Here is a 230,686-nt window from a genome sequence, read left to right as displayed (position 1 = left end):
ACAGGCGATGAAGTCGCCGAAGCTGTTGTGCTTGTGCTCCTGCTTGCCGGCGCGGTACCAGGCTTCGCCCAGCTCGCCACCGCCGCGCACGTGGGCAATGGCAAAGGCCACGCCGCGCTCCAGCAGGCTCAGGCGCGCATGCGAGAACCACGGGTCGAGGCTTTCGCCATAGGCGCCGTAGCCGTACAGGTACAGCGGCACGGTCTGGCCCAGGTCCTGACGGCGGCGGACCAGGCTGATCGGCACCTGGGTACCGTCCGCTGCCGTGGCCCACAGGCGCTCGCTGACATAGTCATCGGCGTCGAACGGCCCCAGTACCGGGGTTTGCTTGAGCACCACCTGGGCGCCTGTGGCCAGTTCCAGCTGGCGCACCTGGGCCGGGCGGTTCAGCGCTTCGTAGCGCAGGCGCAGGCGCGGGCTGGCGAACTCCAGGCTGTCCTGCACATACAAGCTGTAGGCCGCGTCGGGCAGCTCGACACGGTAGGCCGGCAGGCCCTGGGGGCGTACCTCGATGATCGGCAGGCCGCCTTCGCGCAGGCTCAGGGTCAGTGCCGTGGCATTCAGGCTGAGGCCTTCGAGCATGATCGCGTCGCGGTGCGGCACCAGCACCTGCCATTGCGCGCGGCTTGGCACCGGTGTGGCCGGCGCGTGGTACAGGGCGAAGTTGATGCCGTCCTGGTTGGTGCGGATGAACCAGCGCCACTGGCCGTCGAGCTGGCCGTGGTCGGGGAAGTACTCGTGGCCCTCGACCCGTGGCGCCAGGCAGGTAAAGGGCGCCAGCGGCGTTTCGGCATCCAGTACCCAGGCTTCGCTGGTGGTCTTGCTGTTGAGCAGCAGCACCAGCTGGCGCTCGGAGCTGGTGCGGTAGCAGTGCAGGAAGAAGCGCCCGTCGGGCTCTTCGAACACGGTCTGCGCGCCAGCGCTGCCCAGGGTGTGGCGGCGCAGGCGCCAGGGCCGGTGGGTGTCGTCCAGTTCGGCGAAGAACAGCGTCTGGCTGTCGTTGGCCCAGGTCAGGCTGCCGTCGCAGTCGTCGAAGGGCAGGGTGGTGACGTTGCCACTGGCCAGGTCCTTGACGTACAGGGTGAAGATTTCGTCGCCGCTGGTGTCGAGGCTGTAGGCCAGCAGGCGATGGTCAGGGCTGACGTTGAACGCGCCCAGCGACAGGAAGCCGCCATTGGCCAGGGCGTTGGGGTCGAGCAGCAATTGCTCCTGGCTTGCATCGACGCTGTTGGAGTCGTCGGCCGGGCGCGGGCAGCGGTAGTGGCGCGGGTACTCGTCGCCGGCGGTGGTGCGGGTGTAGTAGAGGTAGGGGCCCCAGGGCGTCGGCAGCGACAGGTCGGTTTCGAGGATGCGGCCCTTGATCTCTTCGAACAATTGCTCGCGCAGCGCGGCCTGGTCGGCCAGGCAGGCTTCCTGGTAGGCGTTTTCGGCTTGCAGGTAAGCCAGCACCTCGGGGCTGTCGCGCCGTTGCAGCCAGGCATAGGGGTCGGTGGCGTTGTCGGCATGGGCGATGGGTGGCTGAGGCTTGTTCGGCATCGGGGAACTCTTGGCTGGGGACAGGGAGACGCTGTCTGCGCCTGGAAAAGTGTTTATCATAGGCATCTCTTTGCCTGGCTTGCACGATCACCATGACCGAGAACGACTACACCCTGGCCTGGGGCCTATACGCGGTTGCCGCCCTGGGCTGCCTGCTGGTGGGCTTCAAACTCACCGGCTGGATGTGGCGCTGGCTGCGCGAACCGTTGCGGGTGGTGCTGGCGGTGCTGCTGCTGACCCCGACCATCGTCGACCCGGCCAAGGACAGCTTCGCCCCGGCCATCGCCATTACCGCGCTGGACATCGCCTTCAAGGTCGGCAACAACGCCTGGCGCGCGGTGTCGGACTTTGCCATGTACGGCATGTTCGCCTTCAGCCTGTACTTCCTCTTCGTGGCGCTGCGCTGGCCTCTGGAAAAACGCGCCCGCGAGCGCCGCGCCCAGGCCGCGACCGCGGCCCAGCGCCAGGCTGCCGAAGACGACGCGCTCGCGGCCCAGGCGCCGTTGGCCGCCGAGCGCCGGGACCGTTACCTTGACGACCCACGCCCTGCCGCCTTGCGTGGCGGTGGCCGGGTCGAGCCCCGTCTGTAAGCGGAGACACACCGATGTGCGAACTGCTGGGCATGAGTGCCAACGTTCCCACCGATATCGTTTTCAGCTTTACCGGCCTGATGCAGCGCGGTGGCCGCACCGGCCCGCACCGCGACGGCTGGGGCATCGGTTTCTACGAAGGGCGTGGCCTGCGCCTGTTCCAGGACCCGGCCGCCAGCAGCGAGTCGGAAGTGGCCAACCTGGTGCAACGTTACCCGATCAAGAGCGAAGTGGTCATCGGCCACATCCGCCAGGCTAACGTCGGCAAGGTGTGCCTGGCCAACACCCACCCCTTCGTGCGGGAAATGTGGGGCCGCAACTGGTGCTTCGCGCACAATGGCCAGCTGGGCGACTTCAAGGGCCAGGCCAGTTTCTACCGGCCCGTGGGCGACACCGACAGCGAAGCGGCCTTCTGCGACCTGCTCAACCGCATTCGCGGCAGCTTCCCCGAGCCGGTTGCGGTTGAACAGCTGCTGCCGGTGCTGGTCGAAGCTTGTGCCGGCTACCGGGCGCTTGGCGTGTTCAACTGCATGCTCAGCGACGGCGACTGGCTGTTCTGCTTCTGCTCGACCAAGCTGGTGCACATCACGCGGCGTGCACCTTTTGGTGCGGCGCGGTTGAAGGATGTCGACCTGATCGTCGACTTTCACACCGAAACCACCCCCAACGACGTGGTCACGGTCATCGCTACCGAGGCCCTGACCGAGAACGAGACCTGGCAGCGCTACGCGCCGGGACAATGGGCCTTGTGGCGGCACGGCGAATGCGTGGCGCACGGCCAGAGCTAAGGACGCTGCATGTTCAGAAGTTACCTGCGGTTGCTGCTGTTCACCTTCGGCCTGCTGGCCGGCATCCAGGTCCCGGGGCTGGTCAAGGATTACAGCCAGCGGGTCGAGGCGCACCTGTTCGAGTCGCGCGAGGCGCTCGATGGTTTCCGGCAGACGGCCGAGCGCTTCTTCAACGGTGACTTGCAGGCGCTGCTGCGGCACTACCGCAGCAGCGACGACCCGGTATTCCTCAGTGATGCCAACAGCATCGAAAGCCTGATGATCCGCAACGAACTGCTGGAAAACGAATGGCAGGCGTTGCAAGGGTCATGGGCCGAACGTACCTGGCACGTGCTGGTGCAGGCCGACCCGCAACTGCGGGAAGAAACCCTGAACAGCTACAGCTATCAGATACTGCTGGTGCCCGAGGCGGTTGGCTGGGGGCTGGGTGCGGGGTTCGTGCTGGCTTTCGTGGTGGAAAGCCTGCTGTTGGGGATTGGCTGGGTGATCCTGGGTGGGCGGCGCAGGGCGGTGAAAGAGAGCTGGCGCTGATTCACCTGAACTCTTTCGAGGGCTGACACAACCCCTGTAGGAGCGGCCTTGCGTCGCGAAAGGGCCGCAACGCGGCCCCAGGGGCTCAGTAGCGATGCAGCGATTGCCGGGGCTGCTGTGCAGCCCTTTCGCGACACAAGGCCGCTCCTACAGAAATCGTGTCAGCCGGCCGCGAGAAAGCCAAACGCTCAGACCAACACGATCCGCTGCCCGCCCACATCCCGCGCATACCCTTGCAGCACCTGCCGGCACACCCCGACCACTTCATCGACCAACGCCACCCCGGTCTGCCAGGCCACTACCAGCTCAAGGCTTGGCGGCGGTTGCAGCCCTTGCAGCAATACCAGCTCACCACGGCTCAACTCGGCGTCCACCAACGCCGGCGGCAACGCGCCAATGCCAAAGCCGTCGCGCAGCAACCGGGTAATCGCCGCCACCGAATTCACACAGTTCAACCGCGGCGTTTCGGCACCCGCAGCCTGCAACAGGCTCAGCACCTCCTGGTGCGGCCGTGAGTTCTTCGAGAAGGTGATGATGCGCTCACGCCCCAGTTCGGCCAGCGAGGCATAGTCGCGCTGCTGCAGCGAGCCTGCCGCCACGATCCAGCCCATCGGGTAGCGCGCCAGGTCGAGGCTGCGGATCGATTGCTCGCGCACCAGGTCGGTCTGCAGGATCACGTCGAGAAAGCCCTTCTGCAACTGCTCGCGCAGATTCAGAGCGGTATCGGCCACCAGTTCGATCTCCACCTGCGGGTAGCGTTCGCTCAGCTCTGCCACCAGCGCGCTCATCCAGGTATGGATCACCGTGTCCATCACCCCGATGCGGATGCGCCCGACCTTGGCCCGGTCGCTGTCCAGTGACTGCTTCATGGCCTTGGCGGTGTCCAGCATGCGCTCGGCATACTCCAGCACCTTGCTGCCTTCCGGGGTCAGGCTGACCCCGCGCGAGTCGCGCAGCAGCAGCTTCACCCCCAGGTCGGCCTCCAGTGCGGCGATACGGCTGGACACCGAGGCCTGGGTGGTGAACAGCTTTTCCGCGGTCAGGCGGAAGCTCTTGAGCCGGGCAACCCAGACGAAGGTTTCGAGGAAACGAAGGTTCATGATCAGTTTTTCTTGTTCCAGACCGGCGGTTTTTCTCGTTGGACGCAGCTGGCGTGGCCTCTGAACAATGATGCCCAGGCCGCGACCCTGTGTCGCCCGTAAAACAATACCAACAAGCCGAGGCAACCATGAACCCCACCGGCGTGCAGCAGCAGGTCAGTCCCTCTTCATCGACCGGGCCATTCGCCTGGTACCGCGATATCGATTCCCAGCAACGACGCACCTTCTGGAGCTGCAAGATCGGCTATGGCCTGGATGGCATGGACACGCAGATGCTCAGCTTCGTCATCCCCACGCTGATCATGCTGTGGGGCATCAGCACCACCGAGGCCGGGCTGATCCACACCAGTACACTGATCGCCTCGGCCGCCGGCGGCTGGATTGCCGGCATCCTCTCCGACCGCATCGGCCGGGTGCGCACCCTGCAACTGACCGTGTTGTGGTTCGCCTTCTTCACCTTCCTCTGCGGCTTCGCCCAGAACTACCAGCAGCTGCTGATCGCCCGCACCCTGATGGGCTTTGGCTTCGGCGGCGAATGGACCGCCGGCGCGGTGCTGATCGGCGAGGTGATCCGTGCCCAGGACCGTGGCAAGGCGGTGGGCATGGTGCAGTCTGGCTGGGCGCTTGGCTGGGGCCTCACCGCCATTCTCTATGCGCTGCTGTTTTCCTGGCTGCCGGCAGAGCAGGCCTGGCGTGCGCTGTTCCTGTTGGGCCTGGTGCCGGCGATCTTCGTGATCTTCGTCCGCCGCCTGGTCAAGGACCCCGAGGTGTATCGCGAGGCCAAGGCCGTGGAAGACGCCGAGGTGCCTTCGCGCTTCTACGAGATCTTCGCCCCGGGCATGCTCTGGACCACCGTGCGCGCGTCGCTGCTGACCACCGGTGCGCTGGGCGGCTACTACGCCATCACCTCGTGGCTGCCGACGTTCCTCAAGAGCGAACGCGGCCTGAGTGTGCTGGGCACCGGTGGCTACCTGGCCATGGTGATCGTCGGTTCCTACATCGGTTATGTGGTCAGCGCGTACCTGTCCGACCTGCTCGGGCGCAAGAAGAACTTCATCCTGTTCGCGGTGGGCTCGTTCGTCATCGTGCTGCTGTATACGCAGATGCCGGTCAGTGATGGCGTGATGCTGTGGCTGGGGTTGCCACTGGGTTTCTTCGCCTCGGGCATCTTCAGCGGCATGGGCGCGTTTCTCACCGAGCTGTTCCCCACGCGTATCCGCGGTTCGGGGCAGGGCTTCTGCTACAACATCGGCAAGGTCGTGGCGGCGCTGTTCCCGCTGCTGATCGGCGTGCTCGGCCAGAAGGTGCCGCTGGGCCTGGGCATCGGCGTGTTCGCCGCGGTGTCCTACGGCGTGGTGATCCTGGCCGCATTGAGCCTGCCGGAAACCTGCGGCAAACAGCTGCAGGCGCGGTAAGGTAGGCATATGAACAACCACATGGGAGGCCGAGCGGTGAAACGCCTGCTACTCAACTGCGACATGGGCGAGAGTTTCGGCAGCTGGCGCATGGGCCTGGATGCCGAGGTCATGCCGTTTATCGATTGCGCCAACATCGCCTGCGGCTACCACGCCGGCGACCCTGGCACCATGCGCCGCACCGTGGCCCTGGCGCTGGAGCACGGGGTGACCATTGGCGCACACCCGGCCTACCCGGACCTGGTCGGCTTCGGTCGCCGCTCCATGGCCTGCAGCGCGGAGGAAATCCGCGACCTGCTGCACTACCAGATCGGTGCGCTGGACGGTATCTGCAAAGTTCAGGGTGGCCGCGTGGCCTATGTGAAACCCCATGGCGCGTTGTACAACGACATGATGGCCGACCCGCTCAAGCTGCGCAGCGTGCTGGAGGCCGTGGCGGCCTACGGCGACGACCTGCCGCTGATGCTGATGGCCACCGCCGACAATCGTGCGGCCCAGGCGCTGGGCGATGAAATCGGCGTGCCACTATGGTTCGAGGCGTTCGCCGACCGCGCCTATACCGCCAGCGGCCACCTGCTGTCGCGGCGCCTGCCCGGCGCGGTGCACCACGACCCGGCATTGGTAGTGGACCAGGCGCTACGGCTTGCCCGCGGCGAAACGCTGGTGGCCGACGATGGCAGCGCGTTGCAACTTGAGGCCAGCACCCTCTGCGTGCACGGCGACAACGACAGCTCGGTGGCGGCGGTACGGCAGATTCGCCAGGCCCTCGACGCGCTGGAGTCGCCATGAACCCACGGATCGAGGTGGTGGCCGTCGACAGCCTGATGGTGCGCCTGTTCGAACGCATCGACGAGGCCAACATGCCCTGGCTGCTCGCCGCCAGCCAGCGCTTGCGCGCGGCATTCGGCGAGCACCTGCTGGACCTGGTGCCGTCCTATACCACGCTGATGGTGCAGTTCGCCGTGCCACCCACCGAGGCGCGAGCGCTGATCAACCAGGCGCTGGCGGGGCTGCAGCCGGATGCCGGCAGCGCCGGTCGACGGCATGAAATCCCGGTGTGGTACGACGCCAGCGTAGGCCCGGAACTGCCGCTGCTGGCGGCCCGCAGTGGCGTGAGTGAAGCGGAGGTAGTGCGCTTGCACAGCGCGCGCGAGTACCCGGTGTTCGCCCTGGGGTTCGCCCCAGGTTTCGGCTTCATGGGCCTGGTCGACGAACGCCTGGCCAGCCCACGCCTGAGCACCCCGCGCAAGCGTGTGGCGGCCGGCAGTGTCGGCATTGCCGAGCGCCAGACCGCAGCCTATCCGGCGGTGTCGCCGGGTGGCTGGAACCTGATCGGCCGTACCCCGGTGCGCCTGTTCGACCGCGAGCGCGAGGGCTACAGCCTGTTGCAACCCGGCGACCGGGTGCGCTTCGTGCCGGTTTCGCGCAGCGAGTTCCTGGCTCTGGGCGGTGATGTGGAGGCGCAAGGATGAAGCAGTTGCAGATCGAGGCCAGCACGCCGCTGTGCCAGTTGCAGGATGGCGGACGCTTTGGCGTACGCCACCTCGGCGTGACCCAGGGCGGGGCGCTGGACTGGGTGGCGATGCACTGGGCCAACTGGCTGCTGGGCAACCCCGTCGCTGCGCCTGTGGTGGAGGTGCCGCTGGGTGGTTTCTGCGTGGTGGCCGAACAGGATTGCGTGCTGGCGCTGGCCGGTGCCGACCTGGATGCGCGGGTCGATGATCAGCCGCTGGCGCCGTGGCGCAGCTTTGCCTTGGCCAAGGGGCAGCGGTTGACCCTGCAGCAGCCGAAGCAGGGCGTGCGGGCCTACCTGGCGGCACCTGGCGGGTTCCTCGGTGCGGATGTGCTGGGCAGTTGTGCCACGGTGGTGCGCGAAGCACTGGGCGGCATCGATGGCGGCGGGGCTGCGCTTGGCAAGGGCCAGTTGCTGACTTTCGCCGGTAGCGCCACGACGCTGCGCGAGGTGCCGCCAGCGCTGCGGCCGCAATACCTGCAAAAGCCAGTGCTCGACCTGGTGATGGGCGCGCAGATTGGCGAGTTCAGCGGTACCAGCCTGTTCGAGGCGTTCAACCGTGAGTGGACCCTGGACAGCCGCGCCGACCGCATGGGCATCCGCCTGCTGGGGCCGCAGCTGGTCCATCAGGGGGCGCCGATGATTTCCGAGGGCATTCCGCTGGGCGCGGTACAGGTGCCGCCGGACGGGCAGCCGATCGTGTTGCTCAATGACCGGCAGACAATTGGCGGCTATCCGCGGCTGGGGGCGTTGACGCCGCTGGCGCTGGCACAGCTGGCGCAGTGCATGCCGGGGGCGGTGGTGCGCTTCAGGGCGGTGGTGCAGGACGAGGCCTGGCGGGAGCAGCAAGCATACCTGGACCGCTGGCGATAAGGCTGCTGGCCTTTTCGCGGGCATGCCCGCTCCCACAGGTTCGGCGCAGGCCTCGGGCTTGTGCAAATCCCTGTGGGAGCGGGCGCGCCCGCGAAGAGGCCTCTACAGCCAACATCACTTGGACAGGTAACGCATCCCTTCTTCCAACCCCTGCAAGGTCAGCGGATACATCTTGTCCTCGATCAAGTCCCGCACCAGATGGGTCGATGCGGTGTAGTCCCAGGCCTGCCTCGGGTACGGGTTGATCCAGATGATCTTGCGGAATTTCTCCCTGAAGCGCTGCATCCACACGTAGCCGGCTTCTTCGTTCCAGTGCTCGACGCTACCACCTGGCTGGGTGATTTCGTAGGGCGCCATGGCCGCATCGCCGACGAACACCACCTTGTAAAGCCAGTGCTCGACCTGGTGATGGGCGCGCAGATTGGCGAGTTCAGCGGTACCAGCCTGTTCGAGGCGTTCAATCGCGAATGGACCCTGGACAGCCGCGCCGACCGCATGGCATCCGCCTGCTGGGGCCGCAGCTGGTTCATCAGGGGGCGCCGATGATTTCCGAGGGCATTCCGCTGGGCGCGGTACAGGTGCCGCCGGACGGGCAGCCGATCGTGCTGCTCAATGACCGGCAGACGATTGGCGGCTATCCGCGGCTGGGGGCGTTGACGCCGCTGGCGCTGGCACAGCTGGCGCAGTGCATGCCGGGGGCAGTGGTGCGCTTCAGGGCGGCGGTGCAGGACGAGGCCTGGCGGGAGCAGCAAGCATACCTGGACCGTTGGCGATAAGGCTGCTGGCCTTTTCGCGGGCATGCCCGCTCCCACAGGTTCGGCGCAGGCCTCGGGCTTGTGCAAATCCCTGTGGGAGCGGGCGCGCCCGCGAAGAGGCCTCTACAGCCAACATCACTTGGACAGGTAACGCATCCCTTCTTCCAACCCCTGCAAGGTCAGCGGGTACATCTTGTCCTCGATCAAGTCCCGCACCAAATGGGTCGACGCGGTGTAGTCCCAGGCCTGCCTAGGGTACGGGTTGATCCAGATGATCTTGCGGAATTTCTCCCTGAAGCGCTGCATCCACACGTAGCCGGCTTCTTCGTTCCAGTGCTCGACGCTGCCACCTGGCTGGGTGATTTCGTAGGGCGCCATGGCCGCATCGCCGACGAACACCACCTTGTAGTCATCGCCGTACTTGTGCAGCAGGTCGAAGGTGGAATACCGCTCCGAGGTGCGGCGCAGGTTGTTCTTCCACACCGACTCGTACACGAAGTTGTGGAAGTAGTAGTACTCCAGGTGCTTGAACTCGGTCTTGCACGCCGAGAACAGCTCTTCGCAGACCTTGATGTGGGCATCCATCGAACCGCCGATGTCGAACAGCAACAGCAGCTTGACCGTGTTGCGCCGCTCGGGGCGCATCTGGATGTTCAGCAGCCCGGCATCGCGTGCGGTGTGGTCGATGGTGCCGTCGATGTCCAGCTCCTCGGCGGCGCCTTCGCGGGCGAACTTGCGCAGCCGGCGCAACGCCAGCTTGATGTTGCGCGTACCCAGCTCGACCTGGTCGTCAAGGTTCTTGTACTCGCGCTGGTCCCACACCTTCACCGCCTTGCCCTGGCGCTTGCCGGCCTCGCCCACGCGGATGCCCTCGGGGTTGAAACCACCCGAACCGAACGGGCTGGTGCCGCCGGTGCCGATCCACTTGTTGCCGCCAGCATGGCGTTCCTTCTGCTCTTCGAGGCGCTTCTTGAACTCCTCGATCAGCTTGTCCAGACCACCGAGCGACTGGATCTGCGCCCGCTCTTCGTCGCTCAGCGAGCGCTCGAATTCCTTGCGCAGCCAGTCGTCGGGGATCAGCGCCTCGATGTGCCGGTCGAGGTTTTCCAGGCCCTTGAAGTAGGCCGCGAACGCCCGGTCGAACTTGTCGAAATGGCGTTCGTCCTTTACCAGGATGGCGCGGGCGAGGTAGTAGAACGCGTCCATGTCGGCGAACACCACGTGCTGCTGCAGGGCCTGGTGCAGGTCGAGCAGTTCGCGCACCGATACCGGCACCTTGGCCGCGCGCATTTCATTGAACAGGTTGAGCAGCATGGCCCGGCTCCTGTCAGCGGTTGCCGCGCCGGCTCATGAAGGCCAGGCGTTCGAGCAGCTGTACGTCCTGCTCGTTCTTCACCAGGGCCCCGGCCAGCGGCGGGATGGCCTTGGTCGGGTCGCGTTCGCGCAGTACCGCTTCACCGATGTTGTCGGCCATCAGCAGCTTGAGCCAGTCGACCAGCTCGGAGGTGGAGGGCTTTTTCTTCAGGCCTGGCACCTTGCGCACGTCGAAGAACACATCCAGCGCTTCGCTGACCAGCGCCTGGCTGATGTTGGGGTAGTGCACGTCGACGATCTGCTGCAGGGTGGTGCGGTCGGGGAAGGCGATGTAATGGAAGAAGCAGCGGCGCAGGAAGGCGTCCGGCAGTTCCTTCTCGTTGTTCGAGGTGATGATGATGATCGGGCGCTGCTTGGCCTTGATGGTCTCGTCGATTTCGTAGACGTAGAACTCCATCTTGTCGAGTTCCTGCAGCAGGTCGTTGGGGAACTCGATGTCGGCCTTGTCGATTTCATCGATCAGCAGGATCACCCGCTCTTCGGCCTCGAAGGCTTCCCAGAGCTTGCCTTTCTTCAGGTAGTTGCGCACGTCGTGAACCTTGTCCACGCCCAGCTGCGAGTCGCGCAGGCGGCTGACCGCATCGTACTCGTACAGGCCCTGGTGGGCCTTGGTGGTGGACTTGATGTGCCAGGTGATCAGCCGTGCGCCGAACGAGGCGGCCAGCTGCTCGGCGAGCATGGTCTTGCCGGTGCCGGGTTCGCCCTTGACCAGCAAGGGGCGTTCGAGGGTGATGGCCGCGTTTACCGCCAGTTTCAGGTCGTCTGTGGCGACGTAGTCGCGGGTGCCTTCGAACTTCATGGGGTCTGTCCTCTGCCGTATGCCTGTCAGGGCCTCTTCGCGGGCACGCCCGCTCCCACAGGCATTGCACAACCTTGCGGATCTGTGGGGTACCTGTGGGAGCGGGCGTGCCCGCGAAAAGCCCAATACCTGTTTTCGATTTGTCACCGACTATAACGCGGGGTTCGCCGGCTGGAAACGCAGACCGGGTATTCAGTCCCTGAATGCCCCGTCACGCCATCTCAGTCGGAATCCGGCGCGTCACGCTCATAGCGCGCATTGAACGCTTCGATGAACCCGTTGCGCAGGATCTGCAGGAACGCCTCGAAGGCACTGATATTCTGCTTGCGTACGCTGCCATGCAATTCCACCCGGGTGGCGAACTGGTTCTTCGGCTGGTTTTTCAGGACTGTCTCGGTCGCGCCCACCAGCGCTTCCCAGATCGAGCGGAAGAAGCCTTTGTCCTTTTCTTGCACATCCTGCTGCCAGTCGAACACATCCACATCCCGCAACAGCGGCTTGATGTAGCCGGTCAAGCGCCCGTTGGTGGCCTCGGCTTCTATCACCACGTCGCCATGCCCGGCATTGAAGTCGAACTTGCCGTAGGCGCTGGCGAAGTCATTGAGCTTGCGCAGCTCGATACCGGTGGCGCGCAGGCGGAACTCGAAGTCGTCGAAGTTGCTGAACGGGTCGAACGTGGCGCGGCTTTCCACCTTGGCATCGCCCACGATCAGCGCCGTGCCATCGAAGCTGGCGTCGCGTCGGCCTTGTTCGTCGCGAATGTTGGTAAGGTTGCGAATGCTCGCGTTCAACTGGGTGGCCTTGAGGTTGACCGGTGGCTTCGAGTTGAAATTGCGGAAGGTCAGCACGCCATCGTCGATGCGTACCTCGTTGAGGGTGATGGGCAGCAGTTTTTCCAGTTGCTGGCGCCAGTCGGTGCCCTGGCCAGTCTGCGAGTTCTGTTTGTTGCCGCCGTCGACGAAGTTCAGTTCAGGCCGGTCGAACACCACTTCGGCTACCACCGCGCGGTCGTACCACAGGGCATGCCAGCTCACCGACAGGTCGATCAGCGGGGCGTCGAGGAACGGCACCGGCACCTTGCCGGTGGTCTTGACGATCTTCAGCCCGTTGATCTGGTACGCGCCGCGCCACCAGGCCAGGTCGACGTCGGTTATCTGGCCACGGTAATCGCCCATGTCGGCCAGCTTGTCGTTGAGGTAGTCGCGCACCAGGTAGGGCAGGGCCAGGTGCAGCGCCAGCAACAGCACGATCAGGCTGGCCAGGCCGATCAACGGCCAGCGGTAACGGGCTCTCATCAGCGTGTCTCCAAGGCAGCATGTGCGGTTGACCGCAACGCGGCTCGCTGAGTTCGAACGGGCTTTACGGGCTACCGGGGCGGGCTTACCCTTGAGGTCTTTCCCTGCTGTCTTTCATGCCAAGGACCCCTGCCATGAGCCGTATCTTTGCAGACAACGCCCATTCCATCGGCAACACGCCGCTGGTGCAGATCAACCGCATCGCCCCACGCGGCGTGACCATCCTGGCCAAGATCGAAGGGCGCAACCCGGGCTACTCGGTCAAATGCCGCATCGGCGCGAACATGGTCTGGGAAGCCGAGAGCAGCGGCAAGCTCAAGCCGGGCATGACCATTGTCGAGCCCACCTCGGGTAACACCGGCATCGGCCTGGCCTTCGTCGCCGCTGCCCGTGGCTACAAGCTGATGCTGACCATGCCCGCCTCGATGAGCCTGGAACGGCGCAAGGTGCTGAAGGCGCTGGGTGCCGAGCTGGTGCTGACCGACCCGGCCAAGGGCATGAAGGGCGCCATCGAGAAAGCCAACGAAATCGTCGCCTCCGACCCGGCCCAGTACTTCCTGCCCGGCCAGTTCGAAAACCCGGCCAACCCGGCGATCCACGAGAAGACCACCGGCCCGGAAATCTGGAACGATACCGATGGCGCGGTCGACGTGCTGGTGGCAGGCGTGGGCACTGGCGGCACCATCACCGGCGTGTCGCGCTACATCAAGCTGACCCAGGGCAAGGCGATCACCTCGGTGGCCGTGGAACCCCTGGCCTCCCCGCTGATTACCCAGACCCTGGCCGGCGAGGAACTCAAGCCCAGCCCGCACAAGATCCAGGGTATCGGCGCCGGCTTCGTGCCGAAGAACCTCGACCTGTCGATGGTCGACCAGGTGATGACGGTGACCGATGAGGAATCCAAGGCCATGGCTATCCGCCTGATGCAGGAGGAGGGCATCCTTTGCGGTATTTCCTGTGGTGCGGCAATGGCAGCGGCGGTGCGCCTGGCCGAAAAGCCGGAAATGCAGGGCAAGACCATCGTCGTGATTCTGCCGGACTCCGGCGAGCGCTACCTGTCGAGCATGCTGTTCAGTGACATGTTCAGCGAGCAGGAAAACCAGCAGTAGGTTGTGGGGCTGCTTGGCAGCCCAGCGCGCACGAGGCCGCTCCTGCCAGGGAATGCGAGCTGTTGCAGCAGCGTCCTTGTGTCGTCAACGGGGCGCAAGGCACCCCGGTTTTCATGCGCTACTGCTGACTCGCAGCAATGCTTGGCAGCATGGTTTATTGCAAAATCTTCATCATTGAGTTGCCGCCCAGGCTGTTTTTACCCTGGCGGCATCAGTTTATGATGGCAGGATGATTTATCGGAGAGCAGGGCGCGCAGCCCTGTTTCTTCCTCAAGGAGTGAAAGCATGACCGTTTCCTTTGCAGCCAAGGCGGGTGTCCTGCTGGTGTTTTTCGGCAGCGTGCTGTTCGTGCATTTGCGCGGCAAGGCGCGGCTGCCGGTGTTGCGCCAGTTCGTTAATCATTCGGCGCTGTTCGCCCCCTATAACAGCCTGATGTACCTGTTTTCCGGTGTGCCGTCCAAGCCTTACCTGGATCGCCAGCGCTTCCCCGAGCTGGATGTGCTCAAGGACAACTGGCAGGAAATCCGCGAGGAGGCCATGCGCCTGTTCGACGAAGGTTATATCCGCGCCGCCGAAAAGGATAACGACGCCGGTTTCGGTTCATTCTTCAAGAAAGGCTGGAAGCGCTTCTACCTGAAGTGGTACGACAAGCCGCTGCCCTCGGCCGAAGCCCTCTGCCCGCGTACCGTCGAGCTGGTCAGCAGCATCCCCAACGTCAAGGGCGCGATGTTTGCCCTGCTGCCGGGTGGCAGCCACCTGAACCCCCACCGCGACCCGTTCGCCGGCTCCTTGCGCTACCACCTGGGGCTGTCCACGCCCAACTCCGACGCCTGTCGCATCTACGTCGACGGCGAGGAATACGCCTGGCGTGATGGCGAGGATGTGATGTTCGACGAAACCTACGTGCATTGGGTCAAGAACGAGACCGACGTTACCCGGGTGATCCTGTTCTGCGACATCGAACGCCCGCTGAGCAGCCCCTTGATGACCCGCATCAACCGCAAGGTCAGCGCCTTCCTCGGCCGTGCTACCGCACCACAGAACACCGACGACGAGCGCGTAGGCGGGATCAACCAGGCCTATGCCTGGAGCAAGCGCTTCAGCAACCGCATCAGCGCCCAGGTGAAGCAGTTCAAGCGCGCCAACCCCAAGGCCTACCGTGTGTTGCGGCCGGTGCTGGCGGTGCTGGTGGCCTATCTGCTGTATCGCTGGTTGTTCTGATTCTGCCTGTTGGGGCGGGCTTGCAGCCCATCGCGACACAAGGCCGCTCCCACAGGTGATCGAGTAGTCCTGTGGGAGCGGCCTTGTGTCGCGCCGGGGGCGCAAAGCGCCCCCGGCGTCCTCTCAGGAAACCGCTCTGGTTCGGTGTTATAGGGAATTATAGACCGACTATAGAGCGATTATAGATTGTGGTTGATGAGGGGGGGCGCAGCCCCCCCTTTGCCGTATCAAGCCGGCTCCAATGCCTCGACTACCTTCCCCCGGCTAAGGTGCACCACTTTGTCCGCCGTATCGAAATACCGGTCATCATGCGAAATCACGATGATGGTCTTGCCCAAACGCTTCAGGTCCGGCAGAAGCTCGGTGTAGAACACCCGGCGGAAGGTCGGGTCCTGGTCCGCCGCCCATTCGTCGAACACCAGCACCGGCCGCCCGTCCAGCCAGGCGTTGACCAGCGCCAGGCGCTTGCGCTGCCCGGTCGACAGGTCGGTGGTGGTGAAGGCGCCATCGCGTACGCTCACCTTGTGGGCGATTTCCAGGCGTTCCAGGTAGCGCGTGGCATCGCCGGGCAGGCCGTGTTCATGCTCGGGCAGGTCGTCGAACAGGTAGTAGTCGGCGAACACCGTGGTGAACAGTTGGCGATAGTCGTCCAGCCCCTGCGGGCCGACGGCCTGGCCGTTCAGGCGCACTTCGCCGCGCTGCGGGGGATACAGGCCCAGCAGCAGCTTGATCAGCGTGGTCTTGCCGCAGCCATTCTCGCCGACGATGAACAGGATCTCGCCGGGCTCGATGCTCAGGTTCACCGGCCCTACGCGGAACGGTTCGTGGCCGTCCACTGGTGGGTAGGCGTACTCGACGTTGCGCAGTTCCAGGTGCGCGCTGGCCGGGGCGGCGCGCCTGGCCGGTGGTTCCAGCAGCAGGTGTGGCTCGGGCGACGAGAAGCGCTCGGCTAGGTCGGCAATACGGCGGAACGCCACCTGGGCACGGCCGAGGATCGGCAGGTTGCTGATCAAGGTTTCCAGCGGGCCTTTCATGTACAGCAGCACCAGCACGAAGCCGCTCATCACCGCCGGATCGTTGCTTGGCCACAGCGACTGCAACGCCAGGGTCAGGCCGATGACCACGAAGAACAGCATCGAACCCAGGCTCTTGGCCACGACGAAAATGTTGATGGCGCGGATATGCGTGCTGGCGATGAAATCGGCGCTGCCCTGGATGTTGCGGGTCAGCATGGCGTGGCGGCGGCGGCGGTCGATGCGCAGCTCCTTGGCGCCTTCGGCGATGGCCGTGTAATGCTTCTGCAGGTTGTCCTCGGCATCGCGGGCGGCGTTGAAGCCGGCCACGCCTTTTTGCCGGGCGATGTACTGCACGCCGCTACCGATGCCGATCGCCGCCAGGGTAATGAGGAATATCGGCCACGACAGCCACGCCAGGTAGGCCAGGCAGCCGGTCACGGTGGTGAGCGAGATGGCCAGCGGGGCGAAGGCGAAGGCGAAGTCGCTGATGGTGTCGACGTCGCGGGTCAGCACCGGGATCAGGCGGTGGCTGCGGTAACGCTCGATCTGCTCGATGGGCGCCGACAGCACCTTGGCCCCGAGGTCCTTGCGCAGCCGGGCGATGACCTTCTGGCCGACGTAATTGGTGCCGCTGTCAGCGGCCACGCTGCTGACCAGGGCCAGCAGGCACAAGCCGGCGAAGGCCAGCAGCAGGCCTTCGCTCATGCCGCCCGGTGCATGCAGGCCCTGGTTGACGGTGGCCAGCAGGGCGGTCACTGCCAGGCCGCCGAGCATGCCCAGCAACACCGAGGCGAGCACCGCCGTGCGGTAGGGTTGAAGCAGGCCCAGCAGTTCGCGGATGGCCCCGGGAGAAGAGGTTTTCATGAAGCGTGATCTCGCTGGTGGAGTGGGTCAGCTGCCGAAGGTCAGGGTGCCCTTCATCAAGGTGCTGTGGAACGGGAACGAGCAGTAGAAGCTGTAGGCGCTACCGGCTTTCAGCAGCTTGGTATCGAAGGTGACGCTGTCTTGTTCGCCGCCGCCGATCAGGCGGGTGTGGGCGATCACCCGGCTGTCGCCAGGCTTGATGTAGTCCTGCACCTCGCCAGCCTTCTGGCCGTCGTCCAGTACGCCCTGCATGTCGGCCTGGGTGCTCAGCACCCAGTTGTGGCCCATTACCTGCTTCGGCATGGCGCCCGGGTGGGTGAGGGTGACCGTGAACGAAGTGCAGGCCACCGGCACGCTGATGGCGGCCTTGTCGAACGTCATCTGGTCGGTGCCATGGATTTCCACGGCGCATCGTTGCGCCGACCAGGCGGGCGGGGCAGCAGCGAGCAGGGTGAGGAGCAGGAGCTGGCGAGTCATGTACGGTTCCTGGGCGATAAAAGGGTGCACATCGTTCAGACGAACCGGCGCGCCTTGGCTTTACCTGTGGCTGCGGGGCTGGTGAATTTCCCGCAGGGCCGCTCGTTCATCTAGTCAGGCGCTGCCATGGCGCACATCCCGATTTCGCCGCCAATGCGGCCCTGGCTTGAGGTGACCGGACATGAGTGAACTGCTGAGCTTTGCGATCGAACCGCTGGACGCTGCGCGCGGCAACCTGCCGCTGCTGGTACGCGCGCCGGAGCCGGGGATCGACCTGCTGGAAGCGTTTGCCGAGCTGCAGCCGCTGGTGGACCGCCACCTGCTGCAGGCCGGCGGCATCCTGTTCCGCGGCTTCGAGGTGGCGGGGGCCGAAGCCTTCCGCCAGTTCGCCGCGGCGTTTGGCCACCCGCTGCTCAACTACGAGTTCGGCTCCACCCCACGCAGCAACGTGACCCAGGGCGTGTACACCTCCACCGAGTACCCGGCGCACCAGCGCATCCCCCTGCACAACGAGCAGGCCTACACCCGGGAATGGCCGATGAAGATCTGGTTCTACAGCGTGATCCCCGCCGAGACCGGTGGCGAGACACCGATTGCCGACAGCCGCGAGGTGTACCGGCGCATGCCGGCGCGCATTCGTGAGCGGCTGGTGGAGAAAGGGCTGATGTACGTGCGCAACTATGGCAACGGCCTGGACGTGGAATGGTCGCAGGTGTTCAACAGCGAAGACCCGCGCCAGGTCGAGGCCTACTGCCGGGCGCATGCCATCGAGTGCATCTGGAAGGACGACGGTGAATTGCGCACCCGCCAGCGCTGCCAGGTGGTGGCGCGGCATCCGTCGACCGGCGAGGACGTGTGGTTCAACCAGGCGCACCTGTTCCATGTGTCGAACCTGCAGCCAGAGGTGCGCGAGTCATTGATGGACATTGTCGAGGAAGAGGACCTGCCGCGTAACGTGTATTACGCCGACGGCACGGCCATCGAGGATTCGTTGCTCGATGAAGTGCGCGGGGTGCTGGATGACTGCACCATCAGCTTCCCTTGGTTGGAAAACGATGTGCTGATGCTCGACAACATGCTCGCGGCGCATGCGCGGTCGCCGTTTACCGGCAAGCGCAAGGTGGTGGTAGCGATGGCGCAGGGGCATCGTGAGGGGTTGGGCTGACAGCTGCATGGCTGGGGGGCTGTGGCGCCTGGGCGCTCGATCTCCCTGGCGCCACCCCCCTCAAGACGATCACCCGCCGCCCCTAAATCAGCCCCCCATGCCTTCGTCTGACAGTTACCGCTCGACTGCCAGGACACCGCTCGACATGAATGCTGATCAAACCCTCCAGCTCGCCCGCCGCTTCATCGCGCTCGCTCCCGACAAGCGCCGCCTGTTCCTCAAGGCACTGCAGGGCGAGGGCATGGACTTCTCCGTGCTGCCGATCGCACCCGGCGTCGAGGTAGCCGAGCGTGACCAGCTGTCGTACGCCCAGCGGCGCATGTGGTTCCTCTGGCAGCTCGACCCACAGGGCGCGGCCTACAACCTGCCGCTGGCCGTACGCCTGCACGGCCCACTGGAGCTGGCTGCCCTGCAGCAGGCCTTCGATGCCCTGGTGGCCCGCCACGAAACCCTGCGCACCCGCTTCGTCGCCGACGGCGATGACGTACGCCAGCAGGTGGACGCCGTTGCAGCCCCGCTGCAGCTGCGCCAGGATGCCCTGGCCGAGCTGGACGAGGACGCCCGCCAAGCTGCCATCGAGACCATCGCCGAAGCCGAAGCCCTGGCCCCGTTCGACCTGGCCAGCGGCCCGCTGCTGCGCGTGCGCCTGCTGCAGCTGGCGGCTCAGGAACACGTCCTGCTGCTGACCCTGCACCACATCGTCGCCGACGGTTGGTCGATGAATGTGCTGATCGACGAATTCCTGCGCCTGTACGACGCCGCCGTGGCCGGCACCGATGCCGGCCTGCAGCCGCTGCCGATCCAGTACCGCGACTACGCCCTGTGGCAGCGTTGCTGGCTGCAGGCCGGCGAGCAGGAACGCCAGCTGGCCTACTGGCAGGCACACCTGGGCGACGACCATGCGCCGCTGGAGCTGCCACTGGACCGCAGCCGCCAGGGCCGCCCCAGTTATCGCGGTGCGCGCCACGAGTTCGTCATTGCCGCCGATGTCGCCGAGCGCCTGCGCGGCCTGGCACGCAAACACAATGTCACCCTGTTCATGGTCCTGTTGGCCGCCTTCAAGCTGCTGCTGCAGCGCTACAACGGCCAATCGGCGATCCGCGTCGGCGTGCCCATCGCCAACCGCAACCGAGCGGAAAGCCAGGGGCTGATCGGCTGCTTCATCAATACCCAGGTGCTGCACACCGAGATCGACCCATTGCTGGATATCGCCGGCCTGTTGCAGCGCGTGCGCGAAACCGCCGTGGGCGCACAAAGCCACCAGGACTTGCCGTTCGAACAGCTGGTGGAGGCCCTGGACCTGCCGCGCAGCAGCGACAGCCCGCTGTTCCGCGTGCTGTTCAACCACCAGGCGCAGGTCGCTGATGTGCAGGCCATCGAAACCCGCAGTGGCCTGAGCCTGGCGCCGATCACGCTGGCCAGGCACAGCGCCCGCTTCGACCTGGCGCTGGATACCCACGAGCGAGCGGGGCAACTCCACGCTGCATTCACCTATGCCACCGACGTGTTCGATGCGGCCACCATCGCAGCCCTCGGCGAGCAGTGGCTGGCCCTGGTGCAGGCCTTGGCTGACGACGCGGCTGGCGCCGTTGGCGAGCTGCCATTGCCTGGCCTGGCAGCTGCCATTGACGCGCCTGTGCAGGCTGGAGAAACCCTGCTGGTCCACCAGCGCTTTGCCGCCGCCGCCAGCCGTCACCCCGAACGCCAGGCGGTAATGGCCGCGGGCGAGCAGGCCAGCTTCGCCGCACTCGACAGCCGCGCCGAGGCCATCGCCAGCCGGTTGGTCGAAGCCGGGGTCGGGCCGGACACGCTGGTCGGGGTACTGGCCGACCGCAGCGTCGGCATGCTCGCCAGTATCCTCGGTGTGCTCAAGGCCGGTGGCGCCTACCTGCCACTGGAGCCTGGGCAACCTGCCGAGCGACTGGCCTACCTGCTCACCGACAGTGGCACGCAGCTGCTGCTGGCGCCTGGTGGCTGGCAGGCGGAACTTCCCGACGCTGTGCAGCGCCTGGACTGGACGCAATCCGCAAGCGGCAGCGTTACCCGTGTCGCTCCGGCCCCGGGCAACCTCGCCTATGTCATCTACACCTCCGGTACCAGCGGCCAGCCCAAGGGCGTGGCGATCAGCCACGCGGCCCTGGCCAACTATGTCGATGGCATCAGCGCGCGCCTGCCGGTCGAGCGTATCCGCAGCATGGCCCAGGTCTCGACCCCGGCCGCGGACCTTGGCCACACCATGCTGTTCGGCGCCCTGTGCGGCGGCCATACCCTGCATCTGCTGTCTCGTCAGCAGGTGCTGGATGCCGAAGGCTTCGCGGCCTACCTGGTCGAGCACCAGGTGGATGCGCTGAAGATCGTGCCGTCGCATCTGGAGGCGATGCTGGCGGCTGGCCGTTCGGCGTTGCCGGCGCAGTGCCTGGTACTTGGCGGCGAAGCCATCGGCCCGGGCCTGCTGGCCAAGGTCCGTGAGCTGGCGCCGACGCTCAGCGTGTTCAACCACTACGGCCCGACCGAGACCACCGTCGGCGTACTGGTGGCCGAACTGAACGGGCAAGCCAGCCTCGGTCAAGCGCTGGCCAACACCCGTATTGCGCTGCTCGACCCTTGCCTGCAACCGCTGCCGGCCAAGGCCAAGGGCGAGCTGTACATTGGTGGTGCCGGCCTGGCCCGGGGTTACCTGAACCGCCCCGCACTCACCGCCGAACGATTCGTCCCCGACCCGAACGGCAGCCAGGGCCAGCGCCTGTACCGCAGCGGCGATTGGGTGCGCCAAGGCCGCGAGCTGCAATTTGCCGGGCGCATGGACGGCCAGGTGAAAATCCGAGGCTACCGCGTGGAGCTGGGCGAAATCGAAAACCAGCTGCGCGCATTCGACGGCGTTGCCAACGCCCTGGTCCGTGTCCATGGCCAGGCGCCGCAGCTGCAGATGGCGGCCTGGCTGGTGCCCACCCAGCCAGCGACAGACAGCCTGGCCTGGCAGGCGTCGATCCGTGCCGCCCTCACGCGGCTGTTGCCCGAGCACATGGTGCCGAGCCAGCTGATGGTGCTGGAACACCTGCCGGTCACCGCCAATGGCAAGGTCGACGTCAAGGCGCTGCCGGAGCCGGTCGCCAGCCAGAACGCCTATCAGCCACCACAGACCCCGCTGCAGCTGCAGCTGGCGCGGATCTGGGCCGAGGTGCTGCAGGTGCCGCAGGTAGGCCTGAACGACAACTTCTTCGCCCTCGGCGGGCATTCGCTGCTGGCCACCCAAGCCGTGTCGCGGGTACGCCAGCAGCTGGGGCGGGATATTCCGCTGCGCAGCTTGTTCGACACCGTCGACCTGCAGCGCTTCGCCCAGGCAGTGGCCGAGGCTGAACAGGGCGCCGGCCTGGCCATCGAAATCCTCGACCGCCAGCAACCACTGCCGGTGTCGCGGTCGCAGCACCGCCAGTGGCTGTTCTGGAAGCTCAACCCGCACAGCCTGGCCTACAACACGCCGATGGCGGTGCGCATGCAGGGCAACCTCGACCGTGCAGCGCTGCAGGCAGCGCTGGACGCCCTGGTGGCCCGCCACGAATCGCTGCGTACGGTGTTCGTGGAAGCCGAAGGCCTGCCCTGGCAGCACATCCTGCCAGCGGCCCCGGTACTGATCGGTTTCGAAGACCTCGGCGGCCACCACCATGCCGCGCAGATGCGCAAGCTGGAAGACGAGGCCTTCGTGCCGTTCGACCTGGCGAGTGGCCCGCTGCTGCGTGCGCGCCTGTTCAAAGTGCATGAGCAGGAGCACCTGTTGTCGCTGACCCTGCACCATATCGTTTCCGACGGCTGGTCGATGAGCTTGCTGGTGCGCGAGTTCGCCGCCGCCTACAACGCCGCAGCAAGCGGCCAGGTGCACACTCCCGAACCGCTGCCGGTGCAGTACGCCGACTTCGCCGCCTGGCAGCGCAAGTGGTTGGCCGGAGGACAGATGCAGGCCCAGATCGACTACTGGAAGGCGCAGCTGGAAGACGACTTCGAGGTGCTCGAACTGCCGGCCGACCGTGTTCGCCCACAGGCCAAGAGCTACCGTGGCAGCCGCTTCGACGTGCGCTTGCCGCAGGCCCTCAGCGAACGTTTGCGGGCACTGGCGCTGGCCGCCAATGCCACGCTGTTCCACGTGTTCCTGGCGGCCTATGCCATCGTGCTGGCGCGCTACAGCCGCAAGGGCAGGCTCAACATCGGCGTGCCGGTCACCAATCGCAACCGCGTGGAGCTGGAAGGCCTGATCGGCTTCTTCATCAACGTGGTGGTGGCCCGCATCGACGTCGATGGCAGCCTGCCGTTCGCGCAGCTGCTGGCGGCGGTCAGGGAAACCACCTTGCAGGCCCAGGCCAACAAGGACGTGCCCTTCCTCGAGGTGGCCGAGGCGCTGTACCCGGACCGCGAGCAGGGCGTGAACCCGTTCTTCCAGGTGCTCTACAACCACCTGCGCGACCTCGGCGAGCAGGTGGCCAGCGATGCGCTGCAGGGGTTGCAGGTCAAGGAAGTGGACCTGCAGGAGCCGGGCGCGCAATACGATATCTCGCTCAACACCCTGGAGCGATCCGACGGCGTGACGGCATCGTTCAACTACTCGACCGACCTGTTCGACGCACCGCGCATCGAACGCATGGCCGGGCACTGGCTGGCGCTGCTGGAGGCTATCTGCGCCGAGCCACAGCGCTGCATTGGTGAACTGGGCCTGCTCGGCGCTGCCGAGCGCCAGCAACTGATCTACGGCTGGAACCCGCCACACCAGGCCGCCAGCGGCCTGTGCGCGCACCAGCTGCTGCAGCGCCAGGCGCAGGCGCGGCCCGATGCGCCAGCGCTGATCTGCGCCGATCAGCAACTGAGCTACGCCGAACTGGAGCGCAGCAGCAACCAGCTGGCGCACCACCTGCGCACCATGGGTGTGGGGCCGGAGCGCCTGGTGGGCGTGGCCGTCGAGCGTGGCCTGGACATGGCCTTGGCGTTGATCGCCATTCACAAGGCGGGCGGTGCCTACGTGCCGCTGGACCCGGATTACCCGCAAGAACGCCTGGCCTGGATGATCGAAGACAGCGGCATCGGCCTGCTGCTGGCCGATGCGCCCTCGCGTGAGCGCCTGCAAGCAGGCAGGCAGCTGCCCTGCGTGCTGCTGCAGCCCGGTAGCGAGTGGCTGCAGGCCTGGCCTGCCGAGCCGCTGACCAACCTGGCTGCGCCGCACAACCTGGCCTACCTGATCTACACCTCCGGCTCCACCGGCATGCCCAAGGGCGTGGCCATCGACCATCACGCGCTGGCGCTGTTCTGCCAGGTGGCTGCGCAGTATTCGCGCCTGGGCCCGGACGACCGCGTGCTGCAGTTCGCCACCATCAGCTTCGACGGGTTCATCGAACAGTTCTTCCCGCCGTTGGCCCAGGGTGCCTGCGTGGTCCTGCGCGATGCGCGGGCCTGGGGCACAGCCACCTTGCTGGAGCAGATCAACCGCCACGGCGTGACCGTGGCCGACCTGCCGGCCGCCTACTGGCGCCTGCTGGCCCTGGAGCGCCACGGCCCCGAGGCCTATGGCCCACTGAGGCAGATCCATGTCGGCGGCGAGGCGGTGCCGGAAGACGCCTTGCGCGCCTGGTTGGCCGATGGCCCGCCAGCGGTGCGCCTGCTGAACACCTACGGCCCGACCGAAGCCACCGTGGTCGCCAGCACCTACGACTGTTCGCAGATGACTGCGGCGCAGATCGGCCAGGGCGGTGTGCCCATTGGCCGCGCCTTGCCGGGCCGCACCCTGTATGCCTTGGACGAGTGCCTGGCACCGACCCCGACCGGCGTGCCTGGCGAGTTGTTCATTGGCGGCGCCGGCTGCCTGGCGCGTGGCTACCACCAGCAGCCGTCGCTCACCGCCGAGCGCTTCATCCCCGACCCGTTCGACCCGCTCGGCGGTGGCCGCCTGTACCGCACCGGCGACCTTGGTTACTACGACGAGAACGGCCAGCTGGCCTATCGCGGCCGGGTCGATCACCAGGTGAAGGTGCGCGGTTTCCGTATCGAACTGGGCGAGATCGAGCAGTGCCTGCGGGCGCACCCGGGCGTGCGCGAAGCCACCGTGGTGGCCATCGACCTGCCCAGCGGCAAGCAATTGTGCGCCTATGCCGTGCCGGCCGATGGCCACGACGGTGACCTGCGCCTGGCGTTGCAGCAGCACCTCAGGGCCAGCCTGCCGCACTACATGGTCCCGGCCTGCCTGGTGACCCTGGCGGAGATGCCATTGACTCCCAGCGGCAAGCTCGACCGCAAGGCGCTGCCCCTGCCTGACCTGGGCCAGTCGCAACACGCCTACGAGGCGCCGCAGACCGCGCGGCAACAGCAACTGGCGAGCCTCTGGGCGCAATTGCTGAACGTTGACCGGGTTGGCCTGAACGACAACTTCTTCGAACTGGGCGGGCACTCGTTGCTGGCTGCCCAGGTGGTATCGCGGATCAACCTGGAGCTGGGGCTGGACATGCCCCTGCAGCTGATCTTCACCCACCCCGAGTTGCGCGCGTTCGCCCAGGCACTGGACGAGCAGGGCCTGTCGCTGACTGACGACGGCCTGAGCGATATCGAACACATGATGAACGCATTCACCGAGGCCTGACATGGAATTCACTGCAGCACAACGCATCGCCCAACGTTTCGTTGGCCTTTCCGTGGAGCAACGCCAGCAGATCCTGGCGCAGATGCAGGCCAGCGGGCAAAGCTTCCGCCTGCTGCCCATCGTGCCGGCGCGCCAGGGCCTGACGCGCATTCCGCTGTCGTACGCCCAGCAGCGCCTGTTGTTCCTCTGGCAGCTGGAACCCGACAGCCCGGCCTATAACGTGCCGCTGGCGGTCCGCCTGAAAGGCGCGCTGGACCCGGCGCTGCTGCAACAGGCGCTGGATGCGCTGGTGCAACGCCACGAGTCGCTGCGCACGCGCTTCGCCGCACAGGAGGGCGAGTTCTACCAGGATATCCTCGACCACTGCCCGCTGCCGATCGAGTGGGTGGAATTCACCGAGACGCCCAGCGAAGCGTCGCTGAGCGAAGCCGTTGACGCTGCCCTCAAGCAGCCCTTCGACTTGCAGGCCGGCCCGCTGCTGCGGGTGACCGTGCTACGCGTGGAGGCCGAACACCATGTGCTGGCGCTGAGCATGCACCACATCATCGCCGACGGTTGGTCCAGCGATGTGCTGGTGCAGGAGTTCATCCAGCTGTACAGCGCCCTGGCCGAGGGCCGCCAGGCGCAGTTGCCAGACTTGCCGATCCAGTACGCCGACTACGCCATCTGGCAGCGCGCCTGGCTCGAAGCCGGGGAGGCGCAGCGCCAGCTGGCCTACTGGCAGGCGCAACTGGGCGATGAGCAGCCGGTGCTGAGCCTGCCGCTGGACTTCGAGCGCCCGGCCACGCCCAGCCAGCGCGGGGCGGTGCTGCGCGTGGATATCGCAGGCGTGCAGGCCGAAGCCCTGCGCAGCCAGGCACGCAAAGGCGGCTACACCGTGTTCGTGCTGCTGCTGGCGGCCATGGCGGTGGTGCTGTCGCGCTACAGTGGCCAGGCCGACATCCGCATCGGCGCGCCCAACGCCGGGCGCAACCGCAAGGAACTGGAGGGCCTGATCGGCTTCTTCATCAATACCCAGGTGCTGCGCGTGCAAGTGGATGAGCGCGCCACCTTCGCCGCCTTGCTCGAACAGGTCAAGGCGGTGATCGGCGCGGCCCAGTCGCACCAGGAGCTGCCGTTCGAACAGCTGGTCGACGCCTTGCTGCCGGAGCGCAACCTGGCCCACAACCCGCTGTTCCAGTTCAAGATCAACCAGCACGTGGCCGCCCGCGACGCGGGGCGCAAGCGCCTGGGGACGCTGCAGGTGGAAGGCTTCGCGCGGGACGGCGGCGATGCCCGCTTTGACCTGGCATTCGACTTTTCCGACAAGGCCGATGGCATCGAAGGCTACTTCACCTATGCCACCGAGCTGTTCGAACGCGCCACCATCGAACGCATGGCCGGTTCGCTGCGCCGGGTGCTGGATGCGCTGACCGGCGACCTGCAGCAGGCAATTGTCGACTGCCCGGAGCTGCCGGCGCTGACACTGGCGCCCACGCAGGCCTACCCGCACGGCGATGTGCTGGCCCTGTGGCGCCAGGCCATGGCGCGAGGCCAGGCTCATGGTGGTGTGCGCGCCGGTGAACGGTTGATGACCCAGGCTGGGCTGGAGGCGGCGTCCAACCGCCTGGCCGACTACCTGCGCCAGCGCGGTGTCGGTGCTGGCAGCATCGTTGCCTTGTGCCTGCCACGCTCCATCGAGTGGGTCGGTGCCTTGCTGGCGGTGCTCAAGACCGGTGCCGCCTATCTGCCGCTGGACCCCCAGCAACCCCAGGAGCGCTTGCAGCAACTGCTTGCCGACAGTGGCGCTGCCGTGCTGTTGCATGCACCGGGCGACCAGCGCTTCGCCGGCCTGGATGGCGTGCAGGCAGTCACTTGCGACCCTGCCCAATGGGCGGCCTGCAGCGACCGCCCGGTAGAACTGGCCATTGCCGCCGAACAGCCAGCCTACCTGATCTACACCTCGGGCTCGACCGGCCAGCCCAAAGCCGTGGTGGTCAGCCATGGGGCGCTGGCCAGCTACACCCAGGCGCTGCTCGAGCGCCTGCAACTGCCGGCTGAAGCGAGCATGGCGATGGTCTCCACCACCGCCGCCGACCTGGGCCACACCGTACTGTTCGGTGCCCTGGCCTCGGGCCGCCTGCTGCACCTGCTGCCGCAGGAACTGGCGTTCGACCCGGACGGCTTCGCCAGCTACATGGCGCAGCATCAGGTCGGCGTACTGAAACTGGTGCCAAGCCATCTGCAAGGCTTGCTGCAAGCGGACCGCGCTGCCGACGTGCTGCCGGCCGCAGCGTTGATCCTGGGCGGCGAGGCGTGCAGCTGGGGCCTGCTGGAAAAGGTTCGCGCGCTGCGCCCGGGCTGCCGGGTCATCAACCACTACGGCCCGACCGAAACCACCGTCGGCGTGCTCACCTTCGAGCCGGGCCAGCCATTGCCAGGCTGCCGCACGGTGCCGGTCGGGCGCCCGCTGGGCAACGCCGGCGTCCAGCTGCTGGACGGTTACCTCAACCCGCTGGCGGCGCAGGTGATCGGTGAGCTGTACCTGGGCGGGCAGGGCGTCGCCCAGGGCTACCTGGGCCAGCCAGCACTGACTGCCGAGCGCTTCGTGCCGGCCGAGGGTGGTGCCCGTCTGTACCGCTCCGGCGACCGCGCACGGCTTACGGCCGATGGCCTGATCGAGTTCATCGGCCGCGCCGATGACCAGGTGAAGGTCCGCGGTTATCGCGTGGAACCCGGCGAAATCGGCCGCATGCTGGCCGGCTTGCCCGCGGTCAGCGAGGCCGTGGTGCTGGCCTTGCCGCTGGAGGGTGACGCCGAGCGCCTGCAGCTGGTGGCCTACGTGGTCGCCGCAGCGGGGGTGACCGCTGAAGCGTTGCAGGCGCTGCTGCTGGCACGCTTGCCGGACTACATGGTGCCGGCGCAGATGGTATTGCTGGAACGTTTGCCGCTGACCGCCAATGGCAAGCTCGACAAGCGTGCGCTGCCGGTACCCGGTGCAGTCAGCCGTGGCTATGTGGCGCCGCAGGGTGATATCGAGGAAACGCTGGCGGCGGTGTGGGCCGATGTGCTCAAGCTGGAGCGGGTCGGTAGCAGTGACAACTTCTTCGAACTGGGCGGCGATTCGATCCTCAGCCTGCAGATCATCGCCCGGGCCAAGCGTCAGGGCATCCGGATCAGCCCCAGGCAATTGTTCGAACAACAGACCATCGCCCAGCTGGCGCAGGTGGCCAAGCGCAGCGAGGCCAAGCCAGCGCCTGCTGCGGCAGGCGTAGACGCCACCAGCAGCGGCGAGGCCGCGTTGTTGCCAGCGCAGGCGCGGTTCTTCGAAATGCAGATCGCCCAACCGGCGCACTGGAACCAGTCGGTACTGCTCAAACCGACCAGCCCGGTACAGGTGAAGCACCTGGAGGCCGCCCTGCGCGCCGTGGTCGCACAGCACGACGCCCTGCGCCTGCGCTTCACTCGCACCGCCGAGCAATGGCAGGCGCGCTTCCAGCCGCTGGACGATGCACCGCTGGTGCAGCAGCGCAACCTCGATGCCCTGAGTGAACTGGACGCCGCTGGCAACCAGCTGCAAGCCAGCCTGAACCTGGAGCACGGGCCGCTATTGCGTGGCGAACTGTTCGACGTTGCCGATGGCCAGCAGCGTCTGTTGCTGGTGGTGCATCACCTGGTGGTCGACGGCGTGTCATGGCGCGTGCTGCTCGAAGACCTGCAAACCGCCTACCAGCAGCTGCTGGCCGGCCAGGCCGTGAACCTGCCGGCCAAGACCACCTCGGTGCAGGCCTGGGCCGAACGCCTGGCCAGCCATGCCAGCAGCCCTGCGCTGCAGGCACAGCGCGACTACTGGCTGCAGGCCTTGGCCGGCGGCCACGCCGAACTGCCGCGGGACAACCCCCAGGGCAGCCTGGCCAACAGCCATGCCCGCACCGCCACCACCCGGCTGGATGCCGAGTGCACCGCCAGGCTGCTGAGGCAGGCCCCGGCCGCCTACCGCACGCAGGTCAACGACCTGCTGCTGACTGCGCTGGCACGGACCTTGTGCCAGTGGAGTACGCACGCCGAGGTGCTGGTGCAGGTGGAAGGCCACGGCCGCGAAGACCTGTTCGACGACCTCGACCTCAGCCGCACCGTGGGCTGGTTCACCAGCCTGTACCCGGTGCGCCTCACGCCCGGCCACGACCTGGGCCAATCGATCAAGACGATCAAGGAGCAACTGCGCGCGGTGCCGGACAAAGGCCTCGGCCATGGCCTGTTGCGCTACCTCGGCGATGCCGAGGTGCGTGACCAGCTGCGGCGTGCCGCCCAGGCGCGGGTCACCTTCAACTACCTCGGCCAGTTCGATACCAGCTTCGATGCCGAAGCCGGCGCCCTGTTCACCCCAAGTGGGGAAAGCGCAGGCCGCAGCCAGTGTGCCGGTGCAGCGCTGGGCAACTGGCTGAGCATCACCGGCCAGGTATACGGCGGCGAGTTGTTCCTGGAGTGGACCTACAGCGCCGACATGTACCACCCGGCCACCCTCGAAAAGCTGGCCCAGGCCTACCAGCAGGCCCTGCTGGAGCTGGTCGAACACTGTTGCGATGGCCGGCACCAGGGGGTGACCCCAGCGGACTTCCCGTTGGCCGCGCTGACCCAGGCGCAGCTGGACAGCCTGCCGCTGCCGGCGCAGCAGATCGCCGATGTGTACCCGCTGTCACCGATGCAGCAGGGCATGCTGTTCCATACCCTTTACGACGCGCAGGCCGGCAACTACATCAACCAGCTGCGGGTAGATGTGCACGGGCTGGATGTGCAGCGTTTCCGGCAGGCCTGGCAGGCTACCTTGCAGGCGCATGACATCCTGCGCAGCGGTTTCGTCCTGCAGGGCGCGCTGGAGCAGGCCGTGCAGGTGGTATGCAAGACCGTCACGTTGCCGTGCAGCGAGCACGACTGGCGTGGCCAGCCAGCGCTGGAGCAGGCCTTGCAGGCCCTGGCCGAGGCTGAACGCCAGCGCGGTTTCGACCTGGCCAGCGCGCCGCTGCTGCGCCTGGTACTGGTGCGCACCAGCGATAGCAGCCACCACTTGATCTACACCACCCACCACATCCTCATGGACGGCTGGAGCACCTCGCGCCTGCTCGGGGAGGTGCTGCAGCGCTACGCCGGCCAGCTGCCGCAAGCGCAGGCCAGGCATTACCGCGACTATATCGCCTGGCTGCAAGGCCAGGACGCGGCGCTTGCCGAAACCTTCTGGAAGGCGCGCCTGGCGGCGCTGGACGCACCGACCCGCCTGGCCCAGGCCATTGCCGGCAGCAGCGGCGCAAGCGGCTACGGCGAGCACCGCCTGGCTTTCGACCGCGAGCAGACCGCGCGCATCGAGGCTTTTGCCCGGGCCAATCGGGTCACCGTCAACACCCTGGTGCAATCGGCCTGGCTGCTGCTGTTGCAGCGCTGCACCGGCCAGGCCAGCGTGTGCTTCGGCGCCACTGTCGCCGGGCGACCAGCAGACCTGCCAGGGGTAGAGGAGCAGATTGGCCTGTTCATCAACACCTTGCCAGTGGTCGGGGCGCCGCGTGCCGAGCAGCGCGTGGCCGAGTGGATCGGCCAGGTGCAGGCCGACAACCTGGCCTTGCGCGAGTTCGAGCACACGCCGCTGTACGACTTGCAGCGCTGGGCCGGGCAGGGCGGGGACGCCCTGTTCGACAGTATTCTGGTGTTCGAGAACTACCCGGTGGCCGACGCGCTGCAACAGGGGGCGCCCGCTGGCCTGCGTTTCGGTGACGTCGCCGTGCAGGAGCAGACCAACTACCCGCTGACCCTGGTGGTGGAACTGGGCGCGACGCTGTCGATGCACTACAGCCACGACCGTGCGCTGTGGAGCGATGAGCACATTGGCCGCCTGGCGGGTTACTTTGCCACCTTGCTGCAGGCGCTGGTGGAGGATGCGCATGCCGTTATCGGTGAGCTGCCGCTGCTGGACCAGCCGGAGCAGCAACGGATGGTCGAGGGCTGGAACGCCACCCAGGCCGCCTACCCGGACGAGCGCAGCATTCACCAGCTGATCGAGGCCCAGGTGTGCGCCACCCCGGATGCCCCGGCGCTGGTGTTCGGCGAGCAGACCCTGAGCTATGCCGAACTCAACTGCCGTGCCAACCAGCTGGCGCACCGCTTGCGCGAGTTGGGCGTGGGCCCGGACGTGCTGGTCGGCATCGCCATGCAGCGCAGCCTGGAAATGGTCATCGGCCTGCTGGGCATCGTCAAGGCCGGCGGCGCCTACGTGCCGCTGGACCCAGAGTACCCGCAGGAACGCCTGCGCTACATGTTCGACGACAGCGGCATCGCCTTGTTGCTGAGCCAGTCGCACCTGCGCGACACCCTGCCGATCCCGGCCGGCTTGCGCTGCCTGGAGCTGGATAGCGAAGACCTGAGCGGCTACAGCGATGCCAACCCGGACACCGATGTAGCGCCGCTGAACCTCGCCTACGTGATCTACACCTCCGGCTCCACCGGTCGCCCGAAAGGCGCTGGCAACAGCCATCGGGCGCTGGTCAACCGCCTGTGGTGGATGCAGAAGGCCTACGGCCTGGACGCCAGCGACAGCGTGCTGCAGAAAACCCCGTTCAGCTTCGACGTGTCGGTGTGGGAGTTCTTCTGGCCGTTGATGACCGGCGCGCGGCTGGTCATCGCCCAGCCAGGGGCGCACCGTGACCCGCAGTTGCTGGTCGAAGCCATCAGCCACTACGGCATCAGCACGCTGCACTTCGTGCCGTCGATGTTGCAGGCGTTCATGACCCACCAGGCGGTAGAGCGCTGCGTCAGCCTCAGGCGCGTGGTGTGCAGCGGCGAAGCACTGCCGGCCGAACTGGCCCGCCAGGCCCTGCAACGTTTGCCGGCGGCGAGCCTGTACAACCTGTACGGGCCGACCGAAGCGGCCATCGACGTCACCCACTGGACCTGCCAGCCGGACGAAAATATCAGCGTGCCGATCGGCCAGCCGATCAACAACCTCAAGGCCCACATCCTCGATGGCAGCCTGCAACCGGCAGTACGCGGCAGTGCCGGTGAGCTGTACCTCGGTGGCGTGGGCCTGGCCCGTGGCTATCATCAGCGCCCGGCGCTGACCGCCGAACGCTTCGTGCCAGACCCGTTCAGCACCGATGGCGGCCGCCTGTACCGCACCGGCGACCTGGCGCGCTACCGCGCCGACGGGGTGATCGACTACGCCGGGCGTATCGACCACCAGGTGAAGATCCGCGGCCTGCGCATCGAGCTGGGCGAGATCGAAGCACACCTGCTGCAGCTGCCGAGCGTGCAGGAAGCGGTGGTGCTGGCCCAGGACGGGCCGAGCGGCAAGCAACTGGTGGCCTACGTGGTGCCCGCCGACAGCACGCAAGAGCAGGGCGCGTTGCGCGACAGCCTGCGTGCCGCGCTCAAGGCCGGCTTGCCGGACTACATGGTGCCGGCGCACCTGCTGCTGCTCGACCAGCTGCCGCTGACGCCGAATGGCAAGCTCGATCGCAAGGCCCTGCCGCAGGCGGATGCCAGCCAGTTGCAGGGCGAGTACGTCGCCCCGCAGAGCGCGCTGGAGCAGCAGATCGCGGCGATCTGGGCGCAGTTGCTGAAGCTGGAGCAGGTCGGCCTGACCGACAACTTCTTCGAGCTGGGTGGCGACTCGATCATCTCGTTGCAAGTGGTCAGCCGGGCACGCCAGGCAGGCATACACTTCACACCCAAGGAGCTGTTCGAGGCGCAGACGGTGCAGGCACTGGCCCGGCTCGCCAGGCGCGGCGACAGCGTTTCGATCGATCAGGGCCCGGTGACTGGCGTGACACCGCTCACGCCTATCCAGCACTGGTTCTTCGCGCAACCCATTACCGAGCGCCATCACTGGAACCAGTCGGTATTGCTCACGCCAGCTGAAACGCTCGATCCGACTGTGCTCGATGCCGCCTTGCAGGCCTTGTTGGTGCATCACGATGCCCTGCGCTTGCGCATGGTCGCCCATGGGGCGCGCTGGCAGGCCGAGTTTGCCGCTGCGGGTTACACCCCGCTGCTGTGGCATCGCGAGTTCGCCAATGTCGAGCAGCTGGAGCAAGCCGCCAGTGAAGCCCAGCGCAGCCTCGACCTCGCGCACGGACCGTTGATGCGGGCGATGCTCGCTGCCCTGCCTGATGGCAGCCAGCGGCTGTTGTTGATCATCCATCACCTGGCCGTCGACGGTGTGTCGTGGCGGGTGCTGCTGGCAGACCTGCAGCAGGCCTACCAGGCCCTGGCGGCCGGGCAGCAGCTGCAACTTCCGGCCAAGACCACCTCCTGCAAAGCCTGGGCCGAGCGTTTGCAAAGCTATGCCGCGACTGCTGAGCTGCAGCAGGAACTGGGTTATTGGCAGCGGCAGTTGCAAGGAGCGAGCGCTGTATTGCCGTGTGACAATCCGCACGGCAGCCGGCAGATGAAGCATGCGGCGTCGATCAGCACACGCCTGGATGCACAACGCACACGCCGCTTGCTGCAAGGCTGCTCGGCGGCTTATCGCACGCAGATCAACGACCTGTTGCTGACGGCGCTGGCGCAGACCATCAGCCACTGGAGTGGTCTGCCGGAAGTGCTGGTACGCCTGGAAGGCCATGGCCGCGAAGACCTGTTCGCGGATGTCGACCTGAGCCGCACCGTGGGCTGGTTCACCAGCCTGTACCCGGTAAAGCTGAGCCCGCAGGCGGACCTGGCTGGCTCGATCAAGACCATCAAGGAACAGTTGCGCGCCGTGCCAGACAAGGGGCTGGGCTATGGCGTGTTGCGCTACATGGGTGATGCTGCGAGCCGCGAGTGCCTTGCCGCATTGCCGCAGGGCGAGATCGTCTTCAACTACCTGGGGCAGTTCGATGGCAGCTTCGATGGCGAAGCCGGCCTGTTCACGCCTGCCAGGGAGAACGATGGCGCCAGGCAGGATGCCGAAGCAGCGATGGCCAGCCTGCTGACCGTCAGCGGCCAGGTGTATGGCGGCGAGCTACGCCTGGAATGGACCTTCAGCCAGGCCATCCATCATCGAGAAACCATCGAGCGCCTGGCCGATGCCTACCAGCAATCCCTGATTGAAATCATCGAGCATTGTTGTGCCGCGGGGGGCCGTGGCCTGACCCCATCGGACGTCCCGTTGGCCAACCTGACCCAGGCACAGCTCGACCAGTTGCCGGTTGCCGCAGCACAGGTCGCCGATGTCTATCCGCTGTCGCCGATGCAGCAGGGCATGCTGTTCCACAGCCTCTACGAGCAAGCTAGCGGCCATTACATCAACCAGATGCGGGTGGATGTGGATGGCCTGGACGTGCAGGCCTTCCGCCAGGCCTGGAGCGCTGCCCTGCAGGCTCATGACAGCCTGCGCAGCGGTTTTGTCTGGCAGGGCGACGTGGGCCAGGCGGTGCAGGTGGTGCGCAACCAGGTGGAGCTACCGTTCAGCGAACAGGACTGGCGTGGCCAGGATGGCTTGGCGCAGGCACTCGACAACCTGGCTGACAGCGACCGGCGGCGCGGCTTCGACCTGGCCGAGGCGCCACTGCTGCGCCTGCTGCTGGTGCGTACCGGCGAGGCGCGCCATCACCTGATCTTCACCTGTCATCACATCCTCATGGATGGCTGGAGCACCTCGCAGTTGCTGGGCGAGGTGTTGCAGCGCTATGCCGGTCAGCCGGTGGCAGTAGCGCCGGGTAGCTACCGTGACTACATCGCCTGGTTGCAACGCCAGGATGTACATGCCGCAGAGCGCTTCTGGAAAGGCCGGATGGCCGACGTCCAAGGGCCGACGCGCCTGGCTCAGGGCACGCACAGCGGGCCGCGCGAGGGGCAGGGCCAGCGGGTGTATCACCAGGTGCTCGCCGCTGGGCGTAGCGCGCGGGTCGAGGCCTTTGCCCGTGCCCAGCGGGTTACTGTCAACACCCTGGTCCAGGCCACCTGGCTGCTGCTGGTGCAGCGCTATACCGGGCAGGCGTCGGTCTGCATCGGCGCCACGGTCGCTGGCCGACCGGCGGAACTGGCCGGGGTGGAAACGCAGATCGGCTTGTTCATCAACACCCTGCCGGTGGTGGCTGCACCGCGTAGCGAGCAGCGCGTCGCGCAGTGGATCGGGCAGTTGCAGGCTGACAACCTGGCCATGCGTGAGTACGAACATACGCCGCTGTATGACGTGCAGCGCTGGGCTGGCCTGGGCGGTGAAACCTTGTTCGACAGCCTGCTGGTATTCGAAAGCTATCCGGTGGCCGAAGCCCTGCAGCAGGGCGCGCCAGGGGGCCTGCAGTTTGGCACTGTCGCAGTGCATGAGCAGACCAACTACCCGCTGACCGTATTGGTGAGCCTTGGCGACAGCCTGGCGATCCAGTACCGCCACGACTGCGCCTACTGGGATGACGAGGCGATCGAGCAGCTGGCCGCTCACTTCGCTACCTTGCTCGATGCCCTGGTGAGTGATCCGCAGGCTGCGCTCGGTGACTTGCCGCTGCTCGATGCCGCGCAGCAGCAGCGTATCGTGCAGGACTGGAACCGCACGGCGGCCAGTTACCCGGCCGAGCGTTGTATCCACCAGCTGTTCGAGGCCCAGGCCGGCAGCGCAGCCGACGCGGTTGCGCTGATCCATGGTCAACAGACCCTGACCTATGCCGCGCTCAACGCGCGGGCCAACCAGCTGGCGCACAGGCTGCGCGAGGCGGGCGTAGGCCCGGAGGTGCTGGTGGGGGTTGCCATGGCGCGTGGCCTGGACATGGTGGTCGCGCTGATGGCGATCCTCAAGGCGGGTGGTGCCTATGTACCGCTTGACCCGGGCTACCCGCAGGAGCGCCTGGTGTACATGCTGGAAGACAGCCGCTCGGCCTTGTTGCTGTCGCAATCGGCCTTGCTCGAGCGTGTGCCGGCCAGCTACCAGCCCCGGACGCTGCTGATGGACCAACTGCAGCTCGATGCCTACCCGGTGACCGACCCGGTGTGCCTGACCTCGCCGGACAACCTGGCGTACTGCATCTACACCTCGGGCTCGACCGGCCAACCCAAGGGCGTGCAGATTGCCCATCGCAACGCCGTGGCCATGATTGCCTGGGCCCAGTCGGTGTACAGCCAGCAAGACCTGTGCGGGGTTCTGGCGTCCACCTCGATCTGTTTCGACCTGTCGGTGTGGGAGCTGTTCGTCACCCTTGGGTCGGGTGGCTACGCCGTGCTGGCGGCCAATGCCCTGGAGCTGCCGCACCTGCCAGCCCGCGACCAGGTACGCCTGGTCAACACGGTGCCCTCGGCGATCAAGGTGTTGCTGGAGAGCGGCCAATTGCCGGCCAGTGTGCGCATCATCAACCTGGCGGGCGAGGCGCTCAAGCAGGAGCTGGTCGAGGCGCTGTATGCCAGCGGTCATGTGTTCAAGGTCTATGACCTGTATGGGCCCTCGGAGGACACCACCTATTCGACCTTCACCCTGCGCAACCCGGGTGGCCAGGCGAATATCGGCCGACCGCTTGCCAACAGCGCCGTGTACTTGTTGAGCGATGCCGGTACGCCACTGCCGATCGGGGTGGCGGGAGAGTTGCACATGGCCGGTGCGGGCCTTGCGCGCGGTTACCTGGCCCGACCGGGGCTGACCGCCGAGCGCTTCATCCCCGACCCGTTCGGTGGCCAGGGTGGACGCCTGTACCGCACAGGCGACCTGGCGCGTTATGACGCCGACGGGGTGATCGAATATGTCGGGCGTATCGACCATCAGGTGAAAATCCGCGGCTTCCGTATCGAACTCGGTGAGATCGAGGCATGCCTGCAACGACTGGATGCGGTTCGCGAAGCGGTGGTGCTGGCGCTGGATGCTGCGGGCGGCCAGCAACTGGTGGGCTACGTGGTGCCAGCAGAGGCGCTGTCGGGCGATGACCCGGCGGCCCAGACAGCGCTGTGCGAAACCCTGCGCGCCGCGCTCAAGGCCAGCCTGCCGGCGTACATGGTGCCTGCGTACCTGGTGGTGCTCGAAAGCCTGCCGCTGACGCCGAACGGCAAGCTCGACCGCAACGCCCTGCCGCAACCGAACGGCCAGCTGCGCCAGGCCGGCTACCAGGCGCCTGAAACCGAGCTGGAGCGCCGGATCGCGGCAATATGGGTTGAAGTTCTTGGCCTGGAAAACGTCTCTCTTACCGACAACTTCTTCGAGCTGGGGGGCCACTCCTTGCTGGCCACCCAGGCGGTAGCACGACTGCAGATCGAACTGGGTAGCAACCTGCCGCTCGCGTTGTTGTTCCAGACAGAGAACCTGCAGGCCTTTGCACAGGCGGTCGGCAGTCTCGCTACCCGAAACGACGAAGACCTGGATGAGCTCCAGGACTTCATGGCAGAGCTCGAGGCGGTTTGAGATGCATACGGATAACAGAAACGCAGACCTGGTTTATCGCTTCCTCCGTCTGCCCCAGGCGCAGCAGCAGCTGTTTCTCGAAAAGCTGGCGTCCAAGGGCGTCACCCTCGCGCAGCTGCCCATCCCGGTGATCAGGCACGAAGTCGAACGCCCGCTGCTGTCCTATGCCCAGCAACGCCAGTGGTTCCTTTGGCAGCTTGAGCCCGCCGGCTCGGCATACAACATTCCGACTGCACTCAGGTTCAGGGGGCAGCTCGATGTGGCGGCCTTGCAACGCAGCTTCGAGACGCTGATTCAACGTCATGAAGCCTTGCGCACGAGCATTGGCGAGGCGCAGGGCCAGCTGACCCAGGTCATCCACCCGAGCCAGCCGTTCCAGCTGGCCCGCCAGGCCTTGGGGGCAGTGGCAGAGCAGGTGTTGCAGGCGCAGGTTGCGCGGGAGGTTCAGCAGCCGTTCGATCTGGTCCATGGGCCGCTGCTGCGGGTCAAGCTGCTCGACCTGGCGGCGGATGAGCATGTCCTGGTGCTGACGTTGCATCATATCGTCGCCGATGGCTGGTCGATGCCATTGCTCATCGATGAGTTGGTGCGCCTGTATGAGGGCTACAGCCAAGGCCGTGAAGTAGCGCTGGCCGAACTGCCGATCCAGTACGCCGATTATGCGCTGTGGCAGCGGGCCTGGATGGACGCCGGTGAGCGTGAGCGTCAGCTGGCGTACTGGACCGCGCAGCTGGGCGATGAGCACCCGGTACTGGAACTGCCCACCGACAGGCCGCGTCCGGCGTTGCAAAGCTATCGCGGCGAACGAGTCGATGTCGACCTCGGCGAGGCGTTGAGCCTGTCCCTCAGGCAATTGGCACAGCGCCAGGGGGCGACACCCTTCATGCTGCTGCTGGCGAGTTTCCAGGCACTGTTGCACCGCTATTCCGGGCAGGCCGATGTGCGCGTGGGCGTGCCGATTGCCAACCGTAACCGCGTGGAAACCGAGCGGTTGATCGGCTTTTTCGTCAACACCCAGGTGATGCGTGCCGAATTCGACACGCAACTGACCTTTACCGAGCTGCTGGCACAGGTGCGACAGCGCGCGTTGGGCGCGCAGGCGCATCAGGACCTGCCCTTCGAGCAGTTGGTCGATGCCTTGCAGCCGGAGCGCAGCCTGAGCCATAGCCCACTGTTCCAGGTGATGTACAACCACCAGGTCCGCGGCAAGGGTGAGCGCCATCGCTTGCCAGGCCTGGAGGTGGAGGCGCTGCAGTGGAACGTGCAGGCAGCGCAGTTCGACCTGACGCTGGACAGCTTCGAGCATGGGCAGGGCATCAGCGCCACGCTGACCTACGCCACCGACCTGTTCGATGCGTCGACCATCCAGCAGATGGCGCGACACTGGCTGAACCTGCTGCAGGGTATTGTCGCCAACCCTGCGCAGCGGGTGGCCGAACTGCCGTTACTGGATGACGGGGAGCGGCAACAGATCCTGCATGGCTGGAATGCCACCCAGGCCGCCTACCCGAACGAGCGCAGCATCCACCAGCTGATCGAGGCCCAGGTGTGCGCCACCCCGGATGCCCCGGCGCTGGTGTTCGGCGAGCAGACCCTGAGCTATGCCGAACTCAACTGCCGTGCCAACCAGCTGGCGCACCGCTTGCGCGAGTTGGGCGTGGGCCCGGACGTGCTGGTCGGCATCGCCATGCAGCGCAGCCTGGAAATGGTCATCGGCCTGCTGGGCATCGTCAAGGCCGGCGGCGCCTACGTGCCGCTGGACCCAGAGTACCCGCAGGAACGCCTGCGCTACATGTTCGACGACAGCGGCATCGCCTTGTTGCTGAGCCAGTCGCACCTGCGCGACACCCTGCCGATCCCGGCCGGCTTGCGCTGCCTGGAGCTGGATAGCGAAGACCTGAGCGGCTACAGCGATGCCAACCCGGACACCGATGTAGCGCCGCTGAACCTCGCCTACGTGATCTACACCTCCGGCTCCACCGGTCGCCCGAAAGGCGCTGGCAACAGCCATCGGGCGCTGGTCAACCGCCTGTGGTGGATGCAGAAGGCCTACGGCCTGGACGCCAGCGACAGCGTGCTGCAGAAAACCCCGTTCAGCTTCGACGTGTCGGTGTGGGAGTTCTTCTGGCCGTTGATGACCGGCGCGCGGCTGGTCATCGCCCAGCCAGGGGCGCACCGTGACCCGCAGTTGCTGGTCGAAGCCATCAGCCACTACGGCATCAGCACGCTGCACTTCGTGCCGTCGATGTTGCAGGCGTTCATGACCCACCAGGCGGTAGAGCGCTGCGTCAGCCTCAGGCGCGTGGTGTGCAGCGGCGAAGCACTGCCGGCCGAACTGGCCCGCCAGGCCCTGCAACGTTTGCCGGCGGCGAGCCTGTACAACCTGTACGGGCCGACCGAAGCGGCCATCGACGTCACCCACTGGACCTGCCAGCCGGACGAAAATATCAGCGTGCCGATCGGCCAGCCGATCAACAACCTCAAGGCCCACATCCTCGATGGCAGCCTGCAACCGGCAGTACGCGGCAGTGCCGGTGAGCTGTACCTCGGTGGCGTGGGCCTGGCCCGTGGCTATCATCAGCGCCCGGCGCTGACCGCCGAACGCTTCGTGCCAGACCCGTTCAGCACCGATGGCGGCCGCCTGTACCGCACCGGCGACCTGGCGCGCTACCGCGCCGACGGGGTGATCGACTACGCCGGGCGTATCGACCACCAGGTGAAGATCCGCGGCCTGCGCATCGAGCTGGGCGAGATCGAAGCACACCTGCTGCAGCTGCCGAGCGTGCAGGAGGCAGTGGTGCTGGCCCAGGACGGGCCGAGCGGCAAGCAACTGGTGGCCTACGTGGTGCCCGCCGACAGCAGGCAAGAGCAGGGCGCGTTGCGCGACAGCCTGCGTGCTGCGCTCAAGGCTGGCTTGCCGGACTACATGGTGCCGGCGCACCTGCTGCTGCTCGACCAGCTGCCGCTGACGCCGAATGGCAAGCTCGACCGCAAGGCCCTGCCGCAGGCGGATGCCAGCCAGTTGCAGGGCGAGTACGTCGCCCCGCAGAGCGCGCTGGAGCAGCAGATCGCAGCGATCTGGGCGCAGTTGCTGAAGCTGGAGCAGGTCGGCCTGACCGACAACTTCTTCGAGCTGGGTGGCGACTCGATCATCTCGTTGCAAGTGGTCAGCCGGGCACGCCAGGCAGGCATACACTTCACACCCAAGGAGCTGTTGCAACATCAAACGGTGCAAGGGCTGGCGTCGGTGGCTCGGCGCAGCGAAGCAGCCGCGTTGGAGCAAGGTGCGGTGAGCGGGCCTGTACCGCTGATTCCAGTGCAACATTGGTTCTTCGAACAAGCGCTTGCCGTCCCTGATCACTGGAACCAGTCGGTGCTGCTCGAACCCGCTCAGGCACTGGATGCAGGCTTGTTGTGCAAGGCGCTGGGTGACCTTCACAACCACCACGACGTGCTGCGGCTCAATGCCTGGCAGAGCGATGACCACTGGCAGGCCGCGATCGGCGCAGCGGTACCGCCCGAGCTACTATGGGTACGCGAGTGCAATGATGCCGAGGCGCTGGCCCAGTTGGCCGACCAGGCCCAGCGCAGTTTGCAACTGGCCGAGGGGCCGCTGTTGCGTGCCGTACTGGCAACGCTGCCAGATGCCAGCCAGCGGTTGCTGCTGGTCATCCATCACCTGGTCGTGGATGGCGTGTCATGGCGGGTGCTGCTCGAAGACCTGCAGCAGGCCTATCAGGCCCATGCTGCCGGGCAGCCAGTGAAATTGCCGGCCAAGACCAGCGCGTTCAAGGCCTGGGCCGAACAACTGCGAGCCTATGCCAGCCAGCCGGTGCTGCAACATGAACTGCACTACTGGCGTGATCAGCTGCAAGGTGCCAGTGATGCCTTGCCTTGCGACAACCCCCACGGCGAGAACCGGCACAAGCATGCCGCAACGGTGAGCACGCGCCTGGACCCGGCTGCCACGCGCCAGCTGCTGCACCAGGCGCCCGCTGCCTACCGCACGCAAATCAACGACCTGCTGTTGACGGCACTGGCCCGTACAGTCAGCCGTTGGACCGGGCAGTCGCAGGTACTGGTGCGCCTGGAAGGCCACGGCCGCGAGCACCTGTTCGAGGGGATCGACCTGAGCCGCACCGTGGGCTGGTTTACCAGCATGTACCCGGTCAGGTTGACCGTACAACCCGATCTGGCGAGCTCGATCAAGACCATCAAGGAGCAGCTGCGCGCTGTACCCAACAAGGGCCTTGGCTACGGTGTACTGCGTTACCTTGCGGCTGGCGAAGCACAGGCAACCTTGGCGGCGCTGGCCCAGGGCGCGATCATCTTCAACTACCTGGGCCAGTTCGATGGCAGTTTCGACCAGTCGGCCAGCCTGTTCCGGCCGGCCAGGGAAACTGCCGGCCTGAACCAGGGCGAGGACGCACCGTTGAGCGGCCTGCTGGCACTCAATGGCCAGGTGTATGGTGGTGAGCTGACACTGGGCTGGACCTTCAGCCGTGACGTCTTCGATAGCGCGACCATCCAGCACCTGGCCGATGCCTATGGCGAAGAGCTCAAGGCCCTGATCAAGCACTGCTGTGAGGATGACAGCCGGGGCTTTACCCCATCGGACTTTCCGCTGGCCGGGTTGACCCAGGCACAACTGGACCGCCTGCCGCTACCCGCCGCCCAGGTGGCCGACATCTACCCGCTTTCGCCGATGCAGCAGGGCATGCTGTTCCATACCCTGCATGAGCGCGAAGCCGCGCTGTACATCAACCAGACGTGCGTCGATGTGCAGGGCCTGGACAGCGAGCGTTTCGTCGCCGCCTGGAACCAGGTGATCGCCAGCCACGACATCCTGCGTACGCTGTTCCTCACCTCGGCGCAGTGGGCTCAGCCCGTGCAGGTGGTGCAGCGTCAGGCCAGCCTGCCGTTGCGCATCATCGACTGGCGTGGGCGCGAAGTGCCAGGCGAAGCCCTGCAGCGGCTGGCAGACGAGGATGCCGGGGACGGCTTCGACCTGGCCAGCGCGCCGTTGATGCGCTTGACCTTGGTGCAGCTGGATGAGCAACGCCTGCACCTGATCTGGTCGCGCCATCACATCCTCATGGATGGCTGGAGCAATTCCCGGCTGCTGGGGGAAGTGCTGCAGGTGTATCACGGCCGCCCGGTGAGCCACTCAGGGGGGCGCTTTGGCGACTACATCCGCTGGCTCGACGCGCAACCGCGCGAGCAACTGGAGCAGTTCTGGCGTGCCAAGCTGCAGGCACTGGAGGGCCCGACGCTGTTGGCTGACAGTATCGTGCCACAGGCGGACGGCACGCTTGGCGGGCACCATGCGCTATACCTGCGCTGGGATGCCCAGCGCACGCAACGGCTACGCGATCAGGCTCGGCGCCTGCGAGTCACGCCCAACACCTTGGTGCAAGGTGCCTGGCTGTTGCTGCTGCAACGCTACACCGGCCAGGCCAGTGTGTGCTTCGGCGCTACCGTGGCGGGGCGCCCCGCCAACCTGGCGGGAGCGGACGAAATGCTGGGGCTGTTCATCAACACGCTACCGGTAGTACAGGCACCGCAACCCCAGCACCTCGTCAGCGACTGGCTGCACCAGCTGCAGCACTTCAACCTGGAACTGCGCGACCACGAGCACGCCGCGCTGGCCGATGTGCAGCGTTGGGCCGGGCAGCCTGGGCAAGCGTTGTTCGACAGCATCGTGGTATTCGAAAACTACCCGGTCGACGAGCGCCTGCGCGAGGGCGGCGGGGCAACACTGCGCTTTGGCGAAGTACGCAACCGCGACGTCACCAACTATGCCATGGACCTGGCCGTGCACCTGGGCGAAACCTTCTCGGTAGAGTTCCTGTACCTGCGCAACCGCTTTAGCGAAACCGCCGTCGAATGCCTGCGCGGCAGTTTCGAAAGCCTGCTTGGCGCCATGCTCGACAACCCCCAGGCGACATTGGGGAGCCTGGGCATGTTGACGCCGACCCAGGCGCAGCACGCCGCCCTGCGCAACCGCCTTGCGGCACCGGGGTGCGAGCCGCCACTACTCGCCGCGAGCATCGCCGCGCACGCCCGTGAGCGCAGCGACGCCGTGGCGGTGATCTGCGCCGGCGAGCAGCTGACGTATGGGCAACTGGACGCCCGCGCCAACCGCCTGGCTCATTATCTGGTTGCCCAGGGCGTACGTCCGGAAACCAGCGTGGGTATTGCGCTGGAGCGGTCTGTGGCAATGATCGTGGCGTTCTTGGCAGTGATGAAGACCGGCGCAGCCTACGTGCCGCTGGATATCGACTACCCACAGGAGCGTCTGCAGTGGATCGTCGAAGACTCGGCGATGCACCTGCTGCTTACCAGCAGCAGCCTGCGGCAGCGCTTCAGCCACGTGGCGCGCTGCGTCGAACTCGACCAGCAGGCGCTGCAACACCTGCCCGCGACGGCCCCTGCGCAGCGCGCATGCGCGGACAACCTGGCCTACCTGATCTACACCTCGGGTTCGACCGGCAAGCCCAAGGGCGTGGCGGTGAGCCACGGCCAGATCCGCATGCACTGCCAGGCCATCACCGGGCTTTACGAGATGGGCCCGCAAACCCGCGAGCTGTTGTTCATGTCGTTCGCCTTCGACGGTGCGCAGGAACGCTGGCTGTCGACGTTGTCCTCGGGTGGCTGCCTGGTGTTGCGTGACAATCGGCTGTGGAGCGCCGAAGAAACCTGGCAGACCTTGCATGAGCAGCGCATCGATATCGCCTGTTTCCCGCCGGCGTACCTGCAACAGCTGGCCGAATACGGCGAGGGCCAGGCGCAACCTGCGCCTGCGGTGCGGGTGTACTGTTTTGGCGGCGATGCGGTGCCGGCTGCCTTGTTCGAACAGGTCAAGCGTGCGTTGCGCCCGCGCTGGTTGACCAATGGCTATGGCCCGACGGAAACCGTGGTCACCCCGCTGTTGTGGAAAGTGCCGGTGCAGCAGACTTGCGCGGCCGTGTATGCGCCAATCGGTGAGCGCGTGGGCGAGCGCACCCTGCATGTCCTGGACCAGGGCCTCAACCCGCTCCCCGATGGTGTCGCCGGCGAGCTTTACATTGGCGGAGCGGGCCTGGCGCGAGGTTATCACCAGCGCGCGGCGCTAACGGCCGAGCGCTTCGTGGCCGACCCGTTTGCCAGTGGTGGCCGCTTGTATCGCACTGGCGATCGGGTGCGCCGGCGTGCCGATGGGGTCATCGATTTCCTTGGGCGGCTGGACAACCAGCTGAAAATCCGCGGCTTTCGCATCGAACCCGGGGAGATCGAGGCGCGCCTGCGCAACCTGGCGGGTGTTCGCGACGCCGTGGTGGTGGCCCGTGACAGCAACAGCGGCAAACAGCTGATCGGTTATGTGGTGGCGGCCAGCGCCGCTATTCGCGCCGAGCCGTTACGCGATGCCTTGCGTGCCGAGCTGCCGGACTACATGGTGCCGGCACAGCTGGTGCTGCTGCCGGCGCTGCCGCTCACACCCAATGGCAAGATCGATCGCAACGGTTTACCGGCACCGGTGTTCGCCACAGGCAGGGCGAGGGTGGCGCCGCGCAATGCCATCGAGCAAGGGTTGGCGGCAATCTGGCAGGACGTGCTGGAGGTGCAGCAGGTTGGCGTCGATGACAACTTCTTCGAGCTGGGTGGGGACTCGCTGCGGGTGCTCAAGATGCTGTCCAGGGTGCGTGCCTGCGCGGACCTGCCGATCGAGCTGAAATTGCGTGATGTCATCGCCCGGCCGACCATCGCCGAGCTGTCTGGTTATGCGCCGGATGAGGCTGGCCGGGACCCACTGCTGGCGCTCAACGCCCGGATAGATACGAGCCCGCCGTTGTTCTGCCTGCATGCCGGGTTCGGCACGGTGTTCGATTACGATGCGTTGGCGCGCCAGCTGGACGGCCGTTGTACGGTCTATGGCCTGCAATGCCGGATGCTGCTTGATCCTGCCTGGATGGACGACTCGCTCGAGACCATGGCTATCGACTACGCCCAGTACATTCGTCAGAAGCAACCCGAAGGCCCTTATCAGCTGGCCGGCTGGTCGCTTGGCGGCACCCTGGCAGTGCTGGTCGCCAAAGAGCTGGAAAGCCAGGGGCAGCGGGTTGCCTTGCTGGCGTTGGTGGACAGCTTTGTGCCCTTGGCCGTGCATGCCGTGCCGGAAAGCGACTGGAGCGCTGACCTGCGGAGCTTCCTGGCGGTCATTCTCGGGGTGTCGGCGGCTGCGCTGGTGCTGCCGACGGTACCGGCAGGCGCTGGTCAGGAGACCTTGGAGCGGGTGATCGAGACGGTGCGTGAAGCCCAGGCGGCGCAGTCGGGCTATGCGGAACTCGGCAATGCCGATCTGGCCCAGACCTTCGTCGTGGCCATGAAGCTCAAGGAACTCTCGCGTCAGTTGCGTCAGTTGCCGCCTACCGAGGTCGCGGCCAGTTGTTGGTGGGCGGGAGGGGGTGTGCACGCGGGTAGCATTGCGGGTAGCTGCCAGGACCTGGGAGTCGATGCCGGGCACTATGACATCCTTGCGCACGCGGATGTGCTTGAGGGCGTGATGGCCAGGCTGTTGCTGGCAGACACGGTAAACGAGTGAATCCGCGAAGCAGGCGCCGCGGTGGCAGGCACCGGCTGTGCCGGTGATCGCGGCTGAAGCCGCTCCTACAGGTACGGTGCCAACCCGAAGCCGGCGCGGTTCACACCTGTAGGAGCGGATTCATCCGCGAAGCAGGCGACGCGGTGGCAGGCACCGGCTGTGCCGGTGATCGCGGCTGAAGCCGCTCCTACAGGTACGGTGCCAACCCGAAGCCGGCGCGGTTCACACCTGTAGGAGCGGATTCATCCGCGAAGCAGGCGACGCGGTGGCAGGCACCGGCTGTGCCGGTGATCGCGGCTGAAGCCGCGCCTACAGGTTCGGGGCCAACCCGAAGCCGGCGCGGTTCACACCTGTAGGAGCGGATTCATCCGCGAAGCAGGCGACGCGGTGGCAGGCAGCGGCTGTGCCGGTGATCGCGGCTGAAGCCGCTTCTACAGGTACGGGGCCAACCCGAAGCCGGCGCGGTTCACACCTGTAGGAGCGGATTCATCCGCGAAGTAGGCGACGCGGTGGCAGGCACCGGCTGTGCCGGTGATCACGGCTGAAGCCGCGCCTACAGGTACGGGGTAAACCCGAAGCCGGCGCGGTCTACACCTGTAGGAGCGGATTCATCCGCGAAGCAGGCGACGCGGTGGCTGCCACCGGCTGTGCAGGTGCTCCCGGGCATGCCCGCTCCCGCAAAGGTTATGCAAAGTTTGAAGACCGTTGCTCGGCAATGGATCGAACACTGCTTTGAGGACTGTGCAGGCATGAAAAAGGCGACCCTGAGGTCGCCGTTTTCGTTTCTTCGCTCAGAAATCGTAGCGCAGGTTCAACGTCGCGTTTCTCGGCGCGCCATAGTGGCCATAGTTACCGGCCAGGCCTGCGTAGTACTTCTTGTCGAACAGGTTATCCATGTTCAAGGTAGCGGCCAGATGTTCGCTGATCTTGTAGCGGGCCATCAGGCTGGCAACGGCGTAGTCTCCCTGGGTGATGCGCGTGTTGTAGCGGGTGGCCAGGGATTGCTCGGAGTTCCAGTTGACCCCACCACCGATGGTCAGGCGCTCCCACTCGCCGGGCAGGCGATAGGTAGTCCACAGGCGGAATGTATCCAGCGGCAGTTGCGAGGTCATGCGCGTGCCGTTGGCATCCTCCGTGCGTGAATGGCTGTAACCGGTGTGCAATTCCAGCCCGCGAGCCACTTCGCCCGACAGTTCAAGGTCAATGCCTTTGGTTTCGGCGCCGCTGACCGCCCTGTAGGCGGTGGAGTCAGGCACGCCCGGTACGCTGAAACCGGTGTCTTCCTCTGCAAGATTATCGCGCTTGATCAGGTAGACGGCGGCGTTGGCGTTCAGGCGGCCGCCGTAGAACTCTCCTTTCCAGCCCATTTCGTAGTTCTGCCCGATGACAGGATCAAGCACCTTGCCTGTCCGGTCGCGGCTGGTCTGTGGCTTGAAGATATCGGTGTAACTGGCATACACCGACTGCTCATCGGTCAGGTCATAGATCAGGCCAGCATACGGGGTGACTTCGCCACGCTCCTGCAGGTGCGATGGGTTGCCTTTGCCGGTGGTCAGTACCACCTGGTCGGAGTCCGAGCGGTAACTGGTGGTACGGGCACCGAGGATCATGTGCAGGTCGTCGGTGAGGTTGAGTCGGGTGGCAATGAAATAGCCGGTCTGGCGAATGTTCAGGTCATAGTCCAGAAGGGGCGAGTAATTGCCCGGTTGCGGCAGGCGATTGCCCCAGGTGTAGAAGTTGAAGTCGACTGCACCGGCCGTACCGGTGAAATGGTTGTTCTCGTAATCCATGTAGTCGAAGCCGGTTACCAGTTCGTGGGTCTGACCGAACAGCTCGAAAGGCCCCTGCAGCGTGATGTTCATGCCGCGCTGGACCTGATGGGCATCGACTTGCAGCAGGTCGGCCGTGGCATTGCCGGTGGCCGGGTTGAGCGTGGAAACCCCCGCACCGGTGCGGTAGAACGCCGACAGCGAGTCACGATCGACATCCATGTAGTTGCCGGCCATCTTTAGCTGCCAGCCATGGCCCAGTTCCTGGTCCAGGCCGAATGAGTAGTTTCTGGTGGTGTAGTCCTCGTACATCCAGCGCGGGCCGGAGCTGGTCGAGCGGGAGAAGTTGGTGGGCTGGCCATTGTTGAAGAACAGCGGCACGCCCGGCGCACCATTGGCGTTGTAGGTCTGGTAGTCCATGCCGAAGCGCACGGTGGTGGTATCGCTCAGGTCGGCCTCGAGCACGCCGTACACCAGGTCGCGGTCCTGGCTGTACCAGTCCATGTAGCTGTGGTTGCTTTGCTTGGCTGCTACCAGGCGACCGCGCAGCTTGCCGCTTTCGATCAACGGGCCGGACACGTCGGCCTCGGTGCGATAGTAATCCCAGGAGCCTACCCCGGCCTGTACATACGACTGGAACTCACGGGTCGGGCGCTTGCGCACCATGTTGACCACACCGTTGGGCTCGCCGGCACCGGTCATCAGGCCGGTGGCGCCGCGGACGATTTCCACGCGGTCGAACATGGCCATGTCCATGAGGGTGTTGGGCATGTTACGGGTGAGGTAGTCCTGTGTCGTGTTCACGCCGTCGAGCTGGTAGGTGCTGATTTCCGAGCCGCGCGAATAGATGTGAAAGCGCTCGCCACCGTCCTGGGACATGGTAATGCCCGGGTTTTGTTTCAGCACATCGGTGATGGTCGCCAGGTGCTGGTCGTCCATCTGCTGGCGGGTGATGACGCTGATGCTTTGCGGTGTTTCCCGAATCGACAGGTTCATGCGCGTGGCGGTGCTGGTCACCCCGGTGGTGTACGACCCCGTGCCTTCGGTGGTGGCCCCCAGGCCCGTGCTACTGACGTTGGTCGCCGAAAGCTCGACCTGGCCGTCCTTTGCGCTTGAAGCTGCGCTGACGGTCACGGTGTTGCCGTCGATCTGGTAACGCAGCCCGCTGCCACCCAGCAGGATGGCCAGTGACGAAGCGAGGTTGTGCTGGCCCTTGAGGGCGCTGGAGCGCAACCCGCCGATGTCCTCCGGGCTGTACAGCAACTGGGTATCGGTCTGTCTGGCCAGTGCCTGCAATGCCGAGTTCATCGACTGCGCGGGAATGTCCAGGGTCCATTCCTGCGCCTGCACCTGGGCGACCATGGCGGTGCACATTGCCAGGCCCAGGCCGACGCGTGTCAACGCATCCCGGGGGCGAAAGGAGTGACGGATCAGTAACGCTTTGGCCAGTGGGTTGAGCGGGCCGGGCAGGGGCTTGGACATCTATTGCGGTCTCGTTGGCAGAGGGTTTTTATCGGTGTCAGCAATAGGACGCAGCACCTGGTAAAAACCGGAACGATTCTTATTGCCGATTTTTTTGTCAGGCTGCTGCGTCAACCGCGTCACAACTTCACAATTCACGTGCTACGCGGAAACCGAGAAAGTCGCCGCGGGTGGTCTTGAGGCGGTCGTTGCGGTTGGCCGAGCGAGAGAAGATCGGCGGCTCGCCCCAGTCGTTGCCACGCATGTGCGCGCGAATGCACTGGGGGTCCTGGACCCAGGCGCTGCCGTCGCTCGGGGCGCCTTGGTAGCTGTCGTGGTAGCAGTCGGCGACCCATTCGTAGACGTTGCCGTGCATGTCGTACAGGCCGAAGGCATTGGCCGGGTAGCTGCCCACCGGGGCGGTGTAGGTGTAACCGTCCTTGGGGCCATAGGTATTGGCGTGCTTGCTGATCTCGTACTTGCCCGGTTCGTCGAAGGGGAACGGGAACGGGCCGCTGGACCCGGCACGGGCGGCGTATTCACGTTCGGCTTCGCTGACCATGCGGTACGCTTTGCCGGTGGTGTTCGCCAGCCAGCGGGTGTAGGCCTGCACTTCGTCGTAGTCCACGCACACCGCGGGTTGGCGGGGGCCTTGCGGGTAGCTGGGCTTGCTCGCCTGGCACCAGCGGCCGGGGCGATCGTCGCCGCTCTTGATCACGGTGCCGGTGGCCTTGATATAGGCGTCCAGTTCGCCGGCGGTAACTTGGTAGCGGCTCATGGCGAAGGGTTTGGCGAAGGTCACGGTGTGCAGCGGGCCCTCGTCGGGCTGGCGACCGACTTCGTCGTCGGGGGCGCCCATCAGGTAGCTGCCGGCGGGCAGCACGACCATTTCCGGGCAGTCCTTGCAGTCTTTGAACACGTCGCCGGGTTTGGCGGCGTGGGCATGGGCGCTGACCAGCAGCAGGCAGGTGATCTGGGCTGGCCGGCAGAGCCAGGTGGAGACGTTCATCGGCGGTCCTCGGAACAGGTGAATGCGGGCTGCGTTTCGCATTCAGACGAGCCGGGGCGGTGAAAAATTAACCAGTGTTGTAGGAGCGGCCTTGCGTCGCGATGGGGCGCGAAGCGGCCCCGGCAATATCGGCGTGAATGCAAATAAATGGGGCCGCTTCGCAGCCCATCGCGACGCAAGGCCGCTCCTACAACGGGAGCGTGGGCGGCGGGGGTGGTTGCCAGCCAGCAAACCCCGGGCTATAGTCCAGCCCATTGTCCTCTTCCCGAAGACCTGCTCATGCCAGCCAGCCCTTCCACCACTTGCCTTGCCATCGCGCCAGTCGCGGGCATGGTCGTGCGTGGCAGCCAGCAGCCGGTCATGATCAATCACTATCCACCACCACCTGTCAGTGGCGTCGTGGGCGGCGTAGCTCCGCCTCGCTGCGTGGTCGTGCTGGGCTGATCGGCTGCTGGCCGTTGCCCTTCGCACACGCAACCTACTGAACACGGTCGGCGACTTCCCTCGCTGAAGCGCACGTCGTCCGTCTGGCTTATTTGCCTTATATCAGGTGGCAATCCATGTCTGTCTTTAGCAAAACCTCCGTGGCCTCGGCGGCCACTACCAGCCTGTTCGTCCTGCTGTGGAGCAGCGGGGCGATCGTTTCCAAGCTGGGCCTGGCGCAGGCCAGCCCGTTCGCCTTCCTGCTGCTGCGCTCGGCGCTGGCCCTGGCCGGCGTGCTGCTGGTCGGGCCGCTGCTGGGGCTGCGCTGGCCGCGCAGTCGCGCGGCCGTGCTGCGGGCCCTGGGCACCGGCTGCGTGCTGCTCGGCGCCTACCAGATCTTCTACCTGTTGGCGCTCGACACCCAGGTCACCCCGGGCATCATGGCCACGGTGATGGGGGTACAACCGATCCTGACCGTGGTGCTGATGGAGCGCCAACGCTCGTGGAGCCGTCTGTTCGGCCTGGGGTTGGGGCTGGCGGGCTTGGTCATGGTGGTCTACCAGGGCATCAACCTGGGTGGGGTATCGCTGGCCGGGATGCTGTTCGCCCTGCTGGCGCTGGCCTGCATGACCTTCGGCTCGATCCTGCAGAAGCGCATCACCGACAACCCGATGGGCACCCTGCCGCTGCAGTACCTGGCCGGCTTTGCCATGTGCGCATTGTTCGCGCCGCTGCAGCCACTGCATGTGCAGTGGAGCGGCAGCTTCGTCGGCGCGCTGCTGTGGATGGGCCTGGTGGTCTCGCTGCTGGCGACCTTGCTGCTGTACCGGCTGATCGCCAAGGGCAACCTGGTCAATGTCACCAGCCTGTTCTACCTGGTGCCGGCCGTGACTGCGGTGATGGACTTGCTGATCTTCGGTAACCGCCTGGCTCCGCTCGGCCTGCTGGGCATGGGGCTGATCGTGGTGGGCCTGCTGTTCGTGTTTCGCAAGCCCGCCGCGCGCCTGGCCGAGGCCTAGGCCCTGGCGGTCCTAGCGGAATTCTTCGGGGATCGCGTGGCGCAGCACGCCTTCCTCGAAGTCCAGCAGGCCGGCGTCGCGCTGGGTGAGCAGGTAGTAGAGCAGGGTATCGAGCGAACGCTGCGGCGGGACCTCGAGCGCCAGCATCTTCACCGCTTGCTCGGTCTCGCAGTTGCAGCCGAAGTCTTGTAGCGCCGCGCGTACCTGGTCCAGGGTTTCCGGGGGCTTGACGATGACCCGGAACACCGAACTGCCGCCGCTGCGGCGCAGTTCGGCAAACCAGGTTTCGCCGGCTTGTTCACGGGTGGCGATCACGTCGCCCGGGGCAATGCCATAGACATGGAAGGGAATGTTGTCGACGGCATAGCCACCGTCCACGGCCTTGGTCCACAACCCCTCGACCGAGGCCGGTGGATAGCCGTTGGCGTCCTGTTCCAGGCGGAACAAGACCTTCTTGTATGCGCTGTTCACGGTCTGCTCCGCTTCACCTGCGCGCCGGACGCAGTACCAGCCACAACGCCGCGCCAATCAGCAGGCCGCCGTACAGGTGCGCCATCGACAGCGGTTCGTCCAGCAGCCACGCCCCCCACAATACGCCGAACACCGGGATCAGGAAGGTCACGGTGCTGGCCTTGACCGGGCCGATTTCTTCCAGCAGGCGGAAGTACAGGATGTAGGCGAATGCCGTACACAGCAAGCCCAGGCCCAGCAGCGACAGCCACACCTGCCAGCCGCCCCAGCTGGCCGGTGGCTGGCTCAGTGCGCTCCAGGCGAACAGCGGGCTGAGCATCAGGGTAGCGCCGAGCATGCTGCCCAGTGCCGACAGGCGGCTGTCCAGGCCGCTGACCCAGCGGCGGGCGAGGAAACCGGCAAAGCCGTAGCAGGTGGTGGCTGCCAGGCAGGCGAGGGCGCCCTGCAGCAGGGCCAGGTCGAGGGCCACCGGGCCGGCACCGCTGAGGATGCCGACGCCGAACAGGCCGAGGAAGATGCCGCACAGCTTGGCCAGGGTCAGCGGTTCGCGGAAGAACAGCGCGCCGACCAGCACGCCCATCAGCGGCGTGGTGGCGTTGAAGATGGCCGAATAACCGGCCGGTAACACCTGGGCGGCCACGGAATAGAAGGTGGCCGGAATGCCGGAGTTGATCATGCCCAGCACCAGGCAGGCGCCGAGCTTGCCCTGGAAGTCCCAGCGCACCCGGGCGGCGGCAAACAGCGCGACCAGGCCCAGGCAGGCGATGGACACGCGGAAAAACGCGGTCGGTACCGTGCCAAGCGCCGGGGCGATGATGCGCATGAACAGGAAGCTCGCCCCCCAGACGGCGGCAAGGGTCAGCAGGCGGGCTAGGGCGATGGGGCTCACAACGGTCTCCGGCGGCAGGGCAGGGCGCGAGTGTACGCCACGGGGCGGGGGGATTCTTGTGCTTTCTTGCGGTGTAAACCTGTGCTGGCCTCTTCGCGGGCATGCCCGCTCCCACAGGTTCTCTGCAATGCTCGGCCTTGTGGTAAACCTGTGGGAGCGGGCGAGCCCGCGAAGAGGCCGGCACAGGCTCCGCAAAAACCAAGAGGCGACTAAGCTCTGTAACTCAACACCGCACCGAGGTCTTCGCATGCCCCAGCCCTGGCCCGCTGTCGAAATCGCCCGGATGATCCTTGCCGGCTTCGACGACTACCGCGACCACTTCCAGCGCATCACCCTCGGCGCCCGCAAGCGCTTCGAGCAGGCGCGCTGGCAGGAAATCCAGCGTGCCGCTGCTGCGCGCATCAACCTCTACGAGGAAAAGGTCGCCGAGGTCAACGGCTGGCTGCGCCAAGGGTTTGCCGAGGATGTGTTGCTGGACGTGGCGCAATGGCCGCTGGTGAAGGACGCCTACATCCACCTGATCGACCCGCGCCTGGACGACGAGCTGGCCGAGACCTGGTACAACTCGCTGTTCTGCAGCCTGTTCAGCCACGACCTGATCAGCGACGGCTGCATGTTCATCCACACCACCCGGCCCTCGATGCGCGGCCGCGAACGGGCCGCGCAAACCCGCACCTATCGACCTGACGGTGGCCTGAAGGGCTTGCTGCGGGCGGTATTTGCCGATTACCCGTTCGATGTGCCGTATGGCGACCTGGAAGGCGACCTGGCGCGCCTGGAGGAGCAGTTGCGCGACTGCCTGCCGGACTGGGTGTGCAAGGACCCGGCCCTGGCCCTGGAGTTGTTCGTGCCGGTGCTGTACCGCAACAAGGGGGCATACCTGGTCGGCCGGCTATACAACAGCGACGAGCAGTGGCCGCTGGTGATTCCGCTGTTGCACCGCGAAGGGCACGGCATCGAGGCCGATGCGCTGATCACCGACGAGGCCGAGGTATCGATCATCTTTTCCTTCACCCGCTCGTACTTCATGGTCGATGTGCCGGTGCCGGCAGAGTTCGTCAACTTCCTCAAGCGCATTCTGCCGGGCAAGCACATTGCCGAGCTGTACACCTCGATCGGGTTCTACAAGCACGGCAAATCGGAGTTCTACCGGGCGCTGATCAACCATCTGGCCAGCAGCGACGACCGCTTCGTGATGGCGCCCGGGGTCCGGGGCATGGTCATGAGCGTGTTCACCCTGCCGGGCTTCAATACCGTGTTCAAGATCATCAAGGACCGTTTTTCGCCATCGAAGACGGTCGACCGCGCCACGGTGATCGACAAGTACCGGCTGGTGAAGAGTGTCGATCGGGTGGGGCGTATGGCCGATACCCAGGAGTTTGCCGATTTTCGCTTCCCGCGCAGCAAGTTCGAGCCGGAGTGCCTGGCCGAACTGCTGGAGGTGGCGCCCTCGACCGTGGCGCTGGAGGGCGACACGGTGCTGATTCGCCACTGCTGGACCGAGCGGCGCATGACGCCCCTGAACCTGTACCTGGAGCATGCCAGCGAGGCCCAGGTGCTGGAGGCGCTGGAGGATTACGGCTTGGCCATCAAGCAGCTGGCGGCGGCGAATATCTTCCCTGGCGACATGCTGCTGAAGAATTTCGGCGTTACCCGGCATGGCCGGGTGGTGTTCTACGACTATGACGAAATCAGCTTTCTGACCGAGGTGAACTTTCGCCACATTCCACCGCCGCGCTATCCCGAAGACGAGATGTCGGGCGAGCCGTGGTACTCAATCGGGCCGCATGATGTGTTCCCCGAAGAGTTTCCGCCGTTCCTGTTTGCCGATATCGGCCAGCGCCGGTTGTTCAGCCGCTTGCATGGGGAGCTGTACGATGCGGATTACTGGAAGGGGTTGCAGGCGGCGATACGCGACGGCAAGGTGATCGATGTTTTCCCGTATCGGCGCAAGGGGCGGTGACTGTGCTTTAGCAGGCCCGGCCTCTTCGCGGGTAAACCCGCTCCCACAGATACGACACAGTATGCGAAACCAGTGGGGTGCCTGTGGGAGCGGGTTTACCCGCGAAGAGGCCGGGCCTGCTTTTCACCGCCACCCCTTCAAGCACTTCAATTCACTGAAATTCGTGCGCACCTGGCCCAGCCGCTCCTGCAGGAACCGCCGCTGCTGCGGGGTGCTCTGCTGCACCAGGTCGACCAGCAGGCTACGCGCCTGGCGCTCGGTGTTCTGGAATGCCGCGCGATATTCCGGCGTCCACAAGCTCTCCTTGCGCTGCAGCAGGGTCGCCAGGCGCGGCTCGAAGCTGGCGTCGTTACGCTGGTTCATTGCCAGCAGCAGTTGTTGCTGCCAGTGGGCGCGGTTGGCGATCCATGCGCGGTTCTGGTCGCCCAGCGCCTCGGACCAGGCCCGTACCCGCTGCTGCTGCACCGGGGTCAGCTCGCCAAACCAGGGCGTGAGGCGTTTTTCCATGCGTTCGGCGCGGCGGGCAACCTGTTTCGACAGCGGCGTATCGACATACTTTTTCTGCCGTTCGCTGATGTCGTCGCGGAACGCCTCGCGCATCTCCGCCACCTGGGCGTCACTCATGCCGCGTAGCAGTTCAATGGCCGACGGGGTGATCTCCTCCGCCACCCGGCCAATCGCCTCGCGCGCTTCGCGGGTGCGTTGCTGCAGGGCCTGGTCGGTTACCTGGTCGTCGGCCACCATGTCACGTACCCGGTCCAGCCAGTCGAGGTAGCCAGGCAACTGGGTCTGGCAATGCCAGGCCAGGTGCTCGCGCAGGCGGTCGTCGAGCATGGCCTTCTGCTCGCGGTTCATGTCCAGGTAGTCGCCCAGCGACCATGGCACCAGGCGGTCGAGGTTGCGGTAGGCCAGGTCGATGCGGCTGCAGGCGGCCACGGCCAGGGCGAAGCCGATGGCGATGAGCAGGGCTTTGGACAGGCGTAGCGGCATGGGCTGTTCCTTGCTGAGGCTTGCCAGACGGTAGACGCAAGGGGGCGGCTGGCGGTTCCACTGCATCAGCGGTCGGGCGGCGCGCTGGCTTCAGGTGTAGAATAGCCGCCTTGTCTTGAGGATCATCGGAAATGGCTCTGCTTGGGCGTTACAACAGTTTGCAAATCGTGAAACACGTGGACTTCGGCCTGTACCTGGATGGCGGTGCCGACGGCGAGATCCTGCTGCCCGCGCGCTACATCCCGAAAAACGCCGAAACCGAAGTCGATGACTGGCTGAACGTGTTCATCTACCTGGACAGCGAAGACCAGCTGATCGCCACCACCGAAAAGCCCAAGGTGCAGGTCGGCGAATTCGCCAGCCTCAAGGTCAAGGACATCAACGGCGCCGGCATCTTCCTCGACTGGGGCCTGTCCAAGGACCTGCTGATGCCGTACTCGGAAGAGGCGCGGCCGTTGAAGATCGGCGACTACTGCGTGGTGCACGTGTACCTCGACAAGCGCACCCGCCGCATCACCGCCACTTCGCGCCTGGACCGCTACCTGGACCGCACCCCGGCGGACTACCAGGCTGGTCAGCCGGTCGAGCTGCTGGTGGCCGGCGAAACGCCGATGGGCTTCAAGGCCATCATCAACAACCGCCACTGGGGCCTGATCCACAAGAACGAGGTGTTCAAGTTCCTGCGTTCCGGCATGCACGAAAAGGGCTTCATCAAGGAAGTGCGCCACGACGGCAAGATCGCCCTCAGCCTGCAACCGGTGGGCGCGGCCCTGGCCGACAGCCTGCAGGAGCAGATCATGGCCCGCCTGGAGGCCGAAGGCGGGGTGCTGGGGGTGTGCGACAAGAGCGACCCGGCACTGATCAGCAAGCTGTTCAACGTCAGCAAGGGCAACTTCAAGAAGGCCATTGGCAGCCTGTTCAAGCAGGGCCGCATCGTCATCCATGACGATCGGATCGAGAAGGCCTGATCAGGCCTGCACGAAGGTACTGAAGTCCAGCTGCTCGCCACCTGGGCGGGTGTCGCGCAGCAGCGAATCGCGGTCGGCACTGAGCGCCAGGCTGATGGTCGAGCGACGCTTGCCGGGGTTGCGCACTTCCATCTGCTCCTGGTGAGCGCGCAGGAAGTTGGTCGGCACCTTCAGGTGTTGCAGCTCGTCGCTTTCCGGGGTGTGCAGCAGCAGGTTGACCCAGTCGGGCTGGCCCTTGCGCAGCAGCGCCACCGGCACCTCGAACCACCACAGGTTGCGCTTGCGGTCGAGAATGGCGAACAGGGTATTGGCGCTGGTCAGCACCGGCCGGGCCAATGCTTGGTTACGCCGGGCGATGGCGGCGGGTTTGTCGAGTTTCATGCAGGTTCCTGCGGGTTGACGCTACGAAGGCCTGCATTGTGAGGGGTGGCACCGGGCGCGGCAAGGTTTGCCGTCTGCCATGCCTGCAAGGGTGCCGCTTGGCTCATGCGCGGGTGATTCATTGAAACTCCTGGCAAAGGGCCTGGGTCCACCGACTGTCGACACGGTCCACGTGTCTCCAGTTACAGGAGTTTTGCCATGAGCGGTACCAAAGACAAAGCGAAGGGGTTGGCCAACGAAGCGATCGGTAACGTCAAGCAGGGGGTTGGCAAAGCCACCGACAATGACAGGCTGCGCGCCGAGGGCGAGGCGCAGGAGTTGAAAGGTGAAGGGCAACAGATCAAGGGCAATGTGAAGGATGCAGTGAAAAAGCCTTGATGTGATTCGCCAAGCGGCCTCTTCGCGCTGGCCCGCGAAGAGGCTGATACTGCTGTAAGAAAATTCTTGCAGTTTTGCCGGGAGCAGCACAGCGCCGACAGGGTCTATTAGACTTGTCCGTTGAACCGATCAAGCGGCGAAAGGAGACGCTATGATTTTCCCCGACCTGCGCGGCCTGCCCTTGCACCGCGTGCTGGTACGTACGGTCAAGGAATTCCTTGACGACGAGATGTCCACCTACGCCTCGGCATTGGCGTATCAGGCGCTGTTCTCGCTGTTTCCTTTTCTGCTGTTCTTGATAGCGCTGATCGGCTTCCTGCACCTGCCGGACTTCTTCTCCTGGTTGCGCCTGCAGTCGGAACTGGTGCTGCCGCCCCAGGCGCTGGAGCAGGTGAACCCGGTGATCGACCAGTTGCAACAGTCCAAGGGCGGGCTGCTGTCGGTAGGTATCGTGATTGCCCTGTGGACCGCCTCGGCCGGTGTGCGGCTGATGATGAGCGCGATGAACGCCGCCTACGACGTGCCCGAGGGGCGCCCGGCCTGGAAGCGCCTGCCACTGTCGATCATCTACACGGTAGGCTTGGCCGGCATGCTGCTGGTGGCGGCGGCGCTGATGGTGCTGGGCCCGCAGGTAATGGAATGGATCGCCGCGCAGGTTGGCATGCAGGAGTTCATCGTCACCTTGTGGACCGTGCTGCGCTGGCCGGTGATCGTGATTCTGCTGATGGTTGCAGTGGCGGTGATCTACTACGTGATGCCGGATGTGAAACAGGAGTTTCGCTTCATCACCCCGGGCTCGGTGCTGGCGGTGGTGGTGTGGATCGTGGCGTCGCTGGGCTTTGCCTACTACGTGAAGACCTTTGCCGACTACAACGCCATGTACGGCAGTATTGGTGCAATCATCGTGCTGTTGCTGTACTTCTATATTTCCGCTGCGGTGTTGCTGCTGGGCGCGGAAATGAACGCCGTGATCGAGCACATGTCCAGCGAGGGCAAGAACCCGGGCGAGAAGGAAGCTGCCGAGCACACCCCCCACGCCACCATTACCGTGCTCGGCCATGAACACCCGGTACCCAGCGAGCACCAACCTACCGAGCCGAACCCCCGATGATCCGCGACATTCTCAAGATGGGTGACGAACGCCTGCTGCGCATCGCGCCGCCCGTACCCCAGCACATGTTCGGCAGCGCCGAGTTGCAGCAACTGATCGACGACATGTTCGAAACCATGCATCACGTCGGCGGTGTCGGCCTGGCGGCGCCGCAGGTGGGCATCGACCTGCAGCTGGTGATCTTTGGCTTCGAGCGCAGCGAGCGTTACCCGGATGCCGAGCCGGTGCCGCAGACCATCCTGCTCAACCCGGTGATCACGCCAACCTCCAGCGAACTGGAGGATGGTTGGGAAGGCTGCTTGTCGGTACCTGGCCTGCGCGGCGTGGTGCCGCGATTCAAGCATATCTGCTATACCGGCCTCGACCCCCAGGGCAAGCCGATCGAGCGCTTTGCCGAAGGCTTCCATGCCCGGGTGGTGCAGCACGAATGCGACCACCTGATCGGCCGCCTGTACCCGTCACGCATCCAGGACTTCTCCCGGTTCGGCTACACCGAAGTGCTGTTTCCCGGGCTTGACCCCAGCGACGACTGACCCCGCTGCAGGGCCACCAGGCGTTTGCTGCGCTGGTAGCGCTGCAGGCGGCCAGCCAGGGCTTGCGGCAAGTGCCCGGCAGTGGCGAAGCCCAGGCGCTGGTAGAAGGCTGCAAGGTCCGGATGGCAGAACAGCCAGGTCGGGCCGCCTGCCTGCGCCAGCGCCGCCTCGATCAAACGCCCGGCTACCCCTTGGCCGCGGTGCTGCGGGGCGACCAGCAGTCCGGTCAGCCAGAAGCCGTTGTCTACCGGGCTCAGGCTCAACCCGGCGATGATCCCCGGCGCCCTAGCCACCCATAGTTGCCCGTCGCCCGCAGCACGCATGCGCGTGCCATGCTGGCGGTAAAAATGGTCCAGTAGCCGGCGTTCGCTGGCCGACAGTGGCGAACACTGCAGATTGAGAGAAATGGTGGGGCCTGCCCTGAAAAGTGACCAAACGCTCTGGCCTGACTATTTGCGGCCACGTTGTCGCAGATTGTTGCAAATACTGCAAGGCTGAATATCCGACCGTGGGGTTCAAGTATTCAGGGCCGGGAGTAGACTTTCACTCATCCCCCCTGGCAGTACGAAGCGGGATCGGTACTTCGTGCCATCTCCAACGTAGATGGCAACTTCTCCGCGCCGTTACGGCAATAGAAGTCAATCGATCAGCTTGAACGCTTGAAAGGCAGACTCACATGAAACCATTACTGATTCTTGCACTGGTCGGTATGTCCTCGTTCGCCTTCGCCGATGAGGCCAAACCCGTCAACAGCGAGCCCGTGGCCCAACAGTACGACTACTCCATGAACCTGGATATCAAGCGGGTGATCAATCTGTCGACCATCCCCAACGTGTGCGAAGTGGTCCCGGCGACCATGACCTACGAGGACCACCACGGGCAGGTGCATACCATCCAGTACCGCGCCATGGGTGAAGGTTGCCAGCAGGGTTGATCAGGCATTGACGGATGTCGGTGGCCCCTGCGGCGGTCTGCCCCGGGGCCAGCCGCGCATGTTTTTCGAGCAATAGAAAAATCCTGAATGAATATCGAGGAAAAAGTGCTATCTTATTTTGATAGCATTTTTCGATGAACACTCGATACCGCAAGATCCTCGATGCAATTTTCCGCACGCCGACTACGGCGTCGTTGGCTTTTTCCGAAATCGAGGCATTGACGCTCCACTTGGGTGGCCAGGTACTGGAGCGGCAAGGATCCAGGGTCAGGCTTGTGCTGGGTGGCCAATGATGGCGATGCCACCGGCCTCATCCTGGTAAGGAAGCCAAGCGGTATCAAATTGAAGAGGCTCGCGAATTCCTCTTGCGGGCAGGAGTCAGGATATGAGTTGCATGCGCTATAAAGGCTACGCTGCCCGCATCGAGTATGACGAGCGTGACGACATCTTCGTCGGCCGAGTGCTTGGTATGCGTGACATCATCAGTTTTCACGCGAGGTCGGTGCCGGAGCTGCATGAGGCTTTCCGCGATGCGTTGGAGGATTACCTGGCCGATTGCGCAGAGCAGGGCATAACGCCAGAAAAACCTGCCTCTGGCAAAATCATGCTGCGCATCCGCCCCGAAGTCCATGCCGCGGCGAGTATCGCCGCACGCGCCGCCGGCAAGAGCTTGAACCAATGGGCGGACGAAGTCTTCGAGCAAGCCGCCATGGCCTGAGCCCACGCACTTCCCATCCGCTGCGCAGTCATGGCACGCTCTAGGCCGCTTTCTTGAGCCGCAGCCGAGCCTTGCATGCCTTTCTCCAATGGTTTTCTCCTCAGTCTTTCCCTGTGCCTGGATATCGGCATTGCCAATATCGCCATGATTACCCTGGCCATGCAGCGTGGTTTCCTCCAGGGCTTCTGGCTGGGCCTCGGCACCTGCGTCGGCGACCTGCTGTATGCCATTGCCGCATTGGCCGGAATGACCGTGCTGCTGCAGTTCGAAAGCGTGCGCTGGGCGCTGTGGCTGGGTGGCTCGGTGTTGCTGGTGTGGTTCGCGCTGAAAATGCTCCTGGCCGCGTGGCGCGGCGGGCACATGGAGGCGCGGGGCGAGGTGGTGGTGGAGTCGGGGTGGCGCGAATTCCTGCGCGGTATCTTTCTGGCCATGTCGTCGCCCAGCGCCATCTTGTGGTTTGCCGCGGTGGGTGGCGTGCTGATTTCCCGTTCCGGCGGCGGCAGCCTGGTGGAGGCCGGGTTGTTCCTCGGTGGCTTCTTCGCGGCCGGGCTGGTTTGGTGCGTTGGCCTGTGTGGCATTGCCAGCCATGGCGGGCGCTTGCTGGGTGACCGGCTGCTGACCTGGTCATATCTGCTGTCGGCGGCCATCTTCTGTTATTTCGCGGTGTATGTGATCGTGTCGGGGTATCGGGAATTCGTTTGAGCAGGTCGGCGCGTTGCCGGCTTCGCTGGCAGAAATATTTCCAGGCCTTGTCGATTCCCCCGCGCTCGGTTCGACCATAGGTGAAGGCACGCTACCGGCGTTGCCACCACCCATGACCTGTCGGAGCAACCCCCGATGAGCACTACAGCCGAAACCGAGATCCGCCAACTGATCGCGCGCTGGATGCAGGCCGTGCGCGACCGCGACATCGCCAACATCATCGCCCCTTATGCCGACGACATCGTCGCCTTCGATGCCATCCAGGCCCTGCAATTCAAAGGCAAGGCCAATTACCAGGCGCACTGGGAAATGTGCATGGGCCTGTGTACCGGCCCGATGGTCTTCGAACTCGCCGAACTCACCGTGCATGCCGCTGGCGACCTGGCCCTGGCCCATTGGCTGAACCGCTGTGGCCCGGCCGACAACGAAAGCCAGTGCGGCTTCATGCGTGCCACCGTAGGCTATCGTCGTCAGGGCGGCCAGTGGCAGGTCATCCATGAACACTGGTCGGCGCCATTCGACATGCAGACCCAGAAAGCGCTGTTCGATCTCAAACCCTGAGCGGTTATCGCCAAACATACGTTGCCAATGCCTGGAGGCGACCATGAAATACCTGTGCCTGGTCTATTGTGACGAGGGGCTGCTGCACAGCCTGCCCGACAGCCCGGAAGACGCCGAATGCATGGCGTACGCCGAATCCATCCAGGGCTCCGGGCGAATGCTGGCGGCCGAAGCGCTGAAGTCGGTGCAGACCGCCACCACGGTACGCATGCGCAACGGCCAGATGAGCCTGACCGATGGCCCGTTCGCCGAGACCAAGGAGCAACTGGCCGGCTTCTACCTGGTGGAAGCCCGCGACCTGAACGAGGCGCTGAACATCGCCAAGGGCATCCCCGCTGCGCGGGTTGGCAGTGTCGAGGTGCGGCCAGTGCGTGAACTGCAACCCTGACAGCGACGGAGAGCCTGAGCATGACCCTTGCACTGCCTGCGCAAGCGCAACACGAATTGTCCATCAGCCGCCTGATCGACGCGCCACCGGCCAAGGTGTTTCGCGCCTGGACCGAACCTGAGTGGTTGATGCAGTGGTGGGGCCCGCACGGCATGACGACCCCGGAGTGCGAGATGCAGTTGTGGCCCGGGGGCCTGTTCCGCACCCTGATGCGGGCACCGGACGGCAGCGAGTACCCGAACCAGGGCGTGTTCCTGGAAATTGCCGCGCCGCGCCGGCTGGTATTCACCGATGCCTTCGGCCCGGGCTGGGTGCCTTCGGACAAGGCCTTCATGACCGCCGTGATCAGTTTCGACGAGGAGCAGGGCAAGACCCGCTACACCGCCCGTGCCTGGCACTGGAGCGCCACCGACTGCCGTGCCCATGAGGAGATGGGCTTCCACCAGGGGTGGGGAGAAAGCCTGGAGCGGCTGGTGGAGGTGGTGACCCAGCGGATGCCTGACTGATGCTGGCCATGGCCCAGGTGCGCGCCGAGGTCGAGGCGGTCTACCGGCAGGAGTCGCGCCGCATCCTGGCGACGCTGATCCGCCTGCTGGGCGACTTCGACCTGGCCGAGGAGGCCATGCACGATGCCTTCTTCATCGCGGTGGAGCGCTGGCAGCGCGACGGCATACCCGCCAACCCACGGGCGTGGCTGGTCTCCACCGGGCGCTTCAAGGCCATCGATGCGCTGCGCCGGCGGGCCCGTTTCGACCGCTCCCAGGCAGACCTGAGCATGCTCCTCGACGGCCAGGCGCAGGACCCCAGCGAAGAAGAACTGCTGGCGGACGACCGCCTGCGGCTGATCTTTACCTGTTGCCACCCGGCGTTGTCTGCCGATGCCCAGGTACCGCTGACCCTGCGCGAAGTCTGCGACCTGACCACCGAACAGATCGCCCGTGCCTTCCTGCAAAGCCCGGCCACCATCGCCCAGCGCATCGTGCGTGCCAAGGCCAAGATCCGCGATGCCGGCATCCCCTACCAGGTACCGGAGCTGAGCGAGTTGCCTGAGCGCCTGGAAAGCGTGCTACGGGTGATCTACCTGGTGTTCAACGAAGGCTATTCGGCGTCGTCGGGCGAAGCGCTGTTGCAGCAGGCGCTGAGTGACGAGGCCATTCGCCTGGCGCGGCTGCTGGTGCAGTTGCTGCCTGACCCGGAGGCGGTCGGCCTGTTGGCCTTGATGCTGCTGCAGGCGTCCCGCCAGCGCGCGCGTACCGATGGCCAAGGCAACCTGGTGGTGCTGGAGCAGCAGGACCGCAGCCTGTGGGATCGGCAGCGCATTGCCGAAGGCTGCCAACTGGTGCGCCAGGCCCTGCAAAGCCGGGCATTCGGTGCCTATACCGTGCAGGCGGCGATTGCCGCGGTGCATGCCGAAGCGGCCACGGCCGAGGACACCGACTGGGCCGAGATTGTCGGGCTGTATGATGTCTTGCAGCGGCACTGGCCGTCAGCCGTGGTGGCGCTGAACCGCGCGGTGGCGCTGGCGAAGCGGGATGGGCCGGCGGTTGGCCTGCGGGAAATAGAACGGATTCTGGCGCGGGGAGAACTGCAGGATTACCACCTGGCGCATGCGGCGCGGGCCGAGCTGCATTTTCAGCTGGGGCAGGTGGAGCAAGCGCGTGCGGCCTGGCGGCAGGCGTTGGCGCTGACCCGGCAGGAGCCGGAGCGCAGGCATATCGAGCGGCGCCTGCAGGCGATCGAATGATTTTGCTACACCGGCCCTGTCGTCGGCCAGCCAGCTCTAACAGAATCACCACAATGCCCAAGCCTGTGGCGGTGCTGTGGGTGCTGGCTGGCCGGCGACAGGGCCGTACTGGCTACATCCGACTTCAGCTAGCCACGAAGTTCGGCGGCGATACCAGCTCGACGGTCTGCTGCTTGCGCGGTGCCAGGATCTCGGCTTCACCTTCGACCACCAGCTCATCGTTCTGGTTGTACACATTGGTGGCGATGCGCACCTTGAACTTGGGCAGCTTCTCGAGGATTTCCAGGCGTACGGTCAGGGTGTCGCCAATCTTCACCGGCTTCTGGAAGCTCATTTGCTGGCCGAGGTAGATGGTGCCCGGGCCGGGCAGGGTGCAGGCCACTGCAGCGCTGATCAGCGCGCCGCTGAACATGCCATGGGCAATGCGCTCGCGGAACATGCTCTTGGCGGCGAACTCGGGATCCAGGTGCACCGGGTTGTGGTCGCCGGACATCGCGGCGAACAGCTGGATATCACGTTCTTCAACGGACTTCTGGTATTCGGCCTTCTGGCCGACTTCGAGGGCTTCGTAGGGCGTGTTGCTGACCTGGGTCATCGGGGCTTCCTTAAGGGGCGGGCGAGGGCGCCTTTCATTCGCTGCGGGCAGGCCGGCCAAGGGCCAGCGCCTGTTCGAGCCAGGCGAGAATATCGCCAGTGACCTCGTCTCGATTGAGTTCGTTGAGCACTTCATGCCGCGCCTCGGGGTAGACGCGCAGCTGTACATGTCGATTGCCGGTCGCGCGCAAGGCGTCGGCCAGGTGGGTGAGACGCTTGCCGGCACTGACCGGATCACATTCACCACCAATTACCAGCAGCGGCAGGTTTGGATCGATCTGCGCGAGGTTACCCGGCTGGCTGATCTGCGCCAAGCCTTGCAGCAGGTCGAGCCACAACTGGTTGCTGCAGCGAAAGCCGCATAACGGGTCCTTGAGGTACAGGTCGACCTGCGCCGGGTCGCGGCTGAGCCAGTCGAATGCCGTGCGGTTGGGCTTGAAGGCCTTGTTGAACGAGCCGAACGACAACCATTCGAGCAGCGCGCTCTTGCCCAGCGGTCCCTGGCGCCAGGCTTCCAGCCGGGCAATCAGCCGCGCCACGCGGTAGAGCATCACCGGCTGGTAGTTGGAGCCACTGAGGATCGCCCCATGCAGGCTGCCGCTGTGGTGCAGCAGGTAGGCCTGGGCGATGTAGCTGCCCATGCTGTGGCCGAACAGGAATAAAGGCGTGCATGGGTACTGCTGGCCGATGTGCTGGGCCAGCAGCCCGAGATCATTGACCACGGCATCCCAGCCATGATGACGGGCGAACAGGCCGAGGCTGCCCAGTTCGGCGGTGCGCCCGTGGCCGCGCTGGTCGGCGGCGATCAGGGCAAAGCCCGCCGCGCTGAGGGCCTCGCCCAGCGGCTGGTAGCGCCCGGCGTGCTCGGCCATGCCGTGGGCCAGCAGCACCACGGCCTTGACCGGCGTGGCCGGCAGCCATTGGTGCACGTACAGGCTGCAGTGCTCGCTGGCAGGCAGCCAGAAGGCGTCGTGAGGCATGGCGGGTCCTTGTGCGCACGGGTACCCGAACAGTGTATGCACAACCGGCCGGATTGCAGGAAGGGCACAAATAAGATTCACAATGTTAATGGCGGCACTTGGCGTATATGCCACCTCGGGCTTACCTGTTAACGTCGAGCCAACGCCTTTTCGCTCTTGGGCGGGCAGGTAAAAGGACAGGACACTCAGCGGGTCCAGGCAGAGGAACAATAATAAATGCAAGCCGATTTCTGGAACGACAAGCGCCCAGCGGGCGTGCCATCCACCCTCGACATCAACGCCTACACCTCGGTTGTCGAGGTGTTCGAGCGCTCCTGCAAGCGCTTTGCCGATCGCCCGGCCTTCAGCAACCTGGGCGTGACCTTGACCTACGCGGCCCTGGAGCGCCATTCGGCGGCCTTCGCCGCCTGGCTGCAGCAGCACACCGACCTCAAGCCGGGTGACCGCATCGCGGTACAGATGCCCAACGTGCTGCAGTACCCCATCGCCGTGTTCGGCGCCCTGCGGGCGGGCCTGATCGTGGTCAACACCAATCCGCTGTACACCGCGCGCGAGATGCGCCACCAGTTCACCGACAGCGGCGCGCGCGCACTGGTATACCTGAACATGTTCGGCAAGCACGTCCAGGAGGTACTGGCGGATACCGGCATCGACTACCTGATCGAGGCCAAGATGGGCGACATGCTGCCCGCCGCCAAGGGCTGGCTGGTCAACACCGTGGTCGACAAGCTGAAGAAAATGGTACCGGCCTACCGGCTGCCGCAGGCGGTACCGTTCAAGCAGGTGTTGCGCCAGGGCCGCGAGCTGTCTGCCAAGCCGGTGCCGCTGAGCCTGGACGACATCGCCGTGTTGCAATACACCGGCGGTACCACTGGCCTGGCCAAGGGGGCCATGCTCACCCACGGCAACCTGGTGGCCAACATGCTGCAGGTACTGGCCTGCCTCTCGCAGCACGGGCCGGATGGGCAGAAGCTGATCAAGGAAGGCCAGGAGGTGATGATCGCGCCACTGCCGCTGTACCACATCTACGCCTTCACCGCGAACTGCATGTGCATGATGGTCACCGGCAACCACAACGTGCTGATCACCAACCCGCGGGATATCCCCGGCTTCATCAAGGAGCTGGGCAAATGGCGGTTCACTGGGCTGCTGGGCCTGAATACCCTGTTTGTTGCGCTGATGAACCACCCAAGCTTCAGCCAGCTGGATTTCTCGGCGCTGAAAGTCACCAACTCGGGCGGCACTGCGTTGGTCAAGGCCACTGCCGAGCGCTGGGAGAGCCTGACCGGCTGCCGCATCGTCGAAGGCTACGGCCTGACCGAAACCTCGCCGGTGGCCAGCACCAACCCCTATGGCCAACTGGCGCGCCTGGGCACGGTGGGCATCCCGGTGGTGGGCACCGCCTTCAAGGTGATCGACGATGACGGCAACGAGCTGCCGCTGGGCGAGCGTGGCGAGTTGTGCATCAAGGGGCCCCAGGTGATGAAGGGCTACTGGCAGCAGCCCGAGGCCACCGCCCAGGCCCTGGATGCGGAGGGCTGGTTCAAGACCGGCGATATTGCGGTGATCGACCCGGACGGCTTCACCCGCATCGTCGACCGCAAGAAGGACATGATCATCGTCTCCGGTTTCAACGTGTACCCCAACGAGATCGAGGACGTGGTCATGGGCCACCCCAAGGTGGCCAACTGCGCAGCCATCGGCGTGCCGGACGAGCGTTCCGGCGAGGCGGTGAAGCTGTTCGTGGTGCCGCGCGAGGGCGGGGTGAGCGTGGAAGAACTCATGGCCTTCTGCAAGGCCAACTTCACCGGCTACAAGGTGCCCAAGCACATCGTGTTGCGTGACGCCTTGCCAATGACGCCGGTGGGCAAGATCCTGCGGCGGGAGCTGCGTGATATAGCTTGATAGCGGGTTGGCTTGTTCGCCGGCTTGCCCGCTCCCACAGGTACTGCACAGCATTCGAGAACTGTGAGGCCCCTGTGGGAGCGGGCACGCCCGCGAATGCCGTGAAACCGCTCTAACAGGCTGCTTACAGCCCGATCTGCGACATTTTGGCTAAATACTCTAAAAATGACTTGTATTGTTCATTGAGTCATTTTTGTGACTGCAAGGCCTGTTTTGGCCCCTAGGCGACCCCAGGTAAAGCTGATACTCTCGGCCCGCTTTCAGATGATCCGGTTTGCAACGAGCCGTCATCTCATATCAATAATAAGCGCATCGACGCGTGAATCGAACTTCGCTGTTGCTGAAGGAGTGGGCTTCCATGATCGAACATTTTTGGAAGGATAAGTACCCAGCCGGGATTACGGCGGAAATCAATCCTGACGAATTCCCCAATATCCAGGCGGTACTCAAGCAATCCTGCCAACGCTTTGCCGATAAACCGGCCTTTAGCAACCTGGGCAAGACTATCACTTATGGCGAGCTGTATGCGCTGTCGGGGGCGTTTGCCGCCTGGCTGCAACAGCATACCGACCTCAAGCCGGGTGACCGCATTGCCGTGCAGCTGCCCAACGTCCTGCAATACCCGGTGGCGGTGTTCGGTGCCATACGTGCCGGGCTGATCGTGGTCAACACCAACCCGCTGTACACCGCGCGCGAGATGGAACACCAGTTCAACGACTCCGGTGCCAAGGCCCTGGTGTGCCTGGCCAACATGGCCCACCTGGCCGAGAAGGTGGTGCCCAAGACCCAGGTCCGGCATGTCATCGTCACCGAAGTGGCCGACCTGCTGCCGCCACTCAAGCGCCTGCTGATCAACAGCGTGATCAAGTACGTGAAGAAGATGGTACCGGCCTACCACCTGCCGCGTGCCGTACGCTTCAACGACGCGCTGGCGCTGGGCAAAGGGCAGCCGGTGACCGAGGCCAACCCGCAGGCCAACGACGTGGCGGTGCTGCAGTACACCGGCGGCACCACCGGCGTGGCCAAGGGCGCGATGCTCACCCACCGCAACCTGGTGGCCAACATGCTGCAGTGCCGGGCACTGATGGGCGCTAACCTGCACGAAGGTTGCGAAATCCTCATCACCCCGTTGCCGCTGTACCACATCTACGCCTTTACCTTCCATTGCATGGCAATGATGCTGATCGGCAACCACAACGTGCTGATCAGCAACCCGCGTGACCTGCCGGCGATGGTCAAGGAGCTGGGCAAGTGGAAGTTCAGTGGCTTCGTCGGCCTCAACACCCTGTTCGTTGCCCTGTGTAACAACGAGGCCTTCCGCGCCCTGGATTTCTCCGCGCTGAAAATTACCCTGTCCGGCGGCATGGCCCTGCAACTGAGCGTGGCCGAGCGCTGGAAGGCCGTCACCGGTTGCGCCATCTGCGAAGGCTACGGCATGACCGAGACCAGCCCGGTGGCCGCGGTGAACCCGTCGGAGGCCAACCAGGTCGGCACCATCGGTATCCCGGTACCCTCGACCCTGTGCAAGGTGATCGATGACGCGGGCAACGAACTGCCGTTGGGCGAGGTGGGCGAGCTGTGCATCAAGGGCCCGCAGGTGATGAAGGGCTACTGGCAGCGCGAGGACGCCACGGCCGAGATCCTCGACAGCGAGGGCTGGCTGAAGACCGGCGATATCGCCGTGATCCAGCCGGACGGCTACATGCGCATCGTCGACCGCAAGAAGGACATGATCCTGGTCTCGGGCTTCAACGTGTACCCCAACGAACTGGAAGACGTGCTGGCGGCCCTGCCGGGCGTATTGCAGTGTGCGGCCATCGGGGTGCCGGACGAGAAGTCGGGCGAGGTGATCAAGGTGTTCATCGTGGTCAAGCCGGGCATGACCGTGACCAAGGAGCAGGTGATGGAGCACATGCGCGCCAACGTTACCGGCTACAAGGTGCCACGCCAGATCGAGTTCCGCGACGCGCTGCCGACCACCAACGTGGGCAAGATCCTGCGCCGTGAGCTGCGTGATGAAGAGCTGAAGAAGCAGGGCCTGAAGAAGATCGCCTGATCGATCTTGCTGAGCTCTTCGCGGGCACGCCCGCTCCCACAGGTATTGCGCCGAGTCAGAGGGCTGCGTGGTACCTGTGGGAGCGGGCGTGCCCGCGAGTGCTTCAGCGCAGCTTTTCCAGCATCTGGTAGTACCACATCCCCGCCGCCAACAACGGGTTCCCCAGCAAGTCGCCCATTGGCACCCGCACATGCCGGCACTGGGCAAAGGTGTCGAACTTCTCCAGCGTCCCGGTCAACGCCTCGGCCATGATCTCGCCCATGATGTGGCTGGTGGCAATGCCGTGCCCCGAATAGCCCTGGCAATACCACACGTTGTCCGACAGCTTGCCCAGCTGCGGGATGCGGTTGACCACGATGCCCATCGCGCAGCTCCACTGGAACTCGATCGGCACGCCCTTCAATGCCGGGAAGGTGCGTTCGATGCATGGGCGCAGTTCGCCTGCGATATCGCGTGAGTCACGGCCGGAATAGTTGGCACCGCCGCCGAACAGCAGGCGCTTGTCGGCGGTCAGGCGGTAGTAGTCGAGGACGAAGCGGCAGTCGTAGACCGCCAGGTCCTGCGGGTTGATCTGCTCGGCCAGCTGCCCCAGCGGTGCGGTGGTGACGATGCCGCCCATGGCCGGGAATATCTTGCCCTTGAGCTGGCGTTGCTCCAGCTTGTGATACACATCGCCGGCCAGCATCACCTGGCGCGCCTCGACCCGACCGTGGGCAGTGACCACCGCCGGGCGCGGGCCGTGGACGATGTCCAGCACCTCGGAGTTCTCGAAGATCAGCGCCCCCAGGCCATGGGCGGCGCGGGCTTCGCCCAGGCACAGGTTGAGCGGGTGCAGGTGCAGGTTGCGCAGGTTCTTCAGTGCACCCAGGTACAGCGGGCTTTGCAGGTGCTCGGCCACGCCGTTGCGGTCCAGCAACTGCACCTGCTCGCCCATGCCGCGGCGCCGGGCCTCGGCCTCGAATGCGCGCAGCTCGTCCATGTGCGAAGGTTTCATCGCTGCATGCAGATGGCCGCGCTTGAGGTCGCAGTCGATGCCGTAGCGCGCCACGCGTTGTTCGATCAATTGGTGCCCGCGCCAGCGCAGGTGCCAGATGAAATCGTCGACTTCGGCCCCCAGGCGGTTGCGCATCTGCGTGCGCATGGCTTCGTCGCCCGACAGGCTGCCGGTGACCTGGCCGCCATTGCGGCCGCTGGCGCCCCAGCCAATGCGGTTGGTTTCGACGATGGCCACCTTCAGGCCGCGCTCGGCCAGTTCCACTGCCGTGGCCACGCCGGTGAAGCCGCCGCCGATGATCGCCACGTCCACCTGCACGGTACCTTTTAGCTGTGGGTACGCGGTGTGGTCGTTGAGGGTGGCGCTGTAGTAGGACGGCGCGCGCTGCGCCGGGCCTTGGTTCAATGCTGCATTCATGGGTGTTCCTTGTTATTCGGGGGCTCAGGCCTGGTGCAGGTACCAGCGCCAGTCCTGTTCGCTGACTTCGGCCATGAACTGGCGGTACTCGGCGCGCTTGACCTTCAGGTACACGCCGAGGAACGGCTCGCCAAAGGCTTCACGGGCCCAATTGGAGTGCTGCAGGGCGTCGAGCGCGGTCAGCCAGTCGGTGGGCAGGTGTTCGCTGGCCTGGGCATAGCCGTTGCCTTCCACCGGCGCACCAGGGTCAAGCTGTTCGCGGATACCGCGGTGGCTGGCGGCGAGAATCGCCGCCGCCGCCAGGTACGGGTTGGCGTCGGCGCCACAGATGCGGTGCTCCACATGCCGGCTGTTGGCCGGGCCGCCCGGTACGCGCAGGCTCACGGTGCGGTTGTCCACCCCCCAGGTGGGCGCCAGCGGCGCGTAGCTGTTGGCCTGGAAGCGGCGGAACGAGTTGGCATTGGGGCAGAACAGCAGCAGCGAGTCGTGCAGGTGGCGCAACATGCCGGCCACGGCCTGGCGCAGCAGCGGGGTGCCGGCCTTGTCGTCGCTGGCGAACAGGTTGTTGCCGGCGTCGTCGGCCAGGCTCAGGTGCATGTGCATGCCGGTGCCGGCCAGGTGGGCGAATGGCTTGGCCATGAAGCAGGCCTGCATGCCGTGGGCATGGGCCACACCTTTTACCAGGCGTTTGTAGCGCACGGCCTGGTCCATCGCCTGCAGCGCGTCGCCGTGCTCGAGGGTGATTTCCACCTGGCCGGGGGCATATTCCGAAATCGCCGTGCGGGCTGGTATGCCCTGGGCCTTGCAGGCGGCGTAGAGGTCGGCGAGGAACGGCTCGATCTGCTCCAGTTCGCGCAGGCCATAGACCTGGGTGCTGCGTGGGCGGCCGCCATCGTTGTCCAGCGCCGGTTGCGGGCGGCCCAAAGCGTCACGCTGCTGGTCGAGCAGGTAGAACTCCAGTTCGCAGGCCATCACCGGGTGGTAGCCGTCGGCCTTCAGCGCATCGATGGTGCGCAGCAGCACGTGGCGTGGGTCGGCGATACTGGCCGGCAGGCCTTCGCTCGGGTGCATGCTCACCTGTACCGCGGCAGTCGGCACCCGCCGCCAGGGCAGGCGTACCAGGCTGCCTTCCAATGGGTAGGCGCGGCAGTCGATATCGCCCACGTCCCACACCAGCCCGGAGTTTTCCACATCGTCGCCGTTGAGGGTCAGGCCAAGGATGGTGCTGGGCAGCGGCCGGCCGCTCTGGTACACGGCCAGCAGTTCGTCGCGGTGCAGCAGCTTGCCGCGCGGTACGCCGTTGGCGTCGAGGATGAACAGTTCGAACAGCTCGATATCGGGGTTGTCGGCCAGGAAACGCCTGGCTTGCTCTACAGGTGCAAAGTGCATGATGGATTCGCTCATGGGCGCACGGGGCCACCGCACAGGCAGGCGGCCCAGTCGAGTCAAACGGCCGGACCAAGTCCGGGTTCGGTCATGAAGGCGTGCGCGAGCAATCCGGTGGGCGGGCGTGACGGCAGTGCCACAGGGCCCAGAAGGCGAGGATGATGTGGACCAGCGGATTTTCGCCGGCACGGCGCCGGGCCTTCGGGAGCGAAGGGCGGGGCGAGGGTGGGGCGATGGGCTGGACGGGAGTCATGCCTCGGATACTCACATGCAGGCTAAGGTTGATTAAAGCAGTGAATGGCAACCTTTACGTCGCGGTTGGCTAAACATATGTGCTGTTGCAACTGGCCTCTTCGCGGGTGAACCCGCTCCCACAGGATCGCATCAAGGCTGAGGCCTGTGGGGTACCTGTGGGAGCGGGTTTACCCGCGAAGAGGCCGGCACAGGCAGCAGAAAACCAGCAAATCTGCGACAATCGCGCATCCTTCGAATGCCGATCATGAAAAAGCAGGCTCACCTGCATCACTAAAAAGCCCCATGACTGACCACGCCATCGACAAACTGCTGCAAAACCTCGACCACGCCATGATCGCCGACCGCCATCGCCTGCGCCGGCAATTGCACGACCTGCGCAAGCGCCCCGATGAGGCGAAGCTGGCGCAGTGGGTGGACAAGGTCCAGGCCTCCTGCGCCCAGGTCACCGCGCGCCAGCAGAGCGTGCCCACCGTGCGCTACGACGACAACCTGCCGATCGCCGCCAAGCGTGACGAAATCAAGAGGGCCCTGGCCGAACACCAGGTGCTGGTGATCGCCGGCGAAACCGGTTCGGGCAAGACCACCCAGTTGCCGAAGATCTGCCTGGAACTCGGCCGAGGCAGCCATGGCATGATCGCCCACACCCAGCCACGCCGCATCGCCGCGCGCAGTGTGGCGGCGCGGGTCGCCGAAGAGCTGGGCACGCCGCTGGGCGGGCTGGTCGGCTACCAGGTGCGCTTCGAGGACCAGAGCGACGCCAACACCCTGGTCAAGCTGATGACCGACGGTATCCTGCTGGCCGAAACCCAGCACGACCGCTTTCTCGAACGCTACGACACGATCATCGTCGACGAAGCCCACGAACGCAGCCTGAACATCGATTTCCTGCTCGGCTACCTGAAGACCCTGCTGCACCGCCGCCCCGACCTGAAGCTGATCATCACCTCGGCGACCATCGACCTGGAGCGTTTCTCCCAACACTTCGACGGTGCGCCGATCATCGAAGTATCCGGGCGCACCTTCCCGGTGGAAACCTGGTACCGCCCGCTGACCAGCGAGCAGGACGAAGAAGGCAACCAGATCGAGGACGACCTCACCGTCGACCAGGCCATCCTCGCCACCCTGGACGAGCTGGCGCAGCACGAGCGCAGCGTCGGCAAGGGGCCGGGCGATGTGCTGATCTTCCTGCCGGGCGAGCGGGAAATTCGCGATGCCGCCGAGATCCTGCGCAAGGCGCAACTGCGCCACACCGAGATCCTGCCGCTGTACGCGCGGCTGTCGCCGGCCGAACAGCAGCGCATCTTCCAGCCGCACAGCGGGCGCCGCGTGGTGTTGGCCACCAACGTCGCGGAAACCTCGCTGACCGTGCCGGGCATCCGTTACGTGATCGACACCGGCACTGCCCGCATCAGCCGCTACAGCTACCGCGCCAAGGTCCAGCGCCTGCCCATCGAGGCCGTGTCGCAGGCCAGTGCCAACCAGCGTAAAGGCCGCTGCGGGCGGGTCGAGCCGGGCATCTGCGTGCGCCTGTACAGCGAAGAGGATTTCAACAGCCGGCCGGCGTTCACCGACCCGGAGATCCTGCGCACCAACCTGGCGGCGGTGATCCTGCAGATGCTCCACCTGCGCCTCGGAGCGATCGATGCCTTCCCGTTCATCGAGCCGCCGGATGGCAAGGCCATCAGCGATGGTTTCAACCTGCTGCAGGAGTTGTCGGCGGTCAATCGCGAAAACCAGCTGACCCCGATCGGCCGCCAGTTGGCGCGCCTGCCGATCGACCCGCGGCTGGGCCGCATGCTGCTCGAAGGCGCGCGCCTGGGCAGCCTGCAGGAAGTGCTGATCGTCACCAGTGCGCTGTCGGTGCAGGACCCGCGCGAACGCCCGCCGGAGCGCCAGCAGGCCGCCGACCAGGCGCACGCGCAATGGAAGGACGTCGACTCCGATTTCGCGGCGCTGGTCAACCTCTGGCGCGGTTTCGAAGAGCAGCGCCAGGCACTGACCGCCAACCCGCTGCGCAACTGGTGCCGCAAGAACTTCCTCAATTACCTGCGCCTGCGCGAGTGGCGCGATGCCCATCGCCAGCTGGCGCTGATCTGCCGCGACCTGCAGTTGACGGTGAACAAGGAGCCGTCCGACTACCAAAAGATGCACAAGGCCATTCTCAGCGGGCTGCTCAGCCAGATCGGCCAGAAGACCGAAGAGGGCGACTACCAGGGGGCCCGTCAGCGGCGCTTCTGGGTGCACCCGTCCTCGGGCCTGGGGCGCAAGCGCCCGCAGTGGGTGATGGCTGCCGAACTGGTCGAGACCACCAAGCTGTACGCGCGCATGGTGGCCAAGATCGAACCGGACTGGATCGAGCCGCTGGCCGGCCACCTGGTCAAGAAGAACCACTTCGAACCGCACTGGGAGAAGAAGCGCGGGCAGGTGGTGGCCTACGAGCAGATCACCCTGTACGGCCTGATCCTGGTCGGCCGCCGGCCGGTGCATTTCGGCCCGATCGACCCGGTCACCTCGCGCGAGCTGTTCATCCGCGAAGGCCTGGTCGGCGGCGAAATCCAGTCGCGGGCCAAGTGCCTGGCGGCCAACAAGCGCCTGCTCGAACAGCTCGACGAACTGGAGGCCAAGGCGCGCCGCCGCGACATCCTCGCCGACGAAGAAACCCTGTACGCCTTCTACGAAGCGCGCCTGCCAGCGGAAATCCACCAGACCGCGACCTTCGACAGCTGGTACCGCATGGGCAGCCAGAAGGACGCCAACCTGCTGATCATGCGCGAGGAAGACGTGCTGGCCCGCGAGGCCAGTGAAGTGACCGCCGCGCAATATCCCGACAGCCTGCAGCTGGGTGACCTGCGCCTGCCGCTGAGCTACCACTTCGAGCCCGGCCATCCCCGCGATGGCGTTACCGTGCGGGTGCCGGCACCGCTGCTGCCGAGCCTGCCGGGCGAGCGCCTGGAGTGGCTGGTGCTGGGCCTGCTGGAAGCCAAGTGCGTGGCGCTGGTGCGCAACCTGCCCAAGGCCCTGCGCAAGAACTTCGTGCCGGTGCCGGATTTCGTCAAGGCCTCGCTGGCGCGCATGGCCTTCGGCCACGGGGCGCTGCCGCAGGCCCTGGGCCAGGAGCTGCTGCGCATGACCGGTGCGCGGGTGCCCGACGAGGCCTGGGACGAGTCGGTCAACCTGGTCGAAGGCCATTTGCGCATGAACATCGAGGTGGTCGATGGGCAGGGCAAGTTCCTTGGCGAAGGCCGCGACCTGGCCGAGCTGACCGCACGCTTTGCCGCCGCCAGCCAGGCTGCGCTGGCCGTGCCGCGCGACGCCAGCAGCGAACAGCCGGTGCAGGCCAAGGCCTTCAGCGAAGTGAAGCAGACCGCCCAGCAGAACATCGCTGGCCTGTCGATGACCGTATACCCGGCGTTGGTGGAAGATAACGGCAGCGTGCGCGAAGGGCGTTTCTCGACCCAGGCCGAAGCCGAGTTCCAGCACCGCCGCGCCTTGCAACGCCTGTTGCTGCAGCAGTTGGCCGAGCCGGCCAAGTATTTGCGTGGCAAGCTGCCGGGGCTGACCGAACTGGGCTTGCTGTACCGCGATATGGGCCGCGTCGAGGCATTGGTCGAGGATATTCTGCTGGCCAGCCTGGACAGCTGCATCCTCGACGGCGAACAAGCGCTGCCGCGCGACGGTGCCGCATTGGCCGGGCTGGCGGAGCGCAAGCGCGGCAGCTGGGCCGAGCATGCCGAGCGCCTGGCCCGGCAAACCCTGGAAGTGCTGAAGCTGTGGCACGGCTTGCAGAAGCGTTTCAAGGGCAAGATCGACCTGAGCCAGGCGGTGGCGCTGAACGACATCAAGCAGCAGCTGGGCAACCTGGTGTACCCGGGCTTCGTGCGCGAAACCCCCGGTGCCTGGTTCAAGGAACTGCCACGCTACCTCAAGGCGGTGGAGCTGCGCCTGGAGAAGCTCGGCGCGCAGGTACAGAAGGACCGGGTGTGGAGCGCCGAGCTGGGCAACCTGTGGGCGCAGTACAAGGCGCGTGCCGACAAGCATGCCCAGGAAGGCAAGCGCGATGAGCAACTGACCCTCTACCGCTGGTGGCTGGAAGAATATCGGGTATCGCTGTTTGCCCAGCAGTTGGGGACCAAGGTGCCGATTTCTGACAAACGTTTGAGCAAACAGTGGAGCCAGGTGGAGGGCTAAACTTCCCTGTTTGTGGCACTATTAGGGCAATTTGGGGTCGCGTTGCGACCCTTCGCGGGCGAGCCCGCTCCCACAGGCGCAGCGCACGAGGGAGCAGCCTTGCCTTTGAGTTGGCACTAAAGTGCCATTAACTTGCCATATTCCAGCCAGCGCCCCGTGGCGATGGCCTTTGACCAGAGGAACGACCGTGCATAACGTCGTGATCAGCGGCACCGGCCTGTACACCCCGGCCCAGAGCATTTCCAACGAAGAACTGGTAGCCTCCTTCAACACCTGGGCGCAGCAGTTCAACCAGGACAACGCCGCGGCCATCGAGCGCGGCGAGATCGAAGCCGCGCCATTGTCCGACGCCGCCTTCATCGAAAAGGCTTCCGGCATCAAGAGCCGCTTCGTCATGGACAAGGCCGGCATCCTCGACCCGCAGCGCATGAAGCCACGCCTGCCAGAGCGCTCCAACGACGAGCCGTCGGTGCTCTGTGAAATGGCCGTGGCCGCTGCCCGCCAGGCGCTGGAGCGCGCCGGCCGCAGCGCGGCCGACGTCGACGGAGTGATCGTCGCCTGCTCCAACCTGCAGCGGCCATACCCGGCGATCGCCATCGAAGTGCAACAGGCACTGGGCATCCAGGGTTTTGCCTTCGACATGAACGTGGCCTGCTCATCGGCCACCTTCGGCATCCAGACCGCTGCCAACAGCGTGGCCCTGGGCCAGGCCCGTGCGGTGCTGATGGTCAACCCGGAGGTGTGCACCGGGCACCTGAACTTCCGTGACCGCGACAGCCACTTCATTTTTGGCGATGCCGCCACCGCGGTACTGCTCGAGCGTGCCGACAAGGCGACCTCGGCGCACCAGTTCGAGATTGTCAGCAGCAAGCTGTGGACCGAGTTCTCCAACAACATCCGCAACAACTTCGGCTTCCTCAACCGCGCGGCGGAAGAAGGCGAAGGTGCAGCGGACAAACTGTTCATCCAGGAAGGTCGCAAGGTGTTCCGCGAAGTGTGCCCCAAGGTGGCCGAGCTGATCGGTGAGCACCTGCAGGAAAACGGGCTGCAGCCGAGCGATGTGAAGCGTTTCTGGCTGCACCAGGCCAACCTCAGCATGAACCAGCTGATCGTCAAGAAGCTGCTGGGGCGTGAAGTGGCCGAGGAAGATGCACCGGTGATTCTCGACCGTTATGCCAACACCAGCTCGGCGGGCTCGGTGATTGCCTTCCACCTGTACCAGGATGACCTGGCCAAGGGTTCGCTTGGCGTGTTGAGCTCGTTTGGTGCGGGATATTCAATTGGCAGCGTGATCCTGCGCAAGCGCTGATTCATCGGGCGCCCGTTCCGGCCTCTTCGCGGGTAAACCCGCTCCCACAGGTTCGGCACAGCTTTTGAGCACTGCACGGTACCTGTGGGAGCGGGTTTACCCGCGAAGAGGCCGGCGCATTTCTGCCAGGCAAAAAAACGGGAAACGCCGGATGGGGTCGGCATTTCCCGCTTCAGGTGAAGCGCAAGTGGTGGTGCTTAGAACTTGGCTTCCAGGTCGACCTGCAGGGTATCGACATCGGCATCGCTGTTGGGCAACTGCGACAGGTCGGTCTTGGCCATCAGGTAGGCAGCGCCCAGCGAGAAGTTCTTGTCGATTTCATAGCCGACCTTGAACTTGTGCCCGCGCGAACCGGTAAAGCCGTTGCCAAAGTCCGAGTCGGTGAACAGGCTGACCACGGCGTTACGCTGCACGTCGCGGTAGTTGTAGTCCAGGCTCCAGGCGCCAACCTTGGTTTTCAGGCCTGCCAGCCAGGCCTGGTCTTCGCCATCGGTGCTTTCGGTGTTCTTCACATACTGGCCGTAAGCCGACAGCGGGATGGCAAAGCCGGTGAAGTCCAGCTGGCCAAAGCCTTCCACCAGGTTGAACTCGTTGGTGGTGTTGCCGAACGACTGCAGGATGGTGGCTTCCTTGTCGTTGTCGTAGCCATAGATACTGGCACCTACGGTCAGCTTGAGCGCGTCTGCCGGGGCGAACTTGGCGCCCAGCTGGCCGTGATAGACCTGTGCGTCATGCTTGTACTGCACACCGTCGCCATCGACGTTGTCCTTGAGCGTGTACTGGCCGGCGCTGGCGAACACTTCGGCGCCGCCCAGGTCGGTCTTGTAGGTAGCGGCCACGCCTTCCGGGTTGATGTCGCTATCCCAGATGATGTCGCCCATGCTCACCCACGGCTGGGCCATCTTGCCGCCAATCAGGTGCAGGTTGGGGACGGCGGTCGGGTGCCAGTCGAGGTAGGCCTGGTCGACCCACAGCGACTTCTTGTCGAAGTAGTTGTCGAAGCTCTGGTTGGTCGAGCGGCGGTCGGCGCTGCTGCCGGTGGCGATACGGATGCCCGCGTCCACCTGCGGGTTGATTTCACTGTAGAAGCCGACACGCGCACGCACGCGCTGGCGGTCCTGGTTGCCGCTGCTGCTGTTCGGGTCGTCGACGTTGACGTCTTCGTAACGCAGGCGCAAGTCACCCTTGACCTGGGTCTTGGCGGCCCATGCCACTTTCTGTTCAAAGGAGCTCATCCGGTCGGACTGAGCTTTCTGAGCGGCCTTTTCCTTGGTTTCCTGAGCCAGGTCTGCCTGCAGTTCGTTGTACTGCGCCTGGTTGATCGAGCCATTGGCGCGGAGCATTTCGAGCAGCTTGGCGTCGACAGCTGCACTGGCCGGAGTACTCAGAGCCAGCATCATGCCGGTGAGGCTCACTCCGGTAAGTGTAGAAACAAGACGCATAAGGTTCTCCCTGTTGAATAAGATGGGGGAGGCTCAGGCGCCCACCCCTGTATTGGCATGTCTTCGGAAAGGGCCTGAATAGACAGGTTCTGGGGTTCCGGAAAACAGGCGCAAGTATTGCGGGGGCGAATGACAGATTAATGTCGAATTAGTGGCACTGCGGTTAAGTAATTGAGAATAAAAGGATCGCCACGGCCTTGGTGAATTGAGTGGCGGGCCTTCCTTGGGGATACTGGGTACCTTGAAACAGCGAGTCGAAACCGTGACCAGCTTGTACAGCCTTGCTCATCTGCGTGACCTGCCGGCGGCTACCTGGGATGCCTTGGTGCCGCCCGGCCAACCGTTCCTGCGCCATGCGTTTCTCAGTGCCATGGAGGACAGCGGCAGCGTCGCGCGCAACACCGGCTGGGCCGCCGAGCACCTGGTGCTGGAGCGTGACGGGCAGGTGCGGGCGCTGCTGCCGGCGTACCGCAAGTGGCATTCGTTTGGCGAGTATGTGTTCGACCATGGTTGGGCCGATGCCTGTGAGCGGGCCGGCATCGCCTACTACCCCAAGTTGCTCGGTGCCGTGCCGTTCAGCCCGGTCAGCGGCCCGCGCCTGCTGGCCGCCGACCCTGCCGACGCCTTGCTGGTGCTGCAGGCGTTGCCGGAGTACCTGGGCAAGGGCGGGTTGTCCGGGGCACACATCAACTTCACCGACCCGCAGCTGGATGCGCAGGTGGCCGGGGTGCCGGGCTGGATGGAGCGGCTGGGTTGCCAGTTCCACTGGCGCAATCATGGCTACCGTGACTTCCAGGACTTCCTCGACAGCCTCAGCTCACGCAAGCGCAAGCAGATGCGCAAGGAGCGTGAGCAGGTAGCCGGGCAGGGCATCGATTTTCGCTGGTACCACGGCGCGGAGCTGGACCAGGCGCAGTGGGACTTCGTCTACCGCTGCTACGCCAACACCTACGCGGTGCGCCGGCGTGCGCCTTACCTGACGCGCGAGTTCTTCAGCTTGCTGGCCGAGCGCATGCCCGAGGCACTGCGCGTGGTGATGGCGCGGCAAGCCGGGCGGGACGTGGCGATGGCCTTGAGCCTGGTGGGCGGCGACAGCCTGTTCGGGCGTTACTGGGGCTGCCTGGACGAGTTCGACCGGCTGCATTTCGAGACCTGTTTCTACCAGGGCATGGACTTTGCCATTGCCGAGGGCCTGCAGCGCTTCGATGCCGGGGCACAGGGCGAGCACAAGCTGATACGCGGGTTCGAGCCGGTGCTGACGCGGTCGTGGCATTACCTGCTGCACCCGGGCCTGCGCCGGGCGGTGGGGGATTTCCTGGCGCAGGAGCGGGAAGGGGTGCGGGCCTATGCCGAGGAGGCCCGGGGGATGCTGCCCTATCGCCGGGACTGATCCATTCATATTGCCTGTGCCGGCCATTTCGCGGGTGAACCCGCTCCCACAGGTACTGCACAGACCGTGAAATTTGTGCGGTCCCTGTGGGAGCGGGTTTACCCGCGAAGAGGCCGGTGCAGGAGTCAGTCGACCCCGACAAAGCCCCCGGTCTGGTGATGCCACAAGCGGGCATACAGCCCTTGCTGCTCGAGCAGTTCACTGTGGCTGCCACTCTCGACAATCCGCCCCTTGTCCAGCACCACCAGCCGGTCCATCCGCGCGATGGTCGACAGCCGGTGGGCAATGGCGATCACCGTCTTGCCCTGCATCAGCGTCTCCAGGCTTTCCTGGATGGCGGCCTCGACTTCCGAGTCCAGCGCCGAGGTCGCTTCGTCCATGATCAGGATCGGTGCATTCTTCAACAGCACCCGGGCAATGGCGATGCGCTGGCGCTGCCCGCCCGACAGCTTGACCCCGCGCTCGCCCACGTGGGCATCGAAGCCGGTGCGGCCCAGTGCATCCGACAGCTGCGGGATGAACTCGTCAGCCCGCGCCCGGCGCACTGCTTCGAGCAGCTCGGCCTCGCTGGCACCCGGGTGGCCGTACAGCAGGTTGTCGCGAATCGAGCGGTGCAGCAGCGAGGTGTCCTGGGTGATCATGCCAATCTGCGCGCGCAGGCTGGCCTGGCTGACCTGGGCGATGTCCTGGCCGTCGATGAGGATGCGCCCGCCCTGCACGTCGTACAGCCGCAGCAGCAGGTTGACCAGGGTCGACTTGCCGGCCCCGGACGGGCCGATCAGGCCGATCTTCTCGCCCGGGCGAATGTCCAGGTTCAGCCCTTCGATCACGTTGGCCGCCTGGCCATAGTGGAAATCCACGTCATCGAAGCGTACCGCGCCGCGGCTGACCTTCAGCGCCGGTGCGTTGGGCGGGTCGGTGACGGTGACCGGCTGGGCGATGGTCTGCAGGCCGTCCTGGACCATGCCGATGTTCTCGAAGATGCCGTTGACCACCCACATGATCCAGCCCGACATGTTGACGATGCGGATCACCAGGCCGGTGGCCAGGGCGATGGCGCCGACCGTGATCAGCGACTGGCTCCACAACCACAGGGCCAGGCCTGTGGTGGTGACCACCAGCAGGCCGTTGAGGGTGGTGATGACCACGTCCATGCTGGTGACCACGCGCGCCGCCAGCTGGGTTTTCTCGGTCTGTTCGCTGATCGCTTCACGGGCGTATTGCTGTTCGTAGTCGGTGTGGGCGAACAGCTTGAGGGTGGCGATGTTGGTGTAGCCATCGACGATACGGCCCATCAGCTTGGAGCGCGCGTCGGAGGAAATCACCGAGCGTTCCTTCACCCTGGGCACGAAGTAGAACAGCGCGGCGATATAGCCGACGATCCATAGCAGCAGGGGCAGCATCAGGCGCCAGTCGGCCTCGGCGAACAGCACCAGCGAGGTGATGGCGTAGATCAGCACATGCCACAGCGCATCCACCGCCTGCACGGCGGAGTCACGCAGCGAGTTGCCGGTCTGCATGATGCGCTGGGCGATACGCCCGGCGAAGTCGCTCTGGAAGAAGTTCAGGCTCTGCTTGAGCACGTAGGTGTGGTTCTGCCAGCGGATCAGGCTGGTCATGCCGGGGGTGATGGTCTGGTGCACCAGCAGGTCGTGCAGGCCGAAGAACAACGGCCGCAGCAGCAGGATGACCACCAGCATCCAGATCAGCTCGCCACTGTGCTCACTGAAGAAGTTGGCGTTGGGCGTGCCCTGGGCCAGGTCGATGATGCGGCTGAGGTAGCTGAACATCGCCACCTCGATCAGCGAGGCGAACAGGCCGACCACCAGCAGGGCCAGGAAGCTCGGCCAGACCTGGCGCAGGTAATACAGGTAGAACGGCCATACCCGGCTGGGGGGCGCGTCGCTCGGCGCGTCGCGAAAAATGTCGATCAGTTGCTCGAAACGGCGGTACAGCATGGGTGACGACACTCCTGTTCCATCCGACCCCAGGCGGTTTCACGTCCCTGTGAAGCCTGTGGTCAGTCGATGCGTTTGGCCGACTTGATGTACACCGGGTCGGCCGGTACATCGCGCATGCCTTTCTTGATGGTGGTTGGCGAGTTGACGATCTGGTCGACCACTTCCATGCCCTTGGTCACCTTGCCGAACACGGCATAACCGGCGTCACGGCCCGGGTTGAGGAAGTCGTTGTCGGCGACGTTGATGAAGAACTGGCTGGTGGCCGAATTCGGGTCCGAGGTGCGCGCCATCGACAAGGTGCCGCGGGTGTTCTGCAGGCCGTTGCTGGCTTCGTTCCTGATCGGGTCCTTGGTGGGTTTCTGCACCATCTGCTCGGTGAACCCGCCGCCCTGGACCATGAAGCCCGGGATCACGCGGTGGAAGATGGTGTTGTTGTAGAAGCCGCTGTCGACATAGCTGAGGAAGTTCTTGGTACTGATCGGCGCCTTCTCGGCATTCAGCTCGATTTCCACCTGGCCGAAGCTGGTGTCCAGCACTACGTGCGGGGTCTTGTCGGAGGCCATGACGCTGGTGGCAAAGGCGACCGAGCAGGCGGTGAGCAGAAGTTTTTTCAGCATGGGCTCAAAGATCCTTGAGAGGTGGAAGCGGCTGCAAGGAATTGCAGCAGGGTCTGGTTGAAGACCTCGGGTTGGTCGAGGGGCGTAGCGTGCCGGGAATCGTCGATGACCACCAGCCTGGCGTGGGGCATCAGGGCGACATAGCGTTGTTTCAGTTGTATCGGCGTGTAATCGTGGTCGGCGGCGATTACCAGGGTAGGACAGTGAATCTGCCCGACGCGTTCCTGCACGCCCCAGTCGACGATGGCGTCGAAGCTCTTGAGGTAGGCGCGTTTGTCGTTGCGTGCCCAGCGCTGGGCCATTTCCTGGCGCAGGCCGGCCTGCTCGGGCTTGGGGAACAGCCGTTCGGCCAGGCCCTTGCCGACGGTTTCGACACTGAGCAGGCGCGCCAGGCCCCAGCGCTTCAACCACCAGGCCCAGTCACTGCGGGTGCGGCGCTTGACCTCGGGGGCGCTGTTGACGATGCACAGGCTGCGCAGCCATTGCGGATGGTCCACGGCGAACTGGAAGCCGACCATGCCGCCCATGGACAGGCCGACGAAGTGCACCGGGCCGGTATCCAGGTGTTCGAGCAGGGCCAGCAGGTCGGCACTGAAGGTGGCGATCTGGTAACCGTCGCGGGGCTTGTCGGAGCGGCCATGGCCGCGAATGTCCATCAGAATGACCTGGTAGTGGCGGCTGAGCGCCGGCACCTGCATCTCCCAGTCCTGGCAGCTGGAGCCCAGGCCATGCAACAGCACCAGCGGTTGGCCTTGGCCATAGACTTCGTAATGCAGTGCGCATCCTTCGTGTTCGAAATAGGCCATGGGCGCGGTCCTCTCAGGCTTGTGCGGGGGCTGCGAAGGGCACGTCCAGTGGCGCGGTGTCGAAATTGCGCAGCAGGTCGATGAGAATCTGCGTCGCCGGGCCCAGGGTCTTCTCTTTGCTGGAATAAAGGTAGAACAGTGGGTGGCGGCTGCCACCCTGGTCCAGTGGCAACGGCTTGAGCACGCCTTCGCGCAGCTCGCGCTCGATCATGTGCCGGGGCAGCCAGGCAAAGCCCAGGCCGCTGCTGACGAAGGTGGCGGCGGTGCCCAGGCTGCCGACCGTCCAGCGCTGCTCGGCACCGAGCCAGCCGACGTCGCGCGGCTGGGCGCGGCCGGAGTCGCGGATCACCACCTGCAACTGGCTTTCCAGGTCCTGGAAGGTGAGTTCGCGGCCCAGGCGGTGCAGGCTGTGTTCCGGGTGGGCGACGGCGACGAACTCTACTGCGCTCAGTTCGGCACCCAGGTAGCCGCCGATGCTGTAGCTGCTGATGGCCAGGTCGGCGATGCCTTCGTGCATCACTTCCTCCACCCCAGACAGTACTTCTTCACGCAGGCGCACCCGGCAGCCACGGCTCTGCGGCATGAACGCGGCCAGGGCGCGCACCAAGCGGGCGCTGGGGTAGGCGGCATCGACCACCAGGCGCACCTCGGCCTCCCAGCCCTGTTCCATGTGGTGGGCGAGGTCTTCGAGCTGGCTGGCCTGCTTGACCAGGTGGCGCGAGCGGCGCAGCAGCACATTGCCGGCCTCGGTGAGCACGGCCTTGCGGCCATCGATACGCAGCAGCGGCACGCCCAGTTGCTCCTGCATGCGCGCCACGGTGTAGCTGACCGACGACTGTGAGCGGTGCAGTGCCTCGGCGGCCTGGGCAAACCCGCCGTGATCGACCACTGCCTGCAGGGTTCGCCACTGGTCAAGGGTTACGCGCGGCGCTTTCATGTTTCGCTCCTGTTGTCCTAAGCTGCGCTCTTTCAAGGAGAGCGGCCCATGAAGAAATGTTGTGCGGCAATACTGATGTGCCTGCCCCTCGGGGCCATGGCTTATCCCATCGATGTGGAGAAGGAACTGACCGGGGTCAAGCTCGACTACACCGCCTACGACACGGCTTACGACATTGGCGCCATCACCCTGAACAACTATGGGCAGGTGCCGGCTGCATGCAAGGTCACCTTTCGCAACGGCCCCGAGGCACCGCGGGTACGGCGGGTGAATGTACCGGCCGGTAAAAGTGTCGATGTCACTGCGAAGTTCAACCGGCAGATCATCAAACTGCGGATCGCCCTGAGCTGTAGCGCGGAATAAACTGATAAATCGATTGATTGCACCCACTTTTTACGCTTTTTTATCGATAGGTCAAGCCTTAATCTCACCTCCATCGAATCGCAACCCTTTTTGCCGATGGAGGCACCCCATGTCCCGCGTACTGATCATCGAAAGCAGCGCCCGCCAGCAGGATTCCGTTTCCCGCCAGCTGACCCGTGATTTCATCCAGCAGTGGCAGGCCGCCCACCCGGCCGACCAGATCAGCGTGCGTGACCTGGCGGTGAACCCGGTGCCGCACCTGGACGCCAACCTGCTGGGTGGCTGGATGAAGCCCGAAGAGCAGCGCAGCGCCGCCGAGCTGGAGGCCCTGGCCCGCTCCAACGAGCTGACCGATGAACTGCTCGCTGCCGACGTGCTGGTGATGGCTGCGCCGATGTACAACTTCACCATTCCCAGCACGCTCAAGGCCTGGCTGGACCACGTGCTGCGTGCCGGCATCACCTTCAAGTACACCCCCACCGGCCCACAGGGCTTGCTGACTGGCAAGCGTGCCATTGTCCTGACGGCCCGTGGCGGTATCCACGCCGGCGCCAGCAGCGACCACCAGGAACCGTACCTGCGCCAGGTCATGGCCTTCATCGGCATTCACGATGTCGACTTCATCCACGCAGAAGGCCTGAACATGAGCGGCGAGTTCCACGAGAAAGGCGTGAACCAGGCCAAGGCCAGGCTGGCAGCAGTGGCCTGAGGCGCAACGAATTCCCAACCCTGACACCTGGTTTTGCTCCTTTGGGTGTACCTGCCCGGCCATTGGCCGGGCTTTTTTATGTCTGTGTACATGCGCTCTGCTGTGGTTCTGTGTAGGAGCGGCCTTGCGTCGCGAAAGGGCTGCGAAGCAGCCCCGGCGATTTGTGCTGCTGTGCTGAGATCCTGGGGCTGCTTCGCACCCCTTTCGCGACACAAGGCCGCTCCTACAAAGGCCGCGTGCGCTGCCGTCCTTACATTCCTCATGGTTGAACTCATCCCCCGCAACCCGCTAAGGTCGCGCCCTTGATCCCCGAGAGGCACCCATGGGCTACCTGATTATCGTCGCGCTGATCCAGGCGTTTTCCTTCAGCCTGATCGGCGAGTACCTGGCCGGGCACGTCGACAGCTACTTCGCCGTGCTCGCGCGCGTGGTGCTGGCTGGCCTGGTGTTTCTGCCACTGACCCGCTGGCGCCAGGTCGAACCGCGCTTCATGCGCTCGATGCTGCTGATCGGCGCGCTGCAGTACGGCATTACCTACGTCTGCCTGTACCTCAGCTTCCGCGTTCTCAGCGTGCCGGAGGTGCTGCTGTTCACCATCCTCACGCCATTGCACGTGACCCTGATCGAAGATGCCATGAACCGCCGCTTCAACCCGTGGGCCCTGGTGGCTGCGCTGGTGGCGGTGGCCGGTGCTGCGGTGATCCGTTTCGACACCATCAGCGGCGAGTTCTTCATCGGCTTCCTGCTGCTGCAACTGGCCAACTTCACCTACGCCGCCGGCCAGGTGCTGTATCGCCACCTGGTCGCACGCCACCCCAGCGACCTGCCGCACTACAAGCGCTTTGGCTACTTCTACCTGGGCGCGCTGATGGTGGTGTTGCCAGCCTTCCTGCTGTTCGGCAACGCCCAGCACCTGCCGAGCACCAACGTGCAATGGCTGGTGTTGCTGTTCCTCGGCCTGTGCCCGACAGCGCTGGGGCTGTACTGGTGGAACAAGGGCGCCTGCCTGGTTTCCGGCGCGACGCTGGCGGTGATGAACAACCTGCATGTGCCGGTAGGCTTGCTGCTGAACCTGCTGATCTGGAACCAGCACGAGCCATTGGGCCGGCTGTTGCTCGGCGGGGCGGTGATCTTGGCGTCGGTGTGGATGAGCCGCCTGGGTAGCCTGCCGTTATCGGGCAAGGCATGGCGCAGCTAGCTATGACGCGTTCGTTACTGAACGCGAAAGCCGTCGGTGGCTACCCGATAATCAAAAAAATAAAAGCGGGAGACCGGCGTGAAGTTAGAAACGCGAAGTATCGAATTTGTCCCACACGCTGAGCGTTATGGTACGCCTAAACGATTGTTCACCATCTGGTTCAGCTCCAACTTCCAGATAACCGCCCTGATGGTCGGCACCTTGGGCGTCGCCTCGGGGCTGAGCCTGGGCTGGACCTTGCTCGGCCTGTTGGTCGGCAACCTGATCGGCACCGTGTTCATGGCCGCGCACTCCGCCCAGGGCCCGCACCTGGGCGTGCCACAGATGATCCAGAGCCGGGCCCAGTTCGGCGTCCATGGTGCGGCGCTTCCGCTGTTGGTGATGGTCACCGCCGCAGTCCTGTTCCTCGCCGCAAGCGGCGTGCTGATGCGCAATGCCCTGCAGGCCCTGGTGCCGATGAGCGATGACCAGGCCATCGTGGTGGTCGGGGTACTGACCTTTGTCATCGGCTTTGTCGGCTACGAACTCATCCACCGCCTGGGGGCGTGGATGAGCCTGTTGTCCACGCTGGTGTTTGCCGGCGCCCTGGTGCTGATCCTGCTGCACCCTGGCGACATGGCAACCACGACGGCGGTGAGTACCGGCTTTTCGTTCACCGCGTTCAACCTGATCGTGGCCCAGTCGGCCTCGTGGACGCTGGGCTATGGCCCCTATGTGGCCGACTACTCGCGCTACCTCCCGGCCAACGTCAACCCACGCGCCACGTTCTGGGCCACCTACTGCGGTTGTGCGCTGGGCTCCTTCGCCATGATGGCACTGGGCGCGCTGGTGGCCGTGGAACTGCCCTCGGCCCTGGGCCATGACCCGGCCACAGCCATCGCCGCCTTGTTTGGCCCGTGGGCGCCGTTGGCGCTGGCAGTGATTGCGCTGGGGGTGATCCAGTACAACGTCCTGTGCCTGTACAGCGCCTACATGTCGTCGGTCACGATCTTTGGCGCGTTCAAGACCATCCGCCGCGTGACTGCGACGGCCAAGGCCTTGGTAATGGCTGGCCTGACCGCAGCGGCAACGGTGATCGCCATCGCCACCCAGTACAATTTCGATACGTTCTTTGCCGACATCCTGATCGGTCAGCTGTACCTGCTGATCCCATGGAGCGCGATCAACCTGGTGGATTACTACTGGGTGTGCCGTGGCCACTATGATGTGGGGGCGCTGTATGACGCCAAGGGACGTTACGGCTGCTTCAATCGTCGGAGCCTGGCGGTGTATGCGGTGTCGATCATCGGTACCATCCCGTTCATGAAGCTGTCGTTCTATACGGGCTTTGTGGCTGAGTGGCTGGGGGCGGACATTAGCTGGGCGATGGGCTTGATCCTGGCTGGGGCGTTGTATTGCATGGTCCATGGTCGTGAGAACAAGCCATTGTTGGCAACAAGGAATGCGCTTCCCTGATGCGGCCTTGAAAAGGGCAGGGGCTGCAAAGCAGCCCCGGCACTCTCAAACCTCGTTCATTTCTTCAAGGCGGCGCGGCATTGGCTCTGGCGTCGCACGCCCCGCCAGCCCCACCCGCATATCATTGCCACTCGGCTGCTGATACAAGCTCAGCCCGAACTCCGGCAACACCGCCAGCAGGTAATCGAAGATATCCCCCTGGATCCGCTCGTAATCCGCCCACACCGTGGTCGTGGTAAAGCAGTAAATTTCCAGCGGCACGCCCTCGGCGGTGGTCTGCATCTGCCGCACCATGCAGGTCATGTTCGGGTGCACGTTGGGGTGGTTCTTCAGGTAGGCCAGGGCAAAGGCGCGGAAGGTACCGATATTGGTGAGCTTGCGGCGGTTGGCCGACAGCTCGGCCACCGGCCCCATGGCCTCGTTCCAGCGCTGCAGCTCCTGGCGCTTGCCGGCCAGGTAGTCGGCCAGCAGGTGCACCTGGCTCAGGCGCTGTTCTTCTTCGCGGGTGAGGAAGCGCACCCCGGCGGCATCGATGAACAGGCTGCGCTTGATGCGCCGGCCACCGGACTGCTGCATGCCGCGGTAGTTACGGAACGACTCGCTCATCAGGCGCCAGGTGGGGATGGAGACGATGGTCTTGTCGAAGTTCTGCACCTTCACCGTGTGCAGGGTGATGTCGACCACGTCGCCATCGGCACCGACCTGCGGCATTTCGATCCAGTCACCCACGTGCAGCATGTCGTTGCTGGTCAGCTGCACGCTGGCGACGAACGACAGCAGGGTGTCCTTGTACACCAACAGCAGCACCGCCGACATCGCACCCAGGCCCGACAGCAGCAACAGCGGCGAGCGGTCGATCAGGGTGGCGACGATGACGATGGCGGCGAAGATCCACAGCATCATCTTGGCCAGTTGCACGTAGCCCTTGATCGAGCGGGTGCGGGCGTGTTCGGTGCGGGCGTAGATGTCGAGCAGGGCATCCAGCAGGCACGACAGCGCCAGGGTCATGAACAGCAGGGTGAAGGCCAGGGCGACATTGCCGAGGAAGTGCTGGGCGGTATCGGACAGCTCCGGCACCAGTTTCAGGCCGAACTGCAGCACCAGCGACGGTGTGGTCTGGGCCAGGCGGTGGAAAACCTTGTTGTTGCGCAAGTCGTCCAGCCACCTCAGCGCCGGCTGGCGGGCCAGCAGGCGGGCGCCATGCAGCACCAAAAAGCGCGCCAGGCGGCCGATGACCAGGGAGATCAGCAGCAGCACCGCCAGGCCAATGGCCGCGTGCAGCATCGGATGGCGGTCGAGGGTGCCCCACAGGTCGAGGGAGTCACGCCAGATTCGTTGGATATCCATGGGCTTGCGTACAGTCTTGTTGCCAAACGAAGCGCCATTAGAGCGCGGATGGCAATAAAGTTGCCAAAAGAAATTCGGCTAAGGCGGCAGAAAACGTTACCCTATGCAACTGAATTTCCCGCACTTGCCTGAGGTTACCTCCGTGTTCTCCCAATTCGCCCTGCACGAACGCCTGCTTAAAGCCGTGGCCGAGCTTAACTTTGTCGAGCCAACCCCGGTGCAGGCCGCGGCCATCCCCCTGGCCCTGCAAGGGCGTGACCTGCGCGTGACCGCACAGACCGGCAGCGGAAAGACCGCAGCCTTCGTGCTGCCACTGCTCAACCGCCTGGTCGACCTGCGCGAGCGCCGTGTGGAGATCCGCGCGCTGATCCTGCTGCCGACCCGTGAACTGGCCCAGCAAACCCTCAAGCAGGTGCAGCTGTTCGCGCAGTTCACCTACATCAAGGCCGGCCTGGTCACCGGTGGCGAGGACTTCAAGGAACAAGCCGCCATGCTGCGCAAGGTGCCGGACGTGCTGATCGGTACCCCCGGCCGCCTGCTGGAGCAGCTGAATGCCGGCAACCTCGACCTGTCCCATGTGCAGGTGCTGATCCTCGACGAAGCCGACCGCATGCTCGACATGGGCTTCGCCGAAGACATGGAGCGCCTGTGCAAGGAGTGCGAGAACCGCCAGCAAACTCTGCTGTTCTCGGCCACCACCGGCGGCGCGGCGCTGCGCGACATCATCGGCAAGGTGCTGAAAGACCCGGAGCACCTGATGCTCAACAGCGTCTCGCAGCTGGCCGAAGGCACCCGCCAGCAGATCATCACCGCCGACCACGACCAGCACAAAGAGCAGATCGTGCAGTGGCTGCTGGCCAACGAGACGTTCGACAAGGCGATCATCTTCACCAACACCCGCGCCCTGGCCGACCGCATCTACGGCCACCTGGTGGCCAAGGACGTGAAGGCCTTCGTGCTGCACGGCGAAAAAGACCAGAAGGACCGCAAGCTGGCCCTGGACCGCTTCAAGCAGGGCAGTTCCAAGGTGCTGGTGGCCACCGACGTGGCTGCCCGTGGCCTGGACATCGACGGCCTGGACCTGGTGATCAACTTCGACATGCCGCGCAGCGGTGACGAGTATGTGCACCGCGTGGGCCGTACTGGCCGTGCCGGTGGCGAAGGCCTGGCGATCTCGCTGATCACCCACAACGACTGGAACCTGATGTCGAGCATCGAACGCTACCTCAAGCAGCAGTTCGAGCGCCGGGTGATCAAGGAAGTGAAGGGTACCTACAACGGGCCGAAGAAGGTCAAGGCCTCAGGCAAGGCGGCCGGTAGCAAGAAGAAAAAGGTCGAGAAGAAGTCGGGTGACAAGAAAGCCGCGGCCAAGCGCAAGCCAAGCGCCAAGCCGAAGGCCAATGCGCCGCTGGCCAGTTCCGATGGCCTGGCGCCGTTGAAGAAGCGCAAGGCGGCGGCGGAGTAATCGGCGCCCCTCACAGGCTGATGCGTTCTCTTTGTAGGAGCGGCCTTGCGTCGCGAAAGGGCTGCGCAGCAGCCCCAAGATTCCCGCACTGACGCATCCATCCGGGGGCCGCTTTGCGGCCCTTTCGCGACGCAAGGCCGCTCCTACAGGGCGCACGCCGGCGGCAAGCGGTCAGTCAGCCTTGTTCTCTGCCGCTTTCAGCTCCTTGATCCGCTTGTCGATCAGCTGACACTTGTCGGGCAAGTCCTTGCTCGCCGTTCCCAGCTCCATTCCTTGCAGCTCGTCATTGATCTCCTTGGCCTTCTGCGGGTTCTGCTCGGTCAGCTGGGTAACCAGCCCGGCCAGTTCTTCACGCTTCTGCGTCGCTTCCTCCGGTGCGCAGGCCCAGACGGGCAGGGCGCAGAACAGGGCCGTGGCGCAGGCAATGGGCAGCAGCGGTTTCATCCTTTATACCTCAGGCGTTGGTGATGCCCAGTGGAGGTGTGTGCCTGGCCATTGGTTCAGCGGCTTCGACCGATGGCTATACCCAGCGCTAACCGAGGCTTGCTCGCTGGTTGGTTAGGTTGCTTCCGCTTCAAGCAGTAGTCCTTTTCCCAAAGCGATCTGCGGCCAGTGAATAATTGTCGATTGCTAGTCTCAGCCTCTGCACGCAAAGCCACCAGATGTCCAAACACTATGACCAAAGCATCGAAAACTGATTGGAGTCGCCTGGCCGGCCAGGACGACCGAGCTATTGATACCTCGGATATTCCCGAACTGGATGAAAATTTCTTCCGCGAGGCTGAATTGCGAGTGCCAGCCAAGCAGGCAGTGACCATTCGCCTGGATTCCGATGTCCTCGCCTGGTTCAAGGGGCAGGGTAGCGGCTACCAGACCCGGATCAATCAGTTGTTGCGCCAGTACATGCAGGCGCAGCAACGTCAACGCTGAGATCTTTCGGAACGCTCGGCAGTCACGACGGGTCCCACCCTGTGTACCCCTTCCGTCCACAGCAGGAGCCCATAGCCATGAGCATCGCCTACGACTGGGACCTGATCGAACGCTTGCTGCACGAGGTGCAGAACGGCGCCGGTCACAGCTTCACGCCACGCCCTTATGCCGAGCAGCACGCTGCGGCACTGGCCGCCAAGGGAGAGCCGGTGGGCGACCTGGACCACCTTAAAACCCGTGCCTGCGAATACGAAAAGCTGCTGTTCGAACGTGGCTACATCGAAAGCCGCCCCGAAGAGGATGGCGGCAACGGTGAGAATTTCGTGCTGACCGAGCGCGGTTCGCGGCTGATGAGCCTGATCGACAGCAGCATCCCCGGCTTCGAGCACCCGCGTCAGGTGCTCGACGAGCAGGAGGATGCGCTGGACGAAACCATCTTCGAACAGGTGTCGGCGAAGGCGCAGATTGCCTGAGGTCGTTTTGAGGCTGGCAAGGGCAGCCCTGGAAACCCGATAATCGGTAGCTTCCGAACACTGCCGAGCCCTTGCCCTTGCCCATGCCCATGATTACTCCGAAGGCCCGCCGATGAGCGCGGTCCGCAAGAACCCCGACGCCTTTGCCTTGCAGGTGATGCTGGGGCTGTGCCTGATCTGGGGCTGCCAGCAGGTGCTGATCAAGACCGCCGCTGTCGATATCGCGCCGGTGATGCAGGCGGCGCTGCGCAACGGTATTGCCGCCGTGCTGGTAGGGCTGATGCTGTGCTGGCGCGGCGGTTGGGGCCAACTCGGCGGTACCTGGCGTGCCGGGGTGTTGGCAGGTGGCTTGTTCGGCCTCGAGTTTCTGTTCATTGCCGAGGGGCTGAAGCTGACCTCGGCGGCGCACATGTCGGTGTTTCTCTATACCGCGCCGGTGTTCACCGCCTTGGGCCTGCACTTCCGCCTGCCCAGCGAACGCCTGCGGTTGCTGCAATGGCTGGGCATTCTGCTGGCCTTCGGCGGCATCGCCACGGCATTCGCCGGTGGCATGTCGTTCGAGCAGATGGATGGCCGTACCCTGCTGGGGGATGCCTTTGGCGTGATTGCCGGCCTGGCCTGGGGGGCGACCACCGTGGTGGTGCGCTGCTCGCGGCTGTCGGAAGCGCCCGCCACCCTGACCCTGTTCTACCAACTGGCGGTGGGCTTTGCCGGGCTGCTGCTGATTGCCTTGCTCAGCGGGCAGATCGGTGCGGTGGTATTGACCCCGCTGGCAATCGGCAGCGTGCTGTTCCAGGGCATCGTGGTGTCGTTCATCAGTTACCTGACATGGTTCTGGTTGCTGCGCAAATACCTGGCGTCGAACCTGGCGGTATTTTCGTTCATTACCCCGCTGTTCGGGGTCACCTTTGGCGTGCTGCTGCTGGATGAGCCGTTGAGCATGAACTTCGTGATCGGCGCGTTGATGGTGCTGCTGGGAGTGGTCCTGGTGAGTGCCGAGCCGTGGGTGAAACAGCAACTGCGGCGGCTTGTCGGTTGATTTGCCGCCGTTGCCGGCCTGTTCGCGGATGAAACGAACAGGCCAGTACGGTAACAGCTATCAGGATGTGATCCTGGCCTGGCATGCATTGTCCTGCTGTGCATTACCCGCCAGTTGCACCAGCCCACCGGCCACCACCAGCCCAGCCGCCGCCAGCATCAGCGCGGGTTGCAGCCCGCCACTGTAATGGCTGCTCAGCGCCGCCAGCAGCGGCCCGCTCAACTGCCCCAGGGCAAAGCACGCCGTCAGCAACCCGGCATTGCGCTGTGTCGCGTGCGGCGCCAGCTCTCGCGAACGTTGCATCACCAGTTGCATGCAAGCCAGGAATGGCGCGCCACACAGCACCACGCCCAAGGCCAGCCCGACACCCCCGCCAATCAGGCAGGCCAGCACACCCAACCCTTGCAACCACAGGGTGACGGTCAGCCAGGTCGAAGTACGCCCGCCGCGGCGCAGGCTCACCAGCAGCACACCCAGCGCCGCCGCCAGGCCGAACGCCGGCCAGAACAGGTCGGCCAGCCACTGCCCGTGAAACTGCTGGCTGGCCATTTGCGACAGGAAGGTGGCCGGCAGGATGTAACCCACGCCATACAGGGCATACACCAGCCCCAGGCGGCCGATACCGACACGCCGTTGCCGGCCCTGCTGCACAGGCGGTGCGGGCGCTGCCTGCAGTGCCTGGGGTAGCCAGGGCCTGATCGCCAGCAGCATCAGCAGTGCCGCCACGGCATAGATCAGCCACAGCGCTGCCGACCCCAGCCCCAGCCGATGTGCGAGCAGTGCCAGCAAGCCGGTCAGCGCGATGCCCAGGCCGGGCCCGGCGAATACCAGCGCACCCAGGCTCTGGCGGTTATGGGCATTGGCCAGTTGCTGGCTGAGGCTGGTGATCATCACCAGCACCCAGGCGCTGGCCACGCCCGTACCGAAGCGCAGCAGCAGGTGGCCCCAGAAACCGTCGGCAGCCGACGAGGCCAGTGTCAGTACCACGCACAGCCACAGCCCACCCTGCAGGCGCAGGCGCACCTGGATAGGCGAGCGGGCGAACATCGCATCGAGCGCGCCGAGGAAGTAGCCCAGATAGTTGGCCGCGGCCGCCAGCCCGGCTGCCGTCAGGTCGAACTGACCCTCGGCGATCAGCTGCGGCAGCTGCGGGGTCAGGGCGAAACGGCCAATGCCCATGGCCATCATCAGCGCCACGGCGCTGGCCAGCAGTTGAATGAGTGGCGACATCACAGGTCTCCTGCACGGTGGAAGCGATGACCGGCAGGTTAGGGCGGTTTCATTTTCAATAAAATTGAATAATGATGATCAAGTTGTTCTGTTTTGGAGAATGCCGTGGAATTCAGCCAGCTGCGTATCTTCCAGGCGGTGGCCGAGGAGGGCTCGCTCACCCGCGCCGCAGAGCGCCTGCACCGCGTGCCGTCGAACCTGTCGACGCGCTTACGCCAGCTTGAAGAACACCTGGGCGTCGAGCTGTTCCTGCGTGAACGCCAGCGCCTGCAGCTGTCGCCAGCGGGCAAGGTGCTGCTGGACTACGCCCAGCGTCTGGCCGCCTTGCGCGACGAGGCCCAGGCTGCCGTGCGCGGCGGCCAGCCAGCCGGGGATTTTGTGCTGGGGACCATGTACAGCACGGCGGCGACGCATCTGCCGGGGCTCTTGGCGCGTTATCACCAGGCCTATCCAGCGGTAAACCTGCAGGTGCGTGCGGCGCCCAGTGGCGAGCTGCTGGAGGGCCTGCTCAACCACAGCCTGGACGCCGCGTTGGTGGATGGCCCGCCAAGCCTGGCCGGGCTGGATGGCGTGCCGCTGTGCGACGAGCAACTGGTGCTGATCACCAGCCCCGAGCACCCACCGGTGCACACGGCCCGGGACGTGGCGGGCAAGGCGGTGTTCACCTTCCGCCAGGGCTGTTCGTACCGCATGCGCCTGGAGGCCTGGTATGCCCATGCCCATACGCCGATGGGCCGGGTGATGGAGATCGAGTCGTACCAAAGCATGCTGGCCTGCGTGATCGCCGGTGCGGGGGTGGCGCTGATGGCCCAGTCGATGCTTGATAGCCTGCCCGGGCGTGACCGGGTGCGAGTGCACCGCTTGCAGGCGCCGTTCGATCAGGCGGTCACCTGGTTGATGTGGCGCCAGGGCATGCGCGGGGCGAATTTGCAGGCGTGGATCGACCTGCAACAAAGCGAAACGATTAACCAGTCGTCGGAATGCCCCGTTACGGCTTGATCCGTATCAAAATGGCCCGTATCTGTAGGCACAGAGGCATGCGTTATACAGAACATGGGGCTATGATCTGTATGAAACATCGCAGGATTGAATTGCCGTGAGGCTGACCCGTCAAGGGGGCATTATGAATAAACCACTGTCCAACTGGCTCCACGACCTGGCTGTCGCCTTGGGGCTGATCCCGCCACCCCTGCAGCCGGTACCGATCCCGACTGATGAAGAGCAGCGCAAGCGCCAACCGCGTCGTCGCTGATACAGACAAAGGCCGCTGCACCTGTGCGGGTGCAGCGGCCTTCTTGTATCTGGTCCATGGATAACGCCTGTACCGACGCCAGGGCCGGTACAGGCGGTCGATCAGGCCAGCTTCACCGCCGTCACCGCTTTGCGCGACAGCAGGCTCACCAGCACGAAGCTCACCAGGCCAACCACCAGGCTGTAGTAGATCGGGGTGTTGGCCTCCAGGCCGTCCAGGAACATGAACAGCAACGCGGTGGCAAAGCCCAGCGACATGCTGGCGATGGCCCCGGCGGTGGTCGCGCGCTTCCAGAAGATCGCCCCGATCAGCGGGATCAGCATGCCGCCGACCAGCAGGTTGTAGGCCAGGGTCAGGGCGCTGATCACGTCGTTCACCACCAGCGCGATGCCCAGCACCACCAGGCCGGTGAGCAGGGTGAACAGGCGGCTGACGGCCAGGCTCGATTGTTTGCCGCCACGCAGCTTGGGCAGCAGGTCTTCGGTCAGGGTGGTCGACGCGGCCAGCAGGCCGGCACTCGCGGTGGACATCATCGCCGCCAGCGCCGCTGCCATCAGCAAGCCACGGATGCCATCGGGCAGGGTGGTCTTGATCATTTCGGCAAAGGCGTTGTTCGGGTTGGCCAGGTCGGGCATCAGCACATGCGCGGCCATGCCGATGGTGGCGCAGGCCAGGCCGTACAGCACGCAGTACACACCTGCGGTGGTACCGGCACGCTGGCAGACCTTCTCGTCACGGGCAGTGAATACCCGCTGCCAGATGTCCTGGCCGATGAGGATGCCGAAGAAGTAGATCAGGAAGTAGGTGATGATGGTGTCCCAGCCAATGGTGGTCAGCTGGAAGCTGGCCGCCGGCAGCTTGGCCACCAGGGTATCCCAGCCACCGGCCTTGTACAGGCACACCGGCAGCAGGATGAACATCAGGCCGACGGTCTTGATCACGAACTGCACGATGTCGGTGAGGGTCAGCGACCACATGCCGCCGATGGTCGAGTACAGCACCACCACGCCACCGCCGAGCAGCAGCGAGGCCCAGAACGGCAGGTCCAGCAGCACCTGCAGTACCGTGGCCATGGCCAAGGTCGAGGTCACCCCGATCATCAGTGCATAGGCCAGCATGATCACCGCGCTGGCCTGGCGTGCGGTGGGGTTGTAGCGCTGTTCCAGCACCTGGGTCACGGTGAAGATGCGCAGGCGCAGCAGGGGTTTGGCCAGGAACAGGTTCAGCGCGATGATACCCAGGCCCAGGGCGGCACACAGCCAGAAGCCGGAAATGCCGTGCACATAGCCCAGGCGTACGGTGCCAACGGTGGAGGCGCCACCGAGCACGGTGGTGGCCATGGTACCCATGTACAGCACCGGGCCGAGGTTGCGCCCGGCAACCAGGTAGTCTTCGTGGGTTTTCGCGCGGCGCATGCCATACCAGCCAAGCCCGAGCATGCCGGCGGTGTAGATCATTACAACAATGATGTCCAAGGCCATTGGGGGTCTCCCGATTATCTTTATTATGGCGAGATCGACCACCCGGGCGGGTTCACGGCGCCCGGCGGTCCTGTCGTGTGTTGGCGGGCCTCAGTGGCCCTCCCTCATGGCTCCTGCCGGGGGTGTAGCAACTACTGCGGGCGCTTTTGGTAGGTGCGACACAAGGCCGCTCCTACCAAGGGCCGTCGTTTACCGGCGGACAACGCCCGGTAGCACGCAGAGCATCTCGAACAGCAGGTTGGCACCGAGCAATGAGGTGTTGCCGGTGGTGTCGTAAGGCGGGGAGACTTCGACCAGGTCACAGCCGATCAGGTCCAGGCCGTGGCAGCCGCGAATGATCTCCATCGCCTGGATGGTGGTCAAGCCGCCGATTTCCGGGGTGCCGGTGCCCGGCGCCCAGGCCGGGTCGATGCCATCGATGTCGAACGACAGGTACACCGGGCCGCCGCCGACCTTTTCCCGCACTTCGGCCATCAGCGGTACCAGCGACTGGTGCCAGCACTCTTCGGCCTGGACCACGCGGAAGCCCTGGCGGCGGCTCCAGTTGAAGTCATCGGCGGTGTAGCCCTGGGCGCGCAGGCCGATCTGCACCACGCGCTCGCAATCGAGCAGGCCTTCTTCCACGGCGCGGCGGAAGGTGGTGCCGTGGGCGATCTTTTCGCCGAACATGTGGTCGTTGACGTCGGCGTGGGCATCGATGTGCACCAGGCCGATCTTGCCGTGCTTCTTGTGCAGCGCGCGCAGGATCGGCAGGGTGATGGTGTGGTCGCCGCCCAGGGTCAGCGGGATGATATTGTGCTCGAGGATCTCGTCATACGCTTCTTCGATGATGCGCACGGCGTCCAGCAGGTTGAAGGTGTTGATCGCCACGTCACCGATGTCGGCCACCGACAGCGAGTCGAACGGGGCGGCCCCGGTGGCCATGTTGTACGGGCGGATCATCACCGATTCGGCGCGGATCTGCCGTGGCCCGAAGCGGGTGCCGGAGCGCAGCGAGGTGCCGATGTCCAAGGGTACGCCGATGAACGCGGCGTCCAGGCCTTGGGCAGTTTGCAGGTGGGGAAGGCGAAGCATGGTGGCGATGCCGCCGAAACGCGGCATTTCGTTGCCGCCCAGTGGTTGGTGGAGAATCTTGTCCACGGTGGGCCTCATCAGTCGGTCGATTGTTCTGTTTGTTCGAACCTGTGCCGCCGCACGCCTGTTGGTTGACGGCGGGCAGGGCTATTTCGGCCAAGTCTGCTGAAGGCGCTGCCGGGGAAAAATCGCTGCCGGCAAATACTTAGTTCAGGAATTTCTGAACTGAACGCGTGCACAGCGGTTAGACTGCGCGCAAATACCGTTGTGGAACCGTTGCACCATGGCCTCGACCTTGCCCGACCTGAAACTGCTGCGCATCTTCGTCAGCGTGGTACGCCACCAGGGTTTCGCCAACGCCCAGCGCGAGCTGAACCTGTCGACTTCAGCCATCAGTACCTACATGAGCCAGCTCGAAGGTGCCCTGGGCATCGTGCTGTGCCACCGTGGCCGTGGCGGCTTCAGCCTCACCAGCAAGGGCGAGCTGTTCCACCAGGAAACCCTGCGCCTGTTGGCCGAGCTGGACGGTTTCGAACAGTACGCCGCTGCGCTCAAGGGCGAGTTGCGCGGCACGCTCAACCTTGGCGTGATCGACTCCACGGTCGGTGACCGGGCCTTGCCGCTGGCCGAAGCCATCGGCGCTTATAGCCAGGAACACCCGGCGGTGCACCTGCACCTGTCGGTGTCCAGCCCTTACGAACTGCAACTGGGCGTGCAGGACAACCGCCTGGACCTGGCCATCGGGGCGTTTTCCTCGCGCATGAGCGGGCTGCTGTATCAGCCGCTGTACCGCGAACAGCACTGGTTGTACTGCAGCAGCCGCCACCCGCTGTATGGCGAGCGGCGGATCCCCGAGCAAGTGGTGACCCAGCAACGCATGGTCGGGCGCGGCTACTGGAGCCAGGCCGAGCTGGCCCGGCATGGCTTCAAGCACAGTGCGGCGACGGTGGAAAGCATGGAAGCGCAGCTGATCCTGATTCTGTCCGGCGCCTACATCGGCTACCTGCCCGAACACTATGCCCAGGCCTGGGTCGACAAGGGCGACCTGCGCGTGCTGTCGCCTTCCACCTTCGGTTACCAGGCGCCGTTTTCGTTGATCATCCGCCGTGGGCGCAGCCGTGAACCGCTGATCCAGACCTTCCGCGACCTGTTGAAAAGCCAGCTCAACGTCGGCTGATAGACACGGCGTTGATAACATTCCGTCGGGACGCCTTAAAATTCCTGCAAATGCGGGCCGCTAAACTGATAGCGCTCTGCTACATATCAACTTGCGCTGATGATTTTTCCCTTAAATTATCCTGCAAGGATCGCCCAAGATGCGCATGAATTTGCCCGTCACTGAGCACGAAAGAACCTTCTCCAGCGATCAACGCCTGATATCCACCACCGACCTCAACAGCCGCATCACCTACTGTAACGACGCCTTCGTGGCGATCAGCGGTTTCACCTATGACGAGCTGGTCGGCCAACCGCATAACCTGGTGCGTCACCCGGACATGCCGCCAGCCGTGTTCGGCCATATGTGGGACACCATCAAGCAGGGCAAACCGTGGATGGGCGTGGTCAAGAACCGGGCGAAGAACGGCGATTTCTACTGGGTCAGCGCTTATGTCACGGCGATCTACGAGCAGGGCCGCATCAGTGGCTACGAGTCGGTGCGCTCGGTGCCCACGCGCGAGCAGATCCGCCGCGCCGAAGCGTTGTATGCACGCTTGCGGGCCGGCCGTGCGCCGGTGCCGTGGGCGGCGCGCCTGGGGCATGGGCTGGGCCACGGCTGGCCGTTGATCGGTGCTGGCCTGCTGTCGGCGGCAGGCTACCTGTGGCTGCCGCCTTATGCCGCGCTGGGCGTGCTGATGGCCAGCCTGCTGCTGGCCTGGTACCTGGTGGAGCTGCGCCAGAACCAGGCCATTCGCCGTACCTTGGCCGAACACCCCAAGGCCTTCACCAGCCCGCTGGTGGCGCTGACCTACAGCGACAACCCAGGCCTGCAAGGCCAGCTTGACCTGGCCATCATCAGTGAAGAGGCCCGCCTGCAAACAGCTCTGACCCGCCTGGTCGATGCCGGCGTCGGGGTGAAGTCGCGGGCCGCGCAGTCGGCTGGCCTGTCCGATGCCCAGGCGCAGATGCTCGACCGCCAGCGCAACGAGACCGACCAGTCCGCCACCGCCATCGCGCAGATGGCGGCGACCATCCAGCAGGTCACCCACAACGTGCAGAGCACGGCACACGCCGCCGGCGATGCCGACCAGCTGGCGCAGCAGGGCAGCGAGCTGGCGCTGCAGAGCCTGAAGGCCATGGGCAGCATGAGCGATGCGGTGAATGACATCGGCCAGGCGGTCAATGCCCTGGCCGAACAGACCCAGTCGATTGGCAGCGTGGTCGATGTGATTACCTCGATCGCCGAGCAGACCAACCTGCTGGCGCTCAACGCGGCCATCGAGGCGGCCCGCGCCGGTGAGCAGGGGCGCGGCTTTGCCGTGGTGGCGGACGAAGTGCGCTCACTGGCCCAGCGTACCCGCGCGTCGACCGAGGAGATCCACCAGATCATCGCCTCGTTGCGTGCCGGGGCCGAGCGGGCGGTGAGCACTGCCAGCCGTGGCGAACAGATTTCACGCGACAGCGTGCACAGTGTCGAGGCGGTACAGGCAGCGTTGAGCGGTATTGCCCAGGCGGTCAGCCGGATCACTGGCATGAGCCAGCAGATGGCGACTGCGTCGGAGCAACAGAGCCATGTCGCCGAGGATATCAACCAGCAGATCGTGCGGATTGCCCACCTGTGCGACGAGAGCGCCGGGCAGGCCAGGCAAGGCGCGGAAATCAGCCAGGACCTGGAGCGCATGGCCGAGTACCTGCACAGCCTGGCCGAGCGTTTCAACCGCTGAGCTGGCCGGGGGCCGCTTTGCCGGCCCCGGGTTTGTGGCAAACTGCTCCGGCCAAGGAGAACCCCATGCCCAGACCCCGCTGCGAGCGCTGCCAGCGCCCGCTCGACCATTGCCTCTGCCCACTGATTCCGGCACTCGACAGCCGCACCCGCGTCATCCTGCTGCAGCACCGCAGTGAAACCAACCATGCGCTCAACACCGCCCGCCTGGCTGCCCTGGGCCTGACCAATGCCGAACTGCGGGTCGGCGAAGTGTTCGACGACCTGCCCGCCTTGCTGGCGACGCCCGGCTATCGGCCGGCCCTGTTGTTCCCTGGCGATCAGGCCCGGGTGCTGGCGCCTTACCACCAGGCGCACGACGAACCCTTGCTGTTGATCGTGCCTGACGGCACCTGGCGCAAGGCGCGCAAGCTGTTGTACCTGAACCCGCTGCTGGAGGCGTTGCCGAGGGTGACGCTAGGGGCTGTTGCGCCGTCGCGCTATCGGTTGCGCAAGGCGCCGGAGGCGGGGGCGTTGTCGACCATCGAGGCGGTGGTGGCGGCATTGAATGCACTGGAACAGCCGGCCAGCTTCGATGCGCTGCTGGCGCCGTTCGAGGCATTGATCGAGGGGCAGATCAAGGCCATGGGTGTCGAGACATACCAGCGTAACCACGGCACCGAGTGACGGCCGGGGGCCGCCAAGCGGCCCCGGCAATCGCAAACCGATCAACGCATCTCGGGCAAACGCGCCTCGGTGGTCACTTCAGTAGAAGCCAGCGCCTCCGGTGGCAGCGAAATGCGTTGCTTGCTCAACAACTCGCCCATGGTCGCCAGCACGCGGTAACGCGAGAATTCCTCGGTATAACGTACTTCGGTGTAGCGGCGGTCGGCGTTGTACAGCTCGTTTTCACTGTCCAGTACGTCCAGCAGGGTACGCTGGCCCAGGCCGAACTGGTCCTGGTAGGCGGCACGCACGCGCTTGGTCGTTTCGGCGTATTCACGTGCGGTCGGCAGCTGCTTGCTGGCGTTGTTCATGGCGTTCCACGCCAGGCTCAGGTTCTCGGTCAGCTCACGCAGGGCGTTGTTGCGGATGTCCAGGGCCTGGTTGATCTTGTGCGCGTCGGACTGCAGGCGAGCCTTGTCGCTGCCGCCGCGGAACAGGTTGTAGTTCATCTCCACGCCGGCCTGCCAATCGTTGTTGTTGTGGCCTTTCTCGCCGCCGGTGTTGTTGTTGGCACCGGTGGCCAGGATGGCGTCGAAGCGTGGGTAGAAGGTCGACTTGGCCACTTCGTACTGCTTCTCGGCAGCGTTGACATCAGCCTGGGCCGACTTGATGTACGGGTTGTTCTGGCGCATGCCCTCGCGAGCTTCCTCGAGGTTGGCGGGCATTGCCACCTTGATCGACGGCGGGGCTTCCAGCTCGTCCGGCATGCGCCCGACCACGCTGAAGAAGTTGGCCTCGGCGTCGGCCAGGTCGACTTCCGCGGTGTCCAGGTTGTTTTCCGCCAGGGCGCGACGTGCGCGGGACTGGTCGAGGTCGGCGGTGCTGCCGACACCGCGCTCGTTGCGCAGGCCGATCTGGTCGTTGACCCGCAGGTGGGCTTGCAGGTTGTTCTTGGCCAGGGTGACCAGCTCACGGCGCTTGAGCACTTCCAGGTACACCTCGACTGCACGCAGGGCAACATCCTGCGCTACGGCCTGGGTGTAGTAGGCGCGAGAGGTCGAGACCGCTTCGGTGCGGCCGACTTCATTGGAGGTGTTGAAGCCGTCGAAGATCATCTGCCGCAGGCGCAGCTCGGACTGGGTGTAGTTGAGGGTTTCCTTGTTGTGGTTGCCCTGGGCACGGGTGCTGGTGTTGTCCGAACGCTGGCGGCCATAGCCAGCGACCAGGTCCACGGAAGGGTAGTAGCCACCACGCGCAAATTTCACATCTTCATCGGCCGACAGCTTGCTGTTGCGGTTGGAGCTGATTTGCGGATGGTAGTCCACGGCGTTTTGGACAGCCTCGGTGATCGACATCGCCTGTACGTTGGCACTCGCCAGGGCCAACAGTAACGCACTGGTGATGGGGTTCAAAACGCGCATGGTACATCTCCCTGATCCTGGAATTGATCCTGCTGCTCGCCAAAAAAATGACGATAAAGTTATCGCACATAGTGTTGCAGGTTTTTAACGACACAGCTAAGTACATTCATCATGATAAATAAGAAGATTTATTCATATCAAAAAGCCATATAAGGTCTGTTCAATCTAAAAAACAGGTGTACGTGCCCGTTTCAAAGCGCCGAGGCAAGCCGTTAAAGCCAGTAAATACGGGGCTTTGCGCGGGTTCCAGAATGATTTCGGATAAATAGGACAGCCGCTAGGCGAAATTGATATTTGGCGACAAAATATTGTCACTTCGGCCGGCGGAGGGTCTTCTGGCTGAGGATGTACAGGCTGACCAATACGGCGCTCGCCAGCATGAAGCTGCGAGCCCAGAACAGGGGGACCAGGTAGCATGACAGGCCGATACTGGCCCACATCAGGCCGATGGCGTAGAGCTTGCCCTTGAGGGGAATGCCTTCACCACTGAGGTAGTCGCGAATCCACGGCCCGAGCTTGGGGTGGTGGACCAGCCAGTGGTGAAAGCGCGGCGAGCTGCGGGCAAAGCAGGCCGCCGCCAGAAGCAGGAATGGGGTGGTCGGCAATACCGGCAGGAAGATCCCCAACACCCCCAGCGCAACGCTGAGCCAGCCGGTGGCCAGCAGCACGTAGCGCACAGGCGACTCAGTGGTGGCGAGGCTTGAGCAGCGCCGGCTTTTCGTCAGGTGCGTGCAGCAGCAGGAACAGCGCCGTCAGCGCTTCAGGGATCTGTACGATCATGTCGTCCTGCAGGTTGGGGTTGCTGGCGATGTCGGCGAACTCTGGCTGCTCGTCGAACAGGCCCGAACCGACCATGATCGGCAGCAGCATCTCGCTGACTTCTTCTTCGGCGTTCTCGAACCAGGCCTCTTCACGCAGGAACACGCCTTCCATGAAGCCGATGCACCAGCCGCGCAGGTCGGAATCGTCCGGCTCGTCGGTCAGGTCGAGTTCGCACGGCAGCTCGAACTCGTCGTCACTGGCCAGCTGGCGGGCGATGTGCGCCTTGAGCGCCACCAGGGTGGCTTCGATTTCGGTGCGCTGGGCCTCGCTGGCGTAATGCGGTTCTTCGGCGAACAGGGCGTCGATCCACTCGCGCTCCGGCACCTCCTCAGCGTTGATCGACAAGGCGGTGAGGTAGCCGTGGGCGGCGACGTAGTCCAGCGCTTCTTCGTGCAGATCGTCGGCGTCGAGGAAGGTTTGCAGGCGGGTCAGTTGCTCGGCGAAGGACATTACGGGGCTACCTTGGGAATAAACGATAACGAATTCTAGCACCTTGCGGCGGCGGCGGGGGAAAGGGAACCTCTATCACCGTGTGCCCTGCGCGGTGCGGTGCTGCGGTATACTCCGCGATTTTTCATCCAGGGGCAGGTTTTGCCGGCTGCCTGGCAAAAACCGCTTACGCATTTGGCGTGTGCGGGGCGGGTTTTTCGTCCAGCCTGTGTCCAGGATGGTACGGCGATTTGTGGAGTTGCACATGCTCGAACAGGCTCAGCGCGTTCTCAAGGACGTCTTCGGCTACGACAGTTTCCGCGGGCGCCAGGCAGCGATCATCGACTGCGTGGCCAATGGCGGCGATGCCCTGGTGCTGATGCCCACCGGTGGCGGCAAGTCGTTGTGTTTCCAGGTACCGGGTTTGCTGCGTCCGGGCCTGACGGTGGTGGTCTCGCCGCTGATCGCGCTGATGGACGACCAGGTTGCCACGCTCGATGAACTGGGGGTGCCGGCCGCCGCTCTGAACTCCACGCTGACCCCGGAGCAGCAGCGTGAACTGGCCGGGCGCCTGCGCCGCGGCGAAGTAAAAATGCTGTACCTGGCGCCGGAGCGCCTGGTGCAACCACGCATGCTCGACTTCCTGCGCGACCTGGACATCGCCTTGTTCGCCATCGACGAAGCCCACTGCGTGTCGCAATGGGGGCACGACTTCCGCCCCGAGTACCTGCAACTTGGCCAGCTGGCCGAGCTGTTCCCGCATGTGCCGCGCATCGCCCTCACCGCCACGGCCGACATGCGTACCCGCGAAGAGATCGTGCAGCGCCTGCACCTGCAAGGTGCCGAGCGCTTCCTGTCGAGCTTCGACCGGCCCAACATCTTCTACCGCATCGTGCCCAAGGAGGCGCCACGCAAGCAGCTGATGGCCTTCCTCGGCGAACGCCGTGGCAACGCTGGCATCGTCTATTGCCTGTCGCGCAAGAAGGTCGACGAAACCGCCGCCTTCCTCTGCGACCAGGGCTTCCCGGCGCTGCCTTATCACGCTGGCCTGCCTGCCGAGACGCGCGCGGCCAACCAGCACCGGTTCCTCAACGAGGAGGGGCTGATCATGGTCGCCACCATTGCCTTCGGCATGGGCATCGACAAGCCCAACGTGCGCTTCGTCGCCCACCTCGACCTGCCCAAGTCGCTGGAGGCGTACTACCAGGAGACCGGCCGCGCCGGCCGTGACGGCCTGCCGTCCGATGCCTGGATGGCCTACGGCCTGCAGGACATGGTGATGCTCAAGCAGATGCTGCAGAACTCCGAAGGCGACGAGCGCCACAAGCGCATCGAGCAGCACAAGCTCGACGCCATGCTGGCGCTGTGCGAAGAAACCCGCTGCCGGCGCCAGGCGCTGCTGGCCTATTTCGATGAAACCCTCGAACAGCCGTGCGGGCACTGCGACAACTGTGTCGACCAGGTGCAGACCTGGGACGCCACCGAGCCGGCTCGCCAGGCGCTGTCGGCAGTGTTCCGCACCGGGCAGCGCTACGGTGTCGGCCACCTGGTCGACGTGCTGCTGGGCAAGGACACCGAGAAGGTACGCAATTTCGGCCATGAGAAGCTCTCGGTGTTTGGCGTCGGCAAGGGCCTGGCCGAGGTCGAATGGCGTTCGCTGTTCCGCCAGTTGGTGGCGCGTGGCTTGGTCGATATCGACCTGGAAGGCTATGGCGGCCTGCGCCTGTCCGACAGCTGCCGGCCGCTGCTGCGTGGCGAAGTGACCTTGCAGCTGCGCCGCGACCTCAAGCCGCAGACCAGCGCCAGGCCTTCGTCGTCCGGCGGTGGCAGCCCGGCCAGCCAACTGGTGCGTGCCGAGGAGCGCGAACTGTGGGAGGCGCTGCGCACCTTGCGGCGCAAGCTGGCCGAGGAACACAGCGTGCCGCCCTACGTCATCTTCCCCGATTCGACGCTGCTGGAGATGTTGCGCAGCCAGCCGGTCAGCCTCAGCGACATGGCCCAGGTCAGCGGCGTGGGGGCGCGCAAGCTGGAGCGTTATGGCCAGGCCTTCCTCGAAGTGCTGAACAACAGCGGCGGCACCGACGAGGCGCCGAAAGTGGTGCTCGACCTGCGCCACGAACTGGTCAGCCTGGCCCGCGCCGGCATGACCCCGGCGCAGATCGCCGGGCAGCTCGATTGCAGCGAAAAGAACGTCTACAGCCTGCTGGCCGAGGCACTTGGCCGCCAGGAGCTGAGCCTGGAACAGGCCCTGGACCTGCCGGAAGACCTGATGATGGAGGTGCAGGATGCCTTCCTCGACGGCGAGGGCGAGCTGCCACCGGTGTCGGCCGTTGCGCCGTTGTTCGGTGGCCGCGTGCCGGAAGGCGTGCTGTATTGCGTACGGGCGGCACTGGCGGCGGAGTTCGAGCTGTGACCGACGCCAGGCTCGACGGCAGTGCCCTCTACTGACCTTTGTCATGTTTTTGCACGATAATCGGCCAGTCACCAGGGCCCGAGCCTTGCCTCGTGGAGCGGGCCATGGTTAGCTGCCTAATAATTAGATCTGTTCAATGAGTTGCTTATGCCCTTGACCGACAATCAACACCGCTTCGGCATGCAGCTGGCCCAGATGTCCCGGGGTTGGCGTGCCGAGCTGGACCGCCGCCTGGCCGGGCTCAACCTGTCCCAGGCGCGTTGGCTGGTGTTGCTGCACCTGGCCCGTTTCGAAGAGGCCCCGACCCAGCGCGAGCTGGCCCAGAGCGTGGGTGTCGAAGGCCCGACCCTGGCGCGCCTGCTCGACAGCCTGGAGGCGCAGGGGCTGGTGCGCCGGCAGGCGGTGCTGGAGGACCGGCGAGCGAAGAAGATCGTGCTGTGCCCGCCGGCCAAGCCGCTGATCGACCAGATCGAGACCATTGCCAACCAGCTGCGGGTGGAGTTGTTCACCGGGGTGGATGAGGCCGACCTGCAGGTGTGCATGCGGGTGCATGCCAGGATCCTGGCCAACCTGGAGAAATCCTGAGTGGCCCTGGGGCCGCTTTGCGGCCCATCGCGACACCAGGCCGCTCCTACAGGGTGAGGTGCGCCTGTAGGAGCGGCCTGGTGTCGCGATGGGCTGCAAGGCAGCCCCGACGGTTCAGAAGGTATGCCCCAGGTTCAGGTACACCGCCTGCTCATGCGCGCTGTTGGCGCCATAGGTGAAATTCAACGGCCCCAACGGCGTCTCCAGCCCCAGGAAGATGCTTGCCGCGTTGATGTAGCCGCTGTCGAACGCGTTGTCGTTGTTCCACGCCCGCCCACGTTCCAGTGACCCGCCGAGGTACAACGGGAAGTCCAGCGGCAGGTAGGCCCGTGGCGTCAGGCGGCGATAATAGACCATGCGCAGCAGGCTCATGTTCTGCCCGGACACCGAGTCCTGGCGGAAGCCGGACAGCTCTCTCGCCCCACCCAGCACGAAGCTCGACGTGACCACTTCGGTAGCGTCCAGCGTGCGCCCGTAGCGCCCACCCAGCACGAAGGTGTTCGGCCCGCTGCTGATGGCCTTGTCCAGGTTGATCAGCCACTGCCGGTAATCCTGGTCGGAATCCAGCGACTTGTCGTACTTACGCAAGGTCAGGCCGATATCCTCGCCGCGATGCGGGAAGTACACGTTGTCGAGGGTGTCGAACGAGTACTTCAGCTCGTAGAAGCCTTCGTTGAAACTGACCTTGGGCAAGTCCTGGTCGCCAATGCGCACCTCCGCTTCGCCCCAGGCCTTGCCCACGCCCAGGCGCACCTCGCCGTTGGTGCCGATCTGCCGGCCCACGTTGAGGCCAAAGCCGTAACGCTCCAGGCGGTACTCGGCGACGGGGTCGTTGTCCAGGGTCGCTTCGATGTTCTGCGAATTGAAGTCCAGGTACGGCGCGATGAAATAGCGCGAGCCCACATCCAGCGGCTGGTAGAACTCACTATAGAGTTCCTGCTGGTCGCCGATCTGGCCACGCGTCAGCCATTCGGCACCGAGGCTGTTGATGCCGTTGACCCGGTAGCTGGCGCCGAGGTTGAAGGCGCTGTCGCCGCGCAGGTCGTCCGACAGGTTGAGGCCCAGGCGCAGGTAGTCGGTGCCACCGCGTCGGCCCCGGGCGTTGATCACCAGGGTGTTGTCGTCGCCCTTGTGGACCACGCGATACTGCACCCGGTCGAAGTAGTCCAGGCCATACAGCGTGCCCATGTCGGTCTGCAGACGGTCCAGTTCCAGCGGCGCATCGATTGGCTGGCGGATGTACGAACGGATGACCTCGTCGCTGACCTTGGAGTCGTTCTCGATCCTGATCGCGCTGATGATTGGTGTGCGCTGGCGCGGCGAGCGGGCCACCGCCAGGCTGCTGTCGCCCTCGGGCTGGCGCAGGGCGGCCAGGCGAGGGGCGAGCAGGCGGGTAGCGCGGTAGCCGGCGTCGATCATCTCCCGGGCGCGACCGAAATCGGTGACCCCGAAGGCGCTCAGCGGTGGCTGGACGAGGATGTCGTCGCGGTGCAGGCTGGCCAGCTGTTCGTCCGAGTTGCGTCGGGTCATCAGGGTGATCGACTGGTTGAGCACGTCGACTACCGTGGCCAGTTGCTTGCGGTCACGCAGCGGGGTGCCGATGTCGACCACGATGGCCAGGTCCACGCCCATTTCGCGGGCCACGTCCACGGGGATGTTGTCGACCATGCCGCCGTCCACCAGCAGCCGGCCGTCCAGTTCGACCGGGGCGAACACCGCCGGGATCGACATGCTGGCGCGGATCACCTGGGGCAGGTGGCCACGGCTGAACACCACTTTTTCGCCACTGGCAATGTCGGTGGCCACTGCTCGGAAAGGAATCGGCAGCTTGTCGAAGTCGCGGGTGTCGGCGGTGTGTGCCAGCTTGCTTTCCAGCAGCAAGGACAGGTTCTGGCCCTGGATCACGCCCAATGGCAGGCCCAGGCTGCCATCGTCGCGAAAGCTGAGTTTCTGCTTCACCAGGAAGTCGCGGTCATCCTGCTTGCGCCGGAACGGCACGTCCTTGCGCGGCGGGGCATCGGACAGCGCCTGTTGCCAGTCGAGGGTGGTGGCGAGCTTTTCCAGCTCTTCGACACTGTAGCCCGAGGCGTACAGGCCGCCGATCACCGCGCCCATGCTGGTGCCGGCGATGGCGTCGATGCGCACGCCCTGTTCCTCCAGGGCCTTGAGCACACCGATGTGGGCCAGGCCGCGGGCTGCGCCACCGGACAGCACCAGGCCGACCTTGGGCCTGGCCGGTTCGGCAGCGCCAACCGTGAAGGCGGTGAGGGCGAGCAGCAAACAGAACAGCAAACGGCGCATCGTGAGTCTCAAACCGTGGGCTAAAGACCGCTAGTATAAGCGGCCACTCACCTGGAGACGTTGCACCATGGCCGACAGCAAACCCGAAATCGTGATCACCTATTGCACCCAGTGCCAGTGGCTGCTGCGTGCGGCCTGGCTGGCCCAGGAACTGCTCAGCACCTTCGCCGATGACCTCGGGCGGGTGGCGCTGGAGCCGGGCACCGGGGGGATCTTCCGCATCACCTGCAACGGCGTGCAGATCTGGGAGCGCAAGGCGGACGGTGGCTTCCCGGAGGCCAAGGTACTTAAGCAGCGGGTGCGTGACCAGATCGACCCGCAGCGTGACCTGGGGCACAACGATCGATGATCAGTTGCCCTCGGCCGCAGGCCGTTGCCGGGGTGCCTGCTCGGCGGCCAGGCGGCTGGACAGCACGATGGCGAAGATGATCAGCGCGCCGCCCAGCAGCATGCGCAGGGTCGGGGTTTCGGCGAACACCACCCAGGCCACCGCAATGCCATAGACCGGCTCCATGCCGAACACCACGGCGGCAGTGCGCGCCTTGATCACCGCCAGGCTGGCGACGAACAGGCTGTGGGCGACAGCGGTGCAGAAGATGCCGAGCAGGGCGATCCACAGCCAGTCCTGGCTGGCTACGTCGGCCAACTGCGGGCCCGCGAATGGCAGCAGGCACAGGCCCACCACCAGGTTCTGCCACAGCGCCGCCTGCACCGCCGGCAGGCGGCCGGAGCCGGCGCGGTTGGTGAGCGACAGCAAGGCGAACAGCAGCCCCGACAGCAGTGCCCAGAGCAGGCCGCCGGTGGCCTGGCTGGCCAGGTCGAACGCTGGGGTGACCAACACCAGCCCGATGCTCACCAGCAGCACCAGCATGGCTTCGTTGCGGCGGATACGCTCGCGGAACAGCAGGCCCTCGAGGATCACGGTAAAGGCCGGGAAGCTGGCAAAGCCGAGGGTGGCAATGGCCACGCCAGCGACTTTCACGGCGACGAAAAAACTGACCCAGTGGCCAGCCAGCAGTACGCCGCCAAGCAGCAGGCGGCGGCCATCCTGGCCGCTCAGGCGTTGCCAGCCCGGGCCGCTCAGGCTGGCGAACAGGGCCAGGGCGAGCACGGCGAAGGCAGCGCGGCCGAACACGATGATCGCCGGGCTGGCGCTGGCGGCCAGCTTGCCGAAGACGCCGGTGAGGCCGAAGAACAGCGCGCCAATGTGCAGGGCGCCGAGGGCGGTGCGGTGGTTCATGGAGGGTCCTTGCTCAAGATTTCTGCTGACAGTGCCGGTGCCACGCAGTGGCCGGCACAGGCTCAGTGTAAAGGCTCCGGCCAGCACGTTCTGTCGCCAGGCTAGTGCGCGTTGTCGCCAGGCTCTCGCCGCAATGCCAGTGGTGTGCAACCAAACGCCCGCAACATCGCCGCTGAAAACGCACTCTGCGAGCTGTACCCCACCTGCACCGCAATCTCCCCCATCGGCAGCGAGGTCTGCAGCACCAGCCGCCGCGCCTTGAGCAAGCGCCGCTGGCGCACGTACTCCATCGGCGTCATGCCGCATTCGGCAATAAAGCGTGCATGCAGGCGGGTGCAGGACAACCCGGCGATGCGTGCCAGGTCGGCGACCTGCAGCGGGTAGGCGGCATGCTGCTCGATATGCGCATCGAACGCCGCATACGGCAGCCGCTGGCAGGCGCTACTGCTGGCAGCTGCCGTGGAGGTGAGGCTGGCCAGCAGCAGCGCCGCGCCTTGCCGGGCAATCAGCGGGTCGTGCACCGGGCTGGCCGCCAGCCAGTCCACCAGCTGTTGCTGGCGCTCATTCAGGCCCAGGGCGGCGGGGCGGTCCAGCAACCGGCGGCTGGCATCGGCATGCTCGCCCAGTTGTTCGCACAACCAGTGCTCCCCGGGCACATCCAGCACCAGGCAGTCGCTGCCGCCGGTGCTGGCGCAGGTGTGATGAGCACCCGCCGGTACCACCACCAGCCCCTGCCGATCGATCCCGGCGCCACGCCCCTGGACTTCGAACTCCAGGCGGCCGCGCAGGCCGAACACCAGTTGCGGGTGTGCGTGGCTGTGGGCGATCAGGCTGTGGCGGTAATGGCGCAGCGAGAGGATCGGGCCGCTCATGGGAGTGTCCTGGCAGGGCAGACACGCATTGTGCCTGAATCCCGGCAGCCCATCACTCGTCACGGTATTGCCACGGCACTGTCATCCGCGCCTGCCAGTCTCCAGCAAACTGCGCCGGAGCCTGCCCATGACCCATGCCGAACTGTCCCGTCCCTCGCGCAAGCAGCGGGTGCGAACCTTGTGGATCTCCGATGTACACCTGGGGACGCGTGATTGCCAGGCCGAACACCTGGCGCAATTCCTCAAGGGCTACCAGGCCGACCGCATCTACCTGGTGGGCGATATCATCGATGGCTGGAAGCTGCGCGGCGGGATCTACTGGCCGCAGGCCCACACCAACGTGCTGCGCCGCCTGCTGACCATGAGCAAGCGCGGTACCGAGGTGGTCTACGTCACCGGCAACCATGACGAATTCCTGCGCCGTTATTCCAGGCTGATCCTCGGCAATATCCAGCTGGTGGACGAGGCCGAGCACCTGACCGCCGATGGCCGCCGGCTGCTGGTGATCCATGGCGACCAGTTCGATGTGATTACCCGTTACCACCGCTGGCTGGCGTTTCTCGGCGACCGTGCCTATGAATTCACCCTGGTGCTCAACCGCTGGCTCAACCATTGGCGGGCCCGTTACGGTTATGGTTACTGGTCGCTGTCGGCCTACCTGAAGCACAAGGTCAAGGGGGCGGTGAACTTCATCAGCGACTTCGAGGATGCCATTGCCCACGAGTGCACCCGTCGCGGTTTTCATGGGGTGGTGTGTGGGCATATCCACCATGCCGAAATTCGCCGGGTAGGAGCGGTGGAGTACCTCAATTGCGGCGATTGGGTGGAGTCGTGCACAGCGCTGATCGAGCATTGGGATGGCACCATCGAGCTGTACCGGTTGGCCGAGGCGCAGGCCCGGGAGGCCCGGGCGGCTGAGGCGTTACGGGAGCCGACGTAAGGCCTGGGGGCCCTGGGCCGCAACGCGGCCCCAGCAAACCTACAGGCTGATCTTGCCCAGCAGGATATCCCTGAACATCACGAAATCCCCGATCAGGCTGTACAGCGGATGGGTAAAGGTCGCAGGCCGGTTCTTTTCGAAAAAGAAATGCCCGACCCAGGCAAAGCCGTAGCCACACACGGGCACGGCCAGCAGCAACGCCCATTTGCCACTGCCGATGGTATAGGCCAGCAGGGCGATCACCAGGCTGGTACCGACGAAGTGCAGGCGGCGGCAGGTCGGGTTACTGTGCTCCCCCAGGTAGTACGGATAGAACTCGGCAAAACTGCGAAACTGCGCTGTGCGGTTCATGGCACTGCTCCGGCAGATACTTTTGGACAGGATGCACGGCGTGGAGCCTGATTCGAGTCTAGAGTGACTGGCGGTGCCTTCCAGTGACAATAGGCGCCAATTGAATATCCTTGGGGTTCACCGCAGGAGCGGTCTGCATAAGAAGCCTGTCATGAGCGAAAGAACCACGTCAGCCTGCTGGGCAACTGGCATCGTGAAGGCACTCGAGCTGGAAGGGCTGGACTGCCGGGCGATGTTCAAGCAACTGGGGCTGGACTTCGCCGCCCTCGATGACCCCGATGCGCGCTTCCCGCAGGACGCCATGACCCGCCTGTGGCAACTGGCGGTGGAACTGTCGGGCAACGAGGCCATCGGCCTGAACATGGCGCGGGTGGTGCGCCCGGCGTCGTTCCATGTGGCAGGTTATGCGTTGATGTCCAGCCGCACCCTGGCCGAGGGTTTCGAACGCCTGGTGCGTTACCAGCGCATCATTGCCGAAAGCTGCGACCTGAGCTTCGTCGCCGAGCCCGAAGGCTATTCGCTGATCCTCACCGTGCACGGCGACCATCTGCCACCCACCCGGCACAGTGCCGAAGCGTCGCTGGCCTGCGGCCTGGCTTTGTGCTCATGGCTCAGTGGCCGACCGGTGCAGCCGCGTCGGGTGCTGCTGCAGGGGCCGCAACCCAAGCATGTCGAGCCTTACAAGCTGGCGTTCCATGCCCCGCTGGTGTTCGGCGCGGCGCACGATGCGCTGCTGTTCGAGCGGGCCGACATGGAGGCACCGCTGCCCACCGCCAACGAAGCCATGGCGGTGCTGCACGACCGTTTTGCCGGGGAATACCTGGCGCGTTTTTCCGAAACCCGGGTCACCCACCGCGTGCGCCAGGTACTGTGCCGCATTCTGCCCCAGGGCGAGCCCAAGCGCGAAACCCTGGCCCAGGCGCTGCATCTGTCGCAGCGCACCTTGCAGCGGCGCCTGCAGGAAGAGGGCACCAGCTTCCAGGCATTGCTTGACGAAACCCGGCGCGAACTGGCCGAACAGTACCTGGCCCAGCCGGGCATGACCTTGCTGGAAACCGCCTACCTGCTGGGCTTTGCCGACCCCAGCAACTTCTACCGGGCGTTCCGCCGCTGGTTTGGCGCCACGCCCAGCGAGTACCGTGCCCGCCGGGGCGCGCCGGCCGAAACGCTCAGTGACGCCAGAACGCTGGCATACACAGCACTAGCACGGTGATGATCTCCAGGCGGCCGAGCAGCATGCCGCTGGCGAGAATCCACTTGGCAGCGTCCGGCAGGCTGGCGTAGTTGCCTGACGGGCCGATCACTTCACCCAGGCCTGGACCGACCCCCGAGACCGTACCGGCAGCGCCGGTCAGGGCGGTCATCCAGTCCACCCCCAGCAGCGACAGCAGCAGCGCCATCACGCAGATGGTAATGGCGAAGAAGAACGAGAAGGTCAGGATCGAGCGTACGATTTCTTCGTCGAGGCGGTGGCCGTTGTACTTCTGCTTGATGACGGCGCGCGGGTGGATCAGCTGGTTGAGGCTGGCCTTGAGCAGGATGTAGGCGACCTGGAAGCGGAAGATCTTGATGCCACCGGCAGTCGAGCCGGAGCAGCCACCGACGAAGCCCAGGTAGAAGAACAGCATCAACGAGAAGTTGCCCCACAGGCTGTAGTCACCCAGGGCGAAGCCGGTAGTGGTGACCACCGAAGTGACATTCAGGGCCACGTGGCGCAGGGCGTCGAGCCAGTGCAGCTGGGTGGTGGCCCAGTACCAGGTGCCGAGCACCAGCCAGGTGGTCACCAGCATGCCGAGCAGGCCTTGTACCTGCTGGTCGCGAAGCAGCGCCTTGCGGTTGCCGCGCAGGGTCGCCACGTACAGCGTGAACGGCAGGCTGCCCATGATCATCACCACCACCGCGACCCAGTGCACGGCGGGGATGTCCCATTTCGCCAGCGACTGGTCGGAGGTGGAAAACCCGCCGGTGGAGATCGCCGACATGGCGTGGTTGATCGCATCGAACGGGCTCATGCCGGCCCACCAGAAGGCCAGCGCGGCGAGGATCGAGAAGCCGACGTAGACCCCGACGATGGACTTGGCAACCATGTGCGAGCGGGGCATGACCTTTTCCGAGCGGTCGGACGATTCGGTCTGGAACAGGCGCATGCCACCGATGCGCAGCAGCGGCAGGATCGCCACCGCCATGGCGATGAAGCCGATGCCGCCGAGCCAGTGCAGCATCGAGCGCCACATCAGGATCCCCGGTGACATGCTGTCGAGCCCGCTGAGCACGGTGGCGCCGGTGGCGGTGATGCCCGACATGCTTTCGAAGAAGGCGTCGGTGTAGCTGATGTGCTGGGTCAGCAGGAAGGGCAGGGCGGCGAACACGCACACCACCAGCCAGCTGCTGACGGTCAGCAGGTACATGTCGCGCGGGCGCAGGTGGACGTGTTCGGGGCGGCCCTGGACCACCAGGGCCAGGCCGGCGATGAAGGTGATCAGGCTGGACCAGAGGAACGACGGCATGTCAGCGGTGCGTTCGAAGATCACCAGGGTCGTCATTGGCACGGCCATGCTGACAGCGAGGGTTATCAGGAAGATGCCGATGATGAAACCAATGATCCTTAAGGTCGGCAACGCCATGTGATCTGCTCTGACTCGAAACGGAAGGGCGCCATTCTACCTATGGGCCTGGTGATGTAAACGCTAGAATGGCGCCACATTCACCTGCCAGGAGGGTAGCCGATGGAGGCTCTCGACGCATTGCTCAACCGTGTTTCCGTGCCACGCCTGACCGACCCGGCGCCCAATGCCGCCCAGCGCGAGGCGCTGTTCCAGGCCGCCCTGCGTGCCCCGGATCACGGCCAGCTGCGGCCTTGGCGGTTCCTGACCATCGAAGGCCAGGGCCGCGAGAAACTGGGCGAGCTGTTCGCCGAAGCGCTGCTGAGCAAGGGGGACGCCAGCCAGGCTGCACTGGACAAGGCGCGTGCCATGCCGTTGCGGGCGCCGTTGCTGATCGTGGTGATTGCCCGCGTGCAGGATCACTTCAAGGTGCCTGGTTCCGAGCAGCGCCTGGCGGCGGGCTGTGCGGCGCATGGCATCCTGATTGCGGCGCATGCGCAAGGGATCGGTGCGGTATGGCGGACCGGTGACATGGCCTACGATGCCCATGTGCACCAGGGCCTGGGGCTGGCCGCGAACGAGGAGCTGATTGGCTACCTGTATGTCGGTACGCCGCTGACCGAGCCGCGTACGGCGCCCATTCTGGACACCGCTGATTTCGTCAGTGCCTGGGGCGAGTAACGCAGCCTTGGGCTGATTGCAGTATCAAGGCAACTGGCCCTTTCGCGGGCTCGCCCGCTCCCACAGGTACAACACTGCCTTCAAGGCCTGTGTAGTACCTGTGGGAGCGGGCGAGCCCGCGAAGAGGCCTGCAGCATTTACATCAATCAACTACCCGTCACTTCAGCTACAGGCAACTCCAGCCTGGCCACAAAGCCTCCCTGTGGATGATTGTCGAGCACCAGGCTACCGCCATGACGCTCCGCCGCCTTGCGTGCAATCGCCAACCCCAGCCCATGCCCCGGCGCTTCCTGCCCCGGTGCGCGGAAGAACGGCTCGCCCAACTGTTGCAGATGCTCGGCCGCCGCCCCGGGCCCATGGTCGCGCACGCTCACCAGGATACGGTCCTGCTCGCGCACGGCACTGAGCTCGATCGGCTGGCCCACCGGGTTGAAGCGCAGGGCGTTGCGCAGCAGGTTGTCCACCGCGCGTTCGATCAGGGTTGGCCAGCCCTGCAGGGTCAACCCCGGCTGCGCCTCCAGGCGCACGTCCTGCTCCGGGGCGCTGAGCAGGGCGTCCTTGCGCACGCTGCCGAGCAGGGCATTGAGGTCGACCGGCTCGGCATGCGCCTGTTCGGCATCGACGCGCGCCAGGGCGAGGATTTCGCTGATCAGGTCCTCCAGCCGGTCGCATTCGCGGGTCAGCCGTGGCCACAGTGCCTGCCGCTGCGCAGGCTCGGCGCGCTCGGCCAGGGCCAGGGCGATGCGCAGCCTGGCCAGCGGTGAGCGCAATTCATGGGACACGTCGCGCAGCAACTGGCGTTGGCTGCCGATGGTGCTTTGCAGGCGCGCGCCCATCTTGTTGAAATCCTTGGCCAGCACGCCGAATTCGTCGCGTCGCGCTGCCAGCTGCGCCAGGCTGTTCTGCTGGTAGCTGGTCTGGCCGAGGTCGTGCACGGCACTGCGCAAGCGGCTGAGCGGGCGGGTGATGGACAGGGTCACCAGCAGGCTGAACAGGGTCAGCACCACCAGCGCAATGCCCAGCGCACTGAGCGGCCACAACAGGCTCTCGCGGTGCCAGGCATCCAGCGCCGGGTGCGGGATACGGTAGATCAGCAGGTAGGTCTGGCCGCTATCGGGGCTGGTGTATTCCTCGGTCAGCCGTCGCCACGGCAGGCGCCGCTGGTCATTGTGCTGGCGCGCCTCCAATGCTGCCGCTCGGCGCGGGAAGGTACCGGGCACCACGGCTTCGCCACTCTCGTCGAGCACTTGCACGTCGATCTTGAAGCGCTCTTTGCGCCGTTCCAGAAAGTGTTGCGCCGAGGCCAGGCCTTCCTGCTCGTAGTGCCTGGCCCACTTGCTGGCCAGGGTATTCAGGCCGGGGTGGCGGCTGAGTATCCAGGCGTCCTGGTTGAGCATGTGGCCCAGCAGGATCGACAGGCCCGCGACCAGGGCGATGGCCAGCCAGAAACTGGCCAGGATGCGCCAGAACAGTGAACGCAAGTGCACCTCCTAAACGGGAAAAGCCCGGCCCGCGCTAGGGCGGGCCGGGCATCGGCTGGACAGCTTACTGGGCCTTGTTGCCTTTTTCAGCTTTCCAGGCCTGGAACTCCTGCCACTCGGCTTGCTGTGTGGCGCGTTCCTTCTGCAGCTCGTCGAATTTCTTCTGCTGCTCCGGCTTGAGCAGGGCGCGGACCGCGCTGTCGGTCTTGTCGCGGTTGGCCTGCAGCTCATCGTGCATGGCCTTTTGCTCGGCGCTTGGCAGCTTGGACAGATAGCGCTCGGTGATGTCGTGGCGCTGCTTCATCTGTTCGCGCATCAGCTTGCCGACCTGCTGGCGCTGGTCGCGGCTCAGGTCCAGCTGGTGGAACGGCGCATCACCGCGATGATGCGGGCCGTCGTGGCGCGGGCCGTCTTCAGGCATGGCCATGGCCACGGTCGGCAGGGCAGCGGCGAACATCAGGGCGATAAGGGTCTTGCGCATGGTGTCTCTCCTTTCATAGGCCGGTGGTTACCGGATGAGCACAGTCTAGGGAGATCACCGTCAAGCGCCGTCAGCGCAGGGTAAAGGCTCGGTAAAGATGCTCAGAGGCAGTAGTAGTAGCCGCGACTGCGCAGGGCAACGATGCGTGGCCGGCCATCGGCGTGCGGGCCGATCTTCTTGCGCAGGTTGCTGACGTGCATGTCCAGGCTGCGGTCATACAGGGTCAGCTTGCGGCCCAGGCCGATCTGCGCCAGTTCCTGCTTGTCCAGCGGCTCGCCGGGTTGGCGCAGCAGGGCTTCGAGAATGCGGCTCTCGGACAGGGTCAGGGTCATTTCGCGGCCATCGATGCTGGCCACGCCACGGGCAGGGCTGTACACCAGGTCGCCCAGTTCCACCTGGCTGCTGGTGGCCGCGGGATGGCTGCGGCGCAGCACGGCACGCAGGCGGGCGGTGAGTTCACGTGGGTCACAGGGCTTGGCCAGGTAGTCGTCGGCGCCCAGTTCCAGGCCAAGGATACGGTCCAGCGGCTCGCCACGGGCCGAGAGCATCAACACCGGCAGTTCGGCATGCTCGCTGCGCAACTGCTTGAGCAGTTCCAGGCCACTGCCGTCGGGCAGCATCACATCCAGCACCACGGCCGCCGGGGCATGCGTGGCCAAGGCCTGGCGGGCGCTCTTGCCATCGTGGCAGGCGCGCACGGTAAACCCTTCCTGGGTTAGCCAGCTGCCGAGCAGCTCGCACAGCTCCTGGTCATCATCAATCAGTAACAGCTCGCTCATGACTCACTCAATTCAACCATTGACGGCGGCTAAATCGGCCCGCCAGTGGCAAAGATACCGCAGACTGATGGCAATCGTATAACTGCCAGTACCGCGTCGGCTTCTTCGCGGGCTTGCCCGCTCCCACAGGGACACCACAGTTCCTGTGGGAGCGGGCAAGCCCGCGAAGAAGCCGACGCGGTCTCAGCTCAGGGCAGTACTTGCTTGAACGGCTTGACCACGACCTTGTCGTACACGCCGGCCGCAATGTACGGATCGGCATCGGCCCAGCGCTGTGCCGCAGCCAGCGATTCGAACTCGGCAACGATCAGGCTGCCGCTGAAGCCTGCTGCACCCGGGTCGTTGCTGTCGATGGCCGGATGCGGGCCGGCCAGCACCACGCGGCCAGCGTCCTTCAGTTGCTGCAGGCGTTCGATGTGTGCCGGGCGTGCGGCCAGGCGCTTTTCCAGGGAGTTTGCGACGTCGCTGGCGATGATGGCGTAGAGCATGTCAATCCTTGGGTTTGGAGGTAGAAGGGTCGTCGTGCAGGTGGCGCGACAGGTACACGCCCTGCGCCACCAGGAATAGCACGGTCATGCCCAGGCTGCCGAACACCTTGAAGTCGACCCAGAAGTCCTGGAAGGTGAAGGCGACGAACAGGTTGGCCGCGCCGCAGAACAGGAAGAAACCGATCCAGGCCAGGTTCAGGCGGGTCCAGATGGTGTCGGGCAGGCTCAGGGCATGGCCCATGATGCGCTTGATCAGCACCCGGTCACCGATGAAGTGGCTACCGGCGAAGCCCAGGGCGAACAGCCAGTTGACCACCGGGGCTTTCCATTTGAGGAAGGTTTCGCTGTGGAAGGTCAGGGTCAGGCCGCCGAACACCAGGCACGCCACCAAGGTCAGCCACTGGCCCTTCTCCAGCTTGCGCTGGCGCAGGAACAGGGCGCCATAGACCACCAGCGAGCTGATGATGAGCATGGCCGTGGCGCTGTAGATTCCGCCGAATTCGAAGCTGTGGCCGGCGACTTCCAGGGGGCGCGGGTCGAGTTTGTAGACGATGAAGAACAGCAACAGCGGAATGAAATCGATGAATTGTTTCACAATGGCAGCCAGAATCGGGATGTGACGGCATAATAACAAACATCGATTCCAGCGAAAGCGCTCCTCCATGAATGTTGATCTGCACTGTCACAGCACGGCCTCCGACGGCGCCCTGTCGCCCTCGGCACTGGTCGCCCGGGCCCATGAGCACGGGGTGCGAACGCTGGCCCTGACCGACCATGACACCCTCGAAGGCCTGCCCGAAGCGCGCCAGGCCTGCCACGACAAGGGCATGCACTGGGTCAGCGGGGTGGAGCTGTCGTGCACCTGGGGCGGCGCAACCATCCATGTGCTCGGTTACGATTTCCCGCTCGACGCGCCGCCCTTGCTGGCGGCCATCGAAGCGTTGCACCGGGGCCGCTGGCTGCGCGCGGAAGAAATCGACAAACGGCTGGCGGCCAAGGGCATGCCCGGTGCCCTCGACGGCGCCCGTGCCGTGCAGCACGAACTGGGCGACAGCGGCAACGCCCCGGCGCGGCCACATTTTGCCGAATACCTGGTGCGTGCCGGGCACGTCAAGGACCGTGGCGAGGCGTTTCGCAAGTGGCTGGGCGCCGGCAAGCTGGGCGATGTCAAACAGCACTGGCCGAGCCTCGATGAAACCGTCGCCACCCTGCGCCAGTCCAACGCTTGGGTGAGCCTGGCGCACCCCATGCACTACGAACTGACCCGCAGCAAGCGCAGAAGGCTGATTGCCGACTATATTCAGGCAGGCGGGCAGGCAATCGAAGTGGTCAACGGGATGATGCCGGCCGAGCAGGTGGGCACCCTGTCCATCCTCACCCGTGAGTTCGGCCTGCTGGCAAGCGCTGGCAGTGACTTCCACGGCCCCGGCACCTGGGGCGAGATCGGTGCCTACCGGCCTTTGCCCGAGGACCTGCCACCTTTGTGGCGCCGATTCAGCCATGAACAGCCTTTGGCGGTATGAACAGGACGACTACGTGAGCCAATTTTTCCAGATTCATCCGGAGAATCCGCAGCCGCGGCTGATCCGCCAGGCGGTGGAAATCATCCGCAAGGGCGGCGTGGTGGTGTATCCGACCGACTCGGCCTACGCCCTGGGTTGCCAGATTGGCGACAAGGCGGCGATCGAGCGGGTGCGGCGCCTGCGCGGCCTGGACAAGACCCACAATTTCACCCTGATGTGCTGTGACATGTCGCAGCTGGGGCTGTATGCCAAGGTCGACACCGGCACCTTCCGCCTGCTCAAGGCGCATGTGCCGGGGCCTTACACCTTCATCCTCAATGGCACCCGCGAAGTGCCGCGCCTGCTGCTGCACGAAAAGCGTCGCACCATCGGCCTGCGCGTGCCTGACCATGCCATCACCCTGGCCTTGCTCGCCGAGCTGGGCGAGCCGCTGATGAGCGTGAGCCTGATCTTGCCCGGGGATGACGAGCCGATGACCGACCCCTACGAGATCCGCGAGCGCCTGGAGCATCATGTCGACCTGGTGATCGACGGTGGTTTCGGCGACCTCAAGGCCTCGACCATCATCGACCTGTCCGGCGACGAGCCGGAGCTGATCCGTGAAGGCTGCGGCGACCCCACGCCGTTCCTGGTCAACGCGTGAGCCAGGTAGAAACACCCGAGGCACTGTCCGAGCAGGCCGAGGCGCCGCGCCAGCTGCAGCTGGCGCTGGTCTATGGCGAAGCCCTGACCGAACTGCCGCTGGACCTGTACATCCCGCCGGACGCGCTGGAGGTCATCCTCGAAGCCTTCGAAGGCCCGCTGGACCTGCTGCTGTACCTGATCCGCAAGCAGAACATCGACATCCTCGACATCCCGGTGGCGGAAATCACCCGCCAGTACATGGGCTATGTCGAACTGATGAAGAGCGTGCGCCTGGAACTGGCTGCCGAATACCTGGTGATGGCGGCCATGCTCGCCGAGATCAAGTCGCGCATGCTGCTGCCACGTTCAGCCGATGTCGAGGAAGAGGAAGGCGACCCGCGCGCCGAACTGATCCGCCGCCTGCAGGAGTACGAGCGTTTCAAGGCGGCCGCCGAAGGCATCGACGCAATGCCCCGGGTTGGCCGCGAGGTCGTGGTACCACGCCTGGAGGCGCCGCAGGCCAAGGTGCGCAAGCTGTTGCCCCAGGTCAGCCTGGAAGAGCTGCTGGTATCCATGGCCGAGGTGATGCGCCGCAACGACCTGTTCGAAAGCCACCAGATCACCCGCGAGACCCTGTCCACCCGCGAGCGCATGAGCCAGGTGCTGGAGCGCCTGAAAGGCGGCGGCTTCGTGCCGTTCGTCGAGCTGTTTGCCGCCGAGGAGGGCAAGCTGGGCGTGGTGGTGACCTTCATGGCAATCCTTGAGCTGGTCAAGGAATCGCTGATCGAACTGGTGCAGAATGAACCCTTCGCCGCCATCCACGTGCGGCTTCGCCCGGCGCTTGTAGAAGAACCTGATGAACCTGAATGAACCCCGTGACCTGGCGTCGCTGATCGAGGCCTTCCTGCTGGCTTCGGGCAAGCCGCAATCGCTGGAGCGCCTGTACGAGCTGTTCGAAGAGGCCGAGCGGCCGGAACCCAAGGTCTTCAAGCAGGCCCTGGAACTGCTGGGCAGGTCGTGCGCTGGCCGTGCCTTCGAGCTCAAGGAAGTGGCCAGCGGCTACCGCCTGCAGATTCGCGAAGACTTTGCCCCCTGGGTCGGGCGCCTGTGGGAAGAGCGCCCGCAGCGCTATTCGCGCGCGCTGCTGGAGACCTTGGCCTTGATCGCCTACCGCCAGCCGATCACCCGTGGCGAGATCGAGGATGTGCGTGGCGTGGCGGTGAACAGCAACATCATCAAGACCCTCATGGAGCGCGAGTGGGTGCGCGTGGTCGGTTACCGCGAGGTGCCCGGGCGGCCGGCGATGTTCGCCACCACCAAGGGCTTTCTCGACCATTTCAACCTGAAGAGCCTGGACGAGCTGCCGGCCTTGGCCGAGCTGCGGGAAATGCAGCCCGAGCCGCTGCTCGACGCGGATGACGCACCGGTGCCGGCGCACCTGCAGGCGCTGGCCGATGCCAGCCTTGGCGAGGAGGAAGCGGTTGCCGAACCGAAGGAGGAGACCAGCTTCCGTAGCCTGCTGGTGGAGCTGGATGCCATGGAAGAGGGGCTGAAGACCGATTTTGATGATTTGCGCGAGGAAGAGGCTGGGGCCTCGGTGGAAGACGAGGGCAAGTCACTGCCCTGATTTCTTTGTTGCCTGTACCGGCCCTTTCGCGGCGGTTCGGCGCCCCGACTCGCCCGCTCCCACAGGTACTGCGCAGCCCTCAGGAGCTGTGATATCCCGTGTGGGAGCGGGCATGCCCGCGAAAGGGCCGGTACAGGCAACGCCTCACCATTAGGCAGAAACCCCTGGCAAAGCCGACAAAACCCTCTACCCTCCAGTGCGTTCCGCCGCCGAACCGCGTATGATGCGCGGCCTTTTGGCGCGTTCGTTGCCAAAAAACCTGTTTTCATTCCTACACCGGGAGGTGCCCAGATGAGTGAGCAAGACCTGCAAGATAGCCAACCCACCCCTCCGTCCGGCGAAAAGCTGCAGAAAGTGCTGGCGCGTATCGGCGTTGGCTCGCGGCGTGACGTCGAGGCCTGGATCAGCCAGGGCCGTATCAAGGTCAATGGCGTCGAGGCCACCCTTGGCCAGCGCGTCGACCTGCACGATGCCATCGCCGTGGATGGCAAGCTGATCAAGCGCGAAGAGGCCGCCGAGGCCACCCGCCGGGTGATCATGTACAACAAGCCCGATGGCGAGATCTGCACCCGTGACGACCCGGAAGGCCGCCCGACCGTATTCGATCGCCTGCCACGGCCGAAAGAAGGCCGCTGGATCAACATCGGCCGCCTCGACATCAACACCACCGGGCTGCTGCTGTTCACCACCGATGGTGAGCTGGCCAACCGCCTGATGCACCCATCCTACGAGATGGACCGTGAGTACGCGGTACGTGTGCGCGGCGAAGTCGATGACGAGATGATCGAGCGCCTGAAGGCTGGCGTGATGCTGGAAGACGGCCCGGCCAAGTTCACCGACATCCAGAAGGCGCCGGGTGGCGAAGGCTTCAACCACTGGTACCACTGCGTGGTGATGGAAGGCCGTAACCGCGAGGTGCGTCGCTTGTGGGAGTCCCAGGGCATGGTGGTCAGCCGCCTGAAGCGCGTGCGTTTCGGCCCGGTGTTCCTCAATTCCGACCTGCCGATGGGCCGTTGGCGTGAAATGACCCAGGGTGAAATCGACATCCTCGCCGCTGAAGTGGGCCTGCAGCCGGTAGCGCTGCCGGCCATGAAGCTCAAGGCCAAGGACAAGCTGGAGCGCCTGCAGCGCAAGTCGACGCGCCCGTTGGGCCGTGGCGAGCGCGTGCGCAGCCTGCGCCCGGCCCACGAAGGCGGCGCTGGCGAAGAACGCCCGGCGCGCCAGCCGCGTGAAGAAGCGCCGCGCAAGAGCAGCCGCGGCAGCACCGTTGCCGAGCGCCCGAGCGAGATGCGCAAGCGTCCGGGCAAGCCTGACGCTGACAAGCCGGCAGGCCGTGGTCGTGGCAAGCCGCGTGGCTGATCGAGCTTTGCGGTGACGAGAACCAGCCTTCGGGCTGGTTTTTTTATGCCTGTGGGATTTAGGCCTGCTGCGCAGCCCATCGCTACACAAGGCCGCTGCTGATGCCCTATCGACGCGGTCCCGGTAGGAGCGGCCTTGCGTCGCGATGGGCCGCAAAGCGGCCCCAAGACATTGAACAAAAAGAATTTTTCGGACGACTGGCAAGTTCTCGAACCGCCTTGTAAAAAAATCTATACAGATACCGCCGAATTCAGCCCTGATTTCAGATTTTCCACGGCCCTGTAAACATTGCTTGCCGTCGCCACTGTGCCCAAGCCTGCCCCCAGGCTCCGACCACCCTTGCCCAAACCCCCGCCCCCACGGTGTTATAGCCGCCATTGCCGTGTGCAAAAGCCTGTCCACAGAGCCAGGCTGACAAAACAACAAATGGAGGCGCCATGTACGCCGATCACTCCGCCTTTGAAGGCCTACACCACAGGATCGCTGCGTTTTTTCCCAAGGAAACGATGCAGTGCGTTGACGCCTGCGCGTTTGCAGGGGTATACAGTGCGCCGCGTTTTACCTGTGACTCCTTTGCGTACCGCGCACTCCTGATCACCCCTGGTTGACCCGCCCCGGCGGCTGCAGCGTTCAGGAAACCCAAGGTAACCACCTTGCCCATTCCGCTGCGCCACGAGCGCGGTGGGTCCGATTCCGTCACAGATAAAAACAATGCAGGTGACTTCGTTCATGAGTGGACAAAACATGCATTCAGGCGAGCTCAAGCGGGGCCTGAAGAACCGCCACATCCAGCTGATTGCCCTGGGTGGCGCGATCGGTACCGGGCTGTTCCTCGGCTCGGCGGGGGTGATGAAATCCGCCGGCCCGTCGATGATCCTGGGCTACGCCATCTGCGGCTTCATCGCCTTCATGATCATGCGCCAGCTCGGTGAGATGATCGTCGAAGAACCGGTGGCCGGCTCGTTCAGCCATTTCGCCCATACCTACTGGGGCGGTTTCGCCGGCTTCCTGTCGGGCTGGAACTGCTGGGTGCTGTACATCCTGGTGGGCATGTCGGAGCTGTCGGCAGTCGGCAAGTATGTCCACTACTGGTGGCCGGAGATCCCGACCTGGGTCACGGCGGCGGCGTTCTTCGTGCTGATCAACGCCATCAACCTGATGAACGTGAAGTTCTTCGGTGAAGCGGAATTCTGGTTCGCCATCATCAAGGTGGTGGCCATCGTCAGCATGATCGGCCTGGGTGCCTACCTGCTGACCAGTGGTAGCGGCGGCCCCGAGGCGACCGTGGCCAACCTGTGGTCGCATGGTGGCTTCTTCCCGAACGGTGTCAGCGGGCTGGTAATGGCCCTGGCGTTCATCATGTTCTCCTTCGGTGGCCTGGAAATGCTCGGCTTTACCGCTGCCGAGGCCGACAAGCCGAAGACCGTGATCCCCAAGGCGATCAACCAGGTCATCTACCGCATCCTGATCTTCTATGTGGGCGCCCTGGTGGTCCTGCTGTCGCTGACCCCGTGGGACAACCTGGTGGCCAGCATCGCTGCCTCGGGTGGCAGCTATGGCAGCAGCCCGTTCGTCCAGGTGTTCTCGCTGCTGGGCAGTGACGTGGCAGCGCACCTGTTGAACTTCGTGGTCCTGACTGCGGCATTGTCGGTGTACAACAGTGGCACCTACTGCAACGCCCGCATGCTGCTGGGCATGGCCGAACAGGGCGACGCCCCGGCATCGCTGGCCAAGGTCGACAAGCGTGGCGTACCTGTGCGTTCGATCCTGGCATCGGCCGTGGTGACCTTCGTTGCCGTGCTGCTCAACTACCTGATGCCGCAGAATGCCCTGGAGCTGCTGATGTCGCTGGTGGTGGCCACCCTGGTGATCAACTGGGCGATGATCAGCTACTCGCACCTGAAGTTCCGCCAGCACCTCGACCGCACCGGCCAGCAGCCGCTGTTCAAGGCCTTGTGGTACCCCTATGGCAACTACCTGTGCCTGGCGTTCGTGGTGCTGATCCTGGGCATCATGCTGATGATCCCGGAGATCCGCGTGTCGGTGTATGCGATCCCGATCTGGCTGTTTGCGATGTTCGTGATCTACATGGTCAAGCCGCGTCGCAGGATGAATACCGCTGTAGCGGCTACCGGCATGGCCAAGTAAGACGCCATGCAGTAACCGGAAGCCCGAAGTCAGGTACCTGGCTTCGGGTTTTTTCTTGCCTGTCGCCGGCAAGCCAGCAGCAGAGGTCAGATCTGTTCGAGCAACCAGCTTCTGAATGCCCGCAACGATGGCAACGCTTCGTTCCTCGGCGGGTAGATCAGGTAATAACTGCGCTGGCTGGCAAACGCCTCGCCGGGGCTGTACAGCTCGCCCTTGGCCAGTTCTTCTTCCACCAGGATGCGCGGCACCAGGCCGATGCCGATACCGGCCCGTACCGCCTGGATCAGGTGCGAGGTCAGCTCGAAGCTCGGCCCCAGGCGCATCGCCCGGTGCGCCAGGCCATGGTGCGAGAACCACTCGCCCCAGGCATGCGGGTTGTTGGCCACGTTCAGCAGCACCTCTTCACTGATCCGGGCCGGGCTCCAGCCCTGGCCATCCGCGCCAGCTTCCGGCGGCAGGATCACCACCAGCTGCTCGGCATGCAGGCGATGGCAGACCAACCCCGGCAGGTCGTGGCTGGCCACGCCGATGGCGGCGTCGATCTCGCTGGTATCGAAATTGATGGCTTCGATGCGCGAATGAATGTGCACCAGCATGCCCGGATGGGCGCTGTAGAACGCGTGCAGCCGAGGCAGCAGCCACTTCGAGCCGAAGGTGGGCAGGGTGGCCAGGCGCAAGGTGCCGACCCCCGACTGGTAGGCCAATGCCTGCAGGGTGGCACTGCGGATGCGCCCCAAGGCTTCGCTGAGTTCGCGCTGGTACAGGCGCCCGACGTCGGTCAATTGCACCTGGCGCCCCTCGCGGCGGAACAGGGTCAGCCCCAGCTGCTGTTCCAGTGCCTGTACCTGGCGGCTGACTGCGCTCTGGGTCAGCGACAGCTCAGCGGCGGCGCGGGTATAGCTTTCATGCCGGGCGGCAGCCTCGAAAGCCAGCAGCAGCGACATCGACGGGGTGAGGTGGCGGTAATTCATTCATGGAAGTCATCAATAGCGGCAGGATTATCCGTTTGCCCCTGAAGCGAAACTACAGGAACATTGGCCTATACGTCATCCCTGCATGCCTTCACTCATGCCGGAACGACAGGAATCCCGTGAATTTGCCCATATCAAGAGGCCGTCCTTCGATGATCGCCCAGCTGTCGACCGTCGCCCCGAGCGCCAACTACCCCGAATTCCTCGAAGCCCTGCGCAACAGCGGCTTCCGCGGCCAGATCAGTGCCGACTACGCTACCCGCACGGTGCTGGCCACCGACAACTCGATCTACCAGCGCTTGCCGCAGGCAGCGGTGTTCCCGCTGGACGCCGACGACGTGGTGCGAATCGCCTCGCTGATGGGCGAGCCGCGCTTCCGCCAGGTCAAGCTGACCCCGCGTGGCGGCGGTACCGGTACCAACGGCCAGTCGCTGACCGACGGTATCGTGGTCGACCTGTCACGGCACATGAACAAGATCCTCGAAATCAACGTCGAGGAGCGCTGGGTACGGGTGCAGGCCGGTACGGTCAAGGACCAGCTCAACGCCGCGCTCAAGCCGTACGGCCTGTTCTTCGCCCCCGAGCTGTCCACCTCCAACCGCGCCACCGTTGGCGGCATGATCAATACCGATGCCAGCGGCCAGGGCAGCTGCACCTATGGCAAGACCCGTGACCACGTCCTGGAGCTGCACAGCGTGCTGCTCGGCGGCGAGCGCCTGCACAGCCTGCCGATCGACGATGCCGCACTGCAGCAGGCCTGTGCCGCACCCGGCCGGGCCGGCGAGGTGTACCGCATGGCACGGGAGATCCAGGAAACCCAGGCAGACCTGATCGCAACCACGTTCCCCAAGCTCAACCGCTGCCTGACCGGCTACGACCTGGCGCACCTGCGCGACGAACAGGGCCGTTTCAACCTCAACAGCGTGCTGTGCGGCGCCGAGGGTTCGTTGGGCTATGTGGTTGAAGCCAAGCTCAATGTGCTGCCGATCCCCAAGTACGCCGTGCTGGTCAATGTGCGCTACAGCAGCTTCATGGATGCCCTGCGCGATGCCAATGCGCTGATGGCGCACAAGCCGCTGTCGATCGAGACCGTCGACTCCAAGGTGCTGATGCTGGCGATGAAGGACATCGTCTGGCATAGCGTCGCCGAATACTTCCCGGCCGACCCCGAGCGCCCGACCCTGGGTATCAACCTGGTGGAGTTCTGCGGCGACGAGCCGGCCGAGGTCAACGCCAGGGTGCAGGCGTTCATCCAGCATCTGCAGAGCGACACCAGTGTCGAGCGCCTGGGCCATACCCTGGCCGAGGGCGCCGAGGCGGTGACCCGGGTCTATACCATGCGTAAACGTTCGGTGGGCCTGCTGGGCAACGTCGAGGGCGAAGTGCGCCCGCAGCCGTTCGTCGAGGACACCGCAGTACCGCCGGAGCAACTGGCCGACTACATCGCCGAGTTCCGCGCGCTGCTCGATGGCTACGGCCTGGCCTATGGCATGTTCGGCCACGTCGACGCCGGTGTGCTGCACGTGCGCCCGGCGCTGGACATGAAGGACCCGGCCCAGGCCGCGCTGGTCAAGCCGATCTCCGATGCCGTGGCGGCGCTGACCAGGCGCTACGGCGGCCTGCTGTGGGGCGAGCACGGCAAGGGCCTGCGTTCGGAGTACGTGCCCGAGTACTTCGGTGAGCTGTACCCGGCGCTGCAACGCCTGAAAGGCGCCTTCGACCCGCACAACCAGCTCAACCCCGGCAAGATCTGCACCCCGCCGGACAGCGCCGAGGGCCTGACCAGGGTCGATGGCGTGACCCTGCGCGGCGATCTCGACCGCACCATCGACGAGCGCGTGTGGCAGGACTTCGGCAGCGCCGTGCACTGCAACGGCAACGGCGCCTGCTACAACTATGACCCCAACGACGCCATGTGCCCGTCGTGGAAGGCCACCCGCGAGCGCCAGCATTCACCCAAGGGCCGCGCCTCGCTGATGCGTGAGTGGCTGCGCCTGCAGGGCGAGGCGAACATCGACGTGCTGGCTGCGGCGCGCAATCGAGTGTCCTGGCTCAAGGGCCTGCCGGCACGCCTGCGCAACAACCGCGCACGCAGCCAGGGGCAGGCAGATTTCTCCCATGAGGTGTACGACGCCATGGCCGGCTGCCTGGCGTGCAAGTCGTGCGCCGGGCAGTGCCCGATCAAGGTCAACGTGCCGGACTTCCGCTCGCGCTTCCTCGAGCTGTACCACGGCCGCTACCAGCGCCCGCTGCGTGACTACCTGATCGGCTCGCTGGAGTTCACCATCCCGTACCTGGCCCACGCGCCAGGGCTGTACAACGCGGTGATGGGCTCGAAGTGGGTGAGCCGGCTGCTGGCCGACAAGGTGGGCATGGTCGACAGCCCGTTGCTCAGCCGCTTCAACTTCCAGGCTACCCTGGCCCGCTGCCGTGTCGGCGTGGCCAGTGTGCCAGCCCTGCGTGAACTGACCCCAGCCCAGCGTGAACGCAGCATCGTGCTGGTGCAGGACGCCTTCACCCGCTACTTCGAAACGCCACTGCTGTCGGCCTTCATCGACCTGGCGCACCGCCTGGGCCACCGGGTGTTCCTGGCGCCGTACAGCGCCAACGGCAAGCCGCTGCATGTGCAGGGTTTCCTCGGTGCGTTCGCCAAGGCGGCGATCCGCAATGCCACCCAGCTCAAGGCCCTGGCTGACTGCGGCGTGCCGCTGGTGGGCCTGGACCCGGCGATGACCCTGGTGTACCGCCAGGAGTACCAGAAAGTCCCGGGCCTGGACGGCTGCCCGAAGGTGTTGTTGCCGCAGGAGTGGCTGATGGACGTGTTGCCGGAGCAGGCCGCGAGCGCGTCGGGCAGTTTCCGCCTGATGGCGCACTGCACCGAGAAGACCAACGTGCCGGCCAGCACCCGCCAGTGGGAGCAGGTGTTCGCCCGCCTGGGGCTGAAGCTGGTGACCGAGGCCACTGGCTGCTGCGGGATGTCCGGTACCTATGGGCACGAGGCGCGTAACCAGGAAACCTCGCGGACCATCTTCGAGCAGAGCTGGGCGACCAAGCTGGACAAGGAAGGCGAGCCGCTGGCGACGGGGTATTCCTGCCGTAGCCAGGTCAAGCGCATGACCGAGCGGCAGATGCGCCACCCGCTGGAAGTGGTGTTGCAGTACGTCCAGCGCTAGGTTTCCGGGCCTCGGGGGCTGCTTTGCAGCCCATCGCGACATCAGGCCGCTCCTACAGCAAGCGTGAGCTGCGCCTCAGTTCAAGCGCGCGGTACCTGTAGGAGCGGCCTGGTGTCGCGAAAGGGGTGCAAAGCACCCCCTGTTGTTAGAAACCCCGCTGACGCCGCACCTGCCTGTACAGATACAGGCTCAACAGCAACCCGCAAGCCGCCGCTGCCGCTGCAAACAGAAACATCGAAGCAAAGCCGAACCCCGCCGCGACCGCGCCCACCAGTGGCCCGGTCACCCCCAGCGACAAGTCGATGAACAGCGAATAGGCCCCGACCGCAGCCCCGCGGTTGGCCGCTGTCACCTGGTTCACTGCCTCTACCCCCAGCGCCGGGAACACCAGCGAGAAGCCGAACCCGCTCAGTGCGGCGCCTGCCAGCGCCAGTTCGGCACTCGGCGCCAGCCACAGCATCAGCAGCCCGAGCGTTTCCACCGACAGGCAGGCAATCGCCACGCGGAACCCGCCAATCCGGTTGATCAGGTTGCCGAACAGCAGCCGTGCGCTGATGAAGCTGGCGCCGAACAGGCTCAGGGTCAGCGCGGCATTGGCCCAGCCGCGGCTGGCGTAGTACAGGGTGATGAAGGTGGCGATGGTGCCGAAGCCGATCGAGCCCAGGGCCAGCCCCGAACCGTGTGGGAACACCTTGCCCAGCACCCGCAGGAACGGCAGGCGCACGCCGCTGACGATCGGCGCCGCCTGCCGGGGCCAGGCCAGCAGCAGGCCGAGCGCGCACAGCAGGATGATGCTCGCACCCATGCTCCACAGCCCCAGGCCTTTGACCATCAGCACGCCCAGCGGGGCGCCGATGGCCAGCGCGCCGTAGCTGGCGATGCCGTTCCAGGAGATGACCTTGGCGGTGTGTTCGGCACCGACCCGGCCGATCCCCCAGCCGATCGACCCCGAACCCACCAGGCTTTCGGCGCTGCCCAGCACCAGGCGGCCGGCCAGCAGGCTGGCCAGGCTCAGCCAGGGCAGGTGGGTGAGGAAGGCACAGGCCAGCATGAACACCCCGCTGAGGCCGCACCCGGCCAGGCCATACAGGACTGCTTTCTTGCTGCCATGGTTGTCGATGATGCGGCTGGCCGTGGGGCGGCTGAGCAGGGTGGCCAGGTATTGCACGCTGATCACCAGGCCGGCGACCACGGCGCCGAAGCCCAGGTCGTTGTGCACATAGCCGGGCAATACGGCCAGGGGGATGCCGATATTCAGGTAGCCGATGAAGGTGAAGAGGACGATGGAGACGACTTGCAGGGTGACCGCAAGGGGGCGCGGTGAGTCGGGCATGGGGGCCTACGTGGGTTCTGGACGGTGTGAAAACGTGATGACGGGGGTAGCCCGCAGGTCAGCCGTTTTCACACAGTCGGGGATGCGCGGTTAGTCCTGGTCAGCGCTGGATTGATCGTCACCATCCTGCTCGACGGCAGCTGCCGGTTCGGCATGAACGGTTACGGTTGGCTCTTCTGGGTTCAGGCTTGGGAAGGGAAGATTCGGGATTTCATGCATCTCGTCGTTCCTCGCAAGTGTGAGTGAAAAGTCTGCGCCAGGCGCGTTTGAAGCTTCGCAAAGCTGGGGCAGGATACACAAGTCTGGATGACAGTTTGGTTTTTTTGCCGGTCGCTGGTCGGTTTTGCGGGCGAACAGCGGATATTTTCCCTGCAAAAACTGGGGCGCGAAGCGGCCCCAATTCCCAAGCGGTTACTTGCGGCCTTCAGCCGTCTCCGCCACCTTGTCAGTGCGCGCGCACATGATGAAGTCGTTGCGGTGCAGGCCCTTGATCGAGTGGCTCCACCAGGTCACGGTGACCTTGCCCCACTCGGTCAGCAGGCCCGGGTGGTGGCCTTCGGCTTCGGCGATTTCGCCCACGGCATTGGTGAACGCCAGGGCGTGCTTGAAGTTCTTGAACAGGAAGACGCGCTCCAGTTCCATGTGGCCATCGCGTACTTCGATGTTCCAGTCCGGGATCTCGCGAATCAGCTCGGCCAGCTCCTCGTCAGTGACTTTCGGGGCGTCGGCGCGGCAGGCTTCGCAATGGGCTTGGTTCAAGGCATTCATGTGGTGTTTTCCGGTTCGAGTTGTTATCGGCAAGGTCGCTCAGGCGGCGACCTTGGGTGGAAACTTCGGTGCGTGCAGGCCCAACTGCATGGCTTGATGAACCATGCCCATGATGTCTTCGTGGGCCAGGTCGAACAGGCACTTCATGTTCGGCAGCACGAAATACAGCGGCTGCAGGATGTCGATGCGGTACGGGGTGCGCATGGCTTCGATCGGGTCGAAGGCCTGGTGCTCCGGCTCGGCAGACAGACTGTAGACGGTTTCTTTCGGCGACGAGAGGATGCCGCCGCCATAGATCTTGCGGCCTTGGGCAGTTTCGATGAGGCCGAACTCGATGGTCATCCAGTACAGGCGCGCCAGGTACACGCGCTGCTCCTTGGTCGCGGCCAGGCCGAGCTTGCCGTAGGTATGGGTGAATTCGGCGAACCAGGGGTTGGTCAGCAGCGGGCAGTGGCCGAAGATCTCGTGGAAGATGTCGGGCTCTTGCAGGTAGTCCAGCTCTTCCGGGGTGCGGATGAACGTGGCGACCGGGAAGCGCTTGCTGGCGAGCAGCTCGAAGAAGGTCTGGAAGGGGATCAGTGCCGGCACCCGGGCAACCTGCCAACCGGTGGTGGCGCCCAGCACCTTGTTGATCTCGCCCAGTTGCGGAATCCGGTCATGCGGCAGCTTGAGCTGGTCGATGCCGTCCAGGTATTCCTGGCAGGCGCGGCCTTCGATCACTTTCAGCTGGCGGGTGATCAGGGTGTTCCATACCGCATGCTCTTGCTGCGGGTAGTCGATAAAACCGTGCGCATCGGGCTCGCGTGCCACGTATTGCGTCTGTTTCATGTGGCTCTCCTGGTGAGGGCTTTTCTTGTTATGTGCAGGACATGCCTAAGGAATATCCCTTCGCCGGCTGCTTTGCACGGGGGTAGGAGATAGGCGGGATGGGCTTCTTGCGGCGTTTTCGTAACGAATATTTTACAAAACCCAGCAGGTGTCGGAAAATCCGGGGCATCTGGCTGATGCCTAGGCGGTTTTTGTCAGCTTATCTTTACGACTTTTCTGCGCTGCGGTGAAAAACCTCGGCGCTTCGAGAGCCCTCATGCGTATCAAAGTGCATTGCCAGAACCGTATTGGCATCCTGCGCGACATCCTCAACCTGCTGGTGGAGTACGGCATCAACGTGCTGCGCGGCGAGGTGGGCGGTGACCATGGCAACGCCATCTACCTGCATTGCCCCAACCTGATCAATTTGCAGTTCCAGGCGCTGCGGCCCAAGTTCGAGGCCATCGCCGGGGTGTTCGGCGTCAAGCGCGTGGGGTTGATGCCCAGCGAACGTCGCCACATGGAGCTGAACGCGCTGCTGGGCGCGTTGGACTTCCCGGTGCTGTCGATCGACATGGGCGGCAGCATCGTCGCCGCCAACCGCGCGGCAGCCCAGTTGCTGGGTGTGCGGGTGGACGAGGTGCCGGGCATGCCGCTGGCGCGCTATGTCGAAGACTTCGACCTGCCGGAGCTGGTGCGCGCCAACAAGTCGCGCATCAACGGCCTGCGTATCAAGGTCAAGGGCGATGTGTTCCTGGCCGATATCGCGCCGCTGCAGTCCGAGCACGACGACAGCGAGGCGTTGGCCGGTGCAGTGCTGACCCTGCACCGCGCCGACCGCATCGGCGAGCGTATCTACAATGTGCGCAAGCAGGAGCTGCGCGGTTTCGACAGCATCTTCCAGAGTTCGCGGGTCATGGCTGCCGTGGTCCGCGAGGCGCGGCGCATGGCACCACTGGATGCGCCCTTGCTGATCGAGGGTGAGACAGGCACCGGCAAGGAGTTGCTGGCGCGTGCCTGCCACCTGGCCAGCCCGCGCGGGCAGTCGCCGCTGATGGCGCTGAACTGCGCCGGCTTGCCCGAGTCGATGGCCGAGACCGAGCTGTTCGGTTACGGCCCCGGGGCCTTCGAAGGTGCGCGGGCCGAGGGTAAGCTGGGGCTGCTGGAGCTGACCGCCGGTGGCACGCTGTTCCTTGATGGGGTAGGGGAGATGAGCCCGCGCCTGCAGGTGAAGTTGCTGCGCTTTCTGCAGGACGGCTGCTTCCGCCGCGTAGGCAGCGATGAAGAGGTGTACCTGGACGTGCGGGTGATCTGCGCGACCCAGGTGGATTTGTCCGAATTGTGCGCGCGTGGCGAGTTCCGCCAGGACCTGTACCACCGGCTCAATGTGTTGTCGCTGCACATTCCGCCGTTGCGCGAATGCATGGACGGCCTGGAAGGGCTGGTGCAGCACTTTCTCGACCAGGCCAGCCGGCAGATCGGTTGCGCCATGCCGCGCCTGGCGCCGGCGGCGATGGACAAACTTGCCCAGTACCATTGGCCGGGCAATGTAAGGCAACTGGAAAACGTATTGTTCCAGGCGGTTTCGTTATGCGATGGCGGCGTGGTCAAGAGCGAACATATTCGCTTGCCGGATTATGGCGCGCGGCAACCGTTGGGTGAGTTTTCGCTGGACGGGGATCTTTCGCAGATTGTCGGGCGCTTTGAGAAGGCGGTGCTGGAAAGTTTGATGGGGGAATTCCCGAGTAGTCGGGCTTTAGGTAAAAGACTGGGTGTTTCGCATACGACCATTGCCAACAAGTTGAGGGATTACTCGCTTGGCAAGTCTGCAGATTAATCAGGCTTTATAAAAGGCGGGACTGCTGCGCAGTCCTTTCGCGACACAAGGCCGCTCCTACAAGGACTGCGCAGGCTTCAAACATTGCGCAGTCCTTGTAGGAGCGGCCTTGTGTCGCGAATGGGGCCCGCAGGGCCCCAATTCACAAGGTATCAGCCGTTCGAGCAGCCGTTCCCCATCACGCGGTATTCGAGAATGTGCTTCTGGCCCTTGGAGTCTTCATAGGTCATGCGGGCTGGCACCACTTCGCATACATTGGGCACTTCGCTCATGGAAATGACGCGGGCAATGTCCAGGTGCTGCGCGTAGTTGTACTGTTCAACCGGAATCTGCTCGGCATCTTTGCCTTCGCCGGCCATCGCCGCGCCGCAAAGACTGCCAAGTACCAATACCAGTAAAGCTTTCATTTTCTATTTACCTGTCTAAGGTCGTGAGGGGGCGCGCGGCGCTTTTGGCGCCGCGAGTATTGCTGGTTCAACTATCGGGATAAGACGGGGATTAACGCTTGCCTTCGTGGGGGCTGTTACCAGTTGTTAATCGCCTTGCCGTTGCTGGCGAGATGAATTTTAGGGTTGTCGCCAAGGCTGAAACAGTGGGGCTTTTGATAAAGTGTTTTGGCAGAATCTGTAACAATCGTCTGGGCAACGCGCCAATTGTCGCTTCGTCGCGGCTGTAAAGCGCATGCTAGAGCGTCCGTGCTGTACGGGCGTACCAAATTACTACCAACGTCGAATGGCTTTTGTCGCTCTGGTACAGTTACAAACGGTCCCATACAAAAACAACTATTACACCGAGGTAACACAGATGAGTGCGGCTCCACTGTATCCCGTTCGTCCCGAGGTTGCGGCCACCACGCTGACCGACGAGGCCACCTACAAGGCCATGTACCAGCAGTCGGTGATCAACCCGGACGGCTTCTGGCGCGAGCAGGCCCAGCGTATCGACTGGATCAAGCCGTTCACCAAGGTCAAGCAGACCTCCTTCGACGACCATCATGTCGATATCAAATGGTTCGCCGACGGCACTCTGAACGTTTCCTCCAACTGCCTGGATCGCCACCTCGAGGAGCGCGGCGACCAGCTGGCCATCATCTGGGAGGGCGACGATCCTTCCGAGCACCGCAACATCACCTACCGCGAACTGCACGAGCAGGTCTGCAAGTTTGCCAACGCCCTGCGTGGCCAGGATGTGCACCGCGGTGACGTGGTCACCATCTATATGCCGATGATTCCCGAGGCCGTGGTCGCCATGCTGGCCTGTGCCCGTATCGGTGCGATCCACTCGGTGGTGTTCGGTGGCTTCTCCCCCGAAGCGCTGGCCGGGAGGATCATCGACTGCAAGTCCAAGGTGGTCATCACCGCCGACGAAGGCGTGCGCGGCGGCCGCCGTACCCCGCTCAAGGCCAACGTCGACCTGGCACTGACCAACCCGGAAACCAACAGCGTGCAGAAGATCATCGTGTGCAAGCGCACCGGTGGCGAGATTGCCTGGCACCAGCACCGCGACATCTGGTACGAAGACCTGATGAAAGTGGCTTCCAGCCACTGCGCACCGAAGGAGATGGGCGCCGAGGAAGCGCTGTTCATCCTTTACACCTCTGGCTCCACCGGCAAGCCGAAGGGCGTGCTGCACACCACCGGCGGTTACCTGGTATACGCCGCGCTGACCCATGAGCGCGTGTTCGACTACCGCCCGGGCGAGGTGTACTGGTGCACCGCCGACGTCGGCTGGGTCACCGGCCACAGCTACATCGTCTACGGCCCGCTGGCCAACGGCGCCACCACGCTGCTGTTCGAAGGCGTGCCGAACTACCCGGACATCACCCGCGTGTCGAAGATCATCGACAAGCACAAGGTCAACATCCTCTACACCGCGCCAACTGCCATCCGCGCAATGATGGCCGAAGGCGAGGCCGCGGTGGCCGGGGCCGACGGCTCCAGCCTGCGTCTGCTGGGCTCGGTGGGCGAGCCGATCAACCCCGAAGCCTGGAACTGGTACTACAAGGCCGTGGGCAAGGAACGTTGCCCGATCGTCGATACCTGGTGGCAGACCGAAACCGGCGGCATCCTGATCAGCCCGCTGCCAGGTGCCACTGGCCTCAAGCCGGGTTCGGCCACCCGTCCGTTCTTCGGCGTGGTGCCGGCCCTGGTGGACAACCTGGGCAACCTGATCGAAGGTGCCGCCGAAGGTAACCTGGTGATCCTCGATTCCTGGCCGGGGCAATCGCGTTCGCTGTATGGCGACCACGACCGGTTCGTCGACACCTATTTCAAGACCTTCCGTGGCATGTACTTCACCGGCGACGGCGCGCGCCGCGATGAAGATGGCTACTACTGGATCACCGGTCGCGTGGATGACGTGCTCAACGTGTCCGGTCACCGCATGGGCACTGCCGAGATCGAAAGCGCCATGGTGGCGCATTCGAAAGTGGCCGAGGCGGCGGTGGTGGGCGTGCCGCATGACATCAAGGGGCAGGGCATCTATGTATATGTCACCCTCAATGCCGGCATCGAGCCCAGCGAGCAGTTGCGCCTGGAGCTGAAGAACTGGGTGCGCAAGGAAATCGGCCCGATCGCCTCGCCGGATGTGATCCAGTGGGCGCCGGGGCTGCCGAAGACCCGTTCGGGCAAGATCATGCGCCGCATCCTGCGCAAGATTGCCACGGGCGAATACGGCGCGCTGGGTGACATCTCGACCCTGGCCGACCCGGGGGTGGTGCAGCACCTGATCGATACCCACAAGGCGATGAGCCTGGCTTCGGCATAACAGTCGCGCCGCGTACTGTGGGAGCGGGCGCGCCCGCGAACACCGGCGCAGCCGGTGCTATCCACCGCGCCGCCTGCTTCGCGGGCACGCCCGCTCCCACATGCAGGGGCGTGTACCGCCAACAAGAACCCCGCCCGGGCAACCGGCGGGGTTTTTGCTTTACTGTTACCCGACATTCATCGGTAACTGTTCTGTCACCGATGGCGCACGGCATCGGGGCGCCAGGAAACAATTCCGCTTCGTTTCGGTGCATTTCGCCGGCATTTTTCCCCGCGCAACACGCTACACTTGCCGTACTACAAGGCTTTGCCAATAATAGGCCCGGGAATTGCTAGGTCTATAGGTTCTATTTCTTGCGCCTTTGCATATTTTGCACTGGCTGTCAACATCGCCCGCAGCGGTTTCAGGCGCTTCTGTAAGTAGTTGTCGCTTTGAAGAAATATCGACTACCGGGCTGTCGCTAGAATGCCACTCACACGCTCGTGGTCTGCGACCTTGGTCGATACCCTGCGCGGCTCGCGTTGTACCCATTCGCATATCGGGCAGCCGTTACCTGCCTTGTATTGCCCCGTACCGATGGAGTTACCTGATGAAGAAGCTCGCACTGCTTGGCGCCCTGGCGCTGTCCGTGTTTTCCCTGGTATCGCAGGCCGATGAAAAACCGTTGAAAATCGGTATCGAGGCCGCCTACCCACCCTTTGCCTTCAAGCAACCTGATGGCAGCATCGCCGGTTTCGACTACGACATCGGCAACGCGCTGTGCGAAGAGATGAAAGCCAAGTGCACCTGGGTCGAGCAGGAATTCGACGGCCTGATCCCGGCGCTGAAGGTGCGCAAGATCGACGCCATCCTGTCGTCCATGTCGATCACCGAAGACCGCAAGAAATCGGTCGACTTCACCAAGCGCTACTACCTGACCCCGGCGCGCCTGGTCATGAAGGAAGGCACCACCGTCAGCGACAGCCTGGATGAACTCAAGGGCAAGAAGATCGGCGTGCAGCGCGGTTCGATCCACGACCGCTTCGCCAAGGAAGTGCTGGCCCCCAAGGGTGCCACCGTGGTTCCTTACGGTACCCAGAACGAAATCTACCTGGACGTGGCGGCTGGCCGCCTGGACGGTACCGTGGCTGACGCCACCCTGCTGGAGGACGGTTTCCTGAAGACCGACGCTGGCAAGGGCTTCGCCTTCGTCGGCCCGTCGTTCACCGACGTGAAGTATTTCGGTGACGGCGTCGGCATCGCCGTACGCAAGGGTGACAAGGCCAACGCCGATCGCATCAACGCGGCCATCGACGCCATCCGCGCCAATGGCAAGTACAAAGAAATCGAGAAGAAGTACTTCAACTTCGATATCTACGGTCCAGACTCGAACTAAGACGTCGGGTTTCACCTGTGCAATGGTGCAAACAGCAGAAACTCTGAGGTTTGCACCATTTTTCATTCTCTAGGTCGAGGACCTCATCATGTTGAAAGGCTACGGGGCAGTCATCCTCGACGGGGCGTGGCTGACGCTGCAGCTCGCCCTGTCGTCGATGGCCCTGGCCATCGTGCTCGGCCTGATCGGTGTGGCGCTGCGCTTGTCGCCGGTGCGCTGGCTGGCCTGGCTGGGCGATCTGTATTCCACGGTGATCCGTGGCATTCCGGACCTGGTCCTGATCCTGCTGATCTTCTACGGCGGGCAGGACATCATCAACCGGGTGGCGCCGCTGTTGGGCTATGAAGACTACATCGACCTGAATCCGCTGATCGCGGGTATCGGTACCCTGGGCTTCATCTTTGGCGCGTACCTGTCGGAAACCTTCCGTGGCGCGTTCCTGGGCATTCCCAAGGGGCAGGCCGAAGCGGGCGTGGCCTATGGCATGAGCAATCGCCAGGTGTTCTTCCGCATCCAGGTGCCACAGATGATTCGCCTGGCTATTCCAGGTTTCACCAACAACTGGCTGGTGCTGACCAAGGCTACCGCGCTGATCTCGGTGGTCGGCTTGCAGGACATGATGTTCAAGGCCAAGCAGGCGGCCGATGCCACCCGCGAGCCTTTCACCTTCTTCCTCGCGGTGGCGGCCCTGTACCTGGTGCTGACCAGTGTCTCGCTGCTGGCCCTGAAGTATCTCGAGCGCCGCTATTCGGTGGGCGTCAAGGTGGCTGAACTATGATCTTCGACTACAACGTCGTCTGGGAGGCGTTGCCGATGTACTTCGGCGGCCTGCTGACCACGCTCAAGCTGCTGGCCATTTCGCTGTTCTTCGGCCTGCTGGCGGCCATTCCGCTGGGCCTGATGCGGGTGTCCAAGCAGCCGGCAGTCAACCTGGTGGCCTGGCTCTACACCTATGTGATCCGCGGCACGCCGATGCTGGTGCAGCTGTTCCTGATCTACTACGGCCTGGCGCAGTTCGAGGCGGTGCGCGAAAGCGTCCTGTGGCCGCTGTTGTCCAGCGCCACCTTCTGTGCCTGCCTGGCGTTCGGCATCAACACCAGCGCCTACACTGCCGAGATCATCGCCGGCAGCCTCAAGGCCACGCCGCATGGCGAGATCGAGGCGGCCAAGGCCGTGGGCATGTCGCGCATGAAGATGTACCGGCGCATCCTGCTGCCGTCGGCCCTGCGCCGGGCGCTGCCGCAGTACAGCAACGAAGTGATCATGATGCTGCAGACCACCAGCCTGGCGTCGATCGTCACCCTGATCGACATCACCGGTGCTGCGCGCACGGTCAATGCCCAGTACTACCTGCCTTTCGAGGCCTATATCACGGCGGGCGTGTTCTACCTGTGCCTGACCTTCATCCTGGTGCGCCTGTTCAAGATGGCCGAACGCCGCTGGCTCGGCTACCTGGCGCCGCGCAAGCACTGACCGCTTTGTGAGAATCGACAGCATGTACAAACTCGAAGTCCAAGACCTGCACAAGCGCTACGGCAGCCATGAAGTGCTCAAGGGCGTGTCCCTGTCGGCCAAGGCAGGCGATGTCATCAGCATCATCGGCTCCAGCGGTTCGGGCAAGTCGACCTTCCTGCGCTGCATCAACCTGCTGGAGCAGCCGCACGCGGGCAAGATCCTGCTCAACAATGAAGAACTCAAGCTGGTGCCGGGCAAGGACGGTGCGCTCAAGGCCGCCGACCCGCGTCAGTTGCAGCGCATGCGCTCGCGCCTGTCGATGGTGTTCCAGCATTTCAACCTGTGGTCGCACATGACCGCGCTGGAGAACATCATCGAAGCGCCGGTGCACGTGCTCGGGGTGAGCCGCAAGGAAGCCCTGGAAAAGGCCGAGCACTACCTGGCCAAGGTCGGTGTGGCGCACCGCAAGGACGCCTTCCCCGGGCACATGTCCGGCGGCGAGCAGCAGCGGGTGGCCATTGCCCGGGCGCTGGCGATGGAGCCGGAAGTGATGCTGTTCGATGAGCCGACTTCGGCGCTGGACCCGGAGCTGGTGGGCGATGTGCTCAAGGTCATGCAGGCCCTGGCCCAGGAAGGCCGGACCATGGTCGTGGTAACCCACGAAATGGGCTTTGCCCGCGAGGTGTCCAACCAGCTGGTGTTCCTGCACAAGGGCCTGGTGGAAGAAACCGGCTGCCCTCGCCAGGTTCTGGCCAACCCGCAGTCGGAGCGTCTCAAGCAGTTCCTCTCCGGCAGCCTGAAGTAAAAACTGCCTATTTGCACCATAATAGGGCATGCTGCGCCGCAAGCGCAGCCTGACCCGGCGCACAGACTCGAACGACCTCAGGTTTCGGACCGCACCCTATGACCACCCAGCGAATCGGTTTTCTCATCTGGCCCAATACCAGGCCCTTGACCCTGGCGCTGGCCGAGGAAGTGTTGCAGGTGGCGCAGCGGGTGCACCCGGAGGTGGTCTACGAGCTGCTGTTCCTGCAGGCGGAGCCGGCGCAGGAGGGCAGTTGGCGCCTGCCGGGCGAGCCGTGGAATGGCCGTCTTGACGGTTGCCAGAAGCTGTTCCTGCTGGCTGACGAGCCGCCGGCGGCGGTGGCGGGGCCCCTGGTGGCGGCGCTCAAGCAACTGGCGCGCAGCGGCTGCATGATCGGCGGTCTGTCGGCCGGGGTCTATCCTCTGGCGATGCTGGGCCTGCTCGATGGCTACCGGGCGGCGGTGCATTGGCGCTGGCAGGATGATTTTGCCGAGCGTTTTCCCAAGGTCATCGCCACCAGCCATCTGTTCGACTGGGATCGCGATCGCCTGACAGCCTGTGGGGGCATGGCGGTGACCGACCTGCTGCTGGCGGTGCTGGCACGTGATCACGGTGCGGAGTTGGCCGGGGCGGTGTCGGAGGAGCTGGTGGTCGAGCGTATCCGCGAGGGGGGTGAACGCCAGCGCATTCCATTGCAGAACCGCCTGGGCTCCAGCCACCCCAAGCTGACCCAGGCGGTGCTGCTGATGGAAGCCAATATCGAAGAGCCGCTGACCACCGACGAGATTGCCCAGCATGTGTGCGTGTCGCGCCGGCAGCTGGAGCGCATCTTCAAGCAGTACCTCAATCGCGTGCCGAGCCAGTATTACCTGGAGCTGCGGCTGAACAAGGCGCGGCAGATGCTGATGCAGACGAGCAAGTCGATCATCCAGATCGGCCTGTCCTGCGGTTTTTCTTCCGGGCCGCATTTTTCCAGTGCGTATCGCAATTTCTTTGGGGCAACGCCACGCGAAGACCGTAACCAGCGGCGCAACAGCAGCCCGTTCGAGTTGAGTTCGGCGCCGGCTGAGAAGGGCTGAGGTTTCGGTGGGGGCGGGGTGCATGCCTTGGGGATGATGGTGGGGCGGAAATCGAGCGCCGCCCGCGCGGCGCATCGCGGATGAATCCGCTCCCACATTTGTTGCAACGTGCCGAACCTGTTACGCCATGGTCGCCTGCCTTGGCGCATGTCTTGAGCCTTGCAAACCGGCTGGCAACCATGGCCTGACAGGCATGGCCACGTTGCAACAAATGTAGGAGCGGATTCATCCGCGATGCGCCGCGCGGGCGGCGCTCGATTTCCGCCACGGCACAACCACAACGCCTTGCGCCCGCTGCCGCCCCGAATTGCCCGTGAACACCCGTTCACCCAGCCCCCTCTCTCCCGTACACTGCGCGATTGCGACAGTGTTTGTCGCATTGCCGAAAGCCTTGTGCAAACAGGGTTTTGCGCTGTAACAAGTTGTCGCTTGGCCGCAAGGACAGGCGCGGATCAGTCCTTACAATCCCCCCATCGCTCGCCACTTCCAGGCCAGCGTTCCTCATCAGGAGACTCAGATGTCCGTTGAGCAAGCCCCGGTGCAACGTGCCGATTTCGACCAGGTCATGGTCCCCAACTATTCCCCGGCGGCCTTCATTCCTGTGCGAGGCGAGGGTTCCCGTGTCTGGGACCAGTCGGGTCGCGAGCTGATCGACTTTGCCGGTGGCATCGCGGTCAACGCCCTGGGCCACTGCCACCCGGCACTGGTCAAGGCCCTGACCGAGCAGGCCAACACCCTCTGGCACGTATCCAACGTATTCACCAACGAGCCGGCCCTGCGCCTGGCCCACAAGCTGGTGGATGCCACCTTTGCCGACCGGGCGTTCTTCTGCAACTCCGGCGCCGAGGCCAACGAGGCCGCCTTCAAGCTGGCCCGGCGCGTTGCCCATGACCGCTTCGGTCCGGAAAAGCACGAAATCATTGCCACCGTGAACAGCTTCCACGGCCGTACCCTGTTTACCGTCAGCGTCGGTGGCCAGCCGAAGTATTCCGACGGCTTCGGCCCGAAGATCACCGGTATCAGCCATGTGCCCTACAACGACCTGGAAGCGCTGAAGGCACAGATTTCCGACAAGACCTGCGCCGTGGTGATCGAGCCGATCCAGGGCGAGAGTGGCGTAGTGCCGGCCGACAAGGCCTACCTGGAAGGCGCGCGCAAACTGTGTGACGAGCACAATGCCCTGCTGATCTTCGACGAAGTGCAGACTGGCGTGGGCCGTACCGGTTCGCTGTATGCCTACCAGCACTACGGTGTGACCCCGGATATCCTGACCAGCGCCAAGAGCCTGGGCGGCGGCTTCCCGATCGGCGCCATGCTGACCACCACCGAGCTGGCCAAGCACCTGGCCGTCGGCACCCACGGCACCACCTATGGCGGCAACCCGCTGGGCTGCGCCGTCGCCTGCGCAGTGCTGGACGTGGTCAACACCCCGGAAACCCTGGCTGGCATCAAGGCCAAGCACGAGCGTTTCAAGGTGCGCCTGGAGCAGATTGGCCAGAAGTACCAGTTGTTCACCCAGGTGCGTGGCGTTGGCCTGCTGCTGGGCTGCGTGCTCGCTGACGCCTGGAAAGGCAAGGCCAAGGACGTGCTCAACGCTGCCGAGAAAGAAGGCTTGATGGTGCTGCAGGCCGGCCCGGATGTGGTCCGCTTTGCCCCAAGCCTGGTGGTTGAAGACGCCGATATCGATGAAGGCCTGGATCGCTTCGAGCGCGCCGTGGCCACCCTGACCCAGGCCTGAACGGCCTGAGGTCCCTTCGCCGGCTCCCGCGCTGCGTGCGGGCCGGCGATACCCGATTCCCGTGCAGGTGCCGGTGCACCTGCCGTTTTTTCGTGCCGCCGTGAGCGGCCCGTATTCCAAAGGAGTGACACCATGCTGGTGATGCGCCCCGCGCAAATGGCTGATCTGAACGAAGTGCAGCGCATGGCTGCAGACAGCCCCATTGGTGTCACCTCGCTGCCGGACGACGCTGCTCGCCTGGGCGACAAGATCGCCGCTTCCGAGACTTCCTTCGCCGCCGAGGTCAGCTTCAACGGCGAGGAAAGCTACTTCTTCGTCCTTGAAGACAGCGAAACCGGCAAGCTGGCAGGCTGCTCGGCGATCGTCGCTTCGGCCGGCTACTCCGAGCCGTTCTACAGCTTTCGTAACGAAACCTTCGTGCACGCCTCGCGCGAGCTGAAGATCCACAACAAGATCCACGTGCTGTCGCTGTGCCACGACCTGACCGGCAACAGCCTGCTGACCAGCTTCTATGTACTGCCGGAGCTGGTGAACAGTGGTTGGGCCGAGCTCAATTCGCGTGGTCGCCTGTTGTTCATGGCTTCGCACCCGGAGCGTTTCGCCGATTCGGTGGTGACCGAGATCGTCGGCTACAGCGACGAGCAGGGTGAATCACCGTTCTGGGATGCCATCGGCCGCAACTTCTTCGACCTCAACTACGCCGACGCCGAGCGCCTGTGCGGCCTGAAGAGCCGTACCTTCCTCGCCGAGCTGATGCCGCATTACCCGATCTACGTGCCGCTGCTGCCTGACCTGGCGCAGGAGGCGATGGGCCAGGTGCATCCACGGGCGCAGATCACCTTCGACATTCTCATGCGCGAAGGCTTCGAAACCGAGCACTACATCGACATCTTCGATGGTGGCCCGACCCTGCATGCGCGTACGTCGGGCATCCGTTCGATCGCCCACAGCCGTGTGGTGCCGGTGAAGCTCGAGGACGCCCCGATCAAGGGCGGGCGCCCGTACCTGGTGTGCAACGGCCTGCTGCAGGACTACCGCGCAGTGCTGCTGGACCTGGACTGGGTACCCGGCAAGCCGGTCAGCCTGAGCCTGGCGGCCGCCGATGCGCTGGGGGTGGGCGAGGGCGCCAGCGTGCGCCTGGTCGCGGTCTGAGGCCTGGCAACAGACGTTTGCGGATTGATGCGTTAGCAGAGTTTCGCGCCGGCCGCCGCCGTCGCACAAGGAGATAGCATGATCGTTCGTCCTGTACGCAGCAGCGATTTGCCTGCGTTGATCGAATTGGCACGCAGCACCGGGACCACCGGGCTGACCACGCTGCCGGCCAACGAAGAGCGCCTGGGGCATCGCGTTGGCTGGGCGGAAAAAAGCTTCCGTGGCGAAGCCGAGCGCGCCGACACCGACTACCTGTTCGTGCTGGAAAACGACGAAGGCCTGGTGGTGGGCATCAGTGCCATTGCCGGTGCCGTCGGCCTGCGCGAACCCTGGTACAACTACCGGGTCGGGCTGACCGTCAGCGCCTCGCAGGAGCTGAAGATCTACCGCGAAATCCCCACCCTGTTCCTGGCCAACGACCTGACCGGCAACTCCGAGCTGTGCTCGCTGTTCCTGCGCAGCGACTACCGCTCGGGCCTCAATGGCCGCCTGCTGTCGCGGGCGCGCATGCTGTTCATGGCCGAGTTTCCCGAGCTGTTCGGCAAGAAGATCATCGCCGAAATGCGCGGCATGTCCGATGAGCAGGGGCGTTCACCGTTCTGGGAAAGCCTGGGCCGGCACTTCTTCAAGATGGAGTTCAGCCAGGCCGACTACCTCACCGGCGTGGGCAACAAGTCGTTCATCGCCGAGCTGATGCCCAAGTTCCCGCTGTACACCTGCTTCCTGTCCGAGGCGGCCCGCAACGTGATCGGCCGCGTGCACAAGGACACCGAGCCGGCGCTGGCCATGCTCAAGCAGGAAGGTTTCAACTACCAGGGCTACGTCGACATTTTCGACGCTGGCCCTGCCATCGAGTGCGACACCGACAAGATCCGCGCCGTGCGTGAAAGCCAGACCCTGGTGCTGGCCGTGGGCACGCCGGGCGATGACGCCACGCCTTACATCATTCACAACCGCAAGCGCGACGACTGCCGCATCACGGCTGCACCTGCGCGGTTGGCCGCCGGTACCCTGGTGGTCGACCCCCTGACGGCCAAGCGCCTGCGCATGGGTGCTGGCGACAATGTGCGCGCGGTGCCGCTGTCGGCAAGCCGGGAGGCCAAATAAATGACCACGCATTACATCGCCGGCAACTGGCAGGCCGGCCAGGGTGAAACCCTGCAGTCGCTCAACCCGGTAACGCAGTCCGTCGTCTGGCAAGGCCAGGGCGCTGACGCCAGCCAGGTAGACGCCGCCGTGCAGGCCGCCCGTCAAGCATTCCCGGCCTGGGCGCAACTGAGCCTGGACGCGCGTATCGAGGTGCTGGAAAAGTTTGCCGAGCAGCTCAGGACGCATGCCGAAGCGCTGGCCCAGTGCATCGGCGAGGAAACCGGCAAGCCGCTGTGGGAGTCGGCCACCGAAGTCACCAGCATGATCAACAAGGTGGCGATCTCGGTGCAAAGCTACCGCGAGCGCACCGGCGAGAAGAGCGGCCCGCTGGCCGATGCCACGGCAGTGCTGCGGCACAAGCCCCACGGTGTGGTGGCGGTGTTCGGCCCGTACAACTTCCCTGGCCATCTGCCCAATGGCCATATCGTGCCAGCCCTGCTGGCGGGTAACTGCGTGGTGTTCAAGCCCAGCGAGCTGACCCCCAAGGTCGCCGAGCTGACCGTCAACTGCTGGATTGCCGCCGGCCTGCCGGCGGGTGTGCTGAACCTGGTGCAGGGCGCGCGTGAAACCGGCGTGGCGCTGGCCGCCAACCCGGGTATCGACGGCCTGTTCTTCACTGGCTCCAGCCGTACTGGCAACCTGCTACACCAGCAGTTCGCCGGCCGCCCGGACAAGATCCTGGCGTTGGAGATGGGCGGCAACAACCCGCTGCTGGTGGACCAGGTCAAGGACCTCGACGCTGCGGTATACACCATCATCCAGTCGGCGTTCATTTCCGCTGGCCAGCGCTGCACCTGCGCCCGTCGCCTGCTGGTACCACAAGGCAGCTGGGGCGATGCGCTGATCGCGCGCCTGGTCGAGGTGTGCAAGACCATCACGGTGGGGGCGTTCGACCAACAGCCGGCGCCGTTCATGGGTTCGGTGATTTCGCTGCAGGCGGCGCGCGCGCTGCTGGCGGCCCAGGCCGAGCTGGTTGCCAAGGGCGCCGTGAAGCTGCTGGAAATGACCCAGCCGCAGGCCGATGCCGCGCTGCTGACCCCGGGCATCCTCGATGTCAGTGCCGTCAGCGAGCGGCCGGACGAAGAATTCTTCGGCCCGCTGCTGCAGGTGATTCGCTACGCCGACTTCGATGCCGCCATCGAAGAGGCCAACAACACCCAGTACGGCCTGGCTGCCGGTTTGCTGTCCGACTCCCGTGCCCGCTACCAGTATTTCTGGCTGCGCAGCCGCGCTGGCATCGTCAACTGGAACAAACAGCTGACCGGCGCCGCCAGCAGCGCGCCGTTCGGTGGTGTCGGCGCCAGTGGCAACCACCGCGCCAGCGCCTACTACGCCGCTGACTACTGCGCTTACCCCGTGGCCTCGCTGGAGACCGCCAGCCTTGCCTTGCCGGCGACCCTCACGCCGGGCGTCACCCTATAACAACAGGTCTCGGAGCCTAGCCGATGAAATCCTATGAAGTGAATTTTGATGGCCTGGTGGGGCCTACCCACAATTACGGCGGCCTGTCCTACGGTAACGTGGCTTCGCAGAGCAACAGCCAGCAGGGGTCCAACCCGCGCGAAGCCGCGCGCCAGGGCCTGGCGAAGATGAAAGCGCTGGCCGACATGGGCTTCAAGCAGGGCGTACTGGCGCCGCAGGAGCGCCCGGATGTGGCGGCGCTGCGCCGCCTGGGCTTCAGCGGCAGCGATGCCGAAGTGATCCAGCGCGCTGCCAGGGAAGCCATGCCATTGCTGGTGGCCAGCTGCTCGGCCTCGAGCATGTGGGTGGCCAACGCCGCCACCGTCAGCCCTAGTGCCGACACGGCCGATGGCCGCGTGCACTTCACCGCTGCCAACCTCAACTGCAAGTACCACCGCAGCATCGAGCACCCGACCACCAGCCGCGTGCTCGGGGCCATGTTCAGCGATGAGCGGCATTTTGCCCACCATGCGGCGCTGCCAGCCGTGGCCCAGTTCGGTGACGAGGGCGCGGCCAACCACACGCGCTTCTGCCGTAGCTACGGCGAGGCTGGCGTGGAGTTCTTCGTCTATGGCCGCAGTGCGTTCGACAGCCGCTACCCGGCGCCGCAGAAATACCCGGCCCGGCAAACCCTGGAAGCCTCGCAGGCGGTGGCCAGGCTGCATGGCCTGAGCGACGATGGGGTGGTCTACGCTCAACAGAACCCGGCCGTGATCGACCAGGGCGTGTTCCACAACGATGTGATCTCGGTAGGCAACGGCGAAGTGCTGTTCTACCACGAGGATGCTTTCCTCCAGACCGACACGGTACTTGGCCAGCTGCGAGCTAAACTGGCCAGCAAGGGTGGCAACTTCCAGGCCATCTGCGTGCCACGCGCAGCAGTGACGGTGGAGGACGCGGTGCGTTCCTACCTGTTCAACAGCCAGCTGCTCAGCCGTGAGGACGGTTCCATGCTGCTGGTGGTGCCGGAAGAGTGCCGCAACAATGAGCGGGTCTGGGCCTACCTGGGCCAGCTGACCAGCCAGGGCGGCCCGGTGAAGGAGGTCAAGGTGTTCGACCTCAAGCAGAGCATGCAGAACGGCGGTGGCCCGGCTTGCCTGCGTTTGCGCGTGGCGTTGAAGGAAACGGAACTGGCAGCGGTCAACCAAGGCGTTATCATGACCGCCCCGCTGTACGACACCCTGGTGCAGTGGGTCGACAAGCACTACCGCGACCGCCTTGGCGAAGCGGACCTGGCCGACCCGCAGCTGTTGCTGGAATGCCGTACGGCGCTGGATGAGTTGACCCAGATCCTGAAGTTGGGCTCGGTGTATCCGTTCCAACGCCAACCTTGAAGAGAGACTTTGCAATGACCGACGCCCTGCGCCTGATCCTCGAAGATGAAGACGGCACCCAGCTGGAGACTTCCTGCACCCGCTTTGCCGTGGTCTGGCAAGGCAAGGAAGTGTGGATTCAGCAGGATGGCCGTGGCCAGCTGTTGATCGGCGTGGATGTCGAGGAAGACGACACCGAGTATGCCAACCTGTTGCTGCGGCCGATGGCCACCAACCTGGTCAGCCTGCAACTGGAAATGGAGCCGGCGGAGCTTGGCGAAGACGACGATCACGTCCATGGCCCCGACTGCGGCCACCACCACTAAGGAAGTCCCTATGCTCGCCCTTGGCAAATTGCTTGAGCTGACCCTCACCGATCACGAACCGGCCGAGAAGACCCAAGTGACTCCCAAGGGCGTGCGTTTGCGCTGGCTAGGCGAGGGCGCGCTGGAAGTGCGCCCGGCCGAAAGCGACGATTGCGGGCTGGACTTGCTGTTGTCCGCCGGTATCCACGGCAACGAAACGGCGCCGATCGAGTTGCTCGAGCGCCTGCTGCACGGCGTGGCCAACGGCAAGATCATTCCCCGGGCGCGGGTGCTGTTCCTGTTCGGCAACCCTGCGGCGATCCGCAAGGGTGAGCGCTTCATCGAGCAGGACATCAACCGCCTGTTCAACGGCCGCCACGAGCTGTCCAGTGGCTTCGAGGCCTTGCGTGCCGCGGAACTGGAACAGTTCGCCCGGGTGTTTTTCAGCAAGCCGGGGCGCAGCCGCCTGCATTACGACCTGCATACGGCCATTCGCGGCTCGAAGATCGAGCAGTTCGCCTTGTATCCCTACAAGGAGGGGCGCAAGCATTCCCGCCGCGAGCTGGCACGCCTGGCGGCAGCCGGCATGCAGGCGGTGCTGCTGCAGAGCAAGTCGTCCATCACCTTCAGTGCCTTTACCTATGAGCAACTGGAAGCCGAAGCCTTTACCCTGGAATTGGGCAAGGCCCGCCCGTTCGGCCAGAACGAGCTGGTCAACCTCGACAGGCTGGAACAGCGCCTGATCCAGATCATCGAGCACACCGAGCCGGAAGGCGAAGGTTCGCTGGATGGCTTGCAGCTGTTCAGTGTTTCCCGCGAGATCATCAAGCACAGCGACAGTTTCCACCTGCACCTGCCGGCGGACATCGAGAACTTCTCCGAGCTGAGCAAGGGTTACCTGCTGGCCGAGGACCTGGCGGAGACGCGCTGGGTGGTCGAGGAGGAAGGGGCGCGTATCATCTTCCCCAACCCCAAGGTCAGGAACGGCTTGCGCGCCGGTATCCTGATCGTGCCCGATTCAGGGCAGCGCCTCGGCTAGCGCTAATAGACAACGGTTTGGTGTAGGAGCGGCCTTGCGTCGCGATGGGGCGCGCAGCGGCCCCGGCAATTTCAGCCTGGCCGCCCATGTTGCTGGGGGCGCTGCGCGCCCCATCGCGACGCAAGGCCGCTCCTACACAGGCCTTTGCCCGGAATGGCAGCCCATGAAACTCTTTTAATTCACCGCCTGTTCCATTTTCCCTCCCCCTGAGCGGTAATTGGCTTGCCAGTGGCGAAAGGCAGGCTTTAGCATCCGGCCATGTCGTTTTCGTTTGCATAGCCCGAAAAACCGTCCAAACGATGGTTTCTATCGTATAAACACACTGCATCGAGACCGCAGGACCGATATAATGCGGCCCTTTGCCGTCGTTTCGTCGACGCGTTTGCCCAACAGGGCTGCCGTTTCCGTGGAAGAACCTATGAAAAGCGCAGAAATCCGTGAAGCCTTCCTTCGCTTCTTCGAAGAGCAGGGACATACCCGAGTCGCCTCCAGTTCGCTGATCCCGAACAACGACCCGACCTTGCTGTTCACCAATGCCGGCATGAACCAGTTCAAGGACTGCTTCCTCGGTGCGGAGAAGCGTGCCTACACCCGTGCTGTCAGCAGCCAGAAGTGCGTGCGCGCCGGCGGCAAGCACAACGACCTGGAAAACGTCGGTTACACCGCGCGCCACCATACCTTCTTCGAGATGCTGGGCAACTTCAGCTTCGGCGACTATTTCAAGCGCGACGCCATCACCTTCGCGTGGACCTTCCTGACTTCGGAAAAGTGGCTGAACCTGCCCAAGGAAAAGCTCTGGGTCACCGTCTACGCCACTGACGACGAAGCCTACGACATCTGGACCAAGGAAGTCGGCGTGCCTGCCGAGCGCATGGTGCGCATCGGCGACAACAAGGGCGCCCCGTACGCTTCCGACAACTTCTGGACCATGGGCGACACCGGCCCGTGTGGCCCGTGCACCGAGATCTTCTACGACCACGGCCCGGACATCTGGGGCGGCCCACCCGGCTCGCCGGAAGAAGACGGCGACCGCTACATCGAGATCTGGAACAACGTCTTCATGCAGTTCAACCGCACCGCCGATGGCGTGCTGCACCCGCTGCCAGCGCCGTCGGTGGATACCGGCATGGGCCTGGAGCGTGTCAGCGCCGTGCTGCAGCACGTGCATTCGAACTACGAGATCGACCTGTTCCAGAACCTGCTGGCCGCCGCGGCCAAGGCCATCGGCTGCAGCAATGACGGCCAGGCTTCACTGAAAGTGGTGGCCGACCATATCCGTTCGTGCGGCTTCCTGATCGCCGACGGCGTGCTGCCGTCCAACGAAGGCCGTGGCTACGTGCTGCGCCGCATCATTCGCCGCGCCTGCCGCCACGGCAACAAGCTGGGTGCCAAGGGCAGCTTCTTCTACCAGATCGTGGCCGCGCTGGTCGCCGAAATGGGCGCAGCCTTCCCGGAACTGAACAGCCAGCAGGCGCACATCGAGCGCGTGCTCAAGGCCGAAGAAGAGCAGTTCGCCAAGACCCTGGAGCAGGGCCTGCGTATCCTCGAGCAGGACCTGGCGCAGTTGAAGGGCGACGTGGTACCGGGCGACGTGGTGTTCAAGCTGTACGACACCTATGGCTTCCCGATGGACCTGACTGCCGACATCGCCCGCGAGCGCGAGCTGACCATCGACGAAGCCGGCTTCGAGCGCGAGATGGACGCCCAGCGTGAGCGTGCCCGCTCGGCCAGTGCCTTCGGCATGGACTACAACAGCCTGGTCAAGGTCGACAGCGCCACCGAGTTCCTCGGCTACGACGCTACCGAAGGCCAGGGCAAGGTCATCGCCCTGTACAAGGACGGCCAGGCCGTCGACCAGCTGGGTGAAGGCGAGCAGGGCGTGGTCGTGCTCGACCGCACGCCGTTCTACGCCGAGTCCGGCGGCCAGGTGGGCGACACCGGCTACCTGCAGGCCGGTGCTGCACGTTTCGACGTGCGCGACACCACCAAGACTGGCGGCGCCTTCCTGCACCACGGCGTGGTCGCCAGCGGTGCGCTGCTGATCGGTTCGTCGGTCGAGGCCAAGGTCGATGCCGAGGTGCAGCACGCCACCTCGCTGAACCACTCGGCCACCCACCTGCTGCACGAGGCGCTGCGCCAGGTGCTGGGCGAGCACGTGCAGCAGAAGGGCTCGCTGGTCGACAGCCAGCGCCTGCGTTTCGACTTCAGCCACTTCGAGGCGGTGAAACCGGAGCAGATCAAGGCCCTGGAAGACATCGTCAACCGCGAAGTGCGCAAGAACACTGCGGTGGAAACCGAGCTGACCGACATCGAGACCGCCAAGGCCAAGGGCGCCATGGCGCTGTTCGGTGAGAAGTACGGCGACACCGTGCGTGTGCTGAGCATGGGCGGCGATTTCTCGGTGGAACTGTGCGGCGGTATCCACGCCAAGCGCACCGGTGACATCAGCCTGTTCAAGATCATCAGCGAAGGCGGCGTAGCTTCTGGCGTGCGCCGTATCGAAGCGGTAACCGGCGCAGCGGCGCTGGCCTACCTGAACGCTGCCGAAGAGCAGGTCAAGGAAGCCGCGCAACTGGTCAAAGGCAACCGTGACAACCTGATCGACAAGCTGTCGGCTGTGCTCGAGCGCAACCGCCAGCTGGAGAAGCAGCTGGAACAGCTGCAGGCCAAGGCCGCCAGCGCCGCCGGGGATGATCTCTCCAACGCGGCCGTTGAGGTCAAGGGCGCCAAGGTGCTCGCCGCCCGCCTGGACGGGCAGGACGGCAAGGCCTTGCTGGCGCTGGTCGATCAACTGAAGAACAAGCTCGGCCACGCAGTGATCCTGCTGGGCAGCGAGCATGAGGGCAAGGTCGTGCTGGTGGCCGGTGTGACCAAGGACCTCTCCAGCCAACTCAAGGCTGGCGATCTGATGAAACAAGCCGCTGCGGCGGTGGGTGGCAAGGGCGGTGGCCGTCCGGACATGGCCCAGGGTGGTGGCGTCGACGTCGCTGCACTGGACCAGGCCTTGGCGCTGGCCGTGCCATTCGCAGAGCAGGGACTTTGAGATGGGGCGGCCAGTGGTCTAGTCGCTGGCCGACCCATGTTGGATTGTTTTTTGGGGCCCTGAATGGGCTGAGGCACCATTGAAATGGCGTTGATCGTACAGAAATTTGGCGGCACCTCTGTCGGTTCCATCGAGCGGATCGAGCAGGTAGCCGATAAGGTCAAGAAACACCGTGAGGCGGGCGACGACCTGGTGGTTGTGTTGTCGGCCATGAGCGGTGAAACCAATCGCCTGATCGACCTGGCCAAGCAGATCAGCGATCAGCCGGTTCCACGCGAGCTGGACGTGATCGTGTCGACCGGTGAGCAGGTCACCATTGCCCTGCTGGCCATGGCCCTGATCAAGCGTGGTGTGCCAGCGGTGTCCTACACCGGCAACCAGGTGCGCATCCTCACCGACAGCGCGCACAACAAGGCGCGCATCCTGCAGATCGACGACCAGAAGATCCGTGCCGACCTCAAGCAAGGCCGCGTGGTCGTGGTAGCGGGTTTCCAGGGCGTCGACGAGCACGGCAACATCACCACCCTGGGCCGTGGCGGCTCCGACACCACCGGCGTGGCCCTGGCGGCGGCGCTGAAGGCCGACGAGTGCCAGATCTACACCGACGTCGACGGCGTCTACACCACCGACCCGCGCGTCGTGCCACAGGCCCGCCGCCTGGAGAAGATCACCTTCGAAGAGATGCTGGAAATGGCCAGCCTCGGTTCCAAGGTGCTGCAGATCCGTTCGGTGGAGTTCGCCGGCAAGTACAACGTTCCGCTGCGCGTGCTGCACAGCTTCAAGGAGGGTCCGGGTACCCTCATTACCATTGATGAAGAGGAATCCATGGAACAGCCGATCATTTCCGGTATCGCCTTCAACCGTGATGAAGCCAAGCTGACCATTCGCGGCGTGCCGGACACTCCGGGCGTGGCCTTCAAGATCCTCGGCCCGATCAGCGCCTCGAACATCGAGGTCGACATGATCGTGCAGAACGTTGCCCACGATAACACCACCGACTTCACCTTCACCGTACACCGCAACGAGTACGAGAAGGCGCAGAGCGTGCTGGAAAACACCGCGCGTGAAATCGGTGCCCGTGAAGTGATCGGCGACACCAAGATCGCCAAGGTGTCGATCGTTGGCGTCGGCATGCGTTCGCACGCCGGTGTTGCCAGCCGCATGTTCGAAGCCCTGGCCAAGGAGGGCATCAACATCCAAATGATCTCCACTTCCGAGATCAAGGTTTCGGTGGTGATCGAAGAGAAGTACCTGGAGCTGGCCGTGCGCGCGCTGCACACCGCGTTCGAACTCGACGCTCCGGCACGACAGAGCGAGTAAATCGCTGCCTGGAAGGGCGCGGCTTGCCGCGCCCTTCGCGTTTCTGCTTGCCACGCAGGCCCTGTCCAAGCCTGCGTGGCGGGCAACCAAGGCCCGAGTCGTCGTCCACGGCCAGGCCGCGACACCCAAGACTGTTATCCCTGTATGTTTCGCGTAAGGAGAAAGCTATGTTGATTCTGACTCGTCGGTGCGCCGAGAGCCTGATCATTGGAGACGGCGAGATCACCGTGACGGTGCTCGGCGTCAAAGGCAACCAAGTGCGTATCGGCGTCAGCGCCCCGAAAGAAGTGGCCGTTCACCGCGAGGAAATCTACCTGCGGATCAAGAAGGAGAAGGACGAGGAGCCAAGCCTTTAATTTTTTTGAAGTTTTTTTCAAAAAAAGGGTTGCAAACGAGGAAGGCTGTGTTTAATATTCGCCTCGTGTTGCGGTGAGGTGGCCGAGTGGCCGAAGGCGCTCCCCTGCTAAGGGAGTATACCTCATAAGGGTATCGGGGGTTCGAATCCCCCCTTCACCGCCATTATTCGCTTAGGGCGCTGCAAACGGTAAGAACGCTAAGTAGTTGATTTTAAACGAAAAAGTTCTTGCAAAAATGTTTCAGCGACCTATAATGCGCGGCAAGACACGGACTCATAGCTCAGCTGGATAGAGTACTCGGCTACGAACCGAGCGGTCGGAGGTTCGAATCCTCCTGAGTCCGCCACTTTTGAAGTGGCTTTGATTGCAAGGCTGCTTCAAATCACCAGTGGTAACCTGGTCTAAAAATACCAACCACGGACTCATAGCTCAGCTGGATAGAGTACTCGGCTACGAACCGAGCGGTCGGAGGTTCGAATCCTCCTGAGTCCGCCACTTTTGAAGTGGCTCTGCTTGCAAAGCAACTTCAACCACCAGTGGTAACCTGGTCTAAAAATACCACCACGGACTCATAGCTCAGCTGGATAGAGTACTCGGCTACGAACCGAGCGGTCGGAGGTTCGAATCCTCCTGAGTCCGCCACACCCCATCAAGAAGCCCGCTCAATTGAGCGGGCTTTTTGTTTTCTTCACCAATGAATTGTTGGTGATGTCGATCTAAGCTCTCCTGTAGATGTGGCGTTTGGCTTTGCGGCCGGGTAGGGCCGGAGATCAACCCCGCCAGGCATACACATCCAGGCACAACAAATGTGCTTTAACCGCCAGACCCACCGTCGCACTGATAGCTTCGAGCGTTGTCCCAGCTTTATCACGCAAACGATTGTTCTGGCCAAAATTTTCAGCGATCTGACAGCTTTAGCAGTGTATGATTGCGCCCGTCAGCCCCGCCGGGGCTTGTGGAAAACCACCATGGACTTACCCAGTAGTTACTCGCTAACAAGATTCGTACAGAAAGATCTGACCGATTGATTCTCCCGGCGTGCTCCGCTGCTGGGAGTGGAGTTCGCCTATGACTGAAGTAGAAGTAAAAAAAGCGCAGGAAAGCCTGCAGGACCGCCTGGCCCAGGTGGTCGAACTGCTGCAACGCCAGCGCGTGGTCGAAGACCTGACGCACCGTCAGGAAGGTGCCCACCACGACCTGGTGGAAAACCTCGTTCACCGTCAGAACCTTGTCGAGCTGCAGCGCAAGCTCGATGACCTGCACCCCGCCGACATCGCCTACATCCTCGAAGCCTTGCCCCTGGAAGACCGCCTGACGGTCTGGCAGCTGGTGCGCTCGGATCGCGATGGCGACATCCTCCTGGAAGTTTCCGACGCCGTGCGGCAATCACTGATCGCCGACATGGACGATCACGAGCTGCTCGCCGCCGCCAAGGAAATGGACGCCGACGAGCTGGCCGACCTGGCGCCAGAGCTGCCGCGTGACGTTATCCACGAGTTGATGGAAACCCTCGATGCCCAGCAGCGCGAGCGCGTGCGTTCGGCATTGAGCTACGACGAGGAGCAGGTCGGTGCGTTGATGGACTTCGAGATGGTCACCATCCGCGAAGACGTCAGCCTGGAAGTGGTGTTGCGCTACCTGCGCCGGCTGAAAGAGTTGCCGAACCACACCGACAAGCTGTTCGTGGTCGACTATGACGGCATCCTCAAGGGCGTGTTGCCGATCAAGCGCCTGCTGGTCAACGACCCGGAGAAGAAGGTGGCGGAGGTCATGGCGACCGACCCGGTGTCCTTCCACCCCGAGGAAGATGCCTACGATGCGGCACAAGCCTTCGAGCGTTATGACCTGGTGTCTGCGCCGGTAGTGGACAAGAACGAGCGCCTGATCGGCCGTCTGACCATTGACGAAATGGTCGACCTGATTCGTGAAGAAAGCGAAAGCGAAGTGCTGAACATGGCCGGTCTGCGCGAGGAGGAGGACATCTTCGCCTCGGTCTGGCGTTCGCTGCGCAACCGTTGGGCCTGGCTGGCGATCAACCTGATTACCGCCTTTGTCGCTTCGCGGGTGATCGGCCTGTTCGAAGGGTCGATCGAGAAACTGGTGGCGCTGGCCGCCCTGATGCCGATCGTGGCGGGTATCGGTGGCAACTCCGGCAACCAGACCATCACCATGATCGTGCGCGCCATGGCGCTGGACCAGGTGTCGCCCGGCAACACCAGCCGCCTGATGCGCAAGGAGCTGGCGGTATCGCTGCTCAACGGCCTGATCTGGGGTGGGGTGATCGGGGTGGTGGCGTTCTGGCTGTATGGTAGCTGGTCGCTGGGCCTGGTGATGACCGCGGCAATGACCTTGAATCTGTTGCTGGCGGCCTTGATGGGGGTGTTGATTCCGATGACCTTGACGCGCCTGGGCCGCGACCCGGCAATGGGCTCCAGTGTGATGATCACTGCGGTTACCGACAGTGGTGGCTTCTTTATCTTCCTCGGCCTGGCCACGCTGTTCCTGCTGTAACCCGCTCTTTGCGGCCTACGCGATCCCTGTAGGAGCGGCCTTGTGTCGCGATGGGCCGCAAAGCGGCCCCAGGACTTCAGCGGCACTGCATGGATTTTTGGGGCCGCTTTGCGGCCCATCGCGACACAAGGCCGCTCCTACGAAGACCGCATCTCTTGCAGGATCATGCGCCCACAAAAAAGCCAGCTTACGCTGGCTTTTTTCATGTTCGCCGAGCGCCTCAGGAGGCGTCGGCGGCCATTTCCACATCGTGAGCGATGAGGGCGACCAGCGCATTCTGCTGGCGGTGGGACAGCTGGCGGAAGCGTTGCAGCAGCTCGCGCTCATGCAGGGACAGTTCTGGGCTGTCCATGCGCATGCTCAACTCGTCACCCAGCGCACCTTCCTGGATAAGGCTCTGTTCCAGGCGTGCGATGATCTCGGAGTTCATGCTGCGGTGATGGTTGCGCGCTACCTCGGCAATGCGCTCACGCATCCCGTCTGGCAGGCGGACGACGAACTTGTCAGCGGTGCGGCTCGAATAAATAGCCTGTTTCATTGGGCGCATATAAATTGACCGGATTTTGGTTCAGGGGAAGCGGTTCTCAAATTGGCCGCACGGGGTGGAAGTACGACCGTGGCGACGACAAAATGTTCAACCGCCAGTGAAAAATGGATGCTCATCTTGCCTCATGGTCGCCGTTTCCTTGGCGTCAATTCTGTGACAAATACTGATCTGGATAAAGGCTTTATGCCAGTACCAATTATCAGAAATGAGCACTGGTTTGAAAAGTTTTACATGCACAGGCTATTCGAACTGTCAGTCTTTTGCCGTCAAAAACTGGTAAAACGCAGCAAAAGCCGGAGAAAAGCCCTAGAATGCGCCGGTTTCCTTTCATAGAGCATAGTGGCTATGCAACATGACGCAAGCGACCGCCGATCAGGGACCGGCCGGCTGATATACCTGATAGGACCGTCGGGTTCCGGGAAAGATTCCCTGATCGACGCTTCACGTGAGCGACTGGCTGCTGCCGGGGTGGAAGTCGCCCGCCGGGTCATTACCCGTTCGGCCGAAGCCAAGGGCGAAGCTGCCCACGGGGTCACGGCCGAGCAGTTCGAGGCGTTGCGTGCGCAGGGCGGGTTTGCCATGCACTGGCGAGCCAATGGCCTGGATTACGGCATACCTCGGCAGGTGGACGACTGGCTGGCCCAGGGCAGGGCGGTGCTGGTGAACGGTTCGCGCGCGTATCTGGCCGAGGCACGCCAGCGCTATCCGGGCCTTCTGGCGGTGCTGGTTCAGGTCCGGCCCGAGGTGCTGCGCCAGCGCTTGCTGGCTCGCGGCCGGGAAAGCGCTGAGGAAATCGAGCAGCGCCTGGCTCGAAATGCCCGCTTGCAGGCGGTGACCGATCCATCGCTGCACGTGCTGGATAACTCCATCGCCCTGGCGTCAACGGTAGAAGCGTTGTTCGCGCTGTTGCGTGATGAAGGTGTGCTGCCGCAGGTGTAGCATGGGCAGAAAAGGATTACGCGAAAAAGCCTGCTTGAGGCATGACAAACGCCAGCATGCTGGTTAACATGCTGGCCGTCCCGCTGTGCAGCGCTCGCTGCCGGTGCCAGCGTCTCAGTAGCTCAATTGGATAGAGCATCCCCCTCCTAAGGGGAAGGTTGCAGGTTCAATTCCTGCCTGGGACGCCATTTCTCCTTCCCCTCTGAAGCTGTATTGCGGCGTTGGCTATCGGCTTGCGTCATGGCAGCCATGTCAGTCGTCAACTCGATAAAAAATCCAACCTGAGTGCTATTCCGATGGCAGCACGCAGGGCCTATGCTGCTCGTCACAGAAATGACCTTGCCGCTTGCGGCAATTACCACGTGGTCGGCAGCCCCTTGGTCGGAGCGCAGTTGCTGGGCATCAGGGAGAGCTTCGATGAGTCAGCAAACCGGGCCGGTACCTGCCGGCTTCAGTGAGCAACAGTTGCACACCTTGTTCGATCTGGTCAGCGACGGTATCTGGGACTGGGATGCCAACACCGGCTACGTCTATCGCAACCCGGGCTGGTACGCCATGCTCGGCTACCCCAGCCATTCCCTGTCCAATTCGGTACTCACCTGGGAAAGCGTGATTCACCCGGAGGATTATCCACGGGTAATGGCGCATTTCGAGGCGTACATCAACCAGCGCAACGAGCGTTACCTGGTTGAGTACCGCTGCCGCTGCCACGATGGCAGCTACCTGTGGATCGAGGACAGCGGCTACATCATTGCCCGTAACGAAGACGGCTCGGTGGCGCGCATGCTCGGCGCCCACCGCAATATCGATGCCGGCAAGCGCCTGGTGGCGCAGCTGGAGCAAAGGAACCTGTCGCTGGAAAGCCAGGTGGCCGAGCGTACCCGCGAACTGTCCTGGGTGAACCAGCAGTTGCAGCGCCAACTGGAGGAGAACCGCGAGCTGGCAGAGCGCGATGCGTTGACCCGCGTTGCCAACCGCTACCGGCTGGAGAAGACCCTGCGACTGGAATGCGAGCGGGCGCAGCGCTTTCGCCAGCCATTGGCCCTGATAGCCATGGACCTGGACGATTTCAAGCCAATCAATGACCGCTACGGTCATGCCCAGGGTGATGCCGCGCTGGTGCGGGTGGCCGACAGCCTGCGCAGTTGCCTGCGTGAGCGCGACCTGCTGGCACGCTGGGGTGGCGACGAGTTCGTCATCGTGCTGCCACAGACTGCATTGGCGCAGGGCCTGGAGCTGGCCGCACGGTTACGCCATGTGGTGGCCCAGGTGGAGCCGGTGGGCGATTGCCGGCTGACCATCAGCTATGGTGTGGTGCAGTGGCAGCTGGGAGAAGATCAGCATGCCCTGCTGGCGCGTGCCGACCAGGCGCTGTACCGGGCCAAGGATGCCGGCAAGGATGCCATAGCCGAGTAACCGGTTCTGGCACGAAAAAAGACCCGCGGCGCCTCGGGGCGCAGCGGGCCAAGTCGGCCTCGGCCGCTTCAGTGTCAGATGTGCAGGGCGTGGCCCAGGGCGCGCAATGCCGCTTCCTGTACCGCTTCCCCCAGCGTCGGGTGGGCATGGATGGTACCGGCCACATCCTCCAGGCAGGCGCCCATCTCCAGCGACTGGGCAAACGCCGTCGACAGCTCGGATACCGCCACGCCAACAGCCTGCCAACCGAGGATCAGGTGGTTGTCACGGCGCGCTACCACACGCACGAAACCGCTCTTCGATTCCAGGCTCATGGCCCGGCCGTTGGCGGCGAACGGGAACTGCGCGACGATGCAGTCCAGCCCTTGCTGGCTGGCCTGTTCGGGGGTCTTGCCGACCACCACCACCTCCGGGTCGGTGAAGCACACCGCGGCAATCGCGCTGGGCTCGAAGCGGCGGGCCTTGCCGGCGATGATCTCGGCGACCATCTCGCCCTGGGCCATGGCCCGGTGCGCCAGCATCGGTTCGCCCGCCACGTCGCCGATGGCCCAGACATTGCGCATGCTGGTCTGGCAGCGCTCGTCGATGGCGATCGCCGCGCCGTTCATCTTCAGGTCCAGGCATTCCAGGTTGAAGCCTTGCGTGCGCGGTCGGCGGCCGACGGCCACCAGCACCTGGTCGGCTTCCAGGCGCAGTTGCCCGCCCTGGCCATCCCGGGCCAGCAGGCAGCCGCCCTCGTAGCCTTCGACGCTATGGCCCAGGTGCAGGGCCACGCCCAGCTTCTTCAGCGACTCGGCAACCGGCGCGGTCAGCTCGCTGTCGTAGGTCGGCAGGATGCGCTCGCGCGCTTCCACCACGCTGACCCGTACGCCCAGCTTGCGGTAGGCAATGCCCAGTTCCAGGCCGATATAGCCGCCGCCTACCACCACCAGGTGCTGCGGCAGGGCTTTCGGCGCCAGGGCTTCGGTCGAGGAAATGATCGGCCCGCCCAGCGGCAGCATCGGCAGTTCGACACTGCTGGAGCCAGTGGCCAGCAACAGGTGCTCGCACTGGATACGCTGGCCATCGACTTCCACCTGCTTGCCGTCGAGGACCTTCGCCCAGCCATGGATCACCTTGACCCCGTGCTTCTTCAGCAGGGCGGCGACACCGGTGGTCAGGCGGTCGACGATGCCGTCCTTCCAGGCCACGCTCTGGCCAATGTCCAGGCGCGGCGAGGCGACGCTGATACCGAGCTCCGACGGGCCGGCAAAGCGCGAGGTCTGGTGGAACTGTTCGGCCACATGGATCAACGCCTTGGAAGGAATGCAGCCGATGTTCAGGCAGGTACCGCCCAGCGCCTGGCCTTCCACCAGCACGGTGGGGATGCCCAGTTGTCCGGCGCGGATGGCAGCCACGTAGCCGCCAGGGCCGCCGCCGATGATCAACAGGGTAGTCTGGATAGTCTGTTGCATGCTCACTCCACGAACAGGCAGGCGGGTTGTTCGAGCAGGCCACGCACGGCCTGGATGAACAGTGCGGCGTCCATGCCATCGACCACCCGGTGGTCGAACGAGCTGGACAGGTTCATCATCTTGCGCACGACGATCTGGCCGTCGATCACCACCGGCCGCTCGACCATGCGGTTGACGCCGACGATCGCCACTTCCGGGGTGTTGACCACGGGCGTGCTGACGATACCGCCGAGGGCGCCCAGGCTGGTCAGGGTGATGGTCGAGCCCGACAGTTCCTCGCGGCTGGCCTTGTTGTTGCGCGCAGCGTTGGCCAGGCGCGAAATCTCGCTGGCATTGGCCCACAGGCTGCCCGCTTCGGCATGGCGCAGCACCGGTACCATCAGGCCGTTGTCACCCTGGGTGGCAATGCCCACATGCACTGCGCCATGGCGGGTGATGACCTGGGCTTCGTCGTCATAGGTAGCGTTGATCTGCGGGAAGTCACGCAACGCCACGACCAGCGCACGGACCAGGAACGGCAGCAGGGTCAGTTTGCCGCGGCTGTCGCCATGCTTGCTGTTGAGTTGCTGGCGCAGGGCTTCCAGGGCGGTGACGTCGATTTCTTCCACGTAGCTGAAGTGCGCGACGCGGCGCTTGGCGTCCTGCATGCGCTGGGCGATCTTGCGGCGCAGGCCGATCACCGGTACCTGCTCGCTGTCGGTGCGCTTGGCATAGCCATTCGGCGCTTGCCCGGCAGCACTCTGCGGCTTGCTCATGAAGGCGTCGAGGTCTTCGTGCAGGATGCGCCCGGCCGGGCCGCTGCCATGCACGTAACGCAGCTCGATACCGGCATCCAGGGCGCGCTTGCGCACTGCCGGCGAAGCCAGCGGCTTGTCGCCTGGCTGGCGCGGCACGATCGGCGCGGCCTCGTGCTGGGCAGGCGCCTGGTAGGCGGCCGGTGCTGCTGGCTGCTGCGCTTGCGGTTTGCTGCTCACTGGCGCGGCGGGTGCCTCGAGCGGTTTCGCCTGCGGTACATCCACATGGTTGCCGCTACCTTCCACCTCGATGCGAATCAGCTCGCTGCCGACCGCCATCACTTCGCCCGGCTGGCCGCCCAGGGCCAGCACCTTGCCGCTGACCGGCGAGGGGATTTCCACCGTGGCCTTGTCGGTCATGACGTCGGCCACCACCTGGTCCTCGGCGATCATGTCACCGACCTTCACGAACCATTCCACCAACTCGACCTGCGCGATGCCTTCGCCAATGTCCGGCATCTTGATGACGTGCGTGCCCATTCAGACCTCCATGACCTTTTTCAATGCCGCACCTACCCGCGATGGCCCTGGGAAGTAAGCCCATTCCTGCGCGTGAGGGTAGGGGGTGTCCCAGCCGGTGACGCGCTCGATCGGCGCCTCCAGGTGGTGGAAGCAGTGTTCCTGCACCAGCGACACCAGTTCGGCACCGAAGCCGCAGGTGCGGGTAGCCTCGTGCACCACCACGCAGCGGCCGGTCTTCTTCACCGACTCGACGATGGTGTCCAGGTCCAGCGGCCACAGGCTGCGCAGGTCGATCACCTCGGCATCGACGCCGGTTTCTTCGGCGGCCACCTGGGCCACGTACACCGTGGTGCCATAGGTCAGCACAGTCACGTCGTTGCCGGGGCGGGTAATGGCCGCCTTGTCCAGCGGCACGCTGTAGTAACCATCGGGCACGGCGCTTTGCGGGTGTTTCGACCAGGGGGTGACAGGGCGGTCGTGGTGGCCGTCGAACGGGCCGTTGTACAGGCGCTTGGGCTCGAGGAAGATCACCGGGTCGTCGCACTCGATCGAGGCGATCAGCAGGCCTTTGGCGTCATAGGGGTTGGAAGGCATCACGGTGCGCAGGCCGCACACCTGGGTGAACATCGCTTCAGGGCTCTGGCTGTGGGTCTGGCCGCCATAGATGCCGCCACCGCAGGGCATGCGCAGGGTCAGCGGGGCGATGAACTCGCCGGCCGAACGGTAACGCAGGCGCGCCATTTCCGAGACGATCTGGTCGGAGGCCGGGTAGAAATAGTCGGCGAACTGGATTTCCACCACCGGGCGCAGGCCGTAGGCACCCATGCCCACGGCGGTGCCGACGATACCGCTTTCGGAGATCGGCGCGTCGAACACGCGGGATTTGCCGTACTTGTTCTGCAGGCCTTCGGTGCAGCGGAATACCCCGCCGAAATAACCGACGTCCTGGCCGTAGATCACCACATTGTCGTCGCGCTCGAGCATGACATCCATGGCCGAGCGCAGGGCCTGGATCATGGTCATGGTAGTGGTGGCCATGGCGGTTTCCGGTTTGATGCTGTTGTTGTGGTCGTTCATCTCAAACCCCCAGTTCCTGGCGTTGCCGGCGCAGGTGGTCGGGCATTTCCTTGTACACGTCCTCGAACATCGAGGCGGCACTCGGGATATGGCCGTTGGCCAGGGTGCCGTACTGCTCGGCTTCTTTCTGCGCGGCGATGACTGCGGCTTCGAGTTCGGCAGTGGTGGCCTGGTGTTCTTCCTCGGACCAGTGGCCGATCTTGATCAGGTGCTGCTTCAGGCGAGCGATCGGGTCACCCAGCGGGAAGTGGCTCCAGTCGTCGGCAGGGCGGTACTTGGACGGGTCGTCCGAGGTCGAGTGCGGGCCGGCACGGTAGGTGACCCACTCGATCAGGCTCGGGCCCAGGCCACGGCGGGCGCGCTCGGCGGCCCAGCGCGAGGCGGCGTACACGGCGACGAAGTCGTTGCCGTCAACCCGCAGCGAGGCGATACCGCAACCCACGCCACGGCCGGCGAAGGTGGTCGACTCGCCACCGGCAATGGCCTGGAAGGTGGAAATCGCCCACTGGTTGTTGACCACGTTGAGGATCACCGGGGCGCGGTACACGTGGGCGAAGGTGAGGGCGGTGTGGAAGTCCGATTCGGCGGTGGCACCGTCGCCGATCCATGCCGAGGCGATCTTGGTGTCACCCTTGATGGCCGAGGCCATGGCCCAGCCGACCGCCTGCACGAACTGGGTCGCCAGGTTGCCGCTGATGGTGAAGAAGCCGGCATCGCGCACCGAGTACATGATCGGCAGCTGGCGGCCCTTGAGCGGGTCGCGTTCGTTGGACAGCAGCTGGCAGATCATGTCGACCAGCGATACGTCGCGGGCCATCAGGATGCTTTGCTGGCGGTAGGTCGGGAAGCACATGTCGCTGCGGTTCAGCGCCAGGGCCTGGGCGCTGCCGATGGCTTCTTCACCCAGGCTCTGCATATAGAAGGACATTTTCTTCTGGCGCTGGGCAACCACCATGCGGCTGTCGAAGATCCGCGTCTTGAGCATGGCGCGCATGCCCTGGCGAAGGACTTGCGGGTCGATGTCTTCAGCCCACGGGCCTTGCGCGTTGCCTTGCTCATCGAGCACGCGGATCAGGCTGTAGGAAAGATCGGCGGTGTCGGCAGCGTCGACATCGACAGGCGGTTTACGGACTTGGCCTGCATCATTCAGGCGCAGGTAGGAAAAATCGGTCTGGCAGCCTGGCCGGCCGGTAGGCTCGGGCACATGCAAACGCAGGGGGGCGTACTCGTTCATGCTTTTTACGCTCGCTCGGGTATTTGTTTTTGTGAGCTCTGAAGCGGCCGCCGCTGAGTACCGGCTTGTGACTGGTAAGTCAGCGTCCCCTACATCTTAGTGGGCCAGCAGGAGAATTTTTCTCTCAAGTTGATTGCCTTTGCCGAGCGGGGCAGATAAACATTCCGCATAAACACAAAAAACCGGTGATTTTGTCTCATGCGCAAACTGGATCGTACCGATATCGGCATTCTCAACAGCCTGCAGGAAAACGCCCGCATCACCAACGCCGAACTGGCGCGCTCGGTGAACCTGTCGCCGACGCCCTGTTTCAACCGGGTGCGGGCCATGGAAGAACTGGGGGTGATACGCCAGCAGGTGACCTTGCTGTCGCCCGAGGTGCTGGGGCTGGACGTCAACGTGTTCATCCATGTGAGCCTGGAAAAGCAGGTAGAGCAGGCGCTGCACCGCTTCGAGGAAGAAATTGCCGAACGGCCCGAGGTGATGGAGTGCTACCTGATGACCGGCGACCCCGATTACCTGCTGCGGGTGCTGTTGCCGAGCATCCAGGCGCTGGAGCGGTTTCTCGATTACCTGACGCGATTGCCGGGGGTGGCCAACATCCGGTCGAGTTTTGCCCTCAAGCAGGTACGCTACAAGACCGCCTTGCCGCTGCCGGCCAATGGCATGACCTTGCGCGAATAGAAGCCTCCTGAACCGGCCTCTTCGCGGGCACGCACCGCACCGACCCTGAGGGCAGTGTTATCCCTGTGGGAGCGGGCGTGCCCGCGAAGAGGGGCGCGCGGTGTTGAAGGCCAGGTGCTTGATATTTTAAACACCCGCAGCCTATGTTGTTGTCAGCCTAAAACAACAAGGACAAGCGTCATGAACACCGGGCACCTGCAGGGCATCGATGAAATCGAATGCGTTACCCCCGACCTCAACGGCGTCCCGCGCGGCAAGGTGATGACCGCCGAAGGCTTCCTCGAGGGCCGCCGCCTGCAGATGGCCCGGGGGGTGCTGCTGCAATGCATCATGGGTGGCTACCCGCCGGCGAAGTTCTATGGCAGCGACGACGGCGACCTGGCGCTGGTGCCCGACCCTGGCCAGGTCCACCGCCTGCCGTGGAGCAACGATGGCCGTGCTCTGGCAATCTGCGACGCCAACGAACTGGACGGTCGGCCTTCGCCATTGTCCACCCGCGGCCAGCTCAAGGCAGTGCTCGCCCGCTACGCAGCGCTGGGCCTGGCACCCGTAGTGGCGACCGAGCTCGAATTCTTCGTCTTCGCGCCCAACCCCGATCCGCAGCAACCGTTCCAGCCACCGGTCGGCAGCGATGGCCGCCGCGAACTCGGCCATTCGGCATTCAGTGTCAGTTCCAACAATGGCCTGCGGCCGTTCTTCAACGAGGTGTACCAGTGCATGGCCGCGCTGGGGCTGCCGCGCGACACCTTCATGCACGAAATGGGCGTCAGCCAGTTCGAGATCAACCTGCTGCACGGCGACCCGCTGCTGCTGGCCGACCAGACCTTTCTGTTCAAGCACCTGCTCAAGGAAGTGGCGCTCAAGCATGGCCTGGCCGTGGTGTGCATGGCCAAGCCGCTGGCGCGTACGCCGGGCAGTTCCATGCACATTCACCAGAGCCTGGTGGAAGTGGCCAGCGGGCGTAACGTGTTCAGCGACGAGCAGGGCCAGCCCAGCGCAACCTTCTACCACTTCATCGGCGGCCAGCAGGCGTGCCTGGCCGACTTCACTGCGCTGTTCGCACCCAACGTCAATTCCTACCAGCGCCTGTGCCACCCCTATGCCTCACCGAACAATGCCTGCTGGTCCGAAGACAACCGCGCCGCAGGCCTGCGCATCCCGGCCAGTGCGCCGCTGGCGCGGCGGGTGGAAAACCGCCTGCCCGGCGCCGACGCCAACCCGTACCTGGCCATTGCCGCCAGCCTGGCCGCCGGGCTGCACGGCATCCAGCAGTGCCTGCAGCCGTCGCCGGCGATCCAGGGCGAGTTCGCCGTGCCGGAGCACCTGGCCCTGCCGTGCACCTTGCATGCCGCGCTGCAACGGCTCAAGCGCAGCGCGTTGGCACGGGAACTGTTCGGCAGCGAGTTCATCGAAGGCTACATTGCCAGCAAGACCCTCGAGCTGACCGATTTCCTCGATGAGATCACGCCCTGGGAGCGCCGAGTGCTGGCGGCACAGGCCTGATCGCGACACAACCGACACTGGACACGCCCCGTAGCGGCAAAATCGCTATCGGGGCCTGCGCCAGGCAGTTTTTGCCCTTATGCTTCTTGCACCCAATCGTCACCTGACCAGGGAGCTTTACGGTACGTATGCGAAATATATGGAAGCCGTTTCAGTCGTTGTATTTCGCCGCGCTGATGATGTTGATCGGCTCGGGCCTGCTCAGTACCTACCTGGCCCTGCGCCTGGCGGCTGACCACGTCGACAGCCTGTGGGTAGGTGCGTTGATGGCGGCCAACTACTTTGGCCTGGCGGTCGGCGGCAAGGTCGGCCACCGCCTGATTGGCCGGGTCGGGCACATCCGTGCCTATGCCACCTGCGCCGGTATCGTCGGCGCGGCAGTGCTCGGCCACGGCCTGACCAATTGGTTGCCGGCCTGGGTCGGGCTGCGGATGATCGTTGGCCTGGGGATGATGTGCCAGTACATGGTCATCGAAAGCTGGCTCAACGAGCAGGCCGATGTGAAGCATCGCGGCGCAGTGTTCAGCGGCTACATGATCGCCTCTTACCTGGGCCTGGTGCTCGGCCAGCTGATCCTGGTGGTGCACCCGCAGCTGGGCCCCGAACTGCTGATGCTGGTGGCCATGTGCTTTGCCCTGTGCCTGGTACCGGTGGCGATGACCCGGCGGATCCACCCGGCGCCCTTGCGCCCGGCGCCGATGGAGCCAAAGTTCTTCCTCAAGCGGGTGCCGCAGTCGCTCAGCACGGTGCTGGGCTCGGGCCTGATCGTCGGCTCGTTCTATGGCCTGGCGCCGTTGTATGCCTCCAGCCAGGGGCTGAGCACCGAGCAGATCGGTCTGTTCATGGGTAGCTGCATTTTCGCCGGCCTGCTGGTGCAGTGGCCGCTGGGCTGGTTGTCCGACCGCTACGACCGGGCGGTGCTGATCCGTAGCGTGGCGGTGGGCCTGGCGCTGGCTTCGGCACCGCTGGCGGTACTGCCCAGCGTGCCGCTGGAATTGCTGTTTGGCGTGGGCTTCCTGATCTCGTTGCTGCAGTTCTGCCTGTACCCGCTGGCGGTGGCGTTTTCCAACGACCATGTGGAGAGCGAGCGGCGGGTGTCGTTGACCGCGATGCTGCTGGTGACCTATGGCGTGGGGGCGTGCATCGGGCCGCTGGCGGCGGGGGTGCTGATGAAGCTGCTGGGGGCGCAGATGCTGTATGCCTTCTTCGTGTTCTTCGCGCTGGTGCTGGTATGGCGCATCCGGCCGAAAGCGGTCACCGGGTTGCACCAGGTACAGGATGCGCCGTTGGGCCACGTGGCGATGCCGGCGGCCGGTTCGCCGTTGTCGGCGGCACTCGACCCACGGGTGGATGAGCAGACCGTGCAGGACGTGATGCAGGCACCGGTGGCCGCGGAGGACACCGAGGCGGAAGAGAAGGGGACCGGGCAACCGGCGGCTGGGCCGCAAGAGGTCAGCAAGTCGGTGTAAGCCTGTGCCGGCCTCTTCGCGGGCATGCCCGCTCCCACAAGGACCGCATCAAGCCTGAGGGCTGCGCCGTCCCGGTGGGAGCGGGCGTGCCCGCGAAGAGGCCGGCACTGTAAGTACACAAATGAAAACGCCACCTCGAAAGGTGGCGTTGTTGTCTTGCAGCCGACGATCAATAGTCGTCCTTGTCGAACCGCCGCGCCTCGCGTTGCAACTGGTACACGAAGCTCTCGATCTTGCGCTGGGCCTGCCCGCTGAGGTTATGGAAGCGTATGCCGGCGAACGTGGTATTGATCCGCTCTTCATAATGCAGGTGGCGCAGTTCGACCATGGTATCCACCAGGCCCAGCGGGTTGCCCGCCTTGAAACGCTCGTACACCTGGCCCAGTTGCAGGCGCTCCTCGACATTGCCGTCGAAGCGCAGCTTGCAGCCGGTGGCAGAGATATCCAGCAGCTTGCCGCGCAGCGCGCCATTGCCCTTGAGGTGGGTACCATCGAGGATGATGTCGACCAACTGCGACAGCTTCAGCGCGGCGCGGAATGCGTTGCGGCGCTGGTGGTAGGTCATTTCCAGGGGCATGGCGCCGCGGTAGCAGCGGTGGCCATCGACTTCGCTGATCCGCAGGCCGTGGGTGCACTCCCAGGCAATGCGCACGCCATCGTGAAAACCTTCGACGCGGAAGTGTTCGCCGTTCTCGATGTACTTCTCGCCGTCGCGGGGAATCATCTCGTCCAGCGCCAGGGTGTTGCTGTCACGGTCCACGTGCACCACATAGCTCTGGAAACGCTGGCTACGGTCGTGGAAGGTGATGATCAGGGGGTCATGGCTTTCCTGCAACTGCCGCAAGTTGGCCGCAATCTCCAAAGGGGTGTTCAGCACCTTTGGCGGCTGCGGGGCATCGGATTCATTGAACACGGCTTTATCGTTCTCCAGGCAAAAGCGACACACGCAATTAACGGCATTTTGCCAGTATGTTCCGTGCCTTGATAGAAAAAATCAAACCTGGCTGAGCGCCCGTGGCTTGACCAGCGGCGATGTGCTGCCGCGGCTGTCGTAGAGCGACGGAGAGTCGCCGCCCATGAGGATGCGGATCTGGTTGTTGGTGGCGTTCTGCTGCACCTGGATGATCCGCCCATTGGTCTCGTTGAGCTGCTGGCAGGCTTGCATCAACTGGCTGATCACGTCGAGCTGCTGCAGCAGCAGTTCACCGTTCGCTGATTGCGCGGCCACCGCTTCCACGCCGGCGCGGTTGGCGCTCAGGCCCAGGCTGGTGAGCAGGTTGTTGCGCCGCGTGCCTTGCTGCTCCAGCAGCACGATCAAAGACTGCTTGCGGGCGAGGATGGTCTCCAGCAACGCCATGTCGCGCCCATGCAGTGCCACGGCCTCCTTCTGCAAGAGGTCGAGCAGTTCCTGCATCGGGGCGATGTCATCTTCGATCAGTTGCAGCAAGGTGGTGTCGTGCATGGCTAACTCTTGGCTTTTCTAGCGTCCGTGAAGTCAGCGCGCCGAACGGTCAGCGCTGGGCTTCGAAATCGAGCAGTTTACTGGCGACCCGGCCGGCATCGACCTGGTAGCTGCCGTCGGCGATCGCCTGTTTCAACTGGGCCACACGGGCACTGTTGACCACCGGCTCGTCGCGCAGCTTGTCGCTGATCTTCTGCAACTGCTGTGCCTCCTGGCTGAGGTGTACCGCTTCTCCGCTGGCGCTGGTGGTGGCTTCCTGGCTGGCTGCCGCTTTGTCGGCGCTGCCGGATGCGCTGGTGCCGCGCACGCCGCCCGTGACGGACGGAGAATTATTTACACGACTGAAGTCGATGACCATGATCAGAAACCCCTGGGTATTTGGACGCTTGCCTTGTTTTCGGCCAACCCGAAAGAAACTTTAGGCACAAATGCGTAGCCGCCTGTCGGCAAGCTTGCGAACCCGTTTTCTGACACAGTTTAGGAGCAGCGGTTCCTCACCGCCAGCGCAATGTCGGCTGGCTACATACTGACCTCGACCTGGCCTGGGCCGGTGACCCTGGCCTTGACTACCCGTTTGGAATTGAGGTTGCGCACCCGGATCTGTTCGCTCAGGCCGCCCTTGCTCAGCGCTTCGCCGGGCATGCGTACGCTCAGGCTGCCGCTGCGCGCGATGATCACCACGTGGTCGCCCTTGCGCACCACCTCGGCCTGTTCCAGGTGCTGTGGGGTGAGCACCTGGTCGATCACCGTTGGGCGCAGCATCTTCATGCCGACCGCCTGGTCCAGTTCGGTCAGGAAGCCTTGCCCCAGCGTGCCGACATCGCGTTCGCGCAGGGCCACGTCGCCTTCGCCTACCACGTTGTCGCGCTTGAGCGGGCGGGTCATCACCACCACCTCGCGGAACAGCCGCACGGTGGCCGGTACGAACACGGTCCACGGCGCGGCGCCGTCGCAACGCACTTTTACCGTTACCCGGCCCAGCGGTTGCGCCGGGCTTTCCAGCGAGGCGTCCAGCTGCTGGCTGCACAGCGGCATGCGCAGGCGCGGGTCCAGCGGGTTGACCTGGATTTCGTAGCGGCCGGCAGTCTGGGTGGTGGCCAGGTAATCTTCGACGCTGAATTCAAGAAACCCTTGGGTGACACCGATAAGCTGTTCAGGCAAGGTAAACGCGTCCGCCAGCGTGCGAACGCCGGGCACCAGCAGGCAGAGCATGGCCAGCGAGCCAGTCAGCAGGCGCGTCAATCGTCGGGAAAATGTCGTTTTCGTGTACATGACGCTCAAAAAAGCAAAGCCCGTGCCGACTCGCTATCTGAGTGGCAACAAAAGGCTTAAATGTAGAGGAGTCTGGCATGGCAGGTGTTATGGATTCGGTCAACCAGCGCACCCAGCTGGTAGGGCAGAACCGCCTGGAACTGCTGCTGTTCCGCCTCAATGGCGAGCAGCTTTATGGAATCAACGTGTTCAAGGTCAGGGAAGTGCTGCAATGCCCGGCGCTGACCCTGCTGCCCAAGGCGCACCCGGTGGTGCGCGGCGTTGCCAACATTCGCGGGGCGACCATCCCGATCCTCGACCTGTCGATGGCCACCGGGCTGCGGCCGCTGCAGGAAGACACGCGCAACAGCTTCGTGATCATTACCGAGTACAACACCAAGACCCAGGGGTTCCTGGTGCACTCGGTGGAACGCATCGTCAACATGAACTGGGAAGAAATCCATCCGCCACCCAAGGGCACCGGCCGCGATCACTACCTGACCGCTGTCACCCGGGTGGACAACCGCATGGTCGAGATCATCGACGTGGAGAAGGTGCTGGCCGAAGTGGCACCGTCGTCCGAATCGGTGTCGGCCGGGGTGGTCGACGCCGAGGTGCAGGACAAGGCCGTGCTGTTGCGGGTACTCACCGTCGACGATTCATCGGTGGCGCGCAAGCAGGTCAGCCGTTGCCTGCAGACCGTGGGGGTCGAGGTGGTGGCGCTCAATGACGGTCGCCAGGCCTTGAACTATCTGCGTCAGCTGGTGGACGAAGGCAAGAAGCCGGAAGAAGAGTTCCTGATGATGATCTCGGACATTGAAATGCCGGAAATGGACGGCTACACGCTGACCGCAGAGATTCGCAGCGATCCGCGCATGCAAAAATTGCATATCTGCCTGCATACTTCGCTTTCCGGGGTGTTCAACCAGGCAATGGTCAAGAAGGTCGGGGCCGATGACTTCCTGGCCAAGTTCAAGCCGGACGACCTGGCCCAGCGGGTGGTCGACCGGATCAAGGCAGCGCATTGAAAGCGCCGGGAGCAACCTCCCGGCACCAGTGATTGAAAAGAGGCGGCAGAAGTGTCTACGGGTAATTTGGATTTCGAACAGTTCCGGGTCTTCCTGGAGAAAGCCTGTGGCATCCTGCTGGGGGAGAATAAGCAGTACCTGGTTTCCAGCCGTCTCAACAAGCTGATGGAACAACAGGGCATCAAGAGCCTGGGCGAGCTGGTACAGCGCATCCAGGCCCAGCCGCGAGGTGGCTTGCGCGAGCAGGTGGTCGATGCCATGACCACCAACGAGACCCTGTGGTTTCGCGATACCTACCCGTTCGAAGTGCTGAAGAACAAGGTGATTCCGGAGTTCATCCGCAACAACCCTGGGCAGCGCCTGCGCATGTGGTCGGCGGCCTGTTCGTCGGGGCAGGAGCCGTATTCCATCTCGATGGCCATCGACGAGTTCGAGCGTGGCAACCTTGGCCAGTTGAAGATGGGCGCGCAGATCGTCGCCACCGACCTGTCCGGCAGCATGCTGACCAACTGCAAGACCGGCGAGTACGACAGCCTGGCGATTGCCCGCGGCCTGTCCCAGGAGCGCCTGCAGCGCTACTTCGACCCCAAGGGGCCGGGGCGCTGGGCGGTCAAGCCGGCAATTCGCAGCCGTGTCGAGTTCCGCTCGTTCAACCTGCTCGACAGCTATGCCAGCCTGGGCAAGTTCGACGTGGTGTTCTGCCGCAACGTGCTGATCTACTTCTCGGCGCAGGTCAAGAAGGACATCCTGCTGCGCATTCACAGTACCCTGAAGCCGGGTGGCTACCTGTTCCTCGGTGCCTCCGAGGCGCTGAACGGGCTGCCGGACCATTACCAGATGGTCCAATGTAGCCCAGGGATCATCTACCAGGCCAAGTAAGCACAAAGGCCGGCAACCAAAGTTGCCGGCCTTTTTGTTTGTCGTGTCGGCGTTTTGCGGGCATGCCCGCGAACAGGCCGAAGCAGGAAAAGCTGACGTCAATTTTTTGTTTTGCCGCTTTTGCCACCCGGCAATTGCCGCTTTCGCCGCATCAGGCGGAAGGTCTTTGCCGCTTTTCTGGCATCACCCTGACAGCACTGTGCCCGACAAGCCCGTAATTCCTGGGTTTGCCTGGGTTGGCACAGGCCTTGCTATACCTTGGCCAACGATATTCCGGTCAACCTTCGAAGGTTTCCCCGACATGAGCATCAGTTTCGACAAGGCGCTTGGCATCCACGAAAAGGCCCTGGGCTTCCGCGCTCAGCGCGCCGAGGTGCTGGCCAACAACATTGCCAACGCCGACACGCCCAACTACAAGGCGCGTGACATGGACTTCGCCTCGGTGCTCGCTGCCGAAAGCGACAAGCAGCAGAGCGGCCGTTTCAGCCTCGAGCGCACCAACAGCCGCCACATCGAGGCCGACGGCCTGGCGATGGCCGACGATACCCTGAAGTACCGCACGCCGCTGCAGCCTTCGATCGACCAGAACACCGTGGACGCGCAGATCGAGCAGTCGAACTACACCGAAAACGCAGTCGGCTTCCAGGCCAGCTTCACCTTGCTCAACAGTAAATTCAAAGGGCTGGTTTCGGCCCTGCGGGGAGAATGACCATGTCCCTTTCCAGTGTCTTCAACATTGCCGGTAGCGGCATGAGCGCGCAGAACACGCGCCTGAACACCGTTGCCTCGAACATCGCCAACGCCGAGACCGTGTCCTCGAGCATCGACCAGACCTACCGCGCCCGCCACCCGGTGTTCGCCACGACCTTCCAGGATGCGCAGGCCGGCAGCAGCCAGTCGCTGTTCGAGGACCAGGGCGAAGCCGGGCAGGGCGTGCAGGTAAAAGGCATCGTCGAGGACCAGAGCAACCTGGAGGCCCGCTACGAGCCGAACCACCCGGCGGCGAACAAGGACGGCTATGTCTACTACCCGAACGTCAACGTGGTCGAGGAAATGGCTGACATGATTTCCGCCAGCCGTGCGTTCCAGACCAATGCCGAGCTGATGAACACGGCCAAGAGCATGATGCAGAAAGTCCTGACCCTGGGTCAGTGATAAGGAAACCAGACCATGGCAATCGATACTACCGGCGTGAATCTCAACGAAGTGCTTGCGGCGTCGGGTGTGGGTACCAACACCAAGAAGACCGTGGATACCGCATCCAAGACCGGCACCGACTCGCTCGGCAAGGATGCCTTCCTGCAGTTGCTGGTAACCCAGATGCAGCACCAGAACCCGCTGGACCCGCAGGACAACGGTGAATTCGTTGCCCAGTTGGCGCAGTTCAGCAGCCTCGAAGGCATCACCTCGCTGAACGAATCGGTCAGTGCCATTACCAGTGCCATGGCCTCGTCCCAGGCGCTGCAGGCGTCGTCGCTGGTCGGTCGCTCGGTGGTGGTGCAGAACGACAAGGCTATCGTCGACACCAGCGAAAGCTTCAATGCGCAGTTCGTGGTGCCGCAAGCCATCGGCGAAGCGAAGATCACCATCAAGGACAAGGACGGCAATACCGTCAAGACCATCGAGCTGGGCGAGCAGAAAGCCGGTTACGCCGATTTCATCTGGGACGGTACCAATAATAGCGGCGAGAAGGTCGACCCGGGTACCTACACCTTCACCGCCAGCACCACGGTGGATGGCAAGGCGGTGCAGATGAACACGCTGTTGCCTGCCAAGGTGACCAGCGTCAGCTTCAGCTCCGGCGGTGAAATGGTGTTGAACCTCGCTGGCGTTGGCAAAGTATCCCTCTCCGACGTGCAAACCATCGGTATCTAAGGCCCATTAGTGCGGCAAAAGGAGCGAATTCATGTCTTTCAATATCGGCCTTAGCGGTCTGTACGCAGCAAACAAGCAACTGGATGTCACCGGCAACAACATCGCCAACGTCAACACCACCGGCTTCAAGTCGTCGCGTGCCGAGTTCGCCGATGTCTACGCCGGCGCCAACCGCCTCGGCGTGGGCAAGAACCAGGTGGGTAACGGCGTGCGTCTGGCGGCCGTGTCCCAGCAGTTCACCCAGGGTGACGTCAACAACACCGGCAACGTGCTGGACATGGGCATCCAGGGCCAGGGCTTCTTCGTGCTGTCCGACAACGGCTCGCGCGTCTACACCCGTGCCGGTGCGTTCCAGGCCAGCAAGGACAACTTCGTGGTGACCTCGGATGGCCTGCGCCTGCAGGGGTATGCCGCAGACTCGAATGGCAAGATCCAGAAGGGCGTGCTGAGCGACCTGCAGATCGATACCTCGGCGCTGCAGCCAAAGGCCACGTCGCTGATCGACCAGGGCATCAACCTGAACTCTTCGGCCGCCGATATCCCCCTGGAAGTCGACGATGGTACTGGCGCGATGGTGCCGAACCTGCCGTTCGACCCGGCTGACCAGAAGACCTACACCAAGTCCTTCCCGACCAAGGTGTACGACAGCCAGGGCAACGAGCACACCATGGAGCAGTTCTACCGCAAGACCGGCACCAATGAGTGGACCATGTACACCCTGGTGGATGGGCGCAACCCGTTCGACCCATCCTCCACCACGCCGCTGACCGGCACCATCAGCTTCAACAGCGATGGCTCGGTCAAGAGCATGACGGCCGACAACACCGGCCACCCGGCGGGCTCGTCGTTCACCGTGACCAACAACACCTTCACCATGACCGGTTGGGTACCTGCGGTGGAAGACTCGGCGGGTAACTGGATCGCCAACGGCGCCGCAGGCAATGCCGATGGCATGCGCCTGTCGATGAACAGCACCACCTCCTACAACACCGAGACCGCGCGCATGTCGCAGTCCCAGGATGGTTATGCCACCGGTATCCTGTCGAGCCTGAGCATCGACTCCACCGGCGTGCTGTTCGCCAGCTTCAGCAACCAGCAGTCCCGCGCCATCGGCCAGGTTGCGCTGGCCAGCTTCGCCAACGAGCAGGGCCTGCAGCAGATCGGTGGTACCCGCTGGACCGAGACCTACACGTCCGGCATTCCGGGTATCGATGCGCCGAAGACCGGTACCCTGGGCAGCGTCGAGTCCAACTCGCTGGAAGCTTCCAACGTCAACCTGACCCAGGAGCTGGTCGAGTTGATCAAGGCGCAGAGCAATTACCAGGCGAACGCCAAGACCATCTCCACCGAAAGCACCATCATGCAGACCATCATCCAGATGACCTGATGGTCGCTGGCTGAGCGTGTGCGGGCGAACCCCTTTGTCATGAAGGGGTTCGTCGTTTTTGCAGGGGGCTCCATGAACAAACTGCTTGTCGCGCTGATTGCTGCAGCGTGCCTGTACCAGGCCCAGGCTGGCACCGCGCCGTGGTGGCGCTGGGAAAGCCAGGTGGATGGGCGCCTGGTGTGCTCGCAGTGGCCGCCGGGGGAGGGCTGGAAGAAGTTTGCCGGGCCCTTCACCAATGGCGCCTGCCGCGAGCCTTGACCTGGCCGACGTGTTCGCCGGTTTGCCTGCGAAGACGTTGCTGCAGGCTTGCCGCAATCGGCAACCCGGCGCCGGATAACCGGCGTCCGCGCTTCGGCAAAACCCCGCAAAAGCCCGTAATCACGGGCTTTTTGCTGATTTCGAAAAGTTGGTTCGGAACTTGCTTTAGAGCCTGCACAGCAGCGGCGAGCGGCAAACGATCGCCAGTGCAGCGGAGGATGACTGTGGACAAGATGCTTTACGTGGCCATGACCGGCGCCAGCCAGAACGCGCTGGCGCAGAAGGCCCACGCCAACAACCTGGCGAACATTTCCACCAATGGTTTCCAGCGTGACCTGGAGCAGGCGCGCTCGATGCCGGTGTTCGGCGACAGCTTTCCGGCGCGTGCCTTTGCCATGACCGAACGCCCGGCCACCGACTTCAGCGAAGGGCCGATGGTTGAAACCGGGCGCGACCTGGACGTGACGGTGACCGGCAAGGGCTTCATTGCCGTGCAGGCACCCGACGGCAGCGAAGCCTATGTGCGTACCGGCAGCCTGAACATCGACGCGCTTGGCGTGCTGCGTGCCGGCAACGGCATGCCGGTGATCGGTAACGGTGGCCCTATTGCCATCCCGCCAGAGCAGAAGGTTGAAGTCGGCGCCGACGGCACCATCAGCATCCGCTCCATGGGTGAAGACCCACGGGTGATGGCCGAGGTCGACCGTATCAAGCTGGTCAACCCGGACAGCAAAGGCCTGACCAAGGGCCTGGACGGGCTGATCCACACCAAGGACGGCCAGCCAGCCGCCGCCGACGTCAATGTGCGGGTGGTGTCGGGCTTCCTGGAGGGCAGCAACGTCAACGCCGTGGAGGAAATGACCTCGGTGCTGGCGCTGTCCCGTCAATTCGAACTGCACGTCAAGATGATGAACGCGGCCAAGGAAGGCGACGAAGCCATGGCGCGTGTTTTGCAAATCGGCTAATCACTTTTGAACGGGTGCCGTAAAACAGGCGCACGAGGAGAACTTACATGCTTCCGGCTCTTTGGGTCGCTAAAACCGGCCTATCCGCCCAGGACACCAACCTGACGGTCATCTCCAACAACCTGGCCAACGTCTCGACCACCGGCTTCAAGCGTGATCGCGCCGAGTTCCAGGACTTGCTGTACCAGATCAAGCGCCAGCCAGGTGCGCAGTCCACCCAGGACAGCGAACTGCCATCCGGCCTGCAGGTCGGTACCGGTGTGCGCATCGTCGGCACGCAGAAGAACTTCCAGACCGGCAGCCTGCAGACCACGGAAAACCCGCTGGACATGGCGGTCAACGGCCGTGGCTTCTTCCAGGTGCTGCAGCCGGATGGCACGGTTTCGTATACCCGTGACGGTACCTTCCACCTGAACTCCGATGGCCAGATCGTCACCGCCCAGGGTTTTGCCCTGGAACCGGCGATCGTGGTGCCGAATGACGCCCAGACCTTCACCGTCGGCCAGGACGGCACCGTGTCGATCACTACCGCCGGCAACCCGGCAGCGCAGGTGATCGGCAACATCCAGACCGCCGACTTCATCAACCCGGCCGGCCTGCAGGCAATTGGCGACAACCTGTTCCTGGAAACCGCCGCCAGTGGTGCGCCGCAAGTCGGCACCCCGGGCCTGAACGGCTTTGGTACCACGCTGCAGCAGACCCTGGAGAACTCCAACGTCAGCACCGTGGAAGAACTGGTGAACATGATCACCACCCAGCGTGCCTACGAGATGAACTCCAAGGTCATCTCCACCGCTGACCAGATGCTGTCGTTCGTAACCCAGCAGCTCTAAGCCCTAGTGCAGGTTCTACTCCCGTTACACCGTGAGGTAAGTGTCATGAAGCGTTTGTTGTCTGTGTTCGCCCTGGGGGGGGCGGTCGTGCTGGCAGGTTGCGTCGCGCCGACGCCCAAGCCGAACGACCCGTATTACGCGCCGGTCCTGCCGCGCACCCCGCTGCCGGCTGCAGCCAACAACGGTTCGATCTACCAGGCCGGTTTCGAGCAGAGCCTGTACACCGACCGCAAGGCGTTCCGCGTGGGTGACATCATCACCATCACCCTCAACGAACGCACTTCGGCGAGCAAGAACGCCGGCTCGCAGATCCAGAAGAACAGCAAGGCCGACATCGGCCTGACCTCGCTGTTTGGCGCCAACCCGAACACCAACAACCCGTTCGGCGGCGGCGACCTGTCGCTGGAGGCGGGTTACAGCGGCGATCGCACCACCAAGGGTGACAGCAAGGCCACCCAGGGCAACACCCTGACCGGCTCGATCACCGTCACCGTGGCCGAGGTGCTGCCCAACGGCATCATCGCCGTGCGCGGCGAAAAGTGGATGACCCTCAATACCGGTGAAGAGCTGGTGCGTATCGCCGGCCTGATCCGTGCCGATGACATCGCCACCGACAACACCGTGCCGTCCACCCGGGTGGCCGATGCGCGCATCACCTATTCGGGCACCGGTTCGTTCGCCGATGCCAGCCAGCCCGGTTGGTTGGACCGCTTCTTCATCAGTCCGCTTTGGCCCTTCTGAGTACGGATGAACATGTTCTACGTAAGGCAGCTGATTGCCGCGACCCTGCTCCTGTCCTGCGCGTTCGGTGCCCAAGCCGAGCGCCTGAAGGACATCGCCAGCATTTCTGGCGTGCGTTCCAACCAGTTGATCGGCTATGGCCTGGTGGTGGGGCTCAACGGCACGGGTGACCAGACCACCCAGACGCCGTTCACCCTGCAGACCTTCAACAACATGCTCTCGCAGTTCGGCATCAAGGTACCGGCCGGCTCCGGCAACGTGCAGTTGAAGAACGTCGCGGCGGTGTCGGTGCATGCCGACCTGCCGGCCTTCGCCAAGCCGGGCCAGGTGGTGGACATTACCGTGTCCTCCATCGGTAACTCCAAGAGCCTGCGCGGCGGCAGCCTGCTGATGACGCCGCTGAAGGGTATCGACGGTAACGTCTATGCCATCGCCCAGGGCAACCTGGTGGTCGGCGGCTTCGATGCCGAGGGCCGGGATGGTTCGAAGATCACCGTCAACGTTCCGTCGGCTGGTCGCATCCCGGGTGGCGCTAGCGTCGAACGGGCGGTGCCGAGCGGCTTCAACCAGGGCAACAGCCTGACCCTGAACCTCAACCGCCCCGACTTCACCACGGCCAAGCGCATTGTCGACAAGGTCAACGAGCTGCTCGGCCCTGGCGTGGCCCAGGCCGTGGACGGCGGTTCGGTGCGGGTCACCGCGCCGATGGACCCGAGCCAGCGCGTCGACTACCTGTCGATCCTGGAAAACCTCGAGATCGACCCGGGCCAGGCCGTGGCCAAGGTGATCATCAACTCGCGTACCGGCACCATCGTCATCGGCCAGAACGTCAAGGTGTCGCCGGCGGCGGTGACCCACGGCAGCCTGACCGTGACCATCACCGAAGACCCGATCGTCAGCCAGCCGGGGCCGTTCTCCAATGGCCAGACCGCGGTGGTGCCGCGCTCGCGGGTGAACGCCGAGCAGGAAGCCAAGCCGATGTTCAAGTTCGGCCCGGGCACCACGCTGGATGAAATCGTCCGCGCGGTAAACCAGGTAGGTGCAGCGCCCAGCGACCTGATGGCGATCCTCGAAGCCCTGAAACAGGCCGGCGCCTTGCAGGCCGACCTGATCGTGATCTGAGGACGCTGCCGATGAACAGCAAAAGCCTGGTTTCCGGTAGCGCCGACAGCGGTGCCTACACCGACCTCAACCGCCTGAGCTCGCTCAAGCACGGCGACCGCGACAGCGACGCCAACGTGCGCAAGGTGGCGCAGGAGTTCGAATCGCTGTTCATCAGCGAAATGCTCAAGGCCTCGCGCAAGGCCAGCGACGTGCTGGCCGACGACAACCCGATGAACACCGAGACGGTGAAGCAGTACCGTGACATGTACGACCAGCAGCTGGCCGTGAGCATGTCCCGCGAAGGCGGGGGGATCGGCCTGCAGGACGTGCTGGTGCGCCAGCTGTCGAAGAACAAGGGCGCGCCGGCCAACACCAGCCCGTTCCCGCGCATCGAGGGCAACGCCCCGACGCTGTGGGGCAACAAGGTCGCCGAGCCTGTGCATGTCGCCCAGGCGAATGCCGGCCGCAACGATGTGGCCGCGCTCAATTCGCGGCGCCTGGCGCTGCCGAGCAGGGTCACCGATCGCCTGCTGGCCGGCATCGTGCCGTCGGCCGCCACCACCAACAACGCTGCCGTGCCGGCTCGCGACGGCCAGCAGGTGGCCAAGACCTTTGCCGTGCCGGACAACGGCCTGCGCATCCTCGGGCGCGCTGTGGCCCAGCCACCGCTGGCACCGAAAAAGGCCTTCGCCGACAGCGACGAATTCGTTGCCACCATGCTGCCGATGGCCGAACAGGCGGCCAAGCGCATCGGCATCGACCCGCGCTACCTGGTGGCGCAGGCGGCGCTGGAAACCGGCTGGGGCAAGTCGGTCATGCGCAACAGCGATGGCAGCAGCAGCCACAACCTGTTCGGCATCAAGGCCAGCGGCAACTGGCAGGGCGATTCGGCGCGGGCGATCACCAGCGAGTTCCGCGATGGCCAGTTCGTCAAGGAAACGGCAGCGTTCCGTTCCTACGACTCGTACCAGGACAGCTTCCACGACCTGGTCAGCTTGTTACAGAACAATTCGCGCTATCAAGATGCGGTGAAGGCCGCCGATAAACCAGAACAGTTCGTGCAAGAGTTGCAAAAGGCCGGGTACGCCACCGACCCGAATTACGCCAGCAAGATCTCGCAGATCGCAAGACAGATGAAGTCGTACGAGCACTACGCGATGCTCGGTACCGCAACAAAACTTTAAGGGCATGGAACCATGGCGAGTCTGATCAACATTGGTATGTCGGGGCTTGGCGCCGCGCAATCGGGGATGTACACCCTCGGTAACAACATTGCCAACGCCGATGTCGAAAGCTACTCACGCCAGCAGAATGTGCAGAAGACCAAGGGTGGCCAGCAGGTCGGCCAGGTGTTCATCGGCACCGGCACCACGCTGGCCGATGTCCGCCGGGTGTATAACGCATTTCTGGAAAACCAGCTGCGCAGCACCACGTCGTTGAGCAGCGATGCCGCCTCGTACCTGAACCAGATCACTCCGCTGGATACCGCCCTGTCCAGCAGCGATACCGGCATCACCGCCGCGCTGCAGAGCTTTTTCAGTACGCTGCAGGATGCCGCGGCCAAACCGACCGAGGACGCCTCGCGGCAACTGCTGCTGACCAGCGCGCAGTCCCTGAGCAAGCGTTTCAACACGCTGTCGGCGCAGCTCAACCAGCAGAACAGCAACATCAACTCCAACATGGCGGCGATCGCCGATCAGGTGAACAACCTGACCAAGACCATCGCTGACCTCAACGACCAGATTTCTCGCGTCACCTCGATCTCCGGCCAGCCCAACGACCTGCTCGACCAGCGCGATGGCGCCGTGCGTGAGCTGAACAAGTTGGTCGGCACCGATGTGGTGGAGCGTGATGGCAACTACGACGTCTACCTGAAAAACGGCCAGGCCCTGGTACTGGGCAAGACCACCCAGACCTTGGGCGTGGAGCCGAGCGCGACCGACCCGACCCGCATGAGCCTGATCCTCAACCGCGGCTCGACCAAGATGGACATCACCAGCACCACCAGCGGGGGCGAGCTGGGTGGCCTGATCCGCTACCGCAAGGAAACCCTCGATCCGGCGCTCAACGAGCTGGGCCGCGTGGCCCTGGTGGTGGCGGACGCGATCAACAGCCAACTGGCGCAGGGTATCGACAAGAACGGTAACTTCGGCGCCACCCTGTTCGGCGACATCAACAGCGCCGCGGCGGTCAGCCAGCGCAGTATTGCCAAGTCCGGCAACAGCGCCGGCTCCGGCAACCTCGACGTGACCATCAAGGACACCGGCAAGCTGACCACCAGCGATTACCAGGTGACCTTCACCAGCGCCACTGGCTACAGCGTGCGCAAGTTGCCTGAAGGCACCGACATGGGCAGCTTCGACCTCGGTGACACGCCGCCGCCGGTGATCGACGGCTTCACCCTGTCGCTCAACGGTGGTGGCCTGAGTGCCGGCGACAGCTTCAAGATCACCCCGACCCGCAACGCTGCGGCCGGCATCGAAACCGTGCTCACCGACCCCAAGCGCCTGGCACTCGCTGCACCGCTGACCGCCACCAGTGGCGCGGGGAACAAAGGCACCGGGGTGATCACCCAGCCGACGCTGACCTCGGAAATGGACATCTATGACGCCACCCAGCGCTCGCAGCTGCAGACCGGGCTGAAGTATTCCACCCCGGTCAAGCTGGTGTTCGGTGACGACAGCACGTCGCCCCAGGCCTATACCCTGTACGATGCCAAGGGCAACAGCATCGGCAGCGGTACGATCATCCCCGGCCAGGAAAACAAGCTGCAATTGTCGGTGCCGATGGTCGATGGCAGCGGCAACCCGCTGGGTAGCGACTTCACCTTCGAGATGAGCGTTTCGGGCGCCCCGAAGAACGGCGACAGCTATACCGTGGCGCTGACCGGCGCCGGCTCCGCAGACAACCGCAACGCCCAATCGGTGATCGACCTGCAGACCAAGCCCACGGTCGAGGTGGGGACCAACGGCAAGGGCATCAGCTTCACCGACGCCTATGCCAAGCTGGTTTCCAACGTTGGCGGCAAGGCTGGCCAGGCACAGATGGACAGCGATGCCACCTCGGCCCTGCATACCTCTGCACTGGACAGCCGCAACGGCCTGTCGGGGGTGTCGGTCGACGAAGAGACCGGCAACCTGATCAAGTTCCAGCAGTACTACACCGCGTCGTCGCAGATCATCAAGGCGGCCCAGGAAACCTTCGCCACCCTGATCAACAGTCTTTAAGGAGCCGTAGATCGTGAGCGTACGCATCTCCACTTCGCAGTTCTACAACACCAACCAGGCCAACTACCAGCGCAACTTCGCCAACTCGGTGAAGACCCAGCAGGAAGCCACCGATGGCATTCGCGTGCGCTCGGCCAAGGACGACCCGGTTGGCGCCGCCCGCCTGCTGCAGCTCGAGCAGCAGCAGAACATGCTCGAACAGTACGGCGACAACATCGTCAATGTGCGCAATGCCCTGGGTACTGCCGAAAGCACCCTGAAGTCCATCGGCACCATCCTGCAGCGGGTCAACGAACTGGCGGTGAGCTCCGGCAACGCCGGCTTCACCGACGACGACCGCAAGGCCAATGCCGCCGAACTGGACTCGCTGGAGCAGCAGCTGTTCACCCTGATGAACAGCAAGGACGAGAACGGCAAGTACATCTTCTCCGGTTCCAAGGGCGACACCCAGCCGTACGTGCGCAATGCCGATGGCACCTACTCCTACCAGGGCGACCAGTCGCAGCTGAAGTTGCAGGTCGGCGACATGCTCAGCCTGGCGGCCAACGAAACCGGCTACGATGCCTTCGAGCAGGCGCTGAACACCAGCCGCAGCGAAACCCGGCTGACGGCACCGGCCACCGATGATGGCCGGGTCAGCCTGTCCAACGGCCAGGTTTCCGGCAGCGCCACCTACAACGACCGCTTCCGCAGCGGCGAGCCGTACAGCATCGAGTTCGTCAGCAGCACCCAGTTCAAGATCACCGATGCCAACGGCAACGACGTCACCCTCGAAGCCACCCAGGGCGGCAAGTTCGACCCGAACGGCGACAACACCGAAATCAGCTTCCGTGGCGTCGACCTGCGCCTGGACATCAGCTTCAAGGCCGGTGACCAAGCCGACCCGGATGCAGCCATTGCCGGCCACACCTTCAGCCTGACCTCCAAGGCCGACCAGATCGGCAGCAGCCGCAGCCCGGGTAATGCTTCGTCGGTGCAGATCACCGGTAGCTCGGTGGTCGACCAGGCGGCGTACAAGGCTGCCTTCCCCGAAGGCGCGGTGCTCAAGTTCACCAGCGCCACCGACTTCGAGCTGTACACTGCGCCGGTCAGCGACGGCAGCCGGCCGATCTCCACGGGCACCCTGAGCGGTACCAGCGCCACGGTACTCGGTGTGCAGTTCGACCTGTCCGGGGCGCCAAGTGCCGGTGATTCGTTTGCCGTCAAGGTCGACACCCACCAGACCCAGAATGTACTCGATACCATCAGCCAGCTGCGCGCTGCGCTGAGCACCCCGATCGACGGTGACCCGGCGGCGGCGCAGACGTTCAAGGCTGCGCTGGACTCGGCCATCGGCAACATCGGCAGCGCCACCAACCAGGTCACTTCGTCGATCGCCTCGATCGGTGGCCGTGGTCAGGCGCTGGACGTGCAGGCCGAGACCAACTCGGCGCTGGGCGCGGAGAACACCAAGACCCAGAGCTCGATCCGCGAAAGCGATCCGGCCGAAGTGATGATCCGCCTGACCATGCAGACCAACATGCTGCAGGCCTCGTTGCAGGCATATGCCAAGGTCGCCGGTCTGTCGCTGGTCAACTACATCTGATAGCGCTGCATGCGTAGCCAATCGTGCGCCGCCACCGTCAGGTGCGGCGCACTTTTTTTTGCAAGGTCGCCAACGTGAACGAAAAGCCTCTCGTCAGTATCGTCATCCCTGCCTACAGCCCACGGTTCTTTGCCATGGCCTTGCACAGCGCCCTCGGCCAGACCTATGAAGCCCTGGAGGTGCTGGTCTGCGATGACAGCGAAGGCGAGGAAATCGAAGCCATCGTCAACGCTGTCGAGGGCGACTTGCGCGCTTGCGTGCGCTACGTGCGCAACAGCCGGCGCCTGGGCTTTGTCGCCAACCTGGTGCAGGCGGTGGGCTTGGCCCGGGGTGCGCTGGTCAAGGTGCTGTGCGACGACGACCGGCTGTTCCCGCAGTGCGTGACGCACCAGGCCAAGGCGTTGCTGGAGCACGACGAAGTCGGCCTGGTGTTGTCGCAGCGGGTGCTTTGTGACGAGAACAATTTCATCCTGCCGATGCGCATCGCCAATGCGCGCTTCGCCAATGTCGACAGCCTGTTCAAGGGCGAAGACATGCTGGCCATGCTCGATGGGCGGCCCGTGAACTTCCTCGGCAATTTCTCCGCGGCGCTGATGCGTCGCGAGCAGGCACTGGAGTGGTTGCAGGCGCTCACCAGCGATGGCCTGAGCTTCGTCGCGCTGCTGGACCTGGCGTTGTTCGCCTGCCTGATGCGGCGCGGCAACCTGGTCATGCTCAGCGAGCCGGGCCTGATCGAACGGCTGCACCCGCAGCGCCTGAGCAAGCAGGAGGCGCTGGTCCAGGCCGCACCGCAGGAGTGGCGCTGGATGATGCAGATGCTCGCCGCGCGCAGTGGCGAAGCGGCGCCCGCCAGTGGCTGGGTGCGCTACGTGCCATTGACCGAGGCACAGTTGCAGCCACGGCAGTGGCAGGAGCTGTGCGTGGCCCGCATCATCAGCAACTGGCAGACCCGCCTGGGTGGCCGGGTGGGCAGCGAATGCGAAAGCTATGCCGAGCTTTACCAGCAGTGGTTGGCGGCGCGCCGCTTCAGCGACGTGCAGCGCGGCCTGCTGCCCCAGGCCATAGCGGCCTGGCCGCGCCAGCCGCGCATCGTCCCGGTGGTGCTGGATACCCAAGGTGACGCCCAGGCCCTGGGGCGTACCCTCGACAGCCTGGCCGGGCAGTTGTACCCGGTGCATGCCTGCGTGGTGTTGGCCGATGCCGAACCCGCCAGCCCGATCCCGCTGGTGCACCAGGCGCTGCAGAGCGACTGGCCCGAGCAGTTGAACCAGTTGCTGGCCTCGTTGCACGACGCCGACTGGATCTACCTGCTGCGTGCCGGTGACCGGCTCGCCGAGTCGGCCATTCTGCTGCTGGCCGAACGTGCCGCGGTGTTCCCCAACCTGGCCTGCGCCTACAGCGATGAAGGGGCCTGGCTCGATGACCAGCCGGGCGAACCGGTGTTCAAGCCGGACTTCAACCTCGATCTGTTGCGCAGCTACCCCTACGTCGGCCGCACCCTGGCCTTCGCCCGCGAGGCGATTCTCGACCTTGGCGGTTTCGATGCCGGCTTTGCCGAGCTGGCCCCGCATGACCTGCTCTGGCGCCTGGTCGAGAGCCGAGGCCTGCAGGTGGTCGAGCACATTGCCGAAATCCAGGTGCAGTCGGAGTTCAGCTTCGCCAACTGGCTGTCGCTGCCGGAAGTGATCGCCCAGAGCGAACCGGTGCTGGCTGCGCATCTGCAGCGGCTGGGCGTGGCGCATCGGATCCGGCATGACGACCTGTCGTTGCTCAATCGGGTCGACTACCTGCATGCCGACACCCCGCAGGTATCGATCCTGGTTGCTGTCGGTGATGACCTGGCGGGCCTGCAGGCCTGTGTCGAAGGGCTGATCGAGCGCACCGCCTATGGCCGCTACGAGGTCTTGCTGGTGGCTGGGCCGAGCGTGGCGGCCGACGTCGATGGCTGGCTGCAGGCGATGAGCGAGCTCGGTGCAGGCATGCTGCGCGTGGTCCGGGCGCTCGGCGGTTCGCGCAGCCAGTTGCTCGATGCTGCGGCGGCCCAGGCCTGCGGTGACTACCTGTTGTTGCTCGATGCCAGCGTGCAGGTGTTCGACGGCCAGTGGCTGGCGGAAATGCTCCAGCATGCCCAGCGCCCGGAAGTGGCGGTGGTCGGCGCCAAGCTGGTCGATGCCCAGGGCCGGGTGGTCGAGGCGGGCCGGGTGCTGGGGGTTGCCAGCGTGGCCGGTCCGGCGTTCGCCGGGGAAGATGCGCAGTCGCGTGGTTACCTGCAACGCTTGCAGGTGGTACAGGACTGGAGCGCTGTCGGCGGCGATTGCCTGATGGTGCGCAAGGCAGTGTTCGCCGAGCTGGGAGGGCTGGGTGCGCAACCGCTGAGCCAGGGCATGGCCGAGCTCGACCTGTGCCTGCGTGCGGGGGCACGTGGTTATCTGGTGGTCGGCACGCCCTATGCCGTGCTGCTCAAGCGCGAAGCGACGACCAGCAGCGATGGGCTTGGTCAGGACGCGTTGCTGGAACAGCAGCAGGTGTTCTGCGAGCGTTGGCTGAGCAAGGTCGTCCGCGACCCGGCCTATAACCCCAACCTGGGGCTGGCCAACGGTGACTTCAGCCTCGAGCCGAGCCTGCGTGGCAGCTGGAGCCCGCTGTGTGCCCGGGCCTTGCCGTCGGTGCTGGGGTTGCCGATCAACGACAGTGCGGTGGGCCATTACCGGGTCGAACAGCCGTTCAAGCAGTTGGAAGCCGCCGGGCGCGTGGTCGGGCGCGTGGTCTACGAGTCGCCGACCGTGGTCCAGCTGGCGCGCATGGACCCGGACGTGATCATCCTGCAGTTGCGCCATAACGATGACTCGGTGCGCGACATCGAACGCATCGCCCGCTTCTCCAACGCCCGGCGCATCTTCGAGATCGACGACTACGTGCTCAGCGCGCCGAAGAAGAACACCCATGCGCGCAACAAGCCAGCCGACATCGAGCAGCACCTGCGCCGTGGCATCAGCCTGTGCGACCGGGTGGTGGTGACCACCCAGGCGTTGGCCAATGCGCTGGCAGACATGCATGACGATATCCGCGTGGTGCCGAACATGCTGGCACCGCACCTGTGGACCAACCTCCCGGCCAGCCGCCGTGGCACTTCGAGCAAGCCGCGGGTGGGTTGGGGCGGCGGTACCAGCCACAGTGGCGACCTGGAGATCATCGCCGAGGTGGTGCGCGAACTGGCCAACGAGGTCGAGTGGGTGTTCTTCGGCATGTGCCCCGAGGCGCTCAAGCCCTACATCCACGAGTACCACCCGGGCGTGCCGCTGGCGCGCTACCCGGCCAAGCTGGCGAGCCTGAACCTCGACCTGGCCCTGGCGCCGCTGGAATTCCACATCTTCAACGACTGCAAGAGCAACTTGCGGCTGCTGGAGTACGGCGCCTGCGGTTACCCGACCATCTGCACCGACACCGAGGCCTACCGCGGCTACTTGCCGTGCACGCGGGTGTACAGCAACAGCACCGAGGAATGGCTGCAGGCGATCCGCTCGCACCTGGCCGACCCGGCGGCCAGTTACCGCATGGGCGACGAGTTGCGCGAGGCGGTGATGCGCGACTTCGTGCTGCGTGACGACAACCTGCGCCACTGGGAGTGGGGCTGGCTGGCCGACTGAGTTTCACCTGATAGCAACTGGGGCTGCACAGCGGCCCCCGCTTTTTTGCAGATTGGCGCATTTCCTGCAGTACCCCATCGATATCGCCATAAATCCTTCGCCCTGGCGTTGCAAGGGGCGCGAAGTACAAGAGGAAATCGATGAAGGCAGTCATTCTGGCGGGTGGTCTCGGCACGCGTATCAGCGAAGAGTCGCACCTCAAGCCCAAACCGATGATCGAGATCGGTGGCAAGCCAATTCTTTGGCACATCATGAAGCAGTATTCGGCGCACGGTATCCACGACTTCGTGATTTGCCTGGGCTACAAGGGCTACGCGATCAAGGACTTCTTCGCCAACTACTTCCTGCACACTTCCGACGTCACCTTCGACATGCGCGCCAACCGCATGGACGTGCATCAGAACTACAGCGAGCCATGGCGCGTGACCCTGGTAGACACCGGTGAAGAAACCATGACCGGTGGCCGGCTGCGCCGCGCCGCACGTTACCTGGAAGGCGAGAAGGCGTTCTGCTTCACCTACGGTGATGGCGTGTCCGACATCGACATCGGCGCGCTGGTCGATTTCCACCATGGCCACGGCAAGTTCGCCACGGTCACGGCGGTGCAGCCACCTGGCCGCTACGGTGCCCTGCAGCGCGATGGCGACCAGGTGCTGGGCTTTACCGAGAAACCGCGCGGTGATGGCGGCTGGATCAATGGTGGCTTCTTCGTGCTGTCGCCCGAGGTGCTGCCCTACATCGACGGCGATGCCACCTCGTGGGAAGCCGAGCCGCTGTCGCGCCTGGCCCATGAGGGGCAATTGCATGCCTTCGCCCATGAGGGTTTCTGGCACCCGATGGACACCCTGCGGGACAAGAACCACCTGGAACAGTTGTGGAACAGCGGGGAGGCGCCATGGAAGCAATGGGACTGAGCCCTGCGTTCTGGGCTGGCAAGCGCGTTCTGCTCACCGGCCACACCGGTTTCAAGGGCAGCTGGCTGGCACTCTGGCTGCACAGCCTGGGCGCCCGGGTCACCGGCTTTGCCCTCGACCCTGCGACCGAGCCGAGCCTGTTCGAGCTGGCACGGGTCGGCGAGGGCATCGATGACCGCCGTGGCGATATCCGCGACCTTGGCGTGCTGCTGGAACTGGTCGCCGAAGTGCAGCCGGAGATCGTCCTGCACCTGGCGGCGCAACCGCTGGTGCGCGAAAGCTACCGCGATCCGCTGGGCACCTATTCGACCAATGTCATGGGTACCCTCAACCTGCTCGAAGCCGTGCGCCAGACCGGTGGCGTGCGCGCCTGCGTGGTGGTCACCACCGACAAGGTGTACGCCAACCAGGAATGGCCCTGGCCCTATCGCGAGAACGAAGCGCTGGGCGGGCACGACCCCTACAGCAGCAGCAAGGCCTGCTGCGAGATCCTCGCGCAGTCCTATGCCGCATCGTTCTTCCCGGCCGAGCGCCATGCCGAACATGGCCTGAGCCTTGCCACCGCACGGGCCGGCAACGTGCTGGGCGGCGGCGACTTCTCGCCCGAGCGGCTGATTCCCGACGTGCTCAAGGCGTGGACCGCCGGTGAGCCGGTGACCCTGCGCTTCCCCGCGGCTGTGCGCCCCTGGCAGCACGTGCTGGAGCCGCTGGCTGGCTACCTGCAGCTGGCAGCGAGCCTTTATCAGCAGGGCCAGCGCTTTGCCGGCGCGTGGAACTTCGGCCCCGGTGACGATGACATGTGCAGCGTCGGCGAGGTGGTGCAGTTGCTGGCCGACCGCTGGCCGCAGGCGCCCGGCGTCAGCTTCGAGCAGAGCGACATGCACGAAGCCGGTTTGCTGCGCCTGGACAGCTCGCGTGCCCGCCAGCTGCTGGCCTGGCGCCCGCGCTGGGCACTCGAGGAATGCCTCGAGCGCACCCTGGGCTGGCACCTTGCCTGGCACAAGGGCATGGACATGCGTGCGGTGAGCCTGACCCAGCTGAGCCTGTACCAGGAGTCGTTGTGAGCCAGTACCGCCTGCACCCCTTGCCGTTGCCGGGCCTGGCGCGCATCGAACATCGCCGTGTCGAAGACGCCCGTGGCGCCTTCTCGCGGTTGTACTGCGAAGACAGCCTGGAGCGCTTCGGCGCGCCGTTCCACATCCGCCAGATCAACCGCTCGCTGACCCGCCAGCGCGGCAGCGTGCGCGGCCTGCATTACCAGGCCGGGCCGCAACCGGAGAGCAAGTACATCACCTGCCTGCAGGGCGCGGTATGGGATGTGGTGGTCGATCTGCGTGCCGGCTCGCCGACCTTCCTGCACTGGCATGCCGAACACCTCGAGGCCGGCCAGGGCAGCAGCCTGCTGGTGCCGGCTGGCTGCGCCCACGGCTTCCAGGCCCTGAGCGACGACGCCGAGCTGCTGTACCTGCACAGCGCCGACTACGCCCCGGAGCATGAAGGCGGGCTGTCGGTGCTCGACCCGCGCCTGGCCATTGCCTGGCCGCTGCCCGTGATCAACCTCTCGGCCCGGGATGAGCAGCACCCCTGGCTGGACGACCGCTTTACCGGAGTGACCGTATGAATTGCCGTGGTTGTGGCAGTGCCCTGCACCTGCCGTTGATCGATCTGGGTACCTCGCCGCCCTCCAATGCCTACCTGCGCCCCGAGCAGCTGGCCGAGGCGGAGCAGTGGGTGCCGTTGAAAGTGGCGGTATGCGAGCAATGCTGGCTGGTGCAGACCGAGGACTACACCCGCGCCGAGCAGCTGTTCGACGCCGACTATGCCTACTTCAGCTCCTATTCCAGCTCCTGGCTGGCCCATGCCGAAGCCTATGTGGCGAGCATGACCGAGCGCTTCGGGCTGAATGCCGACAGCCGCGTGGTGGAAATTGCCGCCAACGATGGCTACCTGCTGCAGTACGTGGCCCGGCGCGGCATTCCTTGCCTGGGCGTCGAGCCGACCCGCAGCACCGCCGAGGCGGCGCGGGCCAAGGGCCTGGAAATCCGCGAAGTGTTCTTTGGCCGCACCGTGGCCGCGCAACTGCTGGTCGAGGGCTGGGGCGCCGACCTGATGGCAGCCAACAACGTGCTTGCCCATGTGCCGGACATCAATGACTTCCTCGGCGGCTTCGCCAGCTTGCTCAAGCCGAACGGCGTGGCCACCTTCGAATTCCCGCACCTGCTGTCGCTGATCGCCCAGCACCAGTTCGACACGCTGTACCACGAGCACTATTCCTACCTGTCGCTGACCGCGGTGCAGATCCTCTGCCAGCGCAACGGCCTGGAATTGTTCGACGTGCAGGAGCTGTCGACCCATGGTGGCTCGCTGCGGGTGTTCGTGCAGCGAGCCGATGGCCAGCGCCGCGCCGTGGAACCGACTGTCGCCAGCCTGCTGGCGCTGGAGGAGGAGGTGGGCGTGCGTAGCCCCGGCTTCTACGCCACCCTGGCGCCGGCCGCCGAGCGCATCAAGCTGCAACTGCTGCGCTTCCTGCTGGATGCCAAGGCCGCCGGCAAGCGGGTGGTCGGCTACGGCGCCGCCGCCAAGGGCAATACCTTGCTCAACTATACCGGGGTCAAGGCCGATCTGCTGGCCTGGGTGGCCGACGCCAACCCGCACAAGCAGGGCAAGTTCCTGCCCGGTAGCCGCATCCCGGTAGTGGCACCCGAACGCCTTGCCGAAGAGCAGCCGGACTACGTGCTGGTGCTGCCGTGGAACCTGCTGCGCGAAGTCAGCGAACAGCAGGCCGGCATCCGTGAGTGGGGCGGCCGCTTCGTCATCGCCGTGCCCGAGTTGACCGTGCTATGAGCGCGCTGCATGTGCTGGTGACCGGGGCCACCGGTTTCGTTGGCCGCCATCTGGTGGCGCAGCTGCTGGCCCGCGGTTGTCGGGTACGCGCCCTGGCGCGTGACCTGGAGCGGGCGCGCCGCATGCCGTGGTTCGACCAGGTGCAGTTCGTCGCCGCTGACCTGCAGCTGGCGGATGCTGGGCAGGTCGCCAGCTGGGTCGACGGTATCGATGCCCTGGCCCACCTGGCCTGGCCGGGGCTGCCGAATTACCAGGCGCTGTTCCATCTGGAGCAGAACCTGATGGCCGACTATCGCTTCGTCAAGCACGCGGTCGAGGCGGGCGTGGCGCAGGTGCTGGTCACCGGCACCTGCTTCGAATACGGCATGCAGAGCGGCCCGCTGGACGAACACTGCCCGGCGCGCCCGGCCAACCCCTATGGCCTGGCCAAGCACAGCTTGCATCAGTTCCTCCAGGCGTTGCAGATGCACCGGCCGTTCAGCTTGCAATGGGCGCGCTTGTTCTACCTGCATGGTGAAGGCCAGAACCCCAATAGCCTGCTGGCTGCACTCGACCGCGCCATCGACAGCAAGGCGGCGGTGTTCGACATGTCCGCCGGCGAGCAACTGCGCGACTTCCAGCCGGTCACCGAGGCAGCACGGCAATTGGCTGGCCTGTTGCACTGCAGGGGGTTCTCCGGCGTGGTCAACTGCGCCAGCGGCCGGCCGGTAGCGGTGCGCAGCCTGGTCGAACAGCGCCTGCGCGAGCGCGGCGCCGAGCTGCTGCTGAACCTGGGCCATTACCCCTATCCGAGCCACGAACCCATGGCGTTCTGGGCCGTGACCGACCGACTCGAGCAGCTGCTGGCTGCCGAAGGAGCGCCTCATGGCCTATGAGTTGTACCGCGCAGCCGGCCTGCCCGTGCTGCAGAACCGCACCTTCGCCGATGCCGCCAGCGCACGCGCGTCGGCCAGCGGCGACATGTGCCTGGTCCAGGATGAGCGCACCGGCCTGGTCTACAACCAGGCCTTCGACGCGTCCTTGCTGAGCTACGACAGCGACTACCAGAACGAGCAGGCGCTGTCGCCGGCGTTCCAGCGTCACCTGGATGACGTCGAACGGCTGATCACCCGCTACTTTGCCGGCCAGCGCCTGATCGAGGTGGGCTGCGGCAAGGGCTACTTCCTCGAGTTGCTGCGCCAGCGCGGGCATCGGGTGACCGGCATCGACCCGGCCTACGAAGGCGACAACCCGGAGGTGATCAAGGCGCCGTTCACCCGTGCGCTGGGGCTGTCGGCCGACGCCGTGGTGCTGCGTCATGTACTGGAGCATATCGCCGACCCGCTGGCGTTTCTCGAGGCCATCGCCGATGCCAACCAGGGTGGCCTGATCTACATCGAAGTGCCATGCCTGGACTGGATCCTCGACCACCGCGCGTGGTTCGACCTGTTCTACGAGCACGTCAACTACTTCCGCCTGGATGACCTGCGCCGGTGTTTCGGCACGGTGCTGGATGCCGGCCACCTGTTCAACGGCCAGTACCTGTACATCGTCGCCGACCTGGCCAGCCTGCGGGTGCCAGCCTTCGATGGCCAGCGCCTGCAGTTGCCGGCGGGCTTCAGCGCCAGCCTCGAACGCGGCCAGGCGTTGCTGCGCGAGCAGGCCGGGCGCGGTGCGGCGATCTGGGGGGCGTCGTCCAAGGGCGTGATCTATTCGCTGTACCTGCAGCGTGCCGGGGTGCAGGTCGACCACGTGATCGACATCAACCCGGCCAAGCAGGGCCGCCACCTGCCGCTCAGTGGCTTGCGCGTGTCGTCGCCGCAGGAAGCGCTGGCGAGCCTGCCGGACGGTGCGCAGATCTTCGTGATGAATTCCAACTACCTGGACGAGATCCGCCGCGACACCGGCAACCGTTTCGTCTACCACGCGGTCGATGATGCCGCGTTCCAATGACCTTTGCAGAGACCGCTTCCATGACTGACAACAACAACGTCCACCAGGCCTTCATCGCCGAGTGCAACGAGCAGATCGCCGCCCAGGGCCAGGACCAGAAGCTCCAGGGCCTGGCACGGGACCTGTTCAACGAATCGGCCAAGCACAAGTACAGCTACCATTTCTCGTGGATGGGCCGGCCGATCATCCAGCTGCCCCAGGACATGATTGCCATGCAGGAACTGGTGTGGCGCATCCAGCCAGACCTGATCATCGAGTGCGGCATCGCCCATGGCGGTTCGATCATCTACTACGCTTCGCTGCTGCAACTGCTGGGCCATGGCGAGGTGCTGGGCATCGACGTCGACATCCGCCCGCACAACCGCAAGGCCATCGAAGAACACCCGATGGCGCACCGCATCACCATGTTCGAAGGTTCGAGCATCGCCCCGGAGATGGTTGCCAAGGTGCGCCAGCTGGCCGAAGGCAAGAAGGTCATCGTGGTGCTCGATTCCAACCACACCCACGACCACGTGCTCGAAGAGCTGCGCGCCTATGCGCCGCTGGTGTCGGTGGACAGCTACTGCGTGGTGATGGACACCGTGGTCGAGGACATGCCGGCCGACTTCTTCCCGGACCGCCCATGGGGCCATGGCGACAACCCAAAGACCGCCGTGTGGCAGTACCTGAAAGAAAACAGCGACTTCGCCATCGACCGCCAGGTGCAGGACAAGCTGCTGCTTACCGTGGCGCCGGACGGCTACCTGCGCCGCGTGCGTTGATTGTTACCCCAGGTCACCAGCAGGAAGGTCTTCATGCAGCTTCAGGATACCCCGCTCATCGACCGCTCGCTGCGCGAGCGTTTCACCGTGGTGTTGATCACCCATAACCGCCCGGCGTTCCTGCGTCGGGCCTTGCACTATTATCGCGACTTCCCGGCGAGCATCCTGGTGCTGGACTCCTCCGGCCAGGCCGACGCCACCCTGCAGGCGGACTACCCGCAGGTGGACTACCGCCACCTGCCGCAGTACACCTACAAAGGGCTGCAGGACAAGCTCGCCTATGGCGTGAACGAAGTGCGCACGCCGTTCATGACCTTTGCCGCAGACGACGACTTCCTGCTGTTCGATGGCATGGCCCAGTCGGTGCAGTTCCTTGAGCAACACCCGGACTACGGCGTGTGCCATGGCTACGGCATGATGTACGTGGGGCATGGCACCGAGGTGCACTTCTACCGGCGTGACAAGCGCGTGCAGGAAGACTACTGCAGCGACGACCCGGCGCAGCGCCTGGTCGAGTTCATGGGCCAGTTCCTGCCGCCGTTCTACGCGGTCACCCGTACCGACCTGCTGCAGCAGTGGTATGCGCTGCTGCCGGCGAACACCAGCTTCGAATGGCAGGAAATCGGCCATACCTTCTACCTGCTGGCCAACGCCAAGGCGCGTATCCTGCCGATTCCGTACGCGGTGCGGGAAGCCAACCTGGGGGGGTCGGACCACAACACCAACGTGCTCACCGTGCTGGCCAACCGTGACGAGCGCAGCCGCCAGGAACGCGAGCAGTTCGCCGCGTTTCTCGCCTCGATCCCGACCGCGCTCAGCGGCCTCGGTGCCGAACGGGTGCAACAGGTAGCGCTGGAAGGCTTCCAGGCCATGGCCGAGGGCTTGCTCAGCGGTCGCGCCCTGCATGGCTGCATGATCATCACCTCGCGCTGGAACGTGCCGAGCCCCGAGCCATTGCGCATCTTCGGCAAACAGCAGTTCGTCGAGATGCCGTTCTACAACCAGCCGATGTTCGATCTGCTGGCTCAGCTGGAATTCCTCATCCATGCCATGCCTTGCGGGCGCATCCAGCTGCGTGAGCTCGAAGCGATATTGGTGCGTCAGCAGGCGCTGATGCAGGTCAATGCCAATGACAACGAGCGCACCGCCCGCGCACGCCTGTGGCAGGCACTGGCCCTGAGCCCGTTCAACCGGGTGGTGGTGGAGCGCCTGCTGGCCTCGCTGGAGGCAGCTGGGGATGAAGCCGAGGCCGCACCGCTACGGCCCTGGCTGGCCCGGCTCGCGGCATTGCCGAGCTATGACAGCCAGGCGCTGCTCGCATCGCTGCCCTCCGGGCAGTTGCTGGACTGGCTCGAAGCGCGTACGCCGGACGCCGAGCAGGCCAGCCTGGCCCGGCAGCGCCTGGCGGCAGCAGACGGTGGCCCGAGCTTTGGTATCGTGCTGCTCGACCTGGATGCGCAGATGGACCAGCTGCAGGCCACCTTCGACAGCCTGATGGCTGGCCCGTGCCGCCGGTTCAAGGTGGTGGTACTGACCAGCGGCGACTTGCCGATGGTGACCAATGCCGGGCAGACCGTGCACTTCGTCAAGGTCGACAGCAACGACCACGTACGCCAGATCAACCAGGCGGTCGCCCAGCTGGATACCGACTGGGTGGTGCTGGCTGAAGCCGGCGATCGTTTCACCGCCAGCGGCTTGCTGCGGGCCAGCCTTGAACTGCTGGGTGCCGAAGGCATTCGCGCGGTGGCCATGGATGAAATCCAGGTGCAGGCGGACGGCCGTCTGCGTGAAGTACTGCGGCCTGGCACCAGTCTCGACCTGCTGCAGAGCGTGCCCGGGGTGATGGCGCGTCACTGGTTGCTGCGCCGTGACTTGCTGCTGGCGGCAGGTGGCTTCGACAGCCAGTACCCGCTGGCGCTGGAGTTCGACCTGTTGCTGCGCATGATCGGCGAGCAAGGCCTGGCCGGCCTGGCGCACCTTGCCGAGCCGCTGTTGATCTGCAACGCTCCCGCGCTCGACAGCCAGGACCAGGAGCGGGCGGTGCTGACCCGCCGTCTGGCTCAGCGTGGCTATGCGGCCACGGTGGGTTCGGTACACCCGGGCACTCACCAGATCGACTATCGGCATGCCGAGCGCCCGGCGGTATCGATCCTGCTGCACTGCCAGGACAATGCTGAAGCCTTGCAGAGGTGCCTGGTCAGCGTGCTGCAACGCACGCGTTACCAGAACCACGAGATCGTCATCGCCGACAACGCCAGCCAGTCGCCGCAGCTGCGCGAATGGCTGGCCAGCCTGGCGGCTGCCGGCAGCCGGGTACGGGTTATCCGCAGCGAGCAGGCCATGGCGCCGGTCGCCATGCTCAACCTGGCCAGCCGTGAGGCGCAGGGCGACTACCTGGTGATGCTCGACAGTGACGCCGAAGTGCTCAATGCCAACTGGCTGGAAGGCCTGCTCAACCAGGCCCAGCGCCCCGAGGTCGGGGTGGTTGGCGGCAAGCTGCTGGGCAGCGACGGCAAGGTGGTCGAGGCCGGGCTGGTGCTGGCGGGCGAGGCGGGCATCCGCCCGGCGTTCCAGGGCCTGGCCAAGGATGCACCGGGCTACCTGCAGCGCTTGCAGGTGGAGCACAACGTCTCGGCGGTGTCGGGTTGCCTGATGGTGCGGGCCGAAGTGCTGCGGGCGTTGGGCGGGCTGGATGAACAGGCGGCGAGCATTCGCGCCGCCCAGGTGGCAGCCTGCCTGAGCGTGTCCGAGGCCGGGCTGTTGGTGGTGTGGACGCCCCAGGCGCAGGTGGTGCGCCATGGCCAGGTGGATGCACTGCCGTGTGCCCCGCAGGCGCAGGACCCGTTCTACAACGCCGGGCACAGCCGCGGCGCGGCGCTGTTCACCCTGGACCCGCACAGCCGGGTCGAGTGGCAGGCGCTGATCGCTTGATCGCCGGGCTGCCTGGCAGCCCCCGCTCCCGCCCGGGATCGCGCAGTGTCTGATTGCGCGATCGAATCCGTGGGAGCGGGCTCACCCGCACCGGGCCGCCAGGCGGCCCGACTTGCCCGCTTTGTCGATTCGACAAAAAGAGCGTGACTTAAGAGTCAGAACGCGCATCTTCACTGTATATTGTCGAAACCGGGAACCGCCGCGTCGCCCCCGGACAAGCCGTCAGGGATCGGGAGCCACCCGTATCGCCTGGCGTTTTGCCGTTTGGCCCTGGCGGGTATTTCGCTGTTACTGAATTGGGAAGCCATATGATTGGCATTAAAAGCATCGCCAGTTACGTGCCCACTGAAGGCGTGGACAACTACGCGCAGGGCGCGAAATTCGGCAAGGACCAGGATTTCATCTTCGGCAAGATCGGTTCGACCTTCTTGCCGCGCAAGGAAGCTGCCCAGGAAACCTCCGACCTTTGCGTCGAGGCCGCGAAGAACCTGTTCGCTGCCAATCCATCGCTTGACCCGGCAGCCATCGATGCGGTGATCGTGGTCACCCAGAACGGTGATGCCGAAGGCCTGCCGCACACTGCGGCGATCGTCCAGCACAAGCTTGGCCTGTCGACTGCGGTGGCTGCCTTCGACATCTCGCTGGGCTGCTCCGGCTATGTCTATGGCCTGTATGCGATGAAAGGCTTCATGGAAGCCGCCGGGCTGAAAAATGGCCTGCTGATCACCGCCGATCCCTATTCGAAGATCGTCGACCCCGAAGACCGCAACACCACCATGCTGTTCGGCGATGCCGCCACCGCTACCTGGATGGGCGAGGGCGCTGCCTGGCAGCTGGGCAAGTCGCTGTTCGGCAGTGACGGCGCCGGGGCCGAGCACCTGCGCACCACCGATGGCAAGTTCTTCATGAACGGCCGCCAGGTCTACAACTTCGCCCTGGTGAAAGTGCCGGCGCATTTGCAGCAACTGCTGGAAGCCAGTGCCCTGCAGCCTGGCGACATCGACTTGTACTGCCTGCACCAGGGCAGCGCGGCGATCGTCGATGCGGTCTCGGCGCGCTTCGTCGAGGGCGAGCACAAGCAGAAATTCGTCAAGGACATGGTCGAGACCGGCAATACCGTGTCGTCGAGCATTCCGCTGCTGCTCGAGAAGCACGTACTCGGCTCCCAGCACAAGCGGGTGGCCTTGAGTGGTTTCGGTGTGGGCCTGTCCTGGGGCTCGGCGATCATCGAACGACGTGACTGAGCGCACAGCGCTGATCTAGACGCCGCCGCCTTCAGGCGGCGTTTTTTTTCCTCCGTGGCTGCCTTTTGGCGCCTGTAATCTGGCGTCAACTCCTTGATTTCATTGGGGTGGCAGGTTGCCAGTAAATTTTTTCTAAAAACCGCTAAAGAAACCCGCCCTGACGAAGATAACTATTACGAAGGTTCTCTGTGCCACACCCGGCGATTTGCCAAGGCCGGAAGCCGTAGTACCCAATCCAACGAGGAATTCGTCATGGCTTTGACCGTTAACACCAACACCACCTCTCTGGGCGTTCAGAAAAACCTGAACCGTGCTTCCGATGCACTGAGCACCTCGATGACCCGTCTGTCCTCCGGCCTGAAAATCAACAGCGCCAAAGACGACGCCGCCGGCCTGCAGATCGCTACCCGCATGACCTCGCAGATCCGTGGTCAGACCATGGCGATCAAAAACGCCAACGACGGTATCTCCATCGCCCAGACCGCTGAAGGCGCGATGCAAGAGCAGACCAACATCCTGCAGCGTATGCGTGAACTGGCAGTCCAGTCGCGAAACGACTCGAACAGCACCAAGGACCGTGAAGCTCTGAACAAAGAGTTCGCACAAATGTCCGACGAGCTGAGCCGTATCGCCAAGTCGACCCAGCTGAACGGCAAGAACCTGCTGGACGGTACCGCTGGCGTCCTGACCTTCCAGGTCGGTTCCAACTCCGGTGCCAACAACCAGATCAGCATCAGCCTGGACAGCGGTTTCGACGCCCAGACCCTGAGCGTTGACTCGGCTTCCATCGCCATCACCGGTTCGACCAGCGCCGAAGCCGAAGCCAGCATGAACGCTGCTCTGGACGCCATCGACGCCGCTCTGCAAACCATCAACACCACCCGTGCTGACCTGGGTGCTTCGCAGAACCGTCTGACCAGCACTGTCAACAACCTGCAGAACATCAACGAAAACGCCGAAGCCGCTCGTGGCCGTGTACAGGACACCGACTTCGCTGCTGAAACTGCCCAGCTGACCAAGCAGCAGACCCTGCAGCAAGCTTCCACTTCGGTTCTGGCCCAGGCCAACCAGCTGCCGTCCGCCGTACTGAAGCTGCTTCAGTAATCGCTGATGGTGACCGGCGGGGGAGTGCGCATTCAGGCGCTTCCCCCGCTTTTTCATTGCGAGGTGGCAAAACATGGACATGAGCGTCAAGCTTAACCTGTCCTACCCGACCGCTCGTCCGGCCGACCCGGCCGTCGACAAGCCGGTCACCCGCTCGGCCGAAGCGCCGCGTGGCAACAGCGATACGCTGGAACCCAAGGCAGTCACCGCTGCGGAAAGTGCACATGATGCCGAAAAGGTGAAGCAGGCCGTTTCGGAAATCGAGAAGTTTCTCAGTTCGACCCGTCGTAACCTGGAATTCTCCACGGACGAAGAATCCGGCAAGATCGTGGTCAAGGTCATCGCCAGCGAGACTGGAGAGCTGATTCGCCAGCTGCCCTCGGAAGAGGCATTGCGGATTGCTCACAGCCTGAGCGATGTAAACAGTCTTTTGTTCGACGCCAAGGCCTGATTGGCGACGAATGCTTCAGGGGCGTTCCATGTCGGCCTTCGCAGGAGCGGAGCTGACGATTGCAGAGAGGGATAACGGTCATGGCGAGTAGCATTGTCTCCAGTATCGGTCTGGGTACCGGGCTGAACATCACCGAAATGGTCCAGGCGCTGGTAAGTGCCGACACTGCGGCGAAAAAGGCGCAGATCACCCGGCAGACCAGCAACAACGCCGCAATGATTTCTGGTGTGGGCTCGCTGCGCAGTGCCCTGACGGCGTTCCAGGACGCCATGAAGAAGCTCAACGATCCGAACGCGCCATCGTTCAACGCCTACTCGGCGAAGTCGGCCAACGAGGCGGTGATCAAGGTCACCTCCAGCAACAAGGCGGTGGCCGGTAGCTACTCCATCGTGGTAGACAAGATGGCCACCAGCTCCAAGGTCGCCAGCCAGCAATTCGCCGGCGGTTCGACCTCGGCCATCACTGCTGGCCAGCTGACCGTGAGCCAGGGTGGCAACAACTGGAACATCGACATCGCCAGTGGCGCCACCCTGGAAAGCGTGCGCGACCAGATCAACAAGGAACTCAACGTCCAAGGCGTCTCGGCCAACATCGTCAATGCCGAGGGTGGCGCGCGGCTGGTGCTCACCTCCACCACCACCGGGACGGGCTCGGACATTTCGCTCAGCGGTATTCCCGAACTGCAGATCGATGGCACCGTCAAGATGTCCGGCACGGGTGCCGGCTACATCACCGATCCGGCTCATGATGCCGAGCTGACCATTGACGGCCTGAAGGTCACCAGTGCGAAGAACACCATCGACAGCGCCATCAGCGGCATGACGCTGGAGTTGACCGGCGTGTCCGCTGCTGGCACCAGCACCAGCATCACGGTGGCGGCTGACAATGAGGGGCTGCAGAAGTCCGTCCAGTCGTTCGTCGATGCCTACAACACCCTGCAAAAGGCAATCACCTCGCTGACCTCCACCTCGCGAGATGCCGACGACAACCTGGTGCTGGGGCCACTGACCAACGACCCGACCACCCGTTCGCTGGTCAACGATATCCGCAAGGTGCTTTCCGAAGTGGGCGCAGGCAGCCAGCTGACCACCCTGAGCCAGCTGGGCATCAACACCACCAAGGACGGCACCCTGGAGTTCAACTCCACCAAGTTCAACGCGGCCATGAACGACAAGAAGTTGGGTGCGGAGGTGCAGGAGCTGTTCACCGGTACCAATGGCATCTTCGAGCGCATGAACAAGGCCATTGACCCCTACAACTCCACCGATGGCAGCCTGGCCACGCGCAAGGCCAGCCTGGACAAGGTAGCCAAGAACCTGGCCGATCAGCAGCTGGCGCTGGAGCGTCGCACCGAGTCGCTGACCGAGTCGCTGACCAAGAAGTTCGTCGCGATGGATACCGCGGTGGCCAAGCTCAATGCCCAGGCCAACCAGATCAAGTCGGTGTTCGATGCGCTCAACGCGCAGGCCAAGAACTCCTGATCGCAACGGTAGTGCGGTAACGTAAAAAGCCCGACGGCCTCAGCAGGCGTGTCGGGCTTTTCCATTGTGCGCCTAAAGTTTTTTGACGGCCCGGCGATACACAGGTACAAGCAACCTTTTTTGCAGCAACGAGGTAGATCCATGAACCCGATGTTGGCCCTTCGGCAGTACCAGAAAGTCAATGGTGTGGCGCAAACGTCCGAAGCCAGCCCGCACCGTCTGGTGCAGATGCTCATGCAGGGCGGCCTGGACCGCATGGCGCAGGCCAAGGGGGCGATTGCACGCAATGACGTCGCGCAACGGGGTATCCTCATCGGCAAGGCCATCGACATCATCGGCGGGCTGCGCGAAGGCCTGGACCTGGAAAACCACGCCGACAGCCTGGCCGACCTGGACAGCTTGTATACCTACATGAGTCGTCGCTTGATCGAGGCCAACGCCAAGGGTGACCCCGCTATCATCGATGAAGTGGCACGCCTGCTGATCACTGTGAAGGAAGGTTGGGACGCAATCGGCGATCAGTCGGCGGCTTCCTGACAAAGGAGTGACATGAGCGAAGTAATCGCCCGAATCGAGCAAACCCGGGAGCTGCTGCTGGCGGCGCTGGCCAACCGTGACTGGGAAGCGGTGGGAGAGTTGGACCTGGAGTGCCGCTTGCGTATCAGCGACATGCTGACCGAGGCAAAGGGCAACGAGGCCGATGTCAGTGCCAGCCTTGAGCAATTGTTGAGCGTTTATCGCCAATTAATTGAAGTTGCAAGTGGCGAACGTCAATCCCTGGTCGAAGAAATGACGAAAATCCGTCAGGCGAAAAATGCCGCGAAGGTATACCATCTGTTCTCGTGACCACAGATGTTGCCAAAAGCCATGCGCCATTAATTTGACTGGCTGGTGTTTTTTGACTTTACTAGTGGCTGTTTTCGAATTTCAGACGTCCGAACACTGACCATTCAGTCGGAATGATGTCGAACACGCCCCTGCTGGGCGCCGATATGACTAGGGAAGTTGCTATTGCATGTGGCGTGAAACCAAGATTCTGCTGATCGATGACGACAGCGCCCGCCGCCGCGATCTCGCGGTGGTGCTTAACTTCCTGGGCGAAGAAAACCTCGCTTGCTCCAGCCAGGACTGGCAGCAAGTGGTCGAGCCCTTGTCTTCGAGTCGTGAAGTGCTGTGCGTGCTCATCGGTGCTGTGAATGCTCCGGGCAATCTCCTTGGGCTCGTTAAGACAGTGGCAGGGTGGGATGAGTTCCTTCCGGTTCTGCTTTTAGGTGAAATTTCTTCTGTGGAGTTTCCGGAAGACCTCCGCCGCCGAATCCTTTCCAACCTGGAAATGCCGCCAAGCTACAGCCAGCTGCTGGATTCGCTGCACCGTGCCCAGGTCTATCGCGAGATGTACGACCAGGCGCGCGAGCGTGGCCGCCAGCGCGAACCCAACCTGTTCCGCAGCCTGGTAGGCACCAGCCGGGCCATCCAGCACGTACGGCAAATGATGCAGCAAGTGGCCGATACCGATGCCAGCGTGCTGATCCTCGGCGAGTCCGGCACCGGCAAGGAAGTGGTGGCACGCAACCTCCACTACCACTCCAAGCGCCGTGAAGCGCCGTTCGTGCCGGTCAATTGCGGGGCGATCCCGGCCGAGCTGCTGGAAAGCGAACTGTTCGGCCACGAGAAGGGCGCCTTCACCGGCGCCATCACCAGCCGTGCCGGGCGTTTCGAGTTGGCCAACGGCGGTACCCTGTTCCTCGACGAAATCGGCGACATGCCGTTGCCGATGCAGGTCAAGCTGTTGCGCGTGCTGCAGGAGCGCACCTTCGAACGGGTGGGTAGCAACAAGACCCAGAGCATCGATGTGCGCATCATCGCCGCGACCCACAAGAACCTCGAGACGATGATCGAGGACGGCACGTTCCGTGAAGACCTGTACTATCGCCTGAACGTGTTCCCGATCGAGATGGCACCACTGCGCGAGCGGGTGGAAGACATCCCGCTGCTGATGAACGAGCTGATTTCGCGCATGGAGCACGAGAAGCGCGGCTCCATCCGCTTCAACTCCGCCGCGATCATGTCGCTGTGCCGGCATGGCTGGCCGGGCAACGTGCGTGAACTGGCCAACCTGGTCGAGCGCATGGCGATCATGCATCCATATGGAGTGATCGGCGTATCCGAGCTGCCGAAGAAATTCCGCTACGTCGATGACGAAGACGAGCAGATGGTCGACAGCCTGCGCAGCGACCTTGAAGAACGCGTGGCCATTAACGGCCATACGCCGAACTTCAGCAACCACGCGATGCTGCCGCCCGAGGGCCTGGACCTCAAGGACTACCTCGGTAGCCTGGAGCAGGGCCTGATCCAGCAGGCACTGGACGATGCCAACGGTATCGTCGCCCGAGCGGCGGAGCGGTTGCGCATCCGCCGTACCACCCTGGTCGAGAAGATGCGCAAGTACGGCATGAGCCGCCAGGGGGGCGAGGAGCAGGCCGAGGATTGATGGCTGGGGCGGGTGTTCGTCCTGGTCTTTCCGGTGCCTGTTGGATCGAGCGCCGCCCGCGCGGCGCTCGATTTCCGCCCCACCACAATACCCACGCCCTGCACTAAACCCCCATCTCCGGCACGGCTATTGCTACACCGCTGGCAACATACCGTTTTTATGACGGTCAGCCACGCGAGAGAGCACGATGCCCCAGGCCGCCCACGTATCCCGAGCCCCCTTTGCGCAGGGGCAATCCCTGGTCGAGCAGGACAGCCGCCAGGGCGTCGAACAAGCCTTTGCCCTGTTCAATCAGGTGTCCAGCCAGCTGAGCCAGTCCTACAGCCTGCTCGAAGCGCGGGTCAGCGAACTCAAGGGTGAGCTGGCGGTCGTCAGTGCCCAGCGCATTGCCGAGCTGAGCGAAAAGGAGCGCCTGGCCAACCGCCTGCAGAACCTGCTCGACCTGCTGCCAGGCGGGGTGATCGTGATCGATGGCCAGGGCCTGGTGCGTGAAGCCAACCCGGCCGCCTGTGAACTGCTCGGTGAGCCGCTGATCGGCCAGCTGTGGCGCCAGGTGATCGCCCGCAGCTTTGCCCCGCGCAAGGACGACGGCCACGAAGTCTCGCTGCGCGATGGCCGCCGCCTGTCGATTGCCACCCGCTCGCTGGATGCCGAACCCGGTCAGCTGGTGCTGCTCAACGACCTGACTGAAACCCGTCGCCTGCAAGACCAGCTGGCCCGCCATGAGCGCCTGTCGTCGCTCGGGCGCATGGTCGCCTCGCTGGCTCACCAGATCCGCACGCCGCTGTCGGCGGCGATGCTCTACGCCAGCCACCTGGCCGACCCCGAACAAGACCTGAGCGCGGAAACCCGCCAGCGTTTTGCCGGCACCCTGAAAGAACGCCTGCATGAACTGGAGCACCAGGTACGCGACATGCTGGTGTTTGCCCGTGGCGAATTGCCGCTGGGTGAGCGGATAACGCCGAAGGCATTGTTCCAGGCGCTGCAGCAGGCAGCCCAGGTGCATGTACAGGGGCACGCCGTGCGTTGGCAATGCGACAGCCACCTGGGCGAGTTGCTGTGCAACCGCGATACCTTGGTCGGTGCCTTGCTCAACCTGATCGAGAATGCCTTGCAGGCCAGTGACGGCCCGGCGCGGCTGAAGGTGCACCTGTTCCGCCGCCAGCGCACCCTGCACCTGTGCGTGAGCGACGCCGGCAGTGGCATCGACGCAGACTTGCTCGGGCGCCTGGGCGAGCCGTTTCTGACCACCCGGGCCACTGGCACCGGCCTGGGCCTGGCCGTGGTCAAGGCCGTGGTGCGTGCGCACCAGGGCGCCCTCAGCCTGCGTTCGAAAGTTGGCCGTGGTACCTGCGTGCGCGTAGAGCTGCCGTTGATCGACGGGCAGTTGGCGGAGGGCGCATGACGGTGATCAAGGTGCTGCTGGTGGAAGACGACCGGGTCTTGCGCCAGGCGTTGGGCGATACCCTGACCATCGGCGGCTTCGCCTACCAGGCGGTGGGCAGTGCCGAAGAAGCGCTGGAGGCGGTGCAGGTCGAGGCCTTCAGCCTGGTGGTCAGCGATGTAAACATGCCTGGCATGGACGGGCACCAGCTGCTGACCGAACTGCGCCGCCAGCAGCCGCAACTGCCGGTATTGTTGATGACCGCGCACGCTGCCGTGGAGCGTGCCGTCGAGGCCATGCGCCAGGGCGCTGTCGATTATCTGGTCAAGCCATTCGAGCCCAAGGCCCTGCTCAGCCTGGTCGAGCGCCATGCTGCCGGGCGACTGGGGGCGGCCGACGAAGAGGGCCCGGTAGCTTGCGAGCCGGCCAGCCGGCAGTTGCTGGAGCTGGCCGCGCGCGTGGCACGCAGCGACTCGACCGTATTGATTTCGGGTGAGTCCGGCACCGGCAAGGAAGTGCTGGCCCGCTACATTCACCAGCAATCGCCACGGGCTGCGCAACCATTCGTGGCGATCAACTGCGCGGCCATTCCCGACAACATGCTCGAGGCTACCTTGTTCGGCCACGAGAAGGGCGCCTTCACCGGCGCCATCGCCGCCCAGGCCGGCAAGTTCGAGCAGGCCGAAGGCGGCACCTTGCTGCTCGACGAAATTTCGGAAATGCCACTGGCCCTGCAGGCCAAGCTGCTGCGGGTGCTGCAGGAGCGTGAAGTCGAGCGGGTAGGCGGGCGCAAGCCGATCAGCCTGGACATCCGCGTGCTGGCGACCACCAACCGCGACCTGGCCGGCGAAGTGGCGGCAGGGCGCTTCCGCGAAGACCTGTTCTACCGCCTGTCGGTGTTCCCCCTGGCCTGGCGCCCGCTGCGCGAACGCCCGGGCGACATCCTGCAGTTGGCCGAGCGGCTGCTGGCCCGCCACGTGGCGAAGATGAAGCACGCCCCGGTGCGCCTGTCGCCAGCGGCCCGTGCATGCCTGCAGGCATATGCCTGGCCGGGCAACGTGCGTGAACTGGACAACGCCTTGCAGCGGGCGCTGATCCTGCAGCAGGGTGGCGTGATCGAGGCGGCGGATTTTTGTCTGGCGGGCGCCATTCCATTGTCGGCCGGCAGCGAGGCGCCGCCCGAGGCGACGGCCGAAGCCGGCGGCTTGGGTGATGACATGCGTCGCCACGAGTACCAGATGATCATCGACACCTTGCGCGCCGAGCGTGGCCGGCGCAAAGAAGCGGCTGAGCGCCTGGGGATAAGCCCCCGCACCTTGCGCTACAAGCTGGCGCAAATGCGTGACGCCGGGTTTGACGTCGAGGCCAGCCTGTTCGGCTGAAGACCAGCAGCGCCGCTTCGTGCCCCATCACCGGCAAGCCGGCTCCCACAAGTACAGCGCAGCCCTGAAGCCGTGAGCGGTCGCTGCGGGCGCTGGCTTGCCTGGTCGTCAGGAAAAAGCCATCGGCACAGACGCTGAACTGGCTGACATTCCAAGGCTGGCACCTTTGTTGCTTTACGTAGGCTATCCGCCGCATCCCGTCAAAAAAATGCGGCCGCAGGAGAGAGAAGGGTCATGAGCCAAGGTGTTGAATTCAATCGTCTGATGTTGGACATGCGGGCCATGCAGGCCGATGCCATGTCGCTGCCCAAGGTGGCTGCCGCCCCTGAGCTGGCGCCGGGGCAGAGTACCTTTGCCGACATGCTCGGCCAGGCCATCGGCAAGGTGCATGAGACGCAGCAGGCTTCGACCCAGCTGGCCAACGCCTTCGAGATCGGCAAGAGCGGCGTCGACCTGACTGACGTCATGATCGCTTCGCAAAAGGCCAGTGTATCGATGCAGGCCCTGACCCAGGTACGCAACAAGCTGGTCCAGGCGTACCAGGACATCATGCAGATGCCGGTTTGAGGACGGACATAATCCATGGCTGAAGCAGTCGTCGACAACGCCCCCGTGAAAAGCGGCCCGCCCGCGGCCAAGCCGCCGCTGTTCGGCATGGCGTTTCTGGAAAACATCGCGCAGATGCCCATGCTGCGTCAGGTCGGCCTGCTGGTCGGCCTGGCTGCCAGCGTGGCGATCGGCTTTGCCGTGGTGCTGTGGTCGCAGCAACCGGATTACCGCCCGCTGTATGGCAGCCTGGCGGGCATGGACACCAAGCAGGTCATGGATACCCTGGCCGCTGCCGACATCCCCTACAACGTCGAGCCCAATTCCGGCGCTCTGCTGGTCAAGGCCGACGACCTCTCCCGTGCGCGCCTGAAACTGGCTGCCGCCGGCGTGGCGCCGAGCGATGGCAATGTCGGCTTCGAGCTGCTCGACAAGGAGCAGGGCCTGGGCACCAGCCAGTTCATGGAAGCCACCCGTTATCGCCGTAGCCTGGAAGGCGAACTGGCGCGTACCGTGTCCAGCCTGAACAACGTCAAGGCTGCGCGCGTGCACCTGGCCATCCCGAAAAGCTCGGTATTCGTGCGTGACGAACGCAAGCCCAGCGCCTCGGTACTGGTCGAGCTGTACCCAGGCCGTGCCCTGGAAGCCGGGCAGGTGATGGCCATCGTCAACCTGGTCGCGACCAGCGTGCCGGAACTGGACAAGTCCCAGGTCACCGTGGTCGACCAGAAGGGCAACCTGCTGTCCGAGCAGATCCAGGACACCGCGCTGACCCAGGCCGGCAAGCAGTTCGACTACAGCCGCCGGGTGGAAAACATGCTTACCCAGCGCGTGCACAACATCCTGCAGCCGGTGCTGGGCAACGACCGCTACAAGGCCGAAGTGTCTGCCGACCTCGACTTCAGTGCGGTCGAGTCCACCTCCGAGCAGTTCAACCCCGACCAGCCGGCGCTGCGCAGCGAGCAGTCGGTCGACGAACAACGTGCCAGCAGCCAGGGCCCGCAGGGCGTGCCCGGCGCACTGAGCAACCAGCCGCCAGGCCCGGCCTCGGCGCCGCAGACCACCGGTGGCAGCGCCGCGCCGGCGGCGGCCATCCAGCCCGGCCAGCCGCTGGTGGACGCCAACGGCCAGCAGATCATGGACCCGGCCACCGGCCAGCCGATGCTGGCACCGTATCCGTCGGACAAGCGTCAGCAGAGCACCAAGAACTTCGAGCTGGACCGTTCCATCAGCCACACCCGCCAGCAGCAGGGGCGCATGACCCGTCTGTCGGTAGCGGTGGTGGTGGATGACCAGGTCAAGGTCGACCCGGCCACTGGCGACACCAGCCGTACGCCGTGGGGCGCCGAGGACCTGGCGCGGTTTACCCGCCTGGTGCAGGATGCGGTCGGTTTCGATGCCAGCCGTGGCGACAGCGTGACGGTGATCAACGTGCCGTTCGCCGCCGACCGTGGCGAGGAAATCAGCGACATCGCCTTCTATCAGCAACCGTGGTTCTGGGACATCGTCAAGCAGGTGCTGGGCGTGGTGTTCATCCTGGTGCTGGTGTTCGGTGTACTGCGGCCGGTGCTGAACAACATCACCGGGGGCGGCAAGCAGGCTGCCCAGGATAGCGACATGGAGCTGGGCGGCATGGTGGGGTTGGATGGCGAACTGGCCAACGACCGCGTCACTCTGGGTGGCCCGACAAGCATTCTGCTGCCTAGCCCGACCGAGGGCTACGAGGCGCAGCTCAACGCAATCAAAGGCCTGGTGGCCGAAGACCCGGGCCGTGTGGCCCAGGTCGTGAAAGAGTGGATCAACGCCGATGAGTGATAACCGAGCCGTTACCGCCAAGCTGAGCCGCGTCGACAAAGCGGCGATCCTCCTGCTCTCGCTGGGCGAGACCGATGCGGCCCAGGTGCTGCGCCACATGGGGCCCAAGGAAGTGCAGCGGGTCGGTGTGGCCATGGCGCAGATGGGCAATGTGCACCGTGACCAGGTCGAGCAGGTGATGAGCGAGTTCGTCGAGATCGTCGGCGACCAGACCAGCCTGGGTGTCGGTTCCGACGCCTACATCCGCAAGATGCTCAACCAGGCCCTGGGCGAAGACAAGGCCAACGGCCTGGTCGATCGCATCCTGCTCGGTGGCAACACCAGCGGCCTGGACAGCCTCAAGTGGATGGAGCCGCGTGCCGTGGCCGACGTGATCCGCTACGAGCACCCGCAGATCCAGGCCATCGTGGTTGCCTACCTCGACCCCGACCAGGCAGGTGAAGTGCTGAGCAACTTCGACCACAAGGTGCGCCTGGACATCGTCCTGCGCGTGTCGTCGCTCAATACCGTGCAACCGGCGGCGCTGAAGGAGCTGAACCAGATCCTCGAGAAGCAGTTCTCGGGCAACTCCAATGCGGCGCGCACCACCCTGGGCGGTATCAAGCGTGCTGCCGACATCATGAACTTCCTCGACAGCTCGGTCGAAGGTGCACTGATGGACGCGATCCGCGAGATCGACAGCGACCTGTCGGAGCAGATCGAGGACCTGATGTTCGTCTTCAACAACCTGGCCGACGTCGACGACCGCGGCATCCAGGCGCTGCTGCGCGAAGTATCGTCCGACGTGCTGGTGGTGTCGCTCAAGGGCGCCGACGAGCGGGTCAAGGACAAGATTTTCAAGAACATGTCCAAACGTGCCTCCGAGCTGCTGCGTGACGACCTGGAGGCCAAGGGGCCGGTGCGGGTCAGCGACGTGGAAACGGCGCAGAAGGAAATCCTCACCATCGCCCGCCGCATGGCCGAAGCCGGCGAGATCGTGCTCGGTGGCAAGGGCGCCGAGGAAATGATCTAAGGTATTCGCGATCTGAGACCGACGCCGCTCCTTGTGGGAGCGGGTTTACCCGCGAAGGCGTCAGACCTGGCGATAGAGGTTGTCGCTGCCGACGCTTTCGCGGGTAAACCCGCTCCCACAGGGACCGTGTCGGCTGAACACGGTTTGAGAACATGACAGCATGCCCACCAAAGAACATCACCCCAGCGACCTGATCCGCGCCCGCGACCTCGAGGGCGTGGACGTGTGGGCGCTGCCCAGCTTCGACCCGCAACCGGAGCCCGAGCCCGAACCGGAGCCGGAACCCGAGGTCATCGAGGACGAAGTCGAGGAAGTGCCGCTGGAAGAAGTCCAGCCGTTGACCCTGGAAGAACTCGAGGCCATCCGCCAGGAGGCCTACAACGAGGGCTTCGCCACCGGCGAGCGCGAGGGCTTCCACAGCACCCAGCTGAAGGTTCGCCAGGAAGCCGAAGAGGCCCTGAAAGCCAAGCTGGAAAGCCTCGATCGGTTGATGGCCAACCTGATGGAGCCTATCGCCGAACAGGATACGCAGATCGAAAAGTCGGTGGTCCACCTGGTGGCGCACATGGCCCGCCAGGTGATCGGTCGCGAGCTGCGCGGCGACTCCAGTCACATCACCCAGGTGCTGCGCGAGGCGCTCAAGCTGCTGCCGATGGGCGCCGACAACATCCGTATTCACCTCAATCCGCAGGACTTCGAGTTGGTCAAGGCGCTGCGCGAACGCCATGAGGAAACCTGGCGGCTGCTCGAAGACAGCGCACTGCTCCCGGGCGGCTGTCGCATCGAGACCGCTCACAGCCGCATCGACGCCAGCATGGAAACCCGCATCGAAAAGGCCGTGGCGCAACTGTTCGACCGCTTGCATGACCATTCCCTGCATCCGGCGGCGGCGGATATCGCCGTCGACCTGGCCAGCTCCGATGAAGCTTGAGCGCACCAGCTTCGGCAAGCGCCTGGGCGGTTATGCCGAAGCCATCGAGCTGCCAGCCCAGCCCGTGGTCGAAGGCCGCCTGCTGCGCATGGTCGGCCTCACGCTGGAAGCCGAAGGCCTGCGCGCAGCGGTTGGCACCCGCTGCCTGGTGATCAACGACGACAGCTACCACCCGGTGCAGGTCGAGGCCGAAGTCATGGGCTTTGCCGGGCCCAAGGTGTTCCTCATGCCGGTTGGCAGCATCGTCGGCATCGCCCCGGGCGCCCGGGTGGTGCCGCTGGGCGACAGCGGTCGCCTGCCGATGGGCATGAGCATGCTCGGCCGGGTGCTCGATGGCGCCGGCCGCCCGCTGGATGGCAAGGGCGGGATGAAGGCCGAGGACTGGGTGCCGATGGACGGGCCGGTGATCAACCCGCTCAACCGCGACCCCATCAGCAAGCCGCTTGATGTAGGTATTCGCAGTATCAACGGGCTGCTGACGGTTGGCCGTGGCCAGCGTCTGGGTCTGTTCGCCGGTACCGGCGTGGGTAAATCGGTGCTGCTGGGCATGATGACCCGCTTCACCGAAGCCGAGATCATCGTGGTCGGCCTGATCGGCGAGCGTGGCCGCGAGGTGAAGGAATTCATCGAGCATATCCTCGGTGAAGAAGGCCTCAAGCGTTCGGTGGTGGTGGCTTCGCCCGCCGACGATGCGCCATTGATGCGCCTGCGCGCCGCGATGTACTGCACGCGCATTGCCGAGTACTTCCGCGACAAGGGCAAGAACGTGCTGTTGCTGATGGACTCGCTGACCCGTTTCGCCCAGGCCCAGCGGGAAATCGCCCTGGCCATTGGCGAGCCGCCGGCCACCCGGGGTTACCCGCCGTCGGTGTTCGCCAAGCTGCCCAAGCTGGTGGAACGCGCGGGCAACGGCGAGCCGGGCGGTGGCTCGATCACCGCGTTCTACACCGTGCTGTCCGAAGGCGACGACCAGCAGGACCCGATTGCCGACTCGGCGCGCGGCGTGCTCGATGGCCACTTCGTGCTGTCGCGGCGGCTGGCCGAGGAAGGCCATTACCCGGCGATCGACATCGAAGCCTCGATCAGCCGGGTCATGCCCCAGGTGGTCGATGCCGACCATCTGCGCCAGGCGCAGAAGCTCAAGCAGTTGTGGTCGCGCCTCTCGCAGAGCCGCGACCTGATCAGCGTAGGTGCCTACGTCGCTGGTGGCGACCCGGAAACCGACCTGGCCATCGCCCTGCAATCGCAGATGGTGGAATTCCTGCGTCAGGGCCTGCAGGAGAACGTGAGCATGGCGCAAAGCCGCGAACAGTTGGGGGCGATCTTCACGCCCCCGGCGGGCTGATAGGCCATGGCGCAGCCCGGACGCGCCGCGCGCCTGGCGCCGGTGGTGGCCATGGCCGAGGAGGCCGAGCGCAAGGCGGCCCAGCGCCTTGGGCATTTCCAGCAGCTGGTGGCGACCGCCCAGGCCAAGCTGGCCGAGCTCGAACGGTTCCGTGAGGATTACCAGCTGCAGTGGATCAACCGTGGCGGGCAGGGGGTCAATGGCAACTGGCTGGTCAACTACCAGCGTTTCCTCGGCCAGCTGGAAACGGCCATGACCCAGCAGCGGCAGAGCCTGGCCTGGCACCAGAACAACCTCAACAACGCCCGTGGTACCTGGCAGCAGGCCTATGCCCGGGTGGAGGGCTTGCGCAAGCTGGTGCAGCGTTACCAGGAAGAAGCCCGGCGCGCGGAAGACAAGCGCGAACAGCGCCTGCTCGACGAACTGTCCCAGCGCCTGCCACGGCAGCACCCGCATTGACGATCCGCTGGCAGCGGGTTTACCCGCGAAGCGGCCGGCACAGGCAGCCAGTATCCGCAAGCCGCATCGCTTGCAGCCCCCGCGGTTGCCTGCTAAACCTTTAAGGAGCTGTATCCGCCATCATCGAAGGAATCGCTAGCATGGCAGTCGAGACTGATTTTTCGCAGGACGGGAAAAAGCTGACGATCAAGATCAAGGGTCGCTTCGATTTCGGCAAGCACCAGGAATTTCGTGACGCCTACGAACGTCAGCCCAACTGGCCCGATTCGGTGGTCATCGATCTCAAGGAAACCACCTACCTCGACAGTTCCGCGCTCGGCATGCTGCTGTTGCTGCGTGACCATGTCGGTGGTGACGATCCGGACATACGTGTGGTGAATGCCAGCTCCGATGTTCGCAAGATCCTCGCCATCTCCAATTTTGAAAAACTCTTCGATATCAGTTGAGCGCCGACATGCCGGCCGAACAGGCGTTGACCGTGCTGGTCGCCGAGGACGGGGCCGCCGACCGCCTGCTGCTGGCGCAGATCGTCCGTCGTCAGGGTCATCAGGTATTCACTGCGGAAAACGGTGAACAGGCGGTTGCGCTGTTCATCGAGCAGCGCCCGCAGCTGGTGCTGCTGGATGCGCTGATGCCGGTGATGGATGGTTTCGAGGCGGCGCGGCAGATCAAGGCCCTGGCCGGCGAAGCGCTGGTGCCGATCATTTTCCTGACTTCGCTGAACGAAGAAGAGGGCCTGGTACGCTGCCTGGAGGCCGGTGGCGATGACTTCATGGCCAAACCCTACAGTGCCGTGATACTCGGCGCCAAGATCCGCGCCATGGACCGCTTGCGCCGGTTGCAGGCCACCGTGCTGGAGCAGCGCGACGAGATTGCCGGGCATCACCACCATCTGCTCAACGAGCAGCGGGTAGCCAAGGCGGTATTCGACAAGGTGGCCCACTCCGGCTGCCTGGCCGCGCCCAACATCCGCTACTTGCAGTCGCCCTATGCGCTGTTCAATGGCGACCTGATGCTGGCCGCTTTCACGCCGTCCGGTGACATGCGCGTGCTGCTCGGTGATTTCACCGGGCATGGCCTGCCGGCGGCGGTAGGTGCCATGCCGCTGGCCGAAGTGTTCTATGGCATGACCGCCAAGGGCTATGGCATCGCGCAAATCCTGCGCGAGATGAACGCCAAGCTCAAGCGCATCCTGCCGGTGGACATGTTCTGTTGTGCGCTGCTGCTCGACCTCAACATGCAGCGCGGTTCGGTGGAAGTGTGGAACGGCGGCATGCCCGATGGCTATCGCCTGTCGGTGCAGGGGCAGGTGCTGTCGGCGTTGCGTTCGCGACACCTGCCGCTGGGTATTCTGCCCGCCGAGCGTTTCGACGATACCACCGAGGTGCTGCCGCTGGCGCCGGGCGAGCGCGTGCTGCTGCTGTCGGACGGCGTGATCGATACCGCCGACGACCAGGAGCGCCTGTTCGGCGTGCAGCGCCTGCACCAGGTGCTGGCCGACAACCGTGACCCGGCGCGCCTGTTCGACGAAGTGATGCAGGCCCTGGAACGCTTTGGCGGATGCCCGCGCGATGACATCAGCCTGTGCGACATTCGCATGTTCAGCGCCGAGGAACGGGTACCGGCGCCGACCCTCTACTCTGACAGCGGCCGCTCCAGCCCGCTGGACTGGTCGTTGCAGTTCGAGGTGCGCGGCGAGAGCCTCAAGCGCTTCGACCCGGTGCCCTATCTGGTGCAGTTATTGCAGGAAATCCATGGCCTGCGGGCGCGCACCGGCAACCTGCACAGCGTGCTCAGCGAGCTGTATTCCAACGCCCTGGAGCACGGCGTGCTGGGCCTGGACTCGCGGCTCAAGCGCGATGTCCAGGGTTTTGCCGCCTACTACGAGGAACGCGCGCGGCGCCTGATGCAACTGACCGACGGCTACGTGCGTATCCAGTTCAGGGTTGAACCGCTTGGCGACGGCGGGCGTCTGATGATCGAGGTTCGCGACAGCGGTGCCGGGTTCGATGTGCAGCGGACGCTGGCGCAGCCTGCGCTGGAGCGGCGCCTGAGTGGGCGTGGGCTGAACCTGGTCCAGCGGCTGGCCAGCAGTGCGCGCTGGAGCGAAGGCGGGCGGTGCGCGCAGGTGGAGTTCGTCTGGTGAGCCATGGGCTGGCTCGGGCATAATCTGGCTTGATCAAGGGAGTGAACAAGTGACTGACATGCATATTGACCAAAAGGTACTCAGCGACCTGCGTGAAGTCATGGAGGATGGCTATCTGCAACTGGTGCAGACCTTCCTCGACGATTCCGAGCGGCGCCTGAGCCAGTTGCACGCGGCCAGAAGTGCCGAGGAACTCAGTACGGTCGCGCACAGCTTCAAGGGCAGCAGCAGCAACATGGGCGCCGTTGCCTTGGCCGGCCTGTGCCAGCAGCTGGAGGAGCGCGCGCGGCGGCCCCCGCTGTATGGCATTGAAGACCTGATTTCCCGTATCGATCGGGAGTTCCTTGAGGTGCAGCATTTCTACCGGGGCGAGCAGCAACGTATTTTGACCGGTTGACAGGGCAACTTGGCGCGAGTCTTGCTTTGCTCTGCCTGGATGTCTTTTTTGTTCCTGGCGCGGAGACCGCTCGATGCCTGTCGCACCCAACCCATTGTTGCAAGCCAACGCCATTGCCAACACCTCGCGTTCGCCCGCCGCACAGGCCGACAAAGCGCTGCAGGCACCGGCGGACAAGGGCGCCGGCTTTGGTCAGGTAATGGCCAGGCAGGGCCGGGACAAGGCTGCCGGGCAGGATGACAAGGTCGCCCAGGCCAAGCCCAAGGACAAAGCCGAAGCGGCACCAGGCGGCAAGGCCGAGCCCGCCGACACGCCCGCTGTTGCCGATGACGGCAAACCCTTGCCAGCCGACGGCCAGGCCCCGCTGCAGGCCGACACCGACATGCGCGATGCCAGCCTGGTGGCCGGCCAGGTCACCGACGCCCAGCCCGGCGCGCAACTGATCCAGGCCCAGGCCGAGACCGTGGCACCGGTGCTGCAGGCCGCCACGGCGCAGCCCACGGTCGCGGCGCCTGCAGCGCCGGCCGCCGAGGAAACCTTCGACCCCGACGCCGACCCGCTGGCCAACCTGCCCACCTTGCGCCTGGCCCTGGAACACAGTGCCCAGGCCAAAGGGACAACCTCGGTCCATGCCCAGGACCCGGCCTCGGCCCAAGCTGACGATGCGCCTGTGGCCGTCAATACCTTGGCGAACCTGGTGCAGGATGCCGTGGGCGATTCGGCGGGCGCGGCTGATGCCGGCGAGCCTGGTGACAAGGCCTTCGGTGCCTTGCTCGAAGATGGCTTGAAGGACACCAAGAGCGCCAGCAGCGATACCCGCGTGGATGATTTCGCCAACCGCCTGGCCAACCTGACCCAGGCCGCCACGGCCAAGACCGCCAACGCCGTGCCAGCCAATGCCAGCCCGTTGCACCAGCCGCTGCCAATGAACCAGAACGCCTGGGCCGAGGGCCTGGTCAACCGGGTCATGTACCTGTCCAGCCAGAACCTCAAGTCGGCGGACATCCAGTTGGAGCCGGCAGAGCTTGGTCGGTTGGACATTCGCGTCAATGTTGCGACGGACCAGTCGACCCAGATCACCTTCATCAGTGGCCACGCCGGCGTGCGTGACGCCCTCGACAGCCAGGTGCATCGCCTGCGCGAACTGTTCACCCAGCAAGGCCTGGCCCAGCCGGATGTCAACGTGGCCGACCAGTCGCGTGGGCAGCAACAGCAGCAACAGCAGGCGCAGGCCCAGGGCAGCCAGTTGTCCGGGGTGGCGGCGCGGCAGGCAGAGCAGGGCGGTACCGAGAGCGCCGACAGCAGCCGGCCGGTGGAGCAGCAACTGGTTATCGGTGACAGTGCGGTCGATTACTACGCCTGATGTCGGGGTGTATGCCTTGGGTTTTGCGGCGCTTTTGAGGGCCAGCGCCGCCCGCGCGGCGCATCGCGGATAAATCCGCTCCTACATTGGTTGCAGCGTGGCCATGCCTGTGAGGCCATGGTTGTCAGCCGGCTGGCAAGGCTCAAGTCAAGCGCCAAGGCTGGCAACCATGGCGTCACAGGTTCGGCACGTTGCAACAAATGTGGGAGCGGATTTATCCGCGATGCGCCGCGCGGGCGGCGCTCGATTTCGCAGGCGCAAGATCCCTCAATGCCAAATCTGGCATAACACTTGCTCAAGCCAAGCCATCCTCCCTTGAACCCCCGATGGACGACGGATTATTGGCATGGCGAAAAGCGAAGCAGTCAAAGACCCCGCCACTAAAGGCAAACTCAAGCTGATCCTGCTGGCGGTCGTCGGCCTGTTGCTGGCGATCGGCCTTTCGGTGGGCGCTACCTGGTTCATCATGCACAAGAGCGAGCCTGCCCCGGCCGCCGAGGCAATCGCCGGTAACGTCAAGCCTGCGGCGATCTACGAGCCGCTGGCCCCGGCCTTCGTGGTCAACTTCAACCAGAACGGTCGCCAGCGCTACATGCAGGTGAGCATTACCATGCAGGCGCGCAACCAGGCCGACCTGGATGCCCTCAAGGTGCACATGCCGGTGATCCGCAACAACCTGGTGATGATGTTCTCCGGGCAGGGCTTCGATACCTTGGCCGGCAGCCCGGTCGGGCAGGAGATGCTGCGCCAGAAGGCCACCGCAGTGGTTCAGGAAGTGGCGCAGAAGGAAGTCGGCAAGCCGGTCGTCGACCAGCTGCTGTTCACCAATTTCGTATTGCAGTAGGAGTCCGCAATGGCCGTACAGGACCTGCTGTCCCAGGATGAAATCGATGCCTTGTTGCATGGCGTCGACGACGGGCTGGTGCAGACCGAGAGTGCCACCGAGCCTGGCAGCATCAAAAGCTACGACCTGACCAGCCAGGACCGTATCGTGCGGGGTCGCATGCCGACCCTGGAAATGATCAACGAGCGCTTTGCCCGTTACACCCGGATCAGCATGTTCAACCTGCTGCGCCGCTCCGCCGACGTGGCGGTGGGTGGCGTGCAGGTGATGAAGTTCGGCGAGTACGTGCATTCGCTGTACGTGCCGACCAGCCTCAACCTGGTCAAGATCAAGCCGCTGCGCGGCACCGCGCTGTTCATCCTCGATGCCAAGCTGGTGTTCAAGCTGGTCGACAACTTCTTTGGCGGCGACGGCCGTCACGCCAAGATCGAAGGCCGCGAGTTCACCCCCACCGAGCTGCGCGTGGTGCGCATGGTGCTGGACCAGTGTTTCGTCGACTTGCGGGAAGCCTGGCAGGCGATCATGCCGGTCACCTTCGAGTACATGAACTCGGAGGTCAACCCGGCCATGGCCAACATTGTCGGCCCCAGCGAGGCGGTGGTGGTATCGACCTTCCACATCGAACTGGACGGCGGTGGCGGCGACCTGCACGTGACCATGCCGTACTCGATGATCGAGCCGGTGCGGGAAATGCTCGATGCCGGCTTCCAGTCCGACCTGGACGACCAGGACGAGCGCTGGGTCAAGGCCCTGCGCGAGGACGTGCTGGACGTTGCCGTGCCGGTGAGCGCCACGGTTGCCCGGCGCCAGCTGAAGCTGCGCGACATCCTGCACATGCAGCCTGGCGACGTGATTCCGGTGGAGCTGCCTGAACACCTGGTGTTGCGCGCCAACGGCGTGCCTTCGTTCAAGGCGCGCCTGGGTTCGCACAAGGGCAACCTGGCGCTGCAGATCATCGACCCGATCGAACGCCGCTGATGGCGCGCCGGTCGCTCATAACGTATTGAATGCCTGTCGAGGAAATCATGGCTAACGAAAACGAGATCACCTCCCCAGAGGACCAGGCGCTGGCCGATGAATGGGCTGCAGCGCTGGAAGAAACCGGTGCAGCTGGCCAGGCCGACATCGATGCGCTGCTGGGTGGCGACACCGCCAGCAGCGTCGGCGGCCCGGGGCGCTTGCCGATGGAAGAGTTCGCCAGCTCGCCGAAGCCGAGCGAGAACGTCAGCCTCGAAGGCCCGAACCTGGACGTGATCCTGGATATTCCGGTGAACATTTCCATGGAAGTGGGCAGCACCGAGATCAACATCCGCAACCTGCTGCAGCTCAACCAGGGTTCGGTCATCGAGCTGGACCGCCTGGCCGGTGAGCCGCTCGATGTGCTGGTCAACGGCACGCTGATCGCCCATGGCGAAGTGGTGGTGGTCAACGAGAAGTTCGGCATCCGCCTGACCGACGTGATCAGCCCCAGCGAACGTATCAAGAAGCTGCGCTGAGTGAAGGGCACGATGCGCGCCTGCCTGGCGTTCGCCGCGCTGCTTGCCAGCCAGGCCTGCCTGGCCGCGGCCACCCCGACGGCAACCCCTGCGGCTGCCCCTGGCAGCCTCGGCGGGCAGCTGGCGCAGATGGTTTTCGGCCTGCTGCTGGTGGTCGGCCTGATTTTCTTCCTGGCCTGGCTGCTGCGGCGCATGCAAGGGGCTGCGGTGAAGGGCGGGCAGGTGATCGAGATTGTCGGCAGCCGGGCCATCGGCCCGCGTGATCGCCTGTTGCTGGTGCAGGTGGGCAAGGCGCAGATCCTGATCGGCCATACCCCTGGCAGCATCGAGGCGTTGCATGTGCTGGCCGAACCCGTGGAAGTACCGGAAAGCGCCCGCCAGGCGACGCCGGAGTTCGCCCAGCGGCTGATGGAGCTGATGGGCAAGGACCCTAAGGACAAGAAGTGATGAGCGGCGCGCTGCGTTTGTTGTTGATACTGGCGCTGCTGCTGGCTGCGCCACTGGCCCTGGCCGCCGACCCGCTGTCGATCCCGGCCATCACCCTGTCCAATACCGCGGACGGGCAGCAGGAATATTCGGTCAGCCTGCAGATCCTGCTGATCATGACGGCGCTCAGCTTCATCCCGGCGTTCGTCATCCTGATGACCAGCTTCACCCGCATCATCATCGTGTTCTCGATCCTGCGCCAGGCCCTGGGCCTGCAGCAGACGCCATCGAACCAGCTGCTCACCGGCATGGCGCTGTTCCTCACCATGTTCATCATGGCGCCGGTGTTCGACCGGGTGAACCAGGATGCGCTGCAGCCGTACCTGAAGGAGCAGATGACCGCCCAGCAGGCCATCGACAAGGCCCAGGGGCCGCTCAAGGACTTCATGCTGGCGCAAACCCGGCAAAGCGACCTCGACCTGTTCATGCGCCTGTCCAAGCGCACCGACATCGCCGGCCCGGACCAGGTCCCGCTGACGATCCTGGTGCCGGCGTTCGTCACCTCCGAGCTGAAGACCGCGTTCCAGATCGGTTTCATGATCTTCATCCCGTTCCTGATCATCGACATGGTGGTGGCCAGTGTGCTGATGGCCATGGGCATGATGATGCTGTCGCCGCTGATCATTTCGTTGCCGTTCAAGATCATGCTGTTCGTGCTGGTGGATGGCTGGGCGCTGATCATGGGCACCCTGGCCAGCAGTTTCGGCGGCGTCTGACGCCGTCAAGGAGAGCCGCCGATGACCCCTGAAGTCGCTGTCGACCTGTTCCGCGATGCCTTGTGGCTGACCACCTTGATGGTGGCCGTGCTGGTGGTGCCGAGCCTGCTGGTGGGCCTGGTGGTGGCCATGTTCCAGGCTGCCACGCAAATCAACGAACAGACCTTGAGCTTTCTGCCACGCCTGCTGGTGATGCTGGTCACGCTGATCGTTGCCGGGCCTTGGCTGGTACAGAAGTTCATGGAATACATCACCGCGCTGTACACCAATATCCCGCAGCTGATCGGTTGACCTGGCAATGCTCGAGCTGACCGACACGCAGATCGGCACCTGGGTCGCTACCTTCATCCTGCCGTTGTTCAGGGTGACGGCGGTGCTGATGACCATGCCGATTTTCGGTACCCGCATGCTCCCGGCGCGGGTGCGCCTGTACGTGGCGTTGGCGATTACCGTGGTGATCGTGCCGGCGCTGCCGCCGCTGCCCGAGTTCGACCCGCTGAGCCTGCGCGGCCTGCTGCTGTGCGCCGAGCAGATCATCGTCGGCGCGTTGTTCGGCCTGGCCCTGCAACTGCTGTTTCAGGCGTTCGTGGTTGCCGGGCAGATCGTCGCGGTGCAGATGGGCATGGCGTTCGCCTCGATGGTCGACCCGGGCAACGGCGTCAACGTCACCGTGGTCAGCCAGTTCATGACCATGCTGGTGAGCATCCTGTTCCTGTTGATGAACGGCCACCTGGTGGTGTTCGAGGTGCTGACGGAAAGTTTCACCACCTTGCCGGTGGGCAATGCGCTGGTGGTCAACCATTTCTGGGAACTTGCCGGGCGCCTGGGGTGGGTATTCGCTGCCGGGCTGCTGCTGATCCTGCCGGTGATTGCTGCGTTGCTGGTGGTCAACATCGCCTTCGGCGTGATGACCCGTGCCGCGCCGCAGCTGAACATCTTCTCCATCGGCTTCCCGCTGACCCTGGTCCTGGGCATGTTCATCTTCTGGGTCGGCCTGGCCGATATATTGTCCCACTACCAGGCATTGGCCAGCGAAGCGCTGCAATGGCTGCGTGAACTGGCGAGGGCGCGCTGAGCATGGCAGAAAGCGAGAGCGGCCAGGACAAGACCGAAGAGCCCACCGACAAGCGCAAGCGCGATGCTCGCGAGAAAGGCGAGATCGCGCGTTCCAAGGAACTGAACACGGTGGCGGTGACCCTCGCCGGTGCCGGTGGCCTGCTGGCGTTTGGTGGCTACCTGGCCGAGACGCTGCTGGCGATGATGCGCATGAACTTCAGCCTGACCCGCGACATCATTGTCGACGAGCGGGCCATGGGGGCTTTCCTGCTGGCCTCGGGCAAGATGGCGATATGGGCGGTGCAGCCGGTCATGATCCTGCTGTTCGTGGTTTCCTTCGTGGCCCCGATTGCCCTCAGTGGGTTCTTGTTCTCGGGCAGCCTGCTGCAGCCCAAGTTCAGCCGCATGAACCCGCTGTCGGGGATCAAGCGCATGTTCTCCATGCATGCCCTGACCGAGCTGCTCAAGGCGCTGGCCAAGTTCTTCGTGATTCTGGTGGTAGCGGTGGTGGTATTGGCCAATGACCGCCAGGCCCTGCTGTCGATTGCCAACGAGCCGCTGGAGCAGGCGATCATCCATAGCCTGCAGGTGGTGGGTTGGAGTGCGTTGTGGATGTCGGCCGGGTTGCTGTTGATCGCCGCGGCGGACGTGCCGTTCCAGCTTTGGCAGACGCACAAGAAGCTGAAGATGACCAAGCAGGAAATCAAGGACGAGTACAAGGACAGCGAGGGCAAGCCCGAGGTCAAGCAGCGTATTCGCCAGCTGCAGCGCGAAGTGTCGCAGCGGCGGATGATGGCGGCGGTGCCGCAGGCCGACGTGATCATCACCAACCCCACGCACTATGCGGTGGCCTTGCAGTATGACCCGGAGAAGGGTGGCGCGGCGCCCTTGTTGCTGGCCAAGGGGACCGATTTCATTGCCTTGAAGATTCGCGAGATTGGCGCGGAGCACAAGATCCAGATTCTTGAGTCGCCGGCGTTGGCGCGGGCGATTTATTACTCCACCGAGCTGGAGCAGGAAATTCCTGCCGGCTTGTACCTGGCGGTGGCGCAGGTGCTGGCCTATGTGTTCCAGATCCGCCAGTACCGCGCTGGCAAGGGCAAGCGGCCGGAGCCTCTGAAGGACGACCTGCCGATTCCGCCGGACCTGCGGCGTGACAGCTGACAGGTGCCCGCCTTTAAGCATTTGGCGCCTGTGAGATCGAGCGCCGCCCGCGCGGCGCATCGCGGATGAAATCCGCTCCTACATTTGTTGCAACGTGCCGAACCTGTTACGCCATGGCCGCCTGCCTTGGTGCCGGTCTTGAGCCTTGCAAACCCGCTGACAACCATGGCCTCACAGGCATGGTCACGTTGCAACAAATGTAGGAGCGGATTTCATCCGCGATGCGCCGCGCGGGCGGCGCTCGCTCCCACAGGCACTAAATCTCTGAAGCCCGACAAAGTTGGAAAGCTTCTTGCAAAGCCACGCCCAGGCGCCCCCGGGGCGTCAAAGTTTTGCATCAAGAGGACTCGTGGTGGATCGCACTCAGTTAATCAGCAACGCCCGTCACAACCTGGCCGGGCTCGGCCGGGGCAACCTGGGCGTGCCGCTGTTGCTGCTGGTGATGTTGGCAATGATGATGTTGCCGATACCACCGTTCCTGCTCGACGTGTTCTTCACCTTCAACATCGCCCTGTCGATCGTGGTGCTGCTGGTCTGCGTGTACGCCCTGCGCCCGCTCGACTTCGCCGCGTTCCCCACCATCCTGCTGGTGGCCACGCTGTTGCGCCTGGCCCTGAACGTGGCCTCCACCCGCGTGGTGATGCTGCATGGCCAGGAGGGCCACGGCGCTGCCGGCAAGGTGATCCAGGCCTTCGGCGAGGTGGTGATCGGCGGTAACTATGTGGTCGGTGCCGTGGTGTTCGCCATCCTCATGATCATCAACTTCGTGGTGGTGACCAAGGGCGCCGGGCGGATCTCGGAAGTGAGCGCGCGGTTTACCCTGGATGCCATGCCCGGCAAGCAGATGGCCATCGATGCCGACCTCAACGCCGGCCTGATCGACCAGGCCCAGGCCAAGCACCGCCGTGCCGAGGTGGCCCAGGAGGCCGAGTTCTACGGTTCGATGGACGGTGCCAGCAAGTTCGTCCGCGGTGACGCCATCGCCGGCCTGCTGATCCTGTTCATCAACCTGATCGGTGGCATGCTCATCGGTATGCTGCAGCACGGCATGAGCTTCGGCGATGCCGGCAAGGTATACGCCTTGCTGACCATCGGTGACGGTTTGGTGGCGCAGCTGCCGTCCCTGCTGCTGTCCACCGCCGCCGCCATCATGGTCACCCGCGCCTCGGGCTCCGAGGACATGGGCAAGCTGATCAACCGGCAGATGTTCGATTCGCCCAAGGCCCTGGCGGTGTCCGGGGCGCTGATGATCGTCATGGGCCTGGTGCCAGGCATGCCGCATATTGCCTTCCTCAGCCTCGGCCTGCTGGCCGGCGGTGGCGCCTACCTGGTGTGGAAGAAGCAGCAGAAGGCCAAGCTCGAGGCGCAGAGGGAAGCACAGCGCCAGCAGGACCTGCTGCCTTCGCCGCAGCGTGCGCAGGAAACCAAGGAGCTGGGCTGGGATGACGTAACACCGATCGACATGATTGGCCTGGAGGTCGGCTACCGGCTGATTCCGCTGGTCGACCGCAACCAGGGTGGCCAGTTGCTGGCGCGGATCAAGGGCGTGCGCAAGAAGCTCTCGCAAGACCTCGGCTTCCTCATGCCCACCGTGCACATCCGTGACAACCTCGACCTGCAGCCCAGCGCCTATCGCCTGACCCTGATGGGGGTGATCCTGGCCGAGGCAGAGATCTACCCGGACCGTGAGCTGGCCATCAACCCTGGCCAGGTGTTCGGTACCCTCAACGGCATCGCCGCGCGGGACCCGGCGTTTGGCCTGGAAGCGGTGTGGATCGACGTCGGCCAGCGCGCCCAGGCGCAGTCGCTGGGCTATACCGTGGTCGATGCCAGTACCGTGGTGGCCACCCACCTCAACCAGATTCTGCAGAAGCACTGTCACGAGCTGATCGGCCACGAAGAAGTCCAGCAATTGCTCCAGGTGCTGGCCAAGGCATCGCCTAAACTTGCCGAGGAGCTGGTGCCAGGTGTCATTTCCTTGTCGGGCCTGCTCAAGGTGCTGCAAGCGCTGTTGTCGGAGCAGGTGCCGGTGCGCGATATTCGCAGCATTGCCGAGGCGATCGCCAACAACGCCAGCAAGAGTCAAGATACCGCCGCGCTGGTGGCGGCGGTGCGCGTCGGATTGTGTCGCGCCATCGTGCAAAGCATTGTCGGCGTTGAGTCCGAGCTGCCAGTGATTACTCTGGAGCCAAGGTTGGAACAGATTTTGCTCAATAGTCTGCAAAGGGCCGGGCAAGGTCAGGAAGACGGTGTTCTTCTGGAGCCGAGCATGGCCGAGAAGCTGCAGCGTTCGCTGATCGAAGCGGCCCAGCGCCAGGAGATGCAGGGCCAGCCGGCCATCCTCCTGGTCGCCGGCCCGATCCGCGCCATGCTGTCGCGTTTCGGTCGCCTGGCTGTACCGAATTTGCATGTTCTGGCGTATCAGGAAATACCGGACAACAAGCAAGTCACCATCGTTGCCACCGTGGGCCCTAACGGCTGAGGTAGTGGATAATGCAAGTTAAGCGATTTTTCGCCGCCGATATGCGTCAGGCCATGAAGCTGGTCCGTGATGAGCTGGGCGCTGATGCCGCCATCATCGGCAACCGCCGCATCGCCGGAGGTGTCGAACTGACGGCTGCGCTGGACTACAAGCTGTCCGCCCTGGCCCCGCGTGTGCCCAATGCCGAGCTGGAAGAAGAGCTGCGCAAGACCCATACGCGCATCGCCACTGCCCGTGCCGAGCTGGATCCCCGCCCGGACAGCAGCGACAACAACCGCCAATTGTTCGCCGGGCAGTCGCTGACCGCCGCCGAGCCGTTGATCGAACCGCACGTCGACGCCCCCGCGCCTGCCGCTGCAGCCCCGGCTGCGGCACCGGTCGATGCGCGCCTGGTCGATGCCATGCGCTCCGAGCTGTCTGGCCTGCGCGAGCTGCTGGAAGTGCAGCTCGGCTCGTTGGCCTGGAACCAGCTGCAGGGCAGCAAGCCGCAGCAGGCCACGCTCTGGCGCCGCCTGCAGCGTATCGGCCTGTCTGGGCCGATCGCCCGTGAGCTGCTCGACCTGACCGCCGACATCGAGGAACCACGTCAAGCCTGGCGCATGCTGCTGGCGCACCTGGCGCGGATGATCGACATCCCCGAGATCGAGCCGATCGAAGAGGGCGGGGTGATCGCCATGGTCGGCCCTGCCGGCATGGGCAAGACCACCACCTTGGCCAAGCTGGCCGCGCGTTACGTACTCAAGTACGGCGCCCACAACCTGGCGCTGGTGAGCATGGACAGCTTCCGCATCGGCGCCCAGGAGCAGCTCAAGACCCTGGGCCGCATCCTCAACGTACCGGTGACCTACGTCGACCCTGGCCAGTCACTGGCTGCGGCGCTGGAGCCACTGCTGCGCAAGCGCGTGGTGCTGATCGATACCGCTGGCCTGCAGGCCAGCGACCCGGCCCTGCGCATGCAACTGGAAACCCTGGCCGGGCGCGGCATTGCCGCGAAGAACTACCTGGTCCTGGCCACCACCAGCCAGAAGCAGGTGCTGACCGCCGCCTACCACAGCTACAAGCGCTGCGGTCTGGCCGGCTGCATCCTGACCAAACTCGATGAAACGGCAAGCCTTGGTGATGTCCTGAGCCTTGCCATCAGTCATGAACTGCCAGTGGCCTACCTGACCGATGGGCCGCGCATTCCTGACGACCTGCACCTGCCGCGAGGGCACCAGTTGGTGTCGCGTGCGGTCAATGTGCAGCAGCAGGACGAGCCCAGCGAAGAGGCCATGGCTGACATGTTCGCTGATCTCTATCACAACCCACGGCGAGCGGGTTGATGATGAAGCGTGTGCAAGGTAGCTATGCCAAGGGGTACGCAGAATTGCCCCACGTGTGGCCTGAGTCCCAGCGAGACAAGGTAAATAACAGACATGGGTAGCATGCATCCCGTACAGGTGATCGCCGTGACCGGTGGCAAAGGTGGCGTCGGCAAGACTAACGTTTCAGTGAACTTGTCTCTGGCGCTGGCCGAGCTTGGCCGCAGGGTCATGCTGCTCGACGCCGACCTGGGCCTGGCCAACGTCGACGTGTTGCTTGGCCTGACGCCCAAGCGCACCCTGGCCGATGTCATCGAGGGGCGCTGCGAGCTGCG

The 230,686-nt window shown here is 64.4% G+C and carries 189 protein-coding genes, 5 tRNA genes and 2 pseudogenes (2 of these 196 only partly in view); 139 read left to right on the top strand and 57 right to left on the bottom strand.

The window, feature by feature from the left end; genetic code table 11:
* On the bottom strand, nt 1-1,536 hold the 5' portion of the coding sequence (locus HG549_RS18990) for a S9 family peptidase (RefSeq protein ID WP_170031423.1). The gene continues 507 nt to the left of window position 1, outside the view; 1,536 of the gene's 2,043 nt are visible here — the first part of the coding sequence; the start codon lies at nt 1,534-1,536; its stop codon lies off the left edge, out of view.
* 92 nt (nt 1,537-1,628) lie between these two features.
* Here HG549_RS18990 and HG549_RS18985 point away from each other — a divergent pair, with 92 nt between their 5' ends.
* Genes HG549_RS18985 through HG549_RS18975 form a run of 3 tightly spaced genes read left to right on the top strand, consistent with a single transcriptional unit; the run spans nt 1,629 to nt 3,445 of the window.
* Complete coding sequence (locus HG549_RS18985) at nt 1,629-2,126, top strand: MFS transporter (RefSeq protein WP_170031421.1); 498 nt, start codon at nt 1,629-1,631, stop codon at nt 2,124-2,126.
* A gap of 14 nt (nt 2,127-2,140) precedes the next feature.
* Nucleotides 2,141-2,914 (top strand): class II glutamine amidotransferase, encoded by a 774-nt coding sequence (locus HG549_RS18980; RefSeq protein WP_170031419.1) that lies wholly within the window; start codon nt 2,141-2,143, stop codon nt 2,912-2,914.
* A 9-nt stretch (nt 2,915-2,923) separates the two neighbouring features.
* Nucleotides 2,924-3,445, top strand: coding sequence for a DUF2937 family protein (locus tag HG549_RS18975; RefSeq protein WP_170031417.1), 522 nt, complete (start codon nt 2,924-2,926; stop codon nt 3,443-3,445).
* Between the two features lie 188 nt (nt 3,446-3,633).
* Here the strand turns inward: HG549_RS18975 and HG549_RS18970 are convergent, their stop codons facing one another.
* On the bottom strand, nt 3,634-4,545 hold the full coding sequence (locus tag HG549_RS18970; RefSeq protein ID WP_170031415.1) for a LysR family transcriptional regulator: 912 nt from the start codon (nt 4,543-4,545) through the stop codon (nt 3,634-3,636).
* A gap of 128 nt (nt 4,546-4,673) precedes the next feature.
* Here HG549_RS18970 and HG549_RS18965 point away from each other — a divergent pair, with 128 nt between their 5' ends.
* The 4 genes from HG549_RS18965 to HG549_RS18950 are packed head-to-tail and all read left to right on the top strand — an operon-like array spanning nt 4,674 to nt 8,346.
* Complete coding sequence (locus HG549_RS18965; protein WP_170031413.1) at nt 4,674-5,960, top strand: MFS transporter; 1,287 nt, start codon at nt 4,674-4,676, stop codon at nt 5,958-5,960.
* A gap of 9 nt (nt 5,961-5,969) precedes the next feature.
* Nucleotides 5,970-6,749 carry a 5-oxoprolinase subunit PxpA gene (locus tag HG549_RS18960; protein ID WP_170031411.1) on the top strand — a complete coding sequence of 260 codons (780 nt, stop codon included), beginning with the start codon at nt 5,970-5,972 and terminating at the stop codon, nt 6,747-6,749.
* Nucleotides 6,746-7,432, top strand: coding sequence for a 5-oxoprolinase subunit PxpB (gene pxpB / locus HG549_RS18955; RefSeq protein WP_170031409.1), 687 nt, complete (start codon nt 6,746-6,748; stop codon nt 7,430-7,432). Before HG549_RS18960 ends, pxpB begins: the two co-directional genes overlap by 4 nt.
* Nucleotides 7,429-8,346: a biotin-dependent carboxyltransferase family protein gene (locus tag HG549_RS18950; RefSeq protein ID WP_170031406.1), complete on the top strand. Its 918-nt coding sequence runs from the start codon at nt 7,429-7,431 to the stop codon at nt 8,344-8,346. The genes pxpB and HG549_RS18950 overlap by 4 nt, the downstream gene beginning before the upstream one ends.
* A gap of 114 nt (nt 8,347-8,460) precedes the next feature.
* Here the strand turns inward: HG549_RS18950 and HG549_RS18945 are convergent.
* Nucleotides 8,461-8,733: pseudogene (locus tag HG549_RS18945) on the bottom strand (hypothetical protein); the annotation flags it as partial.
* Here HG549_RS18945 and HG549_RS18940 point away from each other — a divergent pair.
* Nucleotides 8,734-9,122: pseudogene (locus HG549_RS18940) on the top strand (allophanate hydrolase); the annotation flags it as partial.
* 114 nt (nt 9,123-9,236) lie between these two features.
* Here the strand turns inward: HG549_RS18940 and HG549_RS18935 are convergent.
* From HG549_RS18935 to HG549_RS18925, 3 genes are all read right to left on the bottom strand, one after another.
* Entirely contained in the window at nt 9,237-10,415 is a 1,179-nt protein-coding gene (locus HG549_RS18935; protein ID WP_170031403.1) for a VWA domain-containing protein, read from the bottom strand.
* A gap of 13 nt (nt 10,416-10,428) precedes the next feature.
* Nucleotides 10,429-11,274: a MoxR family ATPase gene (locus HG549_RS18930; RefSeq protein ID WP_170031400.1), complete on the bottom strand. Its 846-nt coding sequence runs from the start codon at nt 11,272-11,274 to the stop codon at nt 10,429-10,431.
* 221 nt (nt 11,275-11,495) lie between these two features.
* On the bottom strand, nt 11,496-12,569 hold the full coding sequence (locus tag HG549_RS18925) for a DUF748 domain-containing protein (protein WP_170031397.1): 1,074 nt from the start codon (nt 12,567-12,569) through the stop codon (nt 11,496-11,498).
* A gap of 134 nt (nt 12,570-12,703) precedes the next feature.
* Between HG549_RS18925 and cysK the strand changes: the two genes are divergently transcribed.
* Together cysK and HG549_RS18915 are read left to right on the top strand one after the other, a co-directional pair.
* Nucleotides 12,704-13,678, top strand: coding sequence for a cysteine synthase A (cysK, locus tag HG549_RS18920; RefSeq protein WP_170031394.1), 975 nt, complete (start codon nt 12,704-12,706; stop codon nt 13,676-13,678).
* A 285-nt stretch (nt 13,679-13,963) separates the two neighbouring features.
* Nucleotides 13,964-14,899 (top strand): aspartyl/asparaginyl beta-hydroxylase domain-containing protein, encoded by a 936-nt coding sequence (locus HG549_RS18915; protein WP_170031392.1) that lies wholly within the window; start codon nt 13,964-13,966, stop codon nt 14,897-14,899.
* Nucleotides 14,900-15,126: 227 nt separating this feature from the next.
* Here HG549_RS18915 and HG549_RS18910 read toward each other — a convergent pair whose 3' ends face one another.
* On the bottom strand, nt 15,127-16,779 hold the full coding sequence (locus HG549_RS18910) for a cyclic peptide export ABC transporter (RefSeq protein WP_170031390.1): 1,653 nt from the start codon (nt 16,777-16,779) through the stop codon (nt 15,127-15,129).
* Nucleotides 16,780-16,806: 27 nt separating this feature from the next.
* Nucleotides 16,807-17,256, bottom strand: a complete 450-nt coding sequence (gene azu / locus HG549_RS18905) for an azurin (RefSeq protein WP_170031388.1) — start codon at nt 17,254-17,256, stop codon at nt 16,807-16,809.
* A 181-nt stretch (nt 17,257-17,437) separates the two neighbouring features.
* Between azu and HG549_RS18900 the strand changes: the two genes are divergently transcribed.
* From HG549_RS18900 to HG549_RS18885, 4 genes are all read left to right on the top strand, one after another.
* Nucleotides 17,438-18,421: a TauD/TfdA family dioxygenase gene (locus tag HG549_RS18900; protein WP_170031386.1), complete on the top strand. Its 984-nt coding sequence runs from the start codon at nt 17,438-17,440 to the stop codon at nt 18,419-18,421.
* A gap of 145 nt (nt 18,422-18,566) precedes the next feature.
* Nucleotides 18,567-25,034 (top strand): non-ribosomal peptide synthetase, encoded by a 6,468-nt coding sequence (locus HG549_RS18895; RefSeq protein ID WP_170031384.1) that lies wholly within the window; start codon nt 18,567-18,569, stop codon nt 25,032-25,034.
* A 1-nt stretch (nt 25,035) separates the two neighbouring features.
* Nucleotides 25,036-37,356 carry a non-ribosomal peptide synthetase gene (locus HG549_RS18890; RefSeq protein ID WP_170031382.1) on the top strand — a complete coding sequence of 4,107 codons (12,321 nt, stop codon included), beginning with the start codon at nt 25,036-25,038 and terminating at the stop codon, nt 37,354-37,356.
* Nucleotides 37,357-37,384: 28 nt separating this feature from the next.
* A complete protein-coding gene (locus HG549_RS18885) occupies nt 37,385-45,937 on the top strand; it encodes an amino acid adenylation domain-containing protein (protein WP_372241582.1) in 8,553 nt (2,850 codons plus the stop codon).
* Nucleotides 45,938-46,728: 791 nt separating this feature from the next.
* Here HG549_RS18885 and HG549_RS18880 read toward each other — a convergent pair.
* Nucleotides 46,729-49,188, bottom strand: coding sequence for a TonB-dependent siderophore receptor (locus tag HG549_RS18880; protein ID WP_170031378.1), 2,460 nt, complete (start codon nt 49,186-49,188; stop codon nt 46,729-46,731).
* A 127-nt stretch (nt 49,189-49,315) separates the two neighbouring features.
* A complete protein-coding gene (locus HG549_RS18875) occupies nt 49,316-50,176 on the bottom strand; it encodes a formylglycine-generating enzyme family protein (protein WP_170031376.1) in 861 nt (286 codons plus the stop codon).
* A 560-nt stretch (nt 50,177-50,736) separates the two neighbouring features.
* Here HG549_RS18875 and HG549_RS18870 point away from each other — a divergent pair.
* Nucleotides 50,737-51,618, top strand: coding sequence for a DMT family transporter (locus HG549_RS18870; protein ID WP_170031374.1), 882 nt, complete (start codon nt 50,737-50,739; stop codon nt 51,616-51,618).
* Between the two features lie 12 nt (nt 51,619-51,630).
* Here the strand turns inward: HG549_RS18870 and HG549_RS18865 are convergent, their stop codons facing one another.
* Nucleotides 51,631-52,089, bottom strand: coding sequence for a DUF4265 domain-containing protein (locus tag HG549_RS18865; protein ID WP_170031372.1), 459 nt, complete (start codon nt 52,087-52,089; stop codon nt 51,631-51,633).
* A gap of 13 nt (nt 52,090-52,102) precedes the next feature.
* Nucleotides 52,103-52,978 (bottom strand): DMT family transporter, encoded by an 876-nt coding sequence (locus HG549_RS18860; protein ID WP_170031370.1) that lies wholly within the window; start codon nt 52,976-52,978, stop codon nt 52,103-52,105.
* A gap of 247 nt (nt 52,979-53,225) precedes the next feature.
* Here HG549_RS18860 and aceK point away from each other — a divergent pair, with 247 nt between their 5' ends.
* Nucleotides 53,226-54,941, top strand: a complete 1,716-nt coding sequence (gene aceK, locus HG549_RS18855) for a bifunctional isocitrate dehydrogenase kinase/phosphatase (protein WP_170031368.1) — start codon at nt 53,226-53,228, stop codon at nt 54,939-54,941.
* Between the two features lie 123 nt (nt 54,942-55,064).
* Here the strand turns inward: aceK and HG549_RS18850 are convergent, their stop codons facing one another.
* Nucleotides 55,065-55,931: a DUF6279 family lipoprotein gene (locus tag HG549_RS18850; protein WP_170031366.1), complete on the bottom strand. Its 867-nt coding sequence runs from the start codon at nt 55,929-55,931 to the stop codon at nt 55,065-55,067.
* A 131-nt stretch (nt 55,932-56,062) separates the two neighbouring features.
* On the opposite strand from HG549_RS18850, the gene HG549_RS18845 reads away from it, so the two are divergent.
* On the top strand, nt 56,063-56,899 hold the full coding sequence (locus HG549_RS18845; protein ID WP_170031365.1) for a S1 RNA-binding domain-containing protein: 837 nt from the start codon (nt 56,063-56,065) through the stop codon (nt 56,897-56,899).
* Here HG549_RS18845 and HG549_RS18840 read toward each other — a convergent pair whose 3' ends face one another.
* Nucleotides 56,900-57,280, bottom strand: coding sequence for a hypothetical protein (locus tag HG549_RS18840; protein ID WP_170031363.1), 381 nt, complete (start codon nt 57,278-57,280; stop codon nt 56,900-56,902). It lies immediately after the preceding gene.
* Between the two features lie 198 nt (nt 57,281-57,478).
* Between HG549_RS18840 and HG549_RS18835 the strand changes: the two genes are divergently transcribed.
* From HG549_RS18835 to def, 3 genes are all read left to right on the top strand, one after another.
* Nucleotides 57,479-57,658 (top strand): CsbD family protein, encoded by a 180-nt coding sequence (locus HG549_RS18835; RefSeq protein WP_114168292.1) that lies wholly within the window; start codon nt 57,479-57,481, stop codon nt 57,656-57,658.
* Nucleotides 57,659-57,809: 151 nt separating this feature from the next.
* A complete protein-coding gene (locus HG549_RS18830; RefSeq protein WP_170031361.1) occupies nt 57,810-58,769 on the top strand; it encodes a YihY/virulence factor BrkB family protein in 960 nt (319 codons plus the stop codon).
* The gene (gene def, locus HG549_RS18825; protein ID WP_170031359.1) at nt 58,766-59,302 is read left to right on the top strand and encodes a peptide deformylase; all 537 of its coding nucleotides are present in this window, start codon (nt 58,766-58,768) and stop codon (nt 59,300-59,302) included. The genes HG549_RS18830 and def overlap by 4 nt, the downstream gene beginning before the upstream one ends.
* On the opposite strand, the gene HG549_RS18820 is transcribed toward def, so the two are convergent.
* A complete protein-coding gene (locus HG549_RS18820) occupies nt 59,257-59,625 on the bottom strand; it encodes a GNAT family N-acetyltransferase (protein WP_170031357.1) in 369 nt (122 codons plus the stop codon). The genes def and HG549_RS18820 overlap by 46 nt on opposite strands.
* Nucleotides 59,626-59,978: 353 nt before the next feature.
* Between HG549_RS18820 and HG549_RS18815 the strand changes: the two genes are divergently transcribed.
* From HG549_RS18815 to HG549_RS18785, 7 genes are all read left to right on the top strand, one after another.
* Nucleotides 59,979-60,236 (top strand): DUF2790 domain-containing protein, encoded by a 258-nt coding sequence (locus tag HG549_RS18815; protein WP_170031355.1) that lies wholly within the window; start codon nt 59,979-59,981, stop codon nt 60,234-60,236.
* A gap of 385 nt (nt 60,237-60,621) precedes the next feature.
* Nucleotides 60,622-60,954 carry a type II toxin-antitoxin system HicB family antitoxin gene (locus HG549_RS18810; RefSeq protein WP_170031353.1) on the top strand — a complete coding sequence of 111 codons (333 nt, stop codon included), beginning with the start codon at nt 60,622-60,624 and terminating at the stop codon, nt 60,952-60,954.
* Between the two features lie 75 nt (nt 60,955-61,029).
* A complete protein-coding gene (locus HG549_RS18805; RefSeq protein ID WP_170031351.1) occupies nt 61,030-61,656 on the top strand; it encodes a LysE family translocator in 627 nt (208 codons plus the stop codon).
* A gap of 135 nt (nt 61,657-61,791) precedes the next feature.
* On the top strand, nt 61,792-62,217 hold the full coding sequence (locus tag HG549_RS18800; RefSeq protein ID WP_170031349.1) for a nuclear transport factor 2 family protein: 426 nt from the start codon (nt 61,792-61,794) through the stop codon (nt 62,215-62,217).
* A 43-nt stretch (nt 62,218-62,260) separates the two neighbouring features.
* Nucleotides 62,261-62,605, top strand: a complete 345-nt coding sequence (locus HG549_RS18795; protein ID WP_170031347.1) for a YciI family protein — start codon at nt 62,261-62,263, stop codon at nt 62,603-62,605.
* Between the two features lie 20 nt (nt 62,606-62,625).
* Nucleotides 62,626-63,111: an SRPBCC family protein gene (locus HG549_RS18790; protein WP_170031345.1), complete on the top strand. Its 486-nt coding sequence runs from the start codon at nt 62,626-62,628 to the stop codon at nt 63,109-63,111.
* The gene (locus tag HG549_RS18785; protein ID WP_170031343.1) at nt 63,111-64,349 is read left to right on the top strand and encodes an RNA polymerase sigma factor; all 1,239 of its coding nucleotides are present in this window, start codon (nt 63,111-63,113) and stop codon (nt 64,347-64,349) included. The genes HG549_RS18790 and HG549_RS18785 overlap by 1 nt, the downstream gene beginning before the upstream one ends.
* A gap of 124 nt (nt 64,350-64,473) precedes the next feature.
* Here HG549_RS18785 and HG549_RS18780 read toward each other — a convergent pair whose 3' ends face one another.
* Both HG549_RS18780 and HG549_RS18775 read right to left on the bottom strand, forming a co-directional pair.
* The gene (locus HG549_RS18780) at nt 64,474-64,944 is read right to left on the bottom strand and encodes a MaoC family dehydratase (RefSeq protein ID WP_170031341.1); all 471 of its coding nucleotides are present in this window, start codon (nt 64,942-64,944) and stop codon (nt 64,474-64,476) included.
* Between the two features lie 34 nt (nt 64,945-64,978).
* The gene (locus tag HG549_RS18775; protein ID WP_170031339.1) at nt 64,979-65,923 is read right to left on the bottom strand and encodes an alpha/beta hydrolase; all 945 of its coding nucleotides are present in this window, start codon (nt 65,921-65,923) and stop codon (nt 64,979-64,981) included.
* Nucleotides 65,924-66,139: 216 nt separating this feature from the next.
* On the opposite strand from HG549_RS18775, the gene fadD2 reads away from it, so the two are divergent.
* Nucleotides 66,140-67,828, top strand: coding sequence for a long-chain-fatty-acid--CoA ligase FadD2 (gene fadD2 / locus HG549_RS18770; protein WP_170031337.1), 1,689 nt, complete (start codon nt 66,140-66,142; stop codon nt 67,826-67,828).
* 358 nt (nt 67,829-68,186) lie between these two features.
* Nucleotides 68,187-69,884, top strand: coding sequence for a long-chain-fatty-acid--CoA ligase FadD1 (gene fadD1, locus HG549_RS18765; RefSeq protein ID WP_170031335.1), 1,698 nt, complete (start codon nt 68,187-68,189; stop codon nt 69,882-69,884).
* A 103-nt stretch (nt 69,885-69,987) separates the two neighbouring features.
* Here the strand turns inward: fadD1 and HG549_RS18760 are convergent, their stop codons facing one another.
* Nucleotides 69,988-71,295, bottom strand: a complete 1,308-nt coding sequence (locus HG549_RS18760; RefSeq protein ID WP_170031333.1) for an FAD-binding oxidoreductase — start codon at nt 71,293-71,295, stop codon at nt 69,988-69,990.
* Between the two features lie 24 nt (nt 71,296-71,319).
* Nucleotides 71,320-72,684: a glutamine synthetase family protein gene (locus HG549_RS18755; RefSeq protein ID WP_170034251.1), complete on the bottom strand. Its 1,365-nt coding sequence runs from the start codon at nt 72,682-72,684 to the stop codon at nt 71,320-71,322.
* A 534-nt stretch (nt 72,685-73,218) separates the two neighbouring features.
* Here HG549_RS18755 and hrpA point away from each other — a divergent pair.
* Nucleotides 73,219-77,124 carry an ATP-dependent RNA helicase HrpA gene (gene hrpA / locus HG549_RS18750; protein ID WP_170031331.1) on the top strand — a complete coding sequence of 1,302 codons (3,906 nt, stop codon included), beginning with the start codon at nt 73,219-73,221 and terminating at the stop codon, nt 77,122-77,124.
* A 187-nt stretch (nt 77,125-77,311) separates the two neighbouring features.
* Complete coding sequence (locus HG549_RS18745; protein WP_170031329.1) at nt 77,312-78,433, top strand: beta-ketoacyl-ACP synthase III; 1,122 nt, start codon at nt 77,312-77,314, stop codon at nt 78,431-78,433.
* Nucleotides 78,434-78,630: 197 nt separating this feature from the next.
* On the opposite strand, the gene HG549_RS18740 is transcribed toward HG549_RS18745, so the two are convergent.
* Nucleotides 78,631-79,875 (bottom strand): putative porin, encoded by a 1,245-nt coding sequence (locus HG549_RS18740; protein WP_170031327.1) that lies wholly within the window; start codon nt 79,873-79,875, stop codon nt 78,631-78,633.
* Between the two features lie 262 nt (nt 79,876-80,137).
* Here HG549_RS18740 and HG549_RS18735 point away from each other — a divergent pair, with 262 nt between their 5' ends.
* Entirely contained in the window at nt 80,138-81,265 is a 1,128-nt protein-coding gene (locus HG549_RS18735) for a GNAT family N-acetyltransferase (protein ID WP_170034249.1), read from the top strand.
* Nucleotides 81,266-81,390: 125 nt separating this feature from the next.
* Here HG549_RS18735 and HG549_RS18730 read toward each other — a convergent pair whose 3' ends face one another.
* The 4 genes from HG549_RS18730 to HG549_RS18715 all read right to left on the bottom strand — a co-directional run bounded on the left by HG549_RS18730 (nt 81,391) and on the right by HG549_RS18715 (nt 85,586).
* The gene (locus tag HG549_RS18730) at nt 81,391-83,223 is read right to left on the bottom strand and encodes an ABC transporter ATP-binding protein (protein WP_170031325.1); all 1,833 of its coding nucleotides are present in this window, start codon (nt 83,221-83,223) and stop codon (nt 81,391-81,393) included.
* A 62-nt stretch (nt 83,224-83,285) separates the two neighbouring features.
* Nucleotides 83,286-83,843 (bottom strand): peptidylprolyl isomerase, encoded by a 558-nt coding sequence (locus HG549_RS18725; RefSeq protein WP_170031323.1) that lies wholly within the window; start codon nt 83,841-83,843, stop codon nt 83,286-83,288.
* The gene (locus HG549_RS18720; protein WP_170031321.1) at nt 83,837-84,649 is read right to left on the bottom strand and encodes an alpha/beta fold hydrolase; all 813 of its coding nucleotides are present in this window, start codon (nt 84,647-84,649) and stop codon (nt 83,837-83,839) included. The genes HG549_RS18725 and HG549_RS18720 overlap by 7 nt, the downstream gene beginning before the upstream one ends.
* 13 nt (nt 84,650-84,662) lie before the next feature.
* Nucleotides 84,663-85,586, bottom strand: a complete 924-nt coding sequence (locus HG549_RS18715) for a LysR family transcriptional regulator (RefSeq protein ID WP_170031319.1) — start codon at nt 85,584-85,586, stop codon at nt 84,663-84,665.
* A gap of 48 nt (nt 85,587-85,634) precedes the next feature.
* On the opposite strand from HG549_RS18715, the gene HG549_RS18710 reads away from it, so the two are divergent.
* From HG549_RS18710 to HG549_RS18695, 4 genes are all read left to right on the top strand, one after another.
* Nucleotides 85,635-85,949, top strand: coding sequence for a hypothetical protein (locus tag HG549_RS18710; protein WP_025753884.1), 315 nt, complete (start codon nt 85,635-85,637; stop codon nt 85,947-85,949).
* Nucleotides 85,950-86,058: 109 nt separating this feature from the next.
* Nucleotides 86,059-86,658 carry an FMN-dependent NADH-azoreductase gene (locus HG549_RS18705; protein ID WP_170031317.1) on the top strand — a complete coding sequence of 200 codons (600 nt, stop codon included), beginning with the start codon at nt 86,059-86,061 and terminating at the stop codon, nt 86,656-86,658.
* 322 nt (nt 86,659-86,980) lie between these two features.
* Nucleotides 86,981-87,856 carry a carboxylate/amino acid/amine transporter gene (locus HG549_RS18700; protein WP_170031315.1) on the top strand — a complete coding sequence of 292 codons (876 nt, stop codon included), beginning with the start codon at nt 86,981-86,983 and terminating at the stop codon, nt 87,854-87,856.
* Nucleotides 87,857-87,934: 78 nt separating this feature from the next.
* Nucleotides 87,935-89,311: a cytosine permease gene (locus HG549_RS18695; RefSeq protein ID WP_170031313.1), complete on the top strand. Its 1,377-nt coding sequence runs from the start codon at nt 87,935-87,937 to the stop codon at nt 89,309-89,311.
* A gap of 45 nt (nt 89,312-89,356) precedes the next feature.
* On the opposite strand, the gene HG549_RS18690 is transcribed toward HG549_RS18695, so the two are convergent.
* Complete coding sequence (locus tag HG549_RS18690; RefSeq protein WP_170031311.1) at nt 89,357-90,658, bottom strand: mechanosensitive ion channel family protein; 1,302 nt, start codon at nt 90,656-90,658, stop codon at nt 89,357-89,359.
* A gap of 103 nt (nt 90,659-90,761) precedes the next feature.
* Here HG549_RS18690 and HG549_RS18685 point away from each other — a divergent pair, with 103 nt between their 5' ends.
* On the top strand, nt 90,762-92,123 hold the full coding sequence (locus tag HG549_RS18685) for a DEAD/DEAH box helicase (protein WP_170031309.1): 1,362 nt from the start codon (nt 90,762-90,764) through the stop codon (nt 92,121-92,123).
* Between the two features lie 171 nt (nt 92,124-92,294).
* Here HG549_RS18685 and HG549_RS18680 read toward each other — a convergent pair whose 3' ends face one another.
* Complete coding sequence (locus tag HG549_RS18680; protein ID WP_170031307.1) at nt 92,295-92,567, bottom strand: hypothetical protein; 273 nt, start codon at nt 92,565-92,567, stop codon at nt 92,295-92,297.
* A 231-nt stretch (nt 92,568-92,798) separates the two neighbouring features.
* On the opposite strand from HG549_RS18680, the gene HG549_RS18675 reads away from it, so the two are divergent.
* The 3 genes from HG549_RS18675 (at nt 92,799) to HG549_RS18665 (ending at nt 94,565) form a co-directional block, all read left to right on the top strand.
* Entirely contained in the window at nt 92,799-93,053 is a 255-nt protein-coding gene (locus HG549_RS18675; RefSeq protein WP_170031305.1) for a BrnA antitoxin family protein, read from the top strand.
* Nucleotides 93,054-93,130: 77 nt separating this feature from the next.
* Complete coding sequence (locus HG549_RS18670) at nt 93,131-93,526, top strand: transcriptional regulator (RefSeq protein WP_170031303.1); 396 nt, start codon at nt 93,131-93,133, stop codon at nt 93,524-93,526.
* Between the two features lie 112 nt (nt 93,527-93,638).
* Nucleotides 93,639-94,565 (top strand): DMT family transporter, encoded by a 927-nt coding sequence (locus HG549_RS18665; protein ID WP_170031301.1) that lies wholly within the window; start codon nt 93,639-93,641, stop codon nt 94,563-94,565.
* 60 nt (nt 94,566-94,625) lie between these two features.
* On the opposite strand, the gene HG549_RS18660 is transcribed toward HG549_RS18665, so the two are convergent.
* Nucleotides 94,626-95,795 (bottom strand): MFS transporter, encoded by a 1,170-nt coding sequence (locus HG549_RS18660; RefSeq protein WP_170031299.1) that lies wholly within the window; start codon nt 95,793-95,795, stop codon nt 94,626-94,628.
* A 105-nt stretch (nt 95,796-95,900) separates the two neighbouring features.
* On the opposite strand from HG549_RS18660, the gene HG549_RS18655 reads away from it, so the two are divergent.
* Both HG549_RS18655 and HG549_RS26075 read left to right on the top strand, forming a co-directional pair.
* The gene (locus tag HG549_RS18655; RefSeq protein ID WP_170031297.1) at nt 95,901-96,794 is read left to right on the top strand and encodes a LysR family transcriptional regulator; all 894 of its coding nucleotides are present in this window, start codon (nt 95,901-95,903) and stop codon (nt 96,792-96,794) included.
* A 124-nt stretch (nt 96,795-96,918) separates the two neighbouring features.
* Complete coding sequence (locus tag HG549_RS26075) at nt 96,919-97,047, top strand: PA1414 family protein (RefSeq protein ID WP_009683677.1); 129 nt, start codon at nt 96,919-96,921, stop codon at nt 97,045-97,047.
* A 101-nt stretch (nt 97,048-97,148) separates the two neighbouring features.
* Here the strand turns inward: HG549_RS26075 and HG549_RS18650 are convergent, their stop codons facing one another.
* Together HG549_RS18650 and speB are read right to left on the bottom strand one after the other, a co-directional pair.
* On the bottom strand, nt 97,149-98,528 hold the full coding sequence (locus tag HG549_RS18650; RefSeq protein ID WP_170031295.1) for a sodium:solute symporter: 1,380 nt from the start codon (nt 98,526-98,528) through the stop codon (nt 97,149-97,151).
* A 189-nt stretch (nt 98,529-98,717) separates the two neighbouring features.
* Entirely contained in the window at nt 98,718-99,668 is a 951-nt protein-coding gene (speB, locus tag HG549_RS18645) for an agmatinase (protein ID WP_170031293.1), read from the bottom strand.
* A 217-nt stretch (nt 99,669-99,885) separates the two neighbouring features.
* Between speB and HG549_RS18640 the strand changes: the two genes are divergently transcribed.
* The 3 genes from HG549_RS18640 (at nt 99,886) to HG549_RS18630 (ending at nt 103,149) form a co-directional block, all read left to right on the top strand.
* Nucleotides 99,886-100,779, top strand: coding sequence for a LysR family transcriptional regulator (locus HG549_RS18640; RefSeq protein WP_051099419.1), 894 nt, complete (start codon nt 99,886-99,888; stop codon nt 100,777-100,779).
* A gap of 139 nt (nt 100,780-100,918) precedes the next feature.
* Nucleotides 100,919-102,484 carry a PAS domain-containing methyl-accepting chemotaxis protein gene (locus tag HG549_RS18635; protein WP_170031291.1) on the top strand — a complete coding sequence of 522 codons (1,566 nt, stop codon included), beginning with the start codon at nt 100,919-100,921 and terminating at the stop codon, nt 102,482-102,484.
* Nucleotides 102,485-102,549: 65 nt separating this feature from the next.
* Nucleotides 102,550-103,149, top strand: coding sequence for a tRNA-uridine aminocarboxypropyltransferase (locus tag HG549_RS18630; protein ID WP_170031289.1), 600 nt, complete (start codon nt 102,550-102,552; stop codon nt 103,147-103,149).
* A 41-nt stretch (nt 103,150-103,190) separates the two neighbouring features.
* On the opposite strand, the gene HG549_RS18625 is transcribed toward HG549_RS18630, so the two are convergent.
* From HG549_RS18625 to HG549_RS18615, 3 genes are all read right to left on the bottom strand, one after another.
* A complete protein-coding gene (locus tag HG549_RS18625) occupies nt 103,191-104,549 on the bottom strand; it encodes a TolC family outer membrane protein (protein ID WP_170031287.1) in 1,359 nt (452 codons plus the stop codon).
* A 311-nt stretch (nt 104,550-104,860) separates the two neighbouring features.
* The gene (locus HG549_RS18620) at nt 104,861-105,226 is read right to left on the bottom strand and encodes a YbaN family protein (protein WP_170031285.1); all 366 of its coding nucleotides are present in this window, start codon (nt 105,224-105,226) and stop codon (nt 104,861-104,863) included.
* Nucleotides 105,227-105,233: 7 nt separating this feature from the next.
* Nucleotides 105,234-105,821, bottom strand: coding sequence for a YecA family protein (locus tag HG549_RS18615; protein ID WP_170031283.1), 588 nt, complete (start codon nt 105,819-105,821; stop codon nt 105,234-105,236).
* Nucleotides 105,822-106,065: 244 nt separating this feature from the next.
* Here HG549_RS18615 and recQ point away from each other — a divergent pair, with 244 nt between their 5' ends.
* Together recQ and HG549_RS18605 are read left to right on the top strand one after the other, a co-directional pair.
* Nucleotides 106,066-108,213, top strand: a complete 2,148-nt coding sequence (recQ, locus tag HG549_RS18610) for a DNA helicase RecQ (protein ID WP_170031281.1) — start codon at nt 106,066-106,068, stop codon at nt 108,211-108,213.
* Between the two features lie 147 nt (nt 108,214-108,360).
* Nucleotides 108,361-108,798: a MarR family transcriptional regulator gene (locus HG549_RS18605; protein ID WP_170031279.1), complete on the top strand. Its 438-nt coding sequence runs from the start codon at nt 108,361-108,363 to the stop codon at nt 108,796-108,798.
* Nucleotides 108,799-108,912: 114 nt separating this feature from the next.
* Here the strand turns inward: HG549_RS18605 and HG549_RS18600 are convergent, their stop codons facing one another.
* Nucleotides 108,913-111,099, bottom strand: coding sequence for a patatin-like phospholipase family protein (locus tag HG549_RS18600; RefSeq protein WP_170031277.1), 2,187 nt, complete (start codon nt 111,097-111,099; stop codon nt 108,913-108,915).
* Between the two features lie 67 nt (nt 111,100-111,166).
* Here HG549_RS18600 and HG549_RS18595 point away from each other — a divergent pair, with 67 nt between their 5' ends.
* The gene (locus HG549_RS18595; protein ID WP_003259082.1) at nt 111,167-111,448 is read left to right on the top strand and encodes a SelT/SelW/SelH family protein; all 282 of its coding nucleotides are present in this window, start codon (nt 111,167-111,169) and stop codon (nt 111,446-111,448) included.
* Here HG549_RS18595 and HG549_RS18590 read toward each other — a convergent pair whose 3' ends face one another.
* Together HG549_RS18590 and HG549_RS18585 are read right to left on the bottom strand one after the other, a co-directional pair.
* Nucleotides 111,449-112,339: a DMT family transporter gene (locus HG549_RS18590; RefSeq protein ID WP_170031275.1), complete on the bottom strand. Its 891-nt coding sequence runs from the start codon at nt 112,337-112,339 to the stop codon at nt 111,449-111,451.
* A 101-nt stretch (nt 112,340-112,440) separates the two neighbouring features.
* Nucleotides 112,441-113,211: an AraC family transcriptional regulator gene (locus HG549_RS18585; RefSeq protein ID WP_170031273.1), complete on the bottom strand. Its 771-nt coding sequence runs from the start codon at nt 113,209-113,211 to the stop codon at nt 112,441-112,443.
* 127 nt (nt 113,212-113,338) lie between these two features.
* Here HG549_RS18585 and HG549_RS18580 point away from each other — a divergent pair, with 127 nt between their 5' ends.
* Nucleotides 113,339-114,151 (top strand): UDP-2,3-diacylglucosamine diphosphatase, encoded by an 813-nt coding sequence (locus HG549_RS18580; protein WP_170031271.1) that lies wholly within the window; start codon nt 113,339-113,341, stop codon nt 114,149-114,151.
* A gap of 39 nt (nt 114,152-114,190) precedes the next feature.
* Here HG549_RS18580 and HG549_RS18575 read toward each other — a convergent pair whose 3' ends face one another.
* Nucleotides 114,191-114,502 (bottom strand): DUF962 domain-containing protein, encoded by a 312-nt coding sequence (locus tag HG549_RS18575; RefSeq protein ID WP_170031269.1) that lies wholly within the window; start codon nt 114,500-114,502, stop codon nt 114,191-114,193.
* A 151-nt stretch (nt 114,503-114,653) separates the two neighbouring features.
* On the opposite strand from HG549_RS18575, the gene HG549_RS18570 reads away from it, so the two are divergent.
* Nucleotides 114,654-115,715: an AraC family transcriptional regulator gene (locus tag HG549_RS18570; protein WP_170031268.1), complete on the top strand. Its 1,062-nt coding sequence runs from the start codon at nt 114,654-114,656 to the stop codon at nt 115,713-115,715.
* Here the strand turns inward: HG549_RS18570 and HG549_RS18565 are convergent.
* Nucleotides 115,672-117,126, bottom strand: a complete 1,455-nt coding sequence (locus HG549_RS18565; RefSeq protein ID WP_170031266.1) for a TrkH family potassium uptake protein — start codon at nt 117,124-117,126, stop codon at nt 115,672-115,674. The genes HG549_RS18570 and HG549_RS18565 overlap by 44 nt on opposite strands.
* Nucleotides 117,127-117,228: 102 nt before the next feature.
* Here HG549_RS18565 and HG549_RS18560 point away from each other — a divergent pair, with 102 nt between their 5' ends.
* Nucleotides 117,229-117,786: a nitroreductase family protein gene (locus tag HG549_RS18560; protein ID WP_170031264.1), complete on the top strand. Its 558-nt coding sequence runs from the start codon at nt 117,229-117,231 to the stop codon at nt 117,784-117,786.
* A gap of 146 nt (nt 117,787-117,932) precedes the next feature.
* Here HG549_RS18560 and HG549_RS18555 read toward each other — a convergent pair whose 3' ends face one another.
* The 5 genes from HG549_RS18555 to HG549_RS18535 form a co-directional block, all read right to left on the bottom strand.
* Nucleotides 117,933-119,273, bottom strand: coding sequence for a HAMP domain-containing sensor histidine kinase (locus HG549_RS18555; protein ID WP_170031262.1), 1,341 nt, complete (start codon nt 119,271-119,273; stop codon nt 117,933-117,935).
* Nucleotides 119,274-119,331: 58 nt separating this feature from the next.
* The gene (locus tag HG549_RS18550) at nt 119,332-119,748 is read right to left on the bottom strand and encodes a Spy/CpxP family protein refolding chaperone (protein ID WP_170031260.1); all 417 of its coding nucleotides are present in this window, start codon (nt 119,746-119,748) and stop codon (nt 119,332-119,334) included.
* Between the two features lie 101 nt (nt 119,749-119,849).
* A complete protein-coding gene (locus HG549_RS18545; protein ID WP_170031258.1) occupies nt 119,850-120,527 on the bottom strand; it encodes a response regulator transcription factor in 678 nt (225 codons plus the stop codon).
* Nucleotides 120,528-120,715: 188 nt separating this feature from the next.
* A complete protein-coding gene (locus HG549_RS18540; RefSeq protein ID WP_170031256.1) occupies nt 120,716-121,015 on the bottom strand; it encodes a YciI family protein in 300 nt (99 codons plus the stop codon).
* Between the two features lies 1 nt (nt 121,016).
* Nucleotides 121,017-121,610 (bottom strand): septation protein A, encoded by a 594-nt coding sequence (locus HG549_RS18535; protein WP_186688585.1) that lies wholly within the window; start codon nt 121,608-121,610, stop codon nt 121,017-121,019.
* 67 nt (nt 121,611-121,677) lie between these two features.
* Here HG549_RS18535 and HG549_RS18530 point away from each other — a divergent pair, with 67 nt between their 5' ends.
* The 6 genes from HG549_RS18530 to HG549_RS18505 all read left to right on the top strand — a co-directional run bounded on the left by HG549_RS18530 (nt 121,678) and on the right by HG549_RS18505 (nt 128,296).
* Nucleotides 121,678-122,538 carry a PHP domain-containing protein gene (locus tag HG549_RS18530; protein WP_170031252.1) on the top strand — a complete coding sequence of 287 codons (861 nt, stop codon included), beginning with the start codon at nt 121,678-121,680 and terminating at the stop codon, nt 122,536-122,538.
* Between the two features lie 13 nt (nt 122,539-122,551).
* A complete protein-coding gene (locus tag HG549_RS18525) occupies nt 122,552-123,181 on the top strand; it encodes an L-threonylcarbamoyladenylate synthase (RefSeq protein WP_200627528.1) in 630 nt (209 codons plus the stop codon).
* Between the two features lie 125 nt (nt 123,182-123,306).
* Entirely contained in the window at nt 123,307-124,032 is a 726-nt protein-coding gene (locus tag HG549_RS18520) for a ScpA family protein (protein ID WP_170034247.1), read from the top strand.
* Nucleotides 124,019-124,789: an SMC-Scp complex subunit ScpB gene (scpB, locus tag HG549_RS18515; RefSeq protein WP_170031248.1), complete on the top strand. Its 771-nt coding sequence runs from the start codon at nt 124,019-124,021 to the stop codon at nt 124,787-124,789. The genes HG549_RS18520 and scpB overlap by 14 nt, the downstream gene beginning before the upstream one ends.
* A 291-nt stretch (nt 124,790-125,080) precedes the next feature.
* Nucleotides 125,081-126,148 carry a 23S rRNA pseudouridine(2605) synthase RluB gene (gene rluB / locus HG549_RS18510; protein ID WP_170031246.1) on the top strand — a complete coding sequence of 356 codons (1,068 nt, stop codon included), beginning with the start codon at nt 125,081-125,083 and terminating at the stop codon, nt 126,146-126,148.
* 729 nt (nt 126,149-126,877) lie between these two features.
* Nucleotides 126,878-128,296, top strand: a complete 1,419-nt coding sequence (locus HG549_RS18505) for an amino acid permease (RefSeq protein ID WP_170031244.1) — start codon at nt 126,878-126,880, stop codon at nt 128,294-128,296.
* A gap of 86 nt (nt 128,297-128,382) precedes the next feature.
* On the opposite strand, the gene HG549_RS18500 is transcribed toward HG549_RS18505, so the two are convergent.
* Nucleotides 128,383-129,267, bottom strand: coding sequence for a LysR substrate-binding domain-containing protein (locus tag HG549_RS18500; RefSeq protein WP_170031242.1), 885 nt, complete (start codon nt 129,265-129,267; stop codon nt 128,383-128,385).
* 152 nt (nt 129,268-129,419) lie between these two features.
* On the opposite strand from HG549_RS18500, the gene HG549_RS18495 reads away from it, so the two are divergent.
* Nucleotides 129,420-132,440, top strand: coding sequence for an FAD-binding and (Fe-S)-binding domain-containing protein (locus HG549_RS18495; protein WP_170031240.1), 3,021 nt, complete (start codon nt 129,420-129,422; stop codon nt 132,438-132,440).
* Between the two features lie 145 nt (nt 132,441-132,585).
* On the opposite strand, the gene HG549_RS18490 is transcribed toward HG549_RS18495, so the two are convergent.
* From HG549_RS18490 to phhA, 4 genes are all read right to left on the bottom strand, one after another.
* Nucleotides 132,586-133,773: an MFS transporter gene (locus HG549_RS18490; RefSeq protein ID WP_170031238.1), complete on the bottom strand. Its 1,188-nt coding sequence runs from the start codon at nt 133,771-133,773 to the stop codon at nt 132,586-132,588.
* Nucleotides 133,774-133,863: 90 nt separating this feature from the next.
* Entirely contained in the window at nt 133,864-133,992 is a 129-nt protein-coding gene (locus tag HG549_RS26070) for a hypothetical protein (protein ID WP_256098753.1), read from the bottom strand.
* A 192-nt stretch (nt 133,993-134,184) separates the two neighbouring features.
* Nucleotides 134,185-134,541 (bottom strand): 4a-hydroxytetrahydrobiopterin dehydratase, encoded by a 357-nt coding sequence (locus tag HG549_RS18485; protein ID WP_003254532.1) that lies wholly within the window; start codon nt 134,539-134,541, stop codon nt 134,185-134,187.
* A gap of 39 nt (nt 134,542-134,580) precedes the next feature.
* Nucleotides 134,581-135,369 carry a phenylalanine 4-monooxygenase gene (gene phhA, locus HG549_RS18480; RefSeq protein WP_170031236.1) on the bottom strand — a complete coding sequence of 263 codons (789 nt, stop codon included), beginning with the start codon at nt 135,367-135,369 and terminating at the stop codon, nt 134,581-134,583.
* A 256-nt stretch (nt 135,370-135,625) separates the two neighbouring features.
* On the opposite strand from phhA, the gene HG549_RS18475 reads away from it, so the two are divergent.
* Entirely contained in the window at nt 135,626-137,185 is a 1,560-nt protein-coding gene (locus tag HG549_RS18475; RefSeq protein ID WP_170031234.1) for a sigma-54-dependent transcriptional regulator, read from the top strand.
* Nucleotides 137,186-137,337: 152 nt separating this feature from the next.
* Here the strand turns inward: HG549_RS18475 and HG549_RS18470 are convergent, their stop codons facing one another.
* Nucleotides 137,338-137,592 (bottom strand): DUF2790 domain-containing protein, encoded by a 255-nt coding sequence (locus HG549_RS18470; RefSeq protein WP_170031232.1) that lies wholly within the window; start codon nt 137,590-137,592, stop codon nt 137,338-137,340.
* 397 nt (nt 137,593-137,989) lie between these two features.
* On the opposite strand from HG549_RS18470, the gene acs reads away from it, so the two are divergent.
* The 21 genes from acs (at nt 137,990) to mgtE (ending at nt 160,052) form a co-directional block, all read left to right on the top strand.
* On the top strand, nt 137,990-139,951 hold the full coding sequence (gene acs, locus HG549_RS18465) for an acetate--CoA ligase (RefSeq protein ID WP_170031230.1): 1,962 nt from the start codon (nt 137,990-137,992) through the stop codon (nt 139,949-139,951).
* Nucleotides 139,952-140,540: 589 nt separating this feature from the next.
* A complete protein-coding gene (locus HG549_RS18460; RefSeq protein ID WP_170031228.1) occupies nt 140,541-141,326 on the top strand; it encodes an ABC transporter substrate-binding protein in 786 nt (261 codons plus the stop codon).
* Nucleotides 141,327-141,414: 88 nt separating this feature from the next.
* The gene (locus tag HG549_RS18455; protein WP_012273568.1) at nt 141,415-142,104 is read left to right on the top strand and encodes an ABC transporter permease; all 690 of its coding nucleotides are present in this window, start codon (nt 141,415-141,417) and stop codon (nt 142,102-142,104) included.
* Nucleotides 142,101-142,799, top strand: a complete 699-nt coding sequence (locus tag HG549_RS18450) for an ABC transporter permease (RefSeq protein ID WP_170031226.1) — start codon at nt 142,101-142,103, stop codon at nt 142,797-142,799. The genes HG549_RS18455 and HG549_RS18450 overlap by 4 nt, the downstream gene beginning before the upstream one ends.
* 22 nt (nt 142,800-142,821) lie before the next feature.
* Nucleotides 142,822-143,586 (top strand): ABC transporter ATP-binding protein, encoded by a 765-nt coding sequence (locus HG549_RS18445; protein ID WP_170031224.1) that lies wholly within the window; start codon nt 142,822-142,824, stop codon nt 143,584-143,586.
* Between the two features lie 98 nt (nt 143,587-143,684).
* The gene (gene argR / locus HG549_RS18440) at nt 143,685-144,665 is read left to right on the top strand and encodes a transcriptional regulator ArgR (RefSeq protein WP_170031222.1); all 981 of its coding nucleotides are present in this window, start codon (nt 143,685-143,687) and stop codon (nt 144,663-144,665) included.
* 517 nt (nt 144,666-145,182) lie between these two features.
* Complete coding sequence (locus tag HG549_RS18435; protein WP_170031220.1) at nt 145,183-146,403, top strand: aspartate aminotransferase family protein; 1,221 nt, start codon at nt 145,183-145,185, stop codon at nt 146,401-146,403.
* A gap of 132 nt (nt 146,404-146,535) precedes the next feature.
* Nucleotides 146,536-147,555 carry an arginine/ornithine succinyltransferase subunit alpha gene (gene aruF / locus HG549_RS18430; protein WP_170031218.1) on the top strand — a complete coding sequence of 340 codons (1,020 nt, stop codon included), beginning with the start codon at nt 146,536-146,538 and terminating at the stop codon, nt 147,553-147,555.
* 78 nt (nt 147,556-147,633) lie between these two features.
* Nucleotides 147,634-148,662, top strand: coding sequence for an arginine N-succinyltransferase (astA, locus tag HG549_RS18425; RefSeq protein ID WP_063912885.1), 1,029 nt, complete (start codon nt 147,634-147,636; stop codon nt 148,660-148,662).
* On the top strand, nt 148,663-150,126 hold the full coding sequence (gene astD, locus HG549_RS18420) for a succinylglutamate-semialdehyde dehydrogenase (RefSeq protein ID WP_170031217.1): 1,464 nt from the start codon (nt 148,663-148,665) through the stop codon (nt 150,124-150,126). It abuts the gene before it with no gap.
* 23 nt (nt 150,127-150,149) lie between these two features.
* Nucleotides 150,150-151,499: an N-succinylarginine dihydrolase gene (astB, locus tag HG549_RS18415; RefSeq protein ID WP_170031215.1), complete on the top strand. Its 1,350-nt coding sequence runs from the start codon at nt 150,150-150,152 to the stop codon at nt 151,497-151,499.
* Nucleotides 151,500-151,513: 14 nt separating this feature from the next.
* Nucleotides 151,514-151,804, top strand: coding sequence for a topoisomerase II (locus HG549_RS18410; protein WP_003254508.1), 291 nt, complete (start codon nt 151,514-151,516; stop codon nt 151,802-151,804).
* 10 nt (nt 151,805-151,814) lie between these two features.
* Nucleotides 151,815-152,822: a succinylglutamate desuccinylase gene (gene astE, locus HG549_RS18405; protein ID WP_170031213.1), complete on the top strand. Its 1,008-nt coding sequence runs from the start codon at nt 151,815-151,817 to the stop codon at nt 152,820-152,822.
* A 418-nt stretch (nt 152,823-153,240) separates the two neighbouring features.
* Nucleotides 153,241-155,865 carry an alanine--tRNA ligase gene (alaS, locus tag HG549_RS18400; protein WP_170031211.1) on the top strand — a complete coding sequence of 875 codons (2,625 nt, stop codon included), beginning with the start codon at nt 153,241-153,243 and terminating at the stop codon, nt 155,863-155,865.
* Nucleotides 155,866-155,949: 84 nt separating this feature from the next.
* Nucleotides 155,950-157,185 (top strand): aspartate kinase, encoded by a 1,236-nt coding sequence (locus HG549_RS18395; RefSeq protein WP_170031209.1) that lies wholly within the window; start codon nt 155,950-155,952, stop codon nt 157,183-157,185.
* A gap of 167 nt (nt 157,186-157,352) precedes the next feature.
* A complete protein-coding gene (gene csrA, locus HG549_RS18390; RefSeq protein ID WP_003254503.1) occupies nt 157,353-157,541 on the top strand; it encodes a carbon storage regulator CsrA in 189 nt (62 codons plus the stop codon).
* A 72-nt stretch (nt 157,542-157,613) separates the two neighbouring features.
* A tRNA-Ser gene (locus HG549_RS18385) sits at nt 157,614-157,704 on the top strand.
* A 106-nt stretch (nt 157,705-157,810) separates the two neighbouring features.
* Nucleotides 157,811-157,887: transfer RNA gene (locus tag HG549_RS18380), tRNA-Arg, on the top strand.
* A gap of 72 nt (nt 157,888-157,959) precedes the next feature.
* Nucleotides 157,960-158,036: transfer RNA gene (locus HG549_RS18375), tRNA-Arg, on the top strand.
* Between the two features lie 70 nt (nt 158,037-158,106).
* Nucleotides 158,107-158,183: transfer RNA gene (locus tag HG549_RS18370), tRNA-Arg, on the top strand.
* A gap of 426 nt (nt 158,184-158,609) precedes the next feature.
* Nucleotides 158,610-160,052, top strand: coding sequence for a magnesium transporter (mgtE, locus tag HG549_RS18365; RefSeq protein ID WP_170031207.1), 1,443 nt, complete (start codon nt 158,610-158,612; stop codon nt 160,050-160,052).
* Between the two features lie 220 nt (nt 160,053-160,272).
* Here the strand turns inward: mgtE and HG549_RS18360 are convergent, their stop codons facing one another.
* On the bottom strand, nt 160,273-160,599 hold the full coding sequence (locus HG549_RS18360) for an Arc family DNA-binding protein (protein ID WP_060480503.1): 327 nt from the start codon (nt 160,597-160,599) through the stop codon (nt 160,273-160,275).
* A 345-nt stretch (nt 160,600-160,944) separates the two neighbouring features.
* Here HG549_RS18360 and phnN point away from each other — a divergent pair, with 345 nt between their 5' ends.
* From phnN to HG549_RS18345, 3 genes are all read left to right on the top strand, one after another.
* Nucleotides 160,945-161,538, top strand: a complete 594-nt coding sequence (gene phnN, locus HG549_RS18355; RefSeq protein ID WP_170031205.1) for a phosphonate metabolism protein/1,5-bisphosphokinase (PRPP-forming) PhnN — start codon at nt 160,945-160,947, stop codon at nt 161,536-161,538.
* A gap of 111 nt (nt 161,539-161,649) precedes the next feature.
* A tRNA-Arg gene (locus HG549_RS18350) sits at nt 161,650-161,726 on the top strand.
* Between the two features lie 229 nt (nt 161,727-161,955).
* Nucleotides 161,956-162,954 (top strand): sensor domain-containing diguanylate cyclase, encoded by a 999-nt coding sequence (locus HG549_RS18345; protein ID WP_170031203.1) that lies wholly within the window; start codon nt 161,956-161,958, stop codon nt 162,952-162,954.
* A 74-nt stretch (nt 162,955-163,028) separates the two neighbouring features.
* On the opposite strand, the gene lpdA is transcribed toward HG549_RS18345, so the two are convergent.
* From lpdA to HG549_RS18325, 4 genes are read right to left on the bottom strand one after another with little or no spacing between them, the layout of a single operon-like run.
* Nucleotides 163,029-164,408: a dihydrolipoyl dehydrogenase gene (gene lpdA / locus HG549_RS18340; protein WP_170031192.1), complete on the bottom strand. Its 1,380-nt coding sequence runs from the start codon at nt 164,406-164,408 to the stop codon at nt 163,029-163,031.
* A 2-nt stretch (nt 164,409-164,410) separates the two neighbouring features.
* Nucleotides 164,411-165,682: a dihydrolipoamide acetyltransferase family protein gene (locus HG549_RS18335; protein ID WP_170031190.1), complete on the bottom strand. Its 1,272-nt coding sequence runs from the start codon at nt 165,680-165,682 to the stop codon at nt 164,411-164,413.
* Nucleotides 165,683-166,741 carry an alpha-ketoacid dehydrogenase subunit beta gene (locus HG549_RS18330; protein WP_170031188.1) on the bottom strand — a complete coding sequence of 353 codons (1,059 nt, stop codon included), beginning with the start codon at nt 166,739-166,741 and terminating at the stop codon, nt 165,683-165,685.
* Nucleotide 166,742: 1 nt separating this feature from the next.
* Nucleotides 166,743-167,975: a 3-methyl-2-oxobutanoate dehydrogenase (2-methylpropanoyl-transferring) subunit alpha gene (locus HG549_RS18325; protein ID WP_170031186.1), complete on the bottom strand. Its 1,233-nt coding sequence runs from the start codon at nt 167,973-167,975 to the stop codon at nt 166,743-166,745.
* A gap of 198 nt (nt 167,976-168,173) precedes the next feature.
* On the opposite strand from HG549_RS18325, the gene bkdR reads away from it, so the two are divergent.
* The 3 genes from bkdR to HG549_RS18310 all read left to right on the top strand — a co-directional run bounded on the left by bkdR (nt 168,174) and on the right by HG549_RS18310 (nt 171,631).
* Nucleotides 168,174-168,659 (top strand): Bkd operon transcriptional regulator BkdR, encoded by a 486-nt coding sequence (gene bkdR, locus HG549_RS18320; RefSeq protein WP_170031184.1) that lies wholly within the window; start codon nt 168,174-168,176, stop codon nt 168,657-168,659.
* Nucleotides 168,660-168,920: 261 nt separating this feature from the next.
* A complete protein-coding gene (locus HG549_RS18315) occupies nt 168,921-170,162 on the top strand; it encodes a glutamine synthetase family protein (protein ID WP_170034245.1) in 1,242 nt (413 codons plus the stop codon).
* Nucleotides 170,163-170,290: 128 nt separating this feature from the next.
* Nucleotides 170,291-171,631, top strand: coding sequence for an MFS transporter (locus HG549_RS18310; protein WP_170031182.1), 1,341 nt, complete (start codon nt 170,291-170,293; stop codon nt 171,629-171,631).
* Nucleotides 171,632-171,800: 169 nt separating this feature from the next.
* Here HG549_RS18310 and HG549_RS18305 read toward each other — a convergent pair whose 3' ends face one another.
* From HG549_RS18305 to flgA, 4 genes are all read right to left on the bottom strand, one after another.
* Nucleotides 171,801-172,544 carry a flagellar brake protein gene (locus HG549_RS18305; RefSeq protein ID WP_170031180.1) on the bottom strand — a complete coding sequence of 248 codons (744 nt, stop codon included), beginning with the start codon at nt 172,542-172,544 and terminating at the stop codon, nt 171,801-171,803.
* 81 nt (nt 172,545-172,625) lie between these two features.
* Nucleotides 172,626-173,093: a flagella synthesis protein FlgN gene (locus HG549_RS18300; RefSeq protein WP_170031178.1), complete on the bottom strand. Its 468-nt coding sequence runs from the start codon at nt 173,091-173,093 to the stop codon at nt 172,626-172,628.
* Between the two features lie 49 nt (nt 173,094-173,142).
* Nucleotides 173,143-173,451 (bottom strand): flagellar biosynthesis anti-sigma factor FlgM, encoded by a 309-nt coding sequence (gene flgM / locus HG549_RS18295; protein WP_170031176.1) that lies wholly within the window; start codon nt 173,449-173,451, stop codon nt 173,143-173,145.
* A 161-nt stretch (nt 173,452-173,612) separates the two neighbouring features.
* Nucleotides 173,613-174,365 (bottom strand): flagellar basal body P-ring formation chaperone FlgA, encoded by a 753-nt coding sequence (gene flgA / locus HG549_RS18290; RefSeq protein WP_170031174.1) that lies wholly within the window; start codon nt 174,363-174,365, stop codon nt 173,613-173,615.
* A 77-nt stretch (nt 174,366-174,442) separates the two neighbouring features.
* On the opposite strand from flgA, the gene HG549_RS18285 reads away from it, so the two are divergent.
* The 53 genes from HG549_RS18285 to fleN all read left to right on the top strand — a co-directional run.
* Entirely contained in the window at nt 174,443-175,372 is a 930-nt protein-coding gene (locus HG549_RS18285) for a chemotaxis protein CheV (RefSeq protein ID WP_170031172.1), read from the top strand.
* Nucleotides 175,373-175,423: 51 nt separating this feature from the next.
* On the top strand, nt 175,424-176,251 hold the full coding sequence (gene cheR, locus HG549_RS18280; protein WP_170031170.1) for a protein-glutamate O-methyltransferase CheR: 828 nt from the start codon (nt 175,424-175,426) through the stop codon (nt 176,249-176,251).
* Between the two features lie 301 nt (nt 176,252-176,552).
* Nucleotides 176,553-176,960 (top strand): flagellar basal body rod protein FlgB, encoded by a 408-nt coding sequence (gene flgB / locus HG549_RS18275; RefSeq protein ID WP_170031168.1) that lies wholly within the window; start codon nt 176,553-176,555, stop codon nt 176,958-176,960.
* 2 nt (nt 176,961-176,962) lie between these two features.
* The gene (flgC, locus tag HG549_RS18270; RefSeq protein WP_085623112.1) at nt 176,963-177,406 is read left to right on the top strand and encodes a flagellar basal body rod protein FlgC; all 444 of its coding nucleotides are present in this window, start codon (nt 176,963-176,965) and stop codon (nt 177,404-177,406) included.
* Between the two features lie 15 nt (nt 177,407-177,421).
* Nucleotides 177,422-178,126: a flagellar hook assembly protein FlgD gene (gene flgD / locus HG549_RS18265; protein ID WP_170031166.1), complete on the top strand. Its 705-nt coding sequence runs from the start codon at nt 177,422-177,424 to the stop codon at nt 178,124-178,126.
* 31 nt (nt 178,127-178,157) lie between these two features.
* Nucleotides 178,158-179,513, top strand: coding sequence for a flagellar hook protein FlgE (gene flgE, locus HG549_RS18260; protein ID WP_170031164.1), 1,356 nt, complete (start codon nt 178,158-178,160; stop codon nt 179,511-179,513).
* A gap of 72 nt (nt 179,514-179,585) precedes the next feature.
* A complete protein-coding gene (locus tag HG549_RS18255; protein ID WP_170031162.1) occupies nt 179,586-179,771 on the top strand; it encodes a hypothetical protein in 186 nt (61 codons plus the stop codon).
* 224 nt (nt 179,772-179,995) lie between these two features.
* Nucleotides 179,996-180,736, top strand: a complete 741-nt coding sequence (locus HG549_RS18250) for a flagellar basal body rod protein FlgF (protein ID WP_170031160.1) — start codon at nt 179,996-179,998, stop codon at nt 180,734-180,736.
* 47 nt (nt 180,737-180,783) lie between these two features.
* Nucleotides 180,784-181,569, top strand: coding sequence for a flagellar basal-body rod protein FlgG (flgG, locus tag HG549_RS18245; RefSeq protein WP_170031158.1), 786 nt, complete (start codon nt 180,784-180,786; stop codon nt 181,567-181,569).
* Nucleotides 181,570-181,614: 45 nt separating this feature from the next.
* A complete protein-coding gene (gene flgH, locus HG549_RS18240; RefSeq protein WP_170031157.1) occupies nt 181,615-182,310 on the top strand; it encodes a flagellar basal body L-ring protein FlgH in 696 nt (231 codons plus the stop codon).
* A 12-nt stretch (nt 182,311-182,322) separates the two neighbouring features.
* A complete protein-coding gene (locus HG549_RS18235) occupies nt 182,323-183,432 on the top strand; it encodes a flagellar basal body P-ring protein FlgI (RefSeq protein WP_170031155.1) in 1,110 nt (369 codons plus the stop codon).
* An 11-nt stretch (nt 183,433-183,443) separates the two neighbouring features.
* Nucleotides 183,444-184,598 (top strand): flagellar assembly peptidoglycan hydrolase FlgJ, encoded by a 1,155-nt coding sequence (gene flgJ, locus HG549_RS18230; protein ID WP_170031153.1) that lies wholly within the window; start codon nt 183,444-183,446, stop codon nt 184,596-184,598.
* A gap of 12 nt (nt 184,599-184,610) precedes the next feature.
* Complete coding sequence (gene flgK / locus HG549_RS18225) at nt 184,611-186,641, top strand: flagellar hook-associated protein FlgK (RefSeq protein ID WP_170031151.1); 2,031 nt, start codon at nt 184,611-184,613, stop codon at nt 186,639-186,641.
* 13 nt (nt 186,642-186,654) lie between these two features.
* A complete protein-coding gene (locus tag HG549_RS18220; protein WP_170031149.1) occupies nt 186,655-188,226 on the top strand; it encodes a flagellar hook-associated protein 3 in 1,572 nt (523 codons plus the stop codon).
* A 74-nt stretch (nt 188,227-188,300) separates the two neighbouring features.
* On the top strand, nt 188,301-191,873 hold the full coding sequence (locus tag HG549_RS18215) for a glycosyltransferase (protein ID WP_170031147.1): 3,573 nt from the start codon (nt 188,301-188,303) through the stop codon (nt 191,871-191,873).
* A gap of 140 nt (nt 191,874-192,013) precedes the next feature.
* Nucleotides 192,014-192,787: a glucose-1-phosphate cytidylyltransferase gene (gene rfbF, locus HG549_RS18210; RefSeq protein ID WP_170031145.1), complete on the top strand. Its 774-nt coding sequence runs from the start codon at nt 192,014-192,016 to the stop codon at nt 192,785-192,787.
* Nucleotides 192,769-193,851, top strand: coding sequence for a CDP-glucose 4,6-dehydratase (gene rfbG / locus HG549_RS18205; RefSeq protein WP_170031143.1), 1,083 nt, complete (start codon nt 192,769-192,771; stop codon nt 193,849-193,851). Before rfbF ends, rfbG begins: the two co-directional genes overlap by 19 nt.
* Complete coding sequence (locus HG549_RS18200; protein WP_170031141.1) at nt 193,848-194,408, top strand: dTDP-4-dehydrorhamnose 3,5-epimerase family protein; 561 nt, start codon at nt 193,848-193,850, stop codon at nt 194,406-194,408. The genes rfbG and HG549_RS18200 overlap by 4 nt, the downstream gene beginning before the upstream one ends.
* Complete coding sequence (locus tag HG549_RS18195) at nt 194,405-195,631, top strand: class I SAM-dependent methyltransferase (protein WP_170031139.1); 1,227 nt, start codon at nt 194,405-194,407, stop codon at nt 195,629-195,631. Before HG549_RS18200 ends, HG549_RS18195 begins: the two co-directional genes overlap by 4 nt.
* Nucleotides 195,628-196,506 carry an NAD(P)-dependent oxidoreductase gene (locus tag HG549_RS18190; RefSeq protein WP_170031137.1) on the top strand — a complete coding sequence of 293 codons (879 nt, stop codon included), beginning with the start codon at nt 195,628-195,630 and terminating at the stop codon, nt 196,504-196,506. The genes HG549_RS18195 and HG549_RS18190 overlap by 4 nt, the downstream gene beginning before the upstream one ends.
* Nucleotides 196,496-197,563: a class I SAM-dependent methyltransferase gene (locus tag HG549_RS18185; protein WP_170031135.1), complete on the top strand. Its 1,068-nt coding sequence runs from the start codon at nt 196,496-196,498 to the stop codon at nt 197,561-197,563. The genes HG549_RS18190 and HG549_RS18185 overlap by 11 nt, the downstream gene beginning before the upstream one ends.
* Before the next feature lie 20 nt (nt 197,564-197,583).
* Nucleotides 197,584-198,324: a cephalosporin hydroxylase family protein gene (locus HG549_RS18180; protein ID WP_170031133.1), complete on the top strand. Its 741-nt coding sequence runs from the start codon at nt 197,584-197,586 to the stop codon at nt 198,322-198,324.
* Between the two features lie 33 nt (nt 198,325-198,357).
* Nucleotides 198,358-201,255, top strand: a complete 2,898-nt coding sequence (locus tag HG549_RS18175; RefSeq protein WP_170031131.1) for a TIGR00180 family glycosyltransferase — start codon at nt 198,358-198,360, stop codon at nt 201,253-201,255.
* A gap of 308 nt (nt 201,256-201,563) precedes the next feature.
* On the top strand, nt 201,564-202,499 hold the full coding sequence (locus HG549_RS18170) for a ketoacyl-ACP synthase III (RefSeq protein ID WP_170031129.1): 936 nt from the start codon (nt 201,564-201,566) through the stop codon (nt 202,497-202,499).
* Nucleotides 202,500-202,751: 252 nt separating this feature from the next.
* Entirely contained in the window at nt 202,752-203,603 is an 852-nt protein-coding gene (locus HG549_RS18165) for a flagellin domain-containing protein (protein WP_170031127.1), read from the top strand.
* Nucleotides 203,604-203,676: 73 nt separating this feature from the next.
* Nucleotides 203,677-204,054 carry a flagellar protein FlaG gene (locus tag HG549_RS18160; protein ID WP_170031125.1) on the top strand — a complete coding sequence of 126 codons (378 nt, stop codon included), beginning with the start codon at nt 203,677-203,679 and terminating at the stop codon, nt 204,052-204,054.
* An 80-nt stretch (nt 204,055-204,134) separates the two neighbouring features.
* Entirely contained in the window at nt 204,135-205,535 is a 1,401-nt protein-coding gene (fliD, locus tag HG549_RS18155) for a flagellar filament capping protein FliD (protein WP_170031123.1), read from the top strand.
* A gap of 141 nt (nt 205,536-205,676) precedes the next feature.
* Nucleotides 205,677-206,072: a flagellar export chaperone FliS gene (gene fliS / locus HG549_RS18150; RefSeq protein ID WP_170031121.1), complete on the top strand. Its 396-nt coding sequence runs from the start codon at nt 205,677-205,679 to the stop codon at nt 206,070-206,072.
* Between the two features lie 12 nt (nt 206,073-206,084).
* Nucleotides 206,085-206,381, top strand: a complete 297-nt coding sequence (locus HG549_RS18145) for a flagellar protein FliT (protein ID WP_170031119.1) — start codon at nt 206,085-206,087, stop codon at nt 206,379-206,381.
* A 169-nt stretch (nt 206,382-206,550) separates the two neighbouring features.
* Nucleotides 206,551-208,026 (top strand): transcriptional regulator FleQ, encoded by a 1,476-nt coding sequence (gene fleQ / locus HG549_RS18140; RefSeq protein ID WP_170031117.1) that lies wholly within the window; start codon nt 206,551-206,553, stop codon nt 208,024-208,026.
* Between the two features lie 187 nt (nt 208,027-208,213).
* Nucleotides 208,214-209,431 carry a PAS domain-containing sensor histidine kinase gene (locus HG549_RS18135; protein ID WP_170031115.1) on the top strand — a complete coding sequence of 406 codons (1,218 nt, stop codon included), beginning with the start codon at nt 208,214-208,216 and terminating at the stop codon, nt 209,429-209,431.
* Nucleotides 209,428-210,792, top strand: coding sequence for a sigma-54 dependent transcriptional regulator (locus HG549_RS18130; protein ID WP_170031113.1), 1,365 nt, complete (start codon nt 209,428-209,430; stop codon nt 210,790-210,792). Before HG549_RS18135 ends, HG549_RS18130 begins: the two co-directional genes overlap by 4 nt.
* A gap of 234 nt (nt 210,793-211,026) precedes the next feature.
* Entirely contained in the window at nt 211,027-211,359 is a 333-nt protein-coding gene (gene fliE / locus HG549_RS18125; RefSeq protein WP_013973606.1) for a flagellar hook-basal body complex protein FliE, read from the top strand.
* A 15-nt stretch (nt 211,360-211,374) separates the two neighbouring features.
* Complete coding sequence (gene fliF / locus HG549_RS18120; RefSeq protein WP_170031111.1) at nt 211,375-213,153, top strand: flagellar basal-body MS-ring/collar protein FliF; 1,779 nt, start codon at nt 211,375-211,377, stop codon at nt 213,151-213,153.
* Nucleotides 213,146-214,165, top strand: coding sequence for a flagellar motor switch protein FliG (fliG, locus tag HG549_RS18115; RefSeq protein ID WP_013973604.1), 1,020 nt, complete (start codon nt 213,146-213,148; stop codon nt 214,163-214,165). Before fliF ends, fliG begins: the two co-directional genes overlap by 8 nt.
* A gap of 160 nt (nt 214,166-214,325) precedes the next feature.
* Nucleotides 214,326-215,096 (top strand): flagellar assembly protein FliH, encoded by a 771-nt coding sequence (gene fliH / locus HG549_RS18110; protein WP_170031109.1) that lies wholly within the window; start codon nt 214,326-214,328, stop codon nt 215,094-215,096.
* Nucleotides 215,086-216,441: a flagellar protein export ATPase FliI gene (gene fliI / locus HG549_RS18105; protein WP_170031107.1), complete on the top strand. Its 1,356-nt coding sequence runs from the start codon at nt 215,086-215,088 to the stop codon at nt 216,439-216,441. The genes fliH and fliI overlap by 11 nt, the downstream gene beginning before the upstream one ends.
* 6 nt (nt 216,442-216,447) lie before the next feature.
* Nucleotides 216,448-216,900: a flagellar export protein FliJ gene (gene fliJ, locus HG549_RS18100; RefSeq protein ID WP_170031105.1), complete on the top strand. Its 453-nt coding sequence runs from the start codon at nt 216,448-216,450 to the stop codon at nt 216,898-216,900.
* 140 nt (nt 216,901-217,040) lie between these two features.
* On the top strand, nt 217,041-217,346 hold the full coding sequence (locus tag HG549_RS18095; RefSeq protein ID WP_170031103.1) for an STAS domain-containing protein: 306 nt from the start codon (nt 217,041-217,043) through the stop codon (nt 217,344-217,346).
* Nucleotides 217,347-217,354: 8 nt separating this feature from the next.
* Nucleotides 217,355-219,046, top strand: a complete 1,692-nt coding sequence (locus HG549_RS18090; RefSeq protein ID WP_170031101.1) for a fused response regulator/phosphatase — start codon at nt 217,355-217,357, stop codon at nt 219,044-219,046.
* A 49-nt stretch (nt 219,047-219,095) separates the two neighbouring features.
* Nucleotides 219,096-219,443, top strand: coding sequence for an Hpt domain-containing protein (locus HG549_RS18085; RefSeq protein ID WP_170031099.1), 348 nt, complete (start codon nt 219,096-219,098; stop codon nt 219,441-219,443).
* 73 nt (nt 219,444-219,516) lie between these two features.
* Entirely contained in the window at nt 219,517-220,806 is a 1,290-nt protein-coding gene (locus tag HG549_RS18080) for a flagellar hook-length control protein FliK (RefSeq protein ID WP_170031098.1), read from the top strand.
* A 346-nt stretch (nt 220,807-221,152) separates the two neighbouring features.
* The gene (fliL, locus tag HG549_RS18075; RefSeq protein WP_170031097.1) at nt 221,153-221,650 is read left to right on the top strand and encodes a flagellar basal body-associated protein FliL; all 498 of its coding nucleotides are present in this window, start codon (nt 221,153-221,155) and stop codon (nt 221,648-221,650) included.
* 9 nt (nt 221,651-221,659) lie between these two features.
* Nucleotides 221,660-222,628, top strand: coding sequence for a flagellar motor switch protein FliM (gene fliM / locus HG549_RS18070; protein WP_170031096.1), 969 nt, complete (start codon nt 221,660-221,662; stop codon nt 222,626-222,628).
* Between the two features lie 47 nt (nt 222,629-222,675).
* Nucleotides 222,676-223,146 carry a flagellar motor switch protein FliN gene (gene fliN, locus HG549_RS18065; protein ID WP_170031095.1) on the top strand — a complete coding sequence of 157 codons (471 nt, stop codon included), beginning with the start codon at nt 222,676-222,678 and terminating at the stop codon, nt 223,144-223,146.
* 12 nt (nt 223,147-223,158) lie between these two features.
* Nucleotides 223,159-223,593 (top strand): flagellar biosynthetic protein FliO, encoded by a 435-nt coding sequence (gene fliO, locus HG549_RS18060; RefSeq protein WP_170034243.1) that lies wholly within the window; start codon nt 223,159-223,161, stop codon nt 223,591-223,593.
* Nucleotides 223,593-224,348 carry a flagellar type III secretion system pore protein FliP gene (fliP, locus tag HG549_RS18055; RefSeq protein WP_170031094.1) on the top strand — a complete coding sequence of 252 codons (756 nt, stop codon included), beginning with the start codon at nt 223,593-223,595 and terminating at the stop codon, nt 224,346-224,348. Before fliO ends, fliP begins: the two co-directional genes overlap by 1 nt.
* Before the next feature lie 21 nt (nt 224,349-224,369).
* A complete protein-coding gene (gene fliQ, locus HG549_RS18050; RefSeq protein ID WP_170031093.1) occupies nt 224,370-224,639 on the top strand; it encodes a flagellar biosynthesis protein FliQ in 270 nt (89 codons plus the stop codon).
* Between the two features lie 7 nt (nt 224,640-224,646).
* Complete coding sequence (fliR, locus tag HG549_RS18045) at nt 224,647-225,423, top strand: flagellar biosynthetic protein FliR (RefSeq protein ID WP_170031092.1); 777 nt, start codon at nt 224,647-224,649, stop codon at nt 225,421-225,423.
* Nucleotides 225,424-225,425: 2 nt separating this feature from the next.
* A complete protein-coding gene (flhB, locus tag HG549_RS18040; RefSeq protein WP_170031091.1) occupies nt 225,426-226,568 on the top strand; it encodes a flagellar biosynthesis protein FlhB in 1,143 nt (380 codons plus the stop codon).
* 352 nt (nt 226,569-226,920) lie between these two features.
* On the top strand, nt 226,921-229,050 hold the full coding sequence (gene flhA, locus HG549_RS18035; protein WP_170031090.1) for a flagellar biosynthesis protein FlhA: 2,130 nt from the start codon (nt 226,921-226,923) through the stop codon (nt 229,048-229,050).
* A gap of 11 nt (nt 229,051-229,061) precedes the next feature.
* Nucleotides 229,062-230,372, top strand: a complete 1,311-nt coding sequence (gene flhF / locus HG549_RS18030) for a flagellar biosynthesis protein FlhF (protein WP_170031089.1) — start codon at nt 229,062-229,064, stop codon at nt 230,370-230,372.
* Nucleotides 230,373-230,456: 84 nt separating this feature from the next.
* Nucleotides 230,457-230,686, top strand: partial view of a flagellar synthesis regulator FleN gene (gene fleN, locus HG549_RS18025; RefSeq protein ID WP_170034241.1) — the 5' portion only. It continues 613 nt past the right edge of the window; only the first 230 of its 843 coding nucleotides appear in the window; the start codon lies at nt 230,457-230,459; its stop codon lies off the right edge, out of view.

It is taken from the genome of Pseudomonas sp. SK (assembly GCF_012975065.1).
GTDB classification, from domain to species: domain Bacteria; phylum Pseudomonadota; class Gammaproteobacteria; order Pseudomonadales; family Pseudomonadaceae; genus Aquipseudomonas; species Aquipseudomonas anuradhapurensis.
This window is presented reverse-complemented; position numbering and strand designations above follow the sequence as displayed.

Excerpts from the sequence above, each read along its gene's own strand:
- fadD2 (WP_170031337.1), top strand. The coding sequence starts at position 66,140 with ATGCAAGCCGATTTCTGGAACGACAAGCGCCCAGCGGGCGTGCCATCC.
- HG549_RS18455 (WP_012273568.1), top strand. The coding sequence starts at position 141,415 with ATGTTGAAAGGCTACGGGGCAGTCATCCTCGACGGGGCGTGGCTGACG.
- HG549_RS18720 (WP_170031321.1), bottom strand. The coding sequence starts at position 84,649 with ATGGCCTATTTCGAACACGAAGGATGCGCACTGCATTACGAAGTCTAT.
- HG549_RS18850 (WP_170031366.1), bottom strand. The coding sequence starts at position 55,931 with ATGCCGCTACGCCTGTCCAAAGCCCTGCTCATCGCCATCGGCTTCGCC.
- HG549_RS18775 (WP_170031339.1), bottom strand. The coding sequence starts at position 65,923 with ATGCCTCACGACGCCTTCTGGCTGCCTGCCAGCGAGCACTGCAGCCTG.
- HG549_RS18550 (WP_170031260.1), bottom strand. The coding sequence starts at position 119,748 with ATGCGCAAGACCCTTATCGCCCTGATGTTCGCCGCTGCCCTGCCGACC.
- HG549_RS18580 (WP_170031271.1), top strand. The coding sequence starts at position 113,339 with ATGACCCATGCCGAACTGTCCCGTCCCTCGCGCAAGCAGCGGGTGCGA.
- HG549_RS18095 (WP_170031103.1), top strand. The coding sequence starts at position 217,041 with ATGGCAGTCGAGACTGATTTTTCGCAGGACGGGAAAAAGCTGACGATC.
- HG549_RS18625 (WP_170031287.1), bottom strand. The coding sequence starts at position 104,549 with ATGCGCGTTTTGAACCCCATCACCAGTGCGTTACTGTTGGCCCTGGCG.
- phhA (WP_170031236.1), bottom strand. The coding sequence starts at position 135,369 with ATGAAACAGACGCAATACGTGGCACGCGAGCCCGATGCGCACGGTTTT.
- HG549_RS18310 (WP_170031182.1), top strand. The coding sequence starts at position 170,291 with ATGCGAAATATATGGAAGCCGTTTCAGTCGTTGTATTTCGCCGCGCTG.
- HG549_RS18640 (WP_051099419.1), top strand. The coding sequence starts at position 99,886 with ATGGCCTCGACCTTGCCCGACCTGAAACTGCTGCGCATCTTCGTCAGC.
- HG549_RS18490 (WP_170031238.1), bottom strand. The coding sequence starts at position 133,773 with ATGCCCGACTCACCGCGCCCCCTTGCGGTCACCCTGCAAGTCGTCTCC.
- flgK (WP_170031151.1), top strand. The coding sequence starts at position 184,611 with ATGGCGAGTCTGATCAACATTGGTATGTCGGGGCTTGGCGCCGCGCAA.
- HG549_RS18705 (WP_170031317.1), top strand. The coding sequence starts at position 86,059 with ATGTCCCGCGTACTGATCATCGAAAGCAGCGCCCGCCAGCAGGATTCC.
- pxpB (WP_170031409.1), top strand. The coding sequence starts at position 6,746 with ATGAACCCACGGATCGAGGTGGTGGCCGTCGACAGCCTGATGGTGCGC.
- fleQ (WP_170031117.1), top strand. The coding sequence starts at position 206,551 with ATGTGGCGTGAAACCAAGATTCTGCTGATCGATGACGACAGCGCCCGC.
- HG549_RS18700 (WP_170031315.1), top strand. The coding sequence starts at position 86,981 with ATGGGCTACCTGATTATCGTCGCGCTGATCCAGGCGTTTTCCTTCAGC.
- HG549_RS18175 (WP_170031131.1), top strand. The coding sequence starts at position 198,358 with ATGCAGCTTCAGGATACCCCGCTCATCGACCGCTCGCTGCGCGAGCGT.
- fliP (WP_170031094.1), top strand. The coding sequence starts at position 223,593 with ATGAGCGGCGCGCTGCGTTTGTTGTTGATACTGGCGCTGCTGCTGGCT.
- HG549_RS18820 (WP_170031357.1), bottom strand. The coding sequence starts at position 59,625 with ATGCGTGCTGCGGGCGACGGGCAACTATGGGTGGCTAGGGCGCCGGGG.
- HG549_RS18080 (WP_170031098.1), top strand. The coding sequence starts at position 219,517 with ATGCCTGTCGCACCCAACCCATTGTTGCAAGCCAACGCCATTGCCAAC.
- fliR (WP_170031092.1), top strand. The coding sequence starts at position 224,647 with ATGCTCGAGCTGACCGACACGCAGATCGGCACCTGGGTCGCTACCTTC.
- acs (WP_170031230.1), top strand. The coding sequence starts at position 137,990 with ATGAGTGCGGCTCCACTGTATCCCGTTCGTCCCGAGGTTGCGGCCACC.
- HG549_RS18680 (WP_170031307.1), bottom strand. The coding sequence starts at position 92,567 with ATGAAACCGCTGCTGCCCATTGCCTGCGCCACGGCCCTGTTCTGCGCC.
- HG549_RS18910 (WP_170031390.1), bottom strand. The coding sequence starts at position 16,779 with ATGAAAACCTCTTCTCCCGGGGCCATCCGCGAACTGCTGGGCCTGCTT.
- HG549_RS18880 (WP_170031378.1), bottom strand. The coding sequence starts at position 49,188 with ATGTCCAAGCCCCTGCCCGGCCCGCTCAACCCACTGGCCAAAGCGTTA.
- HG549_RS18970 (WP_170031415.1), bottom strand. The coding sequence starts at position 4,545 with ATGAACCTTCGTTTCCTCGAAACCTTCGTCTGGGTTGCCCGGCTCAAG.
- lpdA (WP_170031192.1), bottom strand. The coding sequence starts at position 164,408 with ATGCAACAGACTATCCAGACTACCCTGTTGATCATCGGCGGCGGCCCT.
- HG549_RS18685 (WP_170031309.1), top strand. The coding sequence starts at position 90,762 with ATGCAACTGAATTTCCCGCACTTGCCTGAGGTTACCTCCGTGTTCTCC.
- phnN (WP_170031205.1), top strand. The coding sequence starts at position 160,945 with ATGCAACATGACGCAAGCGACCGCCGATCAGGGACCGGCCGGCTGATA.
- HG549_RS18965 (WP_170031413.1), top strand. The coding sequence starts at position 4,674 with ATGAACCCCACCGGCGTGCAGCAGCAGGTCAGTCCCTCTTCATCGACC.
- HG549_RS18485 (WP_003254532.1), bottom strand. The coding sequence starts at position 134,541 with ATGAATGCCTTGAACCAAGCCCATTGCGAAGCCTGCCGCGCCGACGCC.
- astD (WP_170031217.1), top strand. The coding sequence starts at position 148,663 with ATGACCACGCATTACATCGCCGGCAACTGGCAGGCCGGCCAGGGTGAA.
- HG549_RS18780 (WP_170031341.1), bottom strand. The coding sequence starts at position 64,944 with ATGACCCAGGTCAGCAACACGCCCTACGAAGCCCTCGAAGTCGGCCAG.
- HG549_RS18805 (WP_170031351.1), top strand. The coding sequence starts at position 61,030 with ATGCCTTTCTCCAATGGTTTTCTCCTCAGTCTTTCCCTGTGCCTGGAT.
- alaS (WP_170031211.1), top strand. The coding sequence starts at position 153,241 with ATGAAAAGCGCAGAAATCCGTGAAGCCTTCCTTCGCTTCTTCGAAGAG.
- HG549_RS18890 (WP_170031382.1), top strand. The coding sequence starts at position 25,036 with ATGGAATTCACTGCAGCACAACGCATCGCCCAACGTTTCGTTGGCCTT.
- HG549_RS18615 (WP_170031283.1), bottom strand. The coding sequence starts at position 105,821 with ATGTCCTTCGCCGAGCAACTGACCCGCCTGCAAACCTTCCTCGACGCC.
- HG549_RS18410 (WP_003254508.1), top strand. The coding sequence starts at position 151,514 with ATGACCGACGCCCTGCGCCTGATCCTCGAAGATGAAGACGGCACCCAG.
- HG549_RS18445 (WP_170031224.1), top strand. The coding sequence starts at position 142,822 with ATGTACAAACTCGAAGTCCAAGACCTGCACAAGCGCTACGGCAGCCAT.
- HG549_RS18845 (WP_170031365.1), top strand. The coding sequence starts at position 56,063 with ATGGCTCTGCTTGGGCGTTACAACAGTTTGCAAATCGTGAAACACGTG.
- astA (WP_063912885.1), top strand. The coding sequence starts at position 147,634 with ATGATCGTTCGTCCTGTACGCAGCAGCGATTTGCCTGCGTTGATCGAA.
- scpB (WP_170031248.1), top strand. The coding sequence starts at position 124,019 with ATGAACCTGAATGAACCCCGTGACCTGGCGTCGCTGATCGAGGCCTTC.
- fliG (WP_013973604.1), top strand. The coding sequence starts at position 213,146 with ATGAGTGATAACCGAGCCGTTACCGCCAAGCTGAGCCGCGTCGACAAA.
- HG549_RS18130 (WP_170031113.1), top strand. The coding sequence starts at position 209,428 with ATGACGGTGATCAAGGTGCTGCTGGTGGAAGACGACCGGGTCTTGCGC.
- fliH (WP_170031109.1), top strand. The coding sequence starts at position 214,326 with ATGCCCACCAAAGAACATCACCCCAGCGACCTGATCCGCGCCCGCGAC.
- HG549_RS18870 (WP_170031374.1), top strand. The coding sequence starts at position 50,737 with ATGTCTGTCTTTAGCAAAACCTCCGTGGCCTCGGCGGCCACTACCAGC.
- HG549_RS18740 (WP_170031327.1), bottom strand. The coding sequence starts at position 79,875 with ATGCGTCTTGTTTCTACACTTACCGGAGTGAGCCTCACCGGCATGATG.
- HG549_RS18795 (WP_170031347.1), top strand. The coding sequence starts at position 62,261 with ATGAAATACCTGTGCCTGGTCTATTGTGACGAGGGGCTGCTGCACAGC.
- HG549_RS18830 (WP_170031361.1), top strand. The coding sequence starts at position 57,810 with ATGATTTTCCCCGACCTGCGCGGCCTGCCCTTGCACCGCGTGCTGGTA.
- HG549_RS18960 (WP_170031411.1), top strand. The coding sequence starts at position 5,970 with ATGAACAACCACATGGGAGGCCGAGCGGTGAAACGCCTGCTACTCAAC.
- HG549_RS18450 (WP_170031226.1), top strand. The coding sequence starts at position 142,101 with ATGATCTTCGACTACAACGTCGTCTGGGAGGCGTTGCCGATGTACTTC.
- HG549_RS18930 (WP_170031400.1), bottom strand. The coding sequence starts at position 11,274 with ATGAAGTTCGAAGGCACCCGCGACTACGTCGCCACAGACGACCTGAAA.
- HG549_RS18975 (WP_170031417.1), top strand. The coding sequence starts at position 2,924 with ATGTTCAGAAGTTACCTGCGGTTGCTGCTGTTCACCTTCGGCCTGCTG.
- HG549_RS18170 (WP_170031129.1), top strand. The coding sequence starts at position 201,564 with ATGATTGGCATTAAAAGCATCGCCAGTTACGTGCCCACTGAAGGCGTG.
- flgD (WP_170031166.1), top strand. The coding sequence starts at position 177,422 with ATGGCAATCGATACTACCGGCGTGAATCTCAACGAAGTGCTTGCGGCG.
- HG549_RS18915 (WP_170031392.1), top strand. The coding sequence starts at position 13,964 with ATGACCGTTTCCTTTGCAGCCAAGGCGGGTGTCCTGCTGGTGTTTTTC.
- rfbG (WP_170031143.1), top strand. The coding sequence starts at position 192,769 with ATGGAAGCAATGGGACTGAGCCCTGCGTTCTGGGCTGGCAAGCGCGTT.
- def (WP_170031359.1), top strand. The coding sequence starts at position 58,766 with ATGATCCGCGACATTCTCAAGATGGGTGACGAACGCCTGCTGCGCATC.
- HG549_RS18900 (WP_170031386.1), top strand. The coding sequence starts at position 17,438 with ATGAGTGAACTGCTGAGCTTTGCGATCGAACCGCTGGACGCTGCGCGC.
- HG549_RS18630 (WP_170031289.1), top strand. The coding sequence starts at position 102,550 with ATGCCCAGACCCCGCTGCGAGCGCTGCCAGCGCCCGCTCGACCATTGC.
- mgtE (WP_170031207.1), top strand. The coding sequence starts at position 158,610 with ATGACTGAAGTAGAAGTAAAAAAAGCGCAGGAAAGCCTGCAGGACCGC.
- HG549_RS18950 (WP_170031406.1), top strand. The coding sequence starts at position 7,429 with ATGAAGCAGTTGCAGATCGAGGCCAGCACGCCGCTGTGCCAGTTGCAG.
- HG549_RS18135 (WP_170031115.1), top strand. The coding sequence starts at position 208,214 with ATGCCCCAGGCCGCCCACGTATCCCGAGCCCCCTTTGCGCAGGGGCAA.
- HG549_RS18925 (WP_170031397.1), bottom strand. The coding sequence starts at position 12,569 with ATGAGAGCCCGTTACCGCTGGCCGTTGATCGGCCTGGCCAGCCTGATC.
- HG549_RS18980 (WP_170031419.1), top strand. The coding sequence starts at position 2,141 with ATGTGCGAACTGCTGGGCATGAGTGCCAACGTTCCCACCGATATCGTT.
- HG549_RS18840 (WP_170031363.1), bottom strand. The coding sequence starts at position 57,280 with ATGAAACTCGACAAACCCGCCGCCATCGCCCGGCGTAACCAAGCATTG.
- HG549_RS18545 (WP_170031258.1), bottom strand. The coding sequence starts at position 120,527 with ATGAGCGAGCTGTTACTGATTGATGATGACCAGGAGCTGTGCGAGCTG.
- flgB (WP_170031168.1), top strand. The coding sequence starts at position 176,553 with ATGAGCATCAGTTTCGACAAGGCGCTTGGCATCCACGAAAAGGCCCTG.
- HG549_RS18635 (WP_170031291.1), top strand. The coding sequence starts at position 100,919 with ATGCGCATGAATTTGCCCGTCACTGAGCACGAAAGAACCTTCTCCAGC.
- HG549_RS18710 (WP_025753884.1), top strand. The coding sequence starts at position 85,635 with ATGAAGAAATGTTGTGCGGCAATACTGATGTGCCTGCCCCTCGGGGCC.
- HG549_RS18600 (WP_170031277.1), bottom strand. The coding sequence starts at position 111,099 with ATGCGCCGTTTGCTGTTCTGTTTGCTGCTCGCCCTCACCGCCTTCACG.
- HG549_RS18800 (WP_170031349.1), top strand. The coding sequence starts at position 61,792 with ATGAGCACTACAGCCGAAACCGAGATCCGCCAACTGATCGCGCGCTGG.
- HG549_RS18605 (WP_170031279.1), top strand. The coding sequence starts at position 108,361 with ATGCCCTTGACCGACAATCAACACCGCTTCGGCATGCAGCTGGCCCAG.
- HG549_RS18810 (WP_170031353.1), top strand. The coding sequence starts at position 60,622 with ATGAGTTGCATGCGCTATAAAGGCTACGCTGCCCGCATCGAGTATGAC.
- csrA (WP_003254503.1), top strand. The coding sequence starts at position 157,353 with ATGTTGATTCTGACTCGTCGGTGCGCCGAGAGCCTGATCATTGGAGAC.
- recQ (WP_170031281.1), top strand. The coding sequence starts at position 106,066 with ATGCTCGAACAGGCTCAGCGCGTTCTCAAGGACGTCTTCGGCTACGAC.
- HG549_RS18360 (WP_060480503.1), bottom strand. The coding sequence starts at position 160,599 with ATGCGCCCAATGAAACAGGCTATTTATTCGAGCCGCACCGCTGACAAG.
- HG549_RS18475 (WP_170031234.1), top strand. The coding sequence starts at position 135,626 with ATGCGTATCAAAGTGCATTGCCAGAACCGTATTGGCATCCTGCGCGAC.
- HG549_RS26075 (WP_009683677.1), top strand. The coding sequence starts at position 96,919 with ATGAATAAACCACTGTCCAACTGGCTCCACGACCTGGCTGTCGCCTTG.
- HG549_RS18590 (WP_170031275.1), bottom strand. The coding sequence starts at position 112,339 with ATGAACCACCGCACCGCCCTCGGCGCCCTGCACATTGGCGCGCTGTTC.
- fliQ (WP_170031093.1), top strand. The coding sequence starts at position 224,370 with ATGACCCCTGAAGTCGCTGTCGACCTGTTCCGCGATGCCTTGTGGCTG.
- HG549_RS18285 (WP_170031172.1), top strand. The coding sequence starts at position 174,443 with ATGGCAGGTGTTATGGATTCGGTCAACCAGCGCACCCAGCTGGTAGGG.
- fliL (WP_170031097.1), top strand. The coding sequence starts at position 221,153 with ATGGCGAAAAGCGAAGCAGTCAAAGACCCCGCCACTAAAGGCAAACTC.
- HG549_RS26070 (WP_256098753.1), bottom strand. The coding sequence starts at position 133,992 with ATGCATGAAATCCCGAATCTTCCCTTCCCAAGCCTGAACCCAGAAGAG.
- HG549_RS18470 (WP_170031232.1), bottom strand. The coding sequence starts at position 137,592 with ATGAAAGCTTTACTGGTATTGGTACTTGGCAGTCTTTGCGGCGCGGCG.
- rfbF (WP_170031145.1), top strand. The coding sequence starts at position 192,014 with ATGAAGGCAGTCATTCTGGCGGGTGGTCTCGGCACGCGTATCAGCGAA.
- HG549_RS18435 (WP_170031220.1), top strand. The coding sequence starts at position 145,183 with ATGTCCGTTGAGCAAGCCCCGGTGCAACGTGCCGATTTCGACCAGGTC.
- flhF (WP_170031089.1), top strand. The coding sequence starts at position 229,062 with ATGCAAGTTAAGCGATTTTTCGCCGCCGATATGCGTCAGGCCATGAAG.
- astE (WP_170031213.1), top strand. The coding sequence starts at position 151,815 with ATGCTCGCCCTTGGCAAATTGCTTGAGCTGACCCTCACCGATCACGAA.
- fliO (WP_170034243.1), top strand. The coding sequence starts at position 223,159 with ATGCGCGCCTGCCTGGCGTTCGCCGCGCTGCTTGCCAGCCAGGCCTGC.
- fliS (WP_170031121.1), top strand. The coding sequence starts at position 205,677 with ATGAACCCGATGTTGGCCCTTCGGCAGTACCAGAAAGTCAATGGTGTG.
- HG549_RS18145 (WP_170031119.1), top strand. The coding sequence starts at position 206,085 with ATGAGCGAAGTAATCGCCCGAATCGAGCAAACCCGGGAGCTGCTGCTG.
- fliI (WP_170031107.1), top strand. The coding sequence starts at position 215,086 with ATGAAGCTTGAGCGCACCAGCTTCGGCAAGCGCCTGGGCGGTTATGCC.
- HG549_RS18335 (WP_170031190.1), bottom strand. The coding sequence starts at position 165,682 with ATGGGCACGCACGTCATCAAGATGCCGGACATTGGCGAAGGCATCGCG.
- HG549_RS18595 (WP_003259082.1), top strand. The coding sequence starts at position 111,167 with ATGGCCGACAGCAAACCCGAAATCGTGATCACCTATTGCACCCAGTGC.
- HG549_RS18505 (WP_170031244.1), top strand. The coding sequence starts at position 126,878 with ATGAGTGGACAAAACATGCATTCAGGCGAGCTCAAGCGGGGCCTGAAG.
- HG549_RS18570 (WP_170031268.1), top strand. The coding sequence starts at position 114,654 with ATGAGCGAAAGAACCACGTCAGCCTGCTGGGCAACTGGCATCGTGAAG.
- HG549_RS18935 (WP_170031403.1), bottom strand. The coding sequence starts at position 10,415 with ATGCTGCTCAACCTGTTCAATGAAATGCGCGCGGCCAAGGTGCCGGTA.
- aruF (WP_170031218.1), top strand. The coding sequence starts at position 146,536 with ATGCTGGTGATGCGCCCCGCGCAAATGGCTGATCTGAACGAAGTGCAG.
- flgA (WP_170031174.1), bottom strand. The coding sequence starts at position 174,365 with ATGTACACGAAAACGACATTTTCCCGACGATTGACGCGCCTGCTGACT.
- HG549_RS18755 (WP_170034251.1), bottom strand. The coding sequence starts at position 72,684 with ATGCACTTTGCACCTGTAGAGCAAGCCAGGCGTTTCCTGGCCGACAAC.
- HG549_RS18575 (WP_170031269.1), bottom strand. The coding sequence starts at position 114,502 with ATGAACCGCACAGCGCAGTTTCGCAGTTTTGCCGAGTTCTATCCGTAC.
- HG549_RS18540 (WP_170031256.1), bottom strand. The coding sequence starts at position 121,015 with ATGCTCTACGCCATCATCGCCAGCGACGTCGCAAACTCCCTGGAAAAG.
- hrpA (WP_170031331.1), top strand. The coding sequence starts at position 73,219 with ATGACTGACCACGCCATCGACAAACTGCTGCAAAACCTCGACCACGCC.
- HG549_RS18300 (WP_170031178.1), bottom strand. The coding sequence starts at position 173,093 with ATGCACGACACCACCTTGCTGCAACTGATCGAAGATGACATCGCCCCG.
- flgJ (WP_170031153.1), top strand. The coding sequence starts at position 183,444 with ATGAACAGCAAAAGCCTGGTTTCCGGTAGCGCCGACAGCGGTGCCTAC.
- HG549_RS18460 (WP_170031228.1), top strand. The coding sequence starts at position 140,541 with ATGAAGAAGCTCGCACTGCTTGGCGCCCTGGCGCTGTCCGTGTTTTCC.
- HG549_RS18530 (WP_170031252.1), top strand. The coding sequence starts at position 121,678 with ATGAATGTTGATCTGCACTGTCACAGCACGGCCTCCGACGGCGCCCTG.
- flgM (WP_170031176.1), bottom strand. The coding sequence starts at position 173,451 with ATGGTCATCGACTTCAGTCGTGTAAATAATTCTCCGTCCGTCACGGGC.
- fliE (WP_013973606.1), top strand. The coding sequence starts at position 211,027 with ATGAGCCAAGGTGTTGAATTCAATCGTCTGATGTTGGACATGCGGGCC.
- HG549_RS18675 (WP_170031305.1), top strand. The coding sequence starts at position 92,799 with ATGACCAAAGCATCGAAAACTGATTGGAGTCGCCTGGCCGGCCAGGAC.
- flgC (WP_085623112.1), top strand. The coding sequence starts at position 176,963 with ATGTCCCTTTCCAGTGTCTTCAACATTGCCGGTAGCGGCATGAGCGCG.
- fliN (WP_170031095.1), top strand. The coding sequence starts at position 222,676 with ATGGCTAACGAAAACGAGATCACCTCCCCAGAGGACCAGGCGCTGGCC.
- HG549_RS18725 (WP_170031323.1), bottom strand. The coding sequence starts at position 83,843 with ATGCTGAAAAAACTTCTGCTCACCGCCTGCTCGGTCGCCTTTGCCACC.
- HG549_RS18190 (WP_170031137.1), top strand. The coding sequence starts at position 195,628 with ATGAGCGCGCTGCATGTGCTGGTGACCGGGGCCACCGGTTTCGTTGGC.
- HG549_RS18715 (WP_170031319.1), bottom strand. The coding sequence starts at position 85,586 with ATGAAAGCGCCGCGCGTAACCCTTGACCAGTGGCGAACCCTGCAGGCA.
- HG549_RS18985 (WP_170031421.1), top strand. The coding sequence starts at position 1,629 with ATGACCGAGAACGACTACACCCTGGCCTGGGGCCTATACGCGGTTGCC.
- HG549_RS18180 (WP_170031133.1), top strand. The coding sequence starts at position 197,584 with ATGACTGACAACAACAACGTCCACCAGGCCTTCATCGCCGAGTGCAAC.
- HG549_RS18560 (WP_170031264.1), top strand. The coding sequence starts at position 117,229 with ATGGAGGCTCTCGACGCATTGCTCAACCGTGTTTCCGTGCCACGCCTG.
- fadD1 (WP_170031335.1), top strand. The coding sequence starts at position 68,187 with ATGATCGAACATTTTTGGAAGGATAAGTACCCAGCCGGGATTACGGCG.
- HG549_RS18895 (WP_170031384.1), top strand. The coding sequence starts at position 18,567 with ATGAATGCTGATCAAACCCTCCAGCTCGCCCGCCGCTTCATCGCGCTC.
- HG549_RS18785 (WP_170031343.1), top strand. The coding sequence starts at position 63,111 with ATGCTGGCCATGGCCCAGGTGCGCGCCGAGGTCGAGGCGGTCTACCGG.
- HG549_RS18395 (WP_170031209.1), top strand. The coding sequence starts at position 155,950 with ATGGCGTTGATCGTACAGAAATTTGGCGGCACCTCTGTCGGTTCCATC.
- fliJ (WP_170031105.1), top strand. The coding sequence starts at position 216,448 with ATGGCGCAGCCCGGACGCGCCGCGCGCCTGGCGCCGGTGGTGGCCATG.
- flgE (WP_170031164.1), top strand. The coding sequence starts at position 178,158 with ATGTCTTTCAATATCGGCCTTAGCGGTCTGTACGCAGCAAACAAGCAA.
- HG549_RS18815 (WP_170031355.1), top strand. The coding sequence starts at position 59,979 with ATGAAACCATTACTGATTCTTGCACTGGTCGGTATGTCCTCGTTCGCC.
- HG549_RS18585 (WP_170031273.1), bottom strand. The coding sequence starts at position 113,211 with ATGAGCGGCCCGATCCTCTCGCTGCGCCATTACCGCCACAGCCTGATC.
- HG549_RS18790 (WP_170031345.1), top strand. The coding sequence starts at position 62,626 with ATGACCCTTGCACTGCCTGCGCAAGCGCAACACGAATTGTCCATCAGC.
- aceK (WP_170031368.1), top strand. The coding sequence starts at position 53,226 with ATGCCCCAGCCCTGGCCCGCTGTCGAAATCGCCCGGATGATCCTTGCC.
- HG549_RS18660 (WP_170031299.1), bottom strand. The coding sequence starts at position 95,795 with ATGTCGCCACTCATTCAACTGCTGGCCAGCGCCGTGGCGCTGATGATG.
- flgG (WP_170031158.1), top strand. The coding sequence starts at position 180,784 with ATGCTTCCGGCTCTTTGGGTCGCTAAAACCGGCCTATCCGCCCAGGAC.
- HG549_RS18235 (WP_170031155.1), top strand. The coding sequence starts at position 182,323 with ATGTTCTACGTAAGGCAGCTGATTGCCGCGACCCTGCTCCTGTCCTGC.
- HG549_RS18330 (WP_170031188.1), bottom strand. The coding sequence starts at position 166,741 with ATGAACGACCACAACAACAGCATCAAACCGGAAACCGCCATGGCCACC.
- flgH (WP_170031157.1), top strand. The coding sequence starts at position 181,615 with ATGAAGCGTTTGTTGTCTGTGTTCGCCCTGGGGGGGGCGGTCGTGCTG.
- HG549_RS18495 (WP_170031240.1), top strand. The coding sequence starts at position 129,420 with ATGATCGCCCAGCTGTCGACCGTCGCCCCGAGCGCCAACTACCCCGAA.
- flhB (WP_170031091.1), top strand. The coding sequence starts at position 225,426 with ATGGCAGAAAGCGAGAGCGGCCAGGACAAGACCGAAGAGCCCACCGAC.
- HG549_RS18195 (WP_170031139.1), top strand. The coding sequence starts at position 194,405 with ATGAATTGCCGTGGTTGTGGCAGTGCCCTGCACCTGCCGTTGATCGAT.
- HG549_RS18315 (WP_170034245.1), top strand. The coding sequence starts at position 168,921 with ATGACCGCCGAAGGCTTCCTCGAGGGCCGCCGCCTGCAGATGGCCCGG.
- HG549_RS18165 (WP_170031127.1), top strand. The coding sequence starts at position 202,752 with ATGGCTTTGACCGTTAACACCAACACCACCTCTCTGGGCGTTCAGAAA.
- HG549_RS18835 (WP_114168292.1), top strand. The coding sequence starts at position 57,479 with ATGAGCGGTACCAAAGACAAAGCGAAGGGGTTGGCCAACGAAGCGATC.
- HG549_RS18160 (WP_170031125.1), top strand. The coding sequence starts at position 203,677 with ATGGACATGAGCGTCAAGCTTAACCTGTCCTACCCGACCGCTCGTCCG.
- HG549_RS18730 (WP_170031325.1), bottom strand. The coding sequence starts at position 83,223 with ATGCTGTACCGCCGTTTCGAGCAACTGATCGACATTTTTCGCGACGCG.
- HG549_RS18665 (WP_170031301.1), top strand. The coding sequence starts at position 93,639 with ATGAGCGCGGTCCGCAAGAACCCCGACGCCTTTGCCTTGCAGGTGATG.
- bkdR (WP_170031184.1), top strand. The coding sequence starts at position 168,174 with ATGCGCAAACTGGATCGTACCGATATCGGCATTCTCAACAGCCTGCAG.
- HG549_RS18325 (WP_170031186.1), bottom strand. The coding sequence starts at position 167,975 with ATGAACGAGTACGCCCCCCTGCGTTTGCATGTGCCCGAGCCTACCGGC.
- HG549_RS18500 (WP_170031242.1), bottom strand. The coding sequence starts at position 129,267 with ATGAATTACCGCCACCTCACCCCGTCGATGTCGCTGCTGCTGGCTTTC.
- HG549_RS18650 (WP_170031295.1), bottom strand. The coding sequence starts at position 98,528 with ATGGCCTTGGACATCATTGTTGTAATGATCTACACCGCCGGCATGCTC.
- fliF (WP_170031111.1), top strand. The coding sequence starts at position 211,375 with ATGGCTGAAGCAGTCGTCGACAACGCCCCCGTGAAAAGCGGCCCGCCC.
- HG549_RS18690 (WP_170031311.1), bottom strand. The coding sequence starts at position 90,658 with ATGGATATCCAACGAATCTGGCGTGACTCCCTCGACCTGTGGGGCACC.
- HG549_RS18760 (WP_170031333.1), bottom strand. The coding sequence starts at position 71,295 with ATGAATGCAGCATTGAACCAAGGCCCGGCGCAGCGCGCGCCGTCCTAC.
- cysK (WP_170031394.1), top strand. The coding sequence starts at position 12,704 with ATGAGCCGTATCTTTGCAGACAACGCCCATTCCATCGGCAACACGCCG.
- HG549_RS18255 (WP_170031162.1), top strand. The coding sequence starts at position 179,586 with ATGAACAAACTGCTTGTCGCGCTGATTGCTGCAGCGTGCCTGTACCAG.
- HG549_RS18565 (WP_170031266.1), bottom strand. The coding sequence starts at position 117,126 with ATGGCGTTGCCGACCTTAAGGATCATTGGTTTCATCATCGGCATCTTC.
- rluB (WP_170031246.1), top strand. The coding sequence starts at position 125,081 with ATGAGTGAGCAAGACCTGCAAGATAGCCAACCCACCCCTCCGTCCGGC.
- HG549_RS18185 (WP_170031135.1), top strand. The coding sequence starts at position 196,496 with ATGGCCTATGAGTTGTACCGCGCAGCCGGCCTGCCCGTGCTGCAGAAC.
- HG549_RS18670 (WP_170031303.1), top strand. The coding sequence starts at position 93,131 with ATGAGCATCGCCTACGACTGGGACCTGATCGAACGCTTGCTGCACGAG.
- HG549_RS18875 (WP_170031376.1), bottom strand. The coding sequence starts at position 50,176 with ATGAACGTCTCCACCTGGCTCTGCCGGCCAGCCCAGATCACCTGCCTG.
- fliM (WP_170031096.1), top strand. The coding sequence starts at position 221,660 with ATGGCCGTACAGGACCTGCTGTCCCAGGATGAAATCGATGCCTTGTTG.
- fliD (WP_170031123.1), top strand. The coding sequence starts at position 204,135 with ATGGCGAGTAGCATTGTCTCCAGTATCGGTCTGGGTACCGGGCTGAAC.
- HG549_RS18090 (WP_170031101.1), top strand. The coding sequence starts at position 217,355 with ATGCCGGCCGAACAGGCGTTGACCGTGCTGGTCGCCGAGGACGGGGCC.
- argR (WP_170031222.1), top strand. The coding sequence starts at position 143,685 with ATGACCACCCAGCGAATCGGTTTTCTCATCTGGCCCAATACCAGGCCC.
- azu (WP_170031388.1), bottom strand. The coding sequence starts at position 17,256 with ATGACTCGCCAGCTCCTGCTCCTCACCCTGCTCGCTGCTGCCCCGCCC.
- HG549_RS18345 (WP_170031203.1), top strand. The coding sequence starts at position 161,956 with ATGAGTCAGCAAACCGGGCCGGTACCTGCCGGCTTCAGTGAGCAACAG.
- astB (WP_170031215.1), top strand. The coding sequence starts at position 150,150 with ATGAAATCCTATGAAGTGAATTTTGATGGCCTGGTGGGGCCTACCCAC.